Below are 165,223 nucleotides of genomic sequence, written 5' to 3' on the forward strand. Positions count from 1 at the left end.
AGGAGATAGTAACATGAGTTATTCTAATGCCATTGGTGATATAGATAATGATGGTAGAGGTGATATTGTAGTTTTTAACATGAATAATTCACCATCTTTATATCATAATTCAACTAGTAATTCTAATAACTATTTAGGTGTAAAATTAACTGGTACACAATCTAATAGTGATGGTGTAGGTTCTTTGATAGAGATTTCTATAAACGGAAATAAACAATATAGGTATACCATGTGTGGAGAAGGCTATTTAGCTCAAAATTCTGAAAAAGAACTTTTTGGATTAGGTAGTAATGATATTGTAGATTACGTCAAAGTTAAATGGCTAAGTGGTATTGAAGATGTTATTTATGATGTTGCAGCTAACCAAACTCTTCAAATTATAGAAGGTTCTACTTTATCCATTGAGGAGTATCAAAATGATAATTTTGACATCTATCCAATTCCTGTATCTAATGACTTAAATGTTATTTCTAGAAATCCTATCAATAACTATACTATATATAATTTACAAGGTGAAAAAGTATTAGTATCTAATTATAGTATTAGCACAACAAATACTGTAATTGATGTATCTTCTGTATCTTCTGGATTATACTTTTTAAAATTAAAGTATAATGATGATAAAACTATTACAAGAAAGTTTGTAAAAAAGTAAGAAAATTCTTTTTTAAATGTATTTCATCGAATAAATTTGTATTTAAACATGTTTTTTATTTGATTTGTTTTTGCTTATGATTAAAAATTCATTGGCAGTTAACAAATTAAGTAAAAGCCCCATGAAAAAAATTACTTTATTTGTAGTACTAGCACTTACTGGCTTAGTATTGCATTCACAAATTCTTATAGAACAAGATTTTGAAAACGGAAACCAAGGTTGGGAAACAAACCTATTCTTCACAGTACCAATTCAAACATGTTCTGGTACTTCTACAAGACGTAATTTATTTTACAGCTCAACAATAGGATCTTTAGCATCACCAAATGTACAAGGTCAATCTAACGGTAACGATATACAAGTAAACTTTGATTACAAAATTGTTAATTGGGGAACTGCTACAGTGCCTACACCAGCTGGTTGGGGAAATATGGTTATGCAGTTTTCTACTAACGGAGGAAGCACTTGGAATGATATTGCAACTATCGATGATTCAAATCATGTATCTACAAACTCTTGTGTAACCAAAAGTTACACCATATCTGGTAGTACAGTAGAAATCGGTTCAGATTTTGCATTTCGATTTTATGCAACTTGGGCTTCAGGAGATTATTATATTTATATTGATGATATACTCATTCAGCAAGATAGTAGTCAATCACCACCAATGAATGATGCTGTAAATGATGCTATTACCTTAGACATTGGTGCATTATATGATGAATATAGTGTAGATGCTTCTGTTTTAGGAGCTACATCAGATTCTGAGAGTGCTTCCTGTGGTTTGGATGGTCCAGGTATTTGGTATAAATTCACTGTGCCAGCAAGTGGTACTGTAAACATAGAAACAAATACTGATAATGCTACAAATACTTTAGGATTTGATTCTGTAATTGAAGTATTCTCTGGTCCAATGAATAACTTAACAAGTTTAGCTTGTAATAACGATTCACCAAATGCTGACTATGAATATTCTAAAGTAGAATTAAATGGCTTAGTCCCTGGAGAAGAACTCTATTTTAGAGTGTGGGAAAATGGAGGTGATGAAACAGAGCCTTTTTCAGTATCTGTTTATAATGATGCTTTAAGTATAAACGAAGCGGCTTTATTAAATATTAAAATACATCCAAACCCAGTTTTAAACAAATTAAATATTGAAACACAAACTGAATTAGACCAGATTACTATTACTAATATTTTAGGACAAGAGGTATTAGTTAAAAAAGATAATTTAGTTGGTAATATCGCTTTTAATTTAAATGGTCTTAATTCTGGAGCTTATTTTGTTAGAATTGTAAAGTCTAAAGAAACTAAGGTATACAAGGTGATCAAACAATAATTAGTTAAAATATTTAAAAATTATACAAGTGCATTTTTATAAAAAAATGCACTTTTTTGTACGTAAAATCGTATAAAAAAGTTGTTGAAATCTAAGTTTTTTAAAATTTATCGTTTTTTTTTGCATTTTATCGATTAGCTAAAAGCATGTAATGTTAAGTCATCAATAATAAATATCTTCACCTTTTAAATTTCTTAACTTTAAAACCGATTTATTTATGAAAAAAATTACTTTATTGTGCTTTGCATTTTTTGCAATGGCATTTTCGTTTAACTCTAGTGCACAGTGTACATACACTATAGAATATACCGATACTTTTGGAGACGGATGGAATGGTGTATCTAATATGGATGTTCTTGTAAATGGAGCTGTAGTATTAGACGATGTTGGAATTCCTGATGGTGGAGGCGCTACTGGTTCTGATACGTTTATGGTAAATGATGGAGATGTGATTACAACAGTATTTAACCCAGCTGCTGGTCCTGGAGCTCCAGATTACACAAATGAGTGTGGTTATAGAATTTTAGACCTTAATGGTATTGAGGTTTATAATGCCAATTTTGGTGCTGCTGCACCTGGTGATGGTATTCCTGATGACTTAGTTGCTCCTGGTGTTACCGCTTCTTGTGCTGTATGTACACCAGCTGTAGTAGACTTAGCATCATTAGCATTAGATACTTTTGATTGTGATGCCGGAACTTTTTCATTTACACTTGAGTTAGATGATTTAGGTGGAGCTGCTAGTGTTACAGTAACTAATAATGCTAGTGCACCTGATGTAACTTTTACTGCTATAGATACACCTGAAACTTTTTCAGGATTCCCAACAGATACAGATATCACTTTAACAGTTGTTGACGACGAAGATTCTGCTTGTGATATTGTGATACCTGGAGTTCGTTTCTCATGCCCTCCTGCAAATGACGATTGTATTAATGCCTCTACCATTGTGCCTTCTATGATTGGATCAGAAGTATGGACAGTTGGTGATACACGAGGTAATACAGCATCTGGTGAAACTGACCCTTCTTGTGGTACTTTAGGTGCTGGAAGAGATTTATGGTATGTTTTTGAAGTTCCTGTTTCTGGAGAAGCTACTATTACTACAAGAGCTGTAACGGGCTCGCCAATGGATGATACTGTAGTTACCGCTTACACTGGTTCCTGTGGAGCTTTAATTGAGTTTGATGCTGATGGAACTGGTGCTAATACAGACTCAAGCTGTAATGATGATAATGCAACTCCAGGAGACTTTTTCTCTGAATTGGTATTGTCAGATATGATGGCAGGAGATATGATTTATGTTAGAGTTTCTCTATGGAATAATGCTGCTGGTGCAGATGCACGTGATGGTGAATTTGAAATTACTATCGCAGCCGCTGACCCAACATTATCTACTCTAGATGCTGAAAATGAAAATGCATTTACTTACTATCCAAACCCAGTTAACAACAAGTTAACTTTAAATGCTGCAAACAACATACAGAATGTTGCAGTATACAATATGTTAGGACAAGAAGTAATGAGAGCTACTCCAAATAATGTAGACGGAGAATTAGACATGTCTTCTTTACAAACTGGAGCTTACTTTGTAAAAGTTACAATTAATGATGTAACAGAAACAGTAAGAATCTTAAAACAATAAGATTTTATAATCTATTTTAAAAGCCACCTTTTTAGGTGGCTTTTTTTTGTCATTTACTTACCTTTGTTTTAGATGAAACGAGAGAGTTTTTCTTTTATAATCCCAGTTTATAATAGACCAGATGAAATTAAAGAGCTACTAGATAGTTTTTTGGTTTTAGAAGGTTCTAAGGACTTTGAGATTGTTATCGTTGAAGATGGATCAACACTAAGCAGTAAAGATGTTATAAGTAACTACCAATCTCTAAATATCGCATACTATCGTAAGGAAAACTCAGGTCCTGGAGATTCTAGAAATTTTGGTATGCAAAGAGCAAAAGGGGATTACTTTATAATCTTAGACTCTGATATACTATTGCCTTCAAATTATTTGCAAGATGTAGAAAAAGAACTTAATAATGCATATATTGATTTTTTTGGAGGTCCAGATAAAGCACATTCTTCTTTTACTAATTTACAAAAAGCAATCAATTTTGCAATGACGTCTTTTATTACTACAGGTGGCATAAGAGGCGGAAAGCAACAGGTCAATGATTTTCAGCCTAGAAGTTTTAATATGGGAATTTCTAAGAAGGCTTTTGAAGCTTCAGGTGGATTTGGAACCATTCATCCTGGAGAAGATCCAGATCTATCTATTCGTCTTCATAAGCTAGGTTATAAATCACGCTTATTCCCTAATGCATTTGTATTCCATAAACGAAGAATTTCATGGTCAAAATTTTATACTCAAATTAAAAAGTTTGGACTAGTAAGGCCAATTTTAAACTTATGGCATCCAAACACTAAAAGTATCGTCTATTGGTTTCCTACGATGTTTTCTATAGGCTTTTTACTATCTATAGTATTACTATTATTTAATGTATGGTTACCAATACTTGTTTACGGTTTATATTTCATTGTAGCATTTATTTTAGCGTCTATAATGTATAAAAACATTACTATTGGTTTAATGTCTGTTATTGCTGTAATAATTCAATTCTTTGGTTATGGCTATGGATTTTTAAAATCTACAGTAGTTGTATCTTGGTTTAAAAAACAACCAGAACAGATTTTTAAGCACCTATTTTTTAATACTAAAGTTTAAAAAATATGAAAAGCATAAAACGTATACTAAATACTAAACAAGTAAAGCAATTAATACTCTTTATTGCTTTAGCTTTTCTGTTTCTAATTTTAACTAAGCTTTCTAAAGTTTATGATAAGGATCTTAAGTTTAAAATTAAGATTGTTAATGTACCAGACTCTAATATCATTGTAACATCAGATTCTATTTTAACAGTTAAAGCTCAATCAACTGGCTATAACTTTTTGCCCTATTTTTTTAAGACAGCAGAATTAGTTTTAGATGCTGAAAAGGATGTAATTACGTCTAAAACTAATTACTTGTGGATGCCTAATGATAACAAGTATAAACTAGAATCTATTTTGAGTAATGATTTTGAAGTTTTTACAATACAACCAGATAGTGTTGTCTTTGAGTTTCAAAAAATGTCTTCAAAGTTAGTACCGATTAAGTTAAACGCTAATATATCTTATGCTACAGGTTTTGATAGTTACTTTGGTCTACAAATAAAACCAGATTCAGTTAATCTAATTGGACCAGAACAAATCATTAAAACAGTTAATTTTATCGAGACTAAAACAATCGTTGAAAAGAACTTAAATAAAAATACAAAACAACAACTTCCTCTGTTATTATCTGATTTAAATAACAACTTAAAATTATCTACTAAAGATGTAGAAGTTTCTATTGATGTAGAAAAATTCACTGAAGGAACTTTAAGTATTCCTGTCCGTATAATTAATATTCCGGAAGGTATTTCAATAAATTTTTTCCCAAAAAAAATCCCTGTATCGTATTATACAAGTCTTAATAATTATAAGTCTGTAGACACTTCTGATTTTGAAATTACAGCTGATTATAGTACAATTTCATCATCAAAATCTGGTAATCTAGATATTGTTTTGAATACTAGTAATTCTAATATTAAAAGTGCAAAGTTAAAGCAGAATAGTATTAATATTATTATTGAAGAATGAAAATAGTAGGATTAACAGGTGGTATAGGAAGCGGAAAAACAACAGTTGCTGAGATGTTTTTGGCATTGGAAATACCTATTTATATAGCTGATGTAGAAGCTAAAGCTTTAATGAATAGATCCAAGGTTATACGTCGAAAGTTAATTCAACTCTTTGGGCGTAAAGCATACTCCAAGCAAGGACTAAACAAAGCATTTATTGCCTCAAAGATTTTTGAAGATAAAAGTTTACTTGAAGCCATGAATGCTATTGTGCACCCAAAAGTAGGTCAGCATTTTAAGCGATGGCTAAAAAAGCAGAATGCACCTTATGTTATTAAAGAAGTTGCCATTATCTATGAGATAGGTGCAGAAAAAGAGTACGATGTTATTATTTTAGTAACTGCTGATAAGACAGAGCGTATTACTCGTATATTATCTAGAGAAGGTATGACTAAATCTAAGGCTTTAGCCATAATTAAAAATCAGTTACCTGATGAGGATAAGATGCAAAAGGCTGATTTTGTGATTAATAATGAAGATTTGGTTGAAACTAATCGTCAGGTTTTAAAAATTCATAGAGAGCTTCTTAATGCCTAATTCCCAACTATGATTTTAACATTTTTGTTAATGTAAGGTTAAACACAAACTGGTCTAAATGTTAAAATATTAAATTTGGACGATGAACAAAAGGCTTTTCCTTTTTTTGGTAGTGTTAATGAGTTTGTCGCTGATAGGCATAATTGCTGTACAGTCTTACTTTATTAATGATAGCTACCAAAACCAAGATAAGCAGTTTGAGTTAAATGTCAAGCGATCTTTAAGCTTTGTAGCTAATACCATTGAAAGTAAAGAGTTTATTTACTTTTCAAGAAAACTAAAAGACTACAAAGAAAAGACTGGAGTAGAGGCAGACTCTACGGCATTTACTAATTTGTTTCTAGAGGTACAAAACGAAGAGAATGATGAAGTCATTCAATACAGTAATGTTATTTCTGAAGAAAGTTACAAAGTTCCATCAACGTTCTTTGATATAGGTAGAGACAGTATAAGAATCAGCGACTTATCCAATAAGCGAACCAAAAAAGTATTCAAGGTAAATCCTCTAGATGGTCAAAAAGTAACCAGTTCTGAGAAAACTTTTATAGAGTATTCAGATCTAACCGAGCTTCGAAAAAGTGTATTTGAAACTACGTTTAGAGATATGTTTAAAGACTATCCAATCTACAAACGCATATCTGCTAAAACTGTAGAGCGTTTGTTAGAGCAAAGACTTTTACAAGATGGAATTGAACTTGAATTTGAATTTGCTATTTACGATAATGATTTAGCTACTAAAGTGCAATCTAAAAACTTTGAAAAACAAGTTAATACCAATTATGGTATCCCAATTTTTAGAGATAACAATAACCGAAGCGATTATAATTTATTAATCAATTTCCCAGAACGACGAGAGTTTTTATTCTCTACTATATTGGGAATGCTTATTCTCTCAATATTATTTACGTCAATCATTATTTTGGCTTACTCAAGTGCATTGTATCAATTAATAAAGCAACGTCAAATCTCACAGATAAAAACCGACTTTATTAATAATATGACGCATGAGTTTAAAACACCTATTGCAACCATTAATTTGGCCTTAGATGCTATTAAGAACCCAAAAATAATGGGAGATGAAGATAAGATGAGGCGTTATTTAAAAATGATAAAAGACGAAAATAAACGAATGCATGCTCAAGTAGAAAATGTACTGCGAATATCTAAACTAGATAAAAACGAGCTTAACATAAGTAAGGAACGTATTAAGTTACACGACTTAATTGATGTTTCAGTATCTCATGTTCAGCTTATTATAGATGATAGAAATGGCTACGTTAAAACACATTTAGGTGCTATTAAATCATCCATTTTAGCCAATGATACACATTTTACAAATGTGCTCGTTAATATATTAGACAATGCCATAAAGTACTCTAATGATGCACCAAAGATTGATATATATACAGAAAATGTAGGTAATAATATCATTTTAAAAATAGCAGATCAAGGGAACGGAATGTCTAAACAAGTTCAAAAACGTGTGTTTGAAAAATTTTACAGAGAACATACAGGAAATGTGCATAATGTAAAAGGGCATGGTTTAGGTTTGGCCTATGTAAAACGAATAGTAGATGACCATCAAGGTCATATTTCAGTAGAAAGTGAAAAAGGAAAAGGTAGTGTATTTACATTAAAACTACCATTAATATCATAATGATTATGGAAGAAATAAATAAGAAGATTTTATTAGTAGAAGACGATCCAAATTTTGGAACCGTTCTTAAAGATTACTTAATGATGAATGATTACGATGTCGTACATGCTAAAAATGGTATGGAAGGCTTCGAAAAGTTTAAAAAAGACGACTACGACTTATGTATTCTAGACGTCATGATGCCCTACAAAGACGGATTTACATTAGCCAAAGAAATCCGTGAAAAAAATACTGATGTGCCTATCATTTTCTTAACAGCTAAAGCTATGAAAGAAGATGTCTTAAAAGGATATAAAGTAGGAGCAGACGATTATTTAAATAAGCCTTTTGATAGCGAAGTATTATTAATGAAAATTAAAGCAATAATGCAACGTAAGGCAACTGATTCTATCGCAGACAGTAAACAATTTGAGTTTAAAATTGGACGATTTGATTTAAACTCTAAGTTAAGATTCTTAAAGTTTGATGGAGGTGATCCAATTAAATTATCGCCTAAAGAAAATGACCTTTTAAGATTATTAGCTTTACATGAAAATGATTTAATGCCAAGAGAATTAGCATTAACTAAGATATGGAGAGATGATAACTACTTTACATCCAGAAGTATGGATGTTTATATTGCCAAGCTAAGAAAGTATTTAAAATTAGATGATAAGGTTGAAATTTTAAATATTCATGGTGAAGGCTTCCGTTTAGTAGTAAATCAGAATGTGTAAGTGTTAATTACATGATTTTTCTATAATCATTAACCCAATGTTTTACATTGGGTTTTTTAATATTTAAGAAAATCATTTATACTAAAAGCCTTAGTATATGACGATTCATCGATGGAATTATTTTCCGTGGAATCATAATCGAATATAATTTTCCATTTTCCATTAATATTCTTGTGGAGTACGTGGAATTTTCCATAATAACTTTCCTCAGATTCTTTACCAGGATTTATGGTTAATTTATATATTCCTCTTTCAGAAGCATTTGTTTTATTCACAATGCGTTCAATAAATCTGAATGTAATTGTTTGTTTTCTGGTAGATGTTTTCCATCTATCCTTATAACCATTCATGTAATTTTCAAAACTCCTAATTGTTTTTTGGTTTCCAGATACACGAAGTAAACTTGAGTCGTGTATTGAGGCAAATAAATCATAATCAAGTGTTTCATAAGCTTTAGTGAAATTCTGCCAAATATCAGCGTTAATAGCTTTTAAAGCCTCATGCTTATCTTGTGCAAAGAGGTTTACATTGAAGATGAGAAGTAAAATAAGTAAGCTAAATAATTTCATTTATTCTTTTAATTATAGTATTGGCATCTGTAAGATAATTAAACCATATGATACTTTCATTTTTTCTATACCAAGTTAACTGGCGTTTTGCAAAACGTCTAGTATTTTTCTTTATCTCTGAGATAGCAAAATTTAAATCCCAATCACCATTTAAGTATTTAAAAAGCTCTTTGTAACCAACAGTATTTAGTGCATTTAACTCTTGGTAATGTTGTAGTGATTTTACTTCATCTATTAGACCTGTTTTCATCATAATGTCTACACGTTTATTAATTCTATGATATAAGATATCACGCTCAGCTTTTAAACCAATATAAATAGTTTTAAAATTTCTATTTGTATCATTTTTATTAAGAAAAGAGGAATAAGGCTTTCCAGTACCAATGCAAATCTCTAAAGCTCTAATAACTCTTTTAGGGTTATCTAATGTAATACCATTATAACTTTCTAGATCTAATTTTTTTAGCTGCTCTTGCAGATGATGTAACCCTTTGTTGTCTAAATGAGAATTTAATTTTTGCCTTATACTAGAATCTATTTTAGGGAAATTATCCAATCCATTAACAATGCTATCCATATACAATCCAGATCCTCCAACAGCTATTACCATTGATTTTTCTTTAAAAATTGATGTGATTTTAGCAATGGCATCTTGTTCAAAACGTCCAACATTGTATTCATCAGTAATAGATATATGCTGAATGAAATGATGTTTAGCTGCATTGAGTTCATCTTGAGAAGGAACTGCTGTACCAATACACATTTCTTTATAAAATTGCCTAGAGTCTGCAGAAATTATTTCTGTATTAAAATGCTGTGCTAACTTTATACTAAGTGCTGTTTTTCCTATTGCTGTAGGACCAACAATGCATATAAGATATTTTGATTTTGAGCTCAATATTTAAAAAGCTTATCTGTCTAATGATGTACCACATTGATCACAAAACTCAGCTTCGTCTTTATGCTTTGAATTAAAACAATTAGCACAAACTTGTGTATTTGTTTGTATTTCCTCTTTTTGAGCTTTTCTTGTCATCTCAGACGATACAATGCCTGTGGGAATGGCAATTACACCATAACCTAAAATCATAATAATTGAGGAAATTAATTGACCAAGTGGTGTTGCTGGAGCAATATCGCCATAACCAACGGTAGTTAATGTTACAATGGCCCAATATACACTTCTTGGAATACTAGTAAATCCACTATCTTGATCACTCTCAATAATATACATTACTGACCCTAGGATAACACATACAATTAAAATAAAGAAAACAAATACAGCAATTTTAGCTCTGCTAGCTCTCAAGGCTACCATTAAACGATTAGACTCTCCAACAAAACGCACTAATTTAAGAATCCTAAATACACGCATTAATCGTAATGCTCTAAGTGCAATTAAAGACTGAGATCCAACGAATATAAACGACAGATACATTGGGATTGTGGAAAGCAAATCTATAATACCATAGAAACTAAAAATGTATTTTTTAGGTCGTTTTACACTAATAAGCCTAGCAATATATTCAATAGAGAAAAGAATAGTTATAACCCATTCTGAGTAGTATAGAAACTCATGATGTTTAGCATCAAACTCTGTAACACTCTCTAGCATAACCAAAACAATACTAATAATGATAAGAGCAAAAAGTATAATATCAAAGGCCTTACCAGGAAGCGTATCGGCTTCATAGATAGTTTCGTAAATTTTGGTTCTCCAGCTTTTTGGTTTAGAAGTACTCATGTTTCAAATGTAGCGAAAAGTTTGTTAGTTCTTCTGTACAACAATTAATGTATTCATCTGTATGTCTACAAGCGTAGATAAAAATTCCTTTAAATAAGTATAATACTCTGCAGCATATAAGGTTTCGTTAAAGTTTACTTTAAAATATAGTTCTACTGTATTATCCTGTTTCTTAGTAGAAAAAATGAGTTTTCCAGTATTGTTTGGTAATGATAACATCTTTTGTTCAGGTAGTTCTAATATCTCATAGGTATCATCAAAATTTAGTTTAATTCTATAGAGATAAACATCTTTATAACCAAAATCTATAGGATACGTACGCTGTTGAAGTTTAAAAGGGTTTTCATTAAATCTAGGGTTTATAAATGGGTTTATATATAATTTTCCGTTGATATCTTCAATAGGATAGGAAATATCGAATTCTTCTTCTATAGAAAAACTATTTTTTTCGCCGTTTACCAACTTATGATTATTAAGTGTGATGTTATCATAAACAGATTGAATATTTTTTACATAACCTGATGGATTTTTGAAATAATTAGTTTTCGTATCAGTAGCATTATAACCAGTAGAAATAATATTCATGCTGCCTTTAAAAACATTATTCTCTGCAATGGTTAGTTCAATTTTATTTTGCTGTGTTGAAGGCTTTTTAGGTGTATAATCTTCCCAATAGCTTCCATATTTTACATCTAAAACTCTAAAATAATGATTGAGCAATTTAAAAGGTACTTCACCGAAAGGATTACATTTATGTGTTGCATCTAAATAATAGGTGTCTCCATCAATCACAGTTTTTACCAATAGGTAATTAAAATCTGAGATTACAGGATATACTTTGGTAATAAACCCGTTTTCTCGTGTTGATGCAAAAGTTGGATAGGTTTCAATATCAAAAGCATCTAGAAGGTTAAGGAGTAGGATATTTATTTCAGAAATAGTACCACTTTTCTCTTCAATTAAATTTTTAATTGAATTACCACTATACATAGAATAACTCTCGTTCCATGAGTAGTTTTCCTGGACATAGTTATAAATATTTTGTGCGGTTTCTAACGTTGTATTTCCTTTTTTTATTTTTGAAATAATTTCTTTAATAGGTCCTTTTTTATAAAATAGTTTACCTAAATTATCATTAGCTTTTAAATCCTTATCTACTTGCTCCCAAGTTTTGGTGTAGATTGTTGATTGTCCACTAAAATTCTTAAAAACAGCAAGTTCATATTCAATTCTAGATAGATAATTATATAGGGAAGTCGTATGTTTTTCTGGTCTAAAGGCAGGAATATCTTCCATTATATAATGAACATTAGAGCAGTGTGCAGATGCACTGTTTCCTACTTCAATACAATGATATTCTATTGTTTCATTTCTATAAGATAGTTTTAAACCACCAACAAGCTTTATGTTATATTCCCAGTTTCCTGGAATACTAGTTTTATATTCACTTTTTAATTTTGGTATTTCAGACTGAAAATACCATGGCACATAATTGTAATCAAAAGGTGTTTCTAATGTATAACTGTAAGTAATAACTGTACCTTCTTTAATGTTTGGAATAGCAAATTTTACAAGATCATAGTTTTTAGTTGATTCCTCAATGTAAATATCACTTGAATTTAGTTTTGTTTTTACAACGTCATTATTAACATAATTATGAGACCAGGCAATGATATTAGATATCTTTTCTTTCTTTTTTCCACTTTTTCTTAGGTGAATAGAGATGTTGCCATTATAAAACCCATCGCTGTTAAAGATTTTAATCTTGCGTTTAATCTCGCTTGTAATTCTAAAATTATCTCTGTTTACAAATGTGTTTCCAATTTCGTAAATAACCAAGGCAGAAGCCAAAGTGTTTTTAGGGAAACTTGTTGCTGTTAGGTCATCATTTGTTACTCTTAGATCATTGGAGTTAAAAGTTTCTTGACTATAAGTCGTCACTGATATAAATAAAAAGAATAAAACTATATTAGTTAACTTCATTTTGTTTTAGGCTAATAACTTTTAATTGCTTATTTTTTCTGAGATAGGCTTGAATAATATGCTGCGTATCTCTGTTGTTTTCCATTGGTGTAATGATGGAATGTAATACATCTAAATTATGTATTTGATAATTAAGATTAAAAAAACCTAAGCCTTTAAATACGCCATTCTCTATAACAATGGCTGAACGTTCATCAACATCACGACCACGATCTATAATGACCAAATCTTTACTCTCATAACTATTTTTATCAATTAATTGAAGTACTCTTTTGTTATAACTTTCAGGAAGTTCTTCATTAATACAAGCACCTTCGCAGTTTTTTATAGTGTAATTAAAACACGATGTATTGGTTTTATAGAGTCCAGTTAATTTTTGACATAAACTGTAAGTTTCAACAATTTTAAACATAAAACTTTTAGCACTTTGTCTATTGCTAAATGTTGTAATTGGCTTTTGTTTTCCGTTAGCTTTATCTATTTTAAGATTGATATAGCCATTGTCATCAACATAACTGAATAAACCATGTGTAAAAATAGTACGTCTTAAAGCACGATTAAAAATAGGCTTATTTTTCTTTATCTCTGCACTCTCTTTTAATAATGCTACGAGCTCACTACCAGTGGCTTCGTAAGTAACTGCAACAACTTTATTTTGAATTTTCTTAGCTTTTGGAGCGTTACTCGTAAAATGCTGATTAATTCTTTTTTTTATGTTCTTGCTTTTACCAATATAAATAATCTCTCCACCTTCTTTATGAATATAGTATACACCTGTAATTGAAGGAAGTTGATCAATAATATCTAAATGTTTAGGCTCTAATTGGTATTTAGGCTTTGTTCTGATGGAAGATTGCACTATAGATTTTTCAAGATCTTTATCTAATATCATTTTAAAGAGCTTTACTGTGGCTTGTGCATCACCAGCTGCTCGGTGTCTATCTGATACAGGAATACCTAAAGCTCTTGCCAGCTTACCTAGGCTATAAGACGCTTGATCTGGAATCAACTCTTTTGCTAACTCTACAGTACACAAGGTCTCGCGTTCAAATTGAAAACCAAGTCTTCTAAATTCTGTTTGTAATATTCTGTAGTCGAATTGTGCATTATGTGCAACCAAAATACAATCTTCTGTAATTTCAACTATGCGTTTTGCTACCTCGTAAAATTTAGGTGCATTTTTAAGCATGTTACTATTAATACCAGTAAGGTTAACTACAAACTCCTGAATTTTACGTTCAGGATTGACAAGACTAATAAATTGATCTACAACTTCATGACCATTATACTTATAAATTGCAATTTCTGTGATGCCTTCTTCATTATATTTTCCTCCTGTGGTTTCTATATCTACTATGGCGTAGTTGGTCATTAATTTTGGAAATTTTGTATTTCAATATAAAGATAGAAGTTTTACAATAAACAGGCACTTTATTTTTTTAGACAAAAAAAAGAGATTTACTTTTAAAAGTAAATCTCTAATACATTTTAGAAGTAATTATTACTATTTCGCTGTAACAAATTCTCCTATTTTAGAATTTTCTGTAAGTGCAATACTACCAACGATTTCGCCTTTGTAATAAAGATCTCCTGATGTAAATGACTCATCTATTTGAGCAAAAAAGCGTCTAATTTTTGATTTACTAACATCTATATTAGGATACCTTTTAGAGCGACTAGAAAAATTAGCAATATATTCTCCGTTAGTTGATTTTACTTCTAAATTAGATAGATTAAAATCTTTATTGTCTTCTGATAAAGCCGTAATAACAACTTCAATTCCGATATACTTGTTACCTTTTTCTGGTGAAAGTGTACCAACTGACTTCTTATGCATAACCTCTTTTACTTCAATATTATAAGCATCTAAGCTTACAGATTGAGCTTTAATAGAAGCTGTTAAACAAATAAAAGAAATTGCGAGTATTAGATTAAGTGTTTTCATCTTTTTTATAATTTGGTTATGCCAATGTATATAATAATGTAATTAACAACCTAGATTTTTAGATAATCTACACTTTTAATCTACCAATGTTAGTTTTTCTACATTTACAGAGGTTGTAAAGGCACCATAATTAACTATGGCTTTATTTTTTTCTAACTTGTCTATAGTGCCAATAGCTCTACCATCATCTAAGCGTACTCTATCACCAAGTTTGAGTATAGGTTTTGGCTTTGGGATATCTTTAATTTTTGCTTTTGCAGCTTTTTTATTTTGTCTTATAACGTCTACCTTTTTCTTAACCTCATTCTTAACTTGCTGCTCTTTATTTTTTTGAGCTCGTTTCTGCTTTACAGATTGCTTTTGACGTTTTGAATTTTCAATTTGAACTAATTTAAAAAGTTCTGTCATCAGCTCTCTCTTACGATTAGTATCAAAATAGTTTTCTGCTAATTGATTTACTTTTTGTCCTAAATAAATAAGACGTTGGTTACTATCATAAAGTTCTTGATAGCTTTCTAATTTTTTCTGAACACGCTGATTTATGGTTTCGAGTTTATCCTTTTCTGCAATCTTTTTCTGTTCATTAACTTTTAGTGAGCGTTCTGTTTTTTCAAGTTTAGCACGTTCTTTTTGAAGTTTAGCAATAGTTTTATCAAATCTAATTTTACCACGTTCAATCTTCTTTTTAGCTTTATTTATGAGGCTGTAAGGGATACCGTTTTTCTGTGCAACTTCAAAAGTAAAAGAACTACCAGCTTGGCCTAAGGCTAGTTTAAACATAGGTTCTAAGCTTCGCTCATCGAACATCATATTAGCATTTTGCATATATGGTAATTCGTTTGCCAGTACTTTTAAGTTAGAATAGTGAGTTGTGATAATACCAAAAGCTTCTCGTTGGTAAAACTCCTCTAAAAAGGCTTCTGCTAAGGCACCACCTAATTCTGGGTCACTACCAGTACCAAATTCATCAATTAAAAATAACGTGTTGTTATTACATTTTCTAAGAAAATAATTCATTTGTTTAAGCCTGTAACTGTAAGTGCTCAAATGATTTTCTATAGACTGATTGTCACCTATATCACTGAGTATGCGATCAAAAACACATAGAGTGCTTCGCTCATGAACAGGAATTAAAAGTCCACTTTGTAACATTAGTTGTAGTAACCCAACAGTTTTTAACGTGATACTTTTTCCACCAGCATTTGGACCCGAAATAACAATAATTCTGTTTTCTGGAGACAGTCCAATGGTTTGAGGATAGGTATTAAATCCTTGTTCTTTATTAGATGTATATAGTAATGGATGATAAGCATCTCTTAAATGATATCGTTTTTCAGAGTTAATATCTGGTAAAATGGCATTAAGATCTTTGGCATATTTTGCTTTTGAAGCAATAACATCAGTATTTATTAAAAACTCTTGATACTGTTTTAATAAACTTCTGTAAGGCCTAATAATTTCTGTAAGTTGTCTAAGAATTTTTTCGACCTCTTGTTTTTCCTCGTACTCTAAATTGTTAAGTGCTCTTGTATGTTGAAACGTAACTTCTGGTTCAATGTAAACAATACTTCCAGTTTTACTTCCTCCAAGTATGGCACCTTTTACTTTTTTACGATACATAGCTTTAACAGCTAAAACACGTTTATTTTCTATAACGGTTTCTCTTATGTCGTCTAAATAATCAAAAGAAGAATACGTATTTAAAGCTGCACCAAAACTTTGGTTTATTTTACCTTTAATTGTGCCTATATCTTTTCGGAGCCTGTATAGCTCATCTGAAGCTCTATCTTTAATATCACCAAAACGATCAACAACAGCTTCAATATGGTCAATAATATCCTTAGTATACTCTATTGAAGAAGCATTTCTATCTAATGAAGGATAGTATTCATTAAATTTCTTATAAAATGTTATAAGCTCATTACTAACCTTTGATATTGATGCAATCTTTTTAAAACTAAAGGGTTCTAGAAATGAATTTTCTATACCTAATAATTGCAACTCTTTAGTTATTGTATCAAATCCATGATTAGGGACTCTGTTCTCATTATCAAAAGACGATAGATATTCATTGGTGTAATTAAGTTCTTCTAAGAGTTCTTCTTTAGAGCTTAAAGGCTTTATTTCTAAAACACTTTGTTTACCAAGTCCAGAAATAGCATACTCAGCAACATGTTCTAAAACAGTTGTAAATTCTAGGTCTTGAAGTGTTTTACTATGAATATTTATCACTTGATTTTTTTCTAAAATAGAAGCGCAAAGTTAAGGATAATAAATATGTTATTTAGCTCTCAAATTACGCATACGTTCTAATAGTGTAGGATGAGAGTAATGCATAAAAACATAGGCAGGATGAGGTGTAAGGTTACTTAGACTATTTTTGGATAGCTTTTTTAAACCAGAAATAAGAGGCTCAGCCTTATACGTATTTTTAGCATAGTCATCGGCTTGGTATTCAAATTTACGAGATAAGTAATTCATAGCTAATCCTGTAAGTTCAGAAATAGGTGAGTAGAGTAATCCAAAAGCGATTAATCCAACATGAAAGCTAGGAATTTCAACACCAAGCGCATTAGGTAGTAAAGGATTTGAAATAAATATAGAGAGTATAAACAATGTTAACCCAGTAAGAAGAATAGATGAAATAAGATTAAAAATAATATGCTTACGTTTATAATGACCAACTTCGTGAGCCAATACCGCAACAATCTCTTCATCATTAAGATCATTAACTAGAGTATCATATAAAGTAACTCTTTTTTCCTTTCCAAAACCAGAAAAATAGGCGTTAGCTTTAGTACTACGTTTAGAGCCATCGATAACAAAAATATTTTTCAGATTAAAGCCAACTGTTTTAGCATAATCAGCAATTTTAGTTCTTAATTCGCCATCTTCTAGAGGTGTTTGTTTATTAAATAAAGGTACAATCAGCTTAGAGTAAAACATGTTCATAAACACGGTAAATACAGTTACCAAAGCCCAAGCATAGAGCCAAAATTGTTCTTGGGTAAGCTCATAAAACCAAATAATTAAAGCTAGTAGTCCACCTCCTAAAACAGCAGACATTATTAGTCCTTTTACTTTATCTACAACAAAAGTTTTCTTTGTGGTTTTGTTAAACCCAAATTGTTCTTCTATGACAAAGGTTCTGTAATAAGAAAATGGAGTAGATATGATATCACTACCAAGCATTATAATTCCGAAGAAGATTAGCGCAATTAGTATTGGATTATCCGAGTAGCCTCTAGCAATGTTATCTACATACTCAAATCCATCTAGAAATAGAAATCCTAAAGTTAATACTACAGAAAATAATGAACTCCAAATGCCAAATCTATAGTTTGTTGCTTTGTAATCTTGTGATTTCGAATAGGCTTCTTCATCATAAACATCGTCTAAAATTTCTGGAATAGGATCATTATAATGTTTAGCGTTCAATGCATTTAGAACCTTGTCTTTGATAAAATTAATTACAATAATTCCGATGATGATATAAAATAGAGTTGTAGAAGTCATAAAATTAATGTGGTAATTCGCGTTGTCTAACGGCTTCAAAAATAAGAATTCCAGCAGCAACAGAAACATTCATTGAATCTATTACACCTTGCATGGGAATAATGATATTTTGCGTTGATGCTTTTAGCCATTCTTCGGTTAGTCCTGTAGCTTCTGTGCCAACAACAATTGCTGAAGGCTTAGTGTAATTTTGTGAAGTATAATTTTCAGAAGCTTGAAGCGCTGCACAAAAGATTGCAATACTATTTGATTGTAGATAATTAATGATGTCTTCTGAAGTTCCAGTTGCAATTGGGTTAGTAAACACACAACCAACGCTAGATCGTATAATATTAGGATTATACAAATCACTTTTTGGGTTGGCAATAATAACAGCATCGACGTTTGCTGCATCAGCAGTTCTTAATAGAGCTCCAACGTTTCCAGGTTTTTCAGGTGCTTCGGTAACTAATATTAAAGGATTTGTATTATTAAAGTTCAATTCTGAAAGTGTATGATCTTTAGATAGAGCAACTGCAATAACACCTTCTGTGGTATCTCTATGCGCTATTTTTTGATAAACCTCTTTTGAGATTTCTATAACATCTGTTGTATATTTTGATAAGGATTCAGCCTCACTTTTAGAACATAAATCAGGATTGAATAATAGTGTTTCAATAGTATAACCACCTTTTATAGCTAAGGATAATTCGCGCTTACCTTCGATTAAAAAAGTACCAGATTGTTTACGTGTTTTAGATTTTTCTTTGAGCTGAATTAATTGCTTTATTAAGGGGTTTTGTTTACTAGTAATTACTTTATTCATGAAAAGAAATATATCTTTATTAGGTAACAAAAAGATTTTTGCTGTAACTTGTTACAAAGGTAAGTAACTGAATTAATAAAATGTACTAACTTTTTTTACCAAATATTAAGACTTACGTATTAAAAAAGATTATTTTATATTGTTAAATATAAAAATGCCTTTCATGAAATTAAAACTACTTTTTGTTGGTATTATATTATGTATTTATAGCCAATCTACAGCGCAAATTGCTAATCAGCCACCAAACATTCAAGTTTGTGAAGATGTTGACAATTCTTGGGAAGTAACTGGTTTTGCCACATTTGATTTAACAATAAATGAAGATATTATAACAGATGGTAATACAACAAGTGTTTTTGTTAGATATTTTGAGACACAAGAAGATGCTAATAATTTTACAAATAGCATTGTTGCGCCATGGGATTATGAGAGTAATAGCACAACAATCTATGTTAGAGTAAGCGAATCAGGAACCGCAAATTTTGCAACGACTTCATTTTTTATACAGGTATTAGAGCCACCATTTGCTAGCGATACGGAGCATATTGTTTGTGATGAAGATGGTGTATCAGATGGTATTACTACTTTAAATACAGAGGAGATTAATACATGGCCTTCAGATATTGATGCGATCTTTTATTTTACAGAAGAGGATGCTGAAAATGAAACAAATGCTATACCTCAATTCTTTCAGAACTTAGTTCCAAACAACGATATCATTTACTATAGGATTAATGAAGGCATATGCTATGATATTGCTTCTGTTTACTTGAATATCAATACGTTTCCAGATGTAGATCCTATTACACCTTATGAAGTTTGTGAAGCTAATTCGGATGGAATAGCTTTATTTTATTTAGATTCTAAAATACCTGAAATTTCTCAGAATGGCGATTATTTTATTACGTTTTATGAAACTTTAGAATTGGCAGAAAATGGTTCTTTTAATGATCGTCTTCCTTCTGAATATGAGAATATTTCCAATCCGCAAACTATATATGCTAGAGTTTTTAATACTGGAGGATGTGTTAGCATATTTCCTTTTGATTTAGTAGTTAATGATGCTATAACTCCAGAGATCAATACTATTCCAACACAATCATTTTGTCCTACAGAATTAGGCCCTGTAGATTTAACAACCTACGAAGCACAATTGGTAGACGATGCAAGCAACTTAACAATCACCTATTACACAGATGTTTTAGAGTTAATTTCAGCGACTAATCCTATTGCTGACCCAACTAATTTTCCTTTAACCCTTGAACCCATCGAGGTTTTTATTAGAATAGACGATGATTTGTCTGAGTGTTATAGTATTACAAGTATAGACTTTAATTTTAATGCACCTTGCGAGGTGTCTTGCAGTGAAGCTTTTGATGTTACTTTTTGTCAACCTGCCAACGATATGTTCTTCACATTTTCTAGCGTTGATGGATCGCCTTTAACTTTAGAAATTGTAGAAGGCACTATTTATACGTTTGGTTCTAATTCTGGTTATATTATTGTTAAGGATTCTGATGGCACCGAGTTATATAACGGTTCAGGCACACCAACTGCAACAAATCATATAAGTGATTTGGCAGGGTTGGTATTTCAATCTACAGGTAGTTTGCTAACCTTTGAATTTTATTCCGATTTGAATCGATGTGACCAAGATCCAGAAATAAATATACCTTTAGACATTAATGTGTATTGCAGTGAAGATGTTGGGTTGATTCAGCTAAGTGCGTTTTTAGATGAAAATACGAATGGCGTATTTGATAATACAGAATCAAATTATACACGTGGAACTTTTATTTATGAAAAAAATGGAGATGGAAATGAAGTACAAATTACGTCATCCACAGGAGAAGGTACTATTGTCTCAAATAATGCTTCAGATACGTATGAAATAGCTTATGAGTTGTTTCCAGATAATGAAAATTGCTTTGATATAACTACTGCTAGCTTTAGTAATATTAGCGTAGATACAGGTAATACAATATCTGTTGATTTCCCTGTAACTGAAATTATAAGTTGCGAGGACTTGTCTTTAAATCTAATTAATTCTCAAGAGCCACCTAGACCAGGATTTACGTATAAGAATTTTATCATTTTAGCTAATGAAGGCACCTCAGATATTGCTAGTGGTACCATAGAATTTGTTAGAGACCCATTCCTGCAATCTCTTATTGTAAATACCAATAATCCTGGCTATTCTACGGTTAATACAGGAACAGGTTTTACTTTAAATTTCACAAATTTACAAGCGGGATCTGAGGCGTTAATAGAAGTAGTGATGACCTGTTCACCTTCAGTAGATTTAGGAACAATTGTTGAAAATACAGTGAGCTATATTACAGATGGAAATGATGCCAATAGTGATAATAACTCCTCTAGTTTATCTGAAGAAGTTATAGGCTCTTATGATCCTAACGATAAAATGGAATCTCATGGCCCAAGAATCATATATGATGACTTTCTTAATTCAGACGAGTGGTTGTATTATACTATACGCTTTCAAAATTTAGGAACTGCAGATGCCATTTTTATTAGAATAGAAGATGAATTAAATGCTCAATTAGATGAAGATACTTTTCAGATGATTCGTTCCAGCCATGATTACACAGTGACAAGAACAGGAACTAGCTTAGAGTGGTTTTTTGATCAAATATTCTTACCAGCAGAACAAGATGATGAAGAAGGCAGTCATGGTTATGTCTATTTCAAAATAAAACCAAAATCAGGTTATGCAATTGGAGATATTATACCTAATACTGCGTCTATATATTTCGATTTTAATGAAGCTGTAGTTACAAATATGTATGAAAGTGAATTTGTAGAAGATCCGCTTTCTATTAATGAGTTTAGTGCTTTAGATTTTTCGTTTTATCCTAATCCTGCAAGTACTATTCTTAATTTAGAATTTAGCACAGAAGATCATAAAAGTATTGATATTATTGATATACAAGGAAAACGCGTGTTATCAAATACAACAAATCTAAGATCAAAAAAGATCAATATCTCACAATTAGAAAAAGGTATGTATTTTTTGCAAGTTACTGCTAATACTAATAGAATAACCCGAAAGTTAATATTAGAATAAGAGCATATAAAAACTTTATATAATACTTAAAATTACGTTTTGTAATTTATCAAACTTATTTTCGTCAAATAGCAAAAAATAATATACCATGAGAAGAGTACTTTCTTTATTTAGCCTTTTACTAGTAATTACATCGTGTAAAGATAAACCAGTTCAATCTCCTGTTGATTATAAAGAAGAACCTGCTGAAATTACAACAAGCATATATCCTGAAACTATTAGTAAAATAATGAAAGCACATGGAGGATTAGATGCATGGACAAAAGCAAATACTCTTGTGTTTGCCATGGAGAATCCTGAAGGTATAGAGACGACCACAACCGACTTAAAATCTAGAAAATCTTTAATTGAAACTGAAGCTTTTAAAATAGGTTTTGATGGAACTAACGTTTGGTTAGATCAAGACACAGAAGTCTATAAAGGCAATCCTAAATTTTACTATAACCTTATGTTCTATTTCTATGCGATGCCCTTTGTACTGGCAGATGATGGAATTACTTATACAGAAACTGAACCTTTGGTTTTTGAAGGTAAATCGTATCCAGGAATTAATATTTCTTATGGTGAAGGTGTTGGTGAATCTCCAGACGATGAGTATGTTTTGTATTACAATCCAGAAACCTATAAAATGGAATGGTTAGGTTATACAGTCACTTATTTTAGTAAAGAAAAAAGTAAAGATTGGCATTTTATAAAATATCATGAATGGGAAACTCTCCAAGGATTAAAATTACCTAAAACCTTGCAATGGTATAATAATGATGGTTTTGAGATAAAGGATATGCGCAATGCTGCTGAATTTATAAACACAAGTGTTAACGTAAATGCTAATGATGATATGTTTTATGCTAAACCTGAACGTGCAAAAATTATAGAGTAATTATGGGATTAATCAATAAACTATTTGGGACTTCGAGTGCCTCAGCCACCAATAAAGAAGAAAAAGTGTTGCCTTGGATAGCATTAACCACCATTGGGCAATTGTCTTCAATAGAAGAGAAGTCTAAAACAAAAACTCAGGTAATTTTTAAGCATTCTACACGTTGCGGAATTAGTAGAATGGTCATGAATCAGTTTACTGCTGCTTACAATTTAGAAGATGCTAATGTAGACTTGTATTATTTAGATTTATTAAGCTACAGAGAAGTATCTAATGAAGTAGGTTATAAATTTCAAGTGATGCACCAGTCGCCACAACTCCTTATTATTAAAAATGGTGTTACGGTTGCTCATGCCTCGCATGGTGCTATCAATGAAATAGATTTACAGCGTTTTAATTAGTATTTAGTAAAAGTTTTAACAAAAGCTACTTTAATAAAAACTCCCAATATAATTTGGGAGTTTTTTATATACTATGTATAAAGTCGTTAATAAGTAGTTATAAGTATTGTATTTAAACTATTGATATACAGGTTTTAAAAAGCTAACTTCGCTTAACTAGCGATAACATCAATTTAAAACTGAAGTTATCTAAGTATCGTGTTTAATTTAACAAACCAAGAAAATGAGTAATAAAATTTTTGATGTAGAAGAATTTGAAAATCTTAATGGACCGCAAATCCAACAATTAGGAAACACTATATATCAAAGATTTGCCCAAAAAAGAAATTATTATCACCAATCTCGAAATAGCCAATTTGTTAGCCCTCAAGATTGGGATGAACTTAATAAAGTGATTACTGAATTTGATACAAAATTCAATAATTGGAATAGGACTTGGGGAAATACTTCAAGACAACAAAACTCACAAGCTTTTATAAATTATTTCAATCAAATTCTTCCAGAATATGAAAAGATGGATGAGATAATTGAAAAAGTTCGCCCAAAATATGAGCATAGTGAACCAGTTGAAGAACTTAAGCAGGAAATATTGGCTAAAGTTGATTCTGACTTGGCAAATTTAGCCAACAACTTTGAACTTCAAATATCAGAAGGAATTCAGAATCTAATTGATTTGAAGGCTGAATATAAACTGCAAGACACTTTTGCTGTATCTGTAAAAAAAGAAAAAGATGCTGCTAATACTGAACGAAAAATATATCTTGGTTTGTTTATTGCATCAGTATTTCTAATACCTACTTTCTTATTAATATCCTTCACAGTAGACAAACTAAATGCTTTGGACATATCACTTCAATGGTCAGTTAGAATTACTATATCAGTTACATTGGGATTGCTCTCACTTTTCTTCTTCAATCAATATAGAGTGAGCAGACTGATTTTATTGAAATACACACACCTAAACAATTTCATTGGTGGAGGAGCAACTTTTATCTCAGAACTTATTGGACTGAATGAAGACTCGAAAAGAGATGTCAATAAAAAATTAGCAAATATGTTTATCGAAATTGATGACTTAATGAATAGCATAAGGAGAAGTAAACATCCAAGTGAGAAAGCTATGGATTCTGCTAATAAATTAATTGATTCAGTAACTAAAGGAGCTACTGAAATAACAAAAGCCGTTAAATAAAAAAACTAAACACAACAATAGCTATAAGTAATTACTTGTTCTCGCCTACTTTGGAAATTCCGAAGGAATTTCCAACTTGGTGTGTACTTGCAAAGTTAAGTACTAAACCACGCAACTACTCATAGCCGAGACCGTTAAGCGAAACTCAAAAAATAAACTCCCAAGCTGTCTTGGGAGCTTTTATACTTAGCCATTAAAGCTATAGCTGTTTAAGATCTGTTTGAGTTGGCGTTTTATATCTTCTCCAGTATCAAACACCATTTGCTCATTACTTGGAAAACGAATAGGTCTTTGCCTAATGAGTTTTCTATCAATTTGCTGTAAAGCACGTCTGTCTCCACGAACAGTGGCATACCTGTTTTCAAAAATAAACTGGCTGTCTATTGGAAAACGTTCTAATACTTGGTTTGTTTTTAAATCTTCATAAACAACTCTAGCAATAACCTGAGTTGCTTTATGCTGGTTAAACTTAAATAAACGTGCTTTGGCAGTAATAATCTTATCTACTTTTACATCATTACCAAGGCTATCCTTTACAACATTACCATTATCATCTAATAGGTATTCCCAACCATCTATTACTTGTCTTTGGCGCAACACTTGTTGCTCAAAGATGCGTTCTGGAGATATGTTAATGCGTTGTAATTTTAGTTGCATGGCATAGTCATAGACTTTGTCGTCATTAGTATTAGCATGATACACAGTCCAAAAATCGTTTAGACCATAAGTATCAAAATCTAATAGCTCTTGTTCTAAGCGTTGTGGTAGTATTTGATTGGTCTCATTGACTATAGAAACATGCACGTAATCTGTTCCTTTTTCATGAGCTTCTGTAATAAGCGCTCTAACGTCTTCAAAATTAGGGTTTATACCTTCTACATAAGAGAAGATAGCATGTGCTTCTCTAGCCAAGTATTTATCAACGTCGTCTAAAAGCGTAATGCCTTTATCCATTAAATAGTCAGAGGCTTTAAATCTATAATTTACGATGTCTTGCGTTATGTCTTTAAACTCTAAATTGATGTATTTGTTACCTAACTTTAAAGGTAATACTGGTTTAATGGCATTTTGGCGCGCTTCCATATCTAAATAGATATTAAAAATACGCTTGTAATGTTCTGGATTGCCATCTTTTTCTAAGTGTGCTATAGTTTGTAAATCTTCTGCTACAACTTTGTAATAGGCATCTTGTAGCATGTTTACATACACTTGTTTACGCTTCTTGTCCTTATTGCGCTCTAATTTTTTTAAAGCGTTAGTAATGGCTTGATCGTAGTTTCCAGAATGTAATTGTTTTTCAATTTGTTTCTTTCCAACACATGATACAAGCACAGAAAGGACAACTAAAAGGAGTACTGTTTTTTTCATCTGTTTTTGTATTTATGAGTTACTATGAAAGATGATTTTCAAAGGTCGTGCCAAAACTACTGAATGTATTTTTTTATAATGCACTAATAGCATATTAGAGTGGTGTGTAGTCTATAACTGAAACTAATAAGAATTTACAAAGAGTGTTGCTAGCAAATTGTAATGCTAGTTTTGGGTTAAATAGTTGTATTAATTACAAAAGGCATTCTAAACCAAGAATGCCTTTTGTGTCTGTTAAAAGATTAGGTACACTATTAAAAAAAGGACTATATAAAAGCCTATTAAAAATAATTCAAGCTTATTCTTTTTTAGATATTCAATCATCTATTAAAGCTTGATTAATTTTTTAATCACTTTTCCTTGATTAGAGTGTATTACTATAAAATATACACCAGATTTTAAATCACTTGCATTATATGATGAAATAGGGTTAGGAATATCTTTAACAAATTTCCCATTAGTATCAAAAAATTCTATTAGAGTTATGTGCTGTCTGCCTTCAATTATAAAGCTATCTTCTACAGGATTTGGGATTATTGTATAATTAAATACAGTTTGTTCTAATGGAATTGATAGTGTTGGATCTAAATATCTCCATAGTTCTCTTCCATTAATGCCATCGTCTGCATGAAATAGTAGGTTATTATTTATTACTATGAGACCCTCTGGTGAGCTTGAGTTTGATGTGTTAATATTATCTACAAGCTCCGTTCCTGCTGTTGTTCCATCAGTGCTCCATAATTCTATACCATTTGTATCATCTTCAGCAGTAAAATATAAAATGCTATTGTAAATACTAAATCCTTCTGGATTACTAGAGCTTATTCCGGTATTTATATCTGCAGCCAAATTAACTCCAAAAATGCTACCATCTGTAGACCATAACTCTCTTCCGTTTTGTCCATTATCAGCTGTAAAATAGAGTTTTCCGTTAAATGGGAAAAAATTTTCAGGAGATCCATTTGTTGCTCCAGGATTTACATCTTTGTGTAAGATAATAGATTCTGTAGTGGTCATGTAATACAATTCTGTACCATTTGTTGAGGATGTTGCAGAAAAATAAAGTCTATTCCCCCAAACTGTTAGGTTTCTTGGAATACTTCCAGATGATCCAGATAATAAATCTGCAACTAAATATGTACCAGCAGAAGTACCATCTGTAGCCCAGAGCTCTCTACCGTTTATACCATCATTAGCTGTAAAGTAAAGTTTGTTATTAAACACTACTAGATTTTGTGGTGTACTATTTGCTGTAGCTGAGGTTGTATTAATATCTAAAACTAACTCTTCTGCATAAGAACTATTTAGTTTGTACAGTTCAATACCTTTATTCTGAACACCTATTTTATAAGACCTGAAATATAATTCGTTATTGAATACAATTAATTCTTCAGGATTGATTAATGTGGTTGTGTTGGGTACAAAATCTGTTCCTGAATTGGTTCCGTTAGTTTTTGTCAGTTGTCTGCCGTTAGTATTATCAGAAGTAAAAAACAGTTCTCCATTAAATGCAATAAAATTATCAGGATTTGAATTTAAGCTAGAACCTGCTCGTATATCTTTAACTAATACAGTACCAGAATTTGTTCCATTAGTTTTCCAGAGTTCTCTTCCTTCATTGGCTGAAGTGGCAGCAAAGAAAACCTCATTAGTCCCACCAAAATGAAAAAAATTACTGGGATTAGAGTTGCTAAACCCAGCATTTATATCTTTCAATAAAATAGTTCCAGAAGTTGTGCCATCAGAAACATATAACTCGAATCCAAAGTTTTGATCTAAACCTTCAAATAAGATCATGTTATTGAATGGTTGAAATTCACTATTAGTAGTTATTGATCCAATACCAGCAATTGGTATAATATCTTTTACCAAGGAAGTTTGGGAATATAAGATAGTGTTTACGAATAAAAATGTAATAAGTAGTTTTTGTTTCATGGTTATTTATTTTTGATTTGGATTTAAATCTCTTATTTAATCATACAATCCCTATTGATTTAATGAAAACTGGTATCAACTATTTATTTTGACTAAATTTTTAGTTTTTTGAGACTTGTATAGGTAAACTTAATTGAAGGTTAGTTTTTCTTGATAACTGGTATTATTTATTGATTAAATGGAATTTAAATCTTAAGTGATATCTGATTATTACACTATATTTAAGCAAGTTTTTGTTTTGATACGTTTAGTTTTACTCTTTGTTTTAGTTTTTGAAAGTTTCCTTTTTTCTCAGAACCCTTATCATGTAAAATATGATATAGGAGATGGTCTACCGACTTCTAATGTCTATTGTGTATTTGAAGATAGTAAAGGTTATATCTGGTTTGGAACTGATGTTGGTGTGCTAAAGTTTGATGGTTATAGTTTTAAACATTACACTACAGATGATGGCCTTTCTGACAATGAAGTTTTTAGGCTTTATGAAGACTCTCTCAATCGTATTTGGTTTATAACGCTTAACGGAAAGTTATCATTCTTTAAGAATGATAACTTTTATAATTCCGAAAATAAAGAAATCTTAAACGAGGCATTACTTTTCGGAATGATTACCGATATTTTTGAATACAAGAATTCTATTAAAGTATTGTATAGAAATGGACGTATTTTATCTTTTAATATTGAACTAGATACTTTTAAAACCCAATTCTTAAAATCTTCAGTTTATGGATACTGGATTGATAGTACTAGTATTTATTATCTGACTTTGGAAAGTATTTTAAGCGAGTCAAAGGCTTTGATTCATTCCATTAAAGATGCGCGTAATTCTTCTCAAGGGTATAGAACTGTAGAGCATCTTGGAGAGTTTATTTTTAGTAGTAAAGGAACGTTATTTTCCTTTGATAAAACAGGTGTTAAAGAATACCTTTCTTTAGATGGCGAAGATATCATACACTTATCATCAATTAATGATACTCTCTACATAGGTACCAGGTCAGGTTTGTATGTAAAAGAAGCAAATAAAGATTTGGAGAGTTATTTTAAGGATAACTCAATAGCTTACATCATTAAAGATTCTCAGAATAATTTTTGGGTTTCAACTTTATATAGTGGAATTATATTTATTCCTAGTTTTGATATAAAGCTTAATAATTTTTCAAAGGAAGAAATCAAAATAAATAGCCTAGAAAAGGGTGAAGATCAAAATCTATGGTTAGGCTCAGATAGTGGACTCATTAGACTTAACACTAATCATAAGAACTCATCAAATGTTTTTTCAACTATTTCATACAATAAGATTAATAAAGTTAGGAGTTTTAAAGACAAGATTTATGCAGTAGGTGACAGCAAAACTCTTATTGTTAACGCCTCTTTAACTAAAGAATTTAGTTTTGGTGCTAATGATTTCTATTATGATGATAAAGAATATTTTGTATCCTCTTCATCAGTTTTAAAGTTTAAAGAAGCTGAACTTGTTACATTTCCTGAAATAAGAAATACTAATAGTATTAGTTCTAAAAATTTGAGTAAGTATACAATTCTAAAAAAAAGAACTAATGTTATATCTAAATACAAAAACAATAAAATATTATTAGGTACTAGCTATGGGTTATATAGTTTTTATAAAGACTCAATCTCTCAAATAGGAAAAAATTTTATAGAGCTAAACTCTTCCATATTAGATATTCATTACGTTTCAGATAAGGATATTGTTGTTGTTGCAACAAATTCTCAAGGTATAACAATTCTAGAAAACAATACTGTCAAATATCAATTCTCAAAGAAAGATGGACTATTAAGTAATGCTTGTTTTAGTATTGAACCTTACTCTAATGGATATTTGATTGGCTCTAATAAAGGTCTTGATTATATAGAGTTTGATGACAGTACAAAAAGTATTACTAATTTGAATTATCATTATGCTCTTAAAACTGACAGAGTAAACGACATAGAAGTAATAGATTCTACAATATATCTTGCTACTAACAAAGGGTTAATTTCCTTTAAAAAGGATATAGTATCTAGAGTGGCAAACAAGCCTATCTTAGATATTAATACTATCTTAATTAATGGAAATAAAGAACAAGACTTAACTAATTTAAAACCTTTTCAGAATAATTTGAGTATAAGATTTACCGGTATTTCGTTTTCAGATTATGGTGAGTTAAAATATCAATATAGAATTAATGACAAGTCCTGGAATTTTATTGAAACACGTTATTTAGAAATTAAGAATTTATCATCAGGGAAACATAAAATATGCCTAAGAGTTAAGGGGAATGAAAATATTTGGAGTGATGAAAAAGTAGTAGTATTAAAAATTAGTAAACCTTTCTGGGAGTCAATTGTTTTTCTTGTAATGGTTTCAATAGTGTCGATATTACTCATTTATTACTTTATTAGTAAGCGTATAAGATCAATGCAAAATCGTTTCACTATAGAACATAGTTTATTAAAAGAGCAGCAAGAAAAAATACTTTTAGAAAAACAAATAGCTCAAATAGAGCAAAAGTCTCTGAGGATGCAGATGAATCCTCATTTCATTTTTAACGCTTTAAATACTATAAAAGGATATTATTCTCAAGGTAACATAAATGAAGCAAATAAATACATATCTAAATTTTCTAGACTTTTACGACTTATTTTAGAAAGTAATACAGCTCTAATTCCCTTAGAGCAAGAGGTAGAAATGTTAGAGCTATATATTAAGCTTATTAGTTTGCGTTATGATAGTGTTTTTAGTTACAGAATTACAATATGTGATTCTTTAAAAGAAGAGGATTATGGTATACCACCATTGCTTTTACAGCCTATAGTTGAAAATGCCATCATTCATGGATTAGCTCCAAATCCTAATAATAAAGGCGTTTTAGATATTTCTTTTAAAACTAAAAATGATAAACTAATATGTGTAGTGCAAGATAATGGGATTGGAATTTGTGAGTCAAAAAAACGACAAAAAGTAGCACATAAATCTAAAGCCTTAACTATTACAAAAGAGCGTGTAACATTATTAAATGAATCTTTTTCACAAGATAATTTTGAGATATGTCAACTAAAAAAAACCAGTGGTACTTTAGTTACAATTAAAATACCATTACTAAAACTTTGGTAAAATGAGAGTAGTAATAATAGAGGACGAAATCCAAGCCGTAAGGGCTTTAGAATATGAAATTAAAACATATTGTAAGGCTATAGAAATTTGTGGTAATGCAGATACAATAGAAAGTGCTATTAATCTAATAACAAAAGAGGAACCAGAGCTTATATTTCTAGACGTACAATTAAAAGATGGTAATGGTTTTGAAATATTACAAAAAATAGAACATCAAAATTTTAAAGTAATATTCACAACAGCCTACAGTGAGTATGCATTAAATGCCATTAAGATGAGTGCATTAGATTATCTATTAAAGCCTGTTGACACTGAAGAGTTACTATTAGCAATTGAAAAAGCCAAAAAAGAATTATTAAGTGAAAATAAGATAAAATTAGAAAATTTTATAAAAAATCAAACCCAGAACCCTCTACGCAATAAAATTGCTATTAAAACATCTAAAGGAATTCATATTTATAAACTAGATTCTATAATTAGAATACAATCAGAAGGTAATTATTCAGCATTATATTTTGATAATGGTAAAAAAGAGATTGTAGCAAAAGTTTTAAAAGATTTCGAGCAATTTTTGGTTAATTTTGGTTTTGTAAGAATCCACCATTCACATATAATTAATTTGGCACATTTAAAAAGTTATGTTAGTAAAGATGGAGGTTATGTTATATTAAACAATAAATCTACATTGCCAGTTTCAAAACGAAAAAAGACAACTCTGTTAAGCCTTTTGAATGGACTAAATAACTAGAATATAAGATTAATAATTAATATTATTTATTTGACTTTTTATCAAATAATCAATTATGTTTCCTAATAAAAACGCATTATTTCATCCTTTAAAGGTTACAACTGAGATGGTTTTACCAGAACAGTTTACATTTCCGTTTTATTATGAACCACATGAGCTATCCATTAATGCTGCAAGACAAGTACAGGCCTACTTAGAAAGTCAAACAGACTTTAATCATAATTTTGGTTTAAATGCCAACGAAGAAGGCTTACCAATAGGAAAAATGTTTGGTGTTATGATTGTTCAAGATGAAACTGGTACTATTGGTTATTTAGCCGCTTTCTCGGGAAAATTAGCAGAACGTAATGATATTTCTGGATTCGTTCCACCATTATATAATAATCTAGATAAAGAAGGATTTTATAAAAAAGGCGAAGCACATTTAAATAAATTAAACAGCGATATTGAAGCACTAGAGTCTAATCCTGAAATAGAATTTTTAAAATCTCAATTGGAATCTGCTAAATCTCAATTTGATAATAATTTAAAGGCATTTAAGATTAAGATAAAAGAGGAAAAGGCTATAAGAAAACAAAAACGTGAAGAGGCAAAGCAAACCTTAACATTACCTGAATTTGAAGCGTTAAATAAAGATCTTAGCCAACAAAGTATTTATTATCATTTTAGATTGCGAGATTTAAAACGAGAAGGTGAGGAGCACATAAAACAAGCTGAAGTTAGTTTGGATAAATTACTACAACCCATTAAAGCTTTAAAAGAGGAACGTAAAACCTTATCAAATACTCTACAAAAGCAATTACATCAGCAATATCGATTTCTTAATGCAAACGGTGAAACAAAAGATTTATTAGATGTTTTTGAAAATACTAAACTTCCTCAACCACCAGCAGGATCAGGTGAGTGTGCTGCACCAAAATTGTTTCAGTATGCTTATAAAAATAGTTTAAAACCTATAGCTATGGCTGAATTTTGGTGGGGAATTTCGCCAAAATCTCAAGTACGAAAGCATAAGCAGTTTTACCCATCATGTCGTGGAAAATGTGAGCCTATTTTAGGCCATATGATGACAGGATTAAACGTGGAAGAGAATCCGATTACTAAAGTCATAAATTTTGATCAGCAGTTAGATATTATTTATGAAGATGATTATCTATTATTGGTTAATAAGCCACACGAGTTTTTATCTGTTCCTGGAATACATATCGAAGATTCAGTGTTGACTAGGATGAAAGCCTATTTACCCAATGCAACAGGTCCTTTATTGTTACATCGATTAGATATGTCTACTTCTGGATTATTATTGGTAGCAAAAAATGCAAGAACACATAAAAAGCTACAGAAGCAGTTTATAGATAGAACGGTAAAAAAGCGTTATATCGCTATTTTAGATGGAGAAATTAATAGAGATCAAGGAATAATCGATTTACCTTTACGTGTAGACCTAGATCATAGACCACAGCAACTCGTGTGTTATGATCATGGTAAACCAGCAACAACAAAGTTTAAGGTAATTTCTATTAATAACAACAAAACCAGAATTCATTTTTATCCCGTTACTGGTCGTACGCACCAATTACGTGTACATGCAGCGCATACTAATGGTTTAAAAACGCCTATATTTGGAGACGATTTGTATGGCACTAAAGCAGACCGATTATATTTGCATGCAGAATCACTTACGTTTATGCATCCTGTAACAAAAAAAATGGTGACGTTTACTGCAGATGTTTCTTTTTAGGTAGATAAATTATATCTGTTTTTTCATTACATTTATGTGATAATCTTCTTACATACTAAAAAACTAATGAGAAAACTAATACTATTAATTTTTTGTGTATTTTCTATTCATCTATTCGGACAAGAAATAACTGATGTTGAATCATGGGAAAAGATATTTAAGAAAGGTGTCCAAATGACTGACGCAAGAAATTTTTCTGCTGCTCTGCCTTTTACAAAATTAGCTTATGATAGTGCAAATAATTACTTTGATGAGGTTGATGAAAACTATCTTGAGAGCCTTCATTATTATGGTATATGTTTGTATATGAGTGGTGATATTAAAAGTGCTGAGCCACTGATGGAATTGGATTTAAAACTCACAGAAAAGCATAAAGGTAAAGACCATAATGATTATGGAGAACGCTTAAATAATATTGGATTACTATACCAAAATACTGGCAAGTATAAAGAAGCAGAATTTGTTCTGACTGAAGCCTTAAAGAATAGAGAAACGATTCATGGAAAACAACATGAAGAATATTCAACTACTTTAAGCAATTTAGGTTCTTTATATGTAAAAATGAGACAATATGAAAAGGCTTTAACTATGCTTAAAGAAGCTTTAGCAATTGTAGAAAATCGCTTAGGTAAAAGTGATTATAACTATATTATTCAATCTGGTAATGTTGCAGTTACTTTTCAACAAATGGGAAAATATAATGAGGCTTTACCTCTTTTTTTAAACTGTAGAGATTTTGTAAATGAACGTTCAGGTAAGAAGAATATTAATTTTATTGTATATACCATAAATATTGGCCTAATGCATTATTTTCTTAATGATTATAAATCATCAATTAAGGAATGTAATTTGGCATTAGAAATAATTGCTGAGCTTGGAGGTAAAAAAAACTATTATTATGGTTTGGCTTCCTCAAATTTAGCAATGAATTATTCTGCTCTTCAAGATTATGAAAGAGCTATAGAGTTATATTTAGAGAGTAAGCTTATCTTGGAAAAATCATCGAAGAAATCGGTGGATTATGGAATTCTTTTAGCCAATATTGGTCAAACATATTTACAATCTGGAGACTATCAAAATGCTTTAAAGTATATGGAATTATCTTTAAAACATTTTGAGGAAAACATTGGTGTAGATAATGATGCTTACGGAACATTATTAGCTAATTTAACCATAATTTATGGTTACTTTGGTGATTATGATACTGCTTTAAAAACAGGTAAAAATGCAGTTAAACTTATTGAGGAGAACATAGGTAAAAACAATGATCAGTATTGTAAAGCTATTAATAATCTAGGTCAAATTTATGCTGAGCTTGATGATTATGATAAAGCCATAGATTTAGCAAACGATGCTTATGAAATATATGATAGCCTTTTTGAAGATGATAACCATGTAAAAGGAAAGTACCTTCAAAACATAGCTTTTTTGCATAATTACAAAGGCGATACAAATACAGCTATAGAAGTTATTCAAAATGCTATAGGGTTTTATAATAATTCTTCAGAAGAAGGTAAAATTGATCATGCAATTGCGCTAAACAATTTAGCTTCTTTTTATTCTTCAATTAATGATATTGATAAAAGTTTAGAAACGTTTAATGATGCTTTAGAATTAATTTCAGATTTTGCTAATCCCAAAAGCATAATCTATAAAGATTTGCAAACAAATTATGGTCTTACTTTATTAAAGAACAATGATTTTGAAGAAGCAATAAAATTTATTGCAACCGCAAACAACAATAATATTTCTATTTTGGAGAATATTTTTAAGTTCCGAAGTGAAATAGAAAAAAAGAAGTATTTAAAAACACTTGCTGCTGATTTTGATAATATTTCTTCAGCATATATTAGACATGATTCTAAAAAAGTAAAACCTCTTATCGGTATATCTCTCAATAACGAACTTTTATTAAAAGGTGTATTGCTAAATGCATCTAAGAATACATTATCACAATTATTAGCTTTAGAAGATTCTTTAATTGATAAAAAGATCTTTGATTATAGAGCGGTTAAGGCCGAGATAAGTAAACAATATAGCCTGTCACCTATTGATAGATATAAAAGTATTGATAGTTTATATCAAGTTAAAGAAATACAAGAGTCAGATTTGGTTCAACTCTATTCAGATAAATTTAATGACAAAATTAGTTTCGGTAAAGATTGGAAATCAATTAGAGATAAATTAAATAGACGAGAAGTTGCGGTTGAGTTTTCTCACTTTAAATATAGATATGGTAATGTCCTAACAGATTCTGTGCTCTATGCAGCATATATTATAAAGCCAAATACAAAAGAACCAATATTAGTCTCGCTTTTTGAAGAAGAAGAATTAGAACGATTAATTAATAAGTCAAATAAGACTGATTTATATATTAAAAATAATTTGTACAATTTAATTTGGGAACCTCTGGAAAGACATATAAAAAAATCAGACATTGTATATTATTCACCTTCCGGAATATTAAATCAAATTCAATTTTCAGCTATTTCTAATGGTAAAAAATCTTTAAGTGAATTATATAATCTTGTTCAGGTTTCTAGTTGCTCAAAAATAGTTAAGGGTTTGTCTATGATAGAAGCAAATGATGCTATGTTTTTTGGAGGAATAAACTATGATCCTTATGATTATGAAGAAACACAGAGCGAAGAAGTAATTACAGATCCTTTTAATTTAAAGGTTTCAGATTCATTATTTTCTAGCCTTAGAGGCACAAAAACTAGAGGGGAAAACTGGGATTATTTACCTGCTACTTTAAAAGAAATACAAAATTTACAAGAGCTTTTAACAGAGGATGGAAAAACCTCAAAGGTCTTTACGCAATATGATGCTTCCGAGAAAAATTTTAAATTATTGTCTGGTAAAAGCCCTAAAATATTGCATATAGCTACACATGGATTTTTTTATGAAAATTTGGAAAATAGAACAAATAATGAATTCTCGTTCGATTTAAATACTGAAGATCAATATAGGTTATATAAAGACCCACTTTTACGATCTGGATTAATTCTATCTGGAGCCAATAAAGCTTGGAAAAATGGAGTTAGCCCTAATAGTATTGAAGATGGCATTTTAACTGCTCTAGAAATTTCAAATTTAGATTTATCAAATACAGAAGTTGTTGTTTTAAGTGCATGCGAAACAGGTTTAGGTGATATAAATGGTAGTGAAGGCGTTTATGGCTTACAGCGTGCTTTTAAAATGGCTGGAGTAGACATTTTAATTATGAGCTTATGGAAAGTCCCAGATAATGAGACTGCTGAATTTATGACACTATTTTATTCAAATTGGTTAGAGACCGATAATATTAGGTTAGCGTTTAATAATGCACAACAGGTATTACAAAATAAATATAGGAATGAACCAGTGAAATGGGCTGGTTTTATTCTACTAGAATAGCCTTTTGATTAAAAACAAATCTTAAAATCTAGACACAAAATAGATTTAAGGTTTTCTTTTTTAAAACCTAATTTTAATAGGTCCTGAGATAATGTTATTATTTCTTTAGATGTACCTTTAGTATCTTCTACAGATAATAATGTAAATGAGTTTTTTGGTAAATCATTTATGGTACTAGAATAGGCAGTTTCTGTAATACACCAATGGTATGTTTCTCCTTTTTTAAGAAGCTTATTATCTAGAAGAAGTGAGAGCTTAGTACTAGGAGTACCTAAAGTTAATAGTACCTCATTACTAGAATCTAATAACACAAAATAATAATTCTTTTCTTTGCCATCAATGGGTTGCCACTCAAAATTTAATTCAGCTCCTAAAATTAAACTATTATGAGATGGAAATTGTAATAGTATATCTTCATCACCTCTATAAACCACACCACTGCCATTGGTATCTGAAGCCATAGTATTGGTGATTTCTTTCCAGAAATATGAAAAGTATTTTTTTACTGTAGAAGAGTTGTCTTTTACCTTAGGTAATTTAGATAATTCTTCTAATGTTAGTTGGCCAGTATTTATCACTCTGGTTATTTCGCCTTCTTTGTTTATTAAAGTAACTTCATCCTTAGGCTGCATTACAAGGGTTGTTTTATTATCAATAATAGTCCCTTTTGTTAAGGTTTTAATAGAATCATTTACTTCAATATAGGGCTCGCCAGAAATGGTATGAGCTACTAATCTCTTCTGTGAATAGACCCATTGTAACTGCACTAGAGAAAGTAATACTATAAAAATGAGATTTTTTATTTTAAATAGGTTTTCCATTTTCGTTTTGTGTTTATATACCTAGTTAAGTGTTTGTAGTATTTAAAATATCCTCCTGCAAGTATTACGCCAATAATAATAATTGCAAACGGAAATACGATTTTGTATCTAAATAGAAATAGAGATACTGAAAATAGTGTTATGGCAAAAATTAATTGAAATAGTTGTTTTCTAGTACGATAACTAACTTTATATGTCTTACTTAGTTTCATGTAGTACATGGTAGTAAAAAATATACTTAAAAACGTGATGATGTAAGTCCAAAAATTACTTACTCTAAATATGAGATCATTAGTAATTAGGGAGTTTGTAATATTGGCATGAATTGTTACGCCATACATATCCTTATCCGTTTTGCCTGCAGAATATTTATTTAGTGGAGTAAAATGTTTGTCTTCAATATCATAGACATTTCCGGTTGGAGTTCCTAAATAACCCATTATTACAATTTTATCCTTTAAAATGTCTTTTTTTTCGTAAACATTGAAATCCTTAAAATCTAAATGAAGAAAATCATCATAGTGTCCATAATATGTGATATACTGAGTTTGCTTTAATCTTTCTTTAAGCTTATATTTTTTCCATTTTTTACCTAGATGTTTTTTAGCAAGTAGCGCACTAAAAGCCATTAATTTTTCCCCATTAATTTCGGTAATGCCTTCAAACTCTCTTTTAACACTGGTTTGGGTTGTATCTGAATTAAAGGTTGTATTACCATGATTACTAGTTTTGCCTTTAAAAAAAGGGTGACTGTACTCAATTTTACCATTATAGGTTTTGCATGATGTTATTACTTTTTCATGCTTTAATAAGTCAGATAATTTGGCATCTGTTTCAAAATCGTCTTTTAAATCTTTTAATATAATATCAAATCCAACAGCACTCGGATCTGCTTTTAAAATTTGTTGAAGAACTTCAGCGATCTCTGTTCTACTTTTATCCTCTACATTTACTAATATTATGTCATTTATTACTATGGATTGGTCATTATAAAAACCTTCTGAATAAAAAATATCAAGAAAACTAAAGTCTTTAAACGCTTTATGTAAAGGATTAAACCAACGAATATTAAAAAAAGCTAGTGATAAAATAAGTAGTATAACCGAAGTTAATAGTGTAGAAAGGAAGGCATCCCTTATTAATAACTTGGTCTTTTTCTTCATAAATATTTGAAAATTAATTCAATAACTCATAATGTAAGTAGAGATTTTGTAGACTTTGTTACAATATGATTTTACTAGTTATTTTTTCCAAATAGGTAATAATTGAGTTTTTACCTGTCCAAAACCAATACGTACATCATCATTTTCACAGTAACCTCGCATTACTACGGTGTCATAATCATTAATGAACTTACGTTCTGTACCATCTTTTAATTTTATTGGTTTAGTACCTTTCCAAGACAATTCCAGCATAGAGCCATAAGAGTCTTCTGTTGGACCAGATATGGTTCCGCTTCCCATCATATCACCAGAATTAACAGGACATCCATTAACCGTATGATGCGCTAATTGTTGAGACATGTTCCAATACATGTACTTAAAGTTAGATTTACAAACTGTAGTTTCTTTTCCACCTTTAGGAATGATTCCTGCCTCTAGATGAATATCAAAACTCTTCTTACCTTTAGTTTGAAGATAAGGTAGTGGTTTTGGATCTTGTTTTGGGCTTTCTACTCTAAAGGGTTCTAAGGCATCTAAAGTTACAATCCAAGGTGAAATTGACGACGCAAAATTCTTACCTAAAAACGGACCCAATGGTACGTATTCCCATTTTTGTATATCACGTGCTGACCAATCGTTAAACACCACTAGTCCAAAGATATATTCTTCAGCTTCTTCAACAGGAATAGGCTCTCCTAAATCATTAGCATCTGTGGTGATAAAAGCCATTTCTAATTCAAAGTCTACTAACTTACTTGGTCCAAAAACTGGCTTGTCGGCACCTTCTGGTAAGGTTTGACCTTGTGGTCTATGAATAGGCATATGAGTAGTAATAATTGAAGAACTTCTGCCATGATAACCAACAGGTAAGTGCAGCCAGTTTGGCATTAAGGCATTATCAGCACCTCTAAACATAGTGCCAACATTTGTTGCGTGTTCTTTACTTGCATAAAAATCAGTATAATCACCAACAAGAACAGGCATTTGCATTTCAATTTCATCCAATCTAAAGCAAATGATCTCCTTATGCTTAGTATTATTTTTCAAAGTATCATTATTAGCATCAAAAATTTCAGCTATGCGATTTCTTACTGCTCTCCATGTTTGTCTACCATCAGCAATAAAATCATTTAACGAATCCTGTAGAAATATATCATCAGTTAAAGGAATACCATCAAAATAACCTAACTGGTGGAGTGCACCAAGATCAATGGCTGTATCACCAATACGTGTTCCTATAGTTATAATATCTTCTCTAGTAAGGAAAACACCAAAAGGAATATTCTGAATTGGAAAATCTGAATACTTGTTAACGTATAACCAAGATGTTCTATTTGGATTATTGGCAGATAATGGCATGGTTTAGCTGTTGATTAAATGTTTATAATTTTATTTCAAAACTGCTTATTCGCAATTCTGGAACTAATGTATTTATTATTTTTGAAAAACTTTTCTTTAAACTAAAAAAATGCAACGAGACGAACAGATTTTTGAACTCATACAAGCCGAAAGAGAACGCCAAATTGAAGGTATAGAATTAATTGCATCTGAAAACTTTGTTAGTAAACAAGTTATGGAAGCTGCAGGTTCTGTCCTTACTAATAAGTATGCTGAGGGATATCCTGGTAAGCGTTATTATGGAGGTTGTGAAGTTGTTGATGAAGTAGAGCAAATAGCAATAGATAGAGCAAAGGCCTTGTTCGGTGCTGCTTATGCTAACGTACAACCTCATTCTGGCAGCCAAGCCAATACTGCTGTATTTTCTGTATGCTTAAAACCTGGTGACACTATTTTAGGATTCGATTTGTCTCATGGAGGTCATTTAACTCACGGTTCTCCTGTTAACTTTTCTGGTAAATTATACAAGCCTACTTTTTATGGTGTTCAAAAAGAAACTGGTAGAATTGACTACAACAATATTTCTGATATTGCGCAAAAAGAGCAACCTAAAATGATTATTGCTGGTGCTTCAGCCTATTCTAGAGATATAGATTTTGAAAAGTTTAGAGCGATTGCTGATAATGTTGGTGCCTTGTTATTGGCAGATATTTCACATCCTTCTGGTTTAATTGCTAAAGGATTACTTAATGATCCATTACCACATTGTCATGTTGTGACTACGACTACACATAAAACACTTAGAGGACCAAGAGGTGGACTCATTATGATGGGAGAAAATTTTGAAAACCCGTTTGGTATTAGACTTAAAAATGGTAACCTAAGAAAAATGTCTGGATTATTAGACTCTGGTGTATTCCCTGGAAATCAAGGAGGTCCACTGGAGCATATCATTGCTGCTAAAGCTATTGCCTTCGGAGAAGCCTTAGAAGATGATTTTATGCATTATATTTTACAGGTTCAGAAGAATGCTCAGGCTATGGCAAAAGCTTTTGTAGATAAAGATTACCATATTATTTCAGGTGGTACTGATAATCATATGATGCTTATCGACTTACGTAACAAAAATATTACTGGTAAAGCTGCTGAAGAAGCTTTAGGTAAAGCAGATATTACAGTCAATAAAAACATGGTACCTTTTGATGATAAGAGTCCATTTGTAACATCTGGTATCAGAATAGGTACTCCAGCCATAACCACCAGAGGGTTAAAGGAAAATGATATGGAAAGTATCGTTGCTTTAATTGATGAAGCACTTACGAACTATGTAAACGACAATAAGCTAGAAGCCATTGCTGAAAAAGTGAATACCATGATGAGCAACAGACCATTATTTGCCTACTAATTAGTTGTTTATGTTGTTCCAAAACGCATCTTTGTAGGTTGCGCCAATTGGTATGTATTCGCCTTTGATAACAATTCTGTTGCGTTCAATAAATTCTATATGTTCTAAGCTAATGATGTAGGATTTATGAACTCTAATAAATTTACTTTTTGGTAAGCTTTGTTCAAAGTCCTTCATGTTTTGTAAGGTCAGTACTTTTCCATCTTTGGTTTGTATGGCTACATAATCACTTAAGCCTTTTAAATACAGAATTTCAGAGAAGAAAATCTTTTGATGCCTATACTCCGTTTTTACAAATAGATAATCTTTTTTAGTTTCTACTTCAGCAGTGTTATTTTTCTCCTGTACTTTTTCTACAGCCTTTAAAAAACGTTGAAAAGTTATTGGTTTAAGTAAATAATCCACTGCATTTAATTCATAGCTTTCTAAGGCATATTCAGAATAGGCTGTTGTAAAAATGACTTTAACATCTGGACTTATTATTTTTTTAAATTCAACACCTGTAATTTCTGGCATCTGTATGTCCAAGAATAGTAAATCAACTGGTTCTTCGCGTAAAATTTTAAGTGCATCTAATGGGTTGTTGTAAGCACCTTTGAGTGTTAAATCCTCAATTTTAGAGACATAAGATTCTAGCAAACTAACAGCCAAAGGTTCATCATCAATAATAATACAGGTCATCTTGGTAATTCTATTTGTGCCTTAAATATAGCATTATCTGAGTTACAAGAAAAGGTATGCTCATTTGGATAGAGTAGTTCTAAACGTTTCTGAAGGTTATCTAAACCTAAACCTCCAACACTATCTTTTTTCTTATCTTCGATTTCATTAATAACAGTATAGCTCAGCTGTTTGTTGTTTAAACTTACAGTAATTTCTATGGGTTGAGTTTCACTATGTAATTTTCCATGTTTAAATGCGTTTTCAACAAATGGTAGTAGTATAAATTGTGGAATCTTGATAGGTTTAGTTATGCCTTCAACCTTCAAATCAATATTAGGTTTTGTCTTATGTCTTAAACTTTCTAGTTCTATAAAGTTTCGTATTTGTGAGATTTCATCATCTAAAGGTACTTCTGTTTTAGTATTATATAATGAATAGCGAAGCAATAGCGATAATTTCTCTATAGCGTTTAAGGCATTATCAGAATTGGTATGTACTAAGGCATAAATATTATTTAAGGTATTAAACAAAAAATGTGGATTGGTTTGTGAGCGTAATAAGTCTAACTCCATTTTTTGGTTTTCTAACTGAAGTTGCGCTGTACTCTCGTCTTTAAATTTGGAATACTGCCAGAAATAGAAGATAATGCCTAAAGCACAATACTGAAAAACGTAATAAAAATTATCCAGAAAATAATATATCAGCGAGACATCCTCTCTGTAGTTGCCAAAGCCAAAAACAAATCTGTAAAACTTTTCTTCAATAAGAAATCGTAGTGCCACAATTATTACAAGACAAGGCAGAATAATTAAGATATTGTTCCAAAAAGGTTTTTTATTATGCCATCTGTAAAATACAGAATAGGAGCAGAGCGCGTACAAAAAGAAAATGATGCCTACAGAAAAAGTTAGTGCTAGTATTCTTGGTTGAAAATGGTATTCTAAAGCTTTAGAAATAGAATCTGCCTCAATGATCTCGGCAATAACATCTGTGACGAGATAATAGATTATAAACCAAACACTAAGTCTTTTTATATTAAATTTCATACTAGCGAAACTAAGAAAATATTAGCCTTGTTTTTAATGGTATCTGTGAACTTACCCTTTTTATCTACAAACTTAACTAGTAATAAGACCAATACTGTAAGTATAGTTTTTACAGAGGAGTTTAATGAGTTTACAGATTCTCTTTTATAATAATAGTAAAGTTTAAGACATTTGAAACATCATTAAAATTTTAAGTTATGAATAATTTACCTAAACTACTCTTAGTATTCTTATTAGTAAGCTTTGTTACAACTTCGGCTCAGGAGCCACAAGAGATTTTAATTGTTGGTGATATGCATCAGCTTCCAGGTATTGTTAAGCGAGCTTATAAGCCAATGGTTAAGAAGATACTTAAATATGAACCAGAACTTATAATGGCTGAGTACTCTAAAACAGGAGATACTGCTGCAATGGGTCAATGGAATGCCAAATTTAAGGAAGCCTACCTTAAAGCTAAGACAGCTTTTAGTCCAGATAAAGAAGAAATTAGGATACTGGAGCAAACACCGAATACAAAATTAGATAGCTTACAGTTCAGAACATTACAAGCTTACTATCTAAGTATAGGAGACCAAGCCAACCATAGGATGTATCGCTATTTTGCCAGACATGGCGTAGCAAAAAAGTTTAAACCTTATGGTAACCAAAATCCAGATCTAACCTTTCAATTAATGCGAAAATTAGAACTAAAAAAAGTTTATGGTGTAGACAGTCACAAAGGTTATCAAGGCTATTGGACAGCTTGGCAACGCGCTTTAAAATCAGGAACAAAAGAAGGTAAAAAGGCATTTAAGAAAGCCATGCGCAAAGATTCTTGGGGAAACATTTTTGCTGGTGTGTCTGGTTCCTTAGGACGCTACGTTAACAAACCAGAAACCTTGGATAAATATTTCAGAATTAATTCACTACGATACGAAGGATTCAGTGGTGAGGACTATGATATTCAGTTAAAAAAATGGGATGATAGAAATGTAAATATGGCAAAAAATATACTTGATGTTTTAAAGAATAATGCCAATGTAAAACGTAGTGTACTAATCGTTGGTGCTGGCCATGCAAAAGCAGTTAGCGAAGAATTAAAGCGTTTAAGCCCAAACCTAAAAGTAATAATGTATCACAACCTAAAAAATCATATAAAATGAAACGAATTATCAATTTTATTGTTGTAACTATTTTGGTTACTACAAACATAGTAGCTCAGGACAGTTTAACGGCTCAACATTTAAAACCATTTACTCACACTTTTGATGTTACCAATGGTAAGCTATCAGGTGAAGGAAAGGCTTTTTTAGAAGCAGAAATGGCTAAGGCTCAATATACTATGATAGGAGAGTACCATGGCTCTAAGCGTATTTCAGAATTTACAAATGCTATTATTCCTCTGCTTCATAATTTAAACTACAAAGCTATGGCTTTTGAGGTTGGTCCAGTAACTGGAGAACAACTAAACAATTTGAATGGAAATGTAGAAGATAAGATTAAGCAATGGCACCAAAAATATATAATGCGAGATGCTGATGGAGATGCTATCTTGGCTTTTCCTTTCTTTGACTATAAAGAAGATGCACAATTTTTACAAAGAGTAAAAGATAATTCGTGGAGTGTGTTTGGGATAGACCAAGAATATTATGATAGCTATATTATGCTAGCTGATATGATGTATAATAATTTATCTAACGTGTTGAAGAAACAGCATAAAGAACTATATACTAAAACTATTGCGGAACTAAGGACCTTTTATAAAAATGACCAAAACGACAAGCAAAACTTACATGTTGCATTATCTAACTCAGAGGTATTCCAGAAGTATTTAAAAACTATGGAGTCTCAACCCAATAATATAGAAATTATTGAGGCTCTGAAGCACAGTAGTGCTATCTATTTATTATACAATAATAGAAAGTGGTATGAAAATAATGCAACACGAATATCTTATATGAAATCACTATTACGAAAAGGCTTAGAACGTTTAGATTTTGATTTAGCCAAGGATAAACTTTTAATAAAAATGGGAGGCTATCATTTGTCTAAAGGTTTTTCACCATTGAGTTTGTATGAAGTTGGTAATACACTAAATGAATTGGCAGAATATCATGGAAATACAGCTCTAAACATTGGGTTTATGCAACGTTATTACAAGGATGGAGATGAGATTGTAGATAATTTTCTATCTAAAAACAGATATTATAAAAGTCGTAAGGCATTGCTAGAAGTAGGCCAAAAAGACCAATGGGTTGTAATTGATTTGCGACCTTTAATTAAGAGGTATTTCTATTATCCACAAAAATTTAAATTAAATAAAAATTTAGAAGAACTTGTACAGCGTTATGATCTTTTGGTTATTCCTAAAATAGAGGTTAAAGGAATAATAAATTATTAAAAACCGTACAGATTAACAGAATGGATTTAAATTAAATAATCCTAATACACCAAGAATCAAAGCTATATCTCCAACTATAGCTTTGTGTGGTTGTATTTTATTGGAGAGCTTTTGTAAAACCTCTCCAATACCAGGTAAACGTCCTAAGCGTTGTGGAATTAAAAGTAGGCCACAAGCAATACCTACAAGTCCAAAAATGATACATTTTATTTTAAATATAAATAGCACACCAATGATTAAGGTTGCAAAGCCAATAATTGCATTAAATGGCTTTAATACTTTTGCTATTTTATTGAAAAAATTACTTTCACCATCAAGAATGTCTAAGTGCGTTATAGCTAATAATATGCCAGCACAGATGCAAGCAATTTCAAAAATAAAAGTCATCATAAATTACAGTAGTTAGTGATATATAAAAATAAGGTTTTTTTTAATTCTACTAGTCTTCTTCAAAAACAATACTTTGATAGGCTCCAATATCTGGATTAACAGTCCTATCAACTCCAAGTATGTCTAGCATTACAAGACTGGCAAAGGATATATTACCATTGTTATTAGCACCAGAGTCTTCGCCTATAATTAAATCATTTGCAAAAGGATCTCTAAAATCTGGATCATCATTAAAAAAATTATCTAGATAAAGGTCTGTATTATTAAAGTCGTAATTTTCTCCAGTGATGTTATTATTGTTAAAGCGTAATAAACAATTGGTAAATTTAAAGTTGAAATCTGCTCCATTGTCTTCTTCTAAAAGAAACTCTGGATTATCATTGCCATAAATAATACAATTATTGAAATTAGCCTCAGACAATGCATTTGGAATCACAGTATTATCCTCATCTACAATAAAATTATTGAGTAATACCGAAGGAAATTGTCTAAAGCTATTATTCCAGTAATTAGCTATTGTACAATGTGTAAAATTATAACGACCACCAACAGTTCCTGCAAAAGAGGATTGTCCTGAAGCATTGATCACTAAATTTTCCCCTAGAATGGAAGTAGCTCTTCCTAAAATGCCAAAATTGCTGGAGTTGTAAATCTGAGAATTTCTAATTTGTAACTTATTATTAGGAGCAGACTGATTGCCTTCGCATAAAATACCAACAGAGGAATTTTTAATAGTAGCATAATTTATCTCGTTATCTACACTACCATTAAATAACCAAATAGTTCCCCATTGTCCTGGAACATCAGAAAACAAAGGTTCTAAACGGTCGCCTTCAAAGATAACTTCATTTTCTAAAAGTTCTGGGTCTGTACTTAGACTACCATTTACTTTTAAACTTCCACCTGAAGTGACTAGCAACCCAGAATTGGCATGAAAATGTACTCGTGCTCCAGCTTCAATATTTAGTTCATCACCATCATCTACTGCAGCATAGCCATAAATAACATAGGGTTTTTCATTAGTAAAAGTTAGCTCTGAGTTTTCTAAAAAACGACCTTGTATTTCGGTGTCATCTGCATTTCCATCTCCATCGACATCAAACGATAGTGTTTCTATAACACCATTCATATCACGTTGAGGATAGATAAATACTGCATCCTTTACTAGAGTAACTAACTCTACATGTTGCTGATTTGAACCAGCATCAAACTGAATAGCATCAGTATATAAAAACTGAGTATCTGAAGAAGATAGGCTTTCTATATCTATGGTAGTTTCAATAAAAATAAACATACTGTCTTTGGCAAGCAGCTCAACATTTTCAAAACGTTTTCCTTCGTCAGATCCTACTTCACCTGTCATACCATCTACATTCATTCTGTATAAAGAGTTAGTTCCATTTCTTAATTGAATAATAGGGATAGAAATATCATCGTCACTTCTGTTGTATACTTTTAGGTTGTAAGTACTCGACCCAATATTTGAGAACACAGTATCTAAATACACTGTATCTCTAGAGAATTCTAAGTTCCCTGTACTTGGAGAAAAACTAAAGTCTTTTCTACAAGAACTCCAAAACATTAAAATGACTAAAGCGAATAAGAAATATATGTAACGTTTCATAATTTGTTTTAATGGCTTAAAAATATAACTTTTGATTAAAAGGTATATTGTAAAAGCACAAAGAATTATGAGTATTTGTTTAATCTTTAATGATATGTTGATTTCTAAATTCGTCTAAAATGACGAGATATTCAGTACTACTATTGATAATGGCATCCAACAAATAGATTTCTTGCTCTTTTTTTAATAAGCTAGAAGGGAGTTCTTTGGCACTACAATATTCAATAAACAACACAAGGTATTCCTTAGGTATTTTTAATTCATGTTGTAAATACTCATTATTAATTAGTGGATTTGTATTAAATAATATAGACCATTGTTCATAGGTTATTGGACGTACTATTACCTTTTGAGCTTTACGCTTATTTTTAAATAACTTACCTACAAGACTAAGTAATGCTATTAAATCTACACCTTGATTCATACTTTGAGGACGATAGAGGTGAGGATTCTTTTTTATATCATTTTGAATCGTTTGTTTAAGATTAGTATTATATGACTTTTCTTCAAACAAGGGTTGCTCGGGTTCTTTTGATAAAAATACTTCGTCTAGCTCATTGACAATTTTTTTAAGTTCAAAAACAAAAATGCCTTCAAAATGTGTCTCATTAATAACTATATCTTGTTTGTAATGAAACAGTGATTGAAACGATAATGTGTCATTTACCTTTGCAGCAATACTAAAATTACCATGGCTGTCTGTTACAGTAAAGCTATTTTGCGATATGTTAATGACTTTAATACCTTTTACAGTAGTTTCTGCGTCATAAACTTTGCCAGTTATATTTTGAGCAATTAGAGGTACTGTAGTTATATTTAACAAAAAAATAAAAAGAAAAAAACGCATTGATAGTTAATTACAATACTAAGTAAGTTAATTGTAAAAAACTTGACCTGCGGATTATAAAAATTTTAACCTAAATGTTTGTTAATAAGAAAATAGAGAAGATTTTTTTGAATGCTCAAAATTTGAAACTATTCCGTTATTTTAACCTCAAACAGTTTATCCCAGCGTTTACCAGTAACAAAAATGGTTTTGGTTTCAGGATTGTAAGCAATGCCATTTAGAACATCTAAACCTTTGTGCTGAGTAACTTTATCTTTCAGTGAAGAAAAGTCAATAACAACTTCTACTGCACCATTATTAGGATTAACAATTACCACACCATTTTTTTGATAAATATTGGCATATATTTTTCCGTTAATCCATTCTAATTCATTTAGTTGAGGTATTTTACCTTTATCAGTATAGACCTGTATATTACCTTCTTCTGTAAGCGTTGAAGAATTAAGTGTCCATATTTTTTCGGTACCATCTGATTTATATAGTAAAGATCCATCGTTACAAATTCCCCAACCTTCTTTACTATTTCCGTATTTAAAACTACTTTCTTTATTAAAGTTGTTTACATCATAAACAAAACCTGTATTTTCTTGCCATGTTAGCTGATATATTTTATCGTTTAATATTGTTAAGCCTTCTCCAAAGTAAGTTTTAGCCAAATCTATGCTTTGTAATACCTCACCAGTCTTATAATCTAATTTACGTAGTTTAGATTCTCCATATTGTCCTGTGCTTTCATAAAGCACTCCATTATAAAACTCTAAGCCTTGTGTGTAAGATGTGATATCATGAGGATATTCATTGATAATATCAAAACCATAAACTTTTGGTTTAATATTATTTAGGATAGTAATACTTTTAGTAACGTCTTTACTATTATTATCAAAACTTACAGTAGCTACTAAATTTTGTTTTCCGAGTTTAACATCGCTCAATGTAAATGGTGAAGTAATACTCTGACCATTTATTGAAAAACTAACGGAGTCAATCTCTAGATTTTCTGGATTGTTAAGTGAAAAAGTTAAGGATTCGCCTAGTATAATTTCACCTTTTATAGCATTAGTTTTTATGGAAAGCTTTGAAGCTTTTTCTGCAGTACCACTACCACAACTCACAAGTGAAATAACAAGAACAAACGAAAACAATAACTTAAAAACCTGCATGAATTTAAAATTTTTTGACAAGGTATTTAATTAATATTATGCTTTGAAAATAATTGCTATTTTTTATTAAAAAATTATAAATAAATTTAAGCTAAATAATTGCGGAAGTATGAAAAGGTTGTATCTTTGCCTAGGCAAGTCCTACACAACCAGCTCCTGCTTAATCCTCCAGGACGGGAACGTAGCAAAGGTACGCGGTCGTAGCGGTGTGATGTAGGTAGCTTGCCTTTTTTTGTATAATAAATTCAAGCTTTTTTTGAATACTCAAATTATTATATTTTTAAACTTCGTACTTTTAATTTGAAATTTTTAACCCATTGTAATGTCTAAAGTTGTTTTAATTACAGGTGGTTCTTCCGGAATCGGAAAATCTATTGGAGACTATTTGTTAGAAAAAGGGTATTCGGTGTATGGAACTAGTAGAAATCCTGAAAAATATCCAGATAGCAAATTCCCGATTGTTGCTTTAGATGTTACAAAAATTGAAACTATTACACATTGTATTACTGAAGTTTTAAAACTAGAGGACAAAATAGATATCCTTATTAATAATGCTGGAGTAGGAATTACAGGTCCTTTAGAAGAAGTACCAGATGCTGAAATTAAGCGCAATTTTGAAACTAATTTCTTTGGACCAGTAAATGTAGTAAAAGCCGTTTTGCCATCCATGCGCTCTCAAAACTCTGGACTTATAATCAATATTACATCTATTGCTGGCTATATGGGTTTACCGTTTAGAGGTGTTTATAGTGCTAGTAAAAGTGCTTTAAGTATAGTTACAGAGACTTTTAGAATGGAATTAAAAGATTTTAATATTGAAATCACAGATGTTGCTCCTGGCGATTTTGCAACCAATATTGCGGCTAGTCGATATCATTCACCAGTTTTAGAAGATTCTCCATATAAAGAGAAATATGGTCATTCCTTAAAAATGATGGACGAGCACGTAGATGAAGGTAGCGATCCCAAGCAAATGGCAAAGGCTATATATAACATCATTACTACAGATAAGCCAAAAGTACATTACAAAGTTGGTGCTTTCATGCAAAAATTTTCGATTACATTAAAGCGAATATTACCAAGTAAAGTTTATGAAAAACTTTTGATGAATCATTATAAACTATAAAAATTAGGTTGTTAATATATCTTGAAAAGTTTATCATTAATAACCCTTTTTATAATTGTAAATTCGCAGCATTAATACACAACTAAACAAACTTTATGAAATTTTTTATTGATACAGCTAACTTAGATCAAATTAAAGAAGCCCAAGATTTAGGAATATTAGATGGTGTAACTACAAATCCATCTTTAATGGCTAAAGAAGGTATTACTGGTACTGATAATATTTTAAAGCATTATGTTGATATCTGTAATATTGTAGATGGTGATGTTTCAGCTGAAGTTATCTCTACCGATTTTGATGGTATGGTTAGAGAAGGTGAGGCTCTGGCAGAATTGCACGATCAGATTGTTATTAAATTACCAATGATTAAAGATGGCGTAAAAGCCTGTAAATACTTCTCTGATAGAGGTATTAAAACCAATGTTACTTTGGTGTTTTCTCCAGGACAAGCCTTACTTGCAGCAAAAGCTGGCGCAACCTATGTATCGCCTTTTATTGGTCGTTTAGATGATATCTCAACAGACGGTTTAAATCTTATTGCAGAAATAAGACACATATATGATAACTATGCTTTTGAAACCCAAATTTTGGCAGCATCTGTGCGTCATACGATGCATGTTATTGATTGTGCAAAGTTAGGAGCAGATGTTATGACAGGACCTTTGAGTTCTATATCTGGTTTACTAAGGCATCCTCTAACAGATATAGGATTAGAAAAATTTCTTGCAGATTATAATAAAAAAGGTAATTAAAAAAAGACTCCACTTCGGAGTCTTTTTTTTATTGTAATGATTTAACTAGGATTTCACCAAAGGTGTCGTCAAATAAATTGGCGTTAGAATGCACAATACGTTTGTTTTTATCAAGAACTAATACCTTATCAACTGAGCTAATAGCTAAAGTCTTTAGAGCATCTTCTGGTAATTTAAATCTAAACTCATTAGAGCTAGGGAAATCAGATTCATTGAGTGTATTCCTTATATAAGTATCATAGCTATTGTTAACATTGATAGCAATAAAATTTACTTCTGGAAATTCTTTTTTTAAGCCTTTAACTATACTGTGACTATTTCTATAATGATGTTTAAAGTTAGAAGACCAAAAATATATTACTGTAGGCTTTTCTATAATATCAACCAAGTCTAAAGTTTTATTATTGTAATCTACCAATTGCACGTTAGGTATTGGATTACCAGGTTTTAGACGTTTAAGAGACTCAAAAAGTTCATTTAAAGTTTCCTTATCTTTTTGGTTGGTACTCTTTTCGTTAAATATTCTAAGTAGGTCTTCAGAAACTAAAAAATCATTACTATCAGATATATAATCTTTTACAGAATATTTAAGCATGTTATTTTTTAGATATACATCAGAAACTAAACTGTCTATCAATTCTAGCTTTGCAGCATTGTATGGCTTAGAATATCTATTAAATTCCTTATGAGAATACTCCTCTCCATAATAATTGTATAAGGCAATATTATTAAAATGCCAACTTAAAAATCTGTTGTAAGTATAGGTGTCAGTTAGTTTTGAATTACTATAATTTATTTCTGATCTGTATTCGTAAAAATTTTCTGGTAAATCTTTAACGTGTACTAATTTATTGTAACCATAATATCCAAATGGATAAATTTCTTTGCTAGAGTAGTAGTTATAATTAATCCTAGCTTTGGCAATTTCTTTAAATAAATCTGTACAGACTTTCTTTTTAAGAAAATCATCTAAGATACTTAGCTTTTTATTTCGCTTGTAAAGCATTAAAGAATCAAACTTTTCAGGTACTAACTTCCAATAGTTTACAAGTTTTTGATTATCTTTTTCATTAGATAAAAATAGTTCCAAGTAAAAGTTATTTTTTTTGGCACCTTCTCCAGAATAAACTAAGGATTCATCAAAATCAAACGTATTTAAACGCAGCATTAAACTATCATTAGGCTCTAAAACTACCATTTGGTATTCTGGTCCATGCATATATCTGTATACACCAGGATTTAGATTATCTATTTTAAATAAAAAACGATTGTTCTCGTCTAAGGGAATAGTATCTGTAGATTGTTTTTTTGGACTAATTAAAGTTACGTAGGATCTATTAGGATTTATTATTTCACCTCCAAAGTAAGCGTAATCATTATCATCAGAGCTGTCTTTTAGACAACTAGTTAAAGACAATGTAATTGAAATACAACATAACAAAATGCGATTCATACAACAATAATTCTAATCCTATTAAGAAACAAAAATAGAGTTTGTTAGCGGCTTCTGTTGTTAAGGCGTTGTTAAATGTTGAAACTACAAAAACACTAGGCTCAATGCATTGTTTTTTTTAACTTTGCGGCTTAATTAAAACAAAAAAAATGTTATCAGTTTCAAATCTTTCAGTTCAGTTTGGAAAACGTGTGCTTTTTGATGAAGTTAATACTAGCTTTAACCAAGGTAATTGCTACGGAATTATTGGTGCAAATGGTGCAGGGAAATCTACATTTTTAAAGATTCTATCAGGAAAAATGGATGCCACTTCTGGACATGTACATTTAGAACCTGGTAAGCGTATGTCTGTTCTTGAGCAAAATCACAACCTTTATGATGAGCATACAGTTTTAGAAACTGTAATCATAGGTAATAAGCCTTTGTTTGATATTAAAACCAAGATTGATGCTTTATATGCAGATTATACGGATGAGAATGCTGAAAAAATTGGCGAACTCCAAGTAGAGTTTGAAGAAATGAATGGCTGGAATGCCGATAGTGATGCTGCTGCAATGCTTTCTAATCTAGGAATAAAAGAAGAATTGCATTACACCTTAATGAGTGATTTAGATGGAAAGCAAAAAGTAAGAGTGTTATTAGCACAAGCGCTGTTTGGTAATCCTGATGTTTTAATTATGGATGAGCCTACAAATGATCTAGATTATGAAACGATATCATGGCTCGAAAACTTTTTAGCTAATTATGATAATTGTGTTATTGTTGTTTCTCATGATAGACACTTTTTAGATGCCGTTTGTACACATATATCTGATATTGATTTTGGAAAAATAAACCACTTTAGTGGTAACTATACGTTTTGGTATGAGTCCTCTCAATTAGCTGCAAAGCAACGTGCTCAGCAGAATAAGAAGGCTGAAGATAAAAAGAAAGAATTAGAGGAATTTATTCGTCGCTTTTCTGCTAATGTTGCCAAATCAAAACAAGCTACGAGTAGAAAAAAAATGATTGATAAGCTAAATGTTGCTGATATTAAACCATCAAGTAGACGCTATCCTGCCATTATTTTTGAGCGTGATAGAGAAGCAGGAGATCAAATTTTAAATATTGAAGGCTTATCTGCATCTTTAGATGGTGACGTTTTATTTAATAATGTAAATATAAACTTAGCTAAAGGCGATAAAGTCGTTATCTATTCTAAAGACTCTAGGGCTACTACAGCATTTTATCAGATTATTAATGGTAAAGAATCTGCAGATTCTGGAGATTATGCTTGGGGAGTTACCACGACACAATCGTATTTACCCTTAGATAATAGCGAGTATTTTAATAATAAATTAACGCTTGTAGACTGGCTACGTCAATGGGCAACTACAGAAGAGGAGCGCGAAGAAGTTTACATTAGAGGTTTCCTTGGGAAAATGATCTTTAGCGGAGAAGAAGCACTAAAAACATCTGATGTATTATCTGGTGGTGAAAAAGTAAGGTGCATGCTCAGTAGAATGATGATGATAAGAGCAAATGTTTTAATGCTAGATGAACCAACTAATCACTTAGATTTAGAAAGTATTACCGCATTTAATAATTCACTCAAAAATTTTAAAGGAACCATTCTACTTACAACACACGATCATGAATTTGCACAAACTGTAGGTAATAGAATTATAGAGCTAACTCCAAATGGTGTTATAGATCGTTATATGACCTTTGATGAGTATATGAGAGATTCCAAGATAAAGGAACAGCGAGAGAAAATGTATGCAGTTACAGCCTAGTTGTTTGTTTCCATTTCACCTTTAATGGCTTCTACGATTGATCTAGATTTCTCAAGTTCATCTTGATGAATGAATAGATCTTGAAGACCCTGACTAAATGTGCCAAATCCTGCTAAACGTGCAGACTCAGAATCATCTTTTATTATTGGAGAAATGCCTTGTTTTTCGAGCTCCTCACGAATTCGTTGTGCAATAATAAAATTACCTGAATAAATTTTAATATAACCTTGACTTTCCATACTATATAGGTCTTTTTATCTTTCTAAAAGTTACAAAAATTCATAGAATTTTGCTAGCCTATATCTAGTTTTGTTTAAACAATCATTAATATTCTAAGTACAAAGCTATTAAAGCTTAAACAATTGTAAGATTAATGTTAAATTTTGATGTAAATTATCAATTATTGTTTAATAAATTATTATTTTTATTAAACAAAATAGATTTTGATTGATTCTATATTGTAATATTGATTGGATTATTTCATTAATTTGATTGATTTAAGTTAGGTTGTATAAGAGTCTTTTCCAATTTAGAAAAGACTCTTATTTTTTTGTAGTTATTGATTTTGCCCAAACGACAGCATCTTCTATTGTATCAAAAATCTTAAACGTTTTATTAAAGAAAAGCTTTTCAATTTCAGCATTGCTTTTCTTTTTAAAATCTCCTGAAATTACTGCAAATCCTATTAGGTTTTTTATTTTAGAAGTCTCAGCGTAAATTGCAGGATCTACAGAGTAAGAGTTAACGCGATGTGTTAGATAAACAAAGGGTTTGTTTTTATAGTAAGTATCAGCAATATTTAAAAGAATCTTATTATGATCTGGTGTAACATGTATGCCATCGTTCATTTCTACGATTAAGTACGTATCATGAATGTGCATGGTACAGAAATCATATTTTAAGACATCAGTCATAGTTTAAAAATACGATATTCTAATTTTCAAAGCAAAAAAAAGCTCTGTTTATCGATAAATAGAGCTCTTTTTTAAATCAAAATGCATTAGCCTTCTGTTGGCTTTTCTGACTTTTCAATTTTAATATTTAACTCCTCTGTTTTAGAGTCGTAATCCATTGAAATTTTATCACCTTCAGAAATTTGAGAATTAATGATTTCTTCAGCTAAGGCATCTTCAATATATTTTTGAATTGCTCTTTTTAATGGTCTAGCACCATATTGCTTATCAAAGCCTTTATCTGCAATATAATCTTTAGCTTTTTTAGATAACTTTAATGTATAACCTAAATCTTTAATGCGCTTAATTAATTTTACTAATTCAATATCTATAATCTTATTGATATCTTCTTTTTCTAGCGCATTAAAAACTACAACGTCATCAATTCTATTAAGAAACTCTGGTGCAAATGCTTTTTTAAGTGCATTTTCAATAACACTCTTTGCATTGTCAGCAGCTTGTGCTTCTTTGGCAGAGGTACCAAATCCTACACCTTGACCAAAATCTTTAAGTTTTCTCGCTCCTATATTAGACGTCATTATAATAATGCTATTTCTAAAATCTATTTTACGACCAAGACTATCAGTTAAATAGCCATCGTCTAGTACTTGTAATAGCATATTAAAAACATCTGGATGCGCTTTCTCAATTTCATCAAGTAAAATAACTGCATAAGGTTTACGTCTTACCTTTTCAGTTAGCTGTCCACCTTCTTCATAACCAACATATCCTGGAGGTGCACCAATTAATCTAGAGATGGCAAACTTCTCCATGTACTCACTCATATCAATTCTTACAAGAGCGTCATCACTATCAAATAACTCTTTGGCTAGAACTTTAGCTAACTGCGTTTTACCAACTCCTGTTTGGCCCAAAAATATAAAGGATCCAATGGGCTTATTAGGATCTTTAAGTCCTGCTCTATTACGTTGTATAGCTTTTACTACTTTAGCAACAGCTTCATCTTGCCCAATAACCTTTCCTTTAATAAGATCAGGTAATTTTGCTAATTTATTACTTTCGGTCTGTGCCACTTTATTAACAGGAATACCTGTCATCATAGATACAACATCAGCTACATTATCTTCAGTAACAACTTCACGATGTTGTTTAGATTCTTCTTCCCATTTCTCTTGTGCAATAGCTAATTCTTTTTCTAAACGTTTTTCGTCATCTCTGAGTTTGGCAGCCTCTTCATATTTCTGCTTTTTTACTACAGTGTTCTTAGTTTCTTTAACGTCTTCTAATTTTTTTTCTAATTCAAGAATTTGTTTTGGAACGTCTAGGTTAGTAATGTGAACTCTAGAACCTGCCTCATCTAAAGCATCAATAGCCTTGTCTGGCAAAAAGCGTTCTGTCATATACCTATTTGTTAATTTTACACAAGCCTCAATAGCTTCTTGTGTGTAATCTACATTATGATGTTCTTCGTACTTACCTTTTATATTGTTAAGGATTTGAATAGTTTCTTCAACAGTTGTTGGTTCTATGAGTACTTTTTGGAAACGACGTTCTAATGCACCATCTTTTTCTATATATTGTCTGTATTCATCAAGAGTAGTAGCACCAATACATTGAATTTCACCTCTGGCTAAAGCAGGCTTAAACATATTTGAAGCATCTAAGCTTCCTGTAGCTCCACCAGCGCCAACAATGGTATGTATTTCGTCAATAAATAAAATGATGTCATCATTTTTTTCGAGTTCGTTCATAACAGCTTTCATCCGCTCTTCAAACTGACCTCTATATTTTGTACCTGCAACCAAACTAGCCAAGTCTAATGTAACAACACGCTTATTGAATAAAATTCTAGACACTTTACGTTTCACAATACGCAACGCTAAGCCCTCTGCAATGGCAGATTTACCAACACCTGGCTCTCCAATTAATAATGGATTGTTCTTTTTACGTCTACTTAAAATTTGAGACACACGTTGTATTTCTTTTTCCCTACCTACAACAGGATCTAATTTTCCTTCTTCTGCAAATTGTGTAAGATCTCTCCCAAAGTTATCAAGAACAGGAGTTTTGGATTTTTTATTACCTTTTCCTTTGGTTTGTCCAAATGGGTTTTGTTTAGCATCATCTTGTTCTTCGTTTATGTCATCATCTGAAAAAGATTCTGCTTGAGGTGTTTCTAAGTAGTCGTCTTCACTTGTTATCATAGATTTGAATTCTTCTTTTACATTATCATAATCTACACTCAACTTATTTAAAAGCTTGGTTGTAGGGTCGTTTTCGTTTCTTAAAATGCACAATAATAAATGTGCGGTATTTATAGAGGTACTTTGAAAAAGCTTAGCCTCTAAAAACGTAGTTTTTAAAGCACGTTCGGCTTGCCTAGTAAGATGTAAGTTTTTTTTCTCGTTAGAAATGGTTGTTATACTTGGATTGGCAGGACTTAATATTTCTACTTTTCGTCTTAAATGATTTAAGTCTATCTCTAGAGCGCTCAAAATATCAATAGCTTTGCCATTACCATCTCTAAGCAAACCTAGCATTAAGTGTTCAGTACCAATAAAATCATGGCCTAAACGTAGTGCTTCCTCTTTACTGTAAGCAATTACATCTTTTACTCTTGGTGAAAAATTATCGTCCATATATCACGCCTTTCTGCATTAAAAATAACTAATTTCATTTATACAAAGGCAAAAACTATACCCTAAATAAATGCATGTAGCTAAGAGAGTGAAAAATCTTTAAAACTTCAAAGGGTTTAACAACTGACTTATTAACGAATTTGACCCTATATTTTGTTAATAAATTATGCTTGAAATTACCTGAATTACTCCTATAAAACCTCTTATTTCGTTATATTAGCACGTTTGAAAAAAATCATAAAAATTAATCAATAATAGAATATGGCAGAAGGAGAAAAACTAATTCCAATTAACATTGAAGATGAGATGAAATCGGCTTACATTGATTATTCGATGTCAGTCATTGTGTCACGAGCATTACCAGATGTTAGAGATGGTTTAAAACCAGTACACAGACGTGTACTTTATGGTATGCATGAGCTAGGTGTTAGAGCAAACTCTGCGCACAAAAAGTCTGCAAGAATAGTTGGTGAAGTTTTAGGTAAGTATCATCCACATGGCGATACGTCAGTTTACGACACTATGGTGCGTATGGCACAAGAGTGGAGTTTACGTTATATGCTAGTAGATGGACAAGGAAATTTTGGATCTATAGATGGTGACAGTCCTGCTGCAATGCGTTACACAGAAGCTCGTATGCGCAAGATATCTGAGGATATGTTAGCAGATATTGATAAAGAAACAGTAGATCATAAACTCAATTTTGATGATACACTTCAGGAGCCAACTGTTCTTCCTACCAGGATTCCAGGACTATTAATTAATGGTGCTTCTGGTATTGCTGTTGGTATGGCAACAAATATGCCACCACATAATTTATCCGAAGTTGTAGATGGTACTATTGCTTATATCGAAAATAATGATATCCAAGTCGATGAGTTAATGCAACATGTAAAAGCACCAGATTTTCCAACAGGTGGAACTATTTACGGTTATGATGGTGTAAAAGAAGCTTTCGAAACAGGACGTGGTAGAATTGTACTTCGTGGTAAAGCTGAGATAGAAGAGGTTAATGGACGTGAGTGTATTATAGTTACTGAAATACCATACCAAGTTAACAAGGCTGATATGATTAAGAAAACAGCTGATTTAGTTAATGATAAAAAACTAGATGGCATTTCATTAATTAGAGATGAATCCGATAGAAACGGAATGCGTATAGTTTATGTTTTAAAGCGAGACGCAATACCAAATATTATTCTTAATAAACTATATAAGTATACAGCGTTACAATCATCGTTTAGTGTAAATAATATTGCCTTAGTAAAAGGACGACCACAGTTATTAAATTTAAGAGAGCTAATACTTCATTTTGTAGAGCATAGACACGAAGTTGTTGTAAGACGAACAAAGTATGAACTAAGAAAAGCCGAAGAGCGTGCTCATATATTAGAAGGTTTAATTATAGCTTCAGATAATATTGACGAAGTTATTGCATTGATTAGAGCTTCAGCTAATGCTGAAGAAGCTAGAGCTAAATTAATTGAACGTTTTAAGCTATCAGAGATTCAAGCTAAGGCTATTGTAGAAATGCGATTACGCCAGCTTACAGGATTAGAACAAGATAAATTAAGAGCTGAGTATGATGCGTTAATGAATACTATCGAGGATCTAAAAGATATTTTAGATAAGAAAGATAGACGTATGGACATTATCAAACAAGAACTTGTAGAAGTTAAAGATAAATATGGCGATGAGCGTCGTTCAGTTATAGAATATGCTGGTGGTGATTTAAGTATTGAAGATATGATACCAAATGAGAAAGTAGTCATTACTATTTCTCATGCTGGTTATATTAAAAGAACATCACTCACTGAGTATAAAACACAAAATAGAGGAGGAGTAGGTCAAAAGGCATCTACAACTCGTAATGAAGATTTTTTAGAACATTTATTCGTTGGTACAAATCATCAGTACATGCTGTTCTTTACACAAAAAGGTAAATGTTTCTGGATGCGTGTTTATGAAATTCCTGAAGGTAGTAAGACTTCAAAAGGAAGAGCTATTCAAAACCTTATAAATATTGAACAAGATGATAAGGTTATGGCATTTATTTGTACTCAAGATTTAAAAGATGAAGAGTATATTAATAGTCATTACGTTATTATGGCAACTAAAAATGGTCAGGTTAAGAAAACCTCTCTAGAACAATATTCTCGACCAAGAACCAATGGTATTAATGCCATAACTATTAGAGATAATGATGAATTGTTAGAAGCTAAATTAACAACAGGTGAAAGCCAAGTGATGTTAGCTTTAAAATCTGGTAAAGCCATTCGTTTTGAAGAAGCAAAGACAAGACCAATGGGTCGTAATGCTTCGGGTGTGAGAGGTATAACCTTAGCTAATGATAAGGACGAAGTTATTGGTATGATTGCTGTAAATGATATGGAAAGTAATATCTTAGTAGTCTCTGAGAAAGGCTATGGTAAACGAAGTAGTTTAGAAGATTACAGAATTACCAATAGAGGTGGAAAAGGTGTAAAAACTATTTCTGTTACCGAAAAAACAGGTAACTTAGTAGCTATCAAGAATGTAACTGACGATGATGATTTAATGATCATTAACAGATCTGGTATTGCTATACGTATGGAAGTTGCTGATTTAAGAGTTATGGGACGAGCTACACAAGGTGTTAAATTAATAAATCTTAAAGGCAATGATTCTATTGCAGCAGTTGCTAAGGTTATGAAAGACGATGATGATGATACTGATGAAGTATCTGAAAATGAACTAGATACAGATAATGGCACAACAATTGATAAAACTGAAGACGAAGACAATAATTAATTACAACAAAAATTATCACAATGAAAAAACAAGTTATCGTTGCTTTAGCTCTAGCTATTGGATTATTTTCTAATGCTCAAAAAAACGAGCTGAAAGCAGCAGAAAAAGCGATAAAGAGTAACAATTACGCTGAAGCTAAGAGCGCTATCATGTCTGCAGAATCCTTAATAGGAGCTGCTGATGACAAGACAAAAGCTAAATTTTATATTCTAAAATCAAAAGCACTCTATGCTAATGGAGCAGGCTCAAATGAAGACCAAGATGCAGCAGTAGAAAGTATTGCAAAAGCCGCAAGTTTGAATAACTCTAAATACAAATCTGATATTGAAGAGCTTCAAATTAATATGCTTAATACATTTTTAACTAAAGCAAATTCTAAATTACAATCTAAGCAATATAAATTGTCGTCTTTTGATTTTGAAAGAGCTTATAAAATGTCACCCAAAGACACTTTATATCTTTACTATGCTGCCTCTACTGCAGTAAATGGACAAGATTATGATAGATCTCTAGAGTTTTATGAAAGTTTAAGAGATATGGGTTTTACAGGTGCTGGTATAGAATATACTGCAATTAATAAAGAAACTGGTGTTGAAGAGACTTTTGATAATAGAACGCTGAGAGATGCTCAGGTTACTATTGGCACGCACATGAGTCCTAAGGAGAAAAAGAAAAAGACAAAATCTGCTGAGATCATAAAGAATATTGCCCTTATTTATCTTCAAAATGACGAAACTGAAAAAGCTATGACTGCAATGTCTGAAGCTCGTAGTGCTAATCCTAATGATATGGGTTTAATACTTACTGAGGCTAATGTGAGATTAAAGATGGGAGAGATGGATAAATTTAAAGCGCTTATGGAAGAAGCTACTAAAATGGATCCAGAAAATGCTGAATTACAATATAATCTAGGTGTAATAGCAGCTGATTCTGGAGATAAGAAAGCTGCTAAAGCTTACTATGAAAAAGCTATTGCTCTAGATCCTAATTATGGAGATGCTTACACTAACATGGCTGTTTTAATATTAGACAAAGAGCAAGCTATAGTTGAGGAAATGAACTCTTTAGGAACCTCTGCTGCTGATGACAAAAAGTATGATGAGTTAAGAGAAAAACGTAAAGATATTTATAAACAAGCTATACCAATCTTACAAAAATCTCTGTCATTGAGCCCAAAAAACACCGATATTATGCAAACTTTAGCAAATATCTATAGTTCTATTGGAGAAACTGATAAGTATAAAGAAATGAAAGCTAAAATTGAATCTATCCAATCTGGGAACTAAATTTTAGAGAATCATAACATAAAAAAAGCTACTCAAAGTTATTAAGAGTAGCTTTTTTTATATAATCTTTTTAATAACCCTTAGTTTATGTGTATGCTGTCGTTTTTCTGCATTATAAATACCAGAGTGATCTAAGCGATCAATTCTTACTTTGCCATGAGCATGTATAATGTAATTATCATCCATAATAATCCCTACATGTATAATGTTGCCTTCCGCATTATCAAAAAACGCTAAATCACCAGCTTCACTTTCTTCAATAAAGCTTAAAGCTTCCCCTTGGTTTGCTTGTTGAGACGCATCTCTTAAAAGCTTATAACCATTTAGCTTATAAACCATCTGAGTAAAACCAGAACAATCAATACCAAAAGGAGTTTTTCCGCCCCATAAATAAGGTGAATTTAAATATAAAAATGCAGTAGAAATAATATTAGATTTTGCTTGTTTTTCAGAAACAATATGACCTTCAAAATTGTGCTCAAGTAACTCTAAACCATTTAAACAGCTCCCCAAAGGAATTGGTATAAGCTGCTTGTCTGCACTACTAATAAATTCAATAAAATCTGATGATAATTTATAATCGTTAGTACTTAATTCAGTGTAGTCATTTTCAGAAATTAATGCATATTGTTTATTGTCAATCCAACCTTCATACTTATCAAAAGCTAAACGAATCCTACTCCATTTACTGCGTTGTTCTAAGACTTTAAACACATCTCCATAAAGTACCTGAGAAACCATTTCTGCGGTATCAGAAGGTTCTAATCGAAGTGGTACAATACCAAGATTGCAAATGGCATATTGCATTAATCTATACTATTAGTTACGCTCAAGAATTAAAGCAGAAGCACCACCACCACCATTACAAATAGCAGCAGCTCCAATTTTAGCATCGTTTTGAATGAGGACATTTAATAATGTAATTAATATCCTAACACCAGAACATCCTAATGGATGACCTAAAGAAACTGCACCACCATTAACATTAACAGTAGAATCATCGATACCTAAAATTTTCATATTAGCTAATCCAACTACTGCAAAAGCTTCATTAAATTCAAAATAATCGACATCTTTAATTGATATTCCTGCTTTATCTAAAGCCTTAGGTAAAGCTTTTGCTGGTGCAGTTGTAAACCATTTTGGTTCTTGGGCAGCATCAGCATAGCTTTTAATCGAAGCCAAGGGTGTTAATCCTAGTTGGTCTGCCTTTTCTCTACTCATTAAGACCATAGCACCTGCTCCATCATTTATGGTTGAAGCATTGGCTGCAGTAACTGTACCTTCCTTAGTAAATGCTGCTCTTAAGGCAGGAATCTTTTCTAATTTAACATTGGTATATTCTTCATCTTTAGATATTACTATAGGTTCACCACGACGCTGAGGAACTTCTACAGGAACAACTTCATTATTAAATTTACCTGCATCCCAAGCTTCAGTTGATCTTTTATAGGATTGTATTGCAAAAGCATCTTGATCTTCTCTAGAAAAGTTATATTCTGTAGCACAAGCATCTGCACAAACTCCCATGGCTTGTTGATCGTAGACATCTACCAAACCATCTTTTTGCATACCATCTTCCATCTTCACTGGACCAAATTTTGCAGCTGATCTGGCATGATAATAATGCGGAATTAAGCTCATGTTTTCCATACCACCAGCTATAATGATTTCTGCATCACCTAACTTAATTGCTTGAGCTGCTTGCATTACGGTTTTCATACCAGAAGCACAAACTTTATTTATGGTGGTGCAAGGAACAGTTTCTGGAATTCCAGCAAAGATTGCTGCCTGTCTAGCAGGTGCTTGTCCTGTACCTGCTTGTACCACATTACCCATTAAAACTTCGTCTACTAGATTAGGATCTAAACTAATCTTGTCTAAAGCTCCTTTAATTGCTATGGCCCCTAATTTTGGAGCAGGAATTGTGGATAATGATCCTAAAAAACTACCTATTGGAGTTCTGGCTGCCGATACAATGACTACATCCTTATTCATTAATTTATACTTTTTGTTTTTGTCGATGCAAAATTAATCAAATTTTACTATAAAGTAAGAAGTCCAAAGCTCTAAACCTATTATATTTATTACATTTGAATTATACAGAACAATTTAATGAATGCTATAGTTAATAAATGGTATAAAAATCATTCACTTATATACAAAGTGTTGCTTTTTTTAGCCACTACTTTTTTAATTGTTTATCTATTTCCAAAGAGTGGAAAATTCAAATATAATTTTGAAAAAGGAAAGCCATGGCAATCCGAAACATTGCAAGCTCCATTTGATTTTGCAATACGGAAGTCTGCTGACGAAATAGAGAACGAAAAACAAGAGATTTTAGAAACAAGTAGCGCTTACTTTAATGTAGATACTTCATATGCAAATGATATATTTAACTTGTATGAACAGGCTTTTGATGAGCAATTTAAAAACGATTCGTTATTGCAAAAGCGTAGAGTTTTATTTTCATTAGGAGAGAAAATAATTAAAGATATCTACAAATATGGAATCCTTAAAGAAGATTATGATTTTAAAGACGAAAAACAAGTAGTCATTTTAGAAGGTCAGGTTCAAAAAAAATCAGTTACTTATGCCTCTTTAACTAAGCCAGATGGTTTTAAAATAGCATTAAATAGCGCCTTAAATAATTCGGATTATTTAGAATATAAAAATGATCTACTTTCTATCTTTTTTGATATTATAAAGCCAAACTTAGAGTTTAATGAAGTTTTAACTCAAGATGTTTTAGATGAAGAAATCAATTCTATCTCATTAACAAGAGGTCAGATAGAGAAAGAAACCCTTATTATTTCTAAAGGAGAGGTAGTAGATGAAGCCGCATATGAAATATTAGAATCTTTAGAAGCTGAATACGAATCGCAAGTTTGGAGTGAGTCTAATTATAATTGGGTCATTTTTGCCTATACACTTCTAGTAGCACTAACCTTGTTAATGTTGTTGCTTTTCCTTAGAAAATATAGGCCAGAAGTATTTTTAAATAACATTAAAGTCACATTTATATTCTTTAATGTTTTATTAATGATATTGCTTACTGTATTGATTATTAACTATAATTCACAATACCTCTATGTAGTTCCACTATGTATATTGCCATTAGTTTTAAAGGCATTTTTTGATGCACGTCTAGGGCTTTTTGCTCATGTGCTCACAGTATTACTACTAGGTTTTATTGTTCCTAATAGTTATGAGTATATGTTTTTGCAAATCATTGCAGGTATAGTTACAATTTTAACTGTTTCAGAATTATATAAACGTGCCAATTTATTTATTTCAGTTGGCCAGATTACACTCATTTATATCATTGCCTATTTTGCCTTTTTTGTAATACATGAAGGTAATATTACAACTCTTAAAATAGAAACCTTTGGGCTGTTTATTTTATGTGGTTTAGCTACACTTTTTGTTCAACCATTGATCTATATTTATGAGAAAATCTTTGGTCTAGTTTCAGATGTTTCTTTGTTAGAGCTTTCAGACACCAATTCTAAACTCCTAAAGCAACTGTCCAATGAAGCACCAGGCACTTTCCATCATTCTCTTAATGTTGCTAATTTGGCAGAGGCCTGTGCTAATGAAATCGGAGCAAACTCTATGCTAGTGAGAGTTGGATCACTTTATCATGATATTGGTAAGATGAAGAATCCATCTTTCTTTACTGAAAACCAATCGCATACACTTAACCCTCACGATGAATTATCATCTATAGAAAGTGCAAAAATAATAATAGATCATGTTATTAACGGTATAGAAATAGCCAAGAAAAATAATCTTCCAGATAGAATTATAGATTTTATTAGAACACATCATGGAACCAGTTTAGTCTATTATTTCTTTATGAAAGAAAAATCGAATAATGAAAATATAGATGAAGAATTATTTAGATATAGAGGTCCTAAGCCCTTTAGTAAAGAAACAGCAATTTTAATGATGTGTGATAGTGTAGAAGCGGCCTCTAAAAGTTTAAAAGAACCAACTTCTACTAAAATAGATGCGTTTGTAGAATCCATTTTGGATAAGCAAATGAGTGAAGGTCAGTTTCTTAATGCCAATATTACATTTAAAGAAATTGAATTGATTAAAAAGGTCCTAAAAAAGAAGCTTGCCAATATATTTCATCTCAGAATAGAATATCCAGAATAGAGTTCAAAAAATTATAAAATAGTTTGCGTTCTACTACATGATGAATTACATTTGCATCCGCAAAAATTGCGAAATGTTCATGTTTTTGAATAGGAGAGGTGCCAGAGTGGTAATGGAGCAGATTGCTAATCTGTCAACGCGTAAGTGTTGCCCGGGTTCGAATCCCGGTCTCTCCGCTTTTTCGGGGTGTAGCGTAGCCCGGTTATCGCGCCGCGTTTGGGACGCGGAGGTCGCAGGTTCGAATCCTGCCACCCCGACTTTTAAAAGTCGATTGGTCGCGTAGCTCAGCTGGATAGAGCATCTGCCTTCTAAGCAGACGGTCACAGGTTCGAATCCTGTCGCGATCACAAAAAGCCTTGCTAATATTAGTAAGGCTTTTTTGTTTTATTAAATACATAGCTATAATTAGTTATAGTTTCCGAATAATTCCACCAGCTTTTCCTGTCGGTATTTGAAAATCTCTTCTAATTTGGGTTTTACTAGCATAGGATGAATCATCTGACCTAAAATACCAAAAGGAACTTTGTAGTCAATAATATCTTCCATTTCAACACCTCCATTAATAGCTTTAATAAAATGTTTGTGATGCCAAAGCGCATAAGGACCAAACCGCTGTTCATCTACAAAGTACTGCTTATCCTTAACATGTGTAATTTCTGTAACCCATTTGGTCTTAATTCCTAATATAGGTGTAACGATATACTGTATAATTTGCCCTGGATACATAGGTCTGTCTGCACCAGAGAGAATATCAAAACTCATGTAATCTGGTGTAATGGTTTTTAGATTAACAGGGCTGGATAAGAACTCCCAGGCTTGATCAATACTAATAGGCAAGTTCTGCTTTTTATGTAGCGTATATATTTTCATATTTAGTTATATAAACAGATGTATAAGTTTAATGATGTTGCAATACATAACCATATAATATATGGTAAGAGGAGTAATCTGTACTTTTTCATTTTTTCAAATTGAAACTGAAAGAAGTAATAAAAAATAACTATGGTTAATAAGGTTATAATTACCAGTCCTAGGTTAACCAAATGCTGATTAAAGAAAACATAGTTCCAACTGACATTTAAAACAAATTCAATACCTAAAACAACTATGAACAATGAAACTTTGATAGTATTAAAAAGAACTGTAAGATAAATTGAAAAACAAATCATTATAGTGGTCCAAGCAAAACCAAAAACCCATCCAGCAGGTGTCCAAGGTGCTTGGTTTAGATTAATATACCAATCTGTTTGAGGACCAGTGTCCATTAACCAGTTTCCGATGGCCAAACCTCCAAAATTGATAATTAGAAATACTATAAAAAGAGTAATGAGCTTTTTCACGATTGTAATGTCTCTATTTCTTTTAGAGTTCGCTCAGCTTCTGCGTATTTCTTGTCGCTTTCAGCTCTATTAGTCGTTGATAACTTGTGCCAGTCGCTCATTAGTTTTTCATATTTTTTCTGAAGCTTTTCTACTTTGCTTTCTTTTTTAAATAGACTAAACATAATTCATAAGTGTTTTGTTATTTTTCCGCTCATCGGATTTGTGATAGATAGAAAGTAGTCGACCAAGCGACCCTCTTCATCAACTAAATACTTCTGAAAATTCCATTTCACTGAAGAGTTAATTGAACCGTTTATAGATTTTTTTGTTAACCAACTATATAATGGATGCTGATTACTTCCTTTAACATCAATTTTTTCTGTAATTAAAAACTCAACACCATAATTACGTTCACAAAAAGAGGAAATCTCTGAAGCACTTCCTGGCTCCTGACTGCCAAACTGATTACACGGAACACCAATAACCTCGATACTATCACCATATTGCTCATGTAATTTTTGTAAATCTTTATACTGACCAGTAAAGCCGCATTTAGAGGCTACATTGACAAAAAGTATTTTTTTTCCTTCAAAATTAGATAGTTGCATTGGACTACCATTTAAGCTATTAATTTTGATATCATAAATTGGAGTGTTGGGTAAATTTACGCTTGTATTGCTTTTAAATAAAGACATCATAAGGTATTATATTTTGAATGAAACTATTCCACAATCGAGTTCAAATACTTGCCCTGAGATAGAACTACTTTTATCAGAAAGTAAAAACGTTACTGTATCTGACACATCTTTGGGCTCTAGGTATTTTTTAAGTGGATGACGCTCAATCATTTTCTCCTTCATAGAATCATTTCTTAATATTTTTTCGGCTAAGGTTGTATCTGTAATTGTTGGAGCCACAGCATTAACTCTTACAGTAGGGGCTAGTTCTGCGCCAAGTGATTTTGTTAGCCCTTCGATTCCTGACTTAGAAGCTGCGACACTTGCATGAAATGGCATACCTAATTTAGAGGCTACAGTACTAAAAAGTACAATAGACGGATTAGTTCCATTTTTAAGTGCTTTTAAGTATTTCTGAACAGATTTCACTGCTCCAATAACATTGATCTCAAAATCCTCTCTAAAATCTTCTAAAGTAAGCCTTGATATTGGTTTTAAATTGATGCTTCCAGGACAGTAAACTAAGCCATCTAATGCTTCAATTTCTGGTAATTCGTCTTTAAGTATATCTACAGTATAATGGGTTAAATTATCATGAGTAATATCAGGACTAGTTCTACTAACATTTATAACATTGTTATTTGGTAACAATGCATTAATGGTAGCTTTTCCTATACCTTTACTACCTCCAATAACAAGAATAGTTTTCATGGGTAAAATTTAAGTTATAAAAAATGCCATCTGCTGATGGCATTTTTTGTTATACTAGTTCAGTTAGTGGTCTTCCTTTTAAGCGTTTTTCAATTTTTCTTTTAATCACAGTTAAACGCTTCATGATATCCATGATATTCTGATCTCTATTTTTCTTATAAATTTCGTTAAGACCTAAGATAAGTTCTTTGGCTTCTCTTACAATCTCTACACGATCACTAGTTGATAAAGATCTTCGTTTTCTTTGTTCAAACTCTAATGCTTTGTCTATTAATTCCATAACTTAATTTTTAACCGTTAATATAATTTTGTAATTCTGCTATTTTGGTAGAGGATTTAAATTGCCCTCCGTAGAATGCCGTAACTGTGGAAGATGTATCATCTTTAACACCTCTTGAGGAAACACACAAATGCTTCGCATCTATAATTACTGCAACATCTTCTGTATCTAGAATCTTCATTAATTCATTTGCAATTTGATTTGTTAAACGCTCCTGAACTTGTGGTCGTTTTGCATAATACTGAACAATTCTATTTAATTTAGAGAGACCAATGACTTTACCAGAAGAAATGTAAGCGACATGAGCATTACCAATAATTGGAACGAAATGGTGTTCGCAATTAGAATAGAATGTTATGTTCTTCTCAACAAGCATTTGGTTGTATTTATACTTATTATCAAACAATGCAACTTTTGGTTTGTTTTCTGGATTTAATCCTGAAAAAATCTCTTCTATATACATTTTCGCTACACGTTCTGGTGTGCCTTTTAAAGAATCGTCTGTAAGGTCTAATCCCATTACATCCATTATTTCCTCAAAAAGGATAGCAATTTTATGCTTCTTTTCTGAATCAGAAATTTTGAACGCATCTTTTTTCATTGGTGTTTCTAAACCAGTATATAAATGGTCGTCACCAATGTCCTCAATAGAGAATCCGTTTAATTTGTGGCCATTCTTTGGTTTTTCTTTTAACTCAGTTGTTATCATAATGTCTTTTTAGTGTGCTGTCCTTTAGTACTCCAATCTTAGGCAAAGCACGTTATCGTTTTGAAATGGAGTTGTTAGATATATGTCTTTGTCGAGAACACTTAAAGCGTCCTTTCATAAACTCTCTTTTTTTTAAATGTTTTGTTGCGCGTCCTTGGACTCTAGCTCTCCATAATCTAAAACTACTAGGCTTCAATTCTTTTCGCATTAGGTCTATGACGTCTCTTTCTTTAAGTCCAAATTGTATTTTTATAGCATCAAAAGTTGTTCGGTCTTCCCAAGCCATTTCCATTATACGGTCGATATCTCTTTCAGTCATAATCATATTCCTTGTGGCATAGCAAAAAGCATATCATATCTAACTTTTTCGTCAAGTAGTTTATCAAAAAACTTTTTATTTTCTTTAAAAGTTTTATTGTTTTTAAAATGAACAAAACGGCCTTGAGCATGCAAACTTGAACCATTTACTTTATATATAGTTAGTTGATAATAAGGAATAATCCAAGTAAAGTTTTTTAATCCTTGATTTATCATTACCAATATGCCTTTAGGTCGTAATTCAATATTAGCATAATTGATATCTGATACTTTATTCATCATGCTCTGCATGTTTGGACTTACTTTATCAATGATCATACGTTTAGATCCTACACCTTTCATTTTAAACTTCTGTAATAAGCTAAAAGGGCTACCAATTAAGTCGGCAATAATTTGTTTATGCTCAGTGTTATGATGTGTTGTATTTATTATCACATATCAAATATACAAAATGTTTAACTATTTATAAATTAGGTTAAACAAAATATTAACATTTTCATTAATAGCTTGTATTTACTCGCCTTTCAACATTTTTGTTCGATCAGAAAGTGTATGTTTCTTTAAGATTCGATGAGACTCTTTAATTACTGTTGGATTTTTCTTCAGATTCCATAGAATATCACTGGCTCTTTTTCTATTAATTTTTTGATTTACAATTGGTAGAGGATAGTCTTTACCCAAAGTAAAATCATAAAATTGTTGCTCCATTTCTGTCATTAGATAAGGTTCATGGGCAAAAGGTGTCTCTAGTCGTTGTAATTCTGGAAGCCAGTGTTTAATAAACGAAGCCTCAGGATCGTGCTCAATACCGTTTTTAATAGGATTATAGATTCTTAAATTATTAATACCTGTTTCTCCTGCTTGCATTTGTAATTGTGGAAAATGGATTCCAGGTTCAAAATCTAAAAACTGTTGGGATAAGTGATGCGTTGCATCTTGCCAAGGCTGCCATAAAATATGTGTGAAGAACGAAACAACGAGTGCACGCATTCTAAAATTTAAGTAACCCGTTGTATTAAGACATCTCATACTTGCATCTACTAATGGAAATCCTGTTTTACCTTCGCGCCAAGCTTTTTGATATTTCTTAGAAATATGCTTCTTTAATTTATGATAACCTTTGTTTACGCTAGCTTCTTCCATTATATGTTCCATTTCAAATTTTTGAATGAAATGAGCTTGCCATCTTAGTCTAGAAAGGAAAGCATTTATATGTCTTTTATTATTAAAATACTTTTTTGCGTCTTCACCTTTTTGAAAAACTTCTCTTACCGAAAGGTTTCCCCAAGCTAAATAAGGTGATAGGCGACTGCAGCTATGCCTTGAAGCTTCTGGCTTAGAGATATGGAACATATAATCTTTATGTCGTTTTTTATAAAAGGAATCTGCATATCGCCAACCTGTTGTTGTTCCTCCTTTTTGAAAAGGTGAATCAATAGATGTGCTTAAATCTGAAGCCTGAGAAAATTTCTCTAGAGTATTAATATCATCCTTAGTAAGTAACTGATCTTTTGCTGGTTTAAAAGGAAGTTGTTCTTGACGCATGTAGGTATTCCAATCATCAAACCACGACTTTCTGTTTTTAAGACCTCTTTGCACACCATTGTTTATGCTTTCTTTCCAAGTTATGAGATTATTTCTACTAAATCTTGCAAACTGTTTGTCACGTTCATAAGTCACCAAAACACCTGTTTCTTGATGCGAGTAAACCTCTTTAATATTATAAAATTGTAGTAGCTGATTAAAGGCGCTTGTAATGTCTGAATTGATGCAGTAAACCTTAGAGTGATACGGTTCTAAAGATTTATTAATATCTCGGAGTGATTCTTTAACAAAATTCCAGTGACGCTCCGAGTAATGAATATCATTAAGAAGTAGGTTCTCAAACACATAAAGCAACAGCACTCGCTTACCTGTTTTTAAGGCATTATATATGGCCTCGTTGTCATGCAAACGAAGATCTCGTTTTAACCAAACTACAACTATATTTTCTTTATCCTTGGTCATCTAGTTGATCAAAAAATTGTTTTGCTGTCACAAAATGTGTCTCTTTTTTTTCTATAGGCATTTTATCAAAAGTTCTAATAAGCATACCTAACCTTGGATTACTGAGAAAAAAGTCACGATGTTTATCCATGAAGGTCCAGAATAAGCCATCCCAAATGTCTTGCCACTCGCCTTTACTATAATCACTCATTTTCATAATGTAGTTACTACTGCTTATATAGGGTTTAGTAGACATTAATCCACCATCAGCAAATAAACTCATGCCATAAACATTGGGTACCATAACCCAATCGTAAGCATCAATAAAAAGTTCCATAAACCACTGATAAACGTCATCTGGATCAATTTCACAGAGCACCATAAAATTCCCTAAAATCATTAAGCGTTCTATATGATGTGTATATCCGGTTTGGAGTACTTTCTTTATTGTAGTGTCTATAGGTTTTATACCAGTTGTACCATCGTAAAAAGACTTTGGCAGTTTCCGTGTAAACTCCCAAAAATTTCTGTTACGTTCTTCAGTACCTTTAACTTCGTAAATACCTCTAATAAATTCGCGCCATCCTAAAATTTGTCTTACAAACCCCTCCAAAGAATTAATAGGAATGTTGTTTTCCTTGGCAAAAGTTATGGAGCGCTCTATGACATACTGAGGTGTTATTAAACCAATATTTATTAAAGGTGATAGCACGCTATGATTTAGTATGGTGTGTTCTTTTACGATGGCATCTTCATACACTCCAAAATCATAAAAGCGTTGCTCTAAAAATTGCAGTAACCAAGATTCTGCTGTATCAAAACAAATGGGATAGATAGGGTTAGAGGATAACGTTCCATAATTATCAGAATAATGAGTTTTAACATAATTAACAGCGTCTTTATAATAATTAGTAATATCTGGGAAGTGAATTGAAGGTGGCGTTTTTGTCTTAGGATATTTTTTTCTGTTTTCTGAATCATAAGTCCATTTTCCGCCTTCGGGAACATTCCCATCCATGAGAATATCTCTTGTTTTGCGCTGTTGTTTGTAAAACGATGTCTGAAAAAACTTTTTCTTTTCAGGCTTAAAAAATGTGTTTAGTTCATTTTTGGTATTAATAAACAAAGGATTATCAAAGTAGTTAACCTTAATTTTCTTAGATGCTAAATCGATATGTTTTTGGAGCCAATTATCTGTTGGATCAGTCACATAAATTTGCTCAAGGCCTTTTTCTATTAATTTTGGGATTAATTTACGTACATCACTAAGTTCTGATGTAGCTTCAATATAATATACAGTTTTACCTTTTTCCTCCAGATAATCCTTATAGCATGTCATTGTAGCTCTGTGGAAAGCGAGTTTTTGTTTATGAAATTTATAGTGATTAAAAAATAAGTACTCTTCTATCAAGTAAAAAGGGACATCCAATTCTAATAATGAGGAATTTTTAAATAGCTGGTGCGGAAATAGTAAAACAGCTTTCTTCATAGTTAAAATAGTGTTTCTTGAAGCCACAAGTTTCTATACTTATGGTTTGCATCATATCTACTAGCTTGTAGATTTATATTAAACTTACGATCTCTGGGATCATTACCAACACCAGATACATACATCCAATTACCATAATTGCTGTGCACATCATAATCGATAAGCATACTTTCAAAGTAGGCAGCACCAATACGCCAATCTAACATCAAGTCTTTTGCAAAATAGGAAGCTACATTCTGACGACCTCTATTACTCATCCATCCTGTGTTTTTGAGCTCTATCATATTAGCATTTACAAAAGGTTCTTTGGTGGTACCATTAATCCAATCTCTTAGGAGTCTTTGATCCGTATTCCAATGGTAAGTTTTTTGTAGTATGCCTTCTCTTTTAAAAGTTGAATTGCCATGTTTAAACGACACATATTTAAAATAATCTCTCCATAACAATTCAAAGATTAACCAATATGTGGAGTCATTTTTATGAATTGTTTTTTCATAATGTTTTACCTGCCAATAAATGGTTCGAGCAGAGATACTTCCATTGGCAAGCCAAGCTGAAAACTTTGAGCTGTAATCTTTGCCAACAAGTCCATTTCTTGTTTTTTTATAGACACCAAGTTTTTTAGTTTCAAAAAAATAATATTCTAAGCGTTCTAATGCTTCGGTTTCTCCTCCTTTAAATGGAAACGCAGTTCTATGATCAATTGCTGTGGTTTCAAATCCTAAATTTTCTATAGTTGGAATAGGAGTAGAGTCTTTAATACGATTAGATTCAGCTAAAGTTTTGGGTATCTTAAGTACTCTTACTTTTGATTGCTTTTGAACAATCTTTCGAAAATTTGTGAATACTTGAGGGATTTCATTAAAAGCTAATGGAATATCATTAGGATGGTATAGAAACTGATCGTAAAACTCATGATATTTTACCGATTGAGAAAGCACACTTTGTACATTTTTAGAAACCAAAGCTTCCTCTTTTGTCCATTCTAATTGTGCATAAATGTTATCAATATCAAATTGCGTGTTTAAATCTGATATCTTGTCTTCTGGCTTAGCAAAATAAACCAATAATGAAATGTTGAGCTTTTCAAGATTTCTTTGAAGATTCTCTAGTGTTTCTAATAAAAATTTAGCTCTGTAATATTCGGTTTTTTTAAAACCGAATTCATCAACCTCGAATTGCCTAGGATCTAAACAGTAAATCGCTACAACCTTAGTTTCAGATTTACAAGCCTCTACTAAAATATGGTTGTCGTTTACCCTTAGATTATTTCTAAACCAAATTAAGTTTATTTTTTCTCTGTTCTGCATCTCTTACTACAATAAATTACTTTATCCCAATTGAGTTCCCATTTTTTGCGCCAAGTAAATGGCCTGTTGCAAACAGGGCATTGTTTTGTAGGAAGATTAGTTTTTTTAACACCTCTCATCACTATTCTTTATCTACTAGCGCATTGAGCATACCATTAAAAACAAAAGCATGAAAAGGCAATACCAAATACCAATATAATCGTCCCCAAATCCCTTTTGGTCTAAAGACAGCACGTTGATAGAGTTTATTTTTTACAATCTTAAATTCTAACCACGCTTCTCCAGGTACTTTCATTTCTGCAAACAAAAGCAATCGTTTTTCTTTTTTATCAGCTAGTAAAACACGCCAAAAATCTAGAGGGTCTCCTGGCTCTAAATAGGAGTCGTGTGTTCTGCCACGTCTTAGTCCAACACCTCCAAAAAGTTTATCTACGTAACCTCTAATTTTCCATAACCATGTATAGCTATACCAACCATTTTTTCCACCAATACTCCATATTCTATTTAAGGTGTAGTTTTCATCTGTAATAGTTTTAGACCTTACGTCTTTAAAGCACCCAAAGGTTGGTACTTCGATATGCTTAGAAAGCTGATCGTTAAAAACACCACTACTCACAGCATCTTTCCAGCTAGAAACAACACTATTCTGTTGTATTTTTTGAAATGCTAATTGTACGGCTTTCTTGTATGGCATTGGTTGTACATCAACATGTGTGTTAATATCACTCTCAGTTCCGATGACTTCAATTTTCATACTATCTACCAATGCTCTCGCTAAATTGTACGATGTAGAAGTAACAAAGTAAAGCCAGTAAGACGATAGTTTTGGTGTAAGAATAGGCAAGGTGAAAATATATCGCTTTAAACCTCTCACTTCAGCGAATTGTAAGAGCATTTCCTTGTAAGTTAATATTTCTGGCCCAAAGATATCGTATGATTTGTTGTATAATTTGGTGGTACCTAATACACCAGTGAGGTAACTTAAAACATCTCTTATACCTATAGGTTGAGACTTTGTATTCAGCCATTTTGGTGTTATCATTACAGGCAATTTCTCCACAATATCTCTTATAATTTCAAACGAAGCACTTCCACTACCAACAATAATTCCGGCTCTTAGCGTGGTTAATGCGTAGGCATCACTATGTAAAGTTTGTTCAACTAGATATCGTGATTGCAAGTGTTTGGATAAGCTGGAGTCGTTTACAATGCCACTTAAGTAAATAACTTGTTTGCACTCAGATTCCTCTACTAACGTTTTAAAGTTCAAAGCACATGTTTTTTCTAAAAGCTCAAAATCTTCAGAGCTAGTTGCCATAGAGTGGATAAGATAGTAGGCTGCATCTATATCTTTGGGAATAAGATCAGCTCTTGGCTCAAGAAAATCAATTTTTATAAAAGAAGCTTTAGGATGATTTTCAATTTCATCCGGAATTCTATTAAGATCTCGTACACAACATACTAATTCATGGTCTTCGTCTAAAAGTTTTAATGCAAGTCTTTTAGCGATGTAACCTGTTGTACCTGTAATGAGAATCTTCATAGTTTTTGCTATTCTCTTATAATGTCTTTTGGTCTTTGATATTCTAGGCGTTTGTGCAAATTAGGTATAGCGTAGCCATCTAATCCATTGATGGTAGCGATATTTCCTTTGGAAAGATTTACAAAACCATCTTGTTCAATGAGTGAATTCTCTATAAAAAGATGTTCTATACTCCCTAAAACCAACAATGTATCATTAGCTTTTATATGGTATTCTTCTTCAAATTTCATAGCCATTTGTATTGGTGCATTTTTCACAAATGGTGCAGTAATGCCAGATTTGTATTCCTCTTGTAAGTCTGTCATATTAAACTCTGAAATATCTTTATCGTATTTAGCAGAAGTATGATGTGCATCTTCGATAATATCAGCGTGGATATGATTTAAAGTAAATTGTCTGGTCGATTTTATATTATCATAAGTATTTCTCAAAACAGTTGTAGGTCTCAAAACAAAACCAAATAGTGCAGGATTAGAACCAAAGTGTGTAACAGAACTAAATACAGCTACGTTTGAATTGCCATCTTCATCTTTAGTACCAATAAGATTTGCAGATTTATAGCCAGAACAACTGTTTATAAGGTTAATTCGGTATAAATGATGCATTTTCGCAATATCAGCTCTTGAAAATTCAACCATTATAAATTTTGGAAATTATTTATTTGAATTCCCTTAGCTTTTAAATCGAACATAAGATTATAAAGACCAAAGAATGTTCTATTTATATATATAAAGTGTTTTGAGCCTCTATTACCATTCATTTTACGGAGTTCGGTACTCTTGCTATATTTTTCGCCAAGCTCTGTTATTTTATTAAAAAAGGATGCATCAGAAAAATCAAATACTTCAGTATGAAAAGGAAGTGTGAAAATACTTAGCATTTCATGGAACATATCTGTAAAAAATTCAATTTCTTTCGGAGAATCGTCATCTCTTAGGATTTCGAGCTCATAAAGTTTAGATTTAAAATGTTCAATGTTATTGATAGATTCTTCTTGTGCTAATTGAAAATAGGGCTTGTAGAATGAATTTGGTACTTCTTTCATACAACCAAAATCTAAAACAACAAGGTCATGGACAGGTGATATTAAAAAGTTACCTGGATGAGGATCTGCGTGTACTTTCTTTAAAACATGCATTTGGTACATGTAGAAATCCCAAAGAGCTTGCCCTAATTTCTGAGATATGGCAGAATCAGTATTATGAGCTACAAACTCTGATAAGTGCTCACCTTCCATATAATCCATGGTAATGATTCGTTCTGAAGAAAATTCTTCATAGTATTTAGGAAAACTAATATTAGGTATGTATTTGCATTGCTCAGAAATTGTTTTACTCTGTTCTATCTCTAAAATGTAATTAGTTTCTTCTGTAAGTTTATTTTCAACTTCTTTAAAGTATTTATCAGAATCCTTTCCTTTTATATTAAACATCTTAATGGCTACAGGTTTAACTAAGGCTAAGTCTGACGCAATACTTTCTGCAACACCTGGATATTGAATTTTCACAGCAAATTTTTTCCCATCCTTTTCAGCAAGATGCACTTGCCCAATGCTTGCAGCATTGACAGATGTTGCATTAAAAGTATCAAATAAGTCGTTGGGATGTTTCCCAAAATATGTTTTAAAGGTCTTAATGACAAGAGGAGGTGATAGTGGCGGAACAGAAAACTGAGCTAAGGAGAATTTCTCAACATAAGCTTGTGGTAAAATACTTTTTTCCATGCTCAGCATTTGGGCCACTTTTAAGGCACTACCTTTGAGTTGCTTTAAGCCATCATAAATATCTTCAGCATTATTTTGATTGAGACGTTCTTTGGCTTCATCTTTAGAATTAACGAGCTTATCACCATAGTATTTTAGGTAATTTACACCAACTTTGGCACCAGTCTGTACGAGTTTAGTAGCACGCGATATTTTTGAGGTAGGTATGGAGTCTAATGTTTTCATCTATGTGTATTGAAATTTCTCTTTCACTAAAAATTTACCAAAATCAAGAACACTTTTTAGAGGTCTAAAATCCATAAGATCAAAACTTGCATGTACTGATTTTTCAATGAATACGTCTGTTTTTTCAAAAGATGATGAGGTATCATCTAACCAAAATTTAAGCGTTATTAATAATTGCATCCAAGCCGATTCAGAAACTGACTTGGTTTGAATTCTACTCAATGTTTCTTGCTTAATATTGGGGAGATTCAAGTCTAATTCATCAATAAACTTAATGTAAGCATGCTTCAATTCTTTGAGTACTTCTAATGATTTTAGAACACTTTTATTGTGCTCTAATGCATGCACAACATAACTTCTATTGGCTGTTAATAACTCAAAAAAGGTAAATTGAAAACTTAGTAATCGGTTCCTAGAATCGTAAGATGCATAATCATTACTTGCATGAAGCATTGTCATTGTTTGATCAAAAAAAGCTTTAAACACTCCTTGTTCTAATGTTTTGAAACTTGTGTAATGTTGGTAGAAAAGCGATTCGTCAAAATTATTATCCTTAGCAAATGAGTATACAGATGATGGTTGTTTACCATGATCTAGTAAGGATTCCATGTACAATGAAATTAATTGATCTTTAGTAAGGTTTTTTTTCTTGGCCATAATTGAATATTATGACACAAATTTACAAAATGTTTAACTATTTACGCTAATAGTTAAACAAATATTAACAATCATTATCACAACACTCTTCATCTTTGACGAGTTTACAACTTTTTATGGCAAGAAAAGCACCAACAAAAGGCGCAGTAAGGTAGAGCCATAAATGTTCTAAGTTGCCTGAAATTAGAGCAGGAGCAAGAGATCGAATAGGATTCATAGATGCTTTAGTCATAGGGCCTGCAAACATGGCTTCAAGTAAAATAACACCACCAACAGCAATAGCTGCCATAGTACCTATTTCCTTGCTGCCTGTTGAGACATTGATTATTACTACCATAAGAAAAAAGGTGAGTATTAGCTCTAAGATAAATGCTTTATAAGGTTCAAAACCTTCAGCAGGATAGGTATGTCCTAGACTAACACTTTCGGGAAATAGAAACCATAATAAACCTGCAGCTAGAAAAGCGCCTACTGCTTGCGCAAGTATATAACTTGGTATTTTTTTCCAAGGAAATTTCTTTGCGATAGCAAATCCAAACGTCACAGCAGGATTAAAATGCGCTCCAGAAATTTCACCATAGGCATATATCATAGCCATAACGATGAGTCCCCAGGTTATGGCGACACCAACATGAGAAATTGAGTCTCCAGTAATTTCATTAATAGTCATTGCACCACAGCCACAAAATACCATGGCGAAAGTACCAATACATTCAGATAAAAGTTGCTTTTGCATAATGCTCAAATATAATAACTCTTAATTTAAGGATTTGTTAACAAATCAAGGGTGTACTAATGCGTAAATTTGGAACACTTAAAATTTGAACACTAATTCTAATTACAATGAAAAAACTATTATTATCCTTTATGGTTTTTGCTCTAGCATTTTCAGTACATGCTCAGGTAGAAACACCACAACCAAGCCCTTTTTCAAAAATTGAACAAAAGGTTGGTTTAACTGATATTACTATCGAGTATTCGCGTCCTAGTGTAAAAGGTCGTCAAATATTTGGAGCTTTAGAACCTTACGGCGGAAATGTTTGGAGAACTGGAGCTAACAAAAACACAATCATCACGTTTAGTGATGATGTAACTATTGCAGGACAGACTGTAAAAGCTGGATCGTATTCAATTTTTACAAAATTAAATTCTAAGACCGATTGGGAGGTTATGTTCTATAGTGATACTGAAAATTGGGGAACACCACAAAACTGGGATGATTCTAAAGTAGTAGCTACTGCTAAAGTAGAAGTAATGGAAATCCCTTTCAATGTAGAAACGTTTGCTATTGATATTAATAGCATTACTAACAATGGAGCAAATTTAGAACTAATCTGGGAAAAAAGTTATGCAGCTGTACCTTTTACAGTGCCAACAGGAGATAAAGTTCAAGCTACAATAGATAAAGCATTATCAGGTCCAGGAATGGGAGATTACTATAATGCTGCTGTTTATTATACAACAGAAGGCAAAGATCCACAACAGGCAAAAAAATGGATGGATAAAGCTATGAGCATGATAGAGACACCTCGCTTTTGGCATCTAAGACAAAAATCTTTAGTGTATGCTGCTGCAGGTGATAAAGAAGGAGCAATTAAAGCTGCTAAAGCATCTTTAGCTGATGCAAAAGCATCTAAGAATGCTGGTTATGTAAAAATGAACGAGGATTCTTTAAAAGAATGGGGTGCGATGTAATATTACATCTATATAAAATTATAAGAGCGCAGCATTAGCTGCGCTTTTTTTATGCTCGTTCAAGATTTATGCTCTGTATAATGCTAGCTATAATAATAACGATCATACAGCCTACAAAGTTTAACCATAAAAAGGGTAGATTGATGTAATCATATTCATTAAGTAAGAATAACCCAATAACAAGTACTTGTGTAATGAGTGCAGCAGTAAAAACCGCATTGCCTTTTACAAACTTAAAGAAGAAGCCTAATAAGAAAATACCAAGTACGTTTCCATAAAATATAGAACCAATGATATTAACTAATTGTATAAGGTTCTCTGCTAAATTAGCAACACAAGCTACACCAATAGCTACAATTCCCCATCCAAAGGTAAACCATCGCGATATACGCACCATCTCATCATCCGTTTTTGATGAGGTATTTCTTTTATATAAATCCATTGTTGTGGTACTAGCTAAGGCATTTAATTCACTAGAAGTACTAGACATAGCAGCACTTAATATCACTGCAAGCAGTAGACCAATCAGACCTCGTGGAAGATTGTTTAATATAAAATGTATAAACACATAATCCTTATCATTACTTTCTACTTTAAGGTTTCTAGACTCTCCGGCTTTATCTATAAGTGCTCTTGCTTTAGCTCTTAAATCATCGTATTGCAAGTTGTAGTTTGCTATCACGTCTGGATCTACTTTATCAGGAGATTGAGAAAACTCTTGTATAGCAAACTGTTTTTGTGTAAAAATAGCTTCTTGTTCTTTCTGAATGGTTTTGTATGCCTCAGCATATTCAGAGTCTAAGACCACTGCAGTGGCAGTTGGATTAAAGTTTACAGGCGCTTCATTAAATTGGTAAAAAACAAAAACCATAACACCAACCATAAGGATAAAGAATTGCATTGGTACTTTAAGTAATCCGTTGAACATCATACCAATTTGCATTTCTTTTAAAGACTTACCAGATAGGTAGCGTTGCACTTGGCTTTGATCTGTGCCAAAATAAGAAAGCATTAAAAATGTTCCACCAATAACTCCACTCCAAATCGTATAACGATTATTAAGATTAAATGAGAAATCTAACACTTCCATTTTACCACTTGCTCCAGCAATGTCTAAGGCTTTTGAAAACGTAATGTCTGCTGGTAGTTTATCTAAGATTAAAATAAAGGCTATAATCATTCCTGTAAAAATGACTACCATCTGATGCTTTTGAGTAACATTTACAGCCTTGGTGCCACCAGATACCGTATAAATTATAACGAGTACACCAATAATAATGTTTAATAGTAAAAGGTTCCAACCTAATACAGCAGATAAAATAATTGCAGGTGCAAATATGGTTATACCTGCAGCTAAACCACGTTGTATAAGGAATAAAATTGCAGTTAGTGTTCGTGTTTTAAGATCAAATCTATTTTCTAAAAACTCGTAGGCAGTATAAACTTTAAGTCTATGATATAACGGAATAAACACCATGCAAATCACTACCATAGCTATAGGTAAGCCAAAATAAAATTGCACAAAACCCATACCGTCATTAAAGGCTTGTCCAGGTGTGGATAAAAACGTTATGGCACTGGCTTGTGTTGCCATAACAGATAAACCAATAGTCCACCATTTAGAGGAATTGCCTCCTTTTAAATAATCTTGAACATTCTTACTCCCTCTTGTTTGCCATGTTCCATAAAGCACAATAAACAATAGTGTAACAGAAAGTACAATCCAATCAACTAACTGCATACTACAAATAATATTTTGTTATAAAATAGAATAGAACAATGTAAACCATATTAGCTACTAATATGAATGTATACATAGGTTGCCACTTATATTTAGATTTTTGCTCAGCCATTAATCGTCAAGTGTTTTAGCCTGGTTAATATCGCTCTTTCCAATAGATAGCATATTAGCAAACAATCGGTAAGCACCAGATACACCTGCAGGAAATTCTCTAAAGAAGCTTAAGCCAGTATATATATAATGTCCTTTGCCATATTTGGCCACTAGAAGGCTTCCGTCTTTAGGAGTTTCTCCTTTGTCATTCATGGATAAGATTGGTGTAAACGCATCAGCCCATTGATTAGGAAAATACAATCCTCGCTCTTGGGTCCAGCCCTCAAAATCTTTAGGAGTAATTTTATTAGGGAAGTTTAGTATAGGATGATCTTTTGCTAGCAGACGCACTTCGGCGTGTTCATCAGTGACACGATCTCTAGATAGTTTTAGCTCATAAGGTGCTAATTGATGAACCTTTAACCTAAAACTTGTATTATACTGCACTATTAAATTACCTCCTGCTTTTACAAAATCAAATAATTGCTGTTGCTTAAACTTTATGGTCTCTAGTGTATTGTATGCTCTAATGCCTACGACGATGGCATCAAATTTCTGCAGTAATTCTGCAGTAATAGTGTTAGGATCAATAATCACCACATTATAACCTATTTGTTCTAAACTTTCAGGAACTACATCTCCTGCACCTTCAATGTAGCCAATAGTTTCACCACGTTTTTTAATATCTAATCGTACCACTTTACTCTCACTAGGAAGTAATGCGGTTTGAAATGGAATATGAGCATAATCAATTTCCACAAGTTTCCGTGTATAAATTTGATCTCCAATCTTTACCATTGGTGTAATGAGACCTTCACTCTGAGTTTTTGGAGGTATTATAGTAAATACCACCTTTTGAACATCGCCTTTATTAGCAATAGAAATCTTTTGAGCCTTAGGGTAAACCTCCCAATCATTAGGATAGGCAAGCTCTATAGTACCTTCAAGATTAGCTTTGCCTGCTTTTACGACAACTTCAACATCTTTAGGATTACCATTTTCAAAAATATACACCTTATCTGCTAAGGCTGCTGAAGCTTCAGGAACAATTTCAAAAGGCTTGTATAACTCACCTTTATCGGGTTTTGAATAACGATAAACAACAGGTTTAGAAATGGTGATAGGAATAGTATTAATTAATAGATTAAAATCTACATGGAATGCTCTAGGTGTTTCTGGCAATCCAATAAGATCCGAATCGGCTTTATACATTCCTAATGTACCTTTAGATCTTAACCAATAAGGTGTTGTGTAGTCTACAGTATTGGTATTAAACCCCTCTTCAAAATTAAATTTTGTATTGTTAGTAAGATTAATGTTTTTGGATACACTTATTCCTGTAGGAAGAACATAATTAACAAGATTAACATCAATATCACTTCTATTAAGCACTTCAATATCTAAGTTACAGGTTTGGTTTTGCGTCATAGAACTGCTACTAGATTTAACTTCAATAAAAAGACCTAAGCAAGATTCAATAATACTATATAACTCATTGATTTTTATTGTTTTCCAATGCTCATCTTCAAGTTTAGATATAAGTTTATAAGCTTCCATTAATTGTGGTAAATGAACAGCCGGATTTTTAAAATTAAAGTTGTTTTCTACATCGTATAATAGTGTGCCAATCGCCTCACCGTTTTTAACACGATTCCAAGAGGTGTCAATACCTTCAAATACGTTGTTGCTATTATTTAAGGGATCTCCCTTTAAGAATTCTATGTACTCTTCTTGCGATCCTCGTGTTGTAGGTCTGCCAAATCCTTGACATAAATGCTGACTACTAGCCATCGACGCTAATTCATTATTAGATAAGCCTTTTAAAGGATAATAGACACCAATATCGAGCATGGCCATATTACTTTTATCTATTTTGGCAAATTCTTCTCTACTACCATAACGCCACCACGATGTATTGTAAAACAATCGTTTAGGTTGCCAAACCTCTGTCTTAGAGAGCTGATTAGGATATGAATTAGGATTGTTGCTTAGATCAAAGGCTTCCATGCTAAGCAACGCTGAAGCTGTATGATGACCATGTGTTCTACCAGCGCGTCTGTGATCAAATCTATTGATAATAACATCGGGTTTAAATTTCCGAATAGCAAGTACAACATCACTTAAGACCTCATTTTTATCCCAAATACTTAGAGTTTCGTCTGGATGTTTAGAATACCCAAAATCATTAGCTCTAGTAAATAATTGCTGGCCACCATCAATACGTCTTGCGGCTAATAACTCTTGGGTTCTAATCAATCCTAAAAGCTCTCGCAACTCAGGTCCAACAAGGTTTTGTCCGCCATCGCCACGCGTTAAAGACAAATAGGCTGTTCTGGCCTTAACATGGTTTGCCATATAGGCAATTAATCGTGTGTTTTCATCATCTGGATGCGCAGCCACATATAATACAGACCCTAAAACATTAAGCTTTTGGATGGCTTCGTATATTTCTGATGAGTTAGGTTTTTTTGGTGCCTGTGCTAATAATGAAACACTGAATACAAGTGTAAGAAGAAATGTTAATGATCTAAACATGATGTGAGTTAGTTTGCAAGCAATCAAATATAGAAAACTATAAAAGAGCTTAGCATGATTTAAAATTTATTTAACTAAACTATAATTATAGAACGGAGTCATTATCTAAAGCGTCTTTCTGAATTAAAGTTACAGCTTTCTGAAGAATTAAATTATTAGGATAGGTGACCAAATCTCCATTATCTTCTCTAAGAAGAATTTGAAAAGCTCTAATATCTTCAATAATTGCTTCGATAGGATAATCTTTATCATGGATTTTTATTTTATCACCAACCTTGTATGGAAATGAGAAAAACATAATAACACCAGAAGTTACATTACTTAAAATGGACCAAATAGCAAAAAGCGCAATGCCTATAACTGCAAATACCGAAGAAAATACTAAGGTGATTTCATGAGTTTTAATACCTAAAATAAACGCTTCAATAAGTAATGCAATAAGGACTAAGGTAACAGTAGCATAACGACCAATAAGATTAGCACGTGCTTCTGTAGTGCCACTTTTTCTTCCAATTTTTTTTACCGAAATTACTATTATAGCTCTAATAATAAGAAGTACAACGAGTAATATAAGTGTATAGATTATTTCAGATCTGTAGGTTTCAAAGACATTCATCATCGTTACGAGGATTAGTTAAAACAAATATAGTTTAAATCTAGCGTAAGCCTAATGAATCTCTAAGGTGCTCATCGGCTACACTATTTTTACTCCAATACGCAGATTTAATGGTTTTTAAGCGTGTAGCGGAGGATGTCATTGTCTTAGCATTTGCGCCAAATCCACTCATATAAGACTCTTCCCAACCTAATATCTCATAAGGAAAGCTATTGTTGAAGTTAATGGTTAGGCTTCGGTTAATCTCTGGATAAGATATTTCATAAACGCCATCACCAAGTCTAGCATTGGCAGTGTAAGCTTTTGCTGGTATGTGCTTTAGTCTAATAAATTCTAACGACGGAATAGCTTTAAATTGGCCAGTTGGTAAACTTGAAGGGTTTATGCGCAGTTGAGTCCAAAGCTCATTTTCTAGAATAGCCTTTTCAAGTTTTAAATCCTGATCTGCCTCACTTTGAAAGTAGGAGTGAGACGTAAATTCAAAGTCGTCTCTATTATTTAGTTGCGCGTATACATGGCCACACCATTCTTGTACAGAACACGATACTTTTAGTGCATGATTATGATTGTCCACAGGGTAAAAGGTACTTTGCATTATGGAGTAAGGATAGATGCCTGTATTAAAATTTTTAGTAGTGTTAAGCTTTAAGACAGGAATATTAGACGCATTAGCATAGTCTGCTTTTACTTGTAAATCTTTTTCAAAAGGTTCGGTAACATAAACGAGAGTGGCGAATCCGTCTCTAGATTCTCCATAACGTGCTTGCTTTAGCCTGTAGGATGTAATTTCGGCTTCACCTGCATACCAATAAGCTTTAAACGCTTCAGACAGCGATGCGTTTTCTTTTGGTTTAGTTTTAGCAGAATTAGTTTCATTATTTACAGACATGTATAATGCATCAGTTCGTTCTTCCTTACACGATAAAAGAGAAAGTATAAAAACAAGACTTAAAAATAACTTCATAATTATGTGTTTTATACACAAAGTTACCTTATGATTAGGAATTAATGATGCTGTTTAACGTTTTATAAACAAGATGTGTTGGTAAGCCCATCACATTAAAATAAGAGCCTTCAATATGAGTTACAGCAATATAGCCAAACCACTCTTGTATGCCATAGCCGCCAGCTTTATCGTAAGGGTTATACGTTTTTATATAATAATTAATCTCATCCGTAGTTAAGGTTTTAATGGACACCTTAGTGGTGTCATATATCGTTTTTTGAAAGCTTTTGGTTGTAAAGCATACCGAAGTAATAACCTGATGCGTTGTTCCGCTTAACGAGGCTATCATCTCAAAAGCCTCCTCAGCAGTCCTTGGTTTACCTAAGGCCTTCTCATTATGCCAAACTATAGTATCACTAGTAATTAAGATATCATTATCTAGTAAGTCGTCCTTAAAGGCTAAGGACTTTAATTGCGCCAAGTAATTGGTAATTTCAAAATGTCTGAGGGTATCAGGATATTCTTCTTTTACTGGTTTTAAACGAATCTCAAAATCAAAACCTAAGGCTTTAAAGAAATTTTGACGCCTAGGTGAACCAGAGGCAAGAATAAGAGTATAGTGTTTAAGAGAGTCTTGCAGCATGGTTGTTATCAATATTTAGCAATTGTAATACTGGCTTTAAGATTCTTGTATATTAACATGCCAGAAAACAACAGGTTTAAGCCTAAAAATAGGGAGCCTAATACTAAAAGCTGCAACGCATCATTATTAAAGGTTTCAAATTCTGAAAGTTCAGATAGTAAAGCTAATACCATATAAAGATTAATAATTACTAAACACAGGCCTACACAAATGCCAAAGACTTTATGTTTTGTGATGAGTAATACAGCGACAATGACCAATAAACCAAACGCCATCCAATTAACTATGAGTGCTGCTGATATATAGTAAATTATAATGGCAGCGATTAAATACAGTTCAGGAAGGTAGAGTTTTAGAGTTTTCATGCCGTATTAACTAATAATAAGTGGATACAACGCTAACGATAAAATACCAGCAATTAGTATGTATTTAATAACCAGACTCAGGTGTCTGTAATGCGCTTTTGTTTCAGCAACAAATAACTTGATGCTTACATAAATTAATGGAGCAATAATCGTTGCTAAAAAGTAAATAACCAACCACTCTTGCTTATATAAATTAGCAATAACGTAATATATGGTTGCGCCAAGAGGTATCAACGATACTATAAACGTTACCCAATTGGCACGCTCTCGTCCTATAGCTATGGGTAAGGTATTCATACCAGCATTGTGGTCGCCATCAACATCTTCAATATCCTTAGTTAATTCACGTAATAGGGTAATCATAAAGGCAAAAACGGCATAATCCTTTAAAATATTAAAAAAGAAAAACGGTGTGGTTCTGTTGCTGTCTGTAATGGTAGGGATTAATTCAAAAACACCAACAATAAGTATACTAAAGGCTACAACCAACGCAATCACCAAATTACCTATCACAGGATGATACTGTAAAAAAGACGAGTAGAGGTAAAGCAAAGCCGAAATGATAAAGAATATGACAAAAAAGCCAGGTTTACCAATCATATGGCATAGGACAAATCCTAGCCCTACACCAAGCACATTAAACCCTACATAGAGCTTAAAGGCAAAAGACTCACTAATACTCATATTGATAATAACCCGATCTGGTTTATTAATTTGATCAGATGTTACATCCTGCAGATCATTGATAATATATCCTGCAGCAGCAATACACAGCGATGACACAACGAGTAGGGCAAAGCCATAATGGTTAAGGTACAAGCTAACTTCGAAGGGTTGGAGTAGAGCATACTTAATTAAATACTGCGTTACAGCAATAAGCACTAGGTTTTTCCAGCGTATAAGATTTAAAAGATTTAATAGAAAAGGCATAAGGGTTGTAGGGTCTTAATCGTATTGAGCATCAAAATTTCCATTCCATTTATCCTGCACTTTTAGCACTTGCTCAATGATATCTCTAACACAACCTTTACCACCATTTTTATGCGATATATAGTTACTTGTAGCCTTAACTTCTGGCGCAGCATCCTGCGGACAACAAGGCAAGCCTACCAGTTTCATTACCGGAATATCTGGGATATCGTCTCCCATGTATAACACCTGTTCTGGGTTTATATTATAAATATCTAAGTACTCATCGAGCTGCTCAGTCTTATGGTGAGCACCAAGGTATATATCGGTAATTCCAAGTCCTTTTAAACGTTTACGAACCCCTTCATTACTACCTCCAGATATAATACAGACGTTAAAACCTGCGTCTACAGCGGTTTTTAAGGCATAGCCATCTTTAATATTCATACGGCGTAATTGTTCGCCAGTGGTGGTAATGGTAATAGTGCCATCAGTGAGTACGCCATCTACATCAAAGATAAGCGTGGTAATTTGGTGTAAATATGCTTTATAACTTTTATCGGCGTCCATGAGTGTCTTTTATAGATTGTGTGAGTAGTTGGTATATGGCTTTATGTGTATCGTTGTCTATAAGTTTTAGATGACGTGTAATGGTTTTTTTATCATTCCTTATTGCTGGTCCTGTTTGCGCCATGTATGGTGATATATCCTGAACCTTTTTGGCAGTTTCTAAGATTAAAGGCTTTAAGATGTTGAAATTAATGTGCTTAGCATCGCTAATTTCGTGTGCAATACGGTACAACTGATTTACAAAATTATTAACGTACACTGCAGATAAATGCAAGGTTTGGCGTTGTTCGGTATTCATCTTATAAGGCGTACTACCTAAGGCTGCGGCTAATGCTTTTAAAAGGTTTACATCTGTTTTTTCTAGGGCTTCAACACATATGGGCACAGCTGCAAAATGGATATCCGATGATTTGGAAAACGATTGTAAAGGGTAAAACACACCACGATGATGTTTGCGGTCTAGATCATGGATGTTTACACTACCAGAGGTATGCACTACCAAACTATTAGAAAACGGAATGTCTTTAGAGACCTCAGAAATAGCATCATCATGTACTGCAATGATGGTAATATCTGCTGGTTTTAAATCTTGGATAGAACGCACGATATCACCAGGAAAAGAAAAATCTATTTTAGTAGTTGCATTACGTATAAGCCATTGATTTATAGATACTAAATCACTTTTAACTAAAGCTTTGCACAAATGATAGCCTACATGTCCTGATCCTATGATATTTACCACAATCATGCTGCTAAAATACACAAGTATTATGGCATAAAAAAGCTTGGTGTCATTATCTTCGTAGATGTAAAACAGCTGGTTATAGAAATTAGAGCAGATATATAACAATTAGCAGCTAATTTGTTACGAATTTAGCCAAAGAGGGCTTTAAATTAACTCTTACAATAAAGCCTTGTAAACCAATCATATTTTTTATTACCTTTATACTATTCCTAAAAACACGGCGCAGTCAGCGTCGGCTATATCTTAAAATTTTGTCATGGGCCAATAGCTCAAAAGTACTTATATGCATTGCTGTAAAGAATTGCAATGTATAACACTAGTGCATGCGCAAAGAGTAAATACTATAGCGTAACCAAAACCAACCAGATATGAAAAATCAAAGCATTAACCATTGGTTAAAAAAATGCATAATCATTATTATAGTATTAGTCGTATCAAACCAATATGTAAGCAGTCAGGAAATCATTAAGGAGATCTATGAAATATATCCCATCTCTTGGAAAAACCCCTTAATGTCATTCGAAAAAACACAAGTCTTAAAACCTAAGTACAAAGAAATAAATAGTAGTGACGATACTATTGTAGTTAATGAGATAATAAACAAATTTCAGACCGAAATGCATTTTCGTGCCAAGTGCTATCAAGTCGCAAACGATCTCAATTCAGATCATCCTAGTGTAATCGAAGTAAAAGATAAAATGAACCAATTATTAAAAAAATGGAGTTTTTATTTAAACCTAGATTATAAAATCAACAAAGAATACCAAGAGATATTAATAACACAAAACAAAAATAGCAAAAACCATAAAGAATATAAAAAAGAACTATTAAAACAAATAAATGAACTAGCCGCTCAAATAGACAATAAGTTCCCATGTCCAGGAGGATTTTCAAAAATCCGAGGCAATATTAAATTCGAAAACGGATATTTAAACTTTCAACCCTTAAAGTATAGAATTTTCGATGTCGAAGACCCAAAAACTAAAAGAATCAAATCCTACTTAAACGGAGAAGATAAATATACCAGCAGAAACATTGGTATAAAACTAAAATCTAATGAGCTAGTACAACTTAAAAATACCAACTGGGCTTTTGGGGCACTAACCATGCCAATAAAAATATATGCAACAACAAAGCAAAAGGACAGCAATGGAGGAGACAATGTATTTACAGATACCAACGTGTCGTTTTTTGCATCCAAACAATGGGGATATCATGGCTATAATTCAAAAGGCGAAATCAAACGAAAAAAAGCACATTCTGTCAATTTTTTGTTAGGAGTATCTAAGATAACTTTAGATCAAGAAAATTCAAGCAGAACAGAAGATACAGACTTTAATCTTCTCGCAGCAAGTCCCGGACTTGCCTATGGCTTTAATTTAAATAAATTCGGAATCTTTGTAGGTGCAGGTTTTGATATCCCACTCCACAAAGAAGGTAATAAATGGTATTTCAATAAACAATTATGGATTGGTTTTGGTCTTGGCTTTAGTGTATTTAAATAATCCAAAAGTACTATGCAAAGAGACAACAAATTACAAAATAGCTAAACAATATTTATAGGCTTTACCTTGCACAAACAACACCTTTTACTATCTCTAAATCATAACAATTAGCATTTACTATAGAAAACTAAATGGCCAAAAAAACAACCAAAAAACAAAACCTAACCAAGGCCATACAACAACTTATAGACGCCATACTAAAAGCTTTAGGCTATAAGACCACTAAGCAAAGAACCTGGCACCAACATGTTGTGCCTTACCAAGACGGTTGGGCTGTACGGCGAGAAGGCAATAAACGTATTAGCTCTAAACACCGAAAACAAAGCACAGCCATAAATAAAGCTAAGGTTTTAGCAAAGCGCTATGATGCTGATGTGATAATTCATAGAGCATCTGGTGGTATTAGAGATCGAATAAGCTATAGAGATTAAATAGTTTTCTTTTTTGGATTTATATAGATTACTCTAAGTAGTAATGACTGAGTGTTTAATTATTGCGGACTATGTTTTCTACTATTCTTTTTCCCATTGCCGCAAAAGAACCAAAAGGTCTAGGTCAGAGATTTTCGGGGGTCAATAGTAATTTAATGGCGAAACAAAATGAACTCGCAATGCTCAAACAGCATTTTGTTTTAACGCCATTTTCATTGATATGACGCTCGCCTGCCAAATCTAAAGCCCTTTTTACAACAATTAAAGTCTAATAATTATGAGACTATATAGTAAAAAAAACGGACGCTGTACAAGGGTCCGTTTTTTGAGTATTTAGGTTTTAATGTTTCTTTTCAGAGATCTTATTCAAGGATTTGCTTTATGTTTCATTCGGCAGATTACTCTTCTGCCTTTATAAATAAGACACCGTTATTTTAAAAAAGTCACATTATATGATAGCATAGGTCTTAATAAATGATGATAAACCCGTTAAAATATCTAAAAACACCTCATTAAAATAAGCGCAAAAGCCTTAAATTTGCACGAGCTAAAAATACCTGCTATTGCTATGCTAGAGAAACTGTCCAAAATTCTATTTTCCACGCGTCTTACCGCTTCCTTGTTTATAATTTTTGCAGCTGCTATGGCTATAGGTACCTTTATGGATGCAGGCCAAGACACCTCACCAACACCTTACACCAGAAACCTTATCTATAATACCTGGTGGTTTGAAGGCATTATGGTTGTTTTTGTGATTAATTTTATTGGTAACATTTTTAGATTTAGGCTTTATAAAAAAGCTAAATGGGCCACACTCACATTACACCTATCTTTTATTTTTATTCTCTTAGGTGCTTTTGTAACACGCTATATTGGTTATGAAGGGATGATGGCTATTAGAGAAGGTGCATCAGAAAATAAGTTCCTGTCTACAGATACTTATGTTACCGTTTATGTGGATGGCGATTATAGAATTGATGGTGTGCCACAACGTCTATCGTTAACAGAGAAGGTAGATTTCTCACCCAGATTAGATAATGATTTTGAAATTAATGTTAATTATAACAAACAACCTGTTTCAATAAAGCTGAAAAACTTTATTAGTGGAGCAGAAGAAGATATTATACCAGATGCGTCTGGGGAACAATACTTAAAGGTTGTGGAATCTGCTGGCAATCAAGGCCACAATCATTTTTTAAAACTAGGTGAAGTGCAGAGTCTGCACAATACGCTAGTGTCTTTAAACAAACCAACACCTGGTGCCATTAATATTTTTTATGATAATGGTAAACTGTCCATGCAATCTCCCTTTGAAGGCGAATATTTTCAGATGGCAACAGGCAATACAGGAGCAGTGGTTAAAGATAGTATACAACCCCTAATGTTGCGCTCGCGTTATCTTATTGGTAATATGCAAATGGTGTTTCCAGATCCTGTGACCAAAGGTGTGTTTGGTGTTGTAAAAAAGCCAGTAATCCTTAAAGGTGATGAGGATGGTGTAATCTTAGAGGTTACTACCAATGGCGAAACTAAAGAGGTTGGATTGCTAGGCGGAAAGGGCTCAAATAATCCGTTTGAACAAATTAAAATAGGAGGCTTAGATATTGCATTAAAATATGGTTCTAAAGTTTTAGAGTTACCGTTTAATATTAAGCTCAACGATTTTATTGCTGAAAAGTATCCAGGTACCGAAAAGAGCTATGCTTCTTATGAAAGTAAAGTAACAGTGCTCGATACAGAACAGGGAGATTTTGATTATCATATTTACATGAATAATATCTTAGATCATAAAGGCTATCGATTTTTTCAAGCCAGTTTTGATCCGGATGAAAAAGGAACCATCCTATCAGTAAATCACGATCAATGGGGAACCTGGTTGACCTATTTAGGGTACTTTTTGCTCTACTTTGGTTTAATGGCTATTCTGTTTGATAAGCACACACGCTTTGGTGATTTAAAACGATTGTTAGAAAAAGTTAAAACGAAGAAGGCCAAACTACTGGCTGGTATTGCATTATTATGTAGTATACATGTATCTGCACAAGACACACAGCATTCACCAGATGATGGTCATGATCATTCTGCACCTACAACCCAACAACTCGATTCTATTTTGCGTGCTAATATAGCACCAAAGGATCACGCAGACAATTTTGGTAGAGTGGTAGTGCAAGATCTAAGTGGTCGTATGATGCCTATGAATACTTTTGCTTCAGAATTTCTAAGAAAGCTAAGTAAAAAGGATAGTTATTTAGAATTTGATGCTAATCAAATACTACTTTCTATATACGAGAGTAAGTCCTTGTGGTATAACATGGATGTTATTTATCTAAAACCTCGAAAAGGAGATTCTATACGTAAACTCATAGGTGTTCCTAAAGATCAAAAGTATGTGAGTCTTATCGATTTTTTTGATCGTGATCTTAACTACAAACTAGATCCGTATTTAGAAGCGGCTTATAAAGCACAAGTCCCAAACGGATTTCAGAAAGAATTTAAAGAAACTGATCAGCGCGTTAATTTATTAAATAATGTCTTAGAAGGTTCTGCTTTAAAAATATTCCCTGTGCCAGATGATGAGAACAACACTTGGATTTCTCCAACTAACTTTAGAAAAGAAGGCTACAGAGAACAAATTAAAGACTCGTTGTATGCCAACTTTATTAACTCTGGTTTTAGTGCTTACCTGTTTACCTTAAACAAGGCGAAGCAAACAGGTGATTTTGCAGATGCTAACAAATTGTTAGAATCATTTAAGAAAACCCAAGAGAAGTATGGAAGTGCTGTTATGCTTTCTGAAGAGAAAGTAAACTCTGAAGTACTCTATAATAAATACGATATCTTTAAGAAGCTCTTTAGCTGGTACATGTATGCTGGGACTTTACTATTTGTGTTGTTAATTGTGCAAATCTTTAAAGATAGAATCAAGTCTATAGATATTGGTGTTAAAGTTCTTATAGGCATTATTATAGCCTTATTTGTATTACATACGGCTAGTCTTATTTGGCGTTGGTATATATCTGGTCATGCACCATGGAGTGATGCCTACGAATCTATGATTTACGTAGCTTGGGCAACCATGTTTTTTGGATTAGCATTCGGACGAAAAAGTAACTTAACCATAGCCTCTACAACCTTTGTTGTATCTATGATATTAATGATAGCGCATTGGAACTGGATGGATCCTGCAATTGCTAACTTACAACCTGTACTCAACAGTTACTGGTTAATGATCCATGTGGCTGTTATTGTAGGGAGTTATGGACCCTTTGCTTTGGGTATGATCTTAGGATTGGTGGCTTTATTATTGATGATTTTTACGACTAGTGAGAACAAAGCTAAAATGGACCTAAACATTAAAGAGCTAACGATTATTAATGAGATGGCTCTAACTGTTGGCTTAGTAATGCTTACCATTGGTAACTTCTTAGGTGGTATGTGGGCTAATGAAAGTTGGGGACGCTATTGGGGCTGGGATCCTAAAGAAACTTGGGCACTTATTAGTATTATGATTTATGCATTTGTGATCCATATGCGTTTGGTACCAGGTTTACGAGGACGTTGGTTTTACAATCTTATGTCTGTATTAGCCTTTGCGAGTATTATGATGACCTATTTTGGTGTAAATTTCTACTTAGCAGGACTGCATAGTTATGCCAGTGGTGACCAAATTATTAGCCTTAAATTTATAGGTGCAGCGCTCGCTATTATTTTGATTATAGCCTTTTTTGCACATAAAAAATATTTGCTGCACTATAAGAAGTAAACTTTTGTAAGAATTTATTACTTTTATATTGTAACCATCAGATCAATACTATGATTAAAAAGATAGGTAAAACGTATCTTGTACTACTATGTCTTTGTGCATTAATTATTATTGTTGCAGAATATTTATTTCTTTCTGGTAACAAATTGCATGGCATTTTTATAGGGCTTTGGGCACCAATGATTGTAGGTTTAATGATTTTATTTAAACTCTTTGATCATGAACGCTAACGATTTTGTACTTTATTTTTCTTTAGGTGTAGCTTTTGTAGTAATTGTTTGTGCCATATTCATTGTGCAGAAATATAATAATATAGACAGGCGATAGGTTGCCTTTAGAGCTGAAACTGTTCTACTTGTTTTACTTTGCCACTATCTAAATTAAGTTGTGTTGCACCAATGCGTACTCTAATTAATCGTAATGTAGGGAATCCTACTGCAGCTGTCATTTTACGGACTTGTCTAAATTTACCTTCAGTAAGGGTTAAACTTATCCAAGATGTTGGGCCATGTCGAGGATCTCTAACAGATCTATCTGCTAAAGGTATATGTGATAGCTGCTTTATTAATTTTACTTTACATGGCTTCGTACGATAAGCTTTACTATTACTTGTAATTGTAACACCATAAGATAATTTTTCTATAGTATTTTCCGTGATTAACCCATCGACTAAAGCGTAATATTCTTTTTCTATACCACTAGAATTTATATAATGACTTAATTGACCATCTGTGGTTAATAACAACAAGCCCTCACTGTTCTGATCTAGCCGACCAATAGGCATTACACCTTTAGGAAAAGGATATAATTCACCTAATAACCACTTGTTTTTTCGTTTGTTTTGATTATTCACAAACTGGCTTAAATACCCAAAGGGTTTATGCAAGATAAAGTGCTTATGAGAATCCATTTAGAGTTCCTTACTATTTATTATATTTCAAAATTCAAAATATAAAATAAGATGGGAATATTAAAAGAATTTAAAGAGTTTGCAGTAAAAGGAAATATGATGGACATGGCTATCGGTATCATCATTGGAGCCTCTTTTAATAAAGTTATTGATGTGTTGGTGAAGAAAGTTTTAATGCCACCTTTATCTTTACTATCTAATGACACAAATTTTAAGGACAAGAAAATTATATTACGAGAAGGTACAACGGATAGTACAGGAGTTATAACAACTGAAGAAGTAGCTGTATACTACGGAGAACTATTTGGAGCATTTTTAGATTTTTTAATTATAGGTTTCACAGTATTTATTGTCGTAAAATTTATGAACCGATTGCGTAATAAAGCTCAAGATGCTAAGGACACAACAGTAGCAACACCTAAAGATATTGAATTGTTAGCACATATTAAGGAGCTCATGGAAGAGCAAAATACAATGCTAAACGCTAAAATTAAAGGGAATAGTTAGAGCTTAATTAAGTTTTTTTCTAGGTTAAGATCTTCTAACATGTCTGTAGCAAATTTATAATGACCGCGTTTAGTCACTAATTTAAAACGATCGTCTTTCATACGAGATAAAACATCTAGAAAGCGCCATTTAGACTTCAATAATTTGGTTTGATCAGACTTTAGAGCAATTTCAAAGTAGTGTTTTCTGTTTGCTTTTTCAGCCACTATATCTGGTGTGATACTTATGTCTGAACCCCTTTTTATAAAAGACTTTGGGGTTTCATAACCATCAATATCTGCTTTGATATTTTCGTAACCTAGGTTTTTTAAATAGGTAATGGTTTCTTCAATAAAATCTTGCTCTTCTTTTTTCTTTTGTATCATGGGTTTGAAAATAGGTGAAATGTTAGAGATATGCAAATTTTAGAGCGCTATTAGCACCAAGAATGCCCATATTATTTTTTTTCGCATCTTTTACTTATGGTAGATTAATTTCACCTTCCGTTTATCAAATTTATTGACAGCTTTTGCGTTAATCTCTTATTTATTTATTTTAAATTAGATCCAATTGGCGTTTTTCTTGCTATAACCTTAGTAGAAGTTCTTATTGCAATTATTGGTATGTGGTGGTTTAAAAAAGGTCATTGGAAAAACACCCAAGTTTAAAACTCTTTTAATTTGTTTTATCATGTATCTCAAGGTTAGCTATAACTGTAAGTATAATAAAGAAGATTGAACAACCCAGAGCAGAAAACCAAAACAGCCAGCCTAATATTAGACTCAGCAATGCTCTAAGGTATATGTTTTTTAAAAGTGCCATTTATAAGATAAATATACATAATCACTAAGCATTAAAGCTGGTTTAAGTTTTGTATTTTTAAGGAGTAAAACATTAGTTATGAAATCATCTAAATTTGGGTTAAATACTATTTGCACTCATGTTGGTGAAACACCAGATGAACAGTTTAAAGGTGCAACATCACCTATATATTTATCAACTTCTTATGAGTTTATGGATGTTGATATTAAGCGTTATCCAAGATACTTTAACACACCTAATCAAGAGTATTTATCTAAGAAGATAGCAGCTTTAGAGCATACTGAGGCTGCTATGATATTTGGTTCTGGTATGGCAGCAGTAAGCACAACATTATTAGCATTTTTAAAATCTGGAGACCATGTTGTTGTGCAAAATGATATATATGGTGGAACACGTAATCTTGTAAATTCTCATTTTAAGCATTATAATATTGAGTTTACGTTTACAAATGGCTTAGAAATTTCTGATTTTGAGTCATGTATTAAGTCTAATACTAAACTCATTTATATTGAAACGCCATCTAACCCATTACTTAAGTTGGTAGACCTAGACGCTATAGGTAAGTTATCTAAAGCGTACAATGTATTAACTGTTATTGATAATACGTTTGCAACTCCAGTAAATCAGAATCCGGTTGATTATGGTATCGATATCGTTATTCATTCTGCGACAAAGTATTTTGGAGGCCACTCAGATATTAGTGCTGGAGCAGTAGCCGCATCACAAACGCATATTGATATGATTTGGGATATAGCAAAAGATCTTGGCGGTAGTCTAAGTGATTTTACCGTTTGGATGTTAGAGCGTAGCCTAAAAACCTTAGGTTTACGAGTTGAAGCTCAACAAAAAAATGCTAAGAAATTAGCCAAGTTTCTTCAAAAGCATCACGCCGTTAAAAAGGTAAATTATCCAGGGCTTAAATCGCATCCTAATTACGCATTAGCCAAACAGCAAATGCGTGGTTTTGGAGCCATGTTATCCTTTGATTTAAACCAAGACTACAATGCAAAAGATTTTTTAAATGCTTTAGAATTAATAAAACCTACTATGAGTTTGGCAGGTATTGAGAGTACTATGATTCTGCCTTCAGAAACCTCTCATGCTTTATTATCACCTAAAGAACGATTAGAGCAAGGTATAGGAGATAATCTTATTCGTTTCTCTGTTGGTATAGAAAATTATGACGATATAATAAATGATATTGAAAATGCACTAGCAAAGCTATCAGTTAATGCCTTAGTGCATGAAAAATAAGCCAAAGAAACCATCGCTTCATCCTAAAAACAAACATAAGTTTGGTTATGATTTTGATGAACTTTGTAAATCTTATACTAAGCTTACACCATTTGTGTTTACTAATAATTTTGGAAACAGGTCTATTGACTTTTCAGATCCTAAAGCCGTTAAGCAATTTAATACAGCGTTGCTAGTTAAGCATTATGGTATAACATATTGGCAATTTTCCGATGCAAATTTGTGTCCACCAATTCCTGGTAGAGCAGATTATATTCATCATCTCAACGATTTATTAGTACGTAGTAATCTAGAAAATACTAGTACTATTTTGGATATTGGTACAGGCGCAACATGTATTTATCCATTACTAGGACATGCCATTTATAATTGGAAATTTATTGCCACAGATATTAGCCTTGAGGCTTTATCTAATTCAAAACTAATTATTGCCAAAAATGGTTTTGAGGAGGCCATTCAACTTAGACATCAACAAAATCCATCTCATATTTTAAAATCAATTCTACTACCAGACGAAAAGATTTCAGCAAGTATGTGTAATCCTCCATTCTTTAAATCTGAAAAAGATGCCATAGATGCTACAAAACGAAAGTTAAAAGGCTTAGGCAAGTCTGGTAATTTTATACGAAATTTTAGTGGTACCTCCAATGAGTTATGGTATCAAGGTGGTGAAAAAGCTTTTTTGCATAACTATTTGTATGAAAGCTCATTGTATAAAACACAATGTTTTTGGTTTACAAGCCTTGTTTCCAATAAGGATCATATAAAATCGATGCAACAATCTTTAATAAAACTAGGTGCCACAAGAGTAGAGGAGATAGCGATGTCTCAAGGCCATAAAGTAAGTCGCATAATTGCTTGGACTTTCCTAAATGATAAAGAACAAAAGGATTGGACTACTTAGATCTAATATGATTAATAATTACTAATTTTGATTAAAATAATGTATACATGAAAGTAGATATACTCGCTATTGGAGCACATCCTGATGATGTTGAATTAGGCTGTGGTGCAACTCTTGCTAAAGCTATTGCTGAGGGCAAAACCGTTGGAATCATAGATTTAACTAGAGGAGAATTAGGAACGCGTGGTACAGCAAAAACAAGAGACGAAGAATCTACTGAAGCAGCAAATGTGTTGGGTGTAGCTTTTAGAATTAATATGGCATTTGCCGATGGGTTTTTTACTAATGATAAAGAACATCAATTAGCATTAATAGAAGCTATACGCAAATATCAGCCAGAAATGGTTTTATGTAACGCTATTGACGATAGACATATAGACCATGGTAAGGGAAGTAAACTTGTAAGTGATGCGTGTTTTTTAAGTGGTTTGGTAAAGATTAATACCAACCAAGCAGCTTGGCGACCAAAGCATGTGTATCATTATATTCAATGGAAAAACATAAAACCAGATGTAGTTGTTGATGTTTCTGGATATATGGATATTAAAATGAAATCTGTGTTAGTATATAAAACTCAATTTTATGATCCTAGCAGTGATGAGCCAGAAACACCTATCTCTAGTAAAAATTTTACAGACAGCATAGTTTACAGAGCCAGAGATTTGGGACGGTTAGTTGGAGTAGAATATGGCGAAGGATTTACAGTTGAACGCTACCCAGCAGTTAATTCATTATTTGATTTAAAATAAAAAAGAAAAGTTTTGCATAGAATCGTAAATACTTTAAATTTGCAGACCTAATTAAAATGGTGGTTGTAGCTCAGTTGGTTAGAGCGCTGGTTTGTGGTACCAGATGTCGTGGGTTCGAGTCCCATCTTCCACCCAAGATATAAGCTTCTTAGAAATAAGGAGCTTTTTTTGTGGTAAATTTTCACCAATAGAAAGGGACGAGAAGTTTATACTGAGCGAAGTCAAAGTGAGTCTCATCTTCCACCCATAATTAAAAAGCCCTTCAATATTGAAGGGTTTTTGTTCTTAATAAATCTAAGTGTTATTCTGCTTTGTCAACTATAATACGCGCATCTCTGTTAGCGAGTTCCCAAGCCGTGTAAAATACTAATCGTGCTCTGTTCTCTAATAAATCGTATTCTATTTTGTCTGGTGTATCTGTTGGTTTATGGTAATCATCGTGAGTTCCATTAAAATAGAAAATTACAGGAATATTATTTTTAGCAAAGTTATAATGATCAGATCTGTAATAATAGCGATTAGGGTCGTTTTCATCATTGTAAGTATAATCTAATTCGATATTACAATACTTAGCGTTAATCTCTTCAGAAATATTATGCAATTCAGTACTAAGCTTATCGCTTCCAATTAAATACACGTAATTTCTGTTATTGCTTTTTCGTTTAGGATCTATTCTACCAATCATATCAATATTTAAATTAGCAATGGTATTCTCTAGCGGAAATATTGGATCCATATCTGTATAGTATCTAGAACCAAGTAATCCTTTTTCTTCACCTGTTACATGTAAAAATAGGATGCTTCGTTTTGGCTTATAACCATCATTTATAGCAGTTTTAAAAGCCTCAGCAATTTCAACAATAGCAATAGTACCAGAGCCATCATCATCTGCACCATTATAAACTTCACCATTTTTAACACCTTCATGATCTAAATGCGCAGAGATAACTAAAACTTCATCTGGTTTTTCTGAACCTTTAATGAAAGCTACAACATTTTCAGATTCTAGATTTTCAGATTTACTTTCTATAGCTACCTTAAAATCTGTTGGAATTGATTTTACTGAGTTATCTTCAGAAATTGTTGGATGAAGATTTGTTGCAAAAGTTTTATTTACCATGAACATTGGTATACTAACATCATTGCTTTTTAAAGACATTCTACCTGAAGTCCCAGATTCTGCCATTCTTGAAAAATAACCAGAATACGGACCATACATAGTATCATCCATTAATATTACAGCAATAGCACCTTTATCTTTTGCAACGTTTCTTTTAGAAGCCATTGCTTGTCTTGGATTTGTCCATTTTGTAGGTTGAATATCTCCTGATGTTACATAAGTACCATCCTCATTTTTAGCCTCACCAGCTTTCATTAAAACAACTTTACCCTTTACATCAATATCTCCATAATCTGAATAAGAATCGGTTTCTACACCAAAGCCAACATATACAACCTCATTAGCTTGCATTGTTCCTGTTTTACCACCAGAGATACAAAACTGATTTTCAAAAGGCTTGAAGTTAGTTCCGTTTACGGAAAGAGTAGATTTAGCTACTTGCTGTTTTTCTAAAGGCACTTCTTGGAAATAATCATCATTATTATATGCTGATCCTATTCCCATTGATGTATATTGATTCTTTAAGTATTCTACTGCTTTTTTCTGTCCAGGTGCTCCAGTTAGCCTACCTTCAAATTCATCTGAAGCATAGATATATAGCATTTCTTTGATTTCATTTTGAGTAATAGTGTTGGCATACTTTACCGGATTTACTTCGGCTTTAGTTTCTACTTCTGTATTGCTTACTGTTTTGTTATTAGAGGATCCACAAGCCACAAGAAGTAACATTGCACCTATAAAAAAGGGTGATTTTTTCATTAGAATTTATTTTAGGTTGTACAAAAATAGTTTCTCATTAATGGTAAAAAGAATCTATTAACAGTTTTTAACATCTTAGAATTTATCAACTTCAGGACGTTCATCAGCATTGGCTAAATACCAAGCTGTTGAGAATATAAGCTTTGCTCTTTTCGCTAAAAGATTAAAGTCAATTTTTTCTATAGTATCAGTAGGCTGGTGGTAATCGTCATGCTCGCCATTAAAATAGAAAATTACAGGAATACCTTCTAAAGCAAAGTTATAATGATCTGATCTGTAGTAGTAACGATTAAAATCGTCTTCTTCATTGTATATATAGTCAATATCAAGTTTCGTAAATTCTTCGTTTGCTCTTTCAGAAATATAATGCAACTCAGTACTAAGACGATCTGATCCGATGAGATAAATATAATCCTCATTATTCTGATACTTATTATCTCGTCGACCGATCATATCTATATTAAGATTTGCTATTGTATTAACTAGCGGAAATACTGGATTTTCAACATAATATCTAGAGCCTTCGAGTCCTAACTCTTCTGCAGTCATGTGAATAAACGCAATACTCCGTTTTGGTCTATAACCATCTTGTGCTGCTAATTTAAAAGCTTGCGCAATTTCTAATATTGCTGAATTGCCAGATCCATTATCATCAGCACCATTGTATATGGCACCCTCAATAACACCAATATGATCTAAATGACCAGATATGATAAGAACCTCTTCTGGGTAAACACTTCCTTCAATAAATGCTATTACATTTTGAGAAGAATTCATTATATCTTCTGGAAAATAGGATGCCGGAATTTTTTGATAGTAATCTGTAATACCTTCTGGAGAATTGATGTTTTGAGTTTTGTAATACGATCTTAAATAATTAGATGCTTTGTTATGTCCTTCAGAGCCTGTCATTCTTCCATTAAGACTATCAGAAGCAAAAAGGGATAAATGAGCTCTTAAATCCTTGGTATTTATTGTGTTAGAATATTTATTTATTATAGAAGCATCTTCAAAAACGATACTATTTTTAAGCTGCTTAATTTTTTCAGTATGTCTAAGATTGGTGCATGAACCTACTACTAATAATGCAGATAAAAAATAAAATTTCATAGATATAATATTCTGAAGTTCAAATAAAATCAAAAAAAAAGTAATACCGAAGTATTACTTAATTTTTTACAATGCTTTCTATTATTCAATATCTAAATCTATACCTTCAAGTTCCTCTAAAGCATCTTCTTCAGAAGATTTCTCGAGCTCTTCTAATGCTTCAGTATTTCCAACTTCGGATGTATCTGTTATCGACTTATATGTCATTATCGCCAACGACATAATGGATAGCAAAAAAATGTATTGAACCACTTTTTTAGAGGTCTTGGTTTTATTAGCTAAGTATAATACTCCTAAACCTGATAAAACTGCTATTATAGCTGGGAATAAAGCAATTTTAAACAAAGGTGTTACTACCAATATTACAGCAAATACTGCTGTAATGAATCCGAGTATAATTAGTGTTTTTTTCATGGTATTAGTTTAATCCTGTAGCTGATTTTATTTTTAATTCACCACTACCAACAGCAATCTTGAATTTTGCATATACAGGCACTTTATTTTGATCTGCAGTAAGCCATAGTAAGTTTGCGTTACTACCTTTTAACACATCATTATTTTTTACAGATAAACTTAGTTTATAGCATTCTTTACGCCCAATATTTGTTGAGATTGTTTCTTTACCTAGATACCTCACATTGATAATATTTTCAACATTATCAAATAGAATTTTAAAATCCATATTGTCACCAATATTAGCTTTATCAATATCTAAATTTCTTATATGGTATAAGGTGCTTACTAAATCTTTGGTCGATGAATTTATAGAAAGTGATTTTTTTTCTTCCCAAAAACCACCTTCCTTTTTTTTCTTCTTTTTTAAACTTTGAACTGTTTTTGTTTTATGGTTAAATTTATACTGCATAAATTTATAATACCCACCTTCGTTAATATCTCTTTTGTAAAGAAAAGGGGTTAAAGTTTTAGGGCTCACATAACTTTCATATAAATCTCTTATTTTAAAAAAGCTATCCCATTTACTATAAGTAGTTGCTTTACATTTTAAACGTAATAATGTAGTTTTTGAAGTTTTAATCTCACTGGTTTGCATAGTAACTTCAGCCAAATCTGTTAGTATCCCAGACATATTATAAGATGCAGTAAAAGTTAAATTTTCGCCAGCTACAATTGTTTTGTTCTGAGAAAATATATTTAAACATAATAAGCTTATTATGTAAAAAGAGAAGTGTTTCATGATAAAGTAGTTATAACGTCAAATCAATCATATATTATGCCGAAAATACAATTAGAGTAGATTTTATGCTAATATTTATTGATAGATTTTGATTTTTGAGTGGATTTAAAAAGTTGAAAAAATCTTTGTTGAACAAAAAAAGGATTCTATATTTGCAACCGCTAAAGGAGAAATGGCAGAGTGGTCGAATGCACCAGTCTTGAAAACTGGCGAGGGTCACACCTCCGGGGGTTCGAATCCCTCTTTCTCCGCAAAAGAGTTTCTATAATTAGAAACTCTTTTTTGTTTATATGTATCTTTGCAAAAACTAATTTGATGTCAGTTATAGAGAGTTTAGAATGGCGTTATGCTACTAAAAAATTTAATCCCAATGCTATAGTTTCTGATGAGAAACTAGAAATTGTTAAGCAAGCTTTTAATCTAACAGCTACGTCATTTGGTTTGCAAACTATAAAGCTAGTTGTAGTAACTGAAAAAGAAATTAGAACAAAGTTAGTTCCATTTTCTTTTGGTCAAGAACAAGTTTCTGATGCATCTCATTTATTGGTAATTTGTATTGATAATAATATTACCAGTGACGACGTTGATAATCATTTTGACCATGTTAAAACAATACGTTCTACTCCCGAAGATATTTTATCTCCTTTTAGAAGTGATTTAAAAAATATGATGGGTAAAAAGAGTGTTGATGAGCGTTTGGAATGGTCTAAACGTCAAGCCTATATTGCTCTAGGTAATTTAATGACTGTTTGTGCTTTAGAGCGAATAGATAGTTGTCCGATGGAAGGATTTTCCCCAAAAGATTATGATAGAATTCTTAAACTAGAGGAAAGACAGCTACAGTCTGTGTTATTATTACCAATTGGTTACAGAGCTAGCGATGATTTTTTTGCAAGTCTTAAAAAAGTTAGACAACCTATTCATAAAACTGTAATCCACTCAATTACTAAAGAAGAGTAGGTGCATTTTATTATATTTGTTACAAATCAAATCACTATGAAAACATATTCTTTATTATTCAGCCTACTTTTTTGTGTATATGGGTTTTCTCAAACCAACTTTAAAACACTCAAAGAATCTTCAGCTACAGCTGTTAAAGCCAATAAGCAAATACTTTTAATTCATGTTAATTCGGAGGAGAGTAGATTAGAAATTGACAAAAAAATTAGTTCAATACAAGATGCATTTGTGATTCATTATGTAAACGTTTCTAAAAATTCTACATTAACAGAAGAACAATTAATGCTCAATACACGGTTAGATCGTTCTTACAATGCAGGTAAATCGTATCCTTCTTTAGTTGTATTAGGAAAGTATGGAACAAAAAAAGGGGTTTCTTTCTCTCCAAACTCAGGCCTAACCATAGATCAATTTATAAGTTCTTTAAAAGCCCATTAATACAATATGCCAGGATTTGAATTATTCGGAGATTTAGAACGCAAAGAAGTTAATGATGTTTTAGATAATGGAGTTCTTATGCGCTATGGTTTTGATGCTATGCGAAAAGGACATTGGAAAGCAAAAGAACTTGAAGCAGAACTTGAAAAAACCTTTCAATCTAAACATGTGCAACTAGTATCTAGTGGAACTGCTGCAGTTTCAGTGGCATTAGCAAGCGCAGGTGTTGGTGCAGGAGATGAAGTGATTATGCCAACCTTTACCTTTGTTGCTAGCTTTGAAGCCATAATGATATTAGGCGCTATTCCTATATTGGTTGATATTGATGATACTTTAACTTTAGATCCTAAAGCTTTAGAACATGCTATAACACCAAAAACCAAAGCGGTTATGGTGGTGCAAATGTGTGGCAGTATGGCTAATATGAATGCTCTACGTTCTGTTTGTGATAAACATCATTTAATTTTAGTTGAAGACGCTTGCCAAGCTATAGGAGGCACTTACAACGATAAACCTTTAGGTAGCTTAGGTGATTTAGGTTGTTTTTCTTTTGATTTTGTTAAGACCATTACTTGTGGCGAAGGTGGAGCAGTTGTAACTAATAATAAAGCCTATTATGTTAATGCAGATCATTACTCAGATCATGGTCATGATCATGTAGGCAATGATAGAGGTGCAGAAACACATCCTTTTTTAGGGTATAATTTTAGAATTTCTGAATTAAACGCAGCTGTTGGTTTAGCTCAGGTAAAACGTTTGCCAGAATTTTTAGCGATTCAGAAAAAACATTATAGCATAATTAGAGAAACGTTATCGAAAATTCCAGAAATTAGATTTAGAACTGTACCAGAAGGTGGTGAAGAGAGTTATGCCTTTTTAAACTTTTTTCTTCCCAATGCAGACATTGCAAGCGAAGTATCTAAGGCATTTAAAACTAACGGCATTGATGTTTGCTGGAACTACTATAACAATAACTGGCATTATGTACGGAAATGGCATCATCTAAAAGAGGCTAAATCGTTGTATCCATTATCTAATGATATAAAAGACGAGCTTAATCTATTAAAGCATAAAGATTTCTCACAATCTGACCATTATATAAGTCGTAATATATCTTGTCTTATTAAAATGTCTTGGACAGAGGATGAAGTTTTAACCAGAGCTAATACAATGGCAACTATTATTAGATCATTAGTCTAATAATTAACACATTCTACAATTTCTAAACCATAACCAATCATACCAACACGTGGTTGTTGTTGGCTATTGGTCATTAAGCATAGCTTAGAAATATTGAGATCATGTAATATTTGAGCACCAATACCAAAATCTTTAACATCCATTGGTATTTGTGGTGCCTTGGCAATTTTGTTTACTTGCTGATTGTCTTTTAAAATAGCTAAACGATTTAACAAGTTTGTAGATTTCGGTTGCTGATTGATAAATAAGATAGCGCCTTTACCGTTCTCATTAACAGCTTTGAACATATCATCTAATTTTTGATCTGCATTATTTGTAAGTGTACCAAGAATATCATTATTTACTAATGTAGAGTTAATTCTGGTTAAAACGTGATCGTCAGAATTCCAATCGCCTTTAGTTAAAGCAATATGAACTTGACTATTTGTGGTCTGCTTATATGCTCTTAAACGAAACTGACCAAAACGTGTTTGAATATCAAAATCTTCCTTCTTTTCAATTAAAGAATCATGTTCCATTCTGTAAGCTACAAGATCTTCAATTGATACAATTTTAAGATCAAATTTTTTAGCAACCTGAAGTAACTGAGGTAAACGTGCCATTGTGCCATCTTCATTCATGATTTCAACAATTACTCCAGCAGGTTTTAAACCAGCTAAACGTGCAAAATCTATGGCAGCTTCAGTGTGTCCTGTTCGTCTTAAAACACCACCTTCTTTAGCTACCAAAGGAAAAATATGTCCCGGTCTGGCTAATTCAAATGATTTAGTGTCGTCATTAATTAAAGCATGTACAGTTTTAGAACGATCACTTGCTGAAATACCTGTAGTAACACCATTTCCTCTTAAATCTACAGATACTGTAAATGCAGTTTCCATAGGATCGGTGTTATTGCTAACCATCATATTAAGCTCTAGCTCTTTACAACGTTTTTCTGTTAAAGGTGCACAAATAAGACCTCTACCATGCGTAGCCATAAAGTTAATAGTCTCTGGAGAAATTTTTTCAGCAGCAGCTAAAAAATCACCTTCATTTTCACGGTTTTCATCATCAACAACGATAATTACTTTGCCTTGTCTTATATCTGCAATGGCCTCTTCTATTGTATGTAATTTAGTTGTGCTTTTTTCCAAAGTTGAAATCATATTGGTCATATATAGTACAAAGATATGGTCTTATTAGATACTTTCTATAAAAGTTCGATTAAAGTCTTTCTTCACTCTAAATTTTGTAAAGAATAATTCAATAGGATAAAGAGGTATACTTAATAATAACAGCAAAGGATGAATGCGCTTTTCTTTTCTGTCAATAGATGTGTAGAATTTTGAATAATAGTAATGAGATACTATAAAATAAATTAAAAAGAAAACTAAACTAATGATACCAAGTTGTATTGATGCATCTGCTATTTGAGGTAGCTTATTATTTTTGAATATGAAATGTAAAGCAATTAAAATGCCACCTATTAAAAAGCCTGTTAATGCAGCTTTAGAATAATCTATATAATCCGTGTAAATAGATTTGATAGCGTCAAATTTTTTGTTTGTTTCTAAACCATATTCTGATAGCTGTTCAATTTTTACTTTCCGTCTTTGAAGTTCTGACAAAGCTAAATAAGAGGCTTCAGCTTCATAATCAAATTTGGTGTAATCTTTAACAATAGCAGTTAATTTTTGATTGTTGAAATTTTCAAAATAGCGATAATCTGTACCCTCAGATGATACCAATCTATTTTGTGATTTTATCTTAAACAAACGTCTTAAAGGTTCTAAAAGAATATCAAACTCCAACAACCCTCTATCTTTTGTAGCTCTATTGGTTAGATAAATACTCAATGGCAACATAATTAAAGTTGATAGCCATGTTGCTAAAACAGGATTAAATGTTCCATTTTTTGCACTGTTTTTAGAGAATATACCAATAAAATGATAGGTTAAAAACAAGAGTACTGCAATAACCATTGGCAATCCTATTCCGCCTTTTCTTATGAGCGCTCCAAGTGGAGCTCCAACAAAGAATAAAATGATGCACGCAAAGGATAGCACATATTTTTCATGAAGTGCAATTAAATGTTGATTGCGCCATTTATCTTCGGCCGCAAGGGATTTTTTATTAGCTTCTAATATTTGTACTGTACTATTAGTACTGTTTAAAGCCAATTTAAAAATGTTCTCTTTTTGCTTAATTGTAAATAAATCTAACAGATTAGAATCATTTAAAGTATCTTGCTTAGGATTTATATTATTGTTAAGTGTACCAATAGTACTTCTGTTATAAAGTGTATTGGATAATGTTTTGGTTTTCTCAACACGTTTAACGGTTAGACTATCTATTGTATAATACAAGCCCGAAACATTTAGCATATTATATTTACCGTCAATATCATTTTCTGAATAATCTACATCTCCTGTGCCTCCTAAATCGAGGTTAATTGTATAGGTTTCAAAATAACTTTTTGCATGAGGTTTTCTTAAATTTCTTTTGGAGTCCTTACCAAAAACTTCTTCGTAATAATTACCTTTTATAAGTTTAAGACTCAATATTTCTGAATCTACACTGCTTATAAGCTCACCATGATCGGCTTTAATAACCATGTAGTTTTTATTACTACTATTTTTCTTTTTTTGATGTATGGTAACACCTTCTAAAAACTGACCACGTTCTCCACTTTTAGAATTAACCTTAATATTAAAATCTGTACCAATTTGATTAAATTGTCCTTGTGCTATAGCCATTGCAGGCTTTTCTTTTTTAATATTATTTCTAAGATTATAGAAGTTATGATTAGCTGCAGGAATTACATTATTGGCAAAAAAGAACGCTCCAACAGCAAGTAAGACAATAAATATGCTAAGGCCTCTCATAGCTCTTTGCAGAGATATACCAGTAGATTTCATTGCAGCAAACTCATAGTTTTCAGCAAAATTTCCAAAAACCATTATTGAGGCTACTAAAATTGTGAGTGGTAATATTAATGGAATTAACGTAGGAGTTACAAAGGCTAAAAACTTCATAATAACACCAACATCTAAATCTTTGCCTGCAAGTTCTGATATATAAAGCCAAACGGCCTGCAAAATAAAAATGAGCATGAGAATAATCAGCACGCTCAAAAATGTTTTTAAGTAGGTGGTAAGTATGTACCTATCTAATATTTTCACATTGCAAGGTTAGGACCTAATCTATTTTATTTATGTAATAATCAGGATATTTACTTTGATCAAAAGTAAATAAGGTTTTTGATATAGGCTGATTTGTTTTAAAAGAATTAACAGTCAAAGTGGTACGAGTACCATTTTTACCTACTTCGATAAGATTATAAATATGCTTAGTCTTAGCATCAATTCCTAATAGTACTTGTTTAATCTCAGCATTAGTATCAATAGGAATTAATTTTACATACTGTATTTTACGCCCTTTAACATTTTGAATAATATCCATTTCGTAATTATAACCATCTTCATAAAAAGACAGCATTTTACTTGGAGTAATCGTATTTTCATCTTCAGTATTATCCGAAGAAATAGTCACTTCTTCATCCTCTGGGCTTATAGTATATAGTGTTTTGCCATCAAAAAGTCTTGTAACACCTAATATATTAAGCAGATATTGCTCGCCTTTAATAACTACATTACCACGTGTTTCTTGGTTGATATCTTCACTAACATTACTTAAAACATATTTAAATTCTATCGAGATGTTTTCATAAGCTTTTACCTTAGTACTCACTTCATTAAGTAAAGCTTTAGCATCATTTTGCGCCATGGTAAAAAAACTAGCTCCAATACATAAAGCAAAGAATAAATGTTTCATTGTTTGTAATGACTTTAAGACTATTAATTTATTGTTGTTCATTTTCTAATAATTGTTCTAATGCAGATAAATCTGGTACTAAAACCTGCCTGGCTTTACTGCCTTCAAAAGAACCAACGATTCCTGCGGCTTCTAACTGATCTATAATTCTACCTGCTCTATTATAACCTAATTTTAATTTACGTTGTAATAAAGATGCTGATCCTTGTTGTGCTGTTACAATAATCTGTGCAGCATCTTTAAATAGTTTATCTCTATCTGCTATGTCTACATCAAGACTTGTGCCACTTTCTTCACCAACATATTCTGGTAATAAATGCGCATCTGGATAGGCTTTCTGTGATCCAATAAACTCTGTAATCCGCTCTACTTCTGGTGTATCTACAAAAGCACACTGCAAACGAATCATGTCATTACCTTGTGTATACAACATATCGCCTCGACCTATAAGCTGATCTGCTCCAGAGCCATCTAAAATAGTCCTAGAATCTATCTTAGAGGTTACTCTAAATGCTATACGTGCTGGAAAATTAGCTTTTATAATTCCTGTTATAACATTTACAGATGGTCGTTGTGTAGCTATAATTAAATGTATTCCAATAGCTCTGGCTAATTGTGCTAATCTTGCAATTGGTGTTTCTACTTCTTTACCAGCAGTCATTATTAAATCTGCAAATTCATCGACTACTAAAACAATATATGGCAAAAACTGGTGACCATCATTTGGGTTTAATTTACGAGCTTTAAATTTTGCATTATACTCAGCTATATTTCTACAAAACGCATTTTTTAGTGACTCGTAACGGTTATCCATTTCAATACATAACGAATTTAATGTATTAATAACCTTTGTATTATCTGTAATTATAGCTTCCTCACTGTCTGGCAACTTTGCAAGATAATGACGTTCAATTTTATTAAATAATGTAAGCTCAACCTTTTTTGGGTCTACTAAAACAAACTTAACTTCTGCTGGATGTTTTTTATAAAGTAATGAGGTTAACACTGCATTTAGCCCAACAGACTTTCCTTGTCCTGTAGCACCAGCCATAAGTAAATGAGGCATTTTTGCTAAGTCTACAACAAACGTTTCATTGCTAATTGTTTTACCCAATGCAATTGGTAGTTGCATCTCAGATTTCTGAAATTTTTGCGCTGCAATCACAGAGTGCATTGAAACGATTGTGGATTTTTTATTCGGAACTTCAATACCAATTGTACCTTTACCAGGTATAGGAGCAATTATTCTAATACCTAATGCTGCTAACGATAATGCAATATCATCTTCTAAGTTTTTAATTTTTGAAATACGAACACCTGCATCTGGCACAATCTCATAAAGTGTTACTGTAGGACCAATAGTAGCTTTAATACTCTGAATACCAATTTTATAATTACTAAGGGTTTCTACAATTCTATTTTTATTTTCTTCGAGTTCATCCTTATCAATGGTAATACCTTCGGTATTATACTGCTTCAATAAATCTAAGGGCGGAAATTGATATTTACCTAACTCTAGCGTAGGATCAAATAGACCAAAATCCTCTACAAGCTTATCTGCCAGGTTATCCCGTTCAGATTTTTCTTCCTTAATTTCTTCCACTTCAATTGCAACATCAGGTTTTATCTCTTGGGTTTTTAGTTCTGGTTCTGTAATTGAAACCTCTAGTTCAGTGTCTTTTTTGGTTGGATTAAGTTTAGAGTGGTTTTTAATTGTTGGCTCTAAATTTTCTAAAGGGATTTCAAAAGATGATTTAATAGCTTCTGCTTCTTCTGTTAAACTATTGTCTATTGGTACATCATCTGCTTCTGTTATATTGTCTTTAGTGGAGTTAAACTCGTCTTTAAATTCTTTTTTAGCACGCTTAAAGAGATTTGTAAATGTTTCGCCATTTGCTTTAAACCGAATAGCAGCATATGTAATTAAACCAAATAGTAGGAGTAAAGCAGTCCCAATCTTACCTATATAATCTTGAAAGAAAGTATTCATCTCATAACCTATAGTACCTCCAAGCATACCATATTTGTGTGAGAAGAATCCAAAGAAAATAGAAAGCCAAATCACAATAAGTGTTCCCCAAATCCAGTGTTTTCTTAGTTTTGCCTTCTTTAGATTTAACGTAACATAAATACCAGATAAGAAAAATAAACCTGAAAAAATAAAGGATGCAATTCCGAAACCTTTATCAATAAATAGTTCACTTAACCATGCACCACCTTGTTTGGCCCAATTTTTATATTCATTTGAACGTACTGGAAAGTTTGCAAGAAGGCTTTGATCTTCTTTACCTTCAAATAAATGCGATAGAAAGGAGACAAAAAGCAACACACCAAGGATAATTAACAAGCTACCAAAAATTAACTTTTGTTGACTTGATAATTTGAAATTTGGTGATTTAAGTTTAGGTTTTGTTTTAGTATTCCTTTTTTTGGTCTTTTTCGCCATTAATCCCTTTTAGTGAAACAAAAATACAAATTACTGTTATTAACGACTGTTTATTTTAAAAAATTGCCAACGCCATTGTTAACAATTAAAAAATCTTTGGTATATAAATAATACCTGCAACAATAACAGCTGTAATAGCAGCTAAAAAAACAGCTCCAGCAGAAATATCTTTAATGCGTCCGATTTTGTGATGATGTTCAGGATGAATAAAATCTGCAATATATTCTATCGCTGTATTTACACCTTCAATACTCATCACTAATCCTATCATTCCTGTTTGAATTAACCACTCTGTTTTGGAAATATTAAAGTAAAAACCTGCAATAGTTATAACAATAGCAATACCAACTTGAATTTTAATACTAGCCTCAGTGCTTATAAGGTAAACAGCACCTTTAAGAGCATAACCAACACTTTTTATTCTGTTGATGAAGAAGGGTTCTTTAGATGGATTCATAAAGATTAACTCAAAGCAGACAATGCAGCTTCGTAGTTTGGTTCTTCTCCTGTTTCTGATACTTGTTCCGTGTGCGTAATGATTCCGTCTTTATCAATAACAACAATACTTCTAGACAATAAACCTTCAAAAGCACTATCTGTAAAAGTAACACCATAGTCTTCACCAAATTTTCCTGTTTTAAAATCAGATAATGATACCACATTTTCTAAACCTTCAGCTCCACAAAAACGTGCTTGCGCAAAAGGTAAATCTTTAGATATACACAAAACAACAGTATTATCTAAATTACTTGCTTTTTCATTGAAGGTTCTTATGGATTGTGCACATACTCCTGTATCTACACTCGGAAATATGTTGAGTACTACGTTTTTTCCAGAAAAATCACTAAGTGTTTTTTCTGATAAATCTGTTGCAGTTAAGTTAAAGTCATGAGCTTTTGTACCGATTTCTGGTAAGCTTCCTATGGTATTTGCTGGATTACCTCCTAATGTTATTTTAGCCATTTTTATAGTTTAAATTTTTGAAGCTTAAAAATAGTGATTATTGATTTTATATTCTACAAAAAAGTCTGGTCAAATTTCATTTTTTTTAATCTTATTTGTGGTTTATTAGGAATATGATAAATTTTCAATTCTAATTTAATTTCTAATAGGTTAATGTGTTAGTAATTTTTAGATTTGAATCACTAACTAAACAAATTATTATGGGAAGGAAATCTAATTTTATTGTACTTGCTTTATTGGTTATTGTTATTCTAGTCTGCGGAACCGAGTATCAAGTATTAGAATCTACTGGCACTATAGATAAAGGTGATACAGCTTGGATGATTGTTGCTACTGCATTAGTCTTTTTAATGACACCTGGTTTAGCTTTTTTCTATGGAGGCATGGTAAACAAAAAAAGTATTATATCCACTATGCTGCAAAGTTTTGTAGCACTTGGTGTTATCAGTGTGCTTTGGGTAGTATTTGGATTTAGCCTTGCTTTTGGTGATAGTTTTTACGGAATAATTGGAGATCCTAGAACATTTTTTTGTTTTAAAGATGTTATGGCTTCACCAAACCCTGATTTTGCTGAAACTATTCCATTTTTATTGTTCGCTTTATTTCAATTAAAATTTGCAATAATTACTCCAGCACTTATTACCGGAAGCTTTGCAGAACGTATTCGTTTTAGAAGTTATATTTTATTTATGGTGCTCTTTTCTGTAGTTATATACTCACCATTAGCACATATGACATGGCATCCTGATGGCTTACTAAGAAATTGGGGCGTTTTAGACTTTGCAGGTGGTACAGTTGTACATATGTCTGCTGGTTTAGCTGCTTTAGCAGGAGCTATTTATCTTGGCAAACGTAAAGAGCGTATAGAGAGACCTGCCAATATTCCTTATGTTATTTTAGGAACAGGTTTATTATGGTTTGGATGGTTTGGTTTTAATGCAGGCTCTGCCTTAGGTGCAAATGCAGATGCAGTAATTGCATTTTCTAACACCAATATTGCCTCAGCTACAAGTATGATTACTTGGTTGTTTTTTGATCGTTTTTACAATAGAAAAATGTCATCTCTAGGTGCATGTATTGGTGCAATTGTAGGTTTGGTTGCGATAACTCCAGCTGCAGGATTTGTGTCTTTAGGTCAAAGTGTATTTATTGGATTTGTTGCAGCCATAGTGAGTAATATTGCGATACAGCTTAATAAACGTTCTCAGATTGATGATACTTTAGATGTATTTCCTAGTCATGGAGTTGGAGGTATAGTAGGTATGCTTTTAACTGGTGTTTTAGCCAAGGATGTTGGACTTATTTATGGCGAGACACAAACGTTTTGGTATCACTTACTAGCATTAGTAATTGTAGCAGTATTTACATTTTTCGGAAGTTGGATATTATTTAAAATCGTAGATATTATGATTCCACTAAGAGTAAGACCAGATCAAGAGGAGCGTGGTTTAGACTTGTCTCAGCATGGTGAGAATGTTGAATGATATTTTTGTTATATTTTAAAGCTAAATTGCACTTATTCTCATAATATGAATCTAACCAAATTAGCATTATTCTTTTTTATAATTTTTATTAGTATCAATCTTAATTCGCAATCTGTTGAAGATATAATAGCTGATGAGTTATGTGATTGTATTAAAACAAAAGAAATAACAGAGCTAGAAAAAATAGACCTTTGTTTAGCGGATATAATATTGAGTAATGAGATAAATTTATTGAAAGAGTTTAGAGTTAAAACAATGGATAGCATTCCGCAAGATGTTTTTATAAGAATAGCTTCAAAAATGACCAAGCAATGTAGCTATCTCTTTAACTTTGTAGAACCTATTAAAGACAAAATATCAAATAATAATACTCTAAATTGTTCTGAACTAGTTGATGGTAATTATTATTACCTAATTCCTTCGTATGAAAACAGAAAAGTGATGGATACAACGTTTGTAAACATTAATAATCATTCTTGGGAAGAAAAAATGCAAAAAACTAATACCTATTCTAATCTCAAATTTTTAAAAAAAAGTGATTGTGAATTTTCGTTAGAGTTTATAGAAAGCGATGACGATATAAAAAAGAACTTTAGCAAAAAAGGCGATGTCTATAATTATAAAATTGTCGGCACTACATTAAATTCTTTGTTTCTAGAAATTGAAATGGGTAAACGAAAGTCTTATTTTGAATTAATAAAGTTAAAATAGTTTATCTCAACTCAGCACCAAGTTGCTTTTCAAAATTACCTTGTAGCTTCTGCATAATTTTATCAATCTGTTTATCTGTTAAGGTTTTAGCTTCATCTTGCAGCATAAAGCTTACAGCATAACTCTTTTTACCTTTAGGTAATTTTTCACCTTGATAAACGTCAAATAAATTAATGTCTTTTAATACTTTCTTTTCAGTTTGCTTGGCAATAGTGTAAATGTTTTCAAAAGAAACTGTTTCGTCTACCAATAAAGCAAAGTCTCTACGAACCTCGGGATATTTAGATATTTCAGTAACTTTAACAGTCTTAGCGCTTATTACTTGTAGTATATTATCCCAATTAAAATCTGCAAAAAGTACTTCTTGATCAATACCAAAAGATTTTAAGATTTTACGTGTAACTAAACCAAACTCAACCAATTTAATTTTACCAAAACCTAATTGCAGTCCTTCACTCAACATATCATTTTTAAGTGGAGACCCTTTAGCATTTGTTATACCTAATCGCTCTAACAACGCTATAATGATGCCTTTAAAATAAAAGAAATCACTCTTTTGAGTGCTTTCTAACCAACTTTCTGTAGTGCGATTACCACTTGTAAAAAGCGTTAAATGTTTATGCTCCTCGCGCTCGTTATAGTTATGATACGTTTTACCAAATTCAAATAATTTTAGGTCTAATTGACGTCTATTAATATTATGCGAAATAGCTTCAAGACCACTAAACAATAAACTTTGTCGCATTACTGCTAAATCATTACTTAACGGATTAAGCATTTCAACATTATGTTCAGCTTTTAAATGGTCACTTAACTCTATATAGTCTGGAGAAGTCAATGAATTTGCTAAAATTTCATTAAATCCTTGTGCTGCTAATTGATTACCAACAACATTCTGAATTTTATGATCTTCTGTTTTAGACGAGTAAGAGATAGAAGCATTTAATTTTTCTGTGGTACTTATATTATTATAACCATAAACACGTAATACCTCTTCAATAATATCAGCTTCTCGTTGAACATCATTTCTGTAGGCTGGCACTGTTAGACCTAAACCAGCTTCGGTAACGTTATTGACCTTTATATCTAATGATGTTAAAATTTGCTTAATGGTTTCTCTTGGAATTTCTTCACCTATCAGTTTTTTTGCATTTTCAAAACTAAGACGAACTTCAAAATCTTTTATTTTATTAGGATATGCATCAACAATATCACTACTAAGTTCACCTCCTGCAATGTCCATGATTAAAAGTGCACAACGTTTTAGTGCATACTCTGTAATATTAGGATCAATACCACGCTCAAATCTAAATGAAGCATCAGTATTTAATCCATGACGTTTTGCTGTTTTTCTAACACTTACAGGATCAAAATAAGCACTTTCTAAAAATATGCTCGTAGTTGTTTCTGATACTCCAGAATGAATACCTCCAAAAACACCAGCAATACACATTGGTTTATCTGCATCACAAATCATTAAATCCTCTTCATGCAATTCGCGTTCAACGTCATCAAGAGTAACAAATTTAGTTCCTGTTTTTAAAGTTTTAACTTCAATAGTATTACCTGATATTTTTGCAGCATCAAAAGCATGCAATGGCTGACCTAATTCATGCAACACATAATTGGTAGCGTCTACAATATTATTAATAGGCGCTAAACCAATAGATTTTAAACGATTTTGTAACCATTGTGGAGATGGTTCAACTTTTAATCCAGATAAAGTTACACCACAATATCTAGGCGCTTTCTCTTTATCTAAAACATCAACATCTATTTTTAAGGATCTTTTATCAAGATGAAATGCACTTACAGAAGGTGTAATAAGCTCTAAATTTTCTTCGTGCTGCAATAAGCCTGCTTTTAAATCTCTAGCTACACCATAATGACTCATGGCATCGGCTCTATTTGGTGTTAAACCAATTTCAAAAACATAATCATTTTCAATTTCAAAAACCTCAGAAGCTAAAGTTCCTGGTTCTAATATATCGTCTAATATCATAATACCATCATGCGATGCACCAAGACCCAGTTCGTCTTCGGCACAAATCATTCCGTAGCTTTCTTCACCTCTAATTTTTCCTTTTTTTATTTTCCAAGCTTCACCTTCAGAAGTATATAATGTGGTTCCTATGGTTGCTACAGGTACTTTTTGACCTTTATCTACATTTGGAGCTCCACAAACAATCTGAACAGGTTCTTTCTCTCCAATATTTACAGAAGTGATTTTTAGTTTATCAGCATTAGGATGCTTAGAACAGGTTATAACTTCACCAACAACAATACCTTCTAATCCACCTTTTACAGACTGAAATGGTTCAATACCTTCGATCTCTAAACCAAGATCAGTGAGTAATTCACCAGTTTTTTCTGGTGACCAATCTGTCTTAATAAATTGCTTTAACCAATTATATGATATTTTCATCGTTTGTTTTTAATGCAGTCGCAAAGATAATAAACCTCGTTTCTTAATGAAATTGAATGATTGCTTTTTTATTTAAGCTTTTTGTTGTTATTTAGAACCACTATGAAAAGTATTAAAACTATTAAAAAGTACCTTATTGTAACCTTAGCATTACTCTGTATAAGTTGTAAGCAAGAATCTAAGGCAGAACATTTAAAAGTAGGCATTTACAGAGCTGTTTTACAGGTCCAAGATAATAAAGAATTACCCTTTAATTTTGAAATAGCTGATGATAATTCTGTGGTTATTTATAATGCCGAAGAGCGTATTAAAGACAATCAGTTAACTTATAAGAATGATTCTATTTATATAACCTTTCCAGTATATGAAGGCTATATCGCTGGAACAGTTAAGAATGGAGTATTACAAGGCCATTATATCAAAGAAAGTTTAGATAGAGTAGTCCCTTTTAATGCTGAAATAGGATCAAAACGATTTGAAATCAATGAACGTAAATCAAAATTCAATATTTCAGGAAACTGGGAAACAGTTTTTAGTAAAGACATTGAAGGTGATGAATACATTGCTAAAGGAATTTTTACACAAAATGGTAATGTAGTTAATGGAACGTTTAGAACTACGACTGGTGATTATCGTTTTTTAGAAGGTGTTTTAAACGGAAATCAATTGTCATTATCAGCTTTTGATGGTGCTCACGCTTTTTTGTTTACAGCAAATGTGACAGATTCTACAATGGAAGGTCAATTTTACTCTGGTAATCATTGGAAAGAACCTTTTGTAGCTAAAATTAATCCTGATTACGAGTTACCAGATTCAGATTCATTAACTTACCTTAAAGAGGGTTATGATAAATTTGCTTTTTCATTTCCTGATGAAAATGGAAAAATAGTATCTCTTCAAGATGAACGATTTAAAGATAAAGTTGTATTAGTGCAAATCATGGGAACTTGGTGTCCTAACTGTTTAGATGAAAGTCGTTTTTATTCAGAGTATTACAAAAATAATTCTAACGAGGATATTGAAATAGTAGCTTTAGCTTTTGAATATGCCAAAACTAAAGATAGAGCTTTAACTAATATTAGACGATTAAGAGATAACACAGAAATTACCTACCCTATTTTATTGGCGCAAATAGGTAGCTCTGATAAAGGGAAGGCTAATGAAAAATTGCCAATGTTAAATCATGTATTAAGTTACCCAACCACTATTTATATCGATAAAAAAGGTAATGTTCGTAAAATACATACAGGCTTTAATGGTCCTGCAACAGGAGACAAGTATAACATGTTTATTTCTGAGTTTGACAGCTTTGTTAAAATGTTGCTTTTAGAATAATTATAGTATGTTTGTACTACATAAAAAAAAATTACCATGAAGAAGTTATTTGCCCTACTTACTTTTTTAATTTTATTTACTGCTATTACATGTGAGAATGAGCCCATTGACGATGGTATTGAAACCATTGAAACTAATATGTCTTGCGAGCAAGCTGTTTTAAATACAGCTGAAGCAGCTTTAGCTTTTTTAGAAATAGACGAAGGAAATTATCAGCAACTTTGTATTGCTTACAAAGAAGCTCTAGAGGCACAAATATTAGCTTGTGGAGATCCAGATGGTTCTATACAGCAAGGTATTGATGCTTTAGGAGATTGTACTGATCCTTCTACCTTTACGGATTGTGAAGCAGCTGAAAATGCAGCGAACTTAGCAGAGATTAATTTCAGTAATGCCAATGATGATAATTATGAAACTCTTTGTGTAATATATAGATCTGCTCTAGAAGAACAGATTTTTGAATGTGGTGATGAAGATGGAAGTTTGCAAGCTATGATTGACGAACTTGGTGATTGTTCTAATGATCCAGATCCAGTTTCAGACAGTGAAATTAGATTTTCAGCTGGTACTGCACCAATTGTTTTTGATATTATAACAGTTGTAGAAGCAGGAAACTTTTTAGAAGTAACAGGTGAAAGTTCTGCTAATGGAGCAAGTAGCTATAGAATATATTTTGAAGTAGAACAAAATGCCACAGGAGTTGATATTATAAATAGTACGTTTGAGGTAACATTAACCTCTACATTTTTTCCTAACACAGATGGATTTGATGATTTTACATCCAACATAACCACAAATGAAGCAGGAGAATTACTAGGAACCTTTGGTGGCATTGTTACCAACGCAGATGGAGGTGACTTAAGTTTAACCTCTGGTGTTATTGAAGTATATTATTAATTCTAAATGATATCATATTAAAAAAGCCACTTAACAGAAGTGGCTTTTTTAATATGATATCGTTATTGTTAGTTGCTAATACTACCAGAACCAGATACTTTTGTATCCTCTTTTTCAGGATTACCTTTATACTCAATATCTCCAGAGCCTGCAACTCTAGCCTTTAGGCTCTTTCTGCTTACTACTTCGGCATCACCAGATCCAGCAACTGATACAGTTGTATTATTAGATTCTAAATTAAACCCATGAAAATCACCAGAACCAGCAACTTTGGCTTCTAAGTTTTCTGTTTTTCCTTTTAATGTTAAGTCTCCAGATCCTGCAATACTCCCTTTTACATTACTGGTAGCGACATCTAAGATTAAATCACCAGAACCTGCTAATGCAACACTTAAGTCTGATGCAGAAATAGTATCCTTATTATATAAATCTCCCGAACCAGCTAATGATACATGATTAATATCTTTAAAGGGAATCGTAATTTTAATCGTATTATTTTTACTTGTTTGAAGGTTGATTTTTTTCTGAGTTTTTACAACCAATTGATTGTCTTTTATTTCAGTTACAATATATTCTAAAAGGTTTTCTTCACCTTCTATAGTAATTTTTCCTTCTTCTCCAGCAACTAATATATAATCAAAAGATCCTGCACATTTTATACCATCATAGTCAGATGTAGTACGTGTTATTGTGGTTACATTACCGTTACCTTTAATTTTTTTTCCTTTTCCATACCATTGAGCATGTGTTAAGCTCACAAACATAATGGCAATTAATACTAAGATTGATTTTTTCATTGTTGTATTGTTTTAAGATTAATTATTGTTGTTCAAATTTTACACTTCCATATTCAGATTCTATCCTAATCATATTTCCTGAATTAGAATTTCCTCTGTAACCTTGGTAATATTTTTCTCCAGATTCTATTCGTTTTTTATTGAAAGTAAAACCATCAGAACCTTTTAAGCTTGCATATTCTAATTCTATATCAAAACTAAAGTTGTAACCAGAATCATAACCAATGTTAATTCCTGTGTAATCTGTTTCTATTAAAACATCTCCAGCGTTTGAAGCCATTCGTTCTATTTTTATAGAACCATAATCTGCTTTAACTTCTACATTTTTGTATACATTTCCAATTCTTAAACTTAGATAATCACCATTACCACTAAGGTTATTTACATTGCCTATTTTTAGGGCGTTATAATCACAGTTATAATTAATGTTTTCAGCCATTTCAATAACTGACTTTGTGTAATCTGCATTGATATCTAAATTCTTAGCTTTAGCAATAGTGTATCCACTATAATCTGCGTTTATTGAGCCTGAGTTTATATATTCAAAATAGCAGTTATTGGTATAATCAAAAGTAATATCATTGTTTTCTGCCATGAGTTCTTGTGTTGTAATTTTACCATAATCACAGTTAATTTCTGCTCTTCCTTCTAATTTTTCAACATCTATACTACCATAATCATTACTTAAATCAATGTTATTACTCATTGGCATTTTAACAACATAGTTTATTTCCATATTTACATTGTTACTCTTGTTCCATTTCCACCAAGATTTTGATCCATTTTTATTAAACTTAGTTTTGGCTGATACCATAGTATTTGATGCTGAAAATTCTACATCTATTTCATCTAATTTTTGCTGTACCTTTTCTTCGTTGTTACCATTAGTTTTAATAAAAACTTCGATAACGATTCTATCTTCATTCCAAGTGTTAATATCTAAGTTTCCATAGCTATTATCAATCTTTAAAGTTGCATTAGAGCTCACATTAAATTCTTTTTTAATGCTCTTTTCTTTAGTATGTTTTCCTTTTCCTGTTGTAGCAAAAGTAATTGTAGGTACTAATAGCATTACTAATACTAGTCTATATAGTAGTGTTGTTTTCATTTGTAATTTGTTTTTTGTTTTTAATATCATCTATGTATTCTAATACGTGTTGTAATAATTCTATTCTATTCTGAAAGTTGGTAATCATGGCATAAATAACACGTTTATCGTTACCACTTTCATTTAAGTCTAATTTTAAGTTTTCATATTCAGTTTCTAAGCCATTAATTCTAGTTAGAGCATCATTGATAATTAGCTCAGTTTCAGGTGTTCGTTCTGCCTCAAGTTTTGTAAGCTCATTACTAATTGTTAGTGTAAAAAAATCTTGTGCTTGAGAATACTCAGGCGATACAGCAGCTAAATCCATTATTTCAGGTTCTTGATTGCCTATTGAGAATATCCCAAAACAGATAATAACTGATGCTGCTATTGCTAAAAATGGTTTCCAAAGTGTAACAAGCTTTGATGGTTTTGAAGGAATAGGACTAGTATTAGTCTTCTCTAGTTTAGCCAAGAATCTATTTTCATGACCAGAGTTAGGAACTTCAATATCAAATTCTGATTGTAATCGTTCAAACATAGTATCTAAATTTTTATGTTTCATTGTATTAACCTGTTGGTTCTAATTTTTGTCTAAGGCTTGTTTTTGCTCTAGATATCATAGTTCTGCAATTGGCATAACTAATATTCATAATATCACAGATCTCTTCGTAATCATACCCTTCAATAAAATGAAGCGATAAACCTATACGATAATTGTCTTTTAAAGTATTCATACCTTCAAGAATTTGTTTAGCTTTTACTGAAGTTAAATCATCTTTAAAAACAGATTCATCTTCTTGTTCTTGTACTTTGTATAATACATCATCTAAAGGAATATTATTAGTTTTCTTGTTGTAATCTAAAATGCTATTGTTTATTACAATACGTTTTAACCAAGACCCAAATGTTTTAATTTCTTTTAAACTATCTAGTTTTGTAAAGGCAGTTAAAAACGAGTCTTGCATAATATCCTCTGCTTTAAAACTGTCTTTTACAATTCTAAAAGATGTGTTATACATAGCTTTATAATACCTATTGTAAACTTCTAATTGTGCACGTTGGTTTCCGAGTTTACAAGCGGTTATTAATTCTTCTGTATTTTGATTGGTTAGAGACAAAATAATAATGGCTTTACACTACAGATAGTAAGAGATTTATATTGTTACACTTTTTCATTATTTTTTTTCGTTTAATGAATAATTAATTGGCATAACAATTGAATTTATAGAGTTATAAATAAACACTGAATCCTTTTAAATGTTTGTATTTTAGAAGATTAAGGATTCATTATAACTTTAAAAATAAAACATTCTGGATAATTTAATGACAGAATGACTTAAAAATACTATGGGAAGATCTAAATTTAAAATGCTTGACAGTTTGTCATTTCAGGATTTTGATGAAAATTCAGAATTAATTCCATTAATGACTCCAGAAGATGAGGCCGAAATTAATAATGAAGTTTTACCAGAAGCGCTTCCAATTTTACCTTTAAGAAATACGGTTTTATTTCCTGGAGTTGTTATACCTATAACAGCTGGTAGAGATAAATCTATCCAGTTAATTAAAGATGCTAATAAAGGGAGTAAGGTAATTGGAGTTGTAGCACAAAAAGATGAAGCTGTTGAAGATCCTACACACAAAGACATTAATAATGTTGGTACAGTAGCCAAAATTTTAAAGGTTTTAAAAATGCCAGATGGTAATACAACAGTTATTATTCAAGGTAAGAAACGGTTTAAAATCAATCAGGTTGTTACCGAAACGCCTTATATGAATGCAACAATTAAGGATGTACCTGAGGCTAAACCAGCTCAAAAAAATGAAGAATTTACTGCAATTATCGAATCTATTAAAGATTTAGCATTACAGATTATTACCGATAGTCCTAACATACCTACTGAAGCATCATTTGCTATTAAAAATATTGAAAGTAATTCGTTTTTAGTGAATTTTGTATCTTCTAATATGAACCTATCCGTAAAAGATAAGCAAGAATTATTAGAAATTAATGATTTAAAAAGCAGAGCACTGGCAACACTAAAATATATGAATGTTGAGTTGCAAAAGTTGGAGTTAAAGAATGATATTCAATCTAAAGTTCAAAGTGATTTAAACCAACAGCAACGTGAGTATTTCCTGCATCAGCAAATGAAACAAATCCAAGAAGAACTTGGAGGAGGCGTATCTTATGGTGAAGAAGTAGAAGAAATGCGACTGCGCGCTAAAGATAAAAAATGGGACGATAAGGTAGCTGAGCATTTTAATAAGGAGTTGGCCAAAATGCAACGCATGAATCCACAAGTTGCCGAATATTCTATTCAGCGAAACTACTTGGATTTATTCCTGGATTTACCTTGGAATGAGTTTAGTGATGATAAATTTGATTTAAAACGTGCTAAGCGTATCCTAGATAGAGATCATTATGGATTAGACGACGTTAAGCGTCGTATTATAGAATATCTAGCAGTGCTAAAATTACGTAATGATATGAAGTCTCCAATATTATGTTTGTATGGCCCTCCAGGTGTTGGTAAAACATCCTTAGGAAAATCTATTGCAGAGGCTTTAGGTAGAGAATACGTTCGCATGTCATTAGGTGGTTTACGAGATGAAGCAGAAATTAGAGGTCATCGAAAAACCTATATTGGTGCTATGCCTGGGCGAATTTTGCAAAGTCTAAAAAAGGCAGGAACGTCAAATCCTGTATTTGTATTAGATGAAATTGATAAGCTCTCCAATAGTCATCAAGGTGATCCATCTTCAGCAATGTTAGAAGTTTTAGATCCTGAGCAAAACAGTGAATTCTATGATAATTTCTTAGAAATGGGATATGACTTATCTAAAGTAATGTTTATTGCCACTTCTAACAGCTTAAACACAATACAACCTGCATTGAGAGATCGTATGGAGATTATTAATGTAACAGGTTACACTATTGAAGAAAAAGTAGAAATTGCCAAGCGTCATCTTTTACCTAAACAATTAGAGGAGCATGGTTTAAATGATAAAGCTATAAAAATTGCAAAACCACAATTAGAAAAAATTGTAGAAGGATACACTAGAGAATCTGGTGTTAGAGGTTTAGAAAAGCAAATTGCTAAGATGGTACGTTATGCTGCAAAAAATATAGCAATGGAAGAAGCTTATAACGTTAAGGTTTCTAATGACGATATTATTGAAGTTCTTGGCGCTCCAAAATTAGAACGTGATAAATACGAAAACAATAACGTTGCAGGTGTTGTAACTGGTTTAGCTTGGACAAGAGTAGGAGGTGATATCTTATTTATTGAGTCTATTTTATCTAAAGGGAAAGGTAATCTTTCTATTACTGGTAATTTAGGAAAAGTGATGAAAGAATCTGCTACCATTGCTATGGAATACATCAAGGCCAATGCAGATAATTTTAGTTTAGATACTGAAGTTTTTGATAAGTATAACGTACATATTCATGTGCCAGAAGGCGCTACACCAAAAGATGGACCTAGTGCTGGTGTAACCATGTTAACGTCTCTAGTGTCTTTATTTACACAACGTAAAGTAAAAAAGAGTTTAGCCATGACTGGTGAAATTACCCTTAGAGGAAAAGTGCTTCCTGTTGGTGGTATAAAAGAAAAAATACTTGCAGCTAAAAGAGCTAGAATAAAGGAGATTTTATTATCAGAAGACAATAGACGCGACATCAAAGAAATCAAATCAGATTATTTAAAAGGTTTAACGTTTCATTATGTTACAGATATGCATCAAGTTTTAGATATTGCACTTACAAATCAAAAAGTTAAGAATGCTAAAAAATTATAAGTTACTAGTATTTATAATCAGTTTTTGTCTATCAAGCTCCATTGGTTTTGCACAATCTGAGGAATATAAAGATGTATTACTAGATGGTAAACCAGCAAAGCTTAATCTTAAAACAGGTGAAATTACATTAGTAAAAAAATTAGCTGACACTAAAGTAGATGCTTCAGAAATTAAAGTAAAAGCAGAGTCTGAAAAGTCAAAGTCTACTCAGAGTAATAATGAAGCAGATAGTAATAATAACGAATTTCATATCGTTAAATCTAATGAAAGACTTACTACAATAGCAAAGCAATATAATATATCATTGGTGAAATTAATGGAAGCTAATAAGCTTGAAACAACATTAATCAGTAAAGGACAAAAACTAAGAGTTCGTGATTTTTCTGAAAATAAAAATCATAAAAATCAAACTTCTAATAGTGTTGAATCAGCAAAGGTAAACTCAGATTTTCATTTAGTAACTAAAGGGCAAACTTTATACAGTATCTCCAAGATATATGGTTATTCTGTAAATGAGCTTAAATCGTTTAATAATTTAAACTCAAATCTTATAAAAGAAGGCCAACGTTTACGTATCACTAAACCATTACCATCAACAATACAACATTCATCTGATGTCTGGATTGTGGTTAAAGGCGATACGCTTTATAGTATTTCAAAAAGAACATCTACAACAGTAAATGCATTAAAACAAATTAATAACCTTACTAGTAATCTTATTTTTATTGGGCAGAAACTTCGATTAAAGTAATAAGTCTTTATATCCCAAAAAATAAATGTAGCCTAGAATCGTTTTACAATAGATTTAGTTACTTTTGCATGCTATGTTTAAGAGGATTGCTACAATAATTCTGCTTCAATTTTGTTTTTTTCTCCAAGCTCAGGTTGGAGGTGAAGCAACCTATCAATTCCTAAATTTAGTATCCTCTCCAAGACAAGCAGCTTTAGGTGGAAAAGTTATTACTAACTATGATTATGATGTAACGTCTGCACTTTATAATCCAGCATCTATAAATGTAGAAATGGATAACCAATTGGCAGTAAATTACTCGAGTTACCTCGGCGGAATTAGTTACGGAACCATAGCATATGCTTATACTTGGGATAGACGTGTACAAACCTTTCATATTGGTGCTACTTATGTTAATTATGGAACGTTTGATGGTTATGACATTAATGGCTTACCAACAGGAACGTTTTCAGGAAACGAAGCAGCCTTATCATTTGGATATTCGTATAATATACCCTTCACAGATTTTTATTTAGGAGCTAGTGCAAAATTGATAACATCTCAATTAGAAATTTATAATTCATTTGGTGGAGCTGTTGATTTGGCAGCTATGTATATTAATGATAAGATAGATTTTCATGCTGCTTTAACAGTGCGTAATTTAGGAGCTCAATTCAAAACTTATGCTGGACTCAATGAGAAATTACCAATGGAAATTAACTTTGGTTTGTCTCAAACACTTGAAAATGTTCCTATTCGTTGGCATTTAACTTTTGAAAACCTTCAAGCTTGGCCTATTGGCTTTTCTAATCCTGCTAGAGCAGAAACAGATTTAAATGGTAATCAAACACAAGAAAAAGTAGGGTTTTTTAATGAATTATTAAGGCATACTATTGTTGCTGCAGAAATATTTCCAGAAAGAGGTTTTAATTTAAGATTAGGTTATAACTTTAGACGATCAGAAGAATTACGTATCGTAGACCAACGAAATTTTTCAGGATTAAGTTTCGGTGTAGGTATAAGATTAAATAAAATGCGTTTTAGTTATACACATGCTCGCTACTCTAGTAACTCCAATACAAGTTTCTTTGGATTGCAAATAGATTTACGTTAATGACTAATATTACTATTGCAATAGATGGTTTTTCTTCAACAGGTAAAAGCACTGTAGCTAAACTGCTTGCAAAAGCATTAGGCTACATATATGTAGACTCAGGTGCTATGTATAGAGCTGTAACGTTTTATGCTATGCAACATAACTTTATTGAAGAAAATTATTTATTTGAAGAGGCTCTTGTTAAAAGCTTAGACGACATTTTTATTTCCTTTAAACATAATGAAGAATTAGGTTTTTCAGAAGTTTTTTTAAATAATGTTAATATTGAAAAAGAAATTAGAACCCTTGAGGTATCTAATTTTGTTAGCACCATTGCTGCAATACCAGAAGTAAGACGAAAACTGGTTATACAGCAGCAAGATATGGGAAAAGCTAAAGGTGTAGTTATGGATGGTAGAGATATAGGCACAGTTGTTTTTCCTTATGCAGAACTTAAAATATTTATGACAGCTTCAGCTGAAACTAGAGCACAAAGACGTTTTCAAGAGCTTATCGATAGAGGAGACGAGGTGCATTTTGAAGAGGTGTTAGATAATGTTATTAAGCGAGATTATATAGACTCTACAAGAGAGGATTCACCACTCATACAAGCGGAAGACGCTGTCTTATTTAATAATTCCAATTTCTCCATTGAGGAACAATTTGAAAAGGTATTAAATTTAGCCAAATCAATTATTAAGCACAAAAAAAGCGACACTAACTAGTATCGCTTTTTTGATAATAATCTTAAATCCTATAAATTAGGAATAATCAGTTCTTGATCTGGATGTATTAAATCTGGATTCTTTAATATATCAGTATTTGCTGCAAAAATGTCTTTGTACTTCATTGCATCACCATAATAATGCTTAGCAATTTTTCCTAAAGTCTCACCAGAGGCAACAGTATGTCTTGCATAAACAGACTCGTCTGCTACTTTAATATCAGCTACAATATCTGTTGGATTATCACCACCAGCAACCTTAATAGCATCCCAAAGTAAATTTTTCTCATATTGTGTTGCGGCTGTACCTTGTACTTTTAGCACGCCGTTTTCTTCGCTTACGTTTCCGTTTTGAATGTTTAATTGTTCCCCTAGGTCTAATACGCCTTGGTATTTAGCTCTAACCATAATTGTTTAAATTTTAAGTATTAATAGTATGTAAATATATCAAATTTATGTACTACTTATAGTAGCAACTTTGATATCTAGTTTATTAGACACCTTTTTTATCAAAAAGTCACTAAAAAAAGTTTCTATAATTTAAAGTATTGTGTCCAGTAACGATCACCTTCTTCAAAATACCAAACTTCCAATACATCTGAGTTTAAAGAATATTCTTGGGTGTAAGAATTATTATTTTCTGTTGTGTATAACAATATGTTATTGTTAACGTCTATCGTGAAAACACCATTTGTAATAATACCATTAGAATCATCAAAAGTATAATTACCTTTTGTATCATTGATATTTGAATCCTCCATAAACATTATTGTTTCACAACATAAGGCTTCTAAGGATGATACATTGTTAATACCACGAGAACTTATTTCCCATTCACCCAATAATCCTGAATTACTAAGAGGATTAATAGTTACATCATCATCACTGCAACTGATTAGTATTGATACCAATATTAAAACGTATAAATTTATTTTTTTCATGCGAAATATTTTTTCAAAAATAGAGCTATTATCCTTTTGGCTATTAATCTTAAATATTATGATTGTATCATTTTAATGTAAAGTAGTTTAAATAATGGTCTAGTAATTTGTTAATTGATTGGAAATGATTAATTTTGCGCTCCTTTTTAGCGAATAATTGAAAGTAGAAAAGGAAATAAAAAATTTAAATTAATAACTTCTGTTAGTTATTCGTTAGACTTTCAAAAACTACAGAATACAAATTTTAATCAGCACAATGGCTGAAAAGAAAACAAAAAAAGCTGAGGCAGCATTAGAAGCAGTTGAGGCAGTAACAGTAGAAGCTCCAGTAATCTCTGAAGCACAAGCAAATCCGGAAAAGTTTCTTAAAGAATTCGATTGGCACAATTACGAAGAAGGTATTGAGCAAGTAGAAGACAAGAAACTTGAGGAATTTGAAAAACTTGTATCTGAAAATTTCGTTGACACTTTAAATGATGAAGTTGTAGAAGGTGAAGTCATTCATATCACTGATAGAGATGCTATCATTGATATTAATGCTAAATCTGAAGGCGTTATTTCTCTTAATGAATTTAGATACAATCCAAACCTTAAAGTTGGAGATAAAGTAGAAGTATTAATCGACGTGCGCGAAGATGCAACTGGTCAGTTAGTATTATCTCACAGAAAAGCAAGAGTAATTAAAGCTTGGGACAGAGTAAATGCTGCTCATGATACTGGTGAAATCGTTAACGGTTTTGTGAAATGCAGAACTAAAGGTGGAATGATCGTAGATGTATTTGGCATAGAAGCATTCTTACCAGGATCTCAAATCGATGTAAAACCAATTAGAGATTACGATCAGTACGTTAATAAAACGATGGAATTTAAAGTTGTTAAAATCAACCACGAATTCAAAAATATAGTTGTTTCTCATAAAGCCCTTATCGAAGCAGATATCGAAGAACAAAAGAAAGAAATCATTGGCCAATTAGAAAAAGGACAAGTCTTAGAAGGTATTGTTAAAAACATTACGTCTTATGGTGTGTTTATTGATTTAGGTGGTGTTGATGGTTTAGTACATATTACAGATTTATCTTGGTCTCGCATCAACCATCCAAATGAGATTGTTGAATTAGATCAGAAATTAAATGTTGTAATCTTAGACTTTGATGAAAACAAATCTAGAATCCAATTAGGTCTTAAGCAGTTAAGTAAGCATCCATGGGAAGCTCTTGGAGAAGAAGTTAAAGTTGGAGATAAAGTAAAAGGTAAAGTAGTTGTTATTGCAGATTATGGTGCTTTTGTTGAAGTTTCTGAAGGTGTAGAAGGATTAATTCATGTCAGTGAAATGTCTTGGTCTACGCATTTAAGATCAGCCCAAGATTTTGTTACTGTTGGTGATGAAGTTGAAGCTCAAATCTTAACTCTAGATAGAGAAGACCGTAAAATGTCTCTTGGTATTAAGCAATTAACACCAGATCCATGGACAGATATTACATCTAAATATCCTGTAGGTTCTACACACACAGGAAAAGTTAGAAACTTTACAAACTTTGGAGTTTTTGTTGAATTAGAAGAAGGTATCGACGGATTAATTTACATCTCTGATTTATCTTGGACTAAGAAAATTAAGCATCCATCAGAATTTTGTAATGTAGGTGATGAATTAGAAGTTGTAGTTTTAGAATTAGATGTTGAAGGACGTAAGCTAAGTTTAGGTCATAAGCAAACAACTGAAAACCCTTGGGATAAATACGAAACTGAATTTGCTTTAAATACAGTTCATAAAGCTGCTGTTTCTGAAATAGTTGATAAAGGAGCAACAGTAGAATTTAACGAAGACATCATTGCATTTATTCCTTCAAGACATTTAGAAAAAGAGGATGGTTCTAAACTAAAGAAAGGTGAAGAAGCAGAATTTAAAATCATTGAGTTCAGTAAAGAGTTTAAGCGCGTAGTTGCTTCTCATACTGCTGTTCATAAAGAAGAGGAGGCTAAAATAGTAAAAGCTGCTGCTAAGAAAGCTGCATCTGCTGCTGCTGAGGCTAAACCAACTCTTGGTGATGCTAATGATGCTTTACAGGCACTTAAAGATAAAATGGACGGAAAAAAATAGTCTAATTATAAAATAAATAAAAAAGCTCTCTATTAGTTTAGGGAGCTTTTTTTATTTTCAATAAGAAGAAGGTTTAATTAATGTTTTTATGTAGTTTTGAGCAAAGCATTATTAATGAATAAATTAAAATTCTTACTGTTTAATGTAGTATTTTTTTTCATTTTAACAGGTAATTCTCAAGTAATAGCTTATGATGCTACCTTTAGTGAATATGCGATATCAACTTGTATAGATCTTACAAGTTTAAATCCTGTGGTAAAAGGACATCAATTAAATTATGTGGTTTCCTATCATAAGTTGCTTAGTGAGGCACAAACAAACAGTAATGTACTCCCTCCATTTTACTCATACCAATCTTTAAGTGAGACGCTTTACGCACGAGTAACAAATAATAATGATAGTTCAGATTATGCAACTTCAGAAATTACGATTAATTTATCACCATTACCATGCTGTCCACCTCCACCTCCAGGTTACAATAGTTTTAATTATTGTGATACTGATAATGATGGTCTTATTGAAGTGTATCTGCCAAATTTGCGATATATAGTTGCCTATGGTTATCCGCCAGAATCGTTTTGTGATATTGATGTATCTGAGATAAATATTCAATACTTCGCTAGTCAAGAGGATCTCGACAATGGCTCTAATCCTTTAGATGAGATTTATAACATTACTGAAAATACTGAGATTTATTATTTAATGACAAATACTGTTAGTTCTGATAGTTTTCAAGCGCAATTCGGAATAAATATTGAAACATGTAATGGATTAGATACTGATGGTGATGGCATAAATGATTATGATGAAGATGTAAATAGAAATGGATATTTTGAAGATGATGATACAGATATGGATGGACTTAAAAACTTTGAAGATGATGATGATGATAACGATTTAATTTTAACTATAGATGAAGACTATAATTCCAATGGTTCCGCATTAGATGATGATATAAATGGTAATGGTATAGCTGATTATTTAGAATCTAATGCAACGCTTTCAAATCAATTATTTGATGTAACAGTTATTGATATTTACCCAAATCCTATATTAGATAAGTTAAATATTAACAACACTGTAAGTGATTTAGATATTGAAATTTTTCTAATAGATATAAATGGCAAAATTATTTTTTCAAGCAAATTATTACCTAATATCTCAACTATTGATATGACAAGTTATAAATCAGGAATATATTTCTTAAAACTTAAAACAGCTATGAAAACCTCTATTGAAAAGGTCATTAAATTATAAAATATAACCTGTAATAATTCATGTAAAACGCTTTCAGCATTGCAAACCCTAATTATTTACCCTAACTTTGCCAAGCATACTTATCTAGTATATGAGTAAAAAAGTACTTCTTAACGCCAAAGAAATCAATATAATTCTTGAGCGTCTTGCTTGTCAACTTATAGAAAACCATCAAAATTTTTCAGAAACTGTTCTTATTGGTATACAACCAAGAGGTAAATACTTTGCAGAACGTATAGCTGTAATACTCAAAGAAACCTATAACATTAGTAATGTTGATCTTGGGTTTTTAGATATTACGTTTTTTAGAGACGATTTTAGACGAAGTAATAAACCTCTCGAAGCCAATACAACACATATAGATTTTATCGTAGAAGACAAAACGGTTATATTTATTGATGATGTCTTATATACAGGACGAAGTATAAGATCCGCATTAACTGCAATTCAGTCTTTCGGAAGACCTAAAGCTATAGAGTTAATGACATTAATAGATAGACGTTTTAGCAGACATTTACCTATTCAGCCAAATTATAGAGGACGACAAGTAGATGCCATAGAAAATGAAAAAGTTTTGGTGCAATGGAGCGAGAATAATAATAAAGATGTAGTTTATTTAACTAAGAACTAAATTGTTATGAGCGAGTTAAGTGTTAATCACTTATTAGGAATTAAATATCTCAATACCTCAGATATTAATTTAATATTTGAAACAGCAGATCAATTTAAAGAAGTTATTAATAGACCAATTAAAAAAGTACCATCCTTAAGAGATATTACTATTGCTAATTTATTTTTTGAAAATTCAACACGCACTAAACTATCTTTTGAATTAGCTGAAAAACGTCTCTCTGCAGATGTTATAAATTTTTCAGCATCACAATCTTCCGTAAAAAAAGGCGAAACCTTAATAGATACTGTTAATAATATTCTTTCTATGAAAGTGGATATGGTGGTTATGAGACATCCAAAACCTGGTGCAGGTGTATTTTTATCTAAGCATATTAATGCAAGTATAATTAATGCAGGTGATGGCGCTCACGAACATCCTACTCAAGCTTTATTAGACTGCTATTCTATTAAAGAGCATTTAGGCTCAATAAAAGGGAAAAAAGTGGTTATTGTTGGTGATATATTGCATAGTAGAGTAGCACTATCTAATATATATGCTTTAAAATTATTAGGTGCAGAAGTGATGGTTTGCGGACCACAAACACTCTTACCAAAATACATTGGTAAACTTGGCGTAATAGTTGAAACTAGTTTAATTAAAGCTTTACAATGGTGCGATGTCGCAAATATGTTACGTGTACAAAATGAGAGAATGGAAATTAGTTATTTTCCGTCTACTAGAGAATACGCTCAGCAATATGGTGTTACTAAACAATTACTAGATAGCTTAGATAAAAAAATCACCATTATGCATCCAGGACCTATTAATCGTGGTGTAGAAATTACAAGTGAGGTAGCAGACTCTGACCAGGCTATAATACTAGACCAAGTAGAAAACGGAGTTGCAGTGCGTATGGCTGTTATTTACTTATTAGCATCTAAAATAAAACCAAACTAATTATGATTTTTGATAAGGATGGTAATATTACAATTATTAGACAAGAAAAGGCTTCTGTAAAAACCTTAGTCAATAATATTGAACAGGTTTATGATACATATAAAAACGATCATATTATTGTAAATCTATCTAGTTTAGATGTTATCACTCTAGAAGATATTGTAGAGTTTTTAAGGATTAGTAATACACATAGAGGAGATAAAAAGTCCTTTGTTGTAGTGACTAATAAAGCAAATTTTGATATGATGCCAGATGAAATTTGTGTCGTACCTACATTACAAGAAGCACATGATATTATTGATATGGAAGAGATGGAACGAGATTTAGGTTTTTAGAATGAAGCTCACAATTTTAGGCTGTTATAGCGCTACACCAAGAATAAATACACACACAACATCTCAAGTTCTTGAAATAAAAAATCACATTTTACTTATTGATTGTGGAGAAGGTACACAAGTACAACTTCGTAGGTATAAAATAAAATTTGCTAGAATAAAGCATATTTTTATTTCTCATCTTCATGGAGATCATGTATTTGGTTTAGTAGGTTTAATCTCATCGTTTAGACTATTAGGAAGAGAAACAGATTTACACATTTATGGTCCAAAAGGCTTAAAGGAAATGATTACCTTACAACTAAAGTTAGCGGACTCTTGGACTAATTATAAATTAATTTTTCATCAACTAACATCAAAAGAATCTGAACTTGTTTTTGAAGATAGTAAGATACAAGTATACACAATTCCTTTAAATCATCGTATCTATACTAACGGCTTTTTATTTAAGGAAAAAGAAGGAGAACGAAAATTAGATATTAACGCAGCATTAAAAGCTAACATTAATAAAGCCTACTTTAGAAAGCTTAAGCAAGGGTTTGATGTTGAAAATGAAGATGGTGTTTTAATTGATTATAACAAAGTGACTAAGCCGCCTTTAGCTTCAAAAAGTTATGCATTTTGTAGTGATACTGCGTACCATGAGCCTATCATCCCTATAATTAAAAATGCCACAGTTCTCTATCACGAATCTACATTTTTAGATAAACACCAAAATCTATGTGCACCAACAAAACATAGCTCAGCAAAACAAGCTGCAACTATTGCTAAAAAAGCCAATGTAAAGCAACTTATACTAGGCCATTATTCTACACGATATGATGATTTATCTGAATTTAAGTCTGAGGCAGAAACAGTTTTTGATAATGTAGAGTTGGCTGAAGACGGAAAGTCGTTTGAGTTTAATTAACTTGCTCTGCAAAGTTTTTAAACTTTAGCATCCACTTTTCCACCTGTTTTTTAAACATACCTGGAAAAAGAGTTGCCATAATTTTTACCATAAAGCCTTTTAATTCTGTATAGTCAATTTCAGAATGGTAACGTGTTGTGTTATCATTTAGAACTTCAAAAGAAACACGCATTGTATTAGTTGTATACTTATGCTCATATAATCCTAAGAATTCTTTTGGTAGATTGTTAATTAAAATGGTCTCTTGTAATTCTAATTTTTCGTAAACTAATGTAGAAACAGCTCCTTTTTTACCTTCAGCTCCACGAATTAACGTTTTAGACTTAAAACCATCTTGTACATATTTTAAATTATCCGGATTGAGAAAAATGTCAACCACTTTTCCGATAGGAGAGTTAATATCTATTTGACAGTCAAAACGCATAGAAAAGTATTAGTTAAATTCTGCAAGTTTTCCAACCCAATCAACAGCTTCATTTAAACTATGTGAGCGTTTTAAAGGAATAGCTGCCATCTGTTTTTCAATATTAGCATTCAAATAAGTAGAATCTCTATAACTTACAATAGATGCTGCAACTAATATACTGTCATCTTTATCAAAATATGACCACAAAATAGGATCTATAGAATACGCATTAATTCTATTGGCTATATAAGCCAATTTTTTTGAGTCACCATAATTAAGTCTAACAGTAGCTAGAAGCTCATTAAGTTTTTCTGAATTAAAATGGACACCTTCATTAACTTCCATAACAAAGAAGTCCTCATTAGTCATGTATATACTGCCAAAACTAAGGACAACTTTTTTAAAGTTAAATTTGATGGATAAAGGGGAATCCTCAAATTTCATATGTAGTAATTAATCATTTAGTATTGACTAAATTACAAAAATAAGTTAACTTGCTATTCTATGAGTAACGATTTAAGTAACTACAGAAAGGTTTATAGTAAAGGAGAATTATTAATTGATACCTCACCAGAAAACCCATTAGATCTATTTCAGAATTGGTTTCATGACATTGATTCTAATTTCCCTGAAGAAGAGACTAATGCTATGTCATTAGCTACTATAGGTTTAGATGGTTATCCCAAAAGTAGAGTAGTGCTGTTAAAAAAGTTCTCTAATGAAGGTTTTACTTTTTACACTAATTATAATAGTGAAAAAGGAAAAGCTATTATAAATAACTCTAATGTATGCTTATCATTTTTTTGGCATGGTGCAGAACGCCAAGTTATTATTAAAGGTAAAGCTGAGAAAATAAATGAAAATTTAAGTGACACTTATTTTAATTCAAGACCAAGAGGTAGTCAACTTGGTGCATTGGTATCTAATCAAAGCGAAGTTGTAGATAGAAATCAATTAGAAGAAAAACTTATAGCCTTAGATAATCAATTTAAAGGCAAATTAATTCCTAGACCTAAACATTGGGGAGGAATAATTGTAAAACCTATAGAAATTGAGTTTTGGCAAGGAAGACCTAACAGATTACATGATAGAATCCGTTATAAACTACAAAAGGATTTTAACTGGATAAAAGACCGATTATCGCCATAATACATAAAAAATACTGATTTTTCTTACTAAAAAATACATTTCATCGAAAAATAGTACTTATTAGCGATTATTTAATTTCATCTTTTTTATATTTAAATCGTTAAACAAATAGTGCGTTAAAAACCGCCCCGTTTTTAAGCACTAAAAATAAACTTAACCGCTTATGAAAGTTTCTACTATGTTGCCTATTATGGCTATTGTGGCAGTATTGAACTTTACATCTTGTTCAAGTGAAAGCCTTCCTGAAGATAATGCAAATGCTATTAACTTAATTGATGCACCTGTAGCAAAAGATATCGAAATGGATATTTTACAGTTAATAAACGATTACAGATTAGAGAATGGATTTACAGCATTAAATAACCACAATATTATTAAGTCTGTTGCTTTTTCTCATACAGACTATATGATTGAAGTTGATAATGTTTCGCATGATAATTTCTTTGAAAGAAAAACAAGCCTTCAACAAAACGCTAATGCTATAAGTGTTTCAGAAAATGTAGCGTATGGATTTAGTTCTGCTCAATCTGTTGTAAACGCTTGGATTAACAGTCCAGGACACAAAGCTAATTTAGAAGGAGACTATACAGATTTTGATATATCAGCCGAACAAAACGAAGAAGGCGACTGGTATTTTACAAACATATTTATAAAGCGTTAATGCTTTAAGTTGATTGATAGCCCTAAAAACCGTGAATTTATGTCACGGTTTTTTTTATATCACAATTTTAACGTTATAGTTTTTGAGATCATCTAAGTAGTTTTTATGTGAAAAATCTTCATGATCAAACTCATCTCTACGCTTCCGTTTCATTTCGTTTCGTTTTAAAGCTTTAAGAAAACGTCTTACTTCTATTTCTTGATCCAAAATTATACCAGCGACTGTTTTCTTATGACCATTGTCATCTTTAGCTACCATAGTGAAATAAGAAGAATTACAATGCTTTATTTTACCTGTTTGAATATGTTCTGATTCTACACGTATACCAACAACCATAGAGGTTTGACCAACATAATTAATAGAAGCTTTCATGGTAACAAGTTCACCAACTTCTATTGGGTTTAAAAAATCTACGGTGTCTACTGATGCAGTAACACAATAGGCTTCTGAGTGTTTAGAAGCACAAGCAAAAGCTATTTGATCCATTAAGTTTAATATATAACCACCATGAATTTTTCCACTAAAGTTAGAGTGAGATGGTAACATCAGTTCTGAAATGGTAATTCTAGAGGCTTCAATAGATTTAAACATGGTGTTGTTTAGTATTAAATTAAAACAAAGTATACTAAGCCTGTAATTATGGCTATCCCAAAACTAATTAAGGTACCAATGAGAATATACTCTGTTAATTTTCTATGCTTAGATTCTTTTAAATCTCCAAACCTAAAGACAGATTTTGCTGTGATTAAAAAACCTACAGCTTCCCAATGGCCAGTAATTATAAAAATAAAAACGAGTATGCGTTCTAATATGCCAATATATTTACCAGCATCTTCTAAGGATTCATTGTCTTTAGTAAGCTCTTCAATATTCCATTTGCTGAAAATTGTTCTCATAATTATTGACACAGGAATCGTTAAAAACAAAAGACAGGTTAGTAATAATAAGTTGTTTTCTGTTATTAGTTCGTTTGCATTAATACTTTCATCAGATACTATATAGTAAGCCACTACAATGGCAATAATATGTAGCAACTGATCTATAAAAAAAAGTAAACGCTTAGTTTTTTTCTTCTGCAGAATAAGTTTTAGTGCATCAACTAAAAAATGTATGGCTGCAATACTAAGTATTAGTTTCCATTCAGAAAAATCCCAAACAAATAGAAACATCAGTAGGATATGGATACCTATGTGAAAGTAAAGTTTTAAAGATTTTAGCTTTTTTTCTTCCTTTTCTTCAACCCAAGATTGTGGCTGCAATATAAAATCACCTACAAGATGAGCAAGTATGAGTTTGGTTAGTAATATCATTGTATTAAAATAGCAATTTTTTCCCTGAAAAGACGGTTTAATTCTTGGATTTCCTCAAAGTATGCACGTTTTAAACGTTTGCTTACAGCTTCTTGGTTTATGCCTAATAGCTGTGCCAAATCTTTTTGTAGTTTGTTCTTGTGCTCTAAACTTAGCTTGACGGTTTCTGCACTATTAACTGTCCAATTATCCATGGCAATTAAAGCCAATTTAAAATAAAGATTCAACTCCTTATTAAGATTGTTATGAGATGTTTTAATCTTGAGGTTTGTTTTCTCTTGCTTTAAAAGCTCTAAAGTTCCTCCAGAATACTGAAATACCTCGCCATTAGATTCACTTACCTTATCGCCTTGAAACGTTTTATCTCCTATACCTATAGCGAGCCTTATATCAATACCTTTAATACATTTTAGGCAAGACTTAATGTAAACTGCATGTTCAAAACTATCAAGAAAGTCTTTTACCTCTATCTGAAAGCTATCACCTCTAAATATTTCGTATGTCCTGTTATCACCTTTAGACAGATACTCTAGGCACTGCTTTAACTGCGATAGCCAAAGACCTTGGTCGTTAAGGCTTCTAGAGTTAATGATATCTCCTGTAATAATACTTGTCATAATATTCCTTATTTATGGAATAATCAAATATATGCCATATTTATGGAATAAACAAATATATTCCTTTTTAAAGGAATGTTAGCGATGATTTATTGCTCGTCTTCCGCACGTTTTAAAATAGCTTCAGGAAGCGATTTTTTGGCTTTAGCTCCCATTTTCTTGAGTTTTTCAACACTAGTGATAAGATTACCACGACCTTCAACTAATTTATTCATAGCAGAAGAATAGTCATTTTTGGCAGCATCAATCTTTTTACCAACTCCTGTTAAATCGGTTACTAAGCCTTCAAATTTATCATACAAAGCACCAGCTTGTCTAGAAATTTCAATAGCATTACGTTGTTGCTTTTCGTTATTCCACATCGTATCAATCGTTCTTAATGTAGCCAGAAGCGTGGAAGGTGTAACGATAACGATATTTTTTTCAAAAGCTTTATTATAAAGAGTATTGTCTTCGTTTATAGCAATAGCAAAAGCAGGTTCAATAGGAATAAACATTAAAACAAAATCTGGTGATTCTATATCGTAGAGATCTTCGTACTTTTTTTCTGAGAGTTGCTCAATATGTTTTTTTATAGAGCTTAAATGTGCTTTTAAGTACAATTCTTTTTCACTATCCTCTGCATTGACATAACGATTATAGTCTGTAATAGATACTTTAGAATCTATGATCATTTTCTTATTATCTGGTAGATGGATCACCACATCTGGCATTACTCTAGAGTTGTCTTCTAACTTAAAGCTTTGCTGCACAAAATACTCTCTATCTTTCTCTAAACCAGATTTTTCTAAGACGCGTTCTAAAACTAATTCACCCCAATTTCCTTGTGTTTTGCTGTCGCCTTTTAAGGCCTTTGTAAGATTGGTTGCCTCTTTGGTCATTTGCAAATTAAGATCTTTTAAACCCAATAACTGCTCTTTGAGAGCGGAATGCATACTGATACTTTCTTTTTGAGAATCTTCAACCTTTTTCTCAAAAGTCTTTATCTTTTCTTCAAGTGGATTTAAGATATTTTTTATATTCTCTTTATTCTGAATGGTAAACTTCTCTGATTTCTCTTCTAAAATTTTATTGGCTAATAATTCAAAATCTTTTCGGAGTTGTTGTTGTCGCTCTTCTAATTCTTGATCTCGTTTTAAATTAAGCTGCTGTAAATTATCAAATTCAGTAGACTTTCGAGTTAATTCAGTATTTAAAAATTCTTTTTCACGACGTATGTCTTCTCTATCGTGCTCTAACTTTGAAAGGTTAGCTTTTAAATCATCTATAGTTTTACTTAACTGACTTTGTCGCTCCTGTAGCGAACTTTGTTCGCCTTTACTTTTTAGTTTGGTGATTACCATTCCAATATATGCACCAATTGCTGCAGACACTAAAATAGCAAGGATAAGAATAAGGTTATCGTTCATATAAAAAGTAAAAGATGCTTATATAGTCTTAGTAATACAGCACCTTCAAAGATAATTAATTTGTATTGTTGTGAAAGAGAATTTAACCTATTTCTTAACTCTAAAACTTCCAGTAGAATTATCAAAACCTATCAGATCTTTCGGGAAAAGTGTTTCAAAAACACCTTGTTCTATTAGCTTGCCTGGTGATTGAGATACAACATCTTTTTCTCTCATAACAATCATGGAGTCACATAATTGTATGGCTAAATCTATTTCGTGAGACGAGAACAGAATAGTTTTGTTAGTTTCTTTAACTAGTTTTTGTAGTAATTTAAGTATATATGCCTTATGATACATATCTAAATGCGTTGTTGGCTCATCTAAAATGATTAAATCTGTATTTTGAGCTAAAGCTCGAGCTATCATAACTTTTTGTAATTGACCATCACTGAGTTCGTAGCATTTTTTATCTTTAAGTTCTTCAGTGTTAGTTTTTATTAATGCTTCAGTAATACTATATATATCGTCTTCGGTTAACTGACCAACCCAATTGGTATATGGCTGTCTCCCTAAAGCAACGAGTTCAAAAACCGATAAATTTTTGGAAGCAACAGATTCGGTAAGTACTAAACTTAAGCTTTTTGCTAATTCTATGTTAGTAAAGTTTTTAATGCTTTTGGAGTTTATAAAAATATCACCATCTAAAGGTGGTTGAACTTTTGTTAAGGTTCTTAATAAAGTCGACTTACCAATACCATTAGCTCCAACAAGACCTACCAAAGTACCTTTTTGTAGTTCTATATTGATATTAGAAGCAATTACTGAACTTTGTTTTTTCGAGTAGTATCCAATCGATAAATGTTCAGTTTTTAACACAATATGTTTAATATTTTCAATCACTAAAAATTAAGCTTACGTTGTTTTACTAATAACCAAATAACTACTGGAGCACCAATAAGAGATGTAATAGCATTAATTGGCAATGTATAATCTGATGAAGGTAATTGTGCAACACCATCACAGATGAGCATTATTATAGCACCTGACAAAAGCACAGCTGGTAAAAGTATACTGTGGTTTGTGGTGTTAAAAATCTGTCTCGTTATATGCGGAACAGCTAAACCTATAAAAGCAATTGGTCCAGCGAAAGCGGTTATTGTACCTGCTAAAAGACTCGTTGCGATAATAATAATAAATCTGCTTTGCTTAATGTTTAGTCCTAAACTCTTAGCATAATTCTCACCGAGTAATAAGGTGTTTAATGCTTTTATTGAACGTATACTTAGCAGTAATCCTAAAAAATAAATTGAGGCGAAAATCAACAATTCAGACCAGGATAAGTTACCAAGGCTTCCAAATCCCCAAAAAATATACTGTTGTAATTGTTCTGCTGAGCTGAAATAGGAGAGCACGCTTACTATAGCAGCTGTTATACTTCCAAACATGAGTCCTATGATGAGTATAGCCATTGTATCTCTTACTCTAGAAGATACTAGCATTACTGCTAATAACACCAAGAAACTGCCTAAACTCGCTGCTATGATAATACTCCATTTTGAAATGAGTACCATAGAAAACCAACCACCAAAAACACCAGCTCCTAAAATTACAATAGCAACACCCAAACTTGCTCCAGAACTAATACCTAACACAAAAGGTCCTGCTAATGGATTTCTAAATAGTGTTTGCATTAATAATCCAGAAATACCAAGACCTGAGCCTACTAAGATGGCAGTAAAAGCCTTAGGTAATCTATAATTCTGAACAATAAATTCCTTATTTGTGTAGTCAGATGATTTCACTAAAAAACTATCTATGATTTCTGTAAAAGATATAGATACAGAACCTAGACTTATGTTTCCTATAAAGCATAATACTAATAGTATAACTAAAAGAATGAAACTGTTTTTATTTGATTTTAATAATGGCAACTATTGTAGAGGTTTAAAAAACACTGTTGTATAATCTGGTAGTAGTTTTGGATGACAGACTTTAATAATATCTTTTAGCACCAAATCTGGTCTAGCTGTACCTAATTCATAATATAAAACACCACCATTTTTCCCTTTAGTATTTGAGAAAGAATAGATTTGTTTTGTTTTAAAAGCATCAAATTGAGTATATAATTCACTTGCTTTTTCTAAGTCTTCATAAGATGTATAATACGAAGGACTCAACCAAATATCAGCAGACTTTGCTTTATTAAAAACGGTTTCAAAACTTAATGCTAAACTGCCTTTATCATAAGTATTTTCCCATAAATAATTAACATTAGCATCTTTTAAAAATTGTGCTTCAGGACTTGAGCCATTAGGTAAGTACCAAACGTCTTTATACATAGCTCCACTAAGAATAGTTGGTTTTCTTTTTGTGTCTTTAGTTAGTAACTGTGCTTTTCTATAATTAGTTTCAATAGTTTTAAATATGGAATCTGCTTTTTGTTCTTTATTAAATAAAACACCAAAAAATTTAATCCATTCTGCTTTAGCTAAAGGCGTTTTTTCAACCCAATCACCATTATATAAAACAGGAATATTAGCTTTAGATATGGTTTCAAAAGTTTTATTTACACCATCTACACCAAAACCTACAACTAAATCTGGTTGTAAGTCCAATATTACTTCAGTATTAATACCTTCATTTTTACCAAGCTCTCTCACAAGTCCATTATCTATTCTAGTTCTCGTCTTTTTGGATGAGATATAATCACAACCCGGAAAACCAACTAGTGCATTTTCAATACCTAGCAATTCTAAAGCTGGAATATGAGTAGTTGATGTAACTACAATGCTTTTAATCTTATGATCTATTATAGATTCAAATGCTTCAGATTTATAATCAACAAAAGAATTTTTATTTGTAATTGCATATTTATAAACTTTTTGAGATTTTGGCCATGGGCTTTTGATGGTTAATACTTTGTAGTCTCCGAAGTACTTAACACTAAAACCTTCTGCATACTTTATATGCATCGATTCACCTTCCATCTTATCTAGTATTAGATTTGAAGTTTCAGATTTACAGCTTAAAAGAAGTATAAGAGATAAAAAAAATATCTTTTTCAAAATATGAGGATTTCAAGATCAAAAATAAGATTAAAAGCTTAATTTCGCTCAGAATTTTGGTTTCATTCGTTGTTTTGAATGAATTAAAAGGGAATCTGGTGTAAGTCCAGAGCTGTTCCCGCAACTGTAAGCTAAGTCTATCAAGATGCTTACTACTAACTTCAAAACCACTGATTCTATAGAATTGGGAAGGTAAGTAGTAAGACGCAAGTCAGGAGACCTGCCAAATTCAAACATAAAAGTCAAACTTTCGGGATAAAAGTTTACGTAAGATAGTCTTACTATTCTCGATTAATTCGTATTACAATGCACAACAGAACAAGAGTTCTTATTGCAATATTTTCTATTGCAACCACTTTAGGATTCGCACAAACCAAACCTAACGATTCCTTAAACATCCAACAACTAGATGAAGTCGTAGTAACAGATTCTAAATTTAAACTCAAACGTGAAAATTCTGGTAAAGTTATCACCAAGATTTCTCAAAAAGATATGCTACAACGCAAAGGTCAGTCTATTGCAGAGATTATTGCTACTACTGCTGGAATTGAAATTAATGGTGCAAGAAGTAATGCAGGGCAAAACTTAAGCTATTTAGTTAGAGGAGGACGTAATAGGCAGGTGGTTATTCTTATTGATGGTGTGCAAGTTACTGATCCATCTCAAATTGCTAATGATTATGATTTGCGTTTATTAAATTCTGACCAGGTAGAATCTATTGAAATTTTAAAAGGAGCATCTAGTACACTTTATGGATCTGGTGCTGCTACTGCAATTATTAATATTAAACTAAAAGAAGCTGCTAAAGATAAAGTGGCAATTTCTGTAAACAGTGCATTAGGAACCAACCAAGCAGAGAATGAATCAGATTATCGCTTAGAGGATTTTAGAAACTCTGTTGCCATTTCTGGCACAGTAGATAAGTTTAGTTTTCGTGCAAATTTTGGACAGCAGTTCACAGATGGTTTATCAGCTATTTCTAGTGGTATCGAGTCTGACGCCTTTAATTCGGTTAATGGTAAGTTACAATTGGGATATCAATTCTGTGATAATTTTAAACTAGGTGTTTATGCTAGCTTTGATAATTTTGATGCTGATTTTGATGATAGTTTTGGTATGGCTGATGCAGATAATGTATCTGAAACTGACCAATATAGAATTGGTTTAAATTCTGAATTTAAGTATACTGGAGGAAGTATTGTACTTAATGCAGCTTACAATGATGTTGAACGTAAGATATCATCAAGCTTCCCTTCTCGATTTAATGCACAGAGTTTCATTATTGATGCTTATAATAAGTATAATTTCGATAATAAATTTTATACTATAGTTGGTGTTAATGCTCAAAACAATAGGATGGAAAGTTTCTCTATTCAATTTGGCTCTAACAATTTTTCTCAAGATATTAATCCAGATGATGCTAATTTTACCATCATAGATCCTTATGCCAATGTGGTATATACTTCGGATTTTGGGTTATCTGTAAACGCTGGTGTTAGGCTTAATAATCATAGTGAATATGGATCACATTTTGTTTATAGTTTAAATCCTTCCTATAAGAAGGACTTTGATTTTGGATACCTCAAAGGATTGGCAAGCTATAGCACTGCCTTTATAACACCATCTTTATTTCAATTATTTGAGCCATCATTTGGAAATGCAGATTTAGAGCCAGAAGAAAACGCTACTATAGAACTAGGAGCAGAAATTGGAATTAACAATAAAGGAATATTTAGTTTAGTATATTTTAATAGAGATGAAGAAAACTTTGTAGATTTTGTTGATACTGGAAATTTTGTATTCCAATATCAAAATAGCCAAAAATCTTTTACAGCGAATGGTTTTGAATTCACTGGACAATATAAATTTAGTAAGTCGTTTACAGTAAATGCAAATGCTACTTACACTAAAGTTGAAGATAATTTAAATTTAAGGATACCTGAATTAAAGGTAAATACAAGACTAGATTACCAATTATGTGATGCTACTTTACTTAGTTTATCATATCAGTTTAATGATGAACGAAACGACTCATTTTTTAATAACAGCACTTTTATGAGTGAAACACTAGTTCTAGAATCTTTCAATATACTAGACCTTTATATTAGTCATAAACTATGTAATAATATGACCCTTTTTGCTAATATTTCAAATTTGCTTAATGAGGATTACCAGGAATTATTTGGGTTTACAACACGTGGACGAAACGTAACTTTAGGTTTTAATTTAAATCTATAAACTTTTGTAGTATGAAAAAGCCGCTTAATAAGCGGCTTTTTTTATTTGTTCAATTGTACTGTCGACTGTTCAATAAAGAGTTCTTTTTCAAAAGGCTGTTGTCCTAATATAGTTTTAACGTATTCAAAATCAATATTAGAATTTCCGATTCTACCTAAGCCTTGAATATCTGCAATAGCTGCAGCTAATAGAGGTTCATTTACATCACCAAAGGTTCCAAGACTGTATACGCTCTCACTTAATGGTATATTAGGTGTAATACCTGAATTAGGTACAGCATCATCGTTTACATTTATAGAGTTTGCTACTAAAGGCTGCATAGCATAAGTATGATTAGGATTTACGTTAGTAGTATTGGTAAACTCAGGTGAATCGTAAATAGTAATCGAAGCTTGAGTTTTTCCTGCTGTATTAGTTCCTATTTGAACAACTTCTATATATGGTCTTAAACTATTTATTATTAATTCACTTGCTGAAGCTGTTTGCTCAGTGGTTAATACATAAACTTTATCTAGAGCTATGCTATTAAAATCATTAACAAATGGAAAGGTTGCATTATTATTTTGAAGCGTTTCGTTATAAACTAATTTTGAAAATGTATCACCAGTAAACTGTCCAGTAATCATACTCCCTAAAGCTTGAGCTACATCTACACGACCACCACCATTATAGCGTAAATCTAATACTAGATGTTGCACATTATTAGCTGCGAAATCTCCAAAGGCTGAATTAAGCTCATCAACAAAATCAGCTCTAAAACCTCTGTATAATAAATACCCAACATTTTCGCCATCTACATCTATTATTGAACTAGTATTCACAGGGTTTTCTGTAAATAAAGATTTAGTAATTGCAACAGTATTTCCATTAGATTCAAAGTCATCGTCTGAAATTTCTGGTGTACCATTATCCAAATAGTCTGCATAGTGTAAGGTGAAAGAATCTGACGCTAATAAAGTATTAACATTATCTGCTGTTAATGAAATACCATCAATTTGATTAAAAAAATCTCCGCGTTGTATTCCAGAAGTTTCGGCAGGACTATTTTTTGCGACTAAATAAGTTACTAAAATAAACTCTGAGGGATTAGAAGGATTTTCAAATCCGAAGAATCGTATTCCACTTGAAAGTGATGTGCCAGTTAAGGCTTGCTGTAATGCTATATAATCAGAGGTAATGAGACTAAATCTATCTATAATATTTGGTTGAAATAATAGACTTTCAAATAAACTTTCGGGCGAATCAAAACTTTGCAAGTATTCTGTATAGGCCTGATCAGATCCAAATCTATCATCTGCTAAATCTGAAATTTCTTCTTTATATAAATAAAAAATATTCATGCCTTTCCAAACAAAATCTTGGACTTCTAAATTAGAAAATTGAATATTATCATCTTGATCTTCAAAACAAGAATTTAGAATTAAAGCACAGGAGAATAGTAGGAGAAGAGATTTGTAATGTTTCATTTTCTTTTGTTTTAGCAATTAACCGTGTTATCAGTCTTATAAACCCTAAATTTACTTACAATATTGTAGTAATAAAAAAAAAGTTACAATTGTATGTAACAAAAGTTTTACTATCTCGTCGTAATTATGAAAAGGGATAAAAACCGATTCAACCAATCAAACAAAATGACACAGACTGATTTTATACAGTTAGTAATGCCTTTTAAGGATAAAGTATTCAGACTTGCTAAACGTTTGTTAGTCTCTAGAGAAGAAGCAGAAGATGCTACACAAGAAATTTTACTTAAACTCTGGAAAAACAAACACAAGATTGAAGAGTATAAAAATGTAGAGGCATTTTCTATGACAATGACTAAAAACTTTTGTCTGGATAGATTAAAATCTAAACAGGCACAAAATTTAAAAATTGTTCATAGTAATTATCAAGATAATAATGTGTCATTACAAAAACAGGTAGAAGCTAATGATAGCGTAGATTGGGTTTCTAGAATTATCGAAGATCTACCTGAACAACAAAAAATTATTGTTCAGTTAAGAGATATAGAACAGTATGATTTTGAAGAAATTGCAGAGATGTTAGATATGAATCCGACTGCCATTAGAGTGGCACTCTCTAGAGCAAGAAAAACAATAAGAGAAAAATTAACTAGTACACATAGTTATGGTATTAAATAATATAGAACAATTACTAGAAAAGTACGATAATGCAGAAACTTCCTTAAAAGAAGAACAGATGCTTGGTGAATATTTTGCACAAGATAATGTCCCAGCACACCTAGAATCTTATAAGGTTATGTTTCAGTACTTTAAAAATACTAAACAAGAGCATTACACTAAAGACGTTCCATTAAAACCTAAGAACACAAAAACTTTGTATCAATGGATTTCTGTTGCAGCTGTAGCAATTGTTATGTTAGGAATTTTTATTCCTAGAATAGACTCATTTTTTGGAGGATCATATGTTATGAGTCCAGAAGAAAAAGAAGTGTATTTAAAAACCAAAGACGCATTAGCTATGTTGTCTTCTAATTTCAATGATGGTGCTTCCAATATTGGCTTACTCAATGTTGCATCCTCTAACTTACAAGAAGGCTTTAATAGCATTAATGCATTAAACGTAGCATCTTCGAATTTTGAAAAAGGTGCACAACATATTAATTATGTTGGTGAATTCTCAAAACAAACAAGCAAATTATTAAAAACAAGTAATTAATTAAATTAAAGAAATCATGAAATCAAAGATTCACGTAAACAAAACAATAGAAATGATGAGTAAAAAGTTAGTATTAATCCTAGCCGTAATTTTAATGCCATTTGCAGCAACTGGTCAAAGTATTTTTGATAAATACGAAGATTTAGATAATGTTACAACCGTTGTAGTAAACAAAAAAATGTTTAGCATGTTAGCTAAAATGGGAGTAGATGTAGATGATCCTGAAGCTCAGGAAATTATTGATATGGCAAAAAACATCACTGGTTTAAAAGTTTTTACCACAGGAGATGAAAAAATCTCTGCTGATATGAAAGCTACAGTTAAAAAATACCTTAACGGTTCTGATATGGAAGAACTAATGCGAGTTAAAGATGGTGATCAAACTGTAAACTTTTATATAAAAGAAGGTAAAGATGAAAACCACGTAAAAGAGTTATTAATGTTTGTTAATGGCATTAAAGAAATGACTCAAGGTCAGAATATTGAAATCAATGGTAAAAAGCGTGAAATTGAAACCGTTTTATTCACCTTAACAGGAGATATTGATCTAAGAAAAATTGCTAAACTTACAGAAGGTATGAATGTGCCTGGTGGCGAGCAATTAAAGAAAGCACAAAAAGGTAATTAAGATAAGCATGTTATCATTAATCAAAAGAACAGTAGTACTAGGTATTTTGGTTGTAGCATTTACCAGCTGCAACCAAAATCCTACGTTACAGACCTATTATGTAGATAATGAGTTAAGACCTGGTTTTACAACTTTAGATATTCCTACAAGCTTTGTAGGCTTGGATGAAAAAGAACTTACACCAGAACAACTCGATGCGTATGAGTCTGTAGATAAGTTAAATATGTTGGCCTTTGTTTTAGATGAAAACAATAAGGAGAACTATGAGGTAGAACTCGCAAAAGTAAAAACTATTTTAGAAAACCCTAAGTATGAAGAACTCATGCGAGGAGGCAATACTACAGATGGTAAATTTGTAATTAAGCTTCTTGGTGAAGAGGATGATATCGATGAGATTATACTTTTTGGTTCTGCTAATGAAAGAGGATTTGCTTTAGTAAGAATATTGGGTAATAGTATGAACCCAGAACACATCATGTCGTTGGCAAGTGCTTTAGAATCTAAAGATTTTAAAGATACAGACATGACTCAATTTACAAACTTTTTTAAGTAAAAGAGTACGTATTTAAATGTTAATAGTAGAGGCCACTAATCGTTAGATTGGTGGTTTTCTTTTTCTGTAATAGACCAGTTTCCTTTAGCTGCAATGAGAATCATAAGACCAATTAATAGTCCAAATAAAATGGCTTGAATGATTAAATAGTCAAGTACCTTAAATATACCAGCAGCAAAAAAACCAATAGTTATGAGTGCTGTACATATAATAGCAAAAATATCGGTAGTAAATTTTAGTCTCATATGCCTGTATAATTTGCAGGAGTAATTTGTTTTAATTCCGTTTTAATGTCATTAGAAACTTCTAAGGTATCAATAAAACTGGATATAGAATGTTGTGTTATAGCTTCATTAGTTCTCGTTAACCCTTTTAAAGCTTCATAAGGGTTTGGGTACCCTTCTCGTCTTAATATAGTTTGAATTGCCTCAGCTACAACAGCCCAATTATGTTCTAAATCTTGTTCAAACTTTGCTACATTTAACAATAATTTATTTAAACCTTTTAATGTCGATTTAAACCCTATTAATGTATGGCTGAACGGGACACCAACATTACGTAATACAGTACTATCTGTAAGATCTCTTTGTAGACGCGAAATAGGTAGCTTAGCAGAAAGGTGTTCAAAAATAGCATTTGCCATACCTAAATTTCCTTCGCTATTCTCAAAATCTATAGGATTAACTTTATGTGGCATTGCAGAACTTCCTACTTCTCCTTTTTTAATTTTCTGCTTAAAGTAATCCATAGAAACATAGGTCCAAATATCTCTATCTAAATCTATAAGAATTGTATTAATTCGTTTTAAACAATCAAATAGCGCAGCCATATGATCATAATGCTCTATTTGTGTTGTAGGGAAGGAATGCTGTAATCCTAATTTTTCTTGCACAAAGCGAGACCCAAAAGCTTTCCAATCTATTTTAGGATATGCTACTTTATGGGCATTAAAATTACCTGTTGCACCACCAAACTTAGCAGCACTTGGTATATCATTTAATAAATTAAATTGCTCCTCTAAACGAACAACAAACACTTGTATTTCTTTACCAAGTCTTGTTGGAGAAGCAGGTTGTCCGTGAGTACGTGCAAGCATGGACACCTCTGACCATTCTTTAGATAACTCTTTTAAACGTTCCAAAACTTTAAAGTATTCTGGCACATAGCTATCATTCATAGCTTCTTTGATACTTAATGGAATAGCAGTGTTGTTTATGTCTTGTGAAGTTAAACCGAAGTGAATAAATTCTTTAAAGTCACTTAATCCTAGTGTATCAAATCTTTCTTTAATAAAATATTCAACAGCCTTTACATCATGGTTAGTTACCGATTCAATATCTTTAATTGCTTGAGCGTCTTTAGCTGAAAATGTCTTGTAAATGGCTCTTAAATCTTCAAATTTAGTTTCATCTACACCAGATAATTGTGGCAAAGGAATTTCACAAAGTGCAATAAAATATTCTATTTCTACTAATACTCTATATTTAATCAACGCTTCTTCTGAAAAGTAGTTTGTTAATTCTGAAACTTTGTTTCTGTAACGACCATCTATGGGTGATATGGCATTTAACGATGTCAAGGACATGTGTTTTGGATTTGATTTTTTGAAGTCGTAAAGATAGTTAGTTTTTAGTAGTTAGACGTTGGTTTTTAGTGTTTAGTTGTTGGTGTTAAATTTATTACGACTTAAAAAACAAAACACCTGAAAGAAGGCAGTATAATCTAATTTTTTTTAATCTTCTTGAGAATATGCCTTGCTCTAGCTTTGAAACCAGAACTTTGCATCTGAAAATCACGCTCTAAAATGAGAACTAATTCTGGATGAATCCAGTCATAATCCTGCCCTAAGAGATACAAGGAATTCATAGAGTAGGCTTTAGGTGCAATTTTCTCATCATTAATCATCCAATCAAAGCAGTTCTCGATAATCTGGTCTTTCATCTTAGCAGTTAAGACGTTTTTAACAGTTTCATCATCCTTATAATACGCTTCAATAAGATATTCACATATTTTAGCCATTGGTCTAACCGCAGGATCAAGATGTACACGATGCATCTCTGACAATAAACGCTCTGTAAGAGGTAAAATAGCATGCAAATTTTCACGAGCAACAAACTCTAACAACCAAGCTGCTCTGGCAGAATGTTTATCATCTACTCTTAATAAAATATCTAAAACCTTAGGAAGTAAATCAGGATTATTGATTACTAAGTCTGCGTAACGTTTTCTATTGTCTCTAGAATGATTTACATAAGATAATTCTTTATATAGTTCTTCTGTTGTCAAATTAAAGTGCTAAAAAATATCTATTCGAGTGTTTTTTTTCAAAAACAATGTGTCGATAATTTAATTATGGTAAATTTACTTGTTTTAGTTATTATTTTCTTCGAAAATAACTCTAACTGATGTAAATTTAAACCAAATTTCACAAAATGAAACTAGTAAAACGTATACTCCTAGTACTTTTAATTGCCTTTGTTGTTGCTCAATTTTTTGGTCCAGAAAAAAATGAAGGCGATTTAGCTAGTATCGATGCTTTTATAGCAGATACAAATCCTCCTGAATCTGTTCATAAGACTTTAAAAACAGCTTGTTTTGATTGCCACAGCGCAGTGACACGTTATCCTTGGTATAATAAAATTACACCAGTAAATTATTGGATGGCAAACCATGTAGATCATGGTAAAGGTCATTTTGATGTTTCTAAATGGAATAGTTATTCTACAAAAAAGAAGGATCATAAACTTGATGAACTTATTGAAATGGTAGAAGATGGTGAAATGCCATTGAACTCCTACACTTGGACACATGGTGATGCTCGCTTAACTGAAACACAGATCACTGAAATGATTGCTTGGGCTAAAGGTGTACGCTTAAAATATAGTTTACAGCCAAAACCAGAGTAGTATTAAATCATTACTTATCATAGGTCATGTGTGGCCAGAACCTAAAAGTTCTGCAGCTGGTAGTCGTATGCTACAGTTGATAACACTTTTTAAGGACGATGGTTACGAAATTACTTTTGCTTGTTCTAATAACAAAACTGAAAATGCTTGCTCTTTAGAGACCTTAGGTATTACAGAGATTTTAATACAACTTAACCATGATAGTTTTGATGATTTTATAACTAATCTTCAACCTACCATAGTTCTTTTTGATCGTTTTATTTCTGAGGAGCAATTTGGTTGGCGAGTTTCTGAATTTTCGCCACATAGCTTGCGTATTCTTGACACAGAGGATCTTCACGGTTTACGAAAGGGTAGAACATTAGCAGTAAAGAATAATAAAGAATTTAATAGTGAGTACTTGCTTAATGATACTATGAAACGTGAGTTGGCTAGTATATATCGTTGTGATTTAAGTTTAATTATCTCTAAAGTAGAAATGCAGTTACTTACAGACGATTTAAAAGTAGACTCAAAATTACTCCATTACATTCCTTTTTTATTAGAATCAATTACTAAAGAGGATATTGCAAAACTACCATCATTTGAATCGCGAAAAGATTTTGTAACTATTGGTAATTTTTTACATGAGCCCAATTGCGATGCAGTATTACAGCTAAAGCGATACATTTGGCCTATCATAAAAAAAGCCTTACCCAAAGCTAATTTACATATTTATGGAGCCTATGCTTCTCAAAAGGTAAAGCAATTACATAATACGAATGAAGGTTTTTATGTACATGGTTTTTCTGAAGATGTAAATACAATTATGCAGCAATCAAAAGTATGTTTAGCACCTTTACGATTTGGCGCAGGTTTAAAAGGAAAAATTTTTGATGCTCTAAAAAATGGAACACCTAGTATTATGACTTCAGTAGCAGCTGAAGGTATTTTTTTAGATTCAGAAACTAATAACGATATACAAGATTCTCCTGAAGCTTTTGCTCAAAGAGCTATAGAATTACACACTTCTAAGTGTGAATTTTATGATTCTCAAAATATTGGTTTTAATATACTTAACACTAACTTTTTAAAGTTAAATTTCATTTCTAATTTTCAAGCAGAAGTTAGTAGAATCTTAAGAAATTTGAATACACATCGCTTACAAAATGTAACAGGACAAGTACTGCAGCATCAATCCTTACAGAGCTCTAAATATTTAAGTAAATGGATTGCTGAAAAAAATAAATGATGACCTTTTATTAATCTAGCGATACTATGGTATAAATCAATAAAACTATACCATAATGAAAACCCTTTTTAAAACCTGTTTAATCCTTTTTGCCATTTTACTATTATCAAGTTGCTCGTCCGATGATGAAGGCAATGTTACTTTAAGTGCAGAAGGCGAATGGTTACTAACGTCACTATCTGTAGAATCATCCTTCGATTTTAATAACGATGGTACTGCCTCAAGAGATTTAGCACTAGAAACTATGTGTTACGCTGGCAATTATATAGACTTTTTTAATGATAATGATGTGGAAATCTCTGTAGACTTTACTTATATTTTTGTAAACAACCAGAATATGCAAGATTTCCAATGCCAGCAAGGTTTTGGTCTTAATTCTACTTGGATTCAAAATGGCAACACTGTTACTGTAGAAAATGGAGATGATGACATAGTAGGCACTATTTCTGGTAATACCTTAACCGTTACTGTGATTGATGGTTTTGAAATAGAAGTCTACAACGCAGTAACACAGCAAATTGATATCGTAGATGAAGACTTTACCATAATCTTCACCAAATCATAATATATTAGTTAAGTTAGTTTTTATTAAACCACTTTAAGCTTAGTCTTGGAGTGGTTTTTTTGTCTAATATGCTTAATTATTTTTTTGGATAGGACATAGTACCACAGTGCAAAAGCATACAATTAGGTACATTACCATTATTATGACAATAATCTAACTTAAGACCGATTAATAATGGTGTTTTAGAAGTGTTATGGTTTTGTTTTAGCCAATTGCAATGCTTAAAATTTTCTGTTGTGTCATTTATAAAAAAAGCATTAGGAATGATACCACAAATTTTAGCAGGACTAGGACGTAGAGTACCAATTGCAAATCTAAAGGTTTCATTGGGTTTCAATATTTGTTGCAATTTAGGTTGTTTATGACGACGATAAATGTCATTAATCATACTATCGGTAATTTCAAATCCATCAAAGGTCCACTGCTCTGGTAAAATAACAACTTTAAATTTGTCGTCACTTTCTTTTAATGGATGATCATAGTCTAAATTGAAATTCGTAGAAAATTGAATAGGAATAGTACTATCATTACTAATGGTAACGGAAATATAAGTTATAGCATAGGTATTTTGTAAAGAGTCTGTAAATGCCAAACCACGATTAATTCCATTGTTTATGAGCAATCCACTTTTTAAATTATAACCATTGATAACATTTGAATCTTGCACTTTAGAAGGAGAATACTTTAAACATGAACACAAAAACATGAGTAAAACGTATCCAAGAATAGTATAAGACTTCATAATCATTAAATGTTTTTCTAAAACTATTAAAATGTCGCCTTAACTGCCGTTTTTATTTGTGAAAAAAGTGTAAAATTTAGAATTCAAATTGAAATAGATTTGTATTATTCAAAAATGTAAAGTATATTTGTCATATAGTAAAATTAGTTTTACTTAATATGAAATGTATTTGTTGTTATGAATAAAGAATCTTTTATAGACTGTGAGCGTAATCGTATACTTAGTGTACTAAATTTTAGATTGCCATACTATTTTAAATATATAGGAGCTGTTTTAGTAGTCAGCTTTTTTAGTCTAATACTATTAAAATCACAATTTCCAGAGCACATAGAACTTATGCGAAATATTGGCAGAAAAGTATTTGTAATTGGTTTACTCTGTATTTCTTTAGCCCGAGATAAAGAAGAGGATGAGATGACTAATGCTATTAGATTGCAATCGTATACCATAGCTTTTATACTAGGTGTTATCTATGCCGTTATTATGCCTTATGTAGAGTTCGGTGTTTCTAATGCAGTGCAGTCTGGAGGTGAATCCTTTAAAGATTTAGGTGATTTCCAAGTGTTAAGTTTTATGTTCTTAATTCAACTAGGATTCTATTATACTTTAAAACGCAACCGTTAATGGAGAATCGTATTAAAATAGAGCGAGCCATTTTAAATATTACTCAAGATGAGTTAGCCAAACGCATTGGTGTATCTAGGCAAACTATTAACTCTATTGAAGCCAATAGATATGTGCCTTCAACGGTTTTGGCATTAAAGCTCTCTGGAGAGTTTGGTAAACCTGTGAATGACTTTTTTAAATTGAGTAACGATGATTAGTAGTCTTTCTAAAATAGCCTTAATGATTTTCTTCTAAACAATTATTTACTTTTTTTCCAGGTTTTATAAGCTTTAGATTTTACTAGTGCCTCTAAAATGTTTTCACCATTTTCATCTTTTTCCTCAATGTATTCAATAAGATCTGATTTCTCATAATCTTGCGCTAGCTCGTCCAATAATTCAATAGCATCATCAAACTGCTCACTATGAGTTAGTAATGTAAGCTTGGCAGAATAAGCCTCAAAAAACGCATAATTTTCAATGATAAACTCATAGTTTTCCATTGCCTTTTCCGTATTATCCATCGTATAATACAAATGCGCTTTCATGAGTCGTAAGAAATCATCCTTAGTTTCTTCCTCTAACTGATCTATATAACCCATTGCTTTTTCGTACTTCTCTAAAGCTGTGTAGTAATCAATGTATAGGATATTTAGTGTAGAGTCATAAGGAAATGTTTCCATAAGATCTTCAATACTTGCATTATAAGCATCCATATCAAATGACATTGCATATTGTGATTTTAACAATAAAAAGAATTTATCGTCTTTAAGATCACCTTTTACTTTAAGTAAAGATTTATAAGCTTTTTCAAAACTACCTTTCTTTGCTAATTTAATAGCATCTTGAAGAAATCCATAATCTTTCCTAGAGCTATCCATACCAAATACCTCTGCAAGTTTATTTTTTGGTAATGCAAGTATTCCTAATCTGCCAACAGTTGCAGAAAAATGCTCACCTGTGAGATAGATATAAACATCACTAAACATAAATTTTCCATCAACTAGACATAGTTTATAATCATGGTAATTAATACCTTCAGATTCCGAATAAAAACGAAATAAAGCATAATACGTTTGTTCTAATTTCTCGTAACGTAAACCAATAAAATCATAATATGCATCTGCATTATATTCAGCAATTAACTTATTAGGAAAGCCAGATAATCCTTTAGTTACACCTTCTAAAAACCCTTTGTAGTATGGAGTAACTTCTTCAAGCTTCATTTCCTTTCTAATTTGCTCTTTAAAACTATCAGTATGCCATTGTTTTAAAAACTGCTGAGGCTCATCATTCTGAATACTTTCTTCTAATGTTGTTCCTAAAGCATAAGCTAATTCTTCGTTATTTGCATTTTCTGAAACATATTGTGTTTTAGACTGAGCATTAGATAACGTTATTACGAAAATGAAAAAGAATGATATGAATTTGATCATATTATTGAAATTAGTTTAGTAAATTAATAAAAGTTTGAATGCCTTGTGTAGCAGACTCTGCAATAGTAACAATTTTTGAGTTCCTAACCAATGCTGGATTAGGATCTATATAATAAATAGCTGTATGTTCTCTAACATAATGCATTAAACTGGCTGCAGGATAAACTTGCATTGAGGTACCAATGATAAGTAAAATATCTGCAGTTTCACAAATGTTAATAGCTTTTGGTATTAATGGTACATCCTCTCCAAACCATACAATATGTGGTCTTATCTGATATCCTTCTTTGCATAAATCTCCTAATTGAATATCCGATTTACACGTAAACACATCTGAAGAATCGTAGGTGCTTCTTGCTTTTAATAATTCACCATGCAAATGTATAACGTTAGTACTTCCTGCACGTTCGTGCAAATCATCTACATTTTGAGTTACTATACTTACTTTATAATCATGTTCCAAATTGGCAAGTGTTAAATGTGCTGCATTAGGCTTTACGGTGAACAATTGTTGACGTCTTTGATTGTAAAAGTCAAGAACTAATTTAGGATTGTTTTTAAATCCATCTGGTGATGCTACTTCCATAACATCATGACCTTCCCATAAACCATCGGCATCTCTAAAGGTTTTAATTCCGCTTTCTGCACTTATTCCTGCTCCAGATAAAACGACAAGATGTTTCATGGTCTAAATATATAAAAAAGAGTAGAGTAGTAGACCTCCTAAAAATACTAAAGTGCGCTGAGGGTACAACACACTTTAGAAAGGGGCTTAACAATTACTGGTTAAGCTCAATTGTATATTTGGGTTCGTTTTAATCATTTAAAATATAGAAATATGATCTTCTATTTAACTGATGTTCTTCTTTAGAACATCTAACACCATTAGAACATTTGTTCAGTAATTGTGTTTCACCATAACCTATTGCGCTTTCTATACGTTTAGCATCTATACCACGAGAAATGATATAATCTCTTGTAGATTTTGCACGTCTGTCTGATAATTTCATGTTGTATCGATCTCCACCACGACTATCTGTATGCGATTCAATTTTAATAACCATATCTGGATTATTACGCATTACATCTACAATATTTTCTAATTCGTATTGCGCATCTGTTCGTATATTCCATTTATCAAAATCAAAGAATATAGGATTTATAACAATTTGGTTATCATTAATAAGTGGCTCTAGCGTAAGATCTGCAGTGATTACTTTTTCGTTTTCATCATCAGTTCTAACAATTTTCTGATCGTCTTTATAATCATCTTTAGTACCAACAACAGTAACTGTTGTATTACATTCAACATCGTTAAATTGATATGAACCATCAATACCTGTTGTAACTGTATTGATTACTTTTCCAGTTTCGTCTATTAAACGTACTTCTACATTAGATAAGACATCGTTAGTTTTAGAGTCTCTTGCAACACCTGTAATAGTCTGTACACATTTATAAGCATTAAAACCGTAAATATCATCGTTTCCTTTTCCGTTTGGACGGTTAGAAGAGAAATATCCGTATTTATGCTCATCTGCACTATCTATAAAAAAGGCAAAATCATCATATCCACTATTGTAAGGCGCTCCTAAGTTTTCTGGCTCAGATGCTTCACCTTTAAGGTTATTAGACTTATAAATATCCAACAAGCCTAGGTTTAAATAACCGTCTGAAGAAAAATAAAGCGTATTGTCTTTTGAAACAAAAGGAAACATTTCTCGACCTTCAGTATTTACACCTTCACCTAAGTTTCTTGGTTCGCTATACTTACCATCTTCCATGATATCTACAACATATATATCGGTTTGCCCAAGACCACCTTCGCGATCTGAAACAAAATATAGCTTTGTATTATCTGGGCTCAAGGTTGGATGACCAGTAGAGTAGATATCATCATTAAACGGTAATTCTTCTATATCTTCCCAGCTGCCTTCTTCATCTAAAGTAGCTTTGTATAACTTAAGGTGTGTAGTTCCTTTCTTGTCATAATCCAATCGGTTTCTACCGTCTACATTATCTCTTGTAAAGTAGATTGTTTTACCATCGTTAGAGATAGCTATAGAAGCCTCATGGTATTTAGAATTGATTCTAGATGAGTTTATCTGGCTCGCAGTTCCAAATTTTAATTGACCATTGTCTTCCTTTTCTACTGTAACTTGATACAAATCTAAGAATGGTTCATCATTCCAAGAATAAGCCTTTTCATCATCACCACCTTTAGCAGAAGCAAAGTACATAACACCTTCGTGTACGTAAGATCCAAAGTCTGAATTTTCAGAATTTATCGGTAAATTTTCAACATTTACAATTAAGTCTGAATCTATTTCTGATAATTTACTAAATACATCCACATTATCTGGATTATATTTAATTCTACTATCACCAGCTTGTATCTCTTTAAACGTATTAAACCATTGATTAGCTTTTTCATACTCACCAATTGATCGTAATGATTGAATATATTTATAAATAACCTCGGCATTTACTTTGCTATATTTGTTTACAGCTTTTCCATACCATAAGGCTGCTTTTTCAGAATTAGAATTGTTATAATAACAATCACCTAATCTTGTTAAAACATGCTCACTGCTATCGCCTTTTTGCACAGCTTCTTCATAAAGCTCTGTAGCTTTAATGTAGCCATAATTGCTAAAAAACTTATCAGCTAACTTTTTTTGCGCTATTAGAGCTGTACTGCTAAGTGCAAAACATAGTATTAATAATTTTGTTTTCATAGTAACAGTCTTTTAGAAGTATCTTGGGGATTTAATTCGTTTGCTCTTAAATATTTCGAACATCACAAGGATTTCATGCGTTCCACTTGTATATGGTCTTAAATCTGAAATAGGATATTCGTAAGCATAACCAATTCTCAATTGTTTTGATATTTGGAAATCTGCTAAACCACCTATCGCTGCAGCTTGTTCGTTAATTCTATAACCAGCTCCTAACCAAAATTTCTCCATAAATAAGAAATTAGCAGTAAGATCAAAAGATAAAGGTGCTCCATTAGTTGCTTTAACTAAGAATGCTGGCTTAAATTTAGTGTTTGCACTAATATCAAATACATAACCACCAGTGAAGTAATAACTTACACGCTCTAAAGCAGCAAAGCCATCATCTCTATTTAGGTTAGTGGTTAAGATTCTTGGCGCTGAAAGGCCTAAATACCAACGGTTAGAGTGCCAATAAGCACCTGCACCTACATTAAAATTCCAACGATCTTGAATTCCAAAAATAGTAGGATCAAAAGATTGATCGTTCTGGAATTCAGAATCTAAACCATAATGTGTAAAACCAGCTTTAACTCCAAAAGCTAATTTGGTATTTACACCAGTTTGAATAGTGTATGAAAAATCACCATAGATATATGAAAAATTTTCATAACCAAGCTCATCATTAATAAATGATAAACCTAATCCCACTTTTTCGTTTCGCATTGGTGCATGAACAGAAAGTGTTTGCGTAACAGGACCTCCTTCGAGACCAACCCATTGACTTCTGTGCAGACCAACCACACTTAACGTTTCTCTACTTCCTGCGTAAGCCGGATTAATAGAGATGGTGTTATACATGTACTGAGTAAATTGAGGCAACTGTTGTGCCATGCTACTCAAGCAACTGAATAGTATAATAGCCGTTATATAATACTTAATTAACTTCATAGGTTAAGTTTTAATTTGTAGCCACGTAGATTGGTCCAGCAAATGGTTGCAATCCACTATTTCTTAAGTTAATAACATAATAATACGTTCCTGTAGGAACTTTTCCTGCGCTTCCTACAGAAGCTTTTATTGTTGTTCCATCCCAATCGTTTTGATAGTTGTTGTTTTGGTAAACAACAGCTCCCCAACGATTAAAGATTTGTAATTCTATTGTAAATCCGCAAGTATCAATTCCACCAACAGTAAAGAAATCATTAATATTATCACTGTTTGGTGTTACTGCTTTAGAAATCATAACATCACTCTGTCCACATGGCAATACTGCACAATCATCATCGATTGTAATAGTTGCTTGCACTTGTGATGGACAATCTGTGTTAGAATCTGTATACATAACTATATAGTCTCCAACAGTTAGTCCTAGAGGATTTAAGAAGTTTCCATTTAATGTTGCATTTCCTGAAACAACTTCCCATGTTCCGTTTTCATCTGTATTACCTGAGATTAAGTTGAATAAATCATAGTCAAAATCTTCTTCGTTACATAAATCATCAGTCATTGCTGTTAATGTATTTGCCACATTAACATCTACATTCTGTGTAAATACAGCTGAATTTCCACAATCATCAGCTACAGTCCATTCTCTAACTATAGTGTAATTTAAATTGACATCTGAGTTTTCAGTAGTCTCATTATATGTTACCGAAATATTATCTGAACAGTTATCTTCAAATACTAATTCTGGTACGTTAGGAATATTGCCACAATCTGCAGTAATATCGTTTAATTCGCCAACTAATGCAGGTGCAGTTGTATCCTGTACTGTTAATATTTGAATATGAATTGTTTCATTTCCACATACATCTGAAGCAGTCCAAGTTCTAGTAATAATTGCTTCACCATCACAACTTCCAGCTTCTTGAGCTTCATTAAACGTTAAAGTAGCTTCAGAACAATTATCTGTAGCTGTAAGTATTACTTCTTCAGGAATAGCATCACATTCTACTGATGCGTCACCTGGTAAGTCCTCATTAAATACAGGACCTGTTGTATCTTGAACCGTTAAGGTCTGAGTATGAATTGTTGCATTACCACATGTATCAGTAGCTGTCCATATTCTTGTTATAATAATTTCACCTTGGCAATCACCATCTTCTTCTAGTTCTTCAAACTCTAAAGTTGTATCTCCACAAGCATCAGTAGCTGTTAGTATAGCAGCTGAAGGAAGTTCATCACATTCTACTGTGACATCAGTAGGTAACTCTTCGTTAAATATTGGTCCTGTTGTATCTTGAGCTGTGATTGTTTGAGTATAAACCGTTTCATTTCCACAAGCATCAGTAGCAATCCATTCCCTGGTGATAATAGTTTCTCCAATACATGCACCAACTTCATCCTCTTCAATAAATACAACTGTGGCCTCACTACAAGCATCTGTTGCTGTTAGTATAGCTGCTGAAGGAACTGCATCACACTCTACAGTGATATTAACAGGAAGATCTTCATTAAACGTTGGAGGTGTCGTATCCTGAACAGTTAATGTTTGAGTATGAATTGTTTCATTTCCACAGTCGTCTGCAGCCGTCCAGATTCTTGTTATAATAATTTCACCATCACATGTACCATCAGCTTCAGTCTCTGAGAACGTAACTGTTGCTATACCACAATTATCTGTTGCAGTTAATGTAACTTCAGTTGGTACTGAATCACATTCTACAGGTTCATCAGCTGGTAAGGTCTCG

At 31.9% G+C, this 165,223-nt stretch carries 154 protein-coding genes, 5 tRNA genes, 1 other RNA gene and 1 riboswitch (1 of these 161 running past the window's edge); of the genes, 69 read left to right on the plus strand and 91 right to left on the minus strand.

Annotation, left to right across the window (positions count from 1 at the left end):
- The 8 genes from RM697_RS02705 to RM697_RS02740 all read left to right on the plus strand — a co-directional run.
- Nucleotides 1-655, plus strand: the end of a protein-coding gene (locus RM697_RS02705) for a T9SS type A sorting domain-containing protein (RefSeq protein WP_311426305.1). The gene continues 1,094 nt to the left of window position 1, outside the view; only the last 655 of its 1,749 coding nucleotides appear in the window; its start codon lies off the left edge, out of view; its stop codon occupies nt 653-655.
- Between the two features lie 121 nt (nt 656-776).
- Nucleotides 777-1,994 (plus strand): T9SS type A sorting domain-containing protein, encoded by a 1,218-nt coding sequence (locus RM697_RS02710; RefSeq protein WP_311426306.1) that lies wholly within the window; start codon nt 777-779, stop codon nt 1,992-1,994.
- A 217-nt stretch (nt 1,995-2,211) separates the two neighbouring features.
- Entirely contained in the window at nt 2,212-3,639 is a 1,428-nt protein-coding gene (locus RM697_RS02715; RefSeq protein WP_311426307.1) for a T9SS type A sorting domain-containing protein, read from the plus strand.
- Nucleotides 3,640-3,711: 72 nt separating this feature from the next.
- Nucleotides 3,712-4,722: a glycosyltransferase family 2 protein gene (locus RM697_RS02720; protein WP_311426308.1), complete on the plus strand. Its 1,011-nt coding sequence runs from the start codon at nt 3,712-3,714 to the stop codon at nt 4,720-4,722.
- A gap of 5 nt (nt 4,723-4,727) precedes the next feature.
- Complete coding sequence (locus tag RM697_RS02725) at nt 4,728-5,678, plus strand: YbbR-like domain-containing protein (RefSeq protein WP_311426309.1); 951 nt, start codon at nt 4,728-4,730, stop codon at nt 5,676-5,678.
- Nucleotides 5,675-6,256: a dephospho-CoA kinase gene (gene coaE / locus RM697_RS02730; RefSeq protein ID WP_311426310.1), complete on the plus strand. Its 582-nt coding sequence runs from the start codon at nt 5,675-5,677 to the stop codon at nt 6,254-6,256. Before RM697_RS02725 ends, coaE begins: the two co-directional genes overlap by 4 nt.
- Nucleotides 6,257-6,338: 82 nt before the next feature.
- Complete coding sequence (locus tag RM697_RS02735; RefSeq protein ID WP_311426311.1) at nt 6,339-7,913, plus strand: sensor histidine kinase; 1,575 nt, start codon at nt 6,339-6,341, stop codon at nt 7,911-7,913.
- 5 nt (nt 7,914-7,918) lie between these two features.
- A complete protein-coding gene (locus tag RM697_RS02740) occupies nt 7,919-8,629 on the plus strand; it encodes a response regulator transcription factor (protein WP_311426312.1) in 711 nt (236 codons plus the stop codon).
- Nucleotides 8,630-8,685: 56 nt separating this feature from the next.
- Here RM697_RS02740 and RM697_RS02745 read toward each other — a convergent pair whose 3' ends face one another.
- From RM697_RS02745 to RM697_RS02785, 9 genes are all read right to left on the minus strand, one after another.
- The gene (locus RM697_RS02745) at nt 8,686-9,198 is read right to left on the minus strand and encodes a YybH family protein (RefSeq protein WP_311426313.1); all 513 of its coding nucleotides are present in this window, start codon (nt 9,196-9,198) and stop codon (nt 8,686-8,688) included.
- A complete protein-coding gene (gene miaA / locus RM697_RS02750) occupies nt 9,185-10,096 on the minus strand; it encodes a tRNA (adenosine(37)-N6)-dimethylallyltransferase MiaA (protein WP_311426314.1) in 912 nt (303 codons plus the stop codon). Before miaA ends, RM697_RS02745 begins: the two co-directional genes overlap by 14 nt.
- A 12-nt stretch (nt 10,097-10,108) precedes the next feature.
- Nucleotides 10,109-10,942: an ion transporter gene (locus RM697_RS02755; protein WP_311426315.1), complete on the minus strand. Its 834-nt coding sequence runs from the start codon at nt 10,940-10,942 to the stop codon at nt 10,109-10,111.
- Between the two features lie 24 nt (nt 10,943-10,966).
- Nucleotides 10,967-12,925: a DUF3858 domain-containing protein gene (locus RM697_RS02760; RefSeq protein ID WP_311426316.1), complete on the minus strand. Its 1,959-nt coding sequence runs from the start codon at nt 12,923-12,925 to the stop codon at nt 10,967-10,969.
- Entirely contained in the window at nt 12,912-14,297 is a 1,386-nt protein-coding gene (locus RM697_RS02765) for an exonuclease domain-containing protein (RefSeq protein ID WP_311426317.1), read from the minus strand. The genes RM697_RS02760 and RM697_RS02765 overlap by 14 nt, the downstream gene beginning before the upstream one ends.
- A 132-nt stretch (nt 14,298-14,429) precedes the next feature.
- The gene (locus RM697_RS02770; RefSeq protein WP_311426318.1) at nt 14,430-14,870 is read right to left on the minus strand and encodes a hypothetical protein; all 441 of its coding nucleotides are present in this window, start codon (nt 14,868-14,870) and stop codon (nt 14,430-14,432) included.
- A gap of 75 nt (nt 14,871-14,945) precedes the next feature.
- Nucleotides 14,946-17,102 carry an endonuclease MutS2 gene (locus tag RM697_RS02775; RefSeq protein ID WP_311426319.1) on the minus strand — a complete coding sequence of 719 codons (2,157 nt, stop codon included), beginning with the start codon at nt 17,100-17,102 and terminating at the stop codon, nt 14,946-14,948.
- Between the two features lie 48 nt (nt 17,103-17,150).
- Complete coding sequence (locus tag RM697_RS02780; RefSeq protein WP_311426320.1) at nt 17,151-18,386, minus strand: M48 family metallopeptidase; 1,236 nt, start codon at nt 18,384-18,386, stop codon at nt 17,151-17,153.
- A gap of 4 nt (nt 18,387-18,390) precedes the next feature.
- Complete coding sequence (locus tag RM697_RS02785; RefSeq protein ID WP_311426321.1) at nt 18,391-19,191, minus strand: TrmH family RNA methyltransferase; 801 nt, start codon at nt 19,189-19,191, stop codon at nt 18,391-18,393.
- A gap of 163 nt (nt 19,192-19,354) precedes the next feature.
- Here RM697_RS02785 and RM697_RS02790 point away from each other — a divergent pair, with 163 nt between their 5' ends.
- The 4 genes from RM697_RS02790 (at nt 19,355) to RM697_RS02805 (ending at nt 24,749) form a co-directional block, all read left to right on the plus strand.
- Nucleotides 19,355-22,276 (plus strand): T9SS type A sorting domain-containing protein, encoded by a 2,922-nt coding sequence (locus RM697_RS02790; protein ID WP_311426322.1) that lies wholly within the window; start codon nt 19,355-19,357, stop codon nt 22,274-22,276.
- A gap of 88 nt (nt 22,277-22,364) precedes the next feature.
- Nucleotides 22,365-23,156, plus strand: a complete 792-nt coding sequence (locus tag RM697_RS02795) for a DUF6503 family protein (RefSeq protein WP_311426323.1) — start codon at nt 22,365-22,367, stop codon at nt 23,154-23,156.
- 2 nt (nt 23,157-23,158) lie between these two features.
- Nucleotides 23,159-23,557: a bacillithiol system redox-active protein YtxJ gene (gene ytxJ / locus RM697_RS02800; RefSeq protein WP_311426324.1), complete on the plus strand. Its 399-nt coding sequence runs from the start codon at nt 23,159-23,161 to the stop codon at nt 23,555-23,557.
- 223 nt (nt 23,558-23,780) lie between these two features.
- Nucleotides 23,781-24,749, plus strand: a complete 969-nt coding sequence (locus RM697_RS02805) for a hypothetical protein (protein WP_311426325.1) — start codon at nt 23,781-23,783, stop codon at nt 24,747-24,749.
- 186 nt (nt 24,750-24,935) lie between these two features.
- Here the strand turns inward: RM697_RS02805 and RM697_RS02810 are convergent, their stop codons facing one another.
- Together RM697_RS02810 and RM697_RS02815 are read right to left on the minus strand one after the other, a co-directional pair.
- The gene (locus tag RM697_RS02810) at nt 24,936-26,117 is read right to left on the minus strand and encodes a hypothetical protein (protein ID WP_311426326.1); all 1,182 of its coding nucleotides are present in this window, start codon (nt 26,115-26,117) and stop codon (nt 24,936-24,938) included.
- Nucleotides 26,118-26,444: 327 nt separating this feature from the next.
- A complete protein-coding gene (locus tag RM697_RS02815; RefSeq protein ID WP_311426327.1) occupies nt 26,445-28,052 on the minus strand; it encodes an ELWxxDGT repeat protein in 1,608 nt (535 codons plus the stop codon).
- A gap of 238 nt (nt 28,053-28,290) precedes the next feature.
- On the opposite strand from RM697_RS02815, the gene RM697_RS02820 reads away from it, so the two are divergent.
- The 4 genes from RM697_RS02820 to RM697_RS02835 all read left to right on the plus strand — a co-directional run bounded on the left by RM697_RS02820 (nt 28,291) and on the right by RM697_RS02835 (nt 37,055).
- Complete coding sequence (locus RM697_RS02820) at nt 28,291-31,167, plus strand: sensor histidine kinase (protein ID WP_311426328.1); 2,877 nt, start codon at nt 28,291-28,293, stop codon at nt 31,165-31,167.
- 1 nt (nt 31,168) lies between these two features.
- Nucleotides 31,169-31,915: a LytR/AlgR family response regulator transcription factor gene (locus tag RM697_RS02825; protein WP_311426329.1), complete on the plus strand. Its 747-nt coding sequence runs from the start codon at nt 31,169-31,171 to the stop codon at nt 31,913-31,915.
- A gap of 55 nt (nt 31,916-31,970) precedes the next feature.
- Nucleotides 31,971-33,656: an RluA family pseudouridine synthase gene (locus tag RM697_RS02830; RefSeq protein WP_311426330.1), complete on the plus strand. Its 1,686-nt coding sequence runs from the start codon at nt 31,971-31,973 to the stop codon at nt 33,654-33,656.
- Between the two features lie 66 nt (nt 33,657-33,722).
- Nucleotides 33,723-37,055 (plus strand): tetratricopeptide repeat protein, encoded by a 3,333-nt coding sequence (locus tag RM697_RS02835; RefSeq protein ID WP_311426331.1) that lies wholly within the window; start codon nt 33,723-33,725, stop codon nt 37,053-37,055.
- A gap of 8 nt (nt 37,056-37,063) precedes the next feature.
- Here RM697_RS02835 and RM697_RS02840 read toward each other — a convergent pair whose 3' ends face one another.
- From RM697_RS02840 to fahA, 3 genes are all read right to left on the minus strand, one after another.
- A complete protein-coding gene (locus RM697_RS02840) occupies nt 37,064-37,876 on the minus strand; it encodes a hypothetical protein (RefSeq protein WP_311426332.1) in 813 nt (270 codons plus the stop codon).
- A complete protein-coding gene (locus RM697_RS02845) occupies nt 37,855-39,039 on the minus strand; it encodes a CHASE2 domain-containing protein (RefSeq protein WP_311426333.1) in 1,185 nt (394 codons plus the stop codon). Before RM697_RS02845 ends, RM697_RS02840 begins: the two co-directional genes overlap by 22 nt.
- A 78-nt stretch (nt 39,040-39,117) precedes the next feature.
- On the minus strand, nt 39,118-40,398 hold the full coding sequence (fahA, locus tag RM697_RS02850) for a fumarylacetoacetase (protein ID WP_311426334.1): 1,281 nt from the start codon (nt 40,396-40,398) through the stop codon (nt 39,118-39,120).
- A 109-nt stretch (nt 40,399-40,507) separates the two neighbouring features.
- Here fahA and glyA point away from each other — a divergent pair, with 109 nt between their 5' ends.
- Complete coding sequence (gene glyA, locus RM697_RS02855) at nt 40,508-41,782, plus strand: serine hydroxymethyltransferase (RefSeq protein WP_311426335.1); 1,275 nt, start codon at nt 40,508-40,510, stop codon at nt 41,780-41,782.
- On the opposite strand, the gene RM697_RS02860 is transcribed toward glyA, so the two are convergent.
- Nucleotides 41,783-42,463 (minus strand): LytR/AlgR family response regulator transcription factor, encoded by a 681-nt coding sequence (locus RM697_RS02860; protein ID WP_311426336.1) that lies wholly within the window; start codon nt 42,461-42,463, stop codon nt 41,783-41,785.
- The gene (locus RM697_RS02865) at nt 42,460-43,491 is read right to left on the minus strand and encodes a sensor histidine kinase (RefSeq protein WP_311426337.1); all 1,032 of its coding nucleotides are present in this window, start codon (nt 43,489-43,491) and stop codon (nt 42,460-42,462) included. Before RM697_RS02865 ends, RM697_RS02860 begins: the two co-directional genes overlap by 4 nt.
- Before the next feature lie 197 nt (nt 43,492-43,688).
- On the opposite strand from RM697_RS02865, the gene RM697_RS02870 reads away from it, so the two are divergent.
- Together RM697_RS02870 and RM697_RS02875 are read left to right on the plus strand one after the other, a co-directional pair.
- A complete protein-coding gene (locus tag RM697_RS02870; protein ID WP_311426338.1) occupies nt 43,689-44,633 on the plus strand; it encodes a DUF5694 domain-containing protein in 945 nt (314 codons plus the stop codon).
- Complete coding sequence (locus RM697_RS02875) at nt 44,630-45,871, plus strand: hypothetical protein (protein ID WP_311426339.1); 1,242 nt, start codon at nt 44,630-44,632, stop codon at nt 45,869-45,871. Before RM697_RS02870 ends, RM697_RS02875 begins: the two co-directional genes overlap by 4 nt.
- 12 nt (nt 45,872-45,883) lie before the next feature.
- On the opposite strand, the gene RM697_RS02880 is transcribed toward RM697_RS02875, so the two are convergent.
- The 4 genes from RM697_RS02880 to RM697_RS02895 all read right to left on the minus strand — a co-directional run bounded on the left by RM697_RS02880 (nt 45,884) and on the right by RM697_RS02895 (nt 49,892).
- Nucleotides 45,884-46,261 carry a hypothetical protein gene (locus tag RM697_RS02880; RefSeq protein WP_311426340.1) on the minus strand — a complete coding sequence of 126 codons (378 nt, stop codon included), beginning with the start codon at nt 46,259-46,261 and terminating at the stop codon, nt 45,884-45,886.
- A 49-nt stretch (nt 46,262-46,310) separates the two neighbouring features.
- Nucleotides 46,311-47,885, minus strand: coding sequence for a hypothetical protein (locus RM697_RS02885; protein WP_311426341.1), 1,575 nt, complete (start codon nt 47,883-47,885; stop codon nt 46,311-46,313).
- A gap of 79 nt (nt 47,886-47,964) precedes the next feature.
- Nucleotides 47,965-48,732, minus strand: coding sequence for a hypothetical protein (locus RM697_RS02890; protein WP_311426342.1), 768 nt, complete (start codon nt 48,730-48,732; stop codon nt 47,965-47,967).
- 128 nt (nt 48,733-48,860) lie between these two features.
- Nucleotides 48,861-49,892 carry a glutaminyl-peptide cyclotransferase gene (locus tag RM697_RS02895; protein ID WP_311426343.1) on the minus strand — a complete coding sequence of 344 codons (1,032 nt, stop codon included), beginning with the start codon at nt 49,890-49,892 and terminating at the stop codon, nt 48,861-48,863.
- Nucleotides 49,893-50,024: 132 nt separating this feature from the next.
- On the opposite strand from RM697_RS02895, the gene ffs reads away from it, so the two are divergent.
- The 3 genes from ffs to fsa all read left to right on the plus strand — a co-directional run bounded on the left by ffs (nt 50,025) and on the right by fsa (nt 51,770).
- An RNA gene (gene ffs / locus RM697_RS02900) (signal recognition particle sRNA small type) lies at nt 50,025-50,123 on the plus strand.
- Between the two features lie 91 nt (nt 50,124-50,214).
- A complete protein-coding gene (locus tag RM697_RS02905) occupies nt 50,215-51,018 on the plus strand; it encodes an SDR family oxidoreductase (protein WP_311426344.1) in 804 nt (267 codons plus the stop codon).
- A 95-nt stretch (nt 51,019-51,113) separates the two neighbouring features.
- Entirely contained in the window at nt 51,114-51,770 is a 657-nt protein-coding gene (gene fsa / locus RM697_RS02910) for a fructose-6-phosphate aldolase (RefSeq protein ID WP_311426345.1), read from the plus strand.
- 28 nt (nt 51,771-51,798) lie between these two features.
- Here the strand turns inward: fsa and RM697_RS02915 are convergent, their stop codons facing one another.
- Nucleotides 51,799-53,223 carry a TlpA family protein disulfide reductase gene (locus tag RM697_RS02915; RefSeq protein ID WP_311426346.1) on the minus strand — a complete coding sequence of 475 codons (1,425 nt, stop codon included), beginning with the start codon at nt 53,221-53,223 and terminating at the stop codon, nt 51,799-51,801.
- A gap of 149 nt (nt 53,224-53,372) precedes the next feature.
- On the opposite strand from RM697_RS02915, the gene RM697_RS02920 reads away from it, so the two are divergent.
- Entirely contained in the window at nt 53,373-54,998 is a 1,626-nt protein-coding gene (locus tag RM697_RS02920) for an ABC-F family ATP-binding cassette domain-containing protein (protein ID WP_311426347.1), read from the plus strand.
- Here the strand turns inward: RM697_RS02920 and RM697_RS02925 are convergent.
- From RM697_RS02925 to RM697_RS02935, 3 genes are all read right to left on the minus strand, one after another.
- The gene (locus RM697_RS02925; protein WP_311426348.1) at nt 54,995-55,237 is read right to left on the minus strand and encodes a putative signal transducing protein; all 243 of its coding nucleotides are present in this window, start codon (nt 55,235-55,237) and stop codon (nt 54,995-54,997) included. The two genes, RM697_RS02920 and RM697_RS02925, sit on opposite strands and share 4 nt — an antisense overlap.
- A gap of 303 nt (nt 55,238-55,540) precedes the next feature.
- Nucleotides 55,541-55,912 carry a hypothetical protein gene (locus RM697_RS02930; protein WP_311426349.1) on the minus strand — a complete coding sequence of 124 codons (372 nt, stop codon included), beginning with the start codon at nt 55,910-55,912 and terminating at the stop codon, nt 55,541-55,543.
- Between the two features lie 86 nt (nt 55,913-55,998).
- The gene (locus tag RM697_RS02935) at nt 55,999-58,551 is read right to left on the minus strand and encodes an ATP-dependent Clp protease ATP-binding subunit (RefSeq protein WP_311426350.1); all 2,553 of its coding nucleotides are present in this window, start codon (nt 58,549-58,551) and stop codon (nt 55,999-56,001) included.
- 261 nt (nt 58,552-58,812) lie between these two features.
- Between RM697_RS02935 and gyrA the strand changes: the two genes are divergently transcribed.
- Both gyrA and RM697_RS02945 read left to right on the plus strand, forming a co-directional pair.
- Nucleotides 58,813-61,341 (plus strand): DNA gyrase subunit A, encoded by a 2,529-nt coding sequence (gene gyrA, locus RM697_RS02940; protein WP_311426351.1) that lies wholly within the window; start codon nt 58,813-58,815, stop codon nt 61,339-61,341.
- Between the two features lie 20 nt (nt 61,342-61,361).
- Nucleotides 61,362-62,627, plus strand: a complete 1,266-nt coding sequence (locus RM697_RS02945; RefSeq protein ID WP_311426352.1) for a tetratricopeptide repeat protein — start codon at nt 61,362-61,364, stop codon at nt 62,625-62,627.
- Nucleotides 62,628-62,684: 57 nt separating this feature from the next.
- Here the strand turns inward: RM697_RS02945 and RM697_RS02950 are convergent, their stop codons facing one another.
- Together RM697_RS02950 and RM697_RS02955 are read right to left on the minus strand one after the other, a co-directional pair.
- The gene (locus RM697_RS02950) at nt 62,685-63,434 is read right to left on the minus strand and encodes a C40 family peptidase (protein ID WP_311426353.1); all 750 of its coding nucleotides are present in this window, start codon (nt 63,432-63,434) and stop codon (nt 62,685-62,687) included.
- 12 nt (nt 63,435-63,446) lie between these two features.
- Nucleotides 63,447-64,625: an acetyl-CoA C-acyltransferase gene (locus tag RM697_RS02955; RefSeq protein ID WP_311426354.1), complete on the minus strand. Its 1,179-nt coding sequence runs from the start codon at nt 64,623-64,625 to the stop codon at nt 63,447-63,449.
- Between the two features lie 117 nt (nt 64,626-64,742).
- Here RM697_RS02955 and RM697_RS02960 point away from each other — a divergent pair, with 117 nt between their 5' ends.
- The 4 genes from RM697_RS02960 (at nt 64,743) to RM697_RS02975 (ending at nt 67,138) form a co-directional block, all read left to right on the plus strand.
- Nucleotides 64,743-66,791 (plus strand): HD family phosphohydrolase, encoded by a 2,049-nt coding sequence (locus RM697_RS02960; RefSeq protein WP_311426355.1) that lies wholly within the window; start codon nt 64,743-64,745, stop codon nt 66,789-66,791.
- 92 nt (nt 66,792-66,883) lie between these two features.
- Nucleotides 66,884-66,967, plus strand: a tRNA-Ser gene (locus tag RM697_RS02965).
- A gap of 6 nt (nt 66,968-66,973) precedes the next feature.
- Nucleotides 66,974-67,048 (plus strand) — tRNA-Pro (locus RM697_RS02970).
- Nucleotides 67,049-67,064: 16 nt separating this feature from the next.
- Nucleotides 67,065-67,138 (plus strand) — tRNA-Arg (locus RM697_RS02975).
- Between the two features lie 58 nt (nt 67,139-67,196).
- Here RM697_RS02975 and RM697_RS02980 read toward each other — a convergent pair.
- The 18 genes from RM697_RS02980 to RM697_RS03065 form a co-directional block, all read right to left on the minus strand.
- Nucleotides 67,197-67,661, minus strand: coding sequence for an SRPBCC family protein (locus RM697_RS02980; protein WP_311426356.1), 465 nt, complete (start codon nt 67,659-67,661; stop codon nt 67,197-67,199).
- Nucleotides 67,662-67,663: 2 nt separating this feature from the next.
- Nucleotides 67,664-68,131, minus strand: coding sequence for a TspO/MBR family protein (locus RM697_RS02985; protein WP_311426357.1), 468 nt, complete (start codon nt 68,129-68,131; stop codon nt 67,664-67,666).
- Nucleotides 68,128-68,295 carry a Lacal_2735 family protein gene (locus tag RM697_RS02990; RefSeq protein WP_311426358.1) on the minus strand — a complete coding sequence of 56 codons (168 nt, stop codon included), beginning with the start codon at nt 68,293-68,295 and terminating at the stop codon, nt 68,128-68,130. Before RM697_RS02990 ends, RM697_RS02985 begins: the two co-directional genes overlap by 4 nt.
- A 3-nt stretch (nt 68,296-68,298) precedes the next feature.
- A complete protein-coding gene (locus tag RM697_RS02995) occupies nt 68,299-68,811 on the minus strand; it encodes a glutathione peroxidase (RefSeq protein WP_311426359.1) in 513 nt (170 codons plus the stop codon).
- A 6-nt stretch (nt 68,812-68,817) separates the two neighbouring features.
- Nucleotides 68,818-69,501, minus strand: a complete 684-nt coding sequence (locus tag RM697_RS03000) for an SDR family NAD(P)-dependent oxidoreductase (protein ID WP_311426360.1) — start codon at nt 69,499-69,501, stop codon at nt 68,818-68,820.
- A 49-nt stretch (nt 69,502-69,550) separates the two neighbouring features.
- Nucleotides 69,551-69,781, minus strand: coding sequence for a hypothetical protein (locus RM697_RS03005; RefSeq protein WP_311426361.1), 231 nt, complete (start codon nt 69,779-69,781; stop codon nt 69,551-69,553).
- 10 nt (nt 69,782-69,791) lie between these two features.
- Nucleotides 69,792-70,490, minus strand: a complete 699-nt coding sequence (gene folE / locus RM697_RS03010) for a GTP cyclohydrolase I FolE (RefSeq protein ID WP_311426362.1) — start codon at nt 70,488-70,490, stop codon at nt 69,792-69,794.
- 52 nt (nt 70,491-70,542) lie between these two features.
- Entirely contained in the window at nt 70,543-70,815 is a 273-nt protein-coding gene (locus RM697_RS03015; RefSeq protein ID WP_311426363.1) for a TIGR03643 family protein, read from the minus strand.
- On the minus strand, nt 70,812-71,243 hold the full coding sequence (locus RM697_RS03020) for a hypothetical protein (RefSeq protein WP_311426364.1): 432 nt from the start codon (nt 71,241-71,243) through the stop codon (nt 70,812-70,814). The genes RM697_RS03015 and RM697_RS03020 overlap by 4 nt, the downstream gene beginning before the upstream one ends.
- Nucleotides 71,244-71,321: 78 nt before the next feature.
- Nucleotides 71,322-72,815 (minus strand): cryptochrome/deoxyribodipyrimidine photo-lyase family protein, encoded by a 1,494-nt coding sequence (locus RM697_RS03025; protein ID WP_311426365.1) that lies wholly within the window; start codon nt 72,813-72,815, stop codon nt 71,322-71,324.
- Entirely contained in the window at nt 72,802-74,283 is a 1,482-nt protein-coding gene (locus RM697_RS03030; protein ID WP_311426366.1) for a cryptochrome/photolyase family protein, read from the minus strand. Before RM697_RS03030 ends, RM697_RS03025 begins: the two co-directional genes overlap by 14 nt.
- A gap of 2 nt (nt 74,284-74,285) precedes the next feature.
- Nucleotides 74,286-75,593 carry a DASH family cryptochrome gene (locus RM697_RS03035; protein ID WP_311426367.1) on the minus strand — a complete coding sequence of 436 codons (1,308 nt, stop codon included), beginning with the start codon at nt 75,591-75,593 and terminating at the stop codon, nt 74,286-74,288.
- A complete protein-coding gene (locus RM697_RS03040; protein ID WP_311426368.1) occupies nt 75,572-75,712 on the minus strand; it encodes a DUF2256 domain-containing protein in 141 nt (46 codons plus the stop codon). Before RM697_RS03040 ends, RM697_RS03035 begins: the two co-directional genes overlap by 22 nt.
- A 2-nt stretch (nt 75,713-75,714) precedes the next feature.
- Nucleotides 75,715-77,136 carry an SDR family oxidoreductase gene (locus RM697_RS03045; RefSeq protein ID WP_311426369.1) on the minus strand — a complete coding sequence of 474 codons (1,422 nt, stop codon included), beginning with the start codon at nt 77,134-77,136 and terminating at the stop codon, nt 75,715-75,717.
- A gap of 8 nt (nt 77,137-77,144) precedes the next feature.
- Nucleotides 77,145-77,774: a flavin reductase family protein gene (locus tag RM697_RS03050; protein WP_311426370.1), complete on the minus strand. Its 630-nt coding sequence runs from the start codon at nt 77,772-77,774 to the stop codon at nt 77,145-77,147.
- Nucleotides 77,774-79,084, minus strand: a complete 1,311-nt coding sequence (locus RM697_RS03055) for an ABC1 kinase family protein (RefSeq protein WP_311426371.1) — start codon at nt 79,082-79,084, stop codon at nt 77,774-77,776. Before RM697_RS03055 ends, RM697_RS03050 begins: the two co-directional genes overlap by 1 nt.
- A complete protein-coding gene (locus RM697_RS03060; RefSeq protein WP_311426372.1) occupies nt 79,085-79,741 on the minus strand; it encodes a TetR/AcrR family transcriptional regulator in 657 nt (218 codons plus the stop codon).
- A 64-nt stretch (nt 79,742-79,805) separates the two neighbouring features.
- Nucleotides 79,806-80,477: an MIP/aquaporin family protein gene (locus tag RM697_RS03065; RefSeq protein ID WP_311426373.1), complete on the minus strand. Its 672-nt coding sequence runs from the start codon at nt 80,475-80,477 to the stop codon at nt 79,806-79,808.
- A gap of 107 nt (nt 80,478-80,584) precedes the next feature.
- Here RM697_RS03065 and RM697_RS03070 point away from each other — a divergent pair, with 107 nt between their 5' ends.
- On the plus strand, nt 80,585-81,436 hold the full coding sequence (locus RM697_RS03070; RefSeq protein WP_311426374.1) for a DUF2911 domain-containing protein: 852 nt from the start codon (nt 80,585-80,587) through the stop codon (nt 81,434-81,436).
- Between the two features lie 49 nt (nt 81,437-81,485).
- On the opposite strand, the gene RM697_RS03075 is transcribed toward RM697_RS03070, so the two are convergent.
- The 9 genes from RM697_RS03075 to RM697_RS03115 form a co-directional block, all read right to left on the minus strand.
- The gene (locus tag RM697_RS03075; RefSeq protein ID WP_311426375.1) at nt 81,486-83,177 is read right to left on the minus strand and encodes a sodium:solute symporter family protein; all 1,692 of its coding nucleotides are present in this window, start codon (nt 83,175-83,177) and stop codon (nt 81,486-81,488) included.
- Between the two features lie 111 nt (nt 83,178-83,288).
- On the minus strand, nt 83,289-85,805 hold the full coding sequence (locus RM697_RS03080) for a PIG-L family deacetylase (protein WP_311426376.1): 2,517 nt from the start codon (nt 85,803-85,805) through the stop codon (nt 83,289-83,291).
- An 85-nt stretch (nt 85,806-85,890) separates the two neighbouring features.
- On the minus strand, nt 85,891-86,421 hold the full coding sequence (locus RM697_RS03085) for a mechanosensitive ion channel domain-containing protein (protein ID WP_311426471.1): 531 nt from the start codon (nt 86,419-86,421) through the stop codon (nt 85,891-85,893).
- A gap of 40 nt (nt 86,422-86,461) precedes the next feature.
- On the minus strand, nt 86,462-87,385 hold the full coding sequence (locus tag RM697_RS03090; protein ID WP_311426377.1) for a septum formation inhibitor Maf: 924 nt from the start codon (nt 87,383-87,385) through the stop codon (nt 86,462-86,464).
- 34 nt (nt 87,386-87,419) lie between these two features.
- The gene (locus RM697_RS03095) at nt 87,420-88,010 is read right to left on the minus strand and encodes a Maf-like protein (protein ID WP_311426378.1); all 591 of its coding nucleotides are present in this window, start codon (nt 88,008-88,010) and stop codon (nt 87,420-87,422) included.
- 8 nt (nt 88,011-88,018) lie between these two features.
- A complete protein-coding gene (locus RM697_RS03100; RefSeq protein ID WP_311426379.1) occupies nt 88,019-88,375 on the minus strand; it encodes a hypothetical protein in 357 nt (118 codons plus the stop codon).
- Nucleotides 88,376-88,381: 6 nt separating this feature from the next.
- Nucleotides 88,382-89,305, minus strand: coding sequence for a geranylgeranylglycerol-phosphate geranylgeranyltransferase (locus RM697_RS03105; RefSeq protein WP_311426380.1), 924 nt, complete (start codon nt 89,303-89,305; stop codon nt 88,382-88,384).
- Between the two features lie 15 nt (nt 89,306-89,320).
- Nucleotides 89,321-89,854 carry a KdsC family phosphatase gene (locus tag RM697_RS03110; protein WP_311426381.1) on the minus strand — a complete coding sequence of 178 codons (534 nt, stop codon included), beginning with the start codon at nt 89,852-89,854 and terminating at the stop codon, nt 89,321-89,323.
- Nucleotides 89,841-90,602: a Rossmann-like and DUF2520 domain-containing protein gene (locus tag RM697_RS03115; protein ID WP_311426382.1), complete on the minus strand. Its 762-nt coding sequence runs from the start codon at nt 90,600-90,602 to the stop codon at nt 89,841-89,843. The genes RM697_RS03110 and RM697_RS03115 overlap by 14 nt, the downstream gene beginning before the upstream one ends.
- 365 nt (nt 90,603-90,967) lie before the next feature.
- Here RM697_RS03115 and RM697_RS03120 point away from each other — a divergent pair, with 365 nt between their 5' ends.
- The 4 genes from RM697_RS03120 to RM697_RS03135 all read left to right on the plus strand — a co-directional run bounded on the left by RM697_RS03120 (nt 90,968) and on the right by RM697_RS03135 (nt 96,531).
- Entirely contained in the window at nt 90,968-92,104 is a 1,137-nt protein-coding gene (locus RM697_RS03120) for a hypothetical protein (protein WP_311426383.1), read from the plus strand.
- 131 nt (nt 92,105-92,235) lie between these two features.
- Nucleotides 92,236-92,535, plus strand: a complete 300-nt coding sequence (locus RM697_RS03125) for a DUF2188 domain-containing protein (protein WP_311426384.1) — start codon at nt 92,236-92,238, stop codon at nt 92,533-92,535.
- 568 nt (nt 92,536-93,103) lie between these two features.
- Nucleotides 93,104-96,301, plus strand: a complete 3,198-nt coding sequence (locus RM697_RS03130; protein WP_311426472.1) for a cytochrome c biogenesis protein CcsA — start codon at nt 93,104-93,106, stop codon at nt 96,299-96,301.
- Between the two features lie 50 nt (nt 96,302-96,351).
- Nucleotides 96,352-96,531 (plus strand): hypothetical protein, encoded by a 180-nt coding sequence (locus tag RM697_RS03135; protein ID WP_311426385.1) that lies wholly within the window; start codon nt 96,352-96,354, stop codon nt 96,529-96,531.
- 104 nt (nt 96,532-96,635) lie between these two features.
- On the opposite strand, the gene RM697_RS03140 is transcribed toward RM697_RS03135, so the two are convergent.
- Nucleotides 96,636-97,211, minus strand: coding sequence for a pseudouridine synthase (locus tag RM697_RS03140; RefSeq protein WP_311426386.1), 576 nt, complete (start codon nt 97,209-97,211; stop codon nt 96,636-96,638).
- Between the two features lie 51 nt (nt 97,212-97,262).
- On the opposite strand from RM697_RS03140, the gene mscL reads away from it, so the two are divergent.
- Complete coding sequence (mscL, locus tag RM697_RS03145; protein ID WP_311426387.1) at nt 97,263-97,718, plus strand: large conductance mechanosensitive channel protein MscL; 456 nt, start codon at nt 97,263-97,265, stop codon at nt 97,716-97,718.
- On the opposite strand, the gene RM697_RS03150 is transcribed toward mscL, so the two are convergent.
- Nucleotides 97,715-98,083, minus strand: coding sequence for a hypothetical protein (locus tag RM697_RS03150; RefSeq protein ID WP_311426388.1), 369 nt, complete (start codon nt 98,081-98,083; stop codon nt 97,715-97,717). The two genes, mscL and RM697_RS03150, sit on opposite strands and share 4 nt — an antisense overlap.
- A gap of 514 nt (nt 98,084-98,597) precedes the next feature.
- Between RM697_RS03150 and RM697_RS03155 the strand changes: the two genes are divergently transcribed.
- From RM697_RS03155 to RM697_RS03170, 4 genes are all read left to right on the plus strand, one after another.
- Nucleotides 98,598-99,773, plus strand: a complete 1,176-nt coding sequence (locus RM697_RS03155) for a trans-sulfuration enzyme family protein (protein WP_311426389.1) — start codon at nt 98,598-98,600, stop codon at nt 99,771-99,773.
- Nucleotides 99,763-100,677: a 23S rRNA (adenine(1618)-N(6))-methyltransferase RlmF gene (gene rlmF, locus RM697_RS03160; RefSeq protein WP_311426390.1), complete on the plus strand. Its 915-nt coding sequence runs from the start codon at nt 99,763-99,765 to the stop codon at nt 100,675-100,677. Before RM697_RS03155 ends, rlmF begins: the two co-directional genes overlap by 11 nt.
- Nucleotides 100,678-100,724: 47 nt before the next feature.
- Nucleotides 100,725-101,426, plus strand: a complete 702-nt coding sequence (gene bshB1 / locus RM697_RS03165; RefSeq protein ID WP_311426391.1) for a bacillithiol biosynthesis deacetylase BshB1 — start codon at nt 100,725-100,727, stop codon at nt 101,424-101,426.
- A gap of 58 nt (nt 101,427-101,484) precedes the next feature.
- Nucleotides 101,485-101,560, plus strand: a tRNA-His gene (locus tag RM697_RS03170).
- Between the two features lie 167 nt (nt 101,561-101,727).
- Here RM697_RS03170 and RM697_RS03175 read toward each other — a convergent pair.
- The 4 genes from RM697_RS03175 to RM697_RS03190 form a co-directional block, all read right to left on the minus strand.
- Nucleotides 101,728-103,305: a M28 family peptidase gene (locus tag RM697_RS03175; RefSeq protein ID WP_311426392.1), complete on the minus strand. Its 1,578-nt coding sequence runs from the start codon at nt 103,303-103,305 to the stop codon at nt 101,728-101,730.
- 75 nt (nt 103,306-103,380) lie between these two features.
- Nucleotides 103,381-104,415 (minus strand): M28 family metallopeptidase, encoded by a 1,035-nt coding sequence (locus tag RM697_RS03180; protein WP_311426393.1) that lies wholly within the window; start codon nt 104,413-104,415, stop codon nt 103,381-103,383.
- A gap of 81 nt (nt 104,416-104,496) precedes the next feature.
- Nucleotides 104,497-104,829, minus strand: a complete 333-nt coding sequence (locus tag RM697_RS03185; protein WP_311426394.1) for an FUSC family protein — start codon at nt 104,827-104,829, stop codon at nt 104,497-104,499.
- A 4-nt stretch (nt 104,830-104,833) separates the two neighbouring features.
- Nucleotides 104,834-105,610, minus strand: coding sequence for a DUF3108 domain-containing protein (locus tag RM697_RS03190; protein WP_311426395.1), 777 nt, complete (start codon nt 105,608-105,610; stop codon nt 104,834-104,836).
- A 166-nt stretch (nt 105,611-105,776) separates the two neighbouring features.
- On the opposite strand from RM697_RS03190, the gene RM697_RS03195 reads away from it, so the two are divergent.
- The 4 genes from RM697_RS03195 (at nt 105,777) to RM697_RS03210 (ending at nt 108,208) form a co-directional block, all read left to right on the plus strand.
- A tRNA-Ser gene (locus tag RM697_RS03195) sits at nt 105,777-105,861 on the plus strand.
- 64 nt (nt 105,862-105,925) lie between these two features.
- Nucleotides 105,926-106,570, plus strand: a complete 645-nt coding sequence (locus RM697_RS03200; RefSeq protein WP_311426396.1) for an NAD(P)H-dependent oxidoreductase — start codon at nt 105,926-105,928, stop codon at nt 106,568-106,570.
- Between the two features lie 36 nt (nt 106,571-106,606).
- Nucleotides 106,607-107,008, plus strand: coding sequence for a hypothetical protein (locus RM697_RS03205; protein ID WP_311426397.1), 402 nt, complete (start codon nt 106,607-106,609; stop codon nt 107,006-107,008).
- A gap of 6 nt (nt 107,009-107,014) precedes the next feature.
- Nucleotides 107,015-108,208, plus strand: coding sequence for a DegT/DnrJ/EryC1/StrS family aminotransferase (locus tag RM697_RS03210; protein WP_311426398.1), 1,194 nt, complete (start codon nt 107,015-107,017; stop codon nt 108,206-108,208).
- On the opposite strand, the gene ribB is transcribed toward RM697_RS03210, so the two are convergent.
- From ribB to tpx, 6 genes are all read right to left on the minus strand, one after another.
- Nucleotides 108,205-109,353 (minus strand): 3,4-dihydroxy-2-butanone-4-phosphate synthase, encoded by a 1,149-nt coding sequence (gene ribB / locus RM697_RS03215; RefSeq protein WP_311426399.1) that lies wholly within the window; start codon nt 109,351-109,353, stop codon nt 108,205-108,207. The two genes, RM697_RS03210 and ribB, sit on opposite strands and share 4 nt — an antisense overlap.
- 33 nt (nt 109,354-109,386) lie before the next feature.
- On the minus strand, nt 109,387-111,369 hold the full coding sequence (locus RM697_RS03220; RefSeq protein WP_311426400.1) for an LptF/LptG family permease: 1,983 nt from the start codon (nt 111,367-111,369) through the stop codon (nt 109,387-109,389).
- Nucleotides 111,370-111,385: 16 nt separating this feature from the next.
- Nucleotides 111,386-112,021 carry an outer membrane lipoprotein periplasmic chaperone LolA1 gene (gene lolA1 / locus RM697_RS03225; protein WP_311426401.1) on the minus strand — a complete coding sequence of 212 codons (636 nt, stop codon included), beginning with the start codon at nt 112,019-112,021 and terminating at the stop codon, nt 111,386-111,388.
- Nucleotides 112,022-112,049: 28 nt separating this feature from the next.
- A complete protein-coding gene (locus RM697_RS03230; RefSeq protein WP_311426402.1) occupies nt 112,050-114,467 on the minus strand; it encodes an FtsK/SpoIIIE family DNA translocase in 2,418 nt (805 codons plus the stop codon).
- An 85-nt stretch (nt 114,468-114,552) separates the two neighbouring features.
- Nucleotides 114,553-114,924, minus strand: a complete 372-nt coding sequence (locus RM697_RS03235; RefSeq protein ID WP_311426403.1) for a diacylglycerol kinase — start codon at nt 114,922-114,924, stop codon at nt 114,553-114,555.
- 5 nt (nt 114,925-114,929) lie between these two features.
- Entirely contained in the window at nt 114,930-115,430 is a 501-nt protein-coding gene (tpx, locus tag RM697_RS03240; RefSeq protein WP_311426404.1) for a thiol peroxidase, read from the minus strand.
- A 200-nt stretch (nt 115,431-115,630) separates the two neighbouring features.
- Between tpx and RM697_RS03245 the strand changes: the two genes are divergently transcribed.
- Both RM697_RS03245 and RM697_RS03250 read left to right on the plus strand, forming a co-directional pair.
- Nucleotides 115,631-116,914, plus strand: a complete 1,284-nt coding sequence (locus tag RM697_RS03245; RefSeq protein WP_311426405.1) for an ammonium transporter — start codon at nt 115,631-115,633, stop codon at nt 116,912-116,914.
- A 45-nt stretch (nt 116,915-116,959) separates the two neighbouring features.
- On the plus strand, nt 116,960-117,625 hold the full coding sequence (locus RM697_RS03250) for a hypothetical protein (RefSeq protein WP_311426406.1): 666 nt from the start codon (nt 116,960-116,962) through the stop codon (nt 117,623-117,625).
- Between the two features lies 1 nt (nt 117,626).
- Here RM697_RS03250 and pheT read toward each other — a convergent pair whose 3' ends face one another.
- Nucleotides 117,627-120,050, minus strand: coding sequence for a phenylalanine--tRNA ligase subunit beta (pheT, locus tag RM697_RS03255; RefSeq protein WP_311426407.1), 2,424 nt, complete (start codon nt 120,048-120,050; stop codon nt 117,627-117,629).
- Between the two features lie 102 nt (nt 120,051-120,152).
- Here pheT and RM697_RS03260 point away from each other — a divergent pair, with 102 nt between their 5' ends.
- Both RM697_RS03260 and RM697_RS03265 read left to right on the plus strand, forming a co-directional pair.
- Nucleotides 120,153-121,385, plus strand: coding sequence for a peroxiredoxin family protein (locus tag RM697_RS03260; protein WP_311426408.1), 1,233 nt, complete (start codon nt 120,153-120,155; stop codon nt 121,383-121,385).
- 36 nt (nt 121,386-121,421) lie between these two features.
- On the plus strand, nt 121,422-122,282 hold the full coding sequence (locus tag RM697_RS03265) for a hypothetical protein (protein WP_311426409.1): 861 nt from the start codon (nt 121,422-121,424) through the stop codon (nt 122,280-122,282).
- Nucleotides 122,283-122,350: 68 nt separating this feature from the next.
- On the opposite strand, the gene RM697_RS03270 is transcribed toward RM697_RS03265, so the two are convergent.
- The 4 genes from RM697_RS03270 to RM697_RS03285 are packed head-to-tail and all read right to left on the minus strand — an operon-like array spanning nt 122,351 to nt 125,287.
- On the minus strand, nt 122,351-123,079 hold the full coding sequence (locus tag RM697_RS03270) for a head GIN domain-containing protein (protein ID WP_311426410.1): 729 nt from the start codon (nt 123,077-123,079) through the stop codon (nt 122,351-122,353).
- 22 nt (nt 123,080-123,101) lie between these two features.
- Nucleotides 123,102-124,187, minus strand: a complete 1,086-nt coding sequence (locus RM697_RS03275) for a DUF4097 family beta strand repeat-containing protein (protein WP_311426411.1) — start codon at nt 124,185-124,187, stop codon at nt 123,102-123,104.
- On the minus strand, nt 124,165-124,731 hold the full coding sequence (locus RM697_RS03280) for a hypothetical protein (RefSeq protein ID WP_311426412.1): 567 nt from the start codon (nt 124,729-124,731) through the stop codon (nt 124,165-124,167). Before RM697_RS03280 ends, RM697_RS03275 begins: the two co-directional genes overlap by 23 nt.
- Before the next feature lie 4 nt (nt 124,732-124,735).
- The gene (locus RM697_RS03285; RefSeq protein ID WP_311426413.1) at nt 124,736-125,287 is read right to left on the minus strand and encodes an RNA polymerase sigma factor; all 552 of its coding nucleotides are present in this window, start codon (nt 125,285-125,287) and stop codon (nt 124,736-124,738) included.
- Nucleotides 125,288-125,516: 229 nt separating this feature from the next.
- Between RM697_RS03285 and lon the strand changes: the two genes are divergently transcribed.
- The 4 genes from lon (at nt 125,517) to cmk (ending at nt 130,521) form a co-directional block, all read left to right on the plus strand.
- Nucleotides 125,517-127,970, plus strand: a complete 2,454-nt coding sequence (gene lon / locus RM697_RS03290; protein ID WP_311426414.1) for an endopeptidase La — start codon at nt 125,517-125,519, stop codon at nt 127,968-127,970.
- Nucleotides 127,954-128,721 carry a LysM peptidoglycan-binding domain-containing protein gene (locus RM697_RS03295; RefSeq protein WP_311426415.1) on the plus strand — a complete coding sequence of 256 codons (768 nt, stop codon included), beginning with the start codon at nt 127,954-127,956 and terminating at the stop codon, nt 128,719-128,721. Before lon ends, RM697_RS03295 begins: the two co-directional genes overlap by 17 nt.
- Nucleotides 128,722-128,794: 73 nt before the next feature.
- Entirely contained in the window at nt 128,795-129,814 is a 1,020-nt protein-coding gene (gene porQ / locus RM697_RS03300; RefSeq protein WP_311426416.1) for a type IX secretion system protein PorQ, read from the plus strand.
- Nucleotides 129,814-130,521, plus strand: a complete 708-nt coding sequence (gene cmk / locus RM697_RS03305; protein WP_311426417.1) for a (d)CMP kinase — start codon at nt 129,814-129,816, stop codon at nt 130,519-130,521. Before porQ ends, cmk begins: the two co-directional genes overlap by 1 nt.
- Before the next feature lie 29 nt (nt 130,522-130,550).
- On the opposite strand, the gene RM697_RS03310 is transcribed toward cmk, so the two are convergent.
- Nucleotides 130,551-130,928, minus strand: a complete 378-nt coding sequence (locus RM697_RS03310; RefSeq protein WP_311426418.1) for a LysM peptidoglycan-binding domain-containing protein — start codon at nt 130,926-130,928, stop codon at nt 130,551-130,553.
- A gap of 125 nt (nt 130,929-131,053) precedes the next feature.
- Nucleotides 131,054-131,461 carry a hypothetical protein gene (locus tag RM697_RS03315; RefSeq protein ID WP_311426419.1) on the minus strand — a complete coding sequence of 136 codons (408 nt, stop codon included), beginning with the start codon at nt 131,459-131,461 and terminating at the stop codon, nt 131,054-131,056.
- Between the two features lie 256 nt (nt 131,462-131,717).
- Here RM697_RS03315 and rpsA point away from each other — a divergent pair, with 256 nt between their 5' ends.
- The 6 genes from rpsA to RM697_RS03345 all read left to right on the plus strand — a co-directional run bounded on the left by rpsA (nt 131,718) and on the right by RM697_RS03345 (nt 137,631).
- Nucleotides 131,718-133,559 (plus strand): 30S ribosomal protein S1, encoded by a 1,842-nt coding sequence (gene rpsA / locus RM697_RS03320; protein ID WP_311426420.1) that lies wholly within the window; start codon nt 131,718-131,720, stop codon nt 133,557-133,559.
- A 114-nt stretch (nt 133,560-133,673) separates the two neighbouring features.
- The gene (locus tag RM697_RS03325; protein ID WP_311426421.1) at nt 133,674-134,816 is read left to right on the plus strand and encodes a T9SS type A sorting domain-containing protein; all 1,143 of its coding nucleotides are present in this window, start codon (nt 133,674-133,676) and stop codon (nt 134,814-134,816) included.
- Between the two features lie 91 nt (nt 134,817-134,907).
- On the plus strand, nt 134,908-135,447 hold the full coding sequence (gene pyrR / locus RM697_RS03330) for a bifunctional pyr operon transcriptional regulator/uracil phosphoribosyltransferase PyrR (RefSeq protein WP_311426422.1): 540 nt from the start codon (nt 134,908-134,910) through the stop codon (nt 135,445-135,447).
- Between the two features lie 6 nt (nt 135,448-135,453).
- On the plus strand, nt 135,454-136,386 hold the full coding sequence (locus tag RM697_RS03335; RefSeq protein WP_311426423.1) for an aspartate carbamoyltransferase catalytic subunit: 933 nt from the start codon (nt 135,454-135,456) through the stop codon (nt 136,384-136,386).
- Nucleotides 136,387-136,388: 2 nt separating this feature from the next.
- Complete coding sequence (locus RM697_RS03340) at nt 136,389-136,721, plus strand: ribonuclease Z (protein WP_311426424.1); 333 nt, start codon at nt 136,389-136,391, stop codon at nt 136,719-136,721.
- Nucleotide 136,722: 1 nt separating this feature from the next.
- Nucleotides 136,723-137,631 (plus strand): ribonuclease Z, encoded by a 909-nt coding sequence (locus tag RM697_RS03345; RefSeq protein ID WP_311426425.1) that lies wholly within the window; start codon nt 136,723-136,725, stop codon nt 137,629-137,631.
- On the opposite strand, the gene RM697_RS03350 is transcribed toward RM697_RS03345, so the two are convergent.
- Together RM697_RS03350 and RM697_RS03355 are read right to left on the minus strand one after the other, a co-directional pair.
- Nucleotides 137,624-138,055 (minus strand): SRPBCC family protein, encoded by a 432-nt coding sequence (locus tag RM697_RS03350; RefSeq protein ID WP_311426426.1) that lies wholly within the window; start codon nt 138,053-138,055, stop codon nt 137,624-137,626. The genes RM697_RS03345 and RM697_RS03350 overlap by 8 nt on opposite strands.
- Before the next feature lie 9 nt (nt 138,056-138,064).
- Entirely contained in the window at nt 138,065-138,481 is a 417-nt protein-coding gene (locus RM697_RS03355) for a hypothetical protein (protein ID WP_311426427.1), read from the minus strand.
- Nucleotides 138,482-138,541: 60 nt separating this feature from the next.
- Here RM697_RS03355 and pdxH point away from each other — a divergent pair, with 60 nt between their 5' ends.
- On the plus strand, nt 138,542-139,186 hold the full coding sequence (pdxH, locus tag RM697_RS03360) for a pyridoxamine 5'-phosphate oxidase (protein ID WP_311426428.1): 645 nt from the start codon (nt 138,542-138,544) through the stop codon (nt 139,184-139,186).
- A gap of 163 nt (nt 139,187-139,349) precedes the next feature.
- Nucleotides 139,350-139,847, plus strand: coding sequence for a CAP domain-containing protein (locus RM697_RS03365; protein WP_311426429.1), 498 nt, complete (start codon nt 139,350-139,352; stop codon nt 139,845-139,847).
- A 54-nt stretch (nt 139,848-139,901) separates the two neighbouring features.
- On the opposite strand, the gene RM697_RS03370 is transcribed toward RM697_RS03365, so the two are convergent.
- The 7 genes from RM697_RS03370 to RM697_RS03400 all read right to left on the minus strand — a co-directional run bounded on the left by RM697_RS03370 (nt 139,902) and on the right by RM697_RS03400 (nt 146,230).
- Complete coding sequence (locus RM697_RS03370) at nt 139,902-140,438, minus strand: acyl-CoA thioesterase (RefSeq protein ID WP_311426430.1); 537 nt, start codon at nt 140,436-140,438, stop codon at nt 139,902-139,904.
- Between the two features lie 14 nt (nt 140,439-140,452).
- On the minus strand, nt 140,453-141,157 hold the full coding sequence (locus RM697_RS03375; RefSeq protein ID WP_311426431.1) for a DUF3307 domain-containing protein: 705 nt from the start codon (nt 141,155-141,157) through the stop codon (nt 140,453-140,455).
- Nucleotides 141,154-141,774, minus strand: coding sequence for a transcriptional regulator (locus tag RM697_RS03380; RefSeq protein ID WP_311426432.1), 621 nt, complete (start codon nt 141,772-141,774; stop codon nt 141,154-141,156). Before RM697_RS03380 ends, RM697_RS03375 begins: the two co-directional genes overlap by 4 nt.
- 89 nt (nt 141,775-141,863) lie before the next feature.
- Nucleotides 141,864-143,183 carry a DNA recombination protein RmuC gene (locus RM697_RS03385; RefSeq protein ID WP_311426433.1) on the minus strand — a complete coding sequence of 440 codons (1,320 nt, stop codon included), beginning with the start codon at nt 143,181-143,183 and terminating at the stop codon, nt 141,864-141,866.
- 87 nt (nt 143,184-143,270) lie between these two features.
- Nucleotides 143,271-144,041: an ABC transporter ATP-binding protein gene (locus RM697_RS03390; protein ID WP_432277876.1), complete on the minus strand. Its 771-nt coding sequence runs from the start codon at nt 144,039-144,041 to the stop codon at nt 143,271-143,273.
- Nucleotides 144,042-144,064: 23 nt separating this feature from the next.
- The gene (locus RM697_RS03395) at nt 144,065-145,096 is read right to left on the minus strand and encodes a FecCD family ABC transporter permease (RefSeq protein ID WP_311426435.1); all 1,032 of its coding nucleotides are present in this window, start codon (nt 145,094-145,096) and stop codon (nt 144,065-144,067) included.
- Entirely contained in the window at nt 145,097-146,230 is a 1,134-nt protein-coding gene (locus tag RM697_RS03400) for an ABC transporter substrate-binding protein (RefSeq protein WP_311426436.1), read from the minus strand.
- Nucleotides 146,231-146,270: 40 nt separating this feature from the next.
- A riboswitch (cobalamin riboswitch) is annotated at nt 146,271-146,472 on the plus strand.
- A 64-nt stretch (nt 146,473-146,536) separates the two neighbouring features.
- Here RM697_RS03400 and RM697_RS03405 point away from each other — a divergent pair.
- Entirely contained in the window at nt 146,537-148,468 is a 1,932-nt protein-coding gene (locus RM697_RS03405) for a TonB-dependent receptor plug domain-containing protein (RefSeq protein ID WP_311426437.1), read from the plus strand.
- Nucleotides 148,469-148,509: 41 nt separating this feature from the next.
- On the opposite strand, the gene RM697_RS03410 is transcribed toward RM697_RS03405, so the two are convergent.
- A complete protein-coding gene (locus RM697_RS03410) occupies nt 148,510-149,934 on the minus strand; it encodes a GFO_1087 family putative carboxy terminal peptidase (protein WP_311426438.1) in 1,425 nt (474 codons plus the stop codon).
- A gap of 165 nt (nt 149,935-150,099) precedes the next feature.
- On the opposite strand from RM697_RS03410, the gene RM697_RS03415 reads away from it, so the two are divergent.
- Genes RM697_RS03415 through RM697_RS03430 form a run of 4 tightly spaced genes read left to right on the plus strand, consistent with a single transcriptional unit; the run spans nt 150,100 to nt 152,328 of the window.
- Nucleotides 150,100-150,609: an RNA polymerase sigma factor gene (locus RM697_RS03415; protein ID WP_311426439.1), complete on the plus strand. Its 510-nt coding sequence runs from the start codon at nt 150,100-150,102 to the stop codon at nt 150,607-150,609.
- Nucleotides 150,596-151,147: a PG0215 family putative anti-sigma factor gene (locus RM697_RS03420; RefSeq protein WP_311426440.1), complete on the plus strand. Its 552-nt coding sequence runs from the start codon at nt 150,596-150,598 to the stop codon at nt 151,145-151,147. The genes RM697_RS03415 and RM697_RS03420 overlap by 14 nt, the downstream gene beginning before the upstream one ends.
- A gap of 52 nt (nt 151,148-151,199) precedes the next feature.
- A complete protein-coding gene (locus tag RM697_RS03425; RefSeq protein WP_489753210.1) occupies nt 151,200-151,775 on the plus strand; it encodes a DUF4252 domain-containing protein in 576 nt (191 codons plus the stop codon).
- Nucleotides 151,776-151,782: 7 nt separating this feature from the next.
- The gene (locus RM697_RS03430; RefSeq protein ID WP_311426442.1) at nt 151,783-152,328 is read left to right on the plus strand and encodes a GFO_1091 family lipoprotein; all 546 of its coding nucleotides are present in this window, start codon (nt 151,783-151,785) and stop codon (nt 152,326-152,328) included.
- A gap of 35 nt (nt 152,329-152,363) precedes the next feature.
- Here RM697_RS03430 and RM697_RS03435 read toward each other — a convergent pair whose 3' ends face one another.
- The 3 genes from RM697_RS03435 to RM697_RS03445 all read right to left on the minus strand — a co-directional run bounded on the left by RM697_RS03435 (nt 152,364) and on the right by RM697_RS03445 (nt 154,614).
- On the minus strand, nt 152,364-152,573 hold the full coding sequence (locus RM697_RS03435) for a hypothetical protein (RefSeq protein ID WP_311426443.1): 210 nt from the start codon (nt 152,571-152,573) through the stop codon (nt 152,364-152,366).
- A complete protein-coding gene (gene purB, locus RM697_RS03440; RefSeq protein ID WP_311426444.1) occupies nt 152,570-153,913 on the minus strand; it encodes an adenylosuccinate lyase in 1,344 nt (447 codons plus the stop codon). The genes RM697_RS03435 and purB overlap by 4 nt, the downstream gene beginning before the upstream one ends.
- 137 nt (nt 153,914-154,050) lie before the next feature.
- On the minus strand, nt 154,051-154,614 hold the full coding sequence (locus tag RM697_RS03445; protein WP_311426445.1) for an adenylosuccinate lyase: 564 nt from the start codon (nt 154,612-154,614) through the stop codon (nt 154,051-154,053).
- A gap of 146 nt (nt 154,615-154,760) precedes the next feature.
- On the opposite strand from RM697_RS03445, the gene RM697_RS03450 reads away from it, so the two are divergent.
- Genes RM697_RS03450 through RM697_RS03460 form a run of 3 tightly spaced genes read left to right on the plus strand, consistent with a single transcriptional unit; the run spans nt 154,761 to nt 157,030 of the window.
- Nucleotides 154,761-155,234 carry a heme-binding domain-containing protein gene (locus RM697_RS03450; RefSeq protein WP_311426446.1) on the plus strand — a complete coding sequence of 158 codons (474 nt, stop codon included), beginning with the start codon at nt 154,761-154,763 and terminating at the stop codon, nt 155,232-155,234.
- A 28-nt stretch (nt 155,235-155,262) separates the two neighbouring features.
- Complete coding sequence (locus RM697_RS03455) at nt 155,263-156,465, plus strand: glycosyltransferase (RefSeq protein WP_311426447.1); 1,203 nt, start codon at nt 155,263-155,265, stop codon at nt 156,463-156,465.
- A gap of 55 nt (nt 156,466-156,520) precedes the next feature.
- Nucleotides 156,521-157,030, plus strand: a complete 510-nt coding sequence (locus tag RM697_RS03460) for a hypothetical protein (RefSeq protein WP_311426448.1) — start codon at nt 156,521-156,523, stop codon at nt 157,028-157,030.
- Nucleotides 157,031-157,106: 76 nt separating this feature from the next.
- Here the strand turns inward: RM697_RS03460 and RM697_RS03465 are convergent, their stop codons facing one another.
- Nucleotides 157,107-157,772: a hypothetical protein gene (locus tag RM697_RS03465; protein WP_311426449.1), complete on the minus strand. Its 666-nt coding sequence runs from the start codon at nt 157,770-157,772 to the stop codon at nt 157,107-157,109.
- Between the two features lie 177 nt (nt 157,773-157,949).
- Between RM697_RS03465 and RM697_RS03470 the strand changes: the two genes are divergently transcribed.
- Nucleotides 157,950-158,396 (plus strand): hypothetical protein, encoded by a 447-nt coding sequence (locus RM697_RS03470; protein ID WP_311426450.1) that lies wholly within the window; start codon nt 157,950-157,952, stop codon nt 158,394-158,396.
- Nucleotides 158,396-158,596, plus strand: a complete 201-nt coding sequence (locus RM697_RS03475) for a helix-turn-helix transcriptional regulator (protein ID WP_311426451.1) — start codon at nt 158,396-158,398, stop codon at nt 158,594-158,596. The genes RM697_RS03470 and RM697_RS03475 overlap by 1 nt, the downstream gene beginning before the upstream one ends.
- Before the next feature lie 41 nt (nt 158,597-158,637).
- On the opposite strand, the gene RM697_RS03480 is transcribed toward RM697_RS03475, so the two are convergent.
- The 5 genes from RM697_RS03480 to RM697_RS03500 form a co-directional block, all read right to left on the minus strand.
- Nucleotides 158,638-159,813 (minus strand): tetratricopeptide repeat protein, encoded by a 1,176-nt coding sequence (locus tag RM697_RS03480; protein ID WP_311426452.1) that lies wholly within the window; start codon nt 159,811-159,813, stop codon nt 158,638-158,640.
- Nucleotides 159,814-159,823: 10 nt separating this feature from the next.
- On the minus strand, nt 159,824-160,498 hold the full coding sequence (locus tag RM697_RS03485) for an SIR2 family NAD-dependent protein deacylase (RefSeq protein ID WP_311426453.1): 675 nt from the start codon (nt 160,496-160,498) through the stop codon (nt 159,824-159,826).
- Nucleotides 160,499-160,628: 130 nt separating this feature from the next.
- Nucleotides 160,629-162,551 (minus strand): OmpA family protein, encoded by a 1,923-nt coding sequence (locus RM697_RS03490; protein ID WP_311426454.1) that lies wholly within the window; start codon nt 162,549-162,551, stop codon nt 160,629-160,631.
- 12 nt (nt 162,552-162,563) lie between these two features.
- Nucleotides 162,564-163,481, minus strand: a complete 918-nt coding sequence (locus tag RM697_RS03495; RefSeq protein WP_311426455.1) for a PorP/SprF family type IX secretion system membrane protein — start codon at nt 163,479-163,481, stop codon at nt 162,564-162,566.
- Between the two features lie 10 nt (nt 163,482-163,491).
- Nucleotides 163,492-165,223, minus strand: a 1,732-nt coding sequence (locus RM697_RS03500) for a T9SS type B sorting domain-containing protein (protein ID WP_311426456.1), incomplete at its 5' end; no start/stop codon positions are given.

Origin of the sequence: Microcosmobacter mediterraneus (genome assembly GCF_031846265.1) — a bacterium.
Taxonomy (GTDB): domain Bacteria; phylum Bacteroidota; class Bacteroidia; order Flavobacteriales; family Flavobacteriaceae; genus Microcosmobacter; species Microcosmobacter mediterraneus.

Bases quoted from the DNA above. Each gene is read 5' to 3' on its own strand.
- RM697_RS02710 (WP_311426306.1), top strand. From the start codon at position 777: ATGAAAAAAATTACTTTATTTGTAGTACTAGCACTTACTGGCTTAGTA.
- RM697_RS02715 (WP_311426307.1), top strand. From the start codon at position 2,212: ATGAAAAAAATTACTTTATTGTGCTTTGCATTTTTTGCAATGGCATTT.
- RM697_RS02720 (WP_311426308.1), top strand. From the start codon at position 3,712: ATGAAACGAGAGAGTTTTTCTTTTATAATCCCAGTTTATAATAGACCA.
- RM697_RS02725 (WP_311426309.1), top strand. From the start codon at position 4,728: ATGAAAAGCATAAAACGTATACTAAATACTAAACAAGTAAAGCAATTA.
- coaE (WP_311426310.1), top strand. From the start codon at position 5,675: ATGAAAATAGTAGGATTAACAGGTGGTATAGGAAGCGGAAAAACAACA.
- RM697_RS02735 (WP_311426311.1), top strand. From the start codon at position 6,339: ATGAACAAAAGGCTTTTCCTTTTTTTGGTAGTGTTAATGAGTTTGTCG.
- RM697_RS02740 (WP_311426312.1), top strand. From the start codon at position 7,919: ATGGAAGAAATAAATAAGAAGATTTTATTAGTAGAAGACGATCCAAAT.
- RM697_RS02745 (WP_311426313.1), bottom strand. From the start codon at position 9,198: ATGAAATTATTTAGCTTACTTATTTTACTTCTCATCTTCAATGTAAAC.
- RM697_RS02755 (WP_311426315.1), bottom strand. From the start codon at position 10,942: ATGAGTACTTCTAAACCAAAAAGCTGGAGAACCAAAATTTACGAAACT.
- RM697_RS02760 (WP_311426316.1), bottom strand. From the start codon at position 12,925: ATGAAGTTAACTAATATAGTTTTATTCTTTTTATTTATATCAGTGACG.
- RM697_RS02765 (WP_311426317.1), bottom strand. From the start codon at position 14,297: ATGACCAACTACGCCATAGTAGATATAGAAACCACAGGAGGAAAATAT.
- RM697_RS02770 (WP_311426318.1), bottom strand. From the start codon at position 14,870: ATGAAAACACTTAATCTAATACTCGCAATTTCTTTTATTTGTTTAACA.
- RM697_RS02780 (WP_311426320.1), bottom strand. From the start codon at position 18,386: ATGACTTCTACAACTCTATTTTATATCATCATCGGAATTATTGTAATT.
- RM697_RS02785 (WP_311426321.1), bottom strand. From the start codon at position 19,191: ATGAATAAAGTAATTACTAGTAAACAAAACCCCTTAATAAAGCAATTA.
- RM697_RS02790 (WP_311426322.1), top strand. From the start codon at position 19,355: ATGAAATTAAAACTACTTTTTGTTGGTATTATATTATGTATTTATAGC.
- RM697_RS02795 (WP_311426323.1), top strand. From the start codon at position 22,365: ATGAGAAGAGTACTTTCTTTATTTAGCCTTTTACTAGTAATTACATCG.
- ytxJ (WP_311426324.1), top strand. From the start codon at position 23,159: ATGGGATTAATCAATAAACTATTTGGGACTTCGAGTGCCTCAGCCACC.
- RM697_RS02805 (WP_311426325.1), top strand. From the start codon at position 23,781: ATGAGTAATAAAATTTTTGATGTAGAAGAATTTGAAAATCTTAATGGA.
- RM697_RS02810 (WP_311426326.1), bottom strand. From the start codon at position 26,117: ATGAAAAAAACAGTACTCCTTTTAGTTGTCCTTTCTGTGCTTGTATCA.
- RM697_RS02815 (WP_311426327.1), bottom strand. From the start codon at position 28,052: ATGAAACAAAAACTACTTATTACATTTTTATTCGTAAACACTATCTTA.
- RM697_RS02825 (WP_311426329.1), top strand. From the start codon at position 31,169: ATGAGAGTAGTAATAATAGAGGACGAAATCCAAGCCGTAAGGGCTTTA.
- RM697_RS02830 (WP_311426330.1), top strand. From the start codon at position 31,971: ATGTTTCCTAATAAAAACGCATTATTTCATCCTTTAAAGGTTACAACT.
- RM697_RS02835 (WP_311426331.1), top strand. From the start codon at position 33,723: ATGAGAAAACTAATACTATTAATTTTTTGTGTATTTTCTATTCATCTA.
- RM697_RS02840 (WP_311426332.1), bottom strand. From the start codon at position 37,876: ATGGAAAACCTATTTAAAATAAAAAATCTCATTTTTATAGTATTACTT.
- RM697_RS02845 (WP_311426333.1), bottom strand. From the start codon at position 39,039: ATGAAGAAAAAGACCAAGTTATTAATAAGGGATGCCTTCCTTTCTACA.
- fahA (WP_311426334.1), bottom strand. From the start codon at position 40,398: ATGCCATTATCTGCCAATAATCCAAATAGAACATCTTGGTTATACGTT.
- glyA (WP_311426335.1), top strand. From the start codon at position 40,508: ATGCAACGAGACGAACAGATTTTTGAACTCATACAAGCCGAAAGAGAA.
- RM697_RS02860 (WP_311426336.1), bottom strand. From the start codon at position 42,463: ATGACCTGTATTATTATTGATGATGAACCTTTGGCTGTTAGTTTGCTA.
- RM697_RS02865 (WP_311426337.1), bottom strand. From the start codon at position 43,491: ATGAAATTTAATATAAAAAGACTTAGTGTTTGGTTTATAATCTATTAT.
- RM697_RS02870 (WP_311426338.1), top strand. From the start codon at position 43,689: ATGAATAATTTACCTAAACTACTCTTAGTATTCTTATTAGTAAGCTTT.
- RM697_RS02875 (WP_311426339.1), top strand. From the start codon at position 44,630: ATGAAACGAATTATCAATTTTATTGTTGTAACTATTTTGGTTACTACA.
- RM697_RS02880 (WP_311426340.1), bottom strand. From the start codon at position 46,261: ATGATGACTTTTATTTTTGAAATTGCTTGCATCTGTGCTGGCATATTA.
- RM697_RS02885 (WP_311426341.1), bottom strand. From the start codon at position 47,885: ATGAAACGTTACATATATTTCTTATTCGCTTTAGTCATTTTAATGTTT.
- RM697_RS02890 (WP_311426342.1), bottom strand. From the start codon at position 48,732: ATGCGTTTTTTTCTTTTTATTTTTTTGTTAAATATAACTACAGTACCT.
- RM697_RS02895 (WP_311426343.1), bottom strand. From the start codon at position 49,892: ATGCAGGTTTTTAAGTTATTGTTTTCGTTTGTTCTTGTTATTTCACTT.
- RM697_RS02905 (WP_311426344.1), top strand. From the start codon at position 50,215: ATGTCTAAAGTTGTTTTAATTACAGGTGGTTCTTCCGGAATCGGAAAA.
- fsa (WP_311426345.1), top strand. From the start codon at position 51,114: ATGAAATTTTTTATTGATACAGCTAACTTAGATCAAATTAAAGAAGCC.
- RM697_RS02915 (WP_311426346.1), bottom strand. From the start codon at position 53,223: ATGAATCGCATTTTGTTATGTTGTATTTCAATTACATTGTCTTTAACT.
- RM697_RS02920 (WP_311426347.1), top strand. From the start codon at position 53,373: ATGTTATCAGTTTCAAATCTTTCAGTTCAGTTTGGAAAACGTGTGCTT.
- RM697_RS02925 (WP_311426348.1), bottom strand. From the start codon at position 55,237: ATGGAAAGTCAAGGTTATATTAAAATTTATTCAGGTAATTTTATTATT.
- RM697_RS02930 (WP_311426349.1), bottom strand. From the start codon at position 55,912: ATGACTGATGTCTTAAAATATGATTTCTGTACCATGCACATTCATGAT.
- RM697_RS02935 (WP_311426350.1), bottom strand. From the start codon at position 58,551: ATGGACGATAATTTTTCACCAAGAGTAAAAGATGTAATTGCTTACAGT.
- gyrA (WP_311426351.1), top strand. From the start codon at position 58,813: ATGGCAGAAGGAGAAAAACTAATTCCAATTAACATTGAAGATGAGATG.
- RM697_RS02945 (WP_311426352.1), top strand. From the start codon at position 61,362: ATGAAAAAACAAGTTATCGTTGCTTTAGCTCTAGCTATTGGATTATTT.
- RM697_RS02950 (WP_311426353.1), bottom strand. From the start codon at position 63,434: ATGCAATATGCCATTTGCAATCTTGGTATTGTACCACTTCGATTAGAA.
- RM697_RS02955 (WP_311426354.1), bottom strand. From the start codon at position 64,625: ATGAATAAGGATGTAGTCATTGTATCGGCAGCCAGAACTCCAATAGGT.
- RM697_RS02960 (WP_311426355.1), top strand. From the start codon at position 64,743: ATGAATGCTATAGTTAATAAATGGTATAAAAATCATTCACTTATATAC.
- RM697_RS02980 (WP_311426356.1), bottom strand. From the start codon at position 67,661: ATGAAAATATATACGCTACATAAAAAGCAGAACTTGCCTATTAGTATT.
- RM697_RS02990 (WP_311426358.1), bottom strand. From the start codon at position 68,295: ATGTTTAGTCTATTTAAAAAAGAAAGCAAAGTAGAAAAGCTTCAGAAA.
- RM697_RS02995 (WP_311426359.1), bottom strand. From the start codon at position 68,811: ATGATGTCTTTATTTAAAAGCAATACAAGCGTAAATTTACCCAACACT.
- RM697_RS03000 (WP_311426360.1), bottom strand. From the start codon at position 69,501: ATGAAAACTATTCTTGTTATTGGAGGTAGTAAAGGTATAGGAAAAGCT.
- RM697_RS03005 (WP_311426361.1), bottom strand. From the start codon at position 69,781: ATGGAATTAATAGACAAAGCATTAGAGTTTGAACAAAGAAAACGAAGA.
- folE (WP_311426362.1), bottom strand. From the start codon at position 70,490: ATGATAACAACTGAGTTAAAAGAAAAACCAAAGAATGGCCACAAATTA.
- RM697_RS03015 (WP_311426363.1), bottom strand. From the start codon at position 70,815: ATGATTATGACTGAAAGAGATATCGACCGTATAATGGAAATGGCTTGG.
- RM697_RS03025 (WP_311426365.1), bottom strand. From the start codon at position 72,815: ATGACCAAGGATAAAGAAAATATAGTTGTAGTTTGGTTAAAACGAGAT.
- RM697_RS03030 (WP_311426366.1), bottom strand. From the start codon at position 74,283: ATGAAGAAAGCTGTTTTACTATTTCCGCACCAGCTATTTAAAAATTCC.
- RM697_RS03035 (WP_311426367.1), bottom strand. From the start codon at position 75,593: ATGCAGAACAGAGAAAAAATAAACTTAATTTGGTTTAGAAATAATCTA.
- RM697_RS03040 (WP_311426368.1), bottom strand. From the start codon at position 75,712: ATGAGAGGTGTTAAAAAAACTAATCTTCCTACAAAACAATGCCCTGTT.
- RM697_RS03045 (WP_311426369.1), bottom strand. From the start codon at position 77,136: ATGAAGATTCTCATTACAGGTACAACAGGTTACATCGCTAAAAGACTT.
- RM697_RS03050 (WP_311426370.1), bottom strand. From the start codon at position 77,774: ATGGTTGAATTTTCAAGAGCTGATATTGCGAAAATGCATCATTTATAC.
- RM697_RS03055 (WP_311426371.1), bottom strand. From the start codon at position 79,084: ATGAAAACATTAGACTCCATACCTACCTCAAAAATATCGCGTGCTACT.
- RM697_RS03060 (WP_311426372.1), bottom strand. From the start codon at position 79,741: ATGGCCAAGAAAAAAAACCTTACTAAAGATCAATTAATTTCATTGTAC.
- RM697_RS03065 (WP_311426373.1), bottom strand. From the start codon at position 80,477: ATGCAAAAGCAACTTTTATCTGAATGTATTGGTACTTTCGCCATGGTA.
- RM697_RS03070 (WP_311426374.1), top strand. From the start codon at position 80,585: ATGAAAAAACTATTATTATCCTTTATGGTTTTTGCTCTAGCATTTTCA.
- RM697_RS03075 (WP_311426375.1), bottom strand. From the start codon at position 83,177: ATGCAGTTAGTTGATTGGATTGTACTTTCTGTTACACTATTGTTTATT.
- RM697_RS03080 (WP_311426376.1), bottom strand. From the start codon at position 85,805: ATGTTTAGATCATTAACATTTCTTCTTACACTTGTATTCAGTGTTTCA.
- RM697_RS03085 (WP_311426471.1), bottom strand. From the start codon at position 86,421: ATGAATGTCTTTGAAACCTACAGATCTGAAATAATCTATACACTTATA.
- RM697_RS03090 (WP_311426377.1), bottom strand. From the start codon at position 87,385: ATGAAGTTATTTTTAAGTCTTGTTTTTATACTTTCTCTTTTATCGTGT.
- RM697_RS03095 (WP_311426378.1), bottom strand. From the start codon at position 88,010: ATGCTGCAAGACTCTCTTAAACACTATACTCTTATTCTTGCCTCTGGT.
- RM697_RS03100 (WP_311426379.1), bottom strand. From the start codon at position 88,375: ATGAAAACTCTAAAACTCTACCTTCCTGAACTGTATTTAATCGCTGCC.
- RM697_RS03105 (WP_311426380.1), bottom strand. From the start codon at position 89,305: ATGCCTTTTCTATTAAATCTTTTAAATCTTATACGCTGGAAAAACCTA.
- RM697_RS03110 (WP_311426381.1), bottom strand. From the start codon at position 89,854: ATGGACGCCGATAAAAGTTATAAAGCATATTTACACCAAATTACCACG.
- RM697_RS03115 (WP_311426382.1), bottom strand. From the start codon at position 90,602: ATGATTGTGGTAAATATCATAGGATCAGGACATGTAGGCTATCATTTG.
- RM697_RS03120 (WP_311426383.1), top strand. From the start codon at position 90,968: ATGAAAAATCAAAGCATTAACCATTGGTTAAAAAAATGCATAATCATT.
- RM697_RS03125 (WP_311426384.1), top strand. From the start codon at position 92,236: ATGGCCAAAAAAACAACCAAAAAACAAAACCTAACCAAGGCCATACAA.
- RM697_RS03130 (WP_311426472.1), top strand. From the start codon at position 93,104: ATGCTAGAGAAACTGTCCAAAATTCTATTTTCCACGCGTCTTACCGCT.
- RM697_RS03135 (WP_311426385.1), top strand. From the start codon at position 96,352: ATGATTAAAAAGATAGGTAAAACGTATCTTGTACTACTATGTCTTTGT.
- RM697_RS03140 (WP_311426386.1), bottom strand. From the start codon at position 97,211: ATGGATTCTCATAAGCACTTTATCTTGCATAAACCCTTTGGGTATTTA.
- mscL (WP_311426387.1), top strand. From the start codon at position 97,263: ATGGGAATATTAAAAGAATTTAAAGAGTTTGCAGTAAAAGGAAATATG.
- RM697_RS03150 (WP_311426388.1), bottom strand. From the start codon at position 98,083: ATGATACAAAAGAAAAAAGAAGAGCAAGATTTTATTGAAGAAACCATT.
- RM697_RS03155 (WP_311426389.1), top strand. From the start codon at position 98,598: ATGAAATCATCTAAATTTGGGTTAAATACTATTTGCACTCATGTTGGT.
- rlmF (WP_311426390.1), top strand. From the start codon at position 99,763: ATGAAAAATAAGCCAAAGAAACCATCGCTTCATCCTAAAAACAAACAT.
- bshB1 (WP_311426391.1), top strand. From the start codon at position 100,725: ATGAAAGTAGATATACTCGCTATTGGAGCACATCCTGATGATGTTGAA.
- RM697_RS03175 (WP_311426392.1), bottom strand. From the start codon at position 103,305: ATGAAAAAATCACCCTTTTTTATAGGTGCAATGTTACTTCTTGTGGCT.
- RM697_RS03180 (WP_311426393.1), bottom strand. From the start codon at position 104,415: ATGAAATTTTATTTTTTATCTGCATTATTAGTAGTAGGTTCATGCACC.
- RM697_RS03185 (WP_311426394.1), bottom strand. From the start codon at position 104,829: ATGAAAAAAACACTAATTATACTCGGATTCATTACAGCAGTATTTGCT.
- RM697_RS03190 (WP_311426395.1), bottom strand. From the start codon at position 105,610: ATGAAACACTTCTCTTTTTACATAATAAGCTTATTATGTTTAAATATA.
- RM697_RS03200 (WP_311426396.1), top strand. From the start codon at position 105,926: ATGTCAGTTATAGAGAGTTTAGAATGGCGTTATGCTACTAAAAAATTT.
- RM697_RS03205 (WP_311426397.1), top strand. From the start codon at position 106,607: ATGAAAACATATTCTTTATTATTCAGCCTACTTTTTTGTGTATATGGG.
- RM697_RS03210 (WP_311426398.1), top strand. From the start codon at position 107,015: ATGCCAGGATTTGAATTATTCGGAGATTTAGAACGCAAAGAAGTTAAT.
- ribB (WP_311426399.1), bottom strand. From the start codon at position 109,353: ATGATTTCAACTTTGGAAAAAAGCACAACTAAATTACATACAATAGAA.
- lolA1 (WP_311426401.1), bottom strand. From the start codon at position 112,021: ATGAAACATTTATTCTTTGCTTTATGTATTGGAGCTAGTTTTTTTACC.
- RM697_RS03230 (WP_311426402.1), bottom strand. From the start codon at position 114,467: ATGGCGAAAAAGACCAAAAAAAGGAATACTAAAACAAAACCTAAACTT.
- RM697_RS03235 (WP_311426403.1), bottom strand. From the start codon at position 114,924: ATGAATCCATCTAAAGAACCCTTCTTCATCAACAGAATAAAAAGTGTT.
- tpx (WP_311426404.1), bottom strand. From the start codon at position 115,430: ATGGCTAAAATAACATTAGGAGGTAATCCAGCAAATACCATAGGAAGC.
- RM697_RS03245 (WP_311426405.1), top strand. From the start codon at position 115,631: ATGGGAAGGAAATCTAATTTTATTGTACTTGCTTTATTGGTTATTGTT.
- RM697_RS03250 (WP_311426406.1), top strand. From the start codon at position 116,960: ATGAATCTAACCAAATTAGCATTATTCTTTTTTATAATTTTTATTAGT.
- pheT (WP_311426407.1), bottom strand. From the start codon at position 120,050: ATGAAAATATCATATAATTGGTTAAAGCAATTTATTAAGACAGATTGG.
- RM697_RS03260 (WP_311426408.1), top strand. From the start codon at position 120,153: ATGAAAAGTATTAAAACTATTAAAAAGTACCTTATTGTAACCTTAGCA.
- RM697_RS03265 (WP_311426409.1), top strand. From the start codon at position 121,422: ATGAAGAAGTTATTTGCCCTACTTACTTTTTTAATTTTATTTACTGCT.
- RM697_RS03270 (WP_311426410.1), bottom strand. From the start codon at position 123,079: ATGAAAAAATCAATCTTAGTATTAATTGCCATTATGTTTGTGAGCTTA.
- RM697_RS03275 (WP_311426411.1), bottom strand. From the start codon at position 124,187: ATGAAAACAACACTACTATATAGACTAGTATTAGTAATGCTATTAGTA.
- RM697_RS03280 (WP_311426412.1), bottom strand. From the start codon at position 124,731: ATGAAACATAAAAATTTAGATACTATGTTTGAACGATTACAATCAGAA.
- lon (WP_311426414.1), top strand. From the start codon at position 125,517: ATGGGAAGATCTAAATTTAAAATGCTTGACAGTTTGTCATTTCAGGAT.
- RM697_RS03295 (WP_311426415.1), top strand. From the start codon at position 127,954: ATGCTAAAAAATTATAAGTTACTAGTATTTATAATCAGTTTTTGTCTA.
- porQ (WP_311426416.1), top strand. From the start codon at position 128,795: ATGTTTAAGAGGATTGCTACAATAATTCTGCTTCAATTTTGTTTTTTT.
- cmk (WP_311426417.1), top strand. From the start codon at position 129,814: ATGACTAATATTACTATTGCAATAGATGGTTTTTCTTCAACAGGTAAA.
- RM697_RS03310 (WP_311426418.1), bottom strand. From the start codon at position 130,928: ATGGTTAGAGCTAAATACCAAGGCGTATTAGACCTAGGGGAACAATTA.
- RM697_RS03315 (WP_311426419.1), bottom strand. From the start codon at position 131,461: ATGAAAAAAATAAATTTATACGTTTTAATATTGGTATCAATACTAATC.
- rpsA (WP_311426420.1), top strand. From the start codon at position 131,718: ATGGCTGAAAAGAAAACAAAAAAAGCTGAGGCAGCATTAGAAGCAGTT.
- RM697_RS03325 (WP_311426421.1), top strand. From the start codon at position 133,674: ATGAATAAATTAAAATTCTTACTGTTTAATGTAGTATTTTTTTTCATT.
- pyrR (WP_311426422.1), top strand. From the start codon at position 134,908: ATGAGTAAAAAAGTACTTCTTAACGCCAAAGAAATCAATATAATTCTT.
- RM697_RS03335 (WP_311426423.1), top strand. From the start codon at position 135,454: ATGAGCGAGTTAAGTGTTAATCACTTATTAGGAATTAAATATCTCAAT.
- RM697_RS03340 (WP_311426424.1), top strand. From the start codon at position 136,389: ATGATTTTTGATAAGGATGGTAATATTACAATTATTAGACAAGAAAAG.
- RM697_RS03345 (WP_311426425.1), top strand. From the start codon at position 136,723: ATGAAGCTCACAATTTTAGGCTGTTATAGCGCTACACCAAGAATAAAT.
- RM697_RS03350 (WP_311426426.1), bottom strand. From the start codon at position 138,055: ATGCGTTTTGACTGTCAAATAGATATTAACTCTCCTATCGGAAAAGTG.
- RM697_RS03355 (WP_311426427.1), bottom strand. From the start codon at position 138,481: ATGAAATTTGAGGATTCCCCTTTATCCATCAAATTTAACTTTAAAAAA.
- pdxH (WP_311426428.1), top strand. From the start codon at position 138,542: ATGAGTAACGATTTAAGTAACTACAGAAAGGTTTATAGTAAAGGAGAA.
- RM697_RS03365 (WP_311426429.1), top strand. From the start codon at position 139,350: ATGAAAGTTTCTACTATGTTGCCTATTATGGCTATTGTGGCAGTATTG.
- RM697_RS03370 (WP_311426430.1), bottom strand. From the start codon at position 140,438: ATGTTTAAATCTATTGAAGCCTCTAGAATTACCATTTCAGAACTGATG.
- RM697_RS03375 (WP_311426431.1), bottom strand. From the start codon at position 141,157: ATGATATTACTAACCAAACTCATACTTGCTCATCTTGTAGGTGATTTT.
- RM697_RS03380 (WP_311426432.1), bottom strand. From the start codon at position 141,774: ATGACAAGTATTATTACAGGAGATATCATTAACTCTAGAAGCCTTAAC.
- RM697_RS03385 (WP_311426433.1), bottom strand. From the start codon at position 143,183: ATGAACGATAACCTTATTCTTATCCTTGCTATTTTAGTGTCTGCAGCA.
- RM697_RS03405 (WP_311426437.1), top strand. From the start codon at position 146,537: ATGCACAACAGAACAAGAGTTCTTATTGCAATATTTTCTATTGCAACC.
- RM697_RS03410 (WP_311426438.1), bottom strand. From the start codon at position 149,934: ATGAAACATTACAAATCTCTTCTCCTACTATTCTCCTGTGCTTTAATT.
- RM697_RS03415 (WP_311426439.1), top strand. From the start codon at position 150,100: ATGACACAGACTGATTTTATACAGTTAGTAATGCCTTTTAAGGATAAA.
- RM697_RS03420 (WP_311426440.1), top strand. From the start codon at position 150,596: ATGGTATTAAATAATATAGAACAATTACTAGAAAAGTACGATAATGCA.
- RM697_RS03425 (WP_489753210.1), top strand. From the start codon at position 151,200: ATGATGAGTAAAAAGTTAGTATTAATCCTAGCCGTAATTTTAATGCCA.
- RM697_RS03430 (WP_311426442.1), top strand. From the start codon at position 151,783: ATGTTATCATTAATCAAAAGAACAGTAGTACTAGGTATTTTGGTTGTA.
- RM697_RS03435 (WP_311426443.1), bottom strand. From the start codon at position 152,573: ATGAGACTAAAATTTACTACCGATATTTTTGCTATTATATGTACAGCA.
- purB (WP_311426444.1), bottom strand. From the start codon at position 153,913: ATGTCCTTGACATCGTTAAATGCCATATCACCCATAGATGGTCGTTAC.
- RM697_RS03450 (WP_311426446.1), top strand. From the start codon at position 154,761: ATGAAACTAGTAAAACGTATACTCCTAGTACTTTTAATTGCCTTTGTT.
- RM697_RS03460 (WP_311426448.1), top strand. From the start codon at position 156,521: ATGAAAACCCTTTTTAAAACCTGTTTAATCCTTTTTGCCATTTTACTA.
- RM697_RS03465 (WP_311426449.1), bottom strand. From the start codon at position 157,772: ATGAAGTCTTATACTATTCTTGGATACGTTTTACTCATGTTTTTGTGT.
- RM697_RS03470 (WP_311426450.1), top strand. From the start codon at position 157,950: ATGAATAAAGAATCTTTTATAGACTGTGAGCGTAATCGTATACTTAGT.
- RM697_RS03475 (WP_311426451.1), top strand. From the start codon at position 158,396: ATGGAGAATCGTATTAAAATAGAGCGAGCCATTTTAAATATTACTCAA.
- RM697_RS03480 (WP_311426452.1), bottom strand. From the start codon at position 159,813: ATGATCAAATTCATATCATTCTTTTTCATTTTCGTAATAACGTTATCT.
- RM697_RS03485 (WP_311426453.1), bottom strand. From the start codon at position 160,498: ATGAAACATCTTGTCGTTTTATCTGGAGCAGGAATAAGTGCAGAAAGC.
- RM697_RS03490 (WP_311426454.1), bottom strand. From the start codon at position 162,551: ATGAAAACAAAATTATTAATACTATGTTTTGCACTTAGCAGTACAGCT.
- RM697_RS03495 (WP_311426455.1), bottom strand. From the start codon at position 163,481: ATGAAGTTAATTAAGTATTATATAACGGCTATTATACTATTCAGTTGC.